This is a genomic window from Limosilactobacillus fermentum, from assembly GCF_013394085.1.
Taxonomy (GTDB): domain Bacteria; phylum Bacillota; class Bacilli; order Lactobacillales; family Lactobacillaceae; genus Limosilactobacillus; species Limosilactobacillus fermentum.
Genome location: NZ_CP040910.1, coordinates 1 through 188,783, shown reverse-complemented (window position 1 = coordinate 188,783; position 188,783 = coordinate 1). Strand labels below are relative to the sequence as shown.

Annotated in this window: 165 protein-coding genes, 3 tRNA genes, 6 pseudogenes and 1 other annotated feature; of the genes and pseudogenes, 67 read left to right on the top strand and 107 right to left on the bottom strand. The window is 52.6% G+C overall.

Annotated elements, in window-relative coordinates:
• Positions 1-190: 190 nt before the first annotated feature.
• The 5 genes from FG166_RS00870 to FG166_RS00850 all read right to left on the bottom strand — a co-directional run bounded on the left by FG166_RS00870 (position 191) and on the right by FG166_RS00850 (position 5,139).
• Positions 191-598, bottom strand: a complete 408-nt coding sequence (locus FG166_RS00870) for an AzlD domain-containing protein (protein ID WP_031274479.1) — start codon at positions 596-598, stop codon at positions 191-193.
• A gap of 21 nt (positions 599-619) precedes the next feature.
• Positions 620-1,480 carry an AzlC family ABC transporter permease gene (locus FG166_RS00865; RefSeq protein ID WP_003682462.1) on the bottom strand — a complete coding sequence of 287 codons (861 nt, stop codon included), beginning with the start codon at positions 1,478-1,480 and terminating at the stop codon, positions 620-622.
• A 334-nt stretch (positions 1,481-1,814) separates the two neighbouring features.
• The gene (locus FG166_RS00860; protein ID WP_003682461.1) at positions 1,815-3,110 is read right to left on the bottom strand and encodes a D-alanyl-D-alanine carboxypeptidase family protein; all 1,296 of its coding nucleotides are present in this window, start codon (positions 3,108-3,110) and stop codon (positions 1,815-1,817) included.
• Complete coding sequence (locus FG166_RS00855; protein WP_003682460.1) at positions 3,110-4,252, bottom strand: sensor histidine kinase; 1,143 nt, start codon at positions 4,250-4,252, stop codon at positions 3,110-3,112. Before FG166_RS00855 ends, FG166_RS00860 begins: the two co-directional genes overlap by 1 nt.
• A 197-nt stretch (positions 4,253-4,449) precedes the next feature.
• Entirely contained in the window at positions 4,450-5,139 is a 690-nt protein-coding gene (locus FG166_RS00850; RefSeq protein ID WP_031274475.1) for a response regulator transcription factor, read from the bottom strand.
• A 196-nt stretch (positions 5,140-5,335) separates the two neighbouring features.
• On the opposite strand from FG166_RS00850, the gene FG166_RS00845 reads away from it, so the two are divergent.
• The 5 genes and pseudogenes from FG166_RS00845 to FG166_RS00825 form a co-directional block, all read left to right on the top strand.
• Positions 5,336-5,842 carry a cupin domain-containing protein gene (locus FG166_RS00845; protein WP_035430879.1) on the top strand — a complete coding sequence of 169 codons (507 nt, stop codon included), beginning with the start codon at positions 5,336-5,338 and terminating at the stop codon, positions 5,840-5,842.
• Positions 5,843-5,955: 113 nt separating this feature from the next.
• Positions 5,956-6,162 (top strand): DUF1828 domain-containing protein, encoded by a 207-nt coding sequence (locus FG166_RS00840; RefSeq protein ID WP_003682454.1) that lies wholly within the window; start codon positions 5,956-5,958, stop codon positions 6,160-6,162.
• A 94-nt stretch (positions 6,163-6,256) separates the two neighbouring features.
• Positions 6,257-7,001, top strand: a pseudogene (locus FG166_RS00835) (IS256 family transposase); the annotation flags it as partial.
• Between the two features lie 113 nt (positions 7,002-7,114).
• On the top strand, positions 7,115-8,302 hold the full coding sequence (locus FG166_RS00830; RefSeq protein WP_137876814.1) for an IS256 family transposase: 1,188 nt from the start codon (positions 7,115-7,117) through the stop codon (positions 8,300-8,302).
• Positions 8,303-8,360: 58 nt separating this feature from the next.
• Positions 8,361-8,753 (top strand): annotated as a pseudogene (locus FG166_RS00825) (IS256 family transposase); the annotation flags it as partial.
• 309 nt (positions 8,754-9,062) lie between these two features.
• Here the strand turns inward: FG166_RS00825 and FG166_RS00820 are convergent.
• From FG166_RS00820 to FG166_RS00700, 25 genes and pseudogenes are all read right to left on the bottom strand, one after another.
• The gene (locus FG166_RS00820) at positions 9,063-10,487 is read right to left on the bottom strand and encodes a lipopolysaccharide biosynthesis protein (RefSeq protein WP_050755173.1); all 1,425 of its coding nucleotides are present in this window, start codon (positions 10,485-10,487) and stop codon (positions 9,063-9,065) included.
• A gap of 58 nt (positions 10,488-10,545) precedes the next feature.
• Entirely contained in the window at positions 10,546-11,766 is a 1,221-nt protein-coding gene (locus FG166_RS00815; RefSeq protein WP_137876771.1) for an IS256 family transposase, read from the bottom strand.
• A gap of 87 nt (positions 11,767-11,853) precedes the next feature.
• On the bottom strand, positions 11,854-12,840 hold the full coding sequence (locus FG166_RS00810; RefSeq protein ID WP_003682443.1) for a Stealth CR1 domain-containing protein: 987 nt from the start codon (positions 12,838-12,840) through the stop codon (positions 11,854-11,856).
• Positions 12,841-13,740 carry a glycosyltransferase family A protein gene (locus tag FG166_RS00805; RefSeq protein WP_003682440.1) on the bottom strand — a complete coding sequence of 300 codons (900 nt, stop codon included), beginning with the start codon at positions 13,738-13,740 and terminating at the stop codon, positions 12,841-12,843.
• Positions 13,730-14,971: an O-antigen ligase family protein gene (locus FG166_RS00800; RefSeq protein WP_003682438.1), complete on the bottom strand. Its 1,242-nt coding sequence runs from the start codon at positions 14,969-14,971 to the stop codon at positions 13,730-13,732. Before FG166_RS00800 ends, FG166_RS00805 begins: the two co-directional genes overlap by 11 nt.
• A gap of 17 nt (positions 14,972-14,988) precedes the next feature.
• Positions 14,989-15,537, bottom strand: a pseudogene (locus FG166_RS00795) (IS30 family transposase); the annotation flags it as partial.
• A 121-nt stretch (positions 15,538-15,658) separates the two neighbouring features.
• Complete coding sequence (locus FG166_RS00790; protein WP_262337644.1) at positions 15,659-16,537, bottom strand: IS3 family transposase; 879 nt, start codon at positions 16,535-16,537, stop codon at positions 15,659-15,661.
• A gap of 49 nt (positions 16,538-16,586) precedes the next feature.
• Entirely contained in the window at positions 16,587-16,805 is a 219-nt protein-coding gene (locus FG166_RS00785) for a helix-turn-helix domain-containing protein (protein WP_178958846.1), read from the bottom strand.
• A gap of 95 nt (positions 16,806-16,900) precedes the next feature.
• Positions 16,901-17,734 (bottom strand): glycosyltransferase, encoded by an 834-nt coding sequence (locus tag FG166_RS00780; RefSeq protein ID WP_003682436.1) that lies wholly within the window; start codon positions 17,732-17,734, stop codon positions 16,901-16,903.
• 78 nt (positions 17,735-17,812) lie between these two features.
• Positions 17,813-18,439, bottom strand: coding sequence for a sugar transferase (locus FG166_RS00775; RefSeq protein ID WP_050755172.1), 627 nt, complete (start codon positions 18,437-18,439; stop codon positions 17,813-17,815).
• A 29-nt stretch (positions 18,440-18,468) separates the two neighbouring features.
• A complete protein-coding gene (locus tag FG166_RS00770; RefSeq protein ID WP_003682432.1) occupies positions 18,469-19,239 on the bottom strand; it encodes a tyrosine-protein phosphatase in 771 nt (256 codons plus the stop codon).
• Positions 19,240-19,259: 20 nt separating this feature from the next.
• Positions 19,260-19,997 carry a CpsD/CapB family tyrosine-protein kinase gene (locus FG166_RS00765; RefSeq protein ID WP_003682431.1) on the bottom strand — a complete coding sequence of 246 codons (738 nt, stop codon included), beginning with the start codon at positions 19,995-19,997 and terminating at the stop codon, positions 19,260-19,262.
• A 15-nt stretch (positions 19,998-20,012) separates the two neighbouring features.
• Positions 20,013-20,783, bottom strand: a complete 771-nt coding sequence (locus tag FG166_RS00760) for a YveK family protein (RefSeq protein WP_003682429.1) — start codon at positions 20,781-20,783, stop codon at positions 20,013-20,015.
• A complete protein-coding gene (locus FG166_RS00755) occupies positions 20,783-21,790 on the bottom strand; it encodes an LCP family protein (protein ID WP_035430872.1) in 1,008 nt (335 codons plus the stop codon). Before FG166_RS00755 ends, FG166_RS00760 begins: the two co-directional genes overlap by 1 nt.
• 348 nt (positions 21,791-22,138) lie before the next feature.
• Positions 22,139-23,281: an IMP dehydrogenase gene (gene guaB, locus FG166_RS00750; protein WP_003682425.1), complete on the bottom strand. Its 1,143-nt coding sequence runs from the start codon at positions 23,279-23,281 to the stop codon at positions 22,139-22,141.
• Positions 23,282-23,552: 271 nt separating this feature from the next.
• Positions 23,553-24,326 carry a DUF1129 domain-containing protein gene (locus FG166_RS00745; RefSeq protein ID WP_003682420.1) on the bottom strand — a complete coding sequence of 258 codons (774 nt, stop codon included), beginning with the start codon at positions 24,324-24,326 and terminating at the stop codon, positions 23,553-23,555.
• Between the two features lie 33 nt (positions 24,327-24,359).
• The gene (gene ychF, locus FG166_RS00740; protein WP_003682418.1) at positions 24,360-25,457 is read right to left on the bottom strand and encodes a redox-regulated ATPase YchF; all 1,098 of its coding nucleotides are present in this window, start codon (positions 25,455-25,457) and stop codon (positions 24,360-24,362) included.
• 15 nt (positions 25,458-25,472) lie between these two features.
• Positions 25,473-25,673: a DUF951 domain-containing protein gene (locus tag FG166_RS00735; protein WP_003682416.1), complete on the bottom strand. Its 201-nt coding sequence runs from the start codon at positions 25,671-25,673 to the stop codon at positions 25,473-25,475.
• A gap of 12 nt (positions 25,674-25,685) precedes the next feature.
• Complete coding sequence (locus tag FG166_RS00730; RefSeq protein ID WP_003682415.1) at positions 25,686-26,519, bottom strand: ParB/RepB/Spo0J family partition protein; 834 nt, start codon at positions 26,517-26,519, stop codon at positions 25,686-25,688.
• Positions 26,520-26,532: 13 nt separating this feature from the next.
• Positions 26,533-27,468, bottom strand: a complete 936-nt coding sequence (locus FG166_RS00725) for a nucleoid occlusion protein (protein WP_003682414.1) — start codon at positions 27,466-27,468, stop codon at positions 26,533-26,535.
• An 18-nt stretch (positions 27,469-27,486) separates the two neighbouring features.
• Positions 27,487-28,224 (bottom strand): 16S rRNA (guanine(527)-N(7))-methyltransferase RsmG, encoded by a 738-nt coding sequence (rsmG, locus tag FG166_RS00720; protein ID WP_035430894.1) that lies wholly within the window; start codon positions 28,222-28,224, stop codon positions 27,487-27,489.
• 188 nt (positions 28,225-28,412) lie between these two features.
• Positions 28,413-29,333 (bottom strand): ribonucleoside hydrolase RihC, encoded by a 921-nt coding sequence (gene rihC, locus FG166_RS00715; RefSeq protein ID WP_003685735.1) that lies wholly within the window; start codon positions 29,331-29,333, stop codon positions 28,413-28,415.
• Positions 29,334-29,567: 234 nt separating this feature from the next.
• Entirely contained in the window at positions 29,568-30,767 is a 1,200-nt protein-coding gene (locus FG166_RS00710) for a NupC/NupG family nucleoside CNT transporter (protein WP_003682411.1), read from the bottom strand.
• Positions 30,768-31,647: 880 nt separating this feature from the next.
• On the bottom strand, positions 31,648-33,021 hold the full coding sequence (locus FG166_RS00705; protein WP_035430868.1) for an amino acid permease: 1,374 nt from the start codon (positions 33,019-33,021) through the stop codon (positions 31,648-31,650).
• A 396-nt stretch (positions 33,022-33,417) separates the two neighbouring features.
• Positions 33,418-34,665 (bottom strand): annotated as a pseudogene (locus FG166_RS00700) (RNA-guided endonuclease InsQ/TnpB family protein).
• A 73-nt stretch (positions 34,666-34,738) separates the two neighbouring features.
• Between FG166_RS00700 and tnpA (FG166_RS00695) the strand changes: the two are divergent.
• Positions 34,739-35,194, top strand: a complete 456-nt coding sequence (tnpA, locus tag FG166_RS00695) for an IS200/IS605 family transposase (protein ID WP_015638493.1) — start codon at positions 34,739-34,741, stop codon at positions 35,192-35,194.
• 335 nt (positions 35,195-35,529) lie between these two features.
• Here the strand turns inward: tnpA (FG166_RS00695) and FG166_RS00690 are convergent, their stop codons facing one another.
• Entirely contained in the window at positions 35,530-36,273 is a 744-nt protein-coding gene (locus FG166_RS00690) for an amino acid ABC transporter ATP-binding protein (protein ID WP_003682409.1), read from the bottom strand.
• Positions 36,274-36,276: 3 nt separating this feature from the next.
• Complete coding sequence (locus FG166_RS00685; RefSeq protein ID WP_003682408.1) at positions 36,277-37,731, bottom strand: ABC transporter substrate-binding protein/permease; 1,455 nt, start codon at positions 37,729-37,731, stop codon at positions 36,277-36,279.
• 467 nt (positions 37,732-38,198) lie between these two features.
• Between FG166_RS00685 and tyrS the strand changes: the two genes are divergently transcribed.
• Together tyrS and trpS are read left to right on the top strand one after the other, a co-directional pair.
• The gene (tyrS, locus tag FG166_RS00680) at positions 38,199-39,452 is read left to right on the top strand and encodes a tyrosine--tRNA ligase (RefSeq protein ID WP_003682407.1); all 1,254 of its coding nucleotides are present in this window, start codon (positions 38,199-38,201) and stop codon (positions 39,450-39,452) included.
• Positions 39,453-39,709: 257 nt separating this feature from the next.
• Positions 39,710-40,723 carry a tryptophan--tRNA ligase gene (gene trpS, locus FG166_RS00675; protein WP_003682401.1) on the top strand — a complete coding sequence of 338 codons (1,014 nt, stop codon included), beginning with the start codon at positions 39,710-39,712 and terminating at the stop codon, positions 40,721-40,723.
• Between the two features lie 119 nt (positions 40,724-40,842).
• On the opposite strand, the gene FG166_RS00670 is transcribed toward trpS, so the two are convergent.
• The 4 genes from FG166_RS00670 to FG166_RS00655 form a co-directional block, all read right to left on the bottom strand.
• Positions 40,843-40,914 (bottom strand) — tRNA-Glu (locus FG166_RS00670).
• A gap of 311 nt (positions 40,915-41,225) precedes the next feature.
• Positions 41,226-42,524 (bottom strand): serine--tRNA ligase, encoded by a 1,299-nt coding sequence (gene serS / locus FG166_RS00665; RefSeq protein ID WP_003682400.1) that lies wholly within the window; start codon positions 42,522-42,524, stop codon positions 41,226-41,228.
• Positions 42,525-42,810: 286 nt separating this feature from the next.
• The gene (locus tag FG166_RS00660) at positions 42,811-45,915 is read right to left on the bottom strand and encodes an AAA family ATPase (protein ID WP_003682398.1); all 3,105 of its coding nucleotides are present in this window, start codon (positions 45,913-45,915) and stop codon (positions 42,811-42,813) included.
• Positions 45,912-47,045 (bottom strand): exonuclease SbcCD subunit D, encoded by a 1,134-nt coding sequence (locus tag FG166_RS00655; protein ID WP_003682397.1) that lies wholly within the window; start codon positions 47,043-47,045, stop codon positions 45,912-45,914. The genes FG166_RS00660 and FG166_RS00655 overlap by 4 nt, the downstream gene beginning before the upstream one ends.
• Positions 47,046-47,270: 225 nt before the next feature.
• Between FG166_RS00655 and FG166_RS00650 the strand changes: the two genes are divergently transcribed.
• Genes FG166_RS00650 through dltD form a run of 5 tightly spaced genes read left to right on the top strand, consistent with a single transcriptional unit; the run spans position 47,271 to position 51,743 of the window.
• On the top strand, positions 47,271-47,402 hold the full coding sequence (locus FG166_RS00650) for a teichoic acid D-Ala incorporation-associated protein DltX (protein ID WP_003682395.1): 132 nt from the start codon (positions 47,271-47,273) through the stop codon (positions 47,400-47,402).
• A 14-nt stretch (positions 47,403-47,416) separates the two neighbouring features.
• Positions 47,417-48,946 (top strand): D-alanine--poly(phosphoribitol) ligase subunit DltA, encoded by a 1,530-nt coding sequence (dltA, locus tag FG166_RS00645; protein WP_003682392.1) that lies wholly within the window; start codon positions 47,417-47,419, stop codon positions 48,944-48,946.
• The gene (dltB, locus tag FG166_RS00640; protein WP_003682390.1) at positions 48,946-50,172 is read left to right on the top strand and encodes a D-alanyl-lipoteichoic acid biosynthesis protein DltB; all 1,227 of its coding nucleotides are present in this window, start codon (positions 48,946-48,948) and stop codon (positions 50,170-50,172) included. Before dltA ends, dltB begins: the two co-directional genes overlap by 1 nt.
• A 29-nt stretch (positions 50,173-50,201) precedes the next feature.
• On the top strand, positions 50,202-50,438 hold the full coding sequence (dltC, locus tag FG166_RS00635) for a D-alanine--poly(phosphoribitol) ligase subunit DltC (RefSeq protein ID WP_003682388.1): 237 nt from the start codon (positions 50,202-50,204) through the stop codon (positions 50,436-50,438).
• Between the two features lie 12 nt (positions 50,439-50,450).
• Positions 50,451-51,743, top strand: coding sequence for a D-alanyl-lipoteichoic acid biosynthesis protein DltD (dltD, locus tag FG166_RS00630; protein WP_003682387.1), 1,293 nt, complete (start codon positions 50,451-50,453; stop codon positions 51,741-51,743).
• A gap of 123 nt (positions 51,744-51,866) precedes the next feature.
• Here the strand turns inward: dltD and FG166_RS00625 are convergent, their stop codons facing one another.
• From FG166_RS00625 to FG166_RS00615, 3 genes and pseudogenes are all read right to left on the bottom strand, one after another.
• Positions 51,867-52,811, bottom strand: a complete 945-nt coding sequence (locus FG166_RS00625) for an aldo/keto reductase (RefSeq protein ID WP_003682386.1) — start codon at positions 52,809-52,811, stop codon at positions 51,867-51,869.
• Positions 52,812-52,898: 87 nt separating this feature from the next.
• Positions 52,899-53,150 (bottom strand): annotated as a pseudogene (locus tag FG166_RS00620) (branched-chain amino acid transport system II carrier protein); the annotation flags it as partial.
• 176 nt (positions 53,151-53,326) lie between these two features.
• The gene (locus tag FG166_RS00615) at positions 53,327-54,577 is read right to left on the bottom strand and encodes an RNA-guided endonuclease InsQ/TnpB family protein (RefSeq protein WP_054173696.1); all 1,251 of its coding nucleotides are present in this window, start codon (positions 54,575-54,577) and stop codon (positions 53,327-53,329) included.
• Between the two features lie 73 nt (positions 54,578-54,650).
• Here FG166_RS00615 and tnpA (FG166_RS00610) point away from each other — a divergent pair, with 73 nt between their 5' ends.
• A complete protein-coding gene (gene tnpA, locus FG166_RS00610) occupies positions 54,651-55,106 on the top strand; it encodes an IS200/IS605 family transposase (protein WP_015638493.1) in 456 nt (151 codons plus the stop codon).
• A gap of 52 nt (positions 55,107-55,158) precedes the next feature.
• Here tnpA (FG166_RS00610) and FG166_RS00605 read toward each other — a convergent pair.
• Positions 55,159-55,797: pseudogene (locus FG166_RS00605) on the bottom strand (branched-chain amino acid transport system II carrier protein); the annotation flags it as partial.
• Between the two features lie 435 nt (positions 55,798-56,232).
• Here FG166_RS00605 and rlmD point away from each other — a divergent pair.
• Positions 56,233-57,657: a 23S rRNA (uracil(1939)-C(5))-methyltransferase RlmD gene (gene rlmD, locus FG166_RS00600; RefSeq protein WP_003682382.1), complete on the top strand. Its 1,425-nt coding sequence runs from the start codon at positions 56,233-56,235 to the stop codon at positions 57,655-57,657.
• 299 nt (positions 57,658-57,956) lie between these two features.
• Here rlmD and FG166_RS00595 read toward each other — a convergent pair whose 3' ends face one another.
• From FG166_RS00595 to FG166_RS00570, 6 genes are all read right to left on the bottom strand, one after another.
• Complete coding sequence (locus tag FG166_RS00595; RefSeq protein ID WP_035430891.1) at positions 57,957-59,105, bottom strand: ArgE/DapE family deacylase; 1,149 nt, start codon at positions 59,103-59,105, stop codon at positions 57,957-57,959.
• Between the two features lie 213 nt (positions 59,106-59,318).
• The gene (locus FG166_RS00590) at positions 59,319-60,020 is read right to left on the bottom strand and encodes a methionine ABC transporter permease (protein ID WP_003682378.1); all 702 of its coding nucleotides are present in this window, start codon (positions 60,018-60,020) and stop codon (positions 59,319-59,321) included.
• Positions 60,013-61,077, bottom strand: coding sequence for a methionine ABC transporter ATP-binding protein (locus FG166_RS00585; protein WP_003682376.1), 1,065 nt, complete (start codon positions 61,075-61,077; stop codon positions 60,013-60,015). Before FG166_RS00585 ends, FG166_RS00590 begins: the two co-directional genes overlap by 8 nt.
• Before the next feature lie 25 nt (positions 61,078-61,102).
• A complete protein-coding gene (locus FG166_RS00580) occupies positions 61,103-61,945 on the bottom strand; it encodes a MetQ/NlpA family ABC transporter substrate-binding protein (protein WP_003682375.1) in 843 nt (280 codons plus the stop codon).
• Positions 61,946-62,025: 80 nt separating this feature from the next.
• Positions 62,026-62,263 (bottom strand) — a binding site (T-box leader).
• Positions 62,264-62,354: 91 nt separating this feature from the next.
• A complete protein-coding gene (gene asp1 / locus FG166_RS00575; protein WP_003682373.1) occupies positions 62,355-63,851 on the bottom strand; it encodes an accessory Sec system glycosyltransferase Asp1 in 1,497 nt (498 codons plus the stop codon).
• The gene (locus FG166_RS00570; RefSeq protein ID WP_015638436.1) at positions 63,851-65,389 is read right to left on the bottom strand and encodes a glycosyltransferase; all 1,539 of its coding nucleotides are present in this window, start codon (positions 65,387-65,389) and stop codon (positions 63,851-63,853) included. Before FG166_RS00570 ends, asp1 begins: the two co-directional genes overlap by 1 nt.
• Positions 65,390-65,531: 142 nt before the next feature.
• Between FG166_RS00570 and FG166_RS00565 the strand changes: the two genes are divergently transcribed.
• Entirely contained in the window at positions 65,532-65,924 is a 393-nt protein-coding gene (locus FG166_RS00565) for a hypothetical protein (protein WP_021350374.1), read from the top strand.
• Between the two features lie 462 nt (positions 65,925-66,386).
• Positions 66,387-67,310: an IS30 family transposase gene (locus tag FG166_RS00560; RefSeq protein ID WP_137876810.1), complete on the top strand. Its 924-nt coding sequence runs from the start codon at positions 66,387-66,389 to the stop codon at positions 67,308-67,310.
• Here FG166_RS00560 and FG166_RS00555 read toward each other — a convergent pair.
• From FG166_RS00555 to FG166_RS00530, 6 genes are all read right to left on the bottom strand, one after another.
• Positions 67,294-67,662 (bottom strand): hypothetical protein, encoded by a 369-nt coding sequence (locus tag FG166_RS00555; RefSeq protein WP_137876774.1) that lies wholly within the window; start codon positions 67,660-67,662, stop codon positions 67,294-67,296. The genes FG166_RS00560 and FG166_RS00555 overlap by 17 nt on opposite strands.
• 99 nt (positions 67,663-67,761) lie before the next feature.
• Entirely contained in the window at positions 67,762-68,388 is a 627-nt protein-coding gene (gene pyrE, locus FG166_RS00550; RefSeq protein ID WP_003682365.1) for an orotate phosphoribosyltransferase, read from the bottom strand.
• Complete coding sequence (gene pyrF, locus FG166_RS00545) at positions 68,388-69,119, bottom strand: orotidine-5'-phosphate decarboxylase (protein WP_003682363.1); 732 nt, start codon at positions 69,117-69,119, stop codon at positions 68,388-68,390. The genes pyrE and pyrF overlap by 1 nt, the downstream gene beginning before the upstream one ends.
• Before the next feature lie 118 nt (positions 69,120-69,237).
• Complete coding sequence (gene pyrR, locus FG166_RS00540) at positions 69,238-69,777, bottom strand: bifunctional pyr operon transcriptional regulator/uracil phosphoribosyltransferase PyrR (RefSeq protein ID WP_021350371.1); 540 nt, start codon at positions 69,775-69,777, stop codon at positions 69,238-69,240.
• Between the two features lie 283 nt (positions 69,778-70,060).
• Positions 70,061-71,443, bottom strand: coding sequence for an NAD-dependent succinate-semialdehyde dehydrogenase (locus FG166_RS00535; protein ID WP_003682359.1), 1,383 nt, complete (start codon positions 71,441-71,443; stop codon positions 70,061-70,063).
• 326 nt (positions 71,444-71,769) lie between these two features.
• Complete coding sequence (locus tag FG166_RS00530; RefSeq protein ID WP_003682357.1) at positions 71,770-73,059, bottom strand: adenylosuccinate synthase; 1,290 nt, start codon at positions 73,057-73,059, stop codon at positions 71,770-71,772.
• A 196-nt stretch (positions 73,060-73,255) separates the two neighbouring features.
• Between FG166_RS00530 and FG166_RS00525 the strand changes: the two genes are divergently transcribed.
• The gene (locus FG166_RS00525) at positions 73,256-74,230 is read left to right on the top strand and encodes a GMP reductase (RefSeq protein WP_003682354.1); all 975 of its coding nucleotides are present in this window, start codon (positions 73,256-73,258) and stop codon (positions 74,228-74,230) included.
• Positions 74,231-74,310: 80 nt separating this feature from the next.
• Here the strand turns inward: FG166_RS00525 and FG166_RS00520 are convergent, their stop codons facing one another.
• Positions 74,311-74,865, bottom strand: coding sequence for a TetR family transcriptional regulator (locus FG166_RS00520; RefSeq protein WP_003682352.1), 555 nt, complete (start codon positions 74,863-74,865; stop codon positions 74,311-74,313).
• A 138-nt stretch (positions 74,866-75,003) separates the two neighbouring features.
• Between FG166_RS00520 and FG166_RS00515 the strand changes: the two genes are divergently transcribed.
• From FG166_RS00515 to FG166_RS00505, 3 genes are read left to right on the top strand one after another with little or no spacing between them, the layout of a single operon-like run.
• Entirely contained in the window at positions 75,004-75,735 is a 732-nt protein-coding gene (locus FG166_RS00515) for an ABC transporter ATP-binding protein (RefSeq protein ID WP_003682349.1), read from the top strand.
• A complete protein-coding gene (locus tag FG166_RS00510; RefSeq protein ID WP_003682347.1) occupies positions 75,728-76,843 on the top strand; it encodes an ABC transporter permease in 1,116 nt (371 codons plus the stop codon). Before FG166_RS00515 ends, FG166_RS00510 begins: the two co-directional genes overlap by 8 nt.
• 37 nt (positions 76,844-76,880) lie before the next feature.
• Entirely contained in the window at positions 76,881-77,237 is a 357-nt protein-coding gene (locus FG166_RS00505; RefSeq protein WP_003682345.1) for an arsenate reductase family protein, read from the top strand.
• A gap of 293 nt (positions 77,238-77,530) precedes the next feature.
• Here the strand turns inward: FG166_RS00505 and FG166_RS00500 are convergent, their stop codons facing one another.
• The 7 genes from FG166_RS00500 to FG166_RS00470 all read right to left on the bottom strand — a co-directional run bounded on the left by FG166_RS00500 (position 77,531) and on the right by FG166_RS00470 (position 92,675).
• The gene (locus FG166_RS00500) at positions 77,531-79,156 is read right to left on the bottom strand and encodes a glycerophosphodiester phosphodiesterase (protein WP_003682343.1); all 1,626 of its coding nucleotides are present in this window, start codon (positions 79,154-79,156) and stop codon (positions 77,531-77,533) included.
• Between the two features lie 237 nt (positions 79,157-79,393).
• Positions 79,394-80,257 carry an aldo/keto reductase gene (locus FG166_RS00495; protein ID WP_003682342.1) on the bottom strand — a complete coding sequence of 288 codons (864 nt, stop codon included), beginning with the start codon at positions 80,255-80,257 and terminating at the stop codon, positions 79,394-79,396.
• Positions 80,257-84,270 (bottom strand): helicase-exonuclease AddAB subunit AddA, encoded by a 4,014-nt coding sequence (gene addA, locus FG166_RS00490; protein ID WP_003682340.1) that lies wholly within the window; start codon positions 84,268-84,270, stop codon positions 80,257-80,259. The genes FG166_RS00495 and addA overlap by 1 nt, the downstream gene beginning before the upstream one ends.
• A gap of 6 nt (positions 84,271-84,276) precedes the next feature.
• Complete coding sequence (locus tag FG166_RS00485) at positions 84,277-88,014, bottom strand: PD-(D/E)XK nuclease family protein (protein WP_024500595.1); 3,738 nt, start codon at positions 88,012-88,014, stop codon at positions 84,277-84,279.
• Positions 88,015-88,495: 481 nt separating this feature from the next.
• Positions 88,496-89,956, bottom strand: coding sequence for a cardiolipin synthase (gene cls, locus FG166_RS00480; RefSeq protein ID WP_024500594.1), 1,461 nt, complete (start codon positions 89,954-89,956; stop codon positions 88,496-88,498).
• Between the two features lie 300 nt (positions 89,957-90,256).
• Positions 90,257-92,350 carry an ATP-dependent Clp protease ATP-binding subunit gene (locus tag FG166_RS00475; protein WP_035430860.1) on the bottom strand — a complete coding sequence of 698 codons (2,094 nt, stop codon included), beginning with the start codon at positions 92,348-92,350 and terminating at the stop codon, positions 90,257-90,259.
• A 94-nt stretch (positions 92,351-92,444) separates the two neighbouring features.
• Entirely contained in the window at positions 92,445-92,675 is a 231-nt protein-coding gene (locus FG166_RS00470; protein WP_003682330.1) for a hypothetical protein, read from the bottom strand.
• A gap of 348 nt (positions 92,676-93,023) precedes the next feature.
• Here FG166_RS00470 and FG166_RS00465 point away from each other — a divergent pair, with 348 nt between their 5' ends.
• From FG166_RS00465 to FG166_RS00440, 6 genes are all read left to right on the top strand, one after another.
• Positions 93,024-94,208, top strand: coding sequence for an aminotransferase class I/II-fold pyridoxal phosphate-dependent enzyme (locus tag FG166_RS00465; protein ID WP_012390668.1), 1,185 nt, complete (start codon positions 93,024-93,026; stop codon positions 94,206-94,208).
• A gap of 15 nt (positions 94,209-94,223) precedes the next feature.
• Entirely contained in the window at positions 94,224-95,216 is a 993-nt protein-coding gene (locus FG166_RS00460; RefSeq protein ID WP_003682328.1) for a D-2-hydroxyacid dehydrogenase, read from the top strand.
• Positions 95,217-95,518: 302 nt separating this feature from the next.
• Positions 95,519-96,454 carry an alpha/beta hydrolase gene (locus tag FG166_RS00455; RefSeq protein ID WP_003682327.1) on the top strand — a complete coding sequence of 312 codons (936 nt, stop codon included), beginning with the start codon at positions 95,519-95,521 and terminating at the stop codon, positions 96,452-96,454.
• 54 nt (positions 96,455-96,508) lie between these two features.
• Complete coding sequence (locus tag FG166_RS00450) at positions 96,509-97,486, top strand: choloylglycine hydrolase family protein (protein ID WP_003682326.1); 978 nt, start codon at positions 96,509-96,511, stop codon at positions 97,484-97,486.
• 153 nt (positions 97,487-97,639) lie between these two features.
• Positions 97,640-97,828 carry an ATP-binding cassette domain-containing protein gene (locus FG166_RS00445; RefSeq protein ID WP_003682325.1) on the top strand — a complete coding sequence of 63 codons (189 nt, stop codon included), beginning with the start codon at positions 97,640-97,642 and terminating at the stop codon, positions 97,826-97,828.
• 172 nt (positions 97,829-98,000) lie between these two features.
• Positions 98,001-98,132 (top strand): hypothetical protein, encoded by a 132-nt coding sequence (locus FG166_RS00440; RefSeq protein WP_003682324.1) that lies wholly within the window; start codon positions 98,001-98,003, stop codon positions 98,130-98,132.
• An 82-nt stretch (positions 98,133-98,214) separates the two neighbouring features.
• Here the strand turns inward: FG166_RS00440 and pgmB are convergent, their stop codons facing one another.
• The 12 genes from pgmB to yycF form a co-directional block, all read right to left on the bottom strand.
• Entirely contained in the window at positions 98,215-98,883 is a 669-nt protein-coding gene (gene pgmB, locus FG166_RS00435) for a beta-phosphoglucomutase (RefSeq protein ID WP_003682323.1), read from the bottom strand.
• 146 nt (positions 98,884-99,029) lie between these two features.
• Positions 99,030-101,276: a glycoside hydrolase family 65 protein gene (locus FG166_RS00430; RefSeq protein WP_003682322.1), complete on the bottom strand. Its 2,247-nt coding sequence runs from the start codon at positions 101,274-101,276 to the stop codon at positions 99,030-99,032.
• A gap of 33 nt (positions 101,277-101,309) precedes the next feature.
• The gene (locus tag FG166_RS00425) at positions 101,310-102,653 is read right to left on the bottom strand and encodes an SLC45 family MFS transporter (protein ID WP_024500589.1); all 1,344 of its coding nucleotides are present in this window, start codon (positions 102,651-102,653) and stop codon (positions 101,310-101,312) included.
• A 379-nt stretch (positions 102,654-103,032) separates the two neighbouring features.
• Positions 103,033-103,968 (bottom strand): LacI family DNA-binding transcriptional regulator, encoded by a 936-nt coding sequence (locus FG166_RS00420; protein ID WP_003682320.1) that lies wholly within the window; start codon positions 103,966-103,968, stop codon positions 103,033-103,035.
• 5 nt (positions 103,969-103,973) lie between these two features.
• Complete coding sequence (locus FG166_RS00415; RefSeq protein ID WP_003685648.1) at positions 103,974-104,399, bottom strand: Rrf2 family transcriptional regulator; 426 nt, start codon at positions 104,397-104,399, stop codon at positions 103,974-103,976.
• 214 nt (positions 104,400-104,613) lie between these two features.
• Positions 104,614-105,093, bottom strand: coding sequence for a 23S rRNA (pseudouridine(1915)-N(3))-methyltransferase RlmH (gene rlmH, locus FG166_RS00410; protein ID WP_003682318.1), 480 nt, complete (start codon positions 105,091-105,093; stop codon positions 104,614-104,616).
• 507 nt (positions 105,094-105,600) lie between these two features.
• Positions 105,601-106,872 carry a S1C family serine protease gene (locus FG166_RS00405; RefSeq protein ID WP_003682316.1) on the bottom strand — a complete coding sequence of 424 codons (1,272 nt, stop codon included), beginning with the start codon at positions 106,870-106,872 and terminating at the stop codon, positions 105,601-105,603.
• 74 nt (positions 106,873-106,946) lie between these two features.
• Positions 106,947-107,762 (bottom strand): MBL fold metallo-hydrolase, encoded by an 816-nt coding sequence (locus FG166_RS00400; protein WP_003682315.1) that lies wholly within the window; start codon positions 107,760-107,762, stop codon positions 106,947-106,949.
• A gap of 14 nt (positions 107,763-107,776) precedes the next feature.
• Positions 107,777-108,577 (bottom strand): two-component system regulatory protein YycI, encoded by an 801-nt coding sequence (locus FG166_RS00395; RefSeq protein ID WP_003682314.1) that lies wholly within the window; start codon positions 108,575-108,577, stop codon positions 107,777-107,779.
• A gap of 1 nt (position 108,578) precedes the next feature.
• Complete coding sequence (yycH, locus tag FG166_RS00390) at positions 108,579-109,877, bottom strand: two-component system activity regulator YycH (RefSeq protein ID WP_003682313.1); 1,299 nt, start codon at positions 109,875-109,877, stop codon at positions 108,579-108,581.
• On the bottom strand, positions 109,861-111,720 hold the full coding sequence (walK, locus tag FG166_RS00385; protein ID WP_003682312.1) for a cell wall metabolism sensor histidine kinase WalK: 1,860 nt from the start codon (positions 111,718-111,720) through the stop codon (positions 109,861-109,863). Before walK ends, yycH begins: the two co-directional genes overlap by 17 nt.
• 11 nt (positions 111,721-111,731) lie before the next feature.
• Positions 111,732-112,439: a response regulator YycF gene (yycF, locus tag FG166_RS00380; RefSeq protein ID WP_035430857.1), complete on the bottom strand. Its 708-nt coding sequence runs from the start codon at positions 112,437-112,439 to the stop codon at positions 111,732-111,734.
• Positions 112,440-112,606: 167 nt separating this feature from the next.
• Between yycF and FG166_RS00375 the strand changes: the two genes are divergently transcribed.
• Together FG166_RS00375 and FG166_RS00370 are read left to right on the top strand one after the other, a co-directional pair.
• Positions 112,607-112,679 (top strand) — tRNA-Lys (locus FG166_RS00375).
• A 157-nt stretch (positions 112,680-112,836) separates the two neighbouring features.
• Positions 112,837-112,909 (top strand) — tRNA-Lys (locus FG166_RS00370).
• A 249-nt stretch (positions 112,910-113,158) separates the two neighbouring features.
• Here the strand turns inward: FG166_RS00370 and FG166_RS00365 are convergent.
• The 14 genes from FG166_RS00365 to dnaA all read right to left on the bottom strand — a co-directional run bounded on the left by FG166_RS00365 (position 113,159) and on the right by dnaA (position 129,037).
• The gene (locus FG166_RS00365; RefSeq protein ID WP_003682310.1) at positions 113,159-113,491 is read right to left on the bottom strand and encodes a hypothetical protein; all 333 of its coding nucleotides are present in this window, start codon (positions 113,489-113,491) and stop codon (positions 113,159-113,161) included.
• Between the two features lie 11 nt (positions 113,492-113,502).
• Positions 113,503-114,678: an MDR family MFS transporter gene (locus FG166_RS00360; protein WP_014562046.1), complete on the bottom strand. Its 1,176-nt coding sequence runs from the start codon at positions 114,676-114,678 to the stop codon at positions 113,503-113,505.
• 83 nt (positions 114,679-114,761) lie between these two features.
• Positions 114,762-116,165 carry a replicative DNA helicase gene (dnaB, locus tag FG166_RS00355; protein ID WP_003682308.1) on the bottom strand — a complete coding sequence of 468 codons (1,404 nt, stop codon included), beginning with the start codon at positions 116,163-116,165 and terminating at the stop codon, positions 114,762-114,764.
• Positions 116,166-116,209: 44 nt separating this feature from the next.
• On the bottom strand, positions 116,210-116,662 hold the full coding sequence (gene rplI / locus FG166_RS00350; RefSeq protein WP_003682307.1) for a 50S ribosomal protein L9: 453 nt from the start codon (positions 116,660-116,662) through the stop codon (positions 116,210-116,212).
• Entirely contained in the window at positions 116,662-118,695 is a 2,034-nt protein-coding gene (locus FG166_RS00345) for a DHH family phosphoesterase (protein ID WP_003682306.1), read from the bottom strand. The genes rplI and FG166_RS00345 overlap by 1 nt, the downstream gene beginning before the upstream one ends.
• A gap of 124 nt (positions 118,696-118,819) precedes the next feature.
• Positions 118,820-119,056, bottom strand: coding sequence for a 30S ribosomal protein S18 (gene rpsR, locus FG166_RS00340; RefSeq protein ID WP_003682305.1), 237 nt, complete (start codon positions 119,054-119,056; stop codon positions 118,820-118,822).
• 38 nt (positions 119,057-119,094) lie between these two features.
• Complete coding sequence (gene ssb, locus FG166_RS00335; RefSeq protein WP_003682304.1) at positions 119,095-119,820, bottom strand: single-stranded DNA-binding protein; 726 nt, start codon at positions 119,818-119,820, stop codon at positions 119,095-119,097.
• A gap of 40 nt (positions 119,821-119,860) precedes the next feature.
• On the bottom strand, positions 119,861-120,154 hold the full coding sequence (gene rpsF, locus FG166_RS00330; protein WP_003682303.1) for a 30S ribosomal protein S6: 294 nt from the start codon (positions 120,152-120,154) through the stop codon (positions 119,861-119,863).
• A 206-nt stretch (positions 120,155-120,360) separates the two neighbouring features.
• A complete protein-coding gene (gene gyrA, locus FG166_RS00325; protein ID WP_035430855.1) occupies positions 120,361-122,871 on the bottom strand; it encodes a DNA gyrase subunit A in 2,511 nt (836 codons plus the stop codon).
• Between the two features lie 25 nt (positions 122,872-122,896).
• Positions 122,897-124,846, bottom strand: coding sequence for a DNA topoisomerase (ATP-hydrolyzing) subunit B (gene gyrB / locus FG166_RS00320; RefSeq protein WP_003682301.1), 1,950 nt, complete (start codon positions 124,844-124,846; stop codon positions 122,897-122,899).
• Positions 124,846-125,967, bottom strand: a complete 1,122-nt coding sequence (gene recF / locus FG166_RS00315; protein ID WP_003682300.1) for a DNA replication/repair protein RecF — start codon at positions 125,965-125,967, stop codon at positions 124,846-124,848. Before recF ends, gyrB begins: the two co-directional genes overlap by 1 nt.
• A gap of 9 nt (positions 125,968-125,976) precedes the next feature.
• Positions 125,977-126,195: a S4 domain-containing protein YaaA gene (gene yaaA / locus FG166_RS00310; RefSeq protein WP_003682299.1), complete on the bottom strand. Its 219-nt coding sequence runs from the start codon at positions 126,193-126,195 to the stop codon at positions 125,977-125,979.
• 221 nt (positions 126,196-126,416) lie between these two features.
• On the bottom strand, positions 126,417-127,556 hold the full coding sequence (gene dnaN, locus FG166_RS00305; protein ID WP_003682298.1) for a DNA polymerase III subunit beta: 1,140 nt from the start codon (positions 127,554-127,556) through the stop codon (positions 126,417-126,419).
• 164 nt (positions 127,557-127,720) lie between these two features.
• Complete coding sequence (gene dnaA / locus FG166_RS00300) at positions 127,721-129,037, bottom strand: chromosomal replication initiator protein DnaA (protein ID WP_003682297.1); 1,317 nt, start codon at positions 129,035-129,037, stop codon at positions 127,721-127,723.
• 82 nt (positions 129,038-129,119) lie between these two features.
• Between dnaA and FG166_RS00295 the strand changes: the two genes are divergently transcribed.
• The 8 genes from FG166_RS00295 (at position 129,120) to mscL (ending at position 135,980) form a co-directional block, all read left to right on the top strand.
• Positions 129,120-129,482 (top strand): hypothetical protein, encoded by a 363-nt coding sequence (locus tag FG166_RS00295; protein ID WP_130125585.1) that lies wholly within the window; start codon positions 129,120-129,122, stop codon positions 129,480-129,482.
• Between the two features lie 73 nt (positions 129,483-129,555).
• The gene (rpmH, locus tag FG166_RS00290) at positions 129,556-129,690 is read left to right on the top strand and encodes a 50S ribosomal protein L34 (RefSeq protein ID WP_003682291.1); all 135 of its coding nucleotides are present in this window, start codon (positions 129,556-129,558) and stop codon (positions 129,688-129,690) included.
• 115 nt (positions 129,691-129,805) lie between these two features.
• The gene (rnpA, locus tag FG166_RS00285) at positions 129,806-130,150 is read left to right on the top strand and encodes a ribonuclease P protein component (protein ID WP_003682289.1); all 345 of its coding nucleotides are present in this window, start codon (positions 129,806-129,808) and stop codon (positions 130,148-130,150) included.
• A gap of 15 nt (positions 130,151-130,165) precedes the next feature.
• Positions 130,166-130,999: a membrane protein insertase YidC gene (yidC, locus tag FG166_RS00280; protein WP_003682287.1), complete on the top strand. Its 834-nt coding sequence runs from the start codon at positions 130,166-130,168 to the stop codon at positions 130,997-130,999.
• Between the two features lie 69 nt (positions 131,000-131,068).
• Positions 131,069-131,890, top strand: coding sequence for an RNA-binding cell elongation regulator Jag/EloR (jag, locus tag FG166_RS00275; RefSeq protein WP_003685619.1), 822 nt, complete (start codon positions 131,069-131,071; stop codon positions 131,888-131,890).
• 145 nt (positions 131,891-132,035) lie between these two features.
• Positions 132,036-133,424: a tRNA uridine-5-carboxymethylaminomethyl(34) synthesis GTPase MnmE gene (mnmE, locus tag FG166_RS00270; protein WP_003682281.1), complete on the top strand. Its 1,389-nt coding sequence runs from the start codon at positions 132,036-132,038 to the stop codon at positions 133,422-133,424.
• Between the two features lie 14 nt (positions 133,425-133,438).
• Positions 133,439-135,343, top strand: coding sequence for a tRNA uridine-5-carboxymethylaminomethyl(34) synthesis enzyme MnmG (mnmG, locus tag FG166_RS00265; RefSeq protein WP_003682279.1), 1,905 nt, complete (start codon positions 133,439-133,441; stop codon positions 135,341-135,343).
• Between the two features lie 259 nt (positions 135,344-135,602).
• A complete protein-coding gene (gene mscL / locus FG166_RS00260) occupies positions 135,603-135,980 on the top strand; it encodes a large-conductance mechanosensitive channel protein MscL (RefSeq protein WP_003685614.1) in 378 nt (125 codons plus the stop codon).
• Between the two features lie 110 nt (positions 135,981-136,090).
• Here mscL and FG166_RS00255 read toward each other — a convergent pair whose 3' ends face one another.
• Positions 136,091-137,512: an amino acid permease gene (locus tag FG166_RS00255; protein WP_048339903.1), complete on the bottom strand. Its 1,422-nt coding sequence runs from the start codon at positions 137,510-137,512 to the stop codon at positions 136,091-136,093.
• A 306-nt stretch (positions 137,513-137,818) separates the two neighbouring features.
• Here FG166_RS00255 and asnB point away from each other — a divergent pair, with 306 nt between their 5' ends.
• The 4 genes from asnB (at position 137,819) to lepB (ending at position 143,511) form a co-directional block, all read left to right on the top strand.
• Complete coding sequence (asnB, locus tag FG166_RS00250; protein ID WP_035430853.1) at positions 137,819-139,729, top strand: asparagine synthase (glutamine-hydrolyzing); 1,911 nt, start codon at positions 137,819-137,821, stop codon at positions 139,727-139,729.
• Positions 139,729-141,264, top strand: coding sequence for a UDP-N-acetylmuramyl-tripeptide synthetase (murE, locus tag FG166_RS00245; protein ID WP_003682270.1), 1,536 nt, complete (start codon positions 139,729-139,731; stop codon positions 141,262-141,264). The genes asnB and murE overlap by 1 nt, the downstream gene beginning before the upstream one ends.
• 4 nt (positions 141,265-141,268) lie before the next feature.
• On the top strand, positions 141,269-142,825 hold the full coding sequence (locus tag FG166_RS00240) for a UDP-N-acetylmuramoyl-L-alanyl-D-glutamate--2,6-diaminopimelate ligase (protein ID WP_003682269.1): 1,557 nt from the start codon (positions 141,269-141,271) through the stop codon (positions 142,823-142,825).
• A 74-nt stretch (positions 142,826-142,899) separates the two neighbouring features.
• A complete protein-coding gene (lepB, locus tag FG166_RS00235; RefSeq protein WP_035430885.1) occupies positions 142,900-143,511 on the top strand; it encodes a signal peptidase I in 612 nt (203 codons plus the stop codon).
• 194 nt (positions 143,512-143,705) lie between these two features.
• On the opposite strand, the gene FG166_RS00230 is transcribed toward lepB, so the two are convergent.
• From FG166_RS00230 to FG166_RS00210, 5 genes are all read right to left on the bottom strand, one after another.
• Complete coding sequence (locus FG166_RS00230) at positions 143,706-144,584, bottom strand: DNA/RNA non-specific endonuclease (RefSeq protein ID WP_003682267.1); 879 nt, start codon at positions 144,582-144,584, stop codon at positions 143,706-143,708.
• Between the two features lie 5 nt (positions 144,585-144,589).
• Positions 144,590-145,189, bottom strand: coding sequence for a sunset domain-containing protein (locus tag FG166_RS00225; RefSeq protein ID WP_003682266.1), 600 nt, complete (start codon positions 145,187-145,189; stop codon positions 144,590-144,592).
• A 144-nt stretch (positions 145,190-145,333) separates the two neighbouring features.
• Positions 145,334-147,139, bottom strand: a complete 1,806-nt coding sequence (thrS, locus tag FG166_RS00220) for a threonine--tRNA ligase (protein WP_035430851.1) — start codon at positions 147,137-147,139, stop codon at positions 145,334-145,336.
• Positions 147,140-147,454: 315 nt separating this feature from the next.
• Positions 147,455-148,210, bottom strand: coding sequence for a hypothetical protein (locus FG166_RS00215; protein ID WP_035430849.1), 756 nt, complete (start codon positions 148,208-148,210; stop codon positions 147,455-147,457).
• Positions 148,211-148,584: 374 nt separating this feature from the next.
• Entirely contained in the window at positions 148,585-150,165 is a 1,581-nt protein-coding gene (locus FG166_RS00210) for an Nramp family divalent metal transporter (RefSeq protein ID WP_003682262.1), read from the bottom strand.
• Between the two features lie 277 nt (positions 150,166-150,442).
• Here FG166_RS00210 and FG166_RS00205 point away from each other — a divergent pair, with 277 nt between their 5' ends.
• The 5 genes from FG166_RS00205 to FG166_RS00185 all read left to right on the top strand — a co-directional run bounded on the left by FG166_RS00205 (position 150,443) and on the right by FG166_RS00185 (position 154,522).
• Positions 150,443-151,453 carry a zinc-dependent alcohol dehydrogenase family protein gene (locus tag FG166_RS00205; RefSeq protein ID WP_003685594.1) on the top strand — a complete coding sequence of 337 codons (1,011 nt, stop codon included), beginning with the start codon at positions 150,443-150,445 and terminating at the stop codon, positions 151,451-151,453.
• 156 nt (positions 151,454-151,609) lie between these two features.
• Complete coding sequence (locus FG166_RS00200; protein WP_024501258.1) at positions 151,610-152,212, top strand: TetR/AcrR family transcriptional regulator; 603 nt, start codon at positions 151,610-151,612, stop codon at positions 152,210-152,212.
• The gene (locus tag FG166_RS00195) at positions 152,136-153,197 is read left to right on the top strand and encodes an ABC transporter permease (protein WP_003682259.1); all 1,062 of its coding nucleotides are present in this window, start codon (positions 152,136-152,138) and stop codon (positions 153,195-153,197) included. Before FG166_RS00200 ends, FG166_RS00195 begins: the two co-directional genes overlap by 77 nt.
• 12 nt (positions 153,198-153,209) lie before the next feature.
• Positions 153,210-153,881: an ABC transporter ATP-binding protein gene (locus FG166_RS00190; RefSeq protein WP_003682258.1), complete on the top strand. Its 672-nt coding sequence runs from the start codon at positions 153,210-153,212 to the stop codon at positions 153,879-153,881.
• A 182-nt stretch (positions 153,882-154,063) separates the two neighbouring features.
• Positions 154,064-154,522 carry an arginine repressor gene (locus FG166_RS00185; RefSeq protein ID WP_003685587.1) on the top strand — a complete coding sequence of 153 codons (459 nt, stop codon included), beginning with the start codon at positions 154,064-154,066 and terminating at the stop codon, positions 154,520-154,522.
• Positions 154,523-154,587: 65 nt separating this feature from the next.
• Here FG166_RS00185 and tnpA (FG166_RS00180) read toward each other — a convergent pair whose 3' ends face one another.
• Positions 154,588-155,043: an IS200/IS605 family transposase gene (gene tnpA, locus FG166_RS00180; RefSeq protein WP_015638493.1), complete on the bottom strand. Its 456-nt coding sequence runs from the start codon at positions 155,041-155,043 to the stop codon at positions 154,588-154,590.
• A gap of 73 nt (positions 155,044-155,116) precedes the next feature.
• On the opposite strand from tnpA (FG166_RS00180), the gene FG166_RS00175 reads away from it, so the two are divergent.
• On the top strand, positions 155,117-156,367 hold the full coding sequence (locus FG166_RS00175; protein WP_054173696.1) for an RNA-guided endonuclease InsQ/TnpB family protein: 1,251 nt from the start codon (positions 155,117-155,119) through the stop codon (positions 156,365-156,367).
• A gap of 342 nt (positions 156,368-156,709) precedes the next feature.
• Here the strand turns inward: FG166_RS00175 and FG166_RS00170 are convergent, their stop codons facing one another.
• Positions 156,710-157,012 (bottom strand): ArsR/SmtB family transcription factor, encoded by a 303-nt coding sequence (locus tag FG166_RS00170; RefSeq protein WP_015639626.1) that lies wholly within the window; start codon positions 157,010-157,012, stop codon positions 156,710-156,712.
• A 136-nt stretch (positions 157,013-157,148) separates the two neighbouring features.
• Positions 157,149-159,212, bottom strand: a complete 2,064-nt coding sequence (locus FG166_RS00165) for a LysM peptidoglycan-binding domain-containing protein (protein WP_035430847.1) — start codon at positions 159,210-159,212, stop codon at positions 157,149-157,151.
• 429 nt (positions 159,213-159,641) lie between these two features.
• Here FG166_RS00165 and FG166_RS00160 point away from each other — a divergent pair, with 429 nt between their 5' ends.
• Positions 159,642-160,589, top strand: a complete 948-nt coding sequence (locus FG166_RS00160) for a LacI family DNA-binding transcriptional regulator (protein ID WP_003682254.1) — start codon at positions 159,642-159,644, stop codon at positions 160,587-160,589.
• A 46-nt stretch (positions 160,590-160,635) separates the two neighbouring features.
• On the opposite strand, the gene FG166_RS00155 is transcribed toward FG166_RS00160, so the two are convergent.
• Entirely contained in the window at positions 160,636-160,869 is a 234-nt protein-coding gene (locus FG166_RS00155) for an LBP_cg2779 family protein (protein ID WP_003682253.1), read from the bottom strand.
• 136 nt (positions 160,870-161,005) lie between these two features.
• Here FG166_RS00155 and FG166_RS00150 point away from each other — a divergent pair, with 136 nt between their 5' ends.
• Both FG166_RS00150 and efp read left to right on the top strand, forming a co-directional pair.
• A complete protein-coding gene (locus tag FG166_RS00150) occupies positions 161,006-161,638 on the top strand; it encodes an LVIS_2131 family protein (RefSeq protein ID WP_003682251.1) in 633 nt (210 codons plus the stop codon).
• 146 nt (positions 161,639-161,784) lie between these two features.
• Positions 161,785-162,342: an elongation factor P gene (gene efp, locus FG166_RS00145; RefSeq protein ID WP_003682249.1), complete on the top strand. Its 558-nt coding sequence runs from the start codon at positions 161,785-161,787 to the stop codon at positions 162,340-162,342.
• Between the two features lie 180 nt (positions 162,343-162,522).
• On the opposite strand, the gene FG166_RS00140 is transcribed toward efp, so the two are convergent.
• Positions 162,523-163,149, bottom strand: coding sequence for an NAD(P)H-hydrate epimerase (locus tag FG166_RS00140; RefSeq protein ID WP_003682248.1), 627 nt, complete (start codon positions 163,147-163,149; stop codon positions 162,523-162,525).
• A 93-nt stretch (positions 163,150-163,242) separates the two neighbouring features.
• On the opposite strand from FG166_RS00140, the gene FG166_RS00135 reads away from it, so the two are divergent.
• From FG166_RS00135 to FG166_RS00125, 3 genes are read left to right on the top strand one after another with little or no spacing between them, the layout of a single operon-like run.
• A complete protein-coding gene (locus tag FG166_RS00135; RefSeq protein WP_003682246.1) occupies positions 163,243-163,566 on the top strand; it encodes a DUF7671 family protein in 324 nt (107 codons plus the stop codon).
• 2 nt (positions 163,567-163,568) lie between these two features.
• Complete coding sequence (locus tag FG166_RS00130; RefSeq protein ID WP_003682244.1) at positions 163,569-164,243, top strand: NAD(P)H-dependent oxidoreductase; 675 nt, start codon at positions 163,569-163,571, stop codon at positions 164,241-164,243.
• Positions 164,244-164,429, top strand: a complete 186-nt coding sequence (locus tag FG166_RS00125) for a hypothetical protein (protein WP_003682242.1) — start codon at positions 164,244-164,246, stop codon at positions 164,427-164,429.
• Positions 164,430-164,599: 170 nt separating this feature from the next.
• On the opposite strand, the gene FG166_RS00120 is transcribed toward FG166_RS00125, so the two are convergent.
• Positions 164,600-164,968: a DUF488 domain-containing protein gene (locus FG166_RS00120; protein WP_003682235.1), complete on the bottom strand. Its 369-nt coding sequence runs from the start codon at positions 164,966-164,968 to the stop codon at positions 164,600-164,602.
• A gap of 59 nt (positions 164,969-165,027) precedes the next feature.
• Here FG166_RS00120 and FG166_RS00115 point away from each other — a divergent pair, with 59 nt between their 5' ends.
• The 7 genes from FG166_RS00115 (at position 165,028) to FG166_RS00085 (ending at position 172,206) form a co-directional block, all read left to right on the top strand.
• The gene (locus FG166_RS00115) at positions 165,028-165,657 is read left to right on the top strand and encodes a DNA-3-methyladenine glycosylase (protein ID WP_003682233.1); all 630 of its coding nucleotides are present in this window, start codon (positions 165,028-165,030) and stop codon (positions 165,655-165,657) included.
• A 1-nt stretch (position 165,658) separates the two neighbouring features.
• Positions 165,659-166,801 (top strand): AAA family ATPase, encoded by a 1,143-nt coding sequence (locus tag FG166_RS00110; RefSeq protein WP_003682231.1) that lies wholly within the window; start codon positions 165,659-165,661, stop codon positions 166,799-166,801.
• A complete protein-coding gene (locus FG166_RS00105) occupies positions 166,755-167,954 on the top strand; it encodes a DUF2201 family putative metallopeptidase (RefSeq protein ID WP_226557652.1) in 1,200 nt (399 codons plus the stop codon). Before FG166_RS00110 ends, FG166_RS00105 begins: the two co-directional genes overlap by 47 nt.
• Position 167,955: 1 nt before the next feature.
• A complete protein-coding gene (locus tag FG166_RS00100) occupies positions 167,956-168,240 on the top strand; it encodes a hypothetical protein (RefSeq protein WP_021349157.1) in 285 nt (94 codons plus the stop codon).
• A gap of 96 nt (positions 168,241-168,336) precedes the next feature.
• Positions 168,337-169,647: an NCS2 family permease gene (locus FG166_RS00095; RefSeq protein WP_003682225.1), complete on the top strand. Its 1,311-nt coding sequence runs from the start codon at positions 168,337-168,339 to the stop codon at positions 169,645-169,647.
• Positions 169,648-169,783: 136 nt separating this feature from the next.
• Entirely contained in the window at positions 169,784-171,688 is a 1,905-nt protein-coding gene (locus FG166_RS00090; protein WP_035430844.1) for a M13 family metallopeptidase, read from the top strand.
• Positions 171,689-171,696: 8 nt separating this feature from the next.
• The gene (locus FG166_RS00085) at positions 171,697-172,206 is read left to right on the top strand and encodes an O-acetyl-ADP-ribose deacetylase (protein ID WP_003682222.1); all 510 of its coding nucleotides are present in this window, start codon (positions 171,697-171,699) and stop codon (positions 172,204-172,206) included.
• 106 nt (positions 172,207-172,312) lie between these two features.
• Here FG166_RS00085 and pnuC read toward each other — a convergent pair whose 3' ends face one another.
• The 3 genes from pnuC to FG166_RS00070 form a co-directional block, all read right to left on the bottom strand.
• The gene (pnuC, locus tag FG166_RS00080) at positions 172,313-173,107 is read right to left on the bottom strand and encodes a nicotinamide riboside transporter PnuC (protein ID WP_003682221.1); all 795 of its coding nucleotides are present in this window, start codon (positions 173,105-173,107) and stop codon (positions 172,313-172,315) included.
• Between the two features lie 216 nt (positions 173,108-173,323).
• Positions 173,324-173,806 (bottom strand): transcription elongation factor GreA, encoded by a 483-nt coding sequence (gene greA, locus FG166_RS00075; protein WP_003682220.1) that lies wholly within the window; start codon positions 173,804-173,806, stop codon positions 173,324-173,326.
• Position 173,807: 1 nt separating this feature from the next.
• Positions 173,808-174,746 (bottom strand): NAD(P)-dependent oxidoreductase, encoded by a 939-nt coding sequence (locus FG166_RS00070; RefSeq protein WP_003682216.1) that lies wholly within the window; start codon positions 174,744-174,746, stop codon positions 173,808-173,810.
• A 103-nt stretch (positions 174,747-174,849) separates the two neighbouring features.
• Here FG166_RS00070 and FG166_RS00065 point away from each other — a divergent pair, with 103 nt between their 5' ends.
• The 4 genes from FG166_RS00065 to FG166_RS00050 all read left to right on the top strand — a co-directional run bounded on the left by FG166_RS00065 (position 174,850) and on the right by FG166_RS00050 (position 177,643).
• Positions 174,850-175,176 carry a hypothetical protein gene (locus tag FG166_RS00065; RefSeq protein ID WP_003682214.1) on the top strand — a complete coding sequence of 109 codons (327 nt, stop codon included), beginning with the start codon at positions 174,850-174,852 and terminating at the stop codon, positions 175,174-175,176.
• A gap of 138 nt (positions 175,177-175,314) precedes the next feature.
• A complete protein-coding gene (locus FG166_RS00060; RefSeq protein ID WP_003682212.1) occupies positions 175,315-176,115 on the top strand; it encodes a transporter substrate-binding domain-containing protein in 801 nt (266 codons plus the stop codon).
• A gap of 102 nt (positions 176,116-176,217) precedes the next feature.
• Positions 176,218-176,907 carry an amino acid ABC transporter permease gene (locus tag FG166_RS00055; RefSeq protein ID WP_003682208.1) on the top strand — a complete coding sequence of 230 codons (690 nt, stop codon included), beginning with the start codon at positions 176,218-176,220 and terminating at the stop codon, positions 176,905-176,907.
• 1 nt (position 176,908) lies between these two features.
• Complete coding sequence (locus FG166_RS00050) at positions 176,909-177,643, top strand: amino acid ABC transporter ATP-binding protein (protein WP_003682207.1); 735 nt, start codon at positions 176,909-176,911, stop codon at positions 177,641-177,643.
• 115 nt (positions 177,644-177,758) lie between these two features.
• On the opposite strand, the gene FG166_RS00045 is transcribed toward FG166_RS00050, so the two are convergent.
• The 4 genes from FG166_RS00045 to FG166_RS00030 are packed head-to-tail and all read right to left on the bottom strand — an operon-like array spanning position 177,759 to position 180,271.
• On the bottom strand, positions 177,759-177,983 hold the full coding sequence (locus FG166_RS00045) for a hypothetical protein (protein WP_003682205.1): 225 nt from the start codon (positions 177,981-177,983) through the stop codon (positions 177,759-177,761).
• 12 nt (positions 177,984-177,995) lie between these two features.
• Positions 177,996-178,508 carry a YbhB/YbcL family Raf kinase inhibitor-like protein gene (locus FG166_RS00040; protein WP_003682203.1) on the bottom strand — a complete coding sequence of 171 codons (513 nt, stop codon included), beginning with the start codon at positions 178,506-178,508 and terminating at the stop codon, positions 177,996-177,998.
• A gap of 18 nt (positions 178,509-178,526) precedes the next feature.
• Entirely contained in the window at positions 178,527-179,315 is a 789-nt protein-coding gene (locus FG166_RS00035) for a tyrosine-protein phosphatase (protein ID WP_031265526.1), read from the bottom strand.
• A gap of 5 nt (positions 179,316-179,320) precedes the next feature.
• The gene (locus tag FG166_RS00030; protein WP_003682199.1) at positions 179,321-180,271 is read right to left on the bottom strand and encodes a GDSL-type esterase/lipase family protein; all 951 of its coding nucleotides are present in this window, start codon (positions 180,269-180,271) and stop codon (positions 179,321-179,323) included.
• 171 nt (positions 180,272-180,442) lie between these two features.
• On the opposite strand from FG166_RS00030, the gene FG166_RS00025 reads away from it, so the two are divergent.
• From FG166_RS00025 to FG166_RS00015, 3 genes are read left to right on the top strand one after another with little or no spacing between them, the layout of a single operon-like run.
• Complete coding sequence (locus FG166_RS00025) at positions 180,443-181,609, top strand: galactokinase (protein ID WP_021350297.1); 1,167 nt, start codon at positions 180,443-180,445, stop codon at positions 181,607-181,609.
• Between the two features lie 27 nt (positions 181,610-181,636).
• Complete coding sequence (locus FG166_RS00020; protein WP_003682196.1) at positions 181,637-183,091, top strand: UDP-glucose--hexose-1-phosphate uridylyltransferase; 1,455 nt, start codon at positions 181,637-181,639, stop codon at positions 183,089-183,091.
• 27 nt (positions 183,092-183,118) lie between these two features.
• Positions 183,119-184,120, top strand: coding sequence for a LacI family DNA-binding transcriptional regulator (locus FG166_RS00015; protein WP_003682194.1), 1,002 nt, complete (start codon positions 183,119-183,121; stop codon positions 184,118-184,120).
• Between the two features lie 214 nt (positions 184,121-184,334).
• Here the strand turns inward: FG166_RS00015 and FG166_RS00010 are convergent, their stop codons facing one another.
• Positions 184,335-186,557, bottom strand: a complete 2,223-nt coding sequence (locus tag FG166_RS00010; protein WP_003682192.1) for an alpha-galactosidase — start codon at positions 186,555-186,557, stop codon at positions 184,335-184,337.
• 75 nt (positions 186,558-186,632) lie between these two features.
• A complete protein-coding gene (locus FG166_RS00005) occupies positions 186,633-188,576 on the bottom strand; it encodes a sugar MFS transporter (protein ID WP_035430841.1) in 1,944 nt (647 codons plus the stop codon).
• Positions 188,577-188,783: the final 207 nt, after the last annotated feature.

The window sequence follows — 188,783 nt, the reverse complement described above, 5'->3', positions numbered from 1 at the left end:
GCCCCCTAAAAGAAATGCCTGAAGCGCCACAAGACGTCCGCTAGCACCGACTTGGACAAGCGATCAACGACTTGACCGTTGGAGCGGTCGGCCAAAGAAATTGCCCGCGGGTGCTGTAATAACATTAACCGCAAGAAAAGGGACCGAAAGAAAAAAGCTTCTCTCAGTCCCTTATTTTGATTTCGTTCTTTTATAAAAACAGGCCCAGCGCCCAGACACCCACCAGGCCGACCAGAACGGAGGCCGCCATCGAGCGGGTGAAGTAGGCGGTGATCGCCACGAGAATGGCCGCCACGATTTGACTGGCGTGGCCGTAAATGGCTAGGTTGCCCAGCAACTTAACGTGGTCTTGCACCAAGCTGTAATCCGAGGTGATGAAGATCCCCTTGATGACCAGGGCGGTGAAGAGGCTGATCGGCACGTACTTCATCCATTCGTTAAACCACTCCGGAATCTTACGGTTGGTGAAGAACCGCATCGGGAAGTACCGCGGCACAAAGGCGGCGATCGCCGAAATCACGATCACGATCAGGTGGTAAGTTAGGTTGTGGTGGCTCGGAATCAACGACTGTGCTTCCGCCAGGTTAATTGAATTCATCCATCCCATCATTATTCACCATCATCCTTTTAAATCTAGCTGGGCGTCGGTCTTGGTAACCTTGGCCTTCGCCTCTTCTTGTTTTTTGATGTGCTGGCGGTCTTCCACCGTGTTATGGGTTGCGGACGGCCTAAACAGCTTACCCAAAATCCAGGTGTGATCCGGATCCTTGGAGTAATGGCGCACCCGGTTTTCAATGATAAAGCCGACAAAGGAAGCCAAAACGGTGGCCAAGATAATCCCCAAGGTCGACTTAACCAGGGTCAAGAAGTAGATTGACAGCCCGGCGGACAGGATCCCGATGAAAAGGGTCAGGCGCTGGTGCACTTGCATCACGATCATGTAGATAAAGAGGGCCGTCAAGGCGAAGTCCACGATCACTAAGTCGATTTGCACGGCGGACCCGATCAGACCCCCGAGCAGGTTCCCGGTGGCCCAAGAAGCCAGGGAGTAGTACTCAACTAAGAGGGCGTCTTTGGCCGACCAGTTCTTGTCGGTCACAAACTTCAGGTAGTTGATGGCGTAGTTTTCGTCGTTCATTGAGGCCGAAAAAATCAGGACCAACTTCTGGCTTTCGCTGCGCATGTAGCGAGAAAGGCTCGACCCCAAGAGGGCGTAACGCAGTTCCAAGAAGAAGAGGGTCATAAAAATCGAGGTGATCGGCGCATCACTGACCAATAGGGACGCCAGGGTAAACTGGGCCCCCCCGGAGAAGACCATGATCGAAACCAAGAAGGTTAAGACGAAGTTCATCCCCGCAGCGTTCAAAAGGATCCCACACGCAATCCCGATCGGCAGGTAGGACAGACAAAGGGGCATGGAAACCCCCAGGACCTCCAACCAGCGGGCGCGTTCCGGGTTGATTTGATGTGCTTTTGCCAAAGCAATTCCTCCACAAATAATGAGTTGTCTATTTCGCTTTCTTTCGGACGGGTTTTTGACCCGGCTAAAGAATAGTTTACCATATCTAACCGGACGTGAGCAGCCATCTCTTTTCTTCGGTGGTAATTTCCCGGGAAATATTGGAAGTGCGACTAACCTCCTTGACGAGCCGTATGGCTAAGCTAGGGCAAATGGTTGGTGCGCCAGCACCGTTCTTTACCCGTACTTAGCCACTAGGCTCGTGGTTAGGAGCACGTTATCGGAAGTGCGACTAACCTCCTCGACGAGCCGTATGGCTAAGCTAGGGTAAATGGTTGGTTCGCACTTCTTTTCTTTAGATATGGCTCTTTACCCAGCGGCCTATGCGCACGAAGACGTTGGCCTTGTCAACGTTGGTGGTTGGTACCACGTCGACGGTCAGCTTATTGCCGTCCAAACCGGTCAAACCGGCGTAAGTCAGCTCACCGACCACCTGGCCCTTTTTAACCGGGGCGGTCAGCTTACCGTTCTTGTCGGCGGCCTTGCTGTTGATGGCTAGGCTCGGCGACAGCAGGGTGCCGTCCTTCTTCCAGAGGGTGATCTTGCCCTGGGTGGTCAAGGTCGTGGTGGTGACCTTCCCGTTCGGTACGGTGGCGACCACGCTTGGTTGAACCGTGTAGGCCGTGTATTCGTTGGCGATTAAGTGGTAGAGGTTGGCGGTTTGGGTGAACCGTTCATCACCCCCACCAGTAGCGTGGAGGACCACGGTGATGATCCGGTGCCCCTGGTAGGTCCCGGTGGAAACAAAGCAGGCGCCCGCCTTGTCCGAAGTCCCGGTCTTTAAGCCGTCGATCTTAACCTGACTCGGGGCGTCGCTTTGCCCGGGGAGCATCTTATTGATGGTGGTAACGGTGGTGCCATCAATCGTGGTCGAAGTCAACTTGGTGATGTTTAACAGGCTCGGGTAGTTCTTGATCAAGTACTGGGCGATCTTGGCCACGTCGGTTGCCGTCATTTCGTTTTCGGCGTTTTTGGCGACCCCCTTGAGGCCGTAGCTCCCCATTTGGCTGTTGGTCAACCCGACTTGGTTGTACAGCTTGGCGTCGGTGACCCCGGCCTTTTTGACGAAGGCTTGCATCTTCTTGACGAAGCTCGCCGTGGAATCGCCGGTCGCCCGCGACAGGGTGATGGCGGCGGCATCGGCCGACTTGATCATCGCCGCTTCGGTCAACTCCTTGACCGTGTAACTCTTACCCGCCGTTAGGGTGATATTGGAGTACTCGGTGTTTTCCGATAACTTGGCCTCTTCTTTAGTGACCTTGACCTTGGTGTTCCAAGATAGCTTTCCCGCCTTGATTTCTTGTTCAATCACCCCTACCGTAATGATCTTAGAGATCGAAGCGATCGCCAGCTTGGTGTTGGCATTTTTGGCGTAGAGGACCTGGCCGGTCGTGGCGTCAATGGCGATTGCCGCCTTGGCGTTGACCGTGTAGTCGGTCGTCGAATTCGTGGATGAGCTGGAACTAGTCGAACTGGTCGTGGTATCAGCGTGGACCGCCGCTGGAACCGCCGTCAGGCTGCCGGCCGTCATGGTTAAACTGGCCAAGAAGGCCCCGGTGCGGTACAACCATCGTTTAACTTGCTTATTCATTACCTAACTTCTTTCTGTACTTGTTTAACTGGCAACGTTACCACAAAGGCCGTTTCCTGATCGTCGGAGCGGGCGGTTACCGAGCCGTGGTGGAGTTCCACGATTGATTGAACGATCGCCAGTCCCAACCCGGTTCCCCCGGTGGCCTTGTTACGCGACGACTCGACCCGGTAGAAGCGCTCAAAGAGGTGCTTAACTGATTCGGCGGGGATCTTCTCCCCGTCATCGGCGACCGTGATGACCACCTTTTCGCCCAGCTGCTTGGCCGTCAGGTGGATGTAGCTGGCGCCGTGACCGTATTTCAGGGCGTTAGCGACCAGGTTGGAGAAGAGGCGGCCCAACTTTTCGGGGTCGGCCGTAATCGACAGCGGGCTGGGCTCACAAGTTACGTTGATCGCCATCCCCTTCTTGTCGGCCTCCAGTTCAAAGGAGGCCCCGACTTGTTCGAGTAACTGCCCCAGGTCGACGGTCATTAAGTTAACCGGGGCGCCGTGCTGTTGAACCTTGGTGTATTCAAACAGGTCCTCAACCAGGTTCTTCATCTGCTTGGCCTTGTCGTAGGCGATGTGGGAGTACTTGACGATGTCTTCTTCGGACTGGTACTGGTGGTCTTCAATCAAGCCCAGGTAGCCGATGATCGAGGTCAGCGGGGTCCGCAGGTCGTGGGAAACGTTGGTGATCAACTCGTCCTTGGACTTTTCCGACGCCCGTTCCTCTTGCATGGCCTGGGTAATCGTGTCAACCAGCGCGTTAACTGAGGTAATCACGTGCTGTTGGTTACCGTTAACACGGAAGGGAATCCGGTGTTCCAGGTGACCCTGGGCGATGTAATGAAGTTCACCAATTATGTGATCCAGCTGGTAGAGGTGGTAGCGCCGCAAGAGCCGCCACCACAAAACCCCAATGTCAATTAGCACCAACAAGGCCATCACGATCCGTTGGTAGGACCAGATTTGGGCGTGAAAGGGCCCAATCACCAACGACTGTTTGATGATGAAGATCCCGCTTTGGACCCCGGGGTTACTTTGAATCATCGTTTGAATGATCGTAATCAAAGCGATATTGATCAACCCCAGCAAAATGATCGTTAGTAAGCCTTCAAAAAACAGGGAACTCTTCTCCCGCCCGGTTAACTTTAACATCCTTTTCCCCCATTAAAAAGAGTGGAAAATAACCTCCTCGGCAGGCCGTATGACTAAGCTAGGGCAAGGGTTGATGCGGCACGCATCGTTCCTTGTCCATACTTAGACACTAGGCCTGTGGTTACTTTCCACATTTTCTGTGTAACACCTAAAAACCACAAACGCAGACTGAGGCGGTTGGTGAGCACTCCCCTTTATTAGTGATTTTCGACCTTGTATCCGACACCCCACACGGTTTCAATCACCTTTTCGCCCCCCGTGGCGGCTTCGATCTTATCGCGCAGGTGGGAAACGTGAACCATGACCGTCTTGGCGGAGACGACCGATTCTTGTTGCCAAACCCGTTCGAAGATGTCGTCGGCGCTAAAGACCCGGTTGGGGTGGCTAGCCAAGAGGTAGAGAATCCCAAATTCCAGCGCGGTCAACTGAATTTGGTCCCCCTTTAAGGTCTTAACCTCGTGGGAATCCTTGTTAATCACTAGCGGCCCCACGTTTAAGACGTCGGGCTTGTCGTTAGTGACCTGGTTTTCGCTACGCCGCAATAAGGACTTGACCCGCGCCATCACTTCCAGCGGGTTGAAGGGCTTGGTAACGTAGTCGTCGGCCCCGGTCACCAGCCCCTGAATCTTGTCCATGTCGGCCGTCTTGGCGGACAGGACCAGGATCGGAATCGAGGAGTCCTTGCGCACCTGGCGAATTACGTCCATCCCGTTCATTTCCGGCATCATCAAATCCAGGATTACCAAACTAATGTCTGGCATCGTGTTGAGCTTGGTGATGGCGTCCCTACCATTGTAAGCCGTCACTGGTTCGTACCCTTCGTTGCGGGCGTAAATTTCTAATAGCTGAACAATTTCTTTATCGTCATCAACGATTAATATCTTCACTTGATCCATAATGGCTTCCCCCATTTCACTTGCAATTGTTAAATCCATTATACCGATCTAGCGGGTGTTCGCCCAACGATTCACGGTAGTTTAGAAAATGTTTTACGATTTTGATAACGGTGTGAAGGGGAACAAGACAACTAGTCTGTGCTACAATCAGCCTAACGATTGCCTGCCAATCAAAGGAGGGATTTTGATGCCAACCAAAACCGACTACGTTACCCAGCTCAACTTGACGCCCCATCCCGAGGGTGGGTGGTACCGCCAGGTGTACCACAGCGCCAAGACCACTTACGACCAAACGTCCTTGGCTAGCCGCTACGAATACACCTCGATCTACTTCTTGTTAGACGGTAGCTCACCTTCCCACCTCCACCGCCTCTTGCACGATGAGATTTGGTACTTCCACGACGGGGCGCCGATCTTGGTCCACTGCTTTTACCCCAACGGCTTTTACGAGGTGGTTAAGCTTGGCCGCGATATCGCTGCTGGCGAAGTCCTCCAGTTCCGGGTCCCGGCCGGCACGATCTTTGGTTCCGAAGTTGCCGATCCCGCTTCCTTTGGCCTGGTCTCTTGCGCCGTGGCCCCCGGCTTTGATTACCACGACTTCGAACTGCTCACCCAAGCCGACCTCTTAGCTAAGTACCCGGACCAAAAAGCGGTCATCAAGCGCCTCGCTTACGAGAAACTACCGGATTTTTAACGGAAGGGGATTAAAATGTCTCTCTGACTACCAAGGATCTACTTGATGATTACTATCACTGACTCTGTAAGTCATCAAAAGTAGTCCCCCTAGATGAAAAAACCGATGAAGTCGTGACTCCCTTTGTCGATGACATTAACGACCAAATTTCAATCTACGTCGAACACCTAGCAAATGGTCAACTTCGACTGAGTGATGACGGCTATGCCATCAGTAACCTTAGCTTTATGGGAACTGAACTACCAATGCACCGCAAGAAGAAATTAAGCAAGATCCTCCGCCAATTCAACATTAATTTAATAGAAGAGGAAACCTTTTAGCTATCGAAGGTGATGAATCCTCCTTTCAGGTTATGTCCGTATAATTGGTGTAAATTCTAAATAGGACTTTGTAAAATCTGAAAGGAACTTCATTATGCCAAAAGTTGAATTAAATTTAGAGGATGACGAATTAAAGGAGCTATTACTAGGTGATCGGGATAAGGCCATGCAATCAATTAGGGCCAAGATCCTTGATGAAATTCTTAAGTCCGAAGCGACTGAGCAGATTAAAGCTAGGGCTTATGTTCGTTCGGATGAACGAACCAATTCACGGAATGGTTATCGGGTTCGTCAGCTTACCACCCGCGTAGGGTCTCTAGAACTACACGTTCCTAAACTCCGTCATGGCAATTTTTCAACACAGCTGTTCAAACGCTACCAGCGTAGTGAGCAGGCCTTTGATTTGGCATTAATGGAAATGGTAATCCAAGGTGTTTCAACACGTAAAGTAGCTGAGATTACTAAGAAGTTATGTGGGACAACCTTTTCTAAAAGTACGGTCTCGGCTTTATGCAGGTAATTTGGACGACCAAGTGCTGGATTTTAACCGACGTCCCCTTACGCAAAAGTATGCTTTTGTGTATGCCGATGCAATTTTATTTAAGGTACACCGTGGTCACGTTGTGACAAGTAATAGCTTACTCGTTGCGATTGGAATCGACCCTAGCGGTCGTCGAGAAGTGCTCGGTTTTGATATCGGTGATAGTGAATCAAAAGCTGCATGGATGGACTTCTTTAGTGAACTTAAACAGCGGGGCCTTACCAACGTTGATATGTTTGTTTCAGACGCTCATTGTGGCTTAAAGGATGCAATCACTACGCAATTTCAGGGTAGCCTTGGGAGTGTAAAATATTTTGTGTAAATTGATACCTTGAGGGTATTGAAAAAGGGAAAGCCTTCCCCGTATGATTGAAATCGCTAAAAACCAATCAGAATACGGAGGCTTTCCCCATGAACCAGTTTAACAAAGATATTATCGCAGCGCTATCTTCAGACAAAGATATTACCCTGAATGAAGTCTTACGTCGTCAAATTGAAGTGGCCGCTAATCAGTTCCTTCAAAATGAACTGACTGCGGTGCTAGGCTACGAACCACATACTCGGATCGACCGATCAAAAGACGACGTGAACTACCGGAACGGGACGTACACCCGCACGATCGACACTGAGTACGGTGAAATTAATCTGACGATCCCACGGGACCGGTTAAACAAGTTTCAAAACGCCCTCTTCCCTCCTTACGTGCGTCGGACTGATGGACTGGAGGAAATGGTCATCAAGATGTACTCCAAGGGCGTCACAACTCGTGAAATCGCTGATATGGTTGAGAGAATGTACGGCCACTACTACTCACCAACCACGGTTTCAAACATCACTAAGCGGACGGAACACCTGGTTGAAGAGTTCCACGAGCGCAAATTCAAGTACTCACAGTACGTCTGTGTGTTCCTCGATGCTACTTACATTCCGTTACGCCGTGGTACCGTTGAACGAGAAGCCGTTAACGTAGCGATCGGAATTCGAAGTGACGGCGGTAAGGAAGTTCTTGACTACAGTATCGCACCGACCGAGAACGGAGCCGCTTGGTCTGAACTACTCCAGGGATTACGCGCACGGGGGATTAAAGATATTCAGTTGTTCATCGCCGACGGTTTAGTTGGACTTCAATCTGCGATTGAGGCTAACTACCCGCAGGCGAAGTTTCAACGGTGCTGGGTCCACGCAGAGCGCAACCTTTTAGGGTACGTTCGCAAAAACGATCGCAGGGAGATTATCACCGACTTTAAGGCTATTCGGCAAGCAGAGAACCTACAAGCCGCCCAAGAACGATTGGCGGCTTTCAGTGCTAAGTGGGAGTCCAGTTATAAGCGTCGAATCAAGAATCTAGTCCAAATGGAGGAGCTATTCACGTTCTTCAGTTTTCCAACTGCGATCCGTCAGACCATCTACTCGACGAACCTAATTGAGTCGTTCAATAAGAGCCTGAAGAAGATGGTCCGACGTAAAGAGCAGTTCCCAAACGAAGGAGCCCTCGATCGCTTTATCATGACGCAAGTGATGGAGTACAACGATAAATTTGAGAATCGAGCACATCGGGGATTCAAGGACTGTCACGACACGCTTGATTCGATGTTTTAGAATTGCCAATTCACGCGGGCGAAGTTTCCTTTTTTACACAACATTCTTGACACTCTCCAAAGATTTATTTAATGCTCCAACGTACGACCAAGCGGTTGAACGGCGTGACCAATTGGTTAAAGATTGGCAGACCGAGTTCCCTAAGGTGGTGAAGAAATTAGAAAATAGTTTTGACGAATTAATGGTGATTTACCAGCTCCCAGAGGAGCTAAGGAAGCGTCTCCGGACGAATAATACAATTGAGCGGGTTAATCAAGAAATCCGTCGTCGTGACCGTGTAATCCGGATATTCCCGAATGCTCTAAGCGTCTTGCGACTAATGGGAGCACTACTGATTGAACAGAATGAAAAATGGGCTGCTGGTCCACGGTACTTAAACATGACCGTTTACCACGGGATTGAAAAAGATGACAATTCAGAAGAAGCCGGTATGCTTAAGCTTGTGAAATGATAAATTCGCGGAATTTAATTTACACCAACATTTTGGACTTGACCTTGAATTGTTTGCCTTTAAAATGATTCATTACTCTGTCCTCTCTGTCTTTTTTCTCAATTTTACACTAAAATAGATTTTTTGGAAAACTTTGCAACAGAACCCACAAAACTATACACAAAAAGCAGCCAAATTTATAAAAAATTCAGCTGCTTAATGTCAAGCTATTCAATTAAATAATTCTGCTATCAGTACCATTTGACGAACAGCCAAACTTCACTCCAATTTTTGGAGTTCAGTTCAATCATCAGATTCACAAGCTTTATATTATTCAATTTCATTATTTTTCATATTGTTCGATGACATAAAACCTTTAAAATTAAATGCTTTCAAACGCACAATTGAATAGATAAAGAAAACAATATACATAATCAAACAATAATACCATTCTATATTAAAAAAAGCTTTAGTTATACATACTATCAATAACACTATTAATATTAAAATATGACTTATGATTTTGATTTTAAATCCATTTTTTGCAGAAAAGATTGTCCTTAATACAAAGAAAACAATATACGATAATGCATTTGCCAACGCTGCACCCCGACTACCAAATTTCGGTATTAATAAAAATGACAACCCGATATTAGCAAGCAATGTAATTCCTGATATATAGATATTTAGGTAAGTTTTTCTCGAAAAAACGATTCCAATATTGGTAGTTTCACTAATACAACTAAGATATACTGGAATGATCATTAGTGGAAAATAATATTGAACATCTCTATACTTATTCGACACAAAAAGCACAATAATTGGCCCAATAACTGTCATTAAGAAAACTATATTAGATAAAATGAGATTAACAAATTCACTAACCTTTTGGAATACAATTATGTCTTTATGCTCATTCATCCATCTATATGATACAGGGACCCAATAATTAACAAATATAGTTTGAATAATTGTCATAATTGCCATTACTTTTAATCCAACTGAATAAACACCTAACTCTTGATAAGTACTATATATCTTTAAAAAAATTCTATCTGACATTTGTAGAAAATTTGTTAACGAAACTGATATAACAATTGGGAAACCAAATATAAACATCCGATTAATCAATTTTGAATCAATCCATTGGTTAATCTTAAAATTAAATAATCGCCTATACTTAAAGATTAAAATGCAGTCAGCCGAAATTTGTCCAATAATTGTTGACCAAACAACAACGGTAAACGATCTATTTCCAAAATATAGTAAAATACATGTAGCAATCAACATACATAATTTTATTGATGTTGTAAAGAAAGAATATGCTTTACCATTCTCCGACATACGCAAGTACATTAAAATAAATCTTTCAAAAATTGTAAACATAACTAGCACTTCAAATGCTATTACTAGAAGAACATAATTCTTACTAGGATAAATTAAATTAGAAATTTGATGCAAATAAAATAACGAAATTAATAGTAAAACATTAAAAAACATCAATGGAACTATTATGCAATTCATGAAAAGTTTACTCTTATCATCTTGTTCGTTATATTCCCTGGTAAATGCCTGATCAAATCCAAAATACGCAAAAGAAGCAACTAGACCCTGCAATATAGTAAACATACTTGCTTTACCATATTCTACCGGCGACAAAAAATATGTTGTCAATGGAATAATTAAAGCTGTTAATACTCCTCCTAAGATTGGCCCCATCGCAAAGCTTATAAAATTAATTATTTTGTTTTTCATAATAAAGTATTTTCGGTCAAGTCCAAAATGTTGGTGTAAATTAAATTCCGCGAATTTATCATTTCACAAGCTTAAGCATACCGGCTTCTTCTGAATTGTCATCTTTTTCAATCCCGTGGTAAACGGTCATGTTTAAGTACCGTGGACCAGCAGCCCATTTTTCATTCTGTTCAATCAGTAGTGCTCCCATTAGTCGCAAGACGCTTAGAGCATTCGGGAATATCCGGATTACACGGTCACGACGACGGATTTCTTGATTAACCCGCTCAATTGTATTATTCGTCCGGAGACGCTTCCTTAGCTCCTCTGGGAGCTGGTAAATCACCATTAATTCGTCAAAACTATTTTCTAATTTCTTCACCACCTTAGGGAACTCGGTCTGCCAATCTTTAACCAATTGGTCACGCCGTTCAACCGCTTGGTCGTACGTTGGAGCATTAAATAAATCTTTGAGTCGGTTAGCAACTTCTTTACGATCCTTGAGTGCCAGAATACTTGTACAGTCATTACTAAAATGAAATTGACATCTCTGCCAAAGGCTACCCTGAAATTGCGTAGTGATTGCATCCTTTAAGCCACAATGAGCGTCTGAAACAAACATATCAACGTTGGTAAGGCCCCGCTGTTTAAGTTCACTAAAGAAGTCCATCCATGCAGCTTTTGATTCACTATCACCGATATCAAAACCGAGCACTTCTCGACGACCGCTAGGGTCGATTCCAATCGCAACGAGTAAGCTATTACTTGTCACAACGTGACCACGGTGTACCTTAAATAAAATTGCATCGGCATACACAAAAGCATACTTTTGCGTAAGGGGACGTCGGTTAAAATCCAGCACTTGGTCGTCCAAATTATTGCATAAAGCCGAGACCGTACTTTTAGAAAAGGTTGTCCCACATAACTTCTTAGTAATCTCAGCTACTTTACGTGTTGAAACACCTTGGATTACCATTTCCATTAATGCCAAATCAAAGGCCTGCTCACTACGCTGGTAGCGCTTGAACAGCTGTGTTGAAAAATTACCATGACGGAGTTTAGGAACGTGTAGTTCAAGTGTTCCTACTCGTGTGGTAAGCTGACGAACCCGATAACCATTCCGTGAATTGGTTCGCTCATCCGAACGTTCATAAGCCTTAGCTTTAATCTGCTCAGTCGCTTCGGACTTAAGAATTTCATCAAGGATCTTGGCCCTAATTGATTGCATGGCCTTATCCCGATCACCTAGTAATAGCTCCTTTAATTCGTCATCCTCTAAATTTAATTCAACTTTTGGCATAATGAAGTTCCTTTCAGATTTCACAAAGTCCTATTTAGAATTTACACCAATTATACGGACATAACCGGATTTTCCATTTGGGAATTTTTACAGTTCACAAGTCGATGGTTGATTAAACTTTTTTGATAAAGCATCTATCATTTTATCTGGCAAATCTAAAGAATCATCCTTGATGGATGCATCGTTAATACATATGTCCAAATATTTTTTATTATATAATGCATCTTTAAAAGAATTATCATCCATTAATCCTAATTCAAAATATTTATGCTTTCGAGGATTACTTGCTTGGAATTTAGAACTAGCTAATTGATAGTATCTTATTAACCAATCCGTTACGTCAAGTCTATTCCTAGTTGGATGGCTTGCTGCCTGATGCAACTCATCATAGAATAGACGCCAACATTCCTCAAAACTTGTTTTTAAATATGGCTGTGCACTGTGCGCACTATAAAATCCTAAATAAGGTCTAAACACAGATAAAAATAATGAAATTGTATTATTAATTAAGCCATATTTAAAATTAAATTTTTTTGTCAAATTTTTTGTTAAATTATCACGTTTCGAAAAAGCCTGATTAATCGCATACAAAGAATTAAAAACATAATAATCATTTAGAGATAGTGGATAAGTTGGCCGTTCAATATAAAAATCATTTGGCAACCCGTCTCTAAAATAATCACTTACCTTTGTGGAATTAACAACAAACACATCATCATTTAAAACTATAAATTTTTCACTAATTTCAGGAATTAAATGCATAAACATCGTTATGACGATAGAACTAAACGTTGGTAAAAATTCATGAGGTATAAATTCATCATGATTAATAATTTTAATTTTTGGTGACTCCACAAACCAACTTGGCTTTTGACCGGCTGTTACCAAAAAAATTTGATGAACCCACGGCATATTATATTCAACTGATCTAATAGTATACTTAATAGTATCATAATCTCTAAAACGTTCACCATCCAAATCAGTCAAATCAATATACTGTTTAGCCTTATCGCGCCAAATTGGATCAGTATTATCCACCCATGGAATAACAACATCAATATCTTCGTCTAACATTTACAACACTTCCTTTAATTTTAGAAGAAATCCATACATATAATAACTCATCATAATTAATAGATTAATTTCCTTTTTGTTTCTAATAATATTATTTTTTAAAGGAGATTTCTTTATAAATGCAGAAATTCTCCCTACCAAGACACTCTTTTTTATGCGATAAAATAACGGCGTGTTTCCTTGTGCTAAGTATAACATCTGCTCATAGATAGCCCCATTTGGGTTCTCTATTTCCAATTTTCTGATACTGTTTGTTAATCCATTTGGCTGATAAGCCCCTACCTGAATGATTTTCTTTATAAATTTTGATCTAAAAACTTTACTAAACTCGACATACAAAGGACCCTCACTAATAAATTTTTCATTTTTAAATTCTGGTAGCCTAAATTTCTGTAAACACTTTGTTACAAAAACATCCGTAAAATCTCCAGAAATATGATGATTTAGTAAGTACCAATACCGCCTACCAAAATCTATTTTGTTTGGTAATGGTTGTACTGGTACGTTCTGCATCTTCCCACGTTCATATATAAGTGACCCAATGTTCTCTTGTTTAGCAACTTCGTAGTCTTTTAAAATTGTTTCTATTGCATCGTCAACTAACACATCATCATCATCCACTATAACTGTTAAATCTGTCACTATTTTTGGAATAATAGCATTCAACGCCCTATGTTTTCCACCATTTTTTAAAACTGTATATTTTATTTCAAAATCATTATTATTCGAAATTAGTTGATTTACAGTCGGCGACACAGCAACAGTACTTCCATCATCCACGATCCACCAAACCATTCTCTTATCAGTTTGCTGACATAAAGATTTATATAATTTTTTTAGGCTTTCTGGACGGTTGTACGTACTAGTTAAAATAGTTATACGTGCATTTTTATCTATCATTATATTCCTCAACTCTCTTGTTTGATAACATATAAGCAAAAATTATAGTCAAAATAAATGTGGATACAGCCGAATTAGGAATAAAAAGAATGTTTTCCATAACTAGATAAACTAAATAGAATACAAAAAGTGTAAGTACTATCGAGCTCTGTTTTTTTACTATCATACAATATAAATACAATATATAAATTAAGAGAAAACTAAATCCTACAATACCTATTGTTAATAAAAAGTAAGCTAAAGAACTATCAATTGCGAAACGTCCTCCAGTTAATTTTTGTTGAATAAAGCTCGTACTCATTGACCCTATACCCAACCATTTATGTAAGTCACTTCCTGCTAAACTCAATGCCATTTGACTATAGTTTAACCGATAACTTAAAAACTCATCTAATTGCATAAAATGAGTATTCAAAGAATTTGAAAAATAAACAAAATATAAAAATACTGCCCAAATAGTTGTTAAAAAAAAGCCTGTTATAGTACTAACAATAAACTTTATTTTTTTTGATCCTAAACTGTGAACTAAATAGACCACTAGTGAGATACCTACCGCTAATACGGGTGTTCGACTACCAGAATTTAAAATTATAAAAATACTAAATAACACTATTAATATATTCTTTAAATTACTTCTATTTTTATGAGTAATAACAGCAATTAGAACCAAAAAACCTGCAAACATACCCAAAGTATTCACATTATTGAATCCCATAGATATACGTTGTGTAAGAATATTATTACCATATCTTTGATTATATAACATACTATTAATTAACTCTAAAACGTTATAAGAAACACCTTTAAAGATAAACATCATCAAAAAAAGCATAGTAGTTAGAGTCCAAAATATAGTAGTGACTAAACTCATCGGGTTATCTCGAAATGCATTTATAGAACAAATCAAAAACAACGAGTAAAATGCATAGTAAACGCTATATAATATCACTTGTTTAGAGAATTCTCCATATACACCCACACTTATCATTAAAATAGGATATATACAAAAAATACCTACCAATGGCAATATAATAGTGTAATTTTTAAAATTAACATTCCAAATATTACAAATAATTATTAAAAATTCTGAAACAAGTCTTAAGCCGGAGCCAATTCCACTCCATTGTGTATAGTTCAGCACAGATCCTATTACAAACAACATTACTAACAAGATATTTATTACATTATTTTTTTGATACATTTTTTTACCTGTATACAATACTTTTAACATATGGTAGATTGCAACAATTAATCGAATTTTTCGGACAAGTCACCAAAGAAGACTTGGAGTGGCGTTTTCCACCCCAAACATTTCCGGGGACGCCAATTTAAGTACTTTGAGATCATGGTCAGCTCTTCGTCCGTAACGCTCTCAATTGGCTGGTTCTTTGGAATGTGTAGCCGAAGCTCGCGGTTCAACCGTTCGTTGGTTCCGCGTTCATGTGGCGCATACGGGTGGGCAAAATAATGGGCAATTCCGCAGGCTTCAATTTCCTTGAAGCCTGCGAATTCCTTACCGTGATCGCTGGTGATTGACTTGATCAAGCCGCGCAACTCCTCGTTAAGCTCTAGGATTGCCTTAGTCATAGCTTTACTATCACGTCCCGGTAAACGACGAATAATCATTAGTCGGGACTTACGATCAGTAAAGGTAGCTAGGACCTCGCCCCTGGTTTTTCCTGATAGGATGGTATCGACTTCAAAATGACCAATCTCTTGACGCAGGTTAGCCTCGTCCGGACGTTGGTCGATAAACTTCGCCCCACGTGTGTACTGACCACGACCATCGTGGCTCTTGGATTGAAGTCAATATTTGAGACAGGTTTTAAGAGACATTCAGAACCGCGTTTACCTTACACAGCTCAAATAAATCATTAATCGTGATTAATAACTTATTTGAACCATGGAAAGCATTAAATCAGGCGGCCATTTGGCTCGTAAGTGTTGCGACTTCAACTTGTAAGGGGGTCTGGTAGCCCAGTGAACTATGAATTCTCTTCCTATTGTAGAAAGCATGCACATATTCAAAAAGGACAGCAGCGGCAGTTTCATAATTCTCAAAGACCGGCACTGGATAAACACATTCCTTTTTGAGGGAAGCATGAAAAGATTCCATTGGTGCATTATCGTATGGACACCCCTTACGGCTGTAAGAGTGGCGGATATGTAGTTCTGTTAATCGTTGGTTGTAATCATCGCTGGTGTACTGTGATCCTAAGTCTGTGTGGATAATCAGGTCCCCAGTAATGGTTCGATTTTTAACCGCGCTTTCCAGGGTCTTTAAGACTAAATCAGTATCCATCTTTTTTGAGAACGAATAGCCGATAATTCGTCTTGAGTGCAGATCCATGATGGTTGATAAGTAACACCAGCCATTACGCTTCGTTTGAATATAGGTCATATCAGCGGTCCATTTTTGATTTAAACCAGTGGTCGAGAAATCCTGCTTAAGCAAGTTGGGACGCTGTTCAACCTTGGTTTTGGAAGCCGAAGCCGCTTTCCATTTATTGACGGTAACGGAGTGGATATCCAGTTCCTTCATGAGCCGGGAAATCCGTCTTGGGCTGCACCGACGCTGCAGTGGTTGAAGTTCCAGATTCAATTCATGGTGGATCTTCATAACACCGTATCGCTGCTTAAATTCCGCAAAGATCCGCAGAATCCGTTGTTTCAAGTCCGCATCTTCGGCCCGGCGTTTTGAAGGTTTGGGGGATCGATAACGATAATACTGAGCTCTGGAAACACCGAGGATTCGGCACATCTTGGTTACCTGGTGGTGATGGCTTTCTTGGTGAATGTAATCAAAAATATTGGTTACTTCTGCGCAAGGAAGCCCAGGGCTTTTTTTAGGATTTCGTTCTCCTCAGACAGGGAAGCCAGCCGCTTTTCCATCGCTTTAATTCGTCTGGCGATTTACCGGATTGAGTTTTGGCTTGGCCCTGGATCCACTTATGAACGGTTGAATAGCCAATGCCATATTCTCTGGCCAGTTGGGCGGCTGATTCGCCTTGTTTATATAGGTTGATGATGTTTTGTTTGAATTCTTTGTCGTAACGAGTTGGCATGTAAAAATTCCTTCCTTTTGAGAGACGATTTATTCATTATACCCTCTCTTAAAAGTTGTCTCAGGAATTAGCTTACATCCATTCTAATGATTCGGCTAATTGTGTAGTACCTTTTTATAAATTAACTCCCGTAACTTTGCTGGCACGATAACATTTGCCACCATTACAAAGTCCCCCGTTAACTCTTCGCGCCTAGAAACAAGCTTTCCTTTGTACAACATTCGACGTAATTTAAAAATTTGCTTTAAGTTAGCCCACTCCCCGCGTCGTCCGTACATTCCTGTATCAACACGCATATGAACTAATACTTCCGATAAGTTTAATACTGGATACTTTTCAATAATAACTTTAGACCATAAGAAGTAGTCCTCTAGCTTCCCATTCGCTTGATAGTTACCAACATCAAGGATAGCTTTCTTATTTAACATTACCGAGGGGTGGTTAAATGGGCTTCTCCATTTTACAAATTGGTAGATGTCTTCTTGACCCGTTGGTACCAATCTTTTACCAGTAATATGATTAACTTCACCCGTGAATTCATCAATTTGACCACCCACAATTGCTAACTGTGGATTATTAACAACTGCCTTTAATTGTAATTCAAATCGATTTGGCACAGAAACATCATCCGAATCCATTCGAGCAATCCAATCGTAGCGGCACCGTTCTACCCCTTTTTGTAATGCGACGCCTAATCCCCGATTGGAGGTCAATTTTAAGAGTTCATATTTGTTTGAAAAACGCTTTTGATGTTCTTCGATTACTTTGTCCAGTTCGGCTGTTAAGGGGCCATCTTCTACCAAAACAATTTGGTCTGGGATCACCGTCTGTTCTTCAATACTCATTAGCGCTTGATCTAAAAATACCGGTTTTTCTTTCTGGTAAACCGACATTAAGACTGAAAAATCCGGTAGTTCGTCGTTACACATAAAATTACTCCATTTTTTAACCAAAAAAGCAGGAAATCCCCTACCATCATAGCATGCTTCCTGTTTTAGCCCTTGATTCTATTTTCCATCATGCACGCCGCGTCTTGCCAAAACAGCTAACACAGTTTCAACTAAAATTGAAAAATCTCCCCGCAAGGTTACGTTACCAGCGTATTCACCGTCATAATTAGCTTTTTGGGTATCCGTTACTTCATCGCGACCCCGGACCTGAGCCAAGCCCGTTATTCCAGGTGCCAAGCTTTCAGCTCCATTGGCGTGACGAAGCCGCAAGACCTTTTCTTCCTTTGGAATCAGCGGTCGTGGCCCAATAAAGGACATTTCACCCTTCACCACGTTCACCAACTGCGGCAATTCATCCAAACTGGTTTTTCGCATTAACTGACCGCTCCGCGTGATGTAGCTCAGTGCGGTGTCAAATTCCGATGTTGCCATTTGGTGGGGTGCATCATCACTCATGGAACGGAACTTATAAATCGTAAACCGTTTCCCATTGCGGCCGACCCGTTCCTGCTTAAACAGCACTGGTCCCTTTGAGTCTAGCTTAATCCAAATTGCCAACACCAACATGAGCGGCGAAAGACAGATTAATAAGAGCACGCCGAAAAAGGCATCAAAAATTCGTTTGATTGTCGTTCGGTATATCTGATTAATCCGTACTCCCCCATCACTGGTTGGTAATTGCATCTTGGTTCCTCCTCCCTGCTTTTCATAACCTAGAACAACCAAAACCTACGTTTCTTCTTCAGTGGTTGCCACTTCATCCGAACTGGCTCACCGTTAATTAACCGCTTGGCATTGCGGCGGTAATGCTCAGCTAGGCGCGGGTCAAACTCACGGGCCATTTTTGCTAGTCCTTCATTTAACTCATAGTCGCGCCGGGCTAGGGCGTGGGCGTCCGATGCGAAGATCGTCCCCTGCCCTGCTTCAATTAGCCGGGTCGTTAAATCTTCAATCTTCTTCCCAAAGGTGCCCATGTAAGAAGCCGCCGTTAGCTGGGTTAAACAGCCCTGTTCCAAAAACGCCTCCAGAATACTTGGATCATCCAAAATGGCGGCGTTGCGTTCCGGGTGGACAATTACCGGCGTCACCCCGTGTTGTAAGAGTTCAAAGACCAACTGTCGGGCAAAGGTCGGCACCCCACCACTTGGCATTTCTAACAAGAGGTAGTGGTCATCTTCGTCCACGTACAACAAGTCGTCGGCTTCTAGTGCCGGCAAAACCCGATCGCTCACCCGCACTTCTTGGCCCGGAAAAACGGTCAGGGGAATCTGAGCTTCTTCAAGGGCTTCTTGAAAGGCTACCGTTGCCCTAATCACGTCTTGCTTGTGGTTGACGTAGTGACCATTTAAATGGTGCGGCGTCAACAAGCAGTGGCTAACCCCATCAGCAACCGCCTGCTCGGCTAATTTTAGCGACGTCGCCATGCTCGGCGACCCGTCATCTACTTCTGGTAGCAAGTGGCAGTGCAGGTCAACTAGACCCATAACTACCTCTCCTTTCCGGGTTACCTTTCGTCCTCGTAGCCATAGCCATAACCATAACCGTAACCAGCGTCGTCATCGTAAACGTCGTTCATCACGTACCCTAAGACGTTGGCCTGGGAAATCTTCAACATTTCCACCGCCCGGCGAATGGCTGCCTTTTGGGTCACCCCCTGGCGAACCACTAAGATCACCCCGTCCAGGTTGCTGGATAGCACTTGGGTATCGGTTACTTGCAGCATCGGCGGCACGTCTAAGACCACTATGTCGTAGGCTTCCCGCACCCCATTAATAAAGGACTGCATCCGCTGAGAACCCAACAGCTCCGATGGGTTCGGTGGTACTGGACCGGCCGTTAAGACCTCCAGGTTTTCAACCCCACTCTTTTGCACCACGTTGCTAAGGTCGACTTCGTTACTGTCCCCAGTCAAAACGGTGGTTAACCCCTTTTGGTTGCTTAGGCCAAAGGTCGCGTGTAGAGTCGACCGGCGCAAGTCGGCGTCGATCAAGAGGACCTGCTTACCTTCTTGGGCCCAGGCGATTGCCACGTTGGCCATTACCGTGGACTTCCCTTCCGAGATTCCCGAGGAGGTAAAGGCAACCGTCTTTAGCGGCCGGTCAACGCTCATGAAGTGAATGTTGGTCCGGATCGTCCGGAACTGTTCGGCCGGGCCGCTCTTCGGGTCGGCCAGCGTGATTAACATGGCCCCGTTATCCATCGTGTCGATGGATTCAGTATAATGATGTTTAAATAGTCCCATTTGAAAACCTCCCTGCTAGACCCGGCGGTGACCAGCAGCCTGGTCATCGAACGGCTTAAATTCAAAGTCGGCTGGCATGTGAATTTCACCAACTTGGCCCAAGTTAGTTAAGCCCAGTTCGTTGGTCATAAAGTCGTTGTCACGAACCGTCGTGTCGGTTAAGTCACGAATCAGTACGTAAACGTAGCTGATCAAGAACCCGAGCACTAGCCCAGCTAAGGCAAAGAGCTTCTTGTTCGGGAAGGACTGGCTGGTTGGCGTCGTTGCCTCTGAGACGATCGTCACGTTGTTAACGTTCATCATCGAACGAATCTGCTTCTTAAAGACCTTGGCCACCGTGTTAGCGATCACCTTTGCCTCCGTCGGGTTGCCCGCCTCCGCACTTAGGGAGAAGACTTGAGAATTGTTTTGGGTGCTTACCGTCAGTAAACCCTTCAGCTTAGCCACGCTTAATGCGTAGGCCCGTTGGCTCCCGCTCGGGTTGGCCAACTGCTTGGAAGCACTCTTCAGGATCACTTGATTGGTGATGATGTCCTTATAAGTGTTGATCATCTGAATGTCGGCCTGCTGATTAGTGTAAGCTTGACCGTTATTGTCATTGCTATTGCGTTGGTTAACCAGGATTTGGGTGGTGGCGGTGTACTTAGCCGGGATCACAAAGGTAGCTATCCCCCAAGCGATGACGCCGAGGCCCACCGTCCAGATCAAAATCATGCGCACGTGTTGAACAAACAGCTTCCAGAGGTGCTGCAAGTCAATTGCGTTGGTATTCTTTTCGCTTTCCATTAATTACTCTCCGTCTTAACTGTTACTTGTTTGAGGCCCAGGGTGGTCCGTAGTTCGTTGCTTACCCGTTGGCGTTCGGTCGTCGAGACTACTTCAAAATCCTCCCCACTAACGGTCTGGGAAGTTCCCTGAGCGTGGTCGGAAGTGACGCTTTGGCCGGCGCTCCGGTAGTGGAGGGCGACACTCATCATATTATTCAGGGTGAAGTCGGTTTGCGTTTCGTCCGCAATGTCGTTTAAGAACGACTGGTTTAAGATTGACTTATAGGAAGCCGACTTCTTTAAGAGGGCCATAATTACGAGCCGTTGACGTTCCTGACGGCCGTAATCGCCGTTAGGATCTTCGTGACGCATCCGCGAGAAGGCCAGTGCCTGGGCTCCCTTCATCGTGTAGGTCTTCCCCTTTTCAAAGGAATAACCTTCGTAGCTAAAGGTCAGTGGTGACTTAACGGTTACCCCGCCCACTTGGTTGATCGCCTTTTCTAGCCCCCCCATATTCACGAGCACGTAACCATCAATCGGTACGTTGTAGTATTCCTTGAGGGTCTTGATCGTTTCCTTGACCCCGCCGTAAGTGTAGGCGGCGTTGAGCTTGGCCGGTGACTCATCGCTGTAATCAGGCAGGGTCACTTCCATATCACGGGGAATGCTGACAATCGTCGTCTTCTTAGTTTGCGGGTTGACCGACATCATCATGATCGTGTCGGTCCGTCCCTTATAACTCCGCCCCAGGGCTCCGGTATCGGTCCCGAGTAAGAGAATGTTAATTGGTTTCTTAGCAGCTAATAACTTACTTAAGTTCCGGCTCTTAACAGCCCCGCTCGGGGAATACATACTGTTAGTGGCAACGCGAACGTTTCGCCAAGCCATTCCAGCAAAGAAGAGCGCTACGACAACAACTAGCCCCACGAGAATCCATAACCACCGCAACCAGCGACGCCGGTGATGGTGGTGATGATGGTGGTGCTGGTGCTGAGAAGAACGGTGTTGTAATTCTTCAGAGTCCATGCTGACCTTCCTTTTTTGCCCTTCTATGGGCAATATTAATCAATCTTTAACCTATTTTGCTACGTTTTGATTTTATATTCAATTAGAATTTAGTCACATTTCGATTACAAGTGTTATTTTAAATAAAAATAATTACTTGGTTACATCAACCGAAAGCCGTTTCATTATGAGTTTCACCTTATTAAAATGACAACATTTTACTATGTGTATAGATAATATATTAATAAGTAAATGGTAACGTGACTACTTTTTATCATTTGATAAAATTGGAGTTTTTATGGTTTTTTCGTCAACTAAAAATGCGCCACCCCCACACCTGGGGGCGACGCATTTCCCTTTTCAACCGCCTTACTTGTAGTTTGGCGCTTCCTTGGTAATTTGAACGTCATGTGGGTGGGATTCCCGCAACCCGGCGTTCGTAATTTGAACGAATTGGGCTTGGTTGATTAAGGTTTGAATATCGCCGGCCCCAACGTAGCCCATCCCTGAGCGCAGTCCGCCGACCATTTGGAAGATAACATCGCTGACGTCCCCCTTGTATTCAACCCGTGCTTCAATCCCTTCCGGAACCAGCTTATTAGCTTCGTTAACTCCTCCCTGGAAGTAACGATCCGAAGAACCATGGGATTGGGCCATCGCCCCCACGGAGCCCATCCCCCGGTAAGACTTGTACTTCTTACCGTTATCTTCGTAAACTTCACCCGGCGCTTCGGTCGTCCCAGATAACATCGAACCGAGCATGACCGCGTTCCCACCAGCGGCCAGGGCCTTCACGATGTCACCGGAGTACTTAATCCCACCGTCGGCGATGATGGCCTTCCCAAACTCGTGGGCCACGCTAGCCGCATCGTAAATCGCGGTGATTTGTGGTACCCCAACCCCGGCCACCACCCGGGTGGTGCAGATCGAACCAGGGCCGATCCCGACCTTAACTACGTCAACCCCAGCTTCAAACAGGGCCCGGGTCCCCTCGCCAGTGGCGACGTTCCCGGCGATCAAGGTTTCATTCGGGAAGTGGTCGCGGATTTCGGCGATCTTACGCAGCACCCCGGCGGAGTGACCATGGGCCGTGTCGATTACGATCGCATCGGCACCGGCCTTAAACAGGGCTTCGGCGCGTTCAAAGGTGTCAGACGTTACCCCAACGGCGGCGGCCACCAGCAGGCGGTTTTGGTCGTCGACGGCGGCATGGCTCATCATCGAGTTCAGGGCGACGCTCTTCACGTTGGCCACTTCACCAGCCTGGGCCTGAATCGACATGTTCTTGTGGATGACCCCCATCCCCCCTTGCAGGGCCATGGCGATCGCCATCGATGATTCGGTCACCGTGTCCATCCCAGCGGAGATAAACGGCACCTTCAGCTTCAGGTTCTTGGCGATCTGCGTGGACAGGTCAACCTCGTTTGGTAATACGTGGCTTTCAGCCGGAATCAACAGCACATCATCAAAAGTTAGCCCCTTCTTGGCGAACTTGGTATCCCAGTTTGACATCTTTGAACAGCACTCCTTTGGAAAAATTTATATTGTTAGTACTTTACTCGATATATCGGCTTTGGTCAATCATTTCCGGCATTTCTAACCTGATTCTCATCTTTTTTGCCCAAATTCTGGAACTCCCTGCCGAAGCTCCCCGAATAACGTTCGGTTTTAGAACGCAAAAAGAGGCTGGGAAAACAGAACTTTTCCCAGCCTCTAGCGTATTTTTAAATGTTAGACAGAAAACGTGGCGCCCCAGCGAGCAGGTTATTTGCCACTTTCTTCCTTAACGGCGCCGCCGGTTGGCCGACGAGCCCCAGAAGCCCCCGACAATGTGGTAGCGTTGGCGGAAGTAGACGTCGCCGAAGAAGGTCGCTACCCCAAGGATCAGGTAAGCCCAGGCGTTTAAGACTGGGTTGATGGCGTTTGGCAAGAAGGCCACTAGCATGTAGACCAGGATCCAGGCGATCAACGCCCCTAACACCAGGACAATCCGGAGCCATAACGGCCGGCGGTGTTGTTTCCCGTTTTCATCGACCGTTGGCAACAAAATCTTGTTGACGAACCCGAAGGCCGCCCCACCGGCCACGGCGACCAAGATGATTGCGACCAGCCCGGCGCTCCCGTGTTGGGCCAGCTTCAGGGTTGACGGTTGCATCAACCCTATCAGCCCAAACATGAAGGTGAAGATGGCGAAAAACATCAGCCCGTTATCTACCGACATTAAGACGGTCGAGGTTTGTTGTTGTTCGGCTGGCGTCTTCTTCGGGTGCAGAAGTTCATCGGCGTACTTGGTGGGCGTTCCAAACAGTCCCTTCGCGGTTTGCCCCGTCTTTTGGCCTTCCAACAGGGCGGTCATGGTTTCTTCTAGCAGGGCCGTCTTGGCTTCGGCCGTCGCTCCCTGGGCGTCCAGTTGCTTATTTAACTGGTACATGAAGTCTTCATTCTTACGGGTCAACCCGGCGTTTTCAAACATCATCCCGGTCTTTTGCCGGTCTTCTTTTAGGTGTTGGCGCTGGCGTTGTCCGGCAGCGGCGTTTTTTTGTTCCTGTTCACTCACGGTGGTGTCCTCTCAATCGATTCTCTATCCTGACTAGACGTTGAAGCGGAATTCAACAATGTCGCCGTCTTGCATCACGTAGTCTTTACCTTCCAGGCGCAGCTTGCCGGCTTCCTTAACGGCGGCGTGGCTCCCGTACTGGTCAAGGTCTTCAAACGACATGACCTCAGCGCGGATAAAGCCCCGTTCAAAGTCGGAGTGGATAATCCCGGCGGCCTGCGGGGCCTTAGTGCCCTTCCGGAAGGTCCAGGCGCGCGTTTCCTTGCCCCCGGCGGTGAAGAAGGTTTCCAGGCCCAAGAGCTGGTAAGCGGCCCGAATCAGGCGGTTTAAGCCTGGTTCTTCTACCCCTTCCATTTCCAGGAAGTCGGCCTTTTCTTCTTCGTCCATTTCGGCGATCTGTTCTTCGGCGGCGGCGGCGATCCCAATCACTTCACCATCGCCCGCCACGTGTTCTTTGATCACGTCCATGTACTTGGAAGCCTCCGGGTTGGCCATATCGTCTTCGGACACGTTAGCCACGTACAGGACCGGCTTAATGGTTAATAAGAAGAGCCCCTTGACGATCGGCATTTCTTCGGCGCTGAATTCCACCGACCGGGCCGGCTTGCCCGCCTCTAAGACCGGCTTAAGCTTTTCTAGGACCGCCAGTTCGGCCAGGGCGTCCTTGTCGCGCCCCTTGGCCGCCCGTTGCACCTTGGCCAAGCGGTTGTTCACGGAGTCGAGGTCGGCCATGATCAGTTCCAGGTTGATCGTGTCGATGTCGTCGACCGGATCGACCTTCCCAGTGACGTGGGTGATGTCATCGTCATCAAAGGCCCGCACCACGTGAACAATGGCGTCGGTTTGGCGAATGTTTTCCAAGAACTTGTTCCCAAGCCCTTCCCCCTTGGACGCCCCCTTGACGATCCCGGCGATGTCGGTAAATTCAAAGGTGGTTGGCACGATCTTTTTGGCCGGGATCAGTTCATCGATCCGGGCCAGGCGGCTATCCGGCACTTCGACCATCCCGACGTTGGGGTCAATCGTTGCGAACGGGTAGTTAGCCATTTCGGCGCCCGCCTTGGTAATTGCGTTAAAGAGGGTTGACTTCCCGACGTTGGGCAACCCCACGATCCCTGCAGTTAATGACATGGTTTAAAAACTCCTTTAATCCTCTTCTTGTTCGGCCCGTTCTAAGACCTTCTTGAGCCGCTTGTTAAAGTCGTAGCGGCTCATCATGACAATGTGGCTACAGCCGGTGCACTCAATTTTGATGTCGGCGCCGACCCGGATAATCTGCCACCGGTTTACCCCGCACGGGTGGGGCTTTTTCATTTCGACAATGTCGTTTAATGCGTATTCTTCCATCTTTACTACCCCCTAATCAAAGTGCACCCCTAGCAGTTCCAAAATTCGGTTTAAATCCTGATTGGAACCATAGGGGATCACGATCTTGCCGCCGCGGCGCTTGGCCTGAAAGCTGACCTTAGTGCCCAACTTACCCGCTAGTTGACTCTCAGCCTCTCGTAAGTAAGGGTTGGCACTTTTAACCACTGGCTTTTGGCGCCCCTTCTTGTTAATCCCGGCCACGATCTCTTCTAGCTGACGGACGGTCAGCCCCTCGTTTGCGACCCGCTTGGCTAGTTCAACTAGCCGTCGTTCGTCCTTGACCCCCAGGAGGGTCCGGGCCTGGCCCATCGATAGCTCGCCACTGGCCAGCATCTGCTTAACCTCTTCGGGCAAGCCTAACAAGCGCAGGTAGTTCGCGATGTAGGGGCGGCTCTTGCCTAAGCGGGCCGCCACCTGAGCCTGGGTCAGGTTCAAGCGTTCAATCAAGGTCTGGTAGGCCTGGGCCTCTTCTAAGGGGCTCAGGTCCTCGCGTTGCAAGTTCTCTAGGACCGCCACTTCCATCATCGTCTGGTCGTCTAAGACCCGGACAATCGCCGGAATCGTCTTGCGTTCGGTCATCCTGGTCGCCCGCAGGCGCCGTTCTCCGGCAATTAATTCGTAGCGGTTCAAATTGGGGTCCGGGCGCCGGACAATGATTGGCTGAAAGACCCCCGCCGCTTCGATTGACCGGGCCAACTCCGCTAAGCCCTCCTGGTCAAAGGTGCGCCGGGGCTGGTAGGGGTTGGGGCGGATTGAATCCACCGCCAACTCCCTAACCACTTCCCCCGGGCCGGGCGGGGCGGTCAGTTGCCTTGCATCACTCATTGCATCGCCCCCACTAGTCCGTCGGGGCAACGATCGTGATCGTCAACTCCACCCCGTTAGCGGTCTTGGTTTCCTTGACCTTGGTCTCAAAGCCGTTATCGTTAACTAACTTCAAGGATTCCTTGATCGTGTTGACGGCAATCCGTGGGTCGGATACCTTGACCCGGCCGGCCACCTTCTTGGTTTTCTTCGGCGCCTTCTTCTTTTTAGCCGGTTGATCCTGCGCGTCGTCTTTTTTGACCGTTAACTCTTCGTCGAGGCCAAAGAGTTCGCGTTGCTTTTGGGCCTCCACTTCGCTTGGCACCGGCTTACCCTGCATCCGGGCGATCTCGTCTTCGGTCTGGCGGACCGTCCAGTCGTTATTAACGATCTTCATTAAGATGTCGCGTTGTTGGTCCTCGCTAAGGCTGAGCATGGCCCGCCCGTGGCGCTCGGAAATCTTGTGGTCCATGATTGCGTTTTGCACCGGCGTAATCAGTTGTAAGAGCCGCAACTTGTTAGCGACAAAGGACTGGCTCTTCCCCATCCCCTTGGCCAGGGCCGACTGGGTCAGCTTGTTGAGTTCCATCAACTGTTGATAAGCCTGGGCCTCTTCGACCGGGCTTAACTGCGAACGTTGCAGGTTTTCGATCAGGGCCAAGGAGGCCGTTTCCTGGTCGTTCATCTTTTCGACGATCGCCGGGGCCTTGGTCCAATTCAACAGGCTCATCGCCCGGAAGCGCCGTTCCCCGGCAATGATTTCGTACTTACCAGTTTCGTATTCGCGTAAGATGATCGGTTGCAAGAGCCCGTGTTCATCTATCGTTTGGGCTAATTCTTGGATCGCCGTTTGGTCAAAAACCTGGCGGGGTTGGTAGCGATTGGGCACGATCTGCGCCAGCGGAACCTCCACGACTTGGTTTTTAACCGGCTCCTTGCTCTTCCCAATGTTAAACAATGAAAATGCCATTTTACTACTCCTCAATTGCTAGACGTTAATCAGTGGCTTCTTAGCGGGTACCCCGGGGCGCCGCGGATACTTCCCCGGCGTCTTAGCGACCTTATCGATCACCACCAGGTTGCGCTCCTCTGCTTCCGGCTTGGTTGGCAGGGTCAACTTGGTCGTCCCCGCCACCTGGCCACCCAGCTTGTTAATCGCTCCGGTCGCCAATTTTAACTCATCATTAACGGCGCTGGCCTTGTAAGCCAAAAAGGCCCCACCGACCTTGGCCGCTGGCAGGCACAACTCGCCGAGCACCACCAAGCGGGCCACCGCCCGGGCAGTTACTAAGTCGAACTGTTCGCGGTACGGGCTTCCCTTGGCCGCAAAGGTTTCGGCCCGGTCGTGAACCAGGTGCACCCCGGTCAAGCCGAGGTCATCACACAGGTCGGCCAAGAAGTTGATCCGCTTGTTTAAGGAATCAACGATCGTGACTTCCAACTGGGGAAAGGCGATCTTCAGCGGCAAGGACGGGAAACCCGCCCCGGCCCCAATGTCGCACAAAGTCAGGGCTTGGCTTTGGAGCTTAGGGTAGGCGAAGGCCCCGGTCAAAGAATCGTAAAAGTGTTTCAGGTAAACTTCTGTTTCGGCCGTAATCGCCGTTAGGTTTAAGTGTTCGTTGGTTTGAACCAGCAGCTGATAGTAACGCGCAAACTGCGCCATCTGGGCGTCCGTCAGCGCAATGCCGTGGTCAAGGAGGGCTTGACGAAATTCTTCTGGGTTCATATCTTTTTCCTTTCCGTGAAACATCTTGTTCCACGTTACCCTACCACTTTACCTTAATAAGCCCGTTGTTTCAAGCGATCTCCGGCTTTCTGGCGGGAATCATTTCCCGGGAAATGATGCCAAAAAAGCTGGGAGAAAAGCGTGCTTTTCTCCCAGCTTTTTATTCATTCTCTGAATTTCCCACTCTATTACTTATTCATTGCCGCCACTTCTTCTAAGAACCACTTGTTGAAGGCCGCGGCGTCGATGTCAACGCAGACCTTAGCGTTGACCTTGCCGTCGTGGTAGGCGCCACGAACGTCACCAACCGTAGCCCCAATGGCCGGGCCATCCGTTACCACGTCGATCCACATTTCCTTGGTCGTGAAGGCCTCCGGGTGGAGGAGGTAGAAGATCGTGTTAACGTCGTGCATCGGGTGCCCGTCCTGGTCGTCCCCGTCGTTGTAGTGGGTCACCAGGTCGTGAAGCATCTTGCCGGCTTCGCCCATCTCCAGGAGCTTCTCTTGGCTGGCTGGGGTTAGGAGGGCCTTTAAGGTCACGTCCAGGCCGACCATCACAATCGGTACGCCGGCGTTGTACATGATCTTAGCGGCGTCCGGGTCGGTAAAGACGTTGAACTCAGCGGCCGAGGTCATGTTCCCACCGGAGATGGAACCACCCATCGCCACGATTTGCTTGATGTGGGACTTCACCTCTGGGTACTGGGAGAAGAGCAGGGCGATGTTGGTGTAGGAGCCGGTTGGCACCAGGGTCACCTCATCTTCTGCCATGATGGCGTCGCGCAAGGCTTCGACGGCCGTCTTTGCTAGCGGTTGACCAAAGTCATCGCCGAAGTCGTAACCCGGCATCCCGGATTCCCCGTGAATGCGGGCCGCGTCTTCAAACGGCTTGATTAACGGCGCCACCGCCCCGCCGGCCACCGGGATTTGGTCGTTTTTGCCAAAGAAGTTAACGATCTTTAAGGCGTTGGCGGTCGTCTTATCAACGGTTACGTTCCCAGCCACCGTAGTGATCAGCTTCAGGTCTAGGCTCGGGTCGTTGATCGCCATCGTCAGTGCGGCTGCGTCATCAATTCCTGGGTCAGTATCCATAATAATTTTAGTCGTCATTTTCATTCCTCCAATTTAAGAAAACGCTTTTATTTTAGCGGGAAGAAAAGAGGTTGGGAAAAAACTCGTTTTCTCCTAACCTCTTGTCTAATTTCTTGGCTGTTACACAGATAACGTGGCAACCAACCGCAGGCCTAGTGTCTAAGTACGGACAAAGAACGCTGCTGATGGCACCAACCTTTGCCCTAGCTTAGCCAAACGGCCTGCCGAACGAGTTGGTTCCCACTCCTAGTTCTACCAAACAAACAAACCAACAATTGCGGCGGACAGCAGGGATACTAAGATCCCGGATAACAACAGGTAGCCAATGTTAGTGGCAATGTAGTCGTTATCTTCCTTACCAACCAGACCCTTGAAGGCCCCGATGACCATCCCGAGCGTCCCGAAGTTGGCAAAGGACGTTACGAAGGTGGTCAAAACGGCCTTTAAGTGTTCTGGGTATTGGTTGATGACACCGGTCACCTTACCCATAACAACGAATTCGTTGGTAACCAGCTTCATCCCCATGTCTTGGGAAAGCATCCAGGCTTGGTGCACTGGCAGCCCCATTAACCAGGAGAATGGGAACATGATGACCCCAAGGATGGCTTCCAAGGAGAGTGGCTTCCAGATCAAGGCCAAGAGCTTGTCAATCAAGGCGGCCAAGGCAACAAAGGCTACAACGTTTGCGACGATGATCAGGATTAACCGACCGGCGCCCAAAATAGAATCCCCTAAGAAGGAGAAGAATGGTTCACGCTTTTCGCCTTCTTGCTTGATGGTTTCAATCGTGTCTTCTTCTTCTGGTACAACGATTGGGTTCATTAACGCAGTCGCAATCAGGGCGTTGACAATGTTAATCGGCACCGCCGTTAGGATAAATTGCCCCGGCATCATTTCGATGTAGGCCCCTAAGATCGACGCCGTCACACATGACATTGACATCATGGCGATCGTCAGGTTCCGTTCGCGACTCATCTTCCGTAATTGCATCCCGGAGATGGCCAGAACTTCCGTGTTCCCTAAGAACATCATTTCAACGGCGAAGAAGGATTCAAACTTCGGTTGGCCGGTGATAAAGGACAGGCCCCGTCCGATCCACTTGATGATCCAAGGTAAGACCCCGATGTAAGTCAGGATATCAAACATTGGAACAATCATCAGGATTGGCATCAGTGCCGAACAGATGAAGTTTAAGTTCTTTGCGTCATACCAACCACCAAGGGCGAAGATCGTCCCGGTAGAGGAAATATCAACAATCCAGGCAAAGCCGTCAGCGGCAGCCTTAACCCCGGCACGTCCGGCAGCAGAACCGGTCAAGAACCAAGCCAAGGCCAAGTTGAGGACCACCATGATGGCGATGGCCTTCCAGTTGATCGCTTTCTTGTTCTTGGAGAAGAGGAATCCAATTGCCAAGAAGACAATTATCCCAAGAATATTGATTGCAAGATACATGGGAAAACACCTTTCCTTAATTTAATGAATAATAGCAACAAAGATCCCTCCGCTAGCAAACCAGTGGGGGGAATCATTTCTTAAAGCAAGAATAACATTGATTAAGGAAAAGTAAAGCGCCTCCCTTGGCGATCTTTGTGAAAAATGACAGCGTTTTCCCTAACGTTCGTCAGTACATCGTTTTACATCAACATTCCGGCGTTCGGAAACGGTTCCAAAATTTCACAAACTAATTTTTTAAATTTTCTAACCGGAGCCTGTTAAGCGTGATTTAACAAGCCCCTTTCTGGTATCCCCTAATTTTGTGCACCCGTTTTCACTAAATCAATCGTTTTACTTGGTTAATCGCTAAACCGACCATTTGAGGTCATCGTTCGGATTGCACATTTGCACATAAGATCGCAAAACCGGTGTTAGAAAGACTGATTTGCACAAGAAAGGCTGGGTACCTGGTATAATGTAGATAAGATGCAGATTAGGCCGTGTGCAGTTGGTGCTTACTAGCCAACTAGACCGGTCCCGGGTGCCCATCCAGGCACCCTTTTTTTGTGCCCTCAAAATAAAAAAACTAGCCACCGGGGTGAGGTGGCTAGTGAAGTAATGGAAAGACTGTCTGCCGTTGCGTTTGGACAGTTAAGCTAATTTTGTTTACCTGACGAATTACTTTCGTGTACCAAGGAGATGGCAAAGCGCCATTGCTAAACCGACAACTAGTCTTTAGGAAATTTAATGGGTTGATGTGATGTGGGGTGAGTATTGTTACTACAAATTGTTGATAACAAACGTTGACGAGTGATTCTTCTCGATTAATTAGGCAACGGTACTTGAATCCTTCCACACCTTTATTATAATGAAAGCGCTTTCTAAGTTCAAGCGACAACTAATTTTTTTCGGTCTCCTTTTTGCGCCCCGCTAAGAAGTAGTAGCCAACGAAAAGGCAGGCAAAGAAGACCATTGAAATGATCAAGGAAACCCGGGTTGCTGGCACGATGAAGAGGACAATTAAAACAAAGATAAAGAAGATAATCGTCACCCAGCTAGTGATTGGGTAACCAGGCATCGAAAAGCCGGCGATTCCCTCTGGGTGCTGCTTACGGTAGGCAATGTGGCACCACAAGATAATCAGCCAAACGAAGACGAAGTTGATCGTCGAAACCCCGGAAATGATGTTAAAGATCCCGGCGGGCATGACGTAGTTTAAGATCACGACCACAAACAGGATTAAAGACGAGAAGGTCAGGGCCTTGTTGGGCACCGCCTTGTTGGACAGGTCGGCAAACTTCTCCGGAGCGTTACCACCGGTTGCTAGTGCGTACAGGGAGCGGCTGGTGGAGAAGATGGCGGAGTTGGTGGCTGACATGGCGGCGGTTAAAACCACGAAGTTTAAGATGGCGGCCGCCGACGTCACCCCAATCCCGGTGAAGACCTGAACGAAGGGGCTCGAAGTCGTGGTGATCTTGTTCCATGGGTAGACGGCCATGATGGCGATCATTGACCCGATGTAAAAGAGCCCGATCCGGATTGGCAAGGTGTTAATCGCCTTGGGGATGTCGGTGTTGGGATCGCGGGTTTCCCCAGCGGTCAGCCCCACCATTTCGATCCCCACGAAGGCAAAGACCACCATTTGAAAGGACATCAAGAAACCGTACGCCCCGGTTGGGAACAGCCCCCCGTGGTTAACCAGGTTGGCAAAGGAGGCGTAGCCGGTGTGGGTCTTAGTGTGGAAGAGGACCATGGCTAAGCCGACGACGATCAAGGCAATAATGGCGACGACTTTAATCGTCGAAAACCAGCTTTCTAACTCGCCGAATAACCCGACGTTGACCATATTAACCAGCATCAATAAGGCGACGATTACCAGCGGCCCCACCCATTGTGGCAGGTTGGGGAACCAGTATTTGAGGTAAATCCCGGTCGCCGTTAAATCGGCCATTGCCAGCGATAACCAGCAAGACCAGTACGTCCACCCGGCGATAAATTCCATCCGGTCACCCAAGTACTCCTTGACCGAATCGATAAAGGAGTGCTTGGACGGGTCGGCCAAGAGCAATTCCCCGAGCGCCCGCATCATGAAGAAACAAAAGATCCCCACGATCAGGTAGGTCAAAATAATCGCCGGCCCCGCGGCCCGAATGGCACTCCCGGAACCGAGGAATAGCCCGGTCCCGATGGCGCCCCCAATGGCGATCATCGTAATGTGGCGGCTCTTTAACGAGCGTGACAGCTTTGGTTGCGTTTCAGTTTGCTTATCCATTCTCTCTATCCTCCTGCGTGTGATTTTTGGGAAACCTGGTGATAAAATAAGACGCCCCTGGTAATTAATACCAGGGACGTCATCACACGCGGTTCCACCCATCTTCATAGACTTGTCGTCTACCTCTCGGTCAATAAAGGAACCACCCTTTTTGTACGCGCACATGCCATTCGGTTTGACCGGCTTTGCAGCTCCCACCGGCTCTCTTTGCTAACCTCTAAGTCAACCACCACTGACTAAAGTCAGTGGCTTGTGAGCCGAATATCATCACGGATTTCGAACCACAATTTGCGTAGATAGGGACAACTTATTTGACCAACTGAAATTGTAATCAAACAGCGGTCGTCTAATTACCAACGCCTTTTATGTCCCCAGGTTGCCATAGGGACAGATAAGCTAGGCTAGTTTAGCTATTCCCTTATCAAGAATGTTTTTAGCTGCGTTCCAGTCACGAATATGGTGAATACCACAATTAGGACAAGTCCAGTTTCTATCATCTAATGTTAGTTTGTCCGTCCCATTAGTGCCCATTACAAAGCCACAATCGCGACATGTTTGGGTAGTATTTCTTGGGTTGATTGTGATAAATTGACGCCCATAAAGCTTTGCTTTATAAGCCAACATGCCAAGAAATGTTCGCCAGCCAACGTCAGAAATACTAAGTGCCAAAGCATGATTTTTAAGCAAATTCTTGCTACGCAACTCCTCGGCTACTACTAAATCGTGGTTCTTGATTAATGCGGTAGAAATTTGTTGGAGAAAATTATGCCTTTGGTTCATTACCTTGGCATGGAGTTTAGCGACTAACAAGCGCTGTTTTTGATAATTTTTACTATCTCGTAAAGAACGATGTTCTTTTTTTGCACGTTGTTGCCGTCTAGATAAAATGCGCTGTTCTTTGGCTAATTTGCCTTTAATAGTGCGGTAATATCGTGGATTAGGAACTATGTTGCCTTCACTGTCGGTTAAGAAGTTATCAGTATTAAGATCAATTCCAACATGTCCATGAGTAGCTTTGGACACTTTAACAAAAGATTCATCTGAAGCTAACTGCATTGATAAAAAGAAGCGATCCGCTGAATCTTTAGTCAACGTCACGGTACCAATTCTAGTCTCGCATATTCTTTTCAAAGCCGTGCTTGGAACCGGCAACACGTAACAGTCCTATTTTAGGTACTTTGACATGACTATTATCTAAAAACAGACTGTACCGTTAGTTAGCGCAGCATTTTTTTGCCCCGGGTATTGACAATTGGTTTGATACCGCCAGTGATAACTCTTTCGATGAAATTTGGGAACGCCAGTGGCGTGAACCTTCCGAAAAGCATTCCAAGCTTTTCGATAGTTCTGAATGGCATTAGCTTTCGTCAAACTATCAATTCGTTTATCTTCTAAGAATTGATAGTGATTAGACATTTGCTTAGCGTTTTGGCGCATAGTTAGTTGCTTAATACGATCCTGAACTATGTCAATCGGTAGCTTAACTCTGCGAAGCTGCATCAGTTCCTTATTGATCGCAACCATTTCGTTATAGATAAAGCGACTAGCGTCACTGTTGATTTTAATCAACTGCTTTTGTTGGTCACTAGGATAGCAGCGCATTTTTAGGCCATAATGATATTTCATTTTTGCCATTGACTTCATTTGATTTCACCTCCTTTATTGATATAATAACATTATATCATGATGTCAATGTATTAACAAAGGAGAGCATATTATGACTAAAGAAAAAATCAAAGATGCCATTTATACTCGTCGTTATATCTATAATTTCCATTATCATTTGATCTGGGTAACTAAGTATCGCAATCAGACTTTTACAACCGAGGTCTTATCTAACGAAATGAAAGCTATCTTGCAGCAAGTTGCAGATGACAATGACATCGTAATCGAAAAGATGGAAGTCATGCCGGATCACATTCATATGCTGATCAGTTTTCCGCCAAGCAAAGCTCCGGCTAGTGCCATTAAGGCGCTCAAAGGACGTAGTGCCTATATTTTTTTACAGAATCATCCAGAAATACGATGTAGCCAATATTGGGGCGGTCATCTTTGGTCTCCGAGTTACTATATGAGTACATTGGGCAATATGAGCAAAGAAGTTGTCGAGAAATATATCAATGACCAAAAATATACAGAAACAAACAAAAAGCCCCATAAAGGGGCTCAATAGTGGCCTATCCATCCCATGACTAAAGTCACGGGATTTCCGGCTAATATTAATTAAAATTTAATTTCTATTATAACCGTCGCTGACTAAATGTCAACCGATATACATTGTGAACTACTCGGCCATAAATGACCGAGCTTCTGGGAACAAAAAGGGAAGTGGAAAACAACCTCCTTGGCAGACCGTATGACTAAGCTAGAGCGAACGGTTGGTGCGACACGCACCGTTCTTCGCCCGTACTTAGGTACTAGGTCTGCGGTTGTTTTCCACGTTAGCAGTGTAACAGTCAGTGAAATAAAAGTGACCGGAAGAAAATTTTCTCCCAGCCACTTCCTTAATTACACATTTAAGACCTTGTCCAAGAAGCTCTTGGTGTCAGGGTGTTGCGGGTGATCAAAGATCTCTTCCGGCGTCCCTTGTTCGCGGATCACACCATCATGGAAGAAGACCACGCGATCGGCCACCCGCTTGGCAAAGCCCATTTCGTGGGTCACGACGATCATCGTCATCCCCTGCTTAGCCAAGGTTTGCATAACCTCCAGCACGTCCCCCACCATTTCTGGGTCCAGCGCACTGGTTGGCTCGTCAAAGAGCATCACGTCCGGCTTCATCGCCAGGGCCCGGGCAATTGCCACCCGCTGCTTTTCTCCCCCGGACAGCGTCGTCGGATAAACATCGGCCTTGTCCTTTAAGCCCACGACGTCCAAGGACTTGAGGGCGGCTTCGTCCGCCTCTTCTTTGGTCATCTTCTTGAGCTGGGTAGGGGCCAGCGTGATGTTTTGCTTAACGGTCATGTTCGGGAAAAGGTTAAATTGTTGGAACACCATCCCGATGTTTTGGCGCACCAAGTCGATATTGGTGTGCTTGTCGGCAATGTCGTAACCATCGATGTAAACGTGGCCGGAGTTGGTTTCTTCCAACCGGTTCAAGCACCGCAAGAAGGTACTCTTCCCCGACCCGGACGGCCCGATCATGCAGACCACTTCGTTTGGTAACACGTTGAGGCTAATGCCCTTTAAGACCTCGTTATTGCCATAGCTCTTATGGAGGTCCACTACTTGAACTTTGTATTTCTTATCCATAATTTAAGCCATCTTTCTTTGTACGTAGTTTGAAAGCCAAGTCAACAGGGTGATGATGATGATGTAGATCACCCCAATGATTAACCATATCTTGAACCCTTCCATGTTCCGGGCGATGATGACCGTCCCGGTTTGGGTCAGTTCCATGACCCCGATTGCCGAAAGGATTGACGTGTCCTTTAAGGTGATGATCAATTGGTTAACCAAGGACGGCACCATGATCTTGATCCCTTGTGGCATGATCACCTTCACTAAGGTCTTGTAGTACGGTAGCCCCAGTGAACGAGCGGCTTCCCACTGCCCGCGGTCAACGGCTTGGAAACCACCCTTAACGATCGCCCCGACGTAGGCCCCTTCGTCAAGCATCAGGGTCAAAATTCCGGCGGTAAAGAGCGGAATCTTGTGGCCGATTACGGACGGCATCCCGATGTAAATGAAGAAGGCCAAGACGATCATTGGCATCCCCCGGAAGATGTAGATGATGACAGAAGAAATCGACGAGAAGATCTTCCTGTCGGAGATCCCCATCACCCCGAGGATGCCCCCGAACAAGATGGCTAAGGCTACCCCGACGACGGTCAGGAGCAGGGTTTCACCCAGCCCGCTTAAGAGGGCGTCCTTGTTGGACTTGATCAGACCCCAAACGCTCCGGTCGCTGTCCGTTTCGGTCTTGGCAGCGTCACCCTTAGTGTACTTGTTGATGATCTTTTGCATCCGACCCGTTTCCTTGAGCCAGGTGATCCCGTCGTTTAACTTGTTGAGCAGTTCTTGGTTTTGCCCCTTCTTAACCCCCATGGCCACTGGCGTCGAGTTAATTTCCTTGGTGACGATCTTAAGCTTGATCCCGTTTCGGATCCCGTATTGCAGAACCGGGCCATCATCGAAGGTGGCCGCGGCGTTGCCGTTCATCACGTCGTTCCACATCGTGTTGGAGGTGTTGAAGTACTTCACCTTAAAGCCGTACTTGTCCTTAACCGAGTTAGCGTAAATGGCGCTGGCGGTCCCGGACTTAACGTCGACGGTCTTACCCTTTAACTGGCTGAGCTTGGTGATCTTACTGTTTTCCGGCACCGCCATTACGACCCCGTCAGTGTAGTAGGACTTGGAGAAGTCGATCTTGGCCTTCCGTTCGTCGGTAACCGACATCCCACCCATGCTAGCATCGATTTGACCAGCTTCCAACGCCGTTAAGGTGGCGTTAAAAGACATGATCTTTAAGTTGTACTTAAATCCTTCGTGCTTGGCGATTTCGCGCAGCATCTCAATTTCAATCCCGGGGTTTTTCCCGTTGTAGGTCCCGTTTTTATCTTGAATTTCGAAGGGTTCGAATGTGTCGACCGTCCCGATCGTGTAGGTCTTTTCGGCGTGTGCAGGTTCACTGCCGACCACCATCAATCCGAGTATGACTCCGGCGACTACGGCCAGACTAGTTAGCCCACGTTTGAGCCAATGCTTCATCCTTACCACTCCCTTACAATATCATTAGATTTTAAAGTTACTATTTATTACTTTATCACTTGTAAACCTTAACGAAAAGTAAAGTTGCCCAAAACCGTCAATTAAAAGGTTGTAATCATTTCCTTAGAATAAATATTAAGCTCAACTCCGCTAAAAACTTAATTTTGTAAAGTCTAAATCTGGTTGACACCGGTTAGTTCCCGTGGTAAATTCACCAATAGTTACATTGTGATGGGAACCCAGTAGAAGCCGTCCCGCTGGCCAAGGGAGCTAATGGTGGTTGGAAATTAGCGCACGGGCGGTCTTCGAATTACACTCCCATCAATTTTTAATCTAATCCGCGTTAAATGAGGTGCGTTTTTACGCATAAAAATGGGTGGTACCACGGCTGAGTCGTCCCTGTGCTAAGGCATAGAGGCGCTCTTTTTTCATTTAAAACGGAAACGCCATTACTTTGGAGGACCATTATGAACATTATCGATGAATTGAAGTGGCGCGGGGCCTTAAACCAAGCCACCGACGAAGAAGGCTTACGGGAACTGACCGAAGAAAAGAAGATTGCCCTGTACTGTGGGACCGACCCGTCCGGTGACAGTCTACACATCGGCCATTTAATTCCCTTCATGATGCTCAAGCGGTTCCAATTAGCCGGTCACAAGCCGGTGATCCTGATTGGGGGAGGGACCGGGGCCATCGGGGATCCCTCCGGGCGCAAGACGGAACGGGACCTGGAAACGAGGTCCAAACTAGAACAAAACGTCCAATCCCTGACCAAGCAAATGATCCGCTTGTTCGGGACCGAAAACTTTACGATCGTTAACAACTACGACTGGCTGTCCAAGTTCACCATGATCGACTTCTTGCGCGACTACGGGAAGCTCTTCAACTTAAACACGATGCTCAACAAGGAAGTTGTCGCCTCCCGCCTGGACGCCGGGATCTCCTTTACCGAATTTACCTACCAAATCCTACAAGCGATCGACTTCTTGCACCTCTACCGCCACAACGACGTCCAACTCCAAATCGGGGGGTCCGACCAGTGGGGGAACATTACGTCGGGGATCGACCTGATTCACAAGGTTGAAGGCAGCGACACCAAGGTCTTCGGGGTAACGATTCCGCTGATGCTCAAGGCCGACGGGACCAAGTTCGGTAAGACCGCCGGGGGAGCCGTTTGGCTTGATCCCGAAAAGACCTCGCCGTACGAATTCTACCAATTCTGGTTGAACCAAGATGACCGCGACGTTGTGAAGTACCTCAAGTACTTCACCTTCTTATCCCAAGAAGAAATCGCCGGCTTAGAAGAAAAGGTCCAGACCGAACCGTGGAAGCGTGAAGCACAACGCCGCTTAGCCCAGGAAGTGACCACCTTCGTTCACGGCCAAGCCGCTACCGATCAGGCCGAAAAGATCTCGGCCATCCTCTTCTCCGGTAACATCCAAGACCTGACGACGGCCGAAGTTGAACAGGCCTTTGCCGGCACCCCGAGCGTCGAGGTCAGTGCCGAACCGGCCAACATCGTCGACTGGCTGGTCGACACTAAGATCGAACCTTCCAAGCGCCAGGCCCGCGAAGACGTCAAGAACGGCGCCATTCGCGTTAACGGCGAGAAGGTGACTGACCTTGAGGCCACCCTTGACCCCACCGCTAAGTTTGACGGTAAGTACGTGGTCATCCGGCGCGGTAAGAAGAACTACACCCTGGCAAAAGTCCACGCCTAGGTCTTTTCAAGAACCTAAGCAGGGCTTACAATAGTCAATAATCAGACCGGGAAAACAGTAGAAGGTGCTCAAACAGAGACGGCTGACCTTGGTGAAACAGCCGGCGCCCCTTCGAATTGGAGCCGCGGTCAACATTGCAATACACCAATAAGTGACGGGAATTTCCCCGTAAGATAGGTGGCACCGCGGTCATTCGTCCTATCCTCCTCGGGGGGTGGGGCGTTTTTTATTGGCGCCACCACGGAAAGGAATTTAATATGAAAAAGAAAGTTATTTTAACCGGTGACCGCCCCACCGGCAAACTCCACATCGGGCATTACGTTGGTTCCCTGCGCGAACGGGTCAAGATGCAAGAAAGCGGCGAATACGATCCCTTCATCATGATCGCCGACCAACAAGCCCTAACCGATAACGCCCGCGACCCCGAAAAGATCCGCCGCTCCCTGACCGAAGTGGCCCTCGACTACCTGGCGGTGGGCCTGGACCCGGCCAAGTCGACCCTCTTCGTGCAATCCCAGATTCCGGCCCTGGCCGAACTGAACTTGTACTACCTCAACCTGGTGACCGTTTCCCGCTTGGAACGTAACCCGACCGTTAAGGCCGAAATCCAACAAAAGAACTTTAACCGCTCGATCCCGGCCGGTTTCTTCACCTACCCGGTCAGCCAAACCGCCGACATCACCGCCTTTAAGGCCAACCTGGTGCCGGTTGGTGACGACCAAGAACCGATGCTGGAACAGGCCCGCGAAATCGTCCGGACCTTTAACTCCATCTACGGCGAAGTGCTGGTCGAACCAGAAGGGGTCTTCCCGCCAAAGGGGCAGGGCCGGATCCCTGGTTTGGACGGTAACGCCAAGATGAGCAAGTCACTGGGCAACGCCATCTACTTATCCGATGACGAAGACACCCTAAAGAAAAAGGTCATGTCGATGTACACTGACCCGAACCACATTCACGTCGAAGACCCGGGCCAAGTCGAAGGCAACGTCGTTTTCACCTACCTAGACATCTTCGACAAGGACACCGCTAAGGTCCAAGAGCTAAAGGACCACTACCGCCACGGTGGCCTGGGGGACGTCAAGATTAAGCGTTACCTGATGGAAGTCCTTAACGCCGAGTTAGCCCCGATCCGACAACGGCGCGCCGAATTCGCCAAGGACCTCCCCACCGTCATGGACATGTTAAAGGCCGGCAGCGACCGGGCCAACCAAGTCGCCGCCCAGACCCTGGATGAAGTCAAGGATGCGATGGGGTTAAACTACTTCAAGTAGGATTTATTGCCCGGGAAATATGGGTAAATCAAAATAAAGCTCCGGCACTGCTGTAAGGCGGTGCTGGAGCTTTTTAATACGAAAAAAACCACCCGCAAACTGCGAATGGCTTTGAAAAGTGACCCGTACGGGATTCGAACCCATGATACCACCGTGAAAGGGTGGTGTCTTAACCACTTGACCAACGGGTCATTTAAGGACGGATATGATCTTATCAACTATTCGCCCAAAAGGCAAGTAAAATGGTCGAATTAATCTAAAAAATAACCGCCTTAGCCCGGCAAAGCTAGCGGTTATTTAACCAAATTGCATGCCACCGTTTTTGACGGCGCTACTCGGGAGGCCCTTCACAGCCTCCTTTTTATATTGTCATTATGGCACGGCGATCGGGGCGGTCAACTAGCTACCCTTTTAAAATCCAAAGCGGGGACGTTTCCTGATGGTTACGTTCCCGCTTTTTTGTAAACAACCAGCAGGCCTGCGGTTGTTTGCCACTCTCTTTTTACTTGTTGTTAAACGGCACGGCGTTTTCCTTGGTGATCTTGGTGATGCCGTGGAAGTACGGTACCAGCACTTCTGGAATCGTCACGGAGCCGTCTTCGTTTTGGTAGTTTTCTAAGATGGCCGCCAACGTCCGCCCAACGGCTAAACCAGAACCGTTCAGGGTGTGCACGTATTGGAGCTTACCGTTTTCGTCCCGGTATTGCATGTGCAGGCGCCGGGCTTGGAAGTCCAAGCAGTTGGAGCAAGAGGAAACTTCCCGGTACTTATTTTGGGCCGGCATCCACAGTTCCAGGTCGTGGGTTTCGGAGGCCGTGAAGCTCATGTCCGAAGTCGTCAGGGTGATGACGTGGTACGGCAGGCCGAGCTTTTGGAGGATGTTTTCGGCGTTGGCCGTCATCTTGTCGAGTTCTTCCCAGGATTGATCTTGCTTGGTGTACTTAACCATTTCGACCTTGTTGAATTGGTGCATCCGGATCAACCCGCGGGTATCGCGACCAGCTGACCCAGCTTCGGAACGGAAGCTAGGCGTCAAGGCCGTCACGTAAACCGGCAGCTTTTCTGCGGGGATCACTTCGCCGGCAAAGTAGTTGGTCAACGGAACTTCGGCGGTCGGGATCAGGGTCATGTCTTCGCCGTTCACTTGGTAAACGTCCTGCTTAAACTTCGGGAATTGACCGGTCCCGTACATCGCGTGAGCATTGACGATGTACGGCGGCAAGACTTCGGTGTAGCCTTCCTTCATGTGTTCATCGAGCATGAAGTTGTACAGCGCCCGTTCTAATTGAGCCCCGAGGCCGACGTAGTAGACGAAGCGGGAGCCAGAAACCTTACCGGCCCGTTCAAAGTCCAAAATCCCGAGGTTTTCGCCGATTTCCCAGTGGTGCTTTGGTTCAAAGTCGAATTGACGGGCTTGACCTACCTTACGCAGTTCTTCGGCCCCATCTTCGGTCAGGCTAACCGGCACCCCTTCGTGAGGGACGTTCGGCAGGTGGGCTAGCTTGTCAAAGAGGTCCTTGTCGTTTGCTTCCACCTGTTCGTCTAAGGCCTTGATGTCTTCGCCGACTTGGCGCATCTCGGCAATTGCTTCGTCAGCGGATTGCTTGGCCCGCTTAGCTTCCCCGATCTTCTTGGAGGCTTCGTTACGCTTGGCCTTCAGGGTTTCGGTTTGTTGCAGGAGTTCGCGCCGCTTGGCGTCCAGTTCCAGCACGGCGTCGATTTCTTCTGGTTGAACGCCCCGGGTGGCCAGCTTTTCTTTGAACCAGTCCGGTTGTTGGCGAATTTGCTTGATGTCTAACATTGAAATTCCTCCTTATGAATGCAAAAGAGCCACCCGTTCCACAGTTGGGACGAAATGGCTCTTGTTCCGCGGTACCACCCAAGTTTGCTGAAATCAGCACGCTCTATGGTGAATAACGGCCACCAGACCGTGCGGCATTACCCGCCCACATTGATGGTGCCGGAGTTTCGGAAGCTGGCTTCCACCACCCGCCAGCTCTCTTGGTTCCTACTTGAAGCACCCCGTGTTTTGAAATTACAGCCATTTTAATATAGTCGCTCGTCCTTGGCAACTATTTCCCGGGAAATTAGTCCGTTGCCAGGTGATATTTAACCTTGCTGCGCCCATTCTCCGCGATCACCTGTAACTGATCGGGGATCTGCTCCTCCAGCTCGGTCACGTGGCTGATGATCCCAATCATTCGGTTGCCGTCAAGGCTTTGCAAGGTATCCAGGGCTTCACCCAGGGCGTCTTGATCTAGGGAGCCGAACCCTTCGTCAACGAAGAGGGCTTCGATTTCAACGCCCCCATGGTGGCGCTGAACGACTTCCCCGAGGGCCAACGCCAGCGCCAGGGCGGTCAAGAAGCTCTCACCCCCCGACAGGCTTTGCACCTTGCGCGCTTTGCCGGCGTAGTCATCGTCGGCGTAAATTTCCAACCCGTTTTTGTTCTGCCGCCCCTTAAAGTCGGCTTCCCCATCCAGGTGCATTTGGTAGCGACCGTGGGTTAACTTAGCTAGCCACTGGTTAGCGACCGCCAAGACCTCGGTAAAGTAGTGGCGTTGGACATACCGCTGCAAGCCTAACTGGGTCCCGCCCTGCCCCTTGAGTAGGGCGCACAGGCTGGAAAGTTCCCGCAGTTGGCGCTCGGTGTCGCCCTGCTTAGCCGCCTTTTTTTCGACTTGTTGTTTAATTTCCTTGATCCGCGTCAGGGCGTTGCCTTGTTCAATCACCGCCCCTTTGAGCTGGTCCAACTTCACCTGGGCTTTCTTCAACTGCCCCGCCGTCTTTTCCACGTCCGGCTTGGGCCGGCCGGCGATTTGTTCCACCAACCGTTGGCGCTGGTCGGCCAGGCTCGCCAGCCGTTGACGGTAGTCGTTGACCTCCCTTTGGCGGGCCGCCAGTTCCGGAACGCGGGCCAGGGCCCGTTCAAAGACCTCCCACGCTGCTTGGCGTTCTGCTAGGGCCGCCGTTAGTTCCCGCTTGCGTTGGTCCACTTCGGCTGCGGTCGCTTTGGCGCTGTCCGCTAGCTGCTGGCTCGTGGTGGTCAGTTGGGTTAATTGGGTTTGGGCCCGACTAAGGGCGTCCTGGTTTTGCGTTTGCTGGCTGGCAAAGTCCGCTAACGCCTGTTCCTCTTCCTTTAGCCACCGCTCGGCACTCGCCAGGTCCGGCAGTTCGGCGGGCAACTGGCCCTGCTTGTTAACTAACTCGGTTTGGGTTTGGTTGACGTTCAGGCGCCCTTCATTGACCGCTGCTTGCAGTTCCTGGTACTTTGCTTGCCCCGCCTGGATCTGCTTGGTCAGGCTTACCTGGCGTTGCTGGTTTTCCGTTTCCTTAGCTTGGGCGTTTTGCAATTCCTGGCGGTCGTGGTCCAGCGCCGCGACGGCTTCGGCCACGGCCGCCGTGGCTGCCTCCAGGTCACCCGCTGGGCTTGTCACGGCTTGGCAAAGCGTTGCCAATTCGTCTTGGAAAGTTGCCCGTCCCTTTTCTAGCTGGCTGTCTTGGTTCGCTTGCCGCGTGGTTAAAGTCGCCAGGGTCGTTTCCGCCTTGGTCACTTTCGCCTGGGCCGCATCTAGCGTTACCTCGGTTACTTCCTGGCCCGTTTGCACCGCCGTGGCGACGTGGGGGTGGGTGGTACTCCCGCAAATCGGGCAGGCCTCCCCTTCCTCCAGCTCGCTAGCCAGGGTTGCAATCATGGCGGCGAGGTGGGCCTTCTTCTTTTCTTTAAGGTCCGCTTGAGCGGCTTGGGCGGTTTTTTTAGCCTCGGCAAGCTGAGCGTTTAGGTCACGCAGGGCTTGCTCCTGGTTGGCCAGCTCCTTGGCTTGCTCCCCGAGGGCGGTCACTGCCTGTTGCCAGCGGACTACTTGTTGGACCCTGGTGGCAATCGTAACCGCCGCTTGGGTCAGGTCGGGAGCGGCTTGGAGTTCCTGATCCACCCGGTCTAACTCGGCCTGTAACTTAGTCAGGGCGCTCGTTTGGTCACTAACCGTCCGTTCTTGTTCAACTTGGGCCCGGCGCTCTTTTTCCAGCCGCTTACTTAGGGCGGCCACCTCTTCAAAGAGGGGGAGCTTCTCTCGAATGTTGGCCACTTGGCGTTGGCGTTCTTGGACGGCCGGTTCTTGTTCCTTTAACCGTTCGGCCACTTGGGTCAATTCTTGCACCCGCACCTTAACCGCGGCTTGTTTTTGTTCACACGCCGCTTGCTGCTTGGTGAGGTCCGCCAGTTTGGTCGTCCCGGCTTGCCACTCGTGGTATGCCGTTTGGTGTTGTTGGGCCCACGCCGTTTCTTCGTTTTCGTCGGCCAAGCGTTTAATTTGCGGCGCCCGTTCTTTAAGCTCCACTTGTTGCGTTTCACAGGAAACTAACGCAGCGTGGTCCTCGGCCAAGCGCCGTTCCGCGGTCAACTGGGCTTGCAACTGGTCGGCCGCTTTTTGTGCCGTGGTTACTTGTTCGGTAACCGCCCTTAGCTCCGCCTTTTTTTCGGTCAGCAGGTCCCCGACCGCCACTTGCCACTGGTCGAGCTCTAGCTGGTCGCTAACCCCGTCAACTTGGCCCATCAGGACCTTGAGCTGACTGGTGATGTCTTGGGTTTGATCACGCATACTTTTGGCGCGCTCATCCAGCTTCGTGACCCAGTTGGTGTAGAGCTGGGTTTGAAAGAGGGTGGTGAGGATCTCTTCTTTGGTCTTGGAATCCGCCATTAAAAAGCGTTGCACCTCGCCCTGGGGCAGGATGATCAGCTGGCGGAACTGACTGGCGTTGACCCCCAAAAGGTCCTGAACGAACTGATTGACCTCGGTGATCTTCGTCAACTCACGGGGGTTTTCAGCGCCAACTGGGTACACTAGCGAAACCTTTGGGTCGTATTGCTTTTCCCCCTTGCCCCGGGTCATCGTCAGGACTTGCCGTGGCCGCCGGTAGACTTGGTAGGTGACCCCCTTATGTTCAAATAGGAAGGTTACCTCGGTCACCTGCTTGGGGGTCGCAAAGTCGGAGCGAAACATTTCGGCCGACCGGCGCTCGTTGGAGGCGTTGCCGTACAGGGCCACGCACATGGCGTCAAAGATGGTCGTCTTCCCGCTCCCGGTGTCGCCGGCAATCAGGTATAACGGGCTAGCGTCAAACCTGGTGAAGTCAATCGTGGTGTCTTCGTACGGCCCAAAGTAGTGCATCGTTAACTTGAGTGGTTTCATCCTTCCTCCTCCTTTTGGGCTGCTAGCAGGGCGTCTTTGGCCCACTGGCGCTGGTTATCGCTTAACTCTTCGCCGGTTACCTGGTGGTAAAAGTCACTCAACAGGGCCAGCGGATCCTTGTTTTCCAAGTCCTGCGCGGGCGCCGCTAGATCACTCTGGTCAGCGGCCTTGTTCACCCGGCTAAGGGCAATGATTTTAGGGTAGTAGTGGCGCAGCTTGTTCATCAAATCCGGGATCGGCGCCGTATCGGTCAACTCAATTACAAAAAAGTCGTCCTCCTGGTAGTGGCTGGCGTACTCCACCGTTGCCAGTTCGTCAAAGGAGCCGGTTAGCTTCACTAGGTCGTGGAGCGGCTCTAAGGGGACCCACTGAAGGTTAAAGGGCTGGGTGTCAACGATCCAGACGCCCTTATCGAGGTTGACCTCGCTCGCCGAAAACTTGAGCGGTGATCCGGCGTACTTAACCCGCGGTGCTTGAAGGGCGTTTTTATTGTGCAAGTGGCCCAACGCCACGTAATCAAAGGGTGCCATCAGGTCAACCGGTACCGCATCGAGGCCCCCCACCTCGGTTTGGGTTTCCGAATCGGTGTGGCTGGATCCGGCCGCAAAGAAGTGGGCCACCAAGACGTGGGCGCGGTCCGGGTCAAATTCTTCTTCCATCTTAGTCACGATCCGGGCCATTGCCGTTTTCAAATCCCTGATCTCCGGGTCACCAAAGTAATTACGTACCTCCTGGAGGCCAAAAAAGGGCAGCAAGAAGAACTGGGTGTCGCCCAGGGTGACCGGCTCTTCGATGGCCTGGGCGACCGTGGTGTGCATAAAGAAGTTGGTCGCCTTAAACCAGTCCCCCCCGGTGGCTAAACGGACCGCCGAATCGTGGTTGCCCGAGACCGCCAAGAGTGGCCAACCTTCCTTAAGATTCATTTGAATTAAGTCTTTATTTAACTCTTCGACCGCCTCTTCGCTTGGAACTGAGCGGTCGTAAAGGTCCCCGGCGACCACCACAGCATCAACTTTATAATCCTTTGCTAATTGATTAATTTTTAAGAAGGCGTCGTGCTGTTCGGCCAGTAAATCGAACCCATTCAACTTTTTACCAACGTGCCAATCGGCAGTGTGTAGAAACCTCATCCGTTCCCCCTCCTCTGAACATGTGTTTGTTTAATTATTTTAAACTTCCTTCCGGGGCTGGTCAACGCTTGGTAGCTTGGTCTTAGTTTACAATCTTTACTCATCACTCTAAAATTGAGTCAAGTTTATATTTTAACCACAATTTAAGTATTTTTTATTCAAAAAAAGAGTAAAATTAAGCCTTGGTTAACCCAGAACAATACCCAGAAAGGAGCACCGCTGACCATGCTGAAGGATCATCCTGCGGTGGCGTTTTGTTTGCGAACGCTTTTTTATTTTGCTGTCTTGATGGTGCTGATCTACATGTACGGCTACTTTGGGGCCGGACAAGCTCCGTTTATCTACAATGAGTTCTAAAAGGAGTAATTACATTGGTACAAAACATTATTCAAGAAATTGACCGGATCGCCCAAGCGCAACCGGACTTCCCCGCCTTCGATGAGCTGGGGACTATCCACTCCTACGGCGATCTTTACCACTACTCTAATGCGCTAGCGGCGTGGTTAGACCAACAAAACTTACCCGCTAACAGCCCAATTTTGATTTACGGTGACCACCAGTTTGAAATGATGGCTTCCTTCATCGGTTGCTTAAAGGCCGGTCACGCCTACATCCCGGTGGAAACCGATTCGGCCCTGCCGCGGGTCAAGTCCATCTTAACGACCGCCGCACCGCAAATGGTGCTGGCCGTCGATGACTTCCCGGCTGACGAACTTGACTTTGCTGGCACCGTGGTCAACCACGACCAGTTAGTCGACCTGCTCCACCAAGAAGTCGACTACCAACTGGATCACTTCGTTGACGGCGACGACCTGTTTTACATCCTCTTCACGTCCGGGACGACCGGGTCACCCAAGGGGGTTGAAATCACCCACACCAACATCTGCTCCTTTGCCAGTTGGATGGTGTCTGACGCCTTCAACCTCCCCCACAACCAAACCTTCCTCGGCCAGCCGCCGTTTTCCTTTGACCTGTCGAACATGTACTGGCTACCAGCGCTGTTGACCGGGTCAACGATCAAGGCCCTGCCACGGACGGTGGTCCAAAACTTTGGCCAACTCTTTACGGTCGTGCCAAAGTTAGGCGTTTCGGTTTACGTTTCGACCCCGTCCTTTGTCGACATGCTCTTGTTGTCCCCGGACTTCAACCAAGAGAAGATGCCGGAACTCAAGTACTTCCTCTTCTGCGGGGAAGAACTGACCGTTTCGACGGCCAAGCGCTTGTTTACAAACTTCCCGGACGCCCATATCTTTAACACTTACGGGCCAACCGAAGCGGCCGTCGCCATTACCAGCGTGGAAATCACCAAGGAAATGGTTGCTACGGCCAAGCGCCTGCCGATCGGCTACGACAAGCCCAACGTCACCACTTCCATCTGGGACGATGGCAAGGAAGTGACCGAGCCAAACGTTCACGGTGAAATCATCATCGCCGGCGAGTCGGTAGCCCCCGGCTACATGAACAACCCGGAAAAAACAGCGGCTAACTTCTTCAAGCTCAACGGGGTCCAAGCTTACCGGACTGGGGACGCCGGCTACATCGATGAAGACGGGATGCGCCACATCATCGGGCGGATGGACTTCCAAATCAAGCTCCACGGTTTCCGGATCGAACTAGACGAGGTTCGCTCCAGCCTTGAGCTTAGCCAGTACGTTAAGCAAGCCGTCGCCGTACCAAAGTACGCTAAGGACGGCAAGGTTTCCCACCTGATCGCCTACATCATCGCCAAGGATAACGACTTTGCAGACGACAAGGCGCTGACCAAGGCGATCCGGGCCGACTTAAAGGATCAGATCATGGACTACATGATGCCGACCCAGTTCGTCTACGTGGATTCCTTCCCGACCTCGGCCAACGGTAAGATTGCGGTTAAGCAAATGATCGCGGAGGCTAACGAGTAATGTTAACCTGGATTCAAACCCTTCCTAATTACACCGCGTACGGAACGCCGCTTTACTTCATCTACCTGATCGTGGCGATCCTGCCCCTGTCGATCGGACTTTACTTCGGCAAGCGTTTCTCCTGGTACGAAGCCCTGATCTCCTTTATCTTCATCTTCTTGATGTTTGACGGGACCAGTTATAAGCAGGGCCTTTCCCTAATTGGTTACCTGATTTACCAGACCATCTTGGTGATCTGGTACTTCCACTACCGCCAGCAAAAAAACAGCAGCCTGGTCTTTTACGTGACCGTCGCCCTGTCGTTATTGCCGATCGTGATCGTCAAGTTCACCCCGGCCTTCGTTGGTCATAACTCCCTGCTCGGTTTCCTAGGGATTTCTTACCTAACCTTCCGGGCGGCCGGTACGATCATTGAAACCCGTGACGGGGTGGTTAAGGAGCTCAAGTGGTGGGAATTCATCCGCTTCATGCTCTTCATGCCAACCCTGACCTCGGGACCGATCGACCGCTACCGGCGCTTTGCCAAGGATTACAAGAAGGTGCCGAGCCGCGAAAAGTACCTCGAAATGCTGGGCAAGGCCGTTAAGTACCTGTTCATCGGGTTCTTATACAAGTTCGTCATCGACTACTTCTTTGCCGAACAGTGGCAGCCCTTCTTTGAACGGATGGCGATGCAACACGCTCCCCACCTCTCCTGGTGGACGGTCGGGGTCGCCTACATGTACACCGGGAACCTCTTCTTTGACTTCGCCGGTTACTCGCTGTTTGCCGTCGGGATCTCCTATTTGATGGGGGTCGAAACGCCGATGAACTTTAACCAGCCGTTCAAATCGCCCAACATCAAGGAATTCTGGAACCGTTGGCACATGACCCTGTCGTTTTGGTTCCGTGATTACATTTTCATGCGCTTCGTTTTCTTGGCCACCAAGAAACGCTGGTTTAAAAACCGTAACGTCCTCTCGTCGACAGCCTACATGCTCAACATGATGATCATGGGGTTCTGGCACGGGGTCACCTGGTATTACATCCTCTACGGGTTCTTGCACGGGTTGGCCCTGGTCGTCAACGACTGGTGGCTGCGGTACAAGCGCAAGCACTTCAAGATCAAGACCAACGCCTTTACTAAGGGCGTTGCGACCTTTATCACCTTTAACTTTGTTGTTTTCACACTGTTGATCTTCTGTGGTTTCTTAGACAAACTCTGGTTCCACCCGTTCGGGATGTAGCCGCGACTTAACATTTGGAGGTATTTACCATGATTGAAAAGATTCAAGAACTCTTAGCCCAAGCAACTGGCCGTGACGCCGCTGACTTCGCCGATGCCGACGAAAACCTCTTTGACTCCGGTTTGATCGACTCCATGGCCACCGTTCAATTCCTCTTCTCCTTGCAAGACGAATACGACATCACCGTTCCGGTGTCCGAATTTGACCGTGACGAATGGAACACGGTCAACAAGATCGCCGACCGGGTCAAGGAATTACAAGCATAAGGTAGCTGACTAATGAGCAACCGTAAAAAGCTGTGGTCAATCTTTGGCCCGCTGATCGTGGCCATCCTAATGGTGATGGTGGTCTTTTTGCTCCCCTGGAAGTTTAATAACACCCCAGCAATCGAACAAAAGGCCGCCGATTCCTTATCCGCCACGGTCTTTAAAAACCGTAACCTCAAGGTGGCGGCCCTAAGTGACAAGAAGGCTAATTACGTGCCCTTCTTTGGTTCCAGTGAACTCGCCCGGATGGACCTCTTCCACCCGTCGGTAATGGCCGCTCGTTATCACGACTACAAGCCGTTTTTGTTTGGTTCCCGGGGAACGCAATCATTGCCCCAACTCTTTAACATGGCAATGATGAACAAGCAGCTCAAGAACCGCAAGGCCGTTTACATCATCTCGCCGCAGTGGTTCGTGAAGCAAGGGGTCTCCCCCCAGGCCTTTAAGTATTACAACGGCAACTTCGCCGATTACATGTGGCTTGAACAGGCGAACCCTAAGTCCCCTTACGATCGCTACACGGCCAGCCGCTTAGTGATCCTCTTAAACGACCAGGGCTTCGTCTCCAGCCTGGCTTACAAGATTGCCTCCGGAGAAGCCTTATCCGCCGCCGACCGGGCTAACCTCAAGGTCCGCTTGACCTTCTTGTCTCACGAAGACCAGCTCTTCTCGGGCTTCTTCTTGAACAACAACTACGGCAATAAGATTGCCCCGCAAATCACCCAGTTGCCACGCCAGTACAACTACCAAAAGTTGATGACGATGGCCAAGCAAATGCACGCCGAACAATCGACCAACAACCAGTTTGGGATCCTAAACCCCTTTTACTCCAAGCGCCTAAAGAAGAGCGTCAAGAACTTAAAGGGGGCCCAAAAGAACTTTACCTACCTGCAATCACCGGAATATAACGACCTAGAAGTGGTCTTAAAGCAGTTCCAAAAGAACAACACCGACGTGATTTTCATGATCACCCCGGTTAACACTAAGTGGGAAAAGTACACCGGTATGTCAATGAAGATGTACGAACAAACGGTCAAAAAGATCAAGTTCCAGTTGCAATCGCAAGGCTTTAACAACATCCTGGATTACTCCAAGGACGGGGCCAAGAAGGGCTTCATGCAGGATACGATCCACCTCGGCTGGGCCGGCTGGGTCAAGTTTGACCACCAGGTTTCGGCCTTCATCGAAAATAAGCAACCGGCGCCCAACTACAAGTTAAACGACGCCTTCTTATCAACTAAGTGGGCCAACTTGAAGCCAAGCACCACCAACCTCGATAACTTTGAACAGAATTACTTGAAGTAAAGTGGGGGATGACCAACCTATCAAGCAAGCCGTGGGCTAAGTCAGCCTTGCCCACTTACTTCTATCGTCGAGCATCATAAAACGGGACCTACCGCAACATGCGGTTGGGTCCCGTTTTTTTAGTTATTTAAAGCCCGCAAAGGCCTCTTCGATGATTTGGTATTCGCTGGACGTCAGTTCCAGTTGGAGCGCCGCGGCGTTTTGGACGACCTGGTCCGGTTGCTTGGCGCCGGGAATGACGGCGGTGATGAGTGGGTTTTGCATATACCAGGCCAAGACGACCTGACTGACCGTGGCCCCGTGGCTAGCGGCAATTGTCCGGACCACCGCTAGGGCGCCGCGGATTTTCCCAAAGCGGGGCTCCCTAAAATCGGCCATCGTGCTGCGGATGTCATCGGCCGGGAAGCTGGTCGCCTGGTTGTACTTACCGGTCAACAGGCCCGAAGCTAGCGGGAAGTAAGGGACAAAGGAGATCCCCTGCTCCTTTAAGTAGGGCATTAGGTCGCGGGCGTTTTGCTGGTGGAGGAGGGAAAACTCGTCTTCCACCACGTCGACGTAACCATCGGCGTTGGCCTCTTTGACCTGCGCCAAGGAGAAGTTCGACAGGCCAATCGCCCGAATCTTCCCCGCTTCTTTGAGCCGCTGCAAAGCACCGACCGCCTCGGCCTTGGGGGTGTCTTGGTCGGGGTAGTGGATATAAAAGATGTCTAAGTAGTCGGTGCCCAGGCGCTGGAGGCTTTTTTCGACCTGCTGGGTCAAAAAGTCCGGGTGGTTGTTGATGACCCGGTCGCCGGTCGAATAATCGTGGGCACCCTTACTAGCGAGGGCAAAGGAGTAACGGTCGTAGTCTTGAATCGCCTCGCCAATTAGGGTTTCGGAGTGGCCCAGCCCGTAGACGTAAGCCGTGTCGATCAAGTGGATCCCGTGATCCAGGGCGGCCCGGGCCACGCTAAGGCCTTGCTCATCATTCAACTGGGGAAAGAGGTTGTACCCGCCCACGGCGTTAGCCCCTAAACCGAGGGGCGTTGCGACCACCCCGGAGTGCCCAAACTCAACTTCTGCTTGCATCTGTGACGCCACCTTTCCAATCTCGCGTTAATTCAAAGTTCATTATACTCTCTGAAAACGCTTGCGCCAATTCGGAAAGGGCATTGGCTAGTCAACCACCTCAGAGGTAGCGGCTTGGCGAACCCGCCAGGCGTGAACACCTAGACCGAGCACTAAGCCGACCAGTGCGGGTACGACCCAGGAGAGCCCTAGGCCGGACAGCGGCAACAGGTCGCGCCAGGTGGCGACCAGTTTCCCAAAGGCGGAGGCTGAAACCACGCTCGGGAAGGCGACCACCATGTCCCCCAGGGCTGGCACGATCGTCATTACCACCACGAAGGCGTAGACGACCCCATCGCGGGTCAACCACCACTGACTAAAGTCAGTGGCTTGTGAGCCGAATATCATCACGGATTTCGAACCACAATTTGCGTAGATAGGGACAACTTATTTGACCAACTGAAATTGTAATCAAACAGCGGTCGTCTAATTACCAACGCCTTTTATGTCCCCAGGTTGCCATAGGGACAGATAAGCTAGGCTAGTTTAGCTATTCCCTTATCAAGAATGTTTTTAGCTGCGTTCCAGTCACGAATATGGTGAATACCACAGTTAGGACAAGTCCAGTTTCTATCATCTAATGTTAGTTTGTCCGTCCCATTAGTGCCCATTACAAAGCCACAATCGCGACATGTTTGGGTAGTATTTCTTGGGTTGATTGTGATAAATTGACGCCCATAAAGCTTTGCTTTATAAGCCAACATGCCAAGAAATGTTCGCCAGCCAACGTCAGAAATACTAAGTGCCAAAGCATGATTTTTAAGCAAATTCTTGCTACGCAACTCCTCGGCTACTACTAAATCGTGGTTCTTGATTAATGCGGTAGAAATTTGTTGGAGAAAATTATGCCTTTGGTTCATTACCTTGGCATGGAGTTTAGCGACTAACAAGCGCTGTTTTTGATAATTTTTACTATCTCGTAAAGAACGATGTTCTTTTTTTGCACGTTGTTGCCGTCTAGATAAAATGCGCTGTTCTTTGGCTAATTTGCCTTTAATAGTGCGGTAATATCGTGGATTAGGAACTATGTTGCCTTCACTGTCGGTTAAGAAGTTATCAGTATTAAGATCAATTCCAACATGTCCATGAGTAGCTTTGGACACTTTAACAAAAGATTCATCTGAAGCTAACTGCATTGATAAAAAGAAGCGATCCGCTGAATCTTTAGTCAACGTCACGGTACCAATTCTAGTCTCGCATATTCTTTTCAAAAGCCGTGCTTGCGAACCGGCAACACGTAACAGTCCTATTTTAGGTACTTTGACATGACTATTATCTAGAAAACAGACTGTACCGTTAGTTAGCAACGCATTTTTTTGCCCCGGGTATTGACAATTGGTTTGATACCGCCAGTGATAACTCTTTCGATGAAATTTGGGAACGCCAGTGGCGTGAACCTTCCGAAAAGCATTCCAAGCTTTTCGATAGTTCTGAATGGCATTAGCTTTCGTCAAACTATCAATTCGTTTATCTTCTAAGAATTGATAGTGATTAGACATTTGCTTAGCGTTTTGGCGCATAGTTAGTTGCTTAATACGATCCTGAACTATGTCAATCGGTAGCTTAACTCTGCGAAGCTGCATCAGTTCCTTATTGATCGCAACCATTTCGTTATAGATAAAGCGACTAGCGTCACTGTTGATTTTAATCAACTGCTTTTGTTGGTCACTAGGATAGCAGCGCATTTTTAGGCCATAATGATATTTCATTTTTGCCATTGACTTCATTTGATTTCACCTCCTTTATTGACATGATAACATTATATCATGATGTCAATGTATTAACAAAGGAGAGCATATTATGACTAAAGAAAAAATCAAAGATGCCATTTATACTCGTCGTTATATCTATAATTTCCATTATCATTTGATCTGGGTAACTAAGTATCGCAATCAGACTTTTACAACCGAGGTCTTATCTAACGAAATGAAAGCTATCTTGCAGCAAGTTGCAGATGACAATGACATCGTAATCGAAAAGATGGAAGTCATGCCGGATCACATTCATATGCTGATCAGTTTTCCGCCAAGCAAAGCTCCGGCTAGTGCCATTAAGGCGCTCAAAGGACGTAGTGCCTATATTTTTTTACAGAATCATCCAGAAATACGATGTAGCCAATATTGGGGCGGTCATCTTTGGTCGCCGAGTTACTATATGAGTACATTGGGCAATATGAGCAAAGAAGTTGTCGAGAAATATATCAATGACCAAAAATATACAGAAACAAACAAAAAGCCCCATAAAGGGGCTCAATAGTGGCCTATCCATCCCATGACTAAAGTCACGGGATTTCCGGCTAATATTAATTAAAGAAGGGCGAAAAGACCGATAAAAGGATCAAGACCATTGCCAGCGGGTACAAGAACATCAGCATCGGCGTTGACCAGGCGATGATTTGTTGGAGGCCGAAGTTAGCGATCACAAAGGAGGCCAAGGTCGTCAGGGTCAGCCAGGCGTGGTAGGAAAGCTGCGGGAAGTGCTTGTGGAAGTCCTGGGCAAAGGAGGCCACTAAGCCAACCGCCGTCGTCAAACAGGTGACGGTGATTAAGACGGCTAAGACCGCTTGGCCAAAGGCGCCCCCGTAGTAGTTGACCAGTTGGGTGAAGGCGACCCCACCGTCAGCGGATAGCTTGAAGCGGCCCAAAGACATCGCCCCGACCACGATTAAGAGCAAGTAGATTAAGGCAACGCCGGCCATCGCCAAGAACCCGGATTTGGCAACCACCTTGGAAACGGCGCCGGCACGCTTTTGCCCCATTTGGCGCACGGCGGTTACCACCGTCACCCAAAAGGCCAAGCCGGCCAAGACGTCCATCGTGTTGTACCCCTGCAAGAAGCCGTTGACGACCGAGCCACGGACGTAAGCGGCGGTTGCCGTCGTCGTCATTGGGTTACCCAGCGGCCGCAAGAAGGCCACCAAAAACATCAAGAACAAGAGGACCATAAACTAATCCAAACGCAAGTCAGTAACGAAAAAGCGCCCCCTAACCGGAAACTCCGGTTAAGGGACGCTTTGCGTGGTACCACCCTGGTCTTTGCCGGCCCATCGCTAGGCCAACCTTACTGCGTACGGCCCAGTAGGCGATACGCGCACACGATAATAGGTGTGTAACCACTGAACCTTGGTTGGCTCAGGCTCGAAAGTGATTTTCACACGGCAACCTTCCGGCCCCCTTCCACCAACCGGGGCTCGCTTGCGGTATCACCATGCTACTCTTCTTTCTCATTGCGTTCGGACGATTCAATTTATGTGAATAATTCTAGCGGCGCCCTCATTATTCGTCAATCCCTTTCTCATAATTTCCCCAAAAAGTTTTCGTCCGGCGGGTGTGCTAAAATAGGAAAGCACCAAACTGTCCGTTACAAATTAAGAGGTATTAACATGCAAAAACCAACACACCGTAATTTCAAGCGGCGGCCCAAGCGCTACGCCCACCCGGTCGACGCTAAGGTCGGCGACCGCTTCCCCCTGTCAATTAAAAAACTCGGGGTCGAGGGGCAAGGAATCGGCTACTTCAAACACAAAGTCTGCTTTGTCCCCGGCGCCCTGCCGGGAGAAGTCGTCGTCGCTGAAGTCACCGTCGTCCACGACAACTACTTAGAGGCCAAGCTCCACCAACTCCGCCAACCCAGCCCGGACCGGGTCACACCTAAGGACGCCTACGCTGGGCTGGCCGGGGGCTTTGAACTCGAAACCCTGGCCTACGACAAGCAACTGGCCTTTAAAAAGCAGGTAGTCTTAGAGGCACTGGCCAAGTTCAAGCCCCTGGGTTACCGCCACTACTGGGTTAAGGATACCCTGGCCGCCCCGCACCCCTACGGCTACCGTAACAAGGCCCAGTTCCAGGTCCGCATGCAAGATGGGCACGTGGTGGCGGGACTCTACCAAGCCGACAGCCACACCGTCGTTGACATGCAAACCTGCGCCGTTCAAATGCCGGGGACGATGAAGGTCATCAACACCCTGGTCAAACTGATTGAGGAATTGGCGATCCCGGTTTATAACGAAGCCAACCAGTCCGGGATCATCAAGACCCTGGCGGTCCGCGAATCGCTGGCGACCGGACAAATTCAGGTGGCCATCATTACCAACACGGCCAAGTTGATCAAAAAACACGCCCTCTTGGTGGCGATTGAAGACCAACTCCCCGAAGTCACCTCGGTGGTCCAAAACGTCAACCCCGGCGACACCCCCCTGGTTTGGGGCGACGAGACCACCCTCTTGTACGGGCAAGACTACATCACCGAGAGCCTGATGGGGCTGGACTTCCGCCTGTCGGCACGGTCATTTTTGCAGCTCAACCCGGAACAAACCGAGGTTCTATACGAAGAAGCGGCTAAGGCCCTGGACCTGTCCAAGGACGACACCCTGATCGACGCCTACGCCGGGATCGGGACGATCGGCCTGTCCTTAGCCAACCGGGTCAAGCAAGTGATCGGGATGGAGACGATCGCCGACGCCGTCCAAGACGCCAACAATAACGCTACCTTAAACGGGGTCACCAACGCCCGCTACGAAGTCGGCCCGGCCGAAGAGCTCCTGCCGAAATGGCGCAGTCAGGGCCAACACTTTGACGCCCTGGTGGTTGACCCGCCGCGGACCGGGCTGGACAACGCCTTGATCGATACGATCCTCCAGGAAAAGCCGGCCAAGTTTGCCTACGTCTCCTGCAATATGGCCACCTTGGCCCGTAACCTAGCCCGCCTGGTCCCGACCTACCGGGTTGCTTACATCCAGCCGGTCGACATGCTACCGCAAACGCCCCGGTGCGAAGCGGTGGTTAAGTTGGTCTTGAATGAAGATTAGAAGTGCGGACCAACTATCAGCAGGCCGTGGGCTAAGGCCTAGACACAGGTTAGCGCGCCAGCGGTGTTCTGTGGCTGGACTTAGCCACTAGGTCTGCGGTTGGGGAGTACGTTATTAGAAGTGCGACTCAACCTCCTCGACGGGCCGTGGGCTAAGCAAGGCAGCACATCCCACACCGTGCTGAGCCACTAGTAAATAAGTCAGTAGATGGACCCCCGTCCTAAAGCCAAAATCCGGGTACCCACAACATTGCGTGGTACCCGGATTTTGTTGATTTAAAGGTTGGTAACCGCTCGCCGTTACTCAAAAAAGGCCGGGATCAAGCGCTTGTAAGCTTCAATCGTTGCCTCAAAAGAAGACAGGGTGGTGTACTCGTTAACTTGGTGGGAAATGTTCCAGTCGTCGGCCCCCAGTAAAATCACCGGCAGGTCGTGGTGGTGCTTGACGAAAACCGAAGCGTCGGTCGCCCCGTGGATGACCCCGAGTTCTGGGGTCGCGTGCCCCGGGTACTTTGCAAAGGCCTCCTGGCTAGCTTGTAGGGCCCGCTTGACAAAGTCACCGTTGGGATCGGAGGCCACCGGGCGCCAGGAGTGGAGCACTTCCAGGGTTAAATGGGTAGCACCCTCCTGGTTAAGACGGTCCACGGCGGCCTGCAAACGGGCGGTAACGTGGTCGTTATCAAAGCGCATCGTGGGGCGGATGTTCCCCCGCAGTTCCGCGTAGTCCGGGATCGTGTTGACCTGCTCGCCCCCTTGAATAATCGTCACCGAGTGCTTGAGCGGCCCCAGGCAGGGGTCATCCGGAACGTCAAAGAAGAGGTCGCGTTCGGCCAGGGCAAAGTCGACCAGGGGCTCCAGGGCATTTTGGCCGCGTTCCGGTTCCGAAGAGTGCACCGCCCGGCCAGTTGAAACGATCCGGTAGTTGTAGCTTCCCGAGTGGGCGTAGATGACGTTCCCGCTGGTGGGCTCCCCGACCACCAGGGCGTTCAGGTCCTTAGCCACCCCCGCTTCTTCCAGGCGGTTAGCACCCGGGGTCCCGTACTCCTCACCGGCCGTAGCGATGAAGCGGACGTGACCAGTCAGGGTTCCTGATTCAACCAATTCAATCAGGGCAATCACCTGGGCGGCCAGGCCCGACTTCATGTCGGCGGCCCCTCGTCCGTACAGGCGGTCCCCTTCAATCGTGGCGCTCAGGGGGGCGTGGTGCCACTTCTTTTCATCGCCCAGGGCGACCGTGTCCATGTGGCCGGTGATCCCCAGGATTGGTTTACCGGCGCCCACCTCTACAATCAGGTTGGCCCGCTGCTCGCCGAAGGGCTGGACGTCGGCCGTCAACCCGTGCTGTTCAAACAGGCGGCGCAAGTAATTGGCCACTTCTAGTTCATTGCCGTTGATACTATTAATTTTGACCAGGTCGCTAAGCACCCGGGTCCGTTCGATTTGATCCATCATTAATTTCCTCCATTGAAAAAAGGGGCCGAGAAAAGTTAGTTTTTCCCGGCCCCGATGCGATTTTAAATATTAGAAAAATGTCATGCTCCCATAACGTGCTCCCCAGCCACAGGCCTAGTGGCTAAGTCTGGCCACAGAACACCGCTGACGCGCTAACCTGTGACCTATCCTTAGCCCACGGCCTGTTTGGTAGGTTGGGTCGTACTCCCTTTACCGTGCCTGGTGATTAAGGCGTTGCGCCAACCAGTCCCCGACCAACTGCACGATCAGGACTAACAACAAGACCAAGAGGGTGGCTACCAGGGTAACGTCATTGTTGAACCGGTTGTAACCGTAGGAAATGGCGGTGTTCCCCAGTCCCCCGGCCCCGATGGCCCCGGCCATCGCGGTCAGGCCAATCAATGAGATCAGGGTCACCGTGGAGACCCGAACCAGTTCGGAGCGGGCTTCGCGGATGTAGACGTCAAAGATGATGTCGGTGTTAGTAGCACCCAAGGCCTGGGCCGCTTCCACCTTCCCGCTGTCGACCGATTCAAGGGCGACTTGGACTTGCCGGGCAAAGAAGGGAAAGACCCCGAGTGACAGTGGCACCAGGGCCGCCGTCATCCCGATTTGGGTCCCGACTAACAGCTGGGTGAACGGTGCAATGAAGGCCAATAAGATAATGAAGGGGATCGCCCGGAATAAGGAGACCACCTTATCGCAAAGGCCAAACCAAAAGGCGTTTTCTAAGATGCCGCCCGGCTTGGTAATCACCAGGGCGACCCCGAAGATCAACCCCAGGATCCCCCCAAAAATTGCCGGCCAAAAGGTCATGTACAGGGTCTGGACGATCGACGTTCCCCACCCGGTATCGCCGGTCCAGCCGAGTTGAACCACGTTGGGCATGTAATGCGTTAAGAAACTAGTCATTCCAAATCCCCCGATCATCAATTTGCGTTACTTCCACCTGATTATCATTCAAGAACTGAAGGGCGCCGGCCTGTTGATTATCATCACCGGTTACGATCACAAAGAGGGTCCCGACCGGTTCGTCGCCTAAGACCTCAATGTTACCGTAGAGCATCGAAACGTCGACCCCGCTTTGCCGGTAGAGCTCCAAGATGATCGACTTAGTGACCGTCTTGGCCGAGAAGACCAGCTGGTAGAGGCGCTCGTTTGCGGCCAGGGTGCCCAGGTTGAAGGCCTTCAAAGTTTCGATGGCGGCCAGGGAGCCACCCACGAACTGGCGGGTTAGTTCCTGCTTTGGCCGCAGGTAAATGTCGCGCAGGCTGCCCTGTTCGATAATCACCCCGTGTTGCATGACGGCAATCTTGTTGGCCACCCGCTTGACGGCCTCCATTTCGTGGGTGATCAAGACGATCGTCAAGCCCAGCTTCTTGTTCAAGTCGCGCAAGAGGTCCAAGATCTGGTTGGTCGTCCGCGGGTCCAGGGCGCTGGTCGCTTCGTCTGAAATCAGGATTTCCGGGTCGTTAGCCAGGGCACGGGCGATCGCCACCCGTTGCTGTTCCCCCCCGGACAGCTGTACCGGGAAGGCCTGGGCCTTGTCCTTTAAGCCAACCAGTTCCAGCAGGTTCAAGGCCTTTTCTTGGGCCTCCTTGTCCTTTAGCTTGGCGTGTTTGAGGGCAAACAAGACATTGTCCACCACCGTCGTTTCGTTCAACAGGTTGAAGTGCTGAAAAATCATTCCGATATTCCGGCGCTTGGCCTGTAATTCGGCATTGCTGACTTGTTGGGCGTGGTCTTTAAACAAGACCGTTCCGCCAACGGTCACCGTTCCCTCGGTGGGCTTTTGCAAGAGGTTGATCGTTCGAACTAGGGTCGACTTCCCGGCCCCCGAGTAACCAACCACCCCGTAAATATCGCCCTTTTCGACGTGCAAGTTGACGTCCGAAACGGCCCGGACCGGTTCCCCCTTCTTTTGGGGGAAGGTTACATCAATGTGGTCTAATGAAATAATGTCTGCCATATTCTCCCTCACGCTTTCTGTGGTCTTACTTTAACTTCAGGTCCCAGGCAGGAATTTCCTTGTTACCGTATTCCTTTTGGATAACCTTCTTCACTTGGCTCGTGTGGTAAGCCTTAACAACGTCCTTGTAAGCTTCCTTGTTGGCGTCAGACTTCTTAGCGGCGATCAAGTTAATCCATTGTTCGGAGTCCTTGTTAACTGGTTCCGTGTAGATGATTTCGCTGTCCGGTAACTTAGCGGCCACGGCGTAGTTGGTGTTAACCACGGCGGCGTCAACGTCGTCTAAGGTCCGGGCCGTTTGTTCAGCGGCGACTTCTTTGATCTTCAAGTTCTTCGGGTTGTCCTGGATGTCTTTAACCGTTGCTAAGGAACCGGCGCTGGTCTTTAAGGTAATCAAGCCGGCGTTCTTGAGCAAGAAGAGGGCCCGGGATTCGTTGGAGGCGTCGTTTGGCACGGCGATCGTTGCCCCGTCCGGCAGGTCCTTAACGTCAGTCACCTTCTTGGAGTAAAGGTGAATTGGGGTGATGAAGGTCTTCCCAATTGATACCAAAGTCCCCTTGTTAGCCTTGTTCCAAGCGTCTAAGAAGGCCTGGTGTTGGAAGGCGTTCAAGTCCACATCCCCGTTTTGCAGGGCCTTGTTTGGTTGGTTGTAATCGGAGAAGTTCTTGAGCTTAACCGTGACCCCGTACTTGTCCTTGGCCACCTTGGCAATTTCTTTCCAGATGGCTTCGTCCTGACTGGTTTGACCAACCACCCCGACGGTAACCGTCTTGCTACTGGTTTGCGAACTGTGACCAAATGAGAACCAACCGATCACGACAATCACCACAGCCACGACGACCCAGATAATCCAATTTTTATTCTTCATAATTATGCTCCCCTTTTGTTTTTTCTTTGTGTCTCTCGAACGGGTCAACCATCAAAAAAAGCACCCGCCCCGATCCATTGATCAAGGGCGAGTGCTTCGCGTTACCACCTTAATTCGCTACCACCTCACGGCTGGTAGCCTTAGCGGGTTACTCCTCAAGGAATTACCCTGCACTGATAACGTGTGCAACTCCGTCACCAACTAACTATCGCCGGTGCCATTCCAAGCCCATCTTCACCGCCTTAAGCTGTTCCCTTCCACCAACCGGAAACTCTCTTGCTAGCCGCTAACGATTACTCTGCTTTTCGATATGTTTTAGCGTTCGATTAATTTGTTACGCTTAATTATAAGGGCTTTCTCATTTTTGTCAACAATTTCCTCATAATTTTTATTTAACCGTCCGGCGCCCCTACTTGAGGGCTTGCCACTGCTGCCAAGTCGTCGCTTCGCTAAACGGGGTTAAATTCTGGTAGGCGGCCGTGCTGAAGTCCTGCAACTTCGTTGGGTCGCTCAATAAGTCGATCACGGCCTTCACAAAGGCGTCGCGGTTGCCCAGTGGCACCAGTTCTCCGGTTTGGCCCGGGATAACCAGCTCACTTGGCCCGTAGGCGTAATCGTAACTGACCACCGGTACCCCGTGACTTAGGGCCTCGGCCATCGCCAGCGGCTGGGCGTCCACCCGGCTGGCGTCCACCAACAGGCTGGCCTGGTCGTACACCGGCTCGAGGTCGACCACGTAATCGGCGAAGGTGACCACCTGCTCCAAGTTGGCCGCCTTGACTCGCTCCTGGTAGGACTGCATATCGGCTTGATTGCCGTAACCGTAGAAGGTCAGGGTCGCCTTAGGCCGGACGGTGTGAACCCGGGCGAAGAGGTCGATTAGCTGGTCGGTTTGCTTGTCGGCGCCCAGCCGCCCGACGGCAATCACGCGTTGGGCCGGCCGGTCCTGAATCAAGATCGGCGTTCGGTCGACTTTAACCGGGGAGTTATTAACCACGTAGCACTTGAGTCCCTTCGGCAGGCGCGGCTTCAGGTCGGCGGCTTGGGCTGCGGTGGCAACCACCACCCCGGTCCACTTGCGGCCGTGTTGCAAGGCGGCGTCGACCATCGTGTCTAGGCTACCGGTTGCTAGGTCTTGGCCGTCGTCCACCGCCCGCATCGCCAGCCACAAGTAACGCTTGACCTTGCTGGTCATGTTCAAAATTGGGTTGATCGCCACGGCCGGCCGGTCGGCAAAGAAGCGGTTGTTTTCGCCAAAGGCCCGGTTAACCTCGTCCAAGAAGAAGGTGAAGAGTCCCTCTTGGTCATAGAAGAAGCGGTCGCGCCCCTGGTAGTCCTTTAAGACGTTGAGCGAGTTGATCGGTGTGTTTTCGGTTGACTGGACGTAGTAGCGCTCCAGGTAAACGGTGCCGTCCGGGCGCTGATAGCGTTCGTAAAAAAGTTCGCCCGCCCGGCCGTAGTACTGGTTAACCGCCAAGAAACCGCGCAGGTCGTAGATTTGGCGCAGGGTCAGGTTGCCGGCGTCGTCGAAGTAATCGACGTTACCCACCTGGGCGACCGTCCCGCCAATGAAGTGAACCTCGCTGACCAGCCGGCCCCCGCGCTTTAACTCGCGAAAGTTGTTCCCGGTCCCCATCTGCAAGTCGCCGTCATAGGCCAGGCCGTCGACTTTTAAGGGCGCCCCCACGTAGTCGGTGGTGCCCGCAAAAAAGTCGAACATGTTAATAACGGCGTCGCGCTGTAAACCAAACCGCTCTAAGGTCTGATCCAAAGTCGGTGCAAAGTCCTGGGTCAAGAGCTTAGCCGACCCGGGCTCGTGACCGTTGAAGAGGGCCAGCCGCTTTAGTTCGGCGTGTTCAATGCTCGAGTTTTTAGTTACCAGGTATTGGTTAACGAAGAAATTCATTATTTTGCCGCCCCCTCGTTCATGTCGTCAATGATTTCTTGCCACAACTTCATCACGTTGGCCTCCGAATAGCGCTCGCTGTCCTGGTAGGCCTGGTCGCTGAACCGTTGGCGCTTGTCATCATCTTCTAAGAGGTCGATGATCGCCGCGGCCAGCCCCGCTTTATCGCCGTTTTGGGTTAAGATCCCGTCCTGGCCGTCAACGATGATGTCGCGCGGCCCGTATTTAATGTCGTTAGCCACGATTGGCAGCCCGTGCGATTGGCCCTCAACTAAGGACAGCGGCAAGCCCTCGGCGCTGGACGGCAGCACCATTAGTTGGGCCTCGTCGTTAACCTTACCCACGTCGGTCGTGTAACCGCGGAAGTGAACCGACTTTTCCAAGTGCTCGTCTTTAACCATCTGCTTGAGCTTTTGGTCGAAGTTGTCGTTGGAATAACCCCACAGGTTTAACTGGGCGTCGGGCACCGCCTTTAGAATCTGTGGCCAGACCTCTAAAAGGTGGTCCTGTTGCTTTTCCGGCGACAGGCGGGCGATCACGATCACCTCATGGCGGTGGCGCTTTTTCATCGGAATGTGCTTGGCGGCCAGGCGTTCATCGGGCACAATCGCCCCCGGCACCCGGTAAACCTTCTTGGCGACCTTACCGAAGCGGTCAGTGACGTCAACTTGTTGCGACGGCGTCAGGGCGATCACCCCGTCCCACTCACTTAAGTGGCGCAAGCCCCAATCGTAGTTGTAGTTTAACGGCGAGTGAAGCATGTCGGCCGGGTTGTTAACGTGGTCGTTATGTAACTGGAGGACCCGGAAGATGCGGGTTTTCATGTTCAAAACCGCCCAGCCCAGTTCGTAGGAGCGGTCGACGATGCAGCCGACTGGACCCGGTCCGGTCAGCTCCCGGTCGTTTGCGATCTGGTCGTAAAAGAAGCGGGTCAGCTCGTCAAAGTTTGCAAACTGAAGGTCTTGGCCTTGGTAATCGTAAAGGTGGTAGACGGTCGTTTCCTTTTGCCGCTTATCTAAGGTGGTGGTGGCCGTCATCGCCAGCCGGTGGGTCGGGGTGAAGTAGTTTTGGACCGTGATCTGGTTGCTCCAGTCATAGAGCTGGTCCACCGACAAAAAGCCCCGGTTGTCGTACCAACTGACCTTAACCAACTTGCCGAAGCGGTCAAAGTATTGAACGTTCATCACGTGCTTGTCACGCTGGTGGCGGCGCACGTAAATCACCCGCCGGTCGCCATCATAGTAGTTGTAACTAACCCCGTCGGCGCGGCGCTTCCAGCGGGGGTCAAAGGTTAGGTCTTGTAAGGTCACCTTCTTCGCCTTGACCAGGCGGGCCTCTTGAAAGTAGTCGAAGAGGTTGACCAGGTCGGCATCGTCAATTCCGGCCGCATTGGTAACGTGATGCAATTCGTTGGAGTACTGGCGAATCACAATCTTGGCCGGCTGGTTAAATTTTTTAAAGAGATTTAGCCGCTTGATTTGGGCATGCTCAATCCCGGATTTGTTTTCTTGGATATTATCATTAAAGAAAAATAGCATTTTCGTCGTCCTTCCTAATCGCAAAACGGCAGTTGGCTTCATTCTAACATGGATCCCACCCCCTTGCAGTGGAGGGAAGATTGTTGGGGCCCGCGGCGGGTTTATGATAAGATTAAGGTCTAAGAATAACAAGGAGGGCGCCATGCAAAACCCATTTGGCAACCAAAATAATAATCAAGACTTTTTAAAAAATCTCCCGACCCCACCTAACTACGCCAAGGTCACCAACGATACCGGCGACATCCGGATCGCTAAGGTTGGCATCTCCTGGACCACCTTTTGGTTTGGCCCGCTCCCGGCCCTGTTTCGGGGGGATTACTATAACTTTGCCTTGATCCTGGTCACGGCTGCCAACATTGCCCTCGTCGGCCTGGTCTTTAACCTCCCCTGGTTGCTGGGCTTCCCCTGGTCCTCGTTAATTTTCACCCTGATCTACAACCGGCTGTACTTCCAACGGCTCTTTGATAAAGGGTGGCGCCCCGCTGATCAAGCGTCGCGGGAGCTGTTAATTCGGAATAAATACCTTAAAGAATAGGAAGTGCGACCCAGCCTATTAAGCAGGCCGTGGGCTAAGGATAGGGCACAGGTTAGCGCGTCAGCGGTGTTCTGTGACCAGACTTAGCCACTAGGTCTGCGGTTGGGGAGCACGTTATGGGAAAAGTGCGGACCAACCTCCAAATGGGCCGTTGGACTAAGCTAGGGCGGGGGTTGCCGCCTAGGTGGTGTTCTGTGACCAGACTTAGCCACTAGGTCTGTGGTTGGGGAGCACGTTATGGGGGAAGTGCGACCCAACCTCCGAAACGGGCCGTGGGTTAGCACGTTACCTAACATCCAAGAATAAATAAAGGCTTCGCATTTTCGGGTGCGAAGCCTTTTTATTTTCCTTTAATTGGTAAAGGCAGATTGTAAAATTTAAGTTGAACATTTAAGTGGACAGAAAAACCCATCAAGGTCTTTAATGGTGTTACCACACAATCCATTAGAAAGAAGGACCTTGATGAGCACCACTATTTTATCATTCCAGAACCGTGTTGTCATTGAAACGCTTCATAATGAAGGACGTTCCTTGCGATACATCGCTAACTACTTAGGCTTTAGTAAGACCACCATCTTTAACGAACTTCACCGGCTAAATAGTGAGTACCAGGCTGGGCTAGCGCAGACTGACTTTGAACGAAAGGTTAGTCAACGGGGGCGGAAGTCTTCGCTCACTAAAAACCTTAAACACTTGGTCGAGGAAAAGATTCAAGTCCAGAAGTGGTCCCCTGAACAAGTTGCCCATGTGGTGGGGATTACCTACAAGACGGTCTATAACTGGATTGATCAAGGCTGGCTTGATATACAGTTGCCCGATTTGCCTGATCATGGAATTCGTCGTCATCGTGCTAAAGAAAAGCGTGGTACGTTCAATCACGGCCGCTCCATTGAGGAGCGGCCTCATAAAGTCGAAACTCGCCAGGAATTCGGCCACTTTGAAGCTGATACCGTACTTTCTGGCAAACGTAAAGGTCAGGCTGTGGCTACTTTTGTGGAACGTAAGAGTCGCCTGACAATTGTTAAACGGCTCCATGGTCGCGACAGTCAGTCCATGACTCAAGCCGTACTTGAACTAGCTAGTCAACTTCAAGACAAGCTCAAGACGCTTACCGTGGATCATGGTAAAGAGTTCGCTAACTATCAGACAATTGAACAGCTAACAGGTACTCAGGTTTATTTTGCCCATGCTTATTCACCACATGAACGTGGTAGTAATGAGAACCGTAACCGAGTTTTGCGACGGTTTATTCCCAAGGGACAAGCCATTGAAGAGCTGAGCGATCGCCAGCTGGTTCAAATCAATTGGTATCTGAATTCCCGACCACTTAAATGTCTTAACTGGCACACACCAATCGAGATCTTCTTGCTTAATCTACGTCACTAAATTCGTTCAAGTTATTTCTTGCAATCTGCCTAAAGAAATAGATCACCACGGTACTGAGCAACAAGAACCACAGGCCAAACCAACCATTATACTTAATTGCCACCGTTGTCGGCGGGACGTCAGCCAGGTCGCTAATTAAAACAATCGCCCCTTCGAATGGTGAGACCAGGTAGGACAGTGCCCCACCCACGTTTAAGGCTAACGCAATCGCCAAGGTTGGGATCGTTACTTGGCTAGTCAATAGAACTTGTCCCAGCAGGGTAATTGAGACCAGCGGGTGAATTCCCAAGAGCGCCAAGAGCACAATTACCACCGGGATCACGAATAATAAGCCCCAGGACAAGTGACTCAAGTTAGGACCCACTACCTTAGAAAGGGCTAGCGCCACCGGCGAGCCGTCAAAGGCATTGGATAAAGCTTATTTTAAGCGGTAGTTAATGCACCTTAGTTATTAACCCCAGTTAGCCGGGTCCTTGCGCCAGGCGTGCAGGGAATCCTTTTGGGCGTAAGTCACCATGTGATTGCGTTCGGCGACTTCGATCAGGGTCGTGTAGTTGGTGACCGTGTGGTAGGTCAGGTTGGCGGCCGCAAAGTTCTCGTCTAAAGCCGGTAACTGGTAGGAGAAGTCCGCCACCACGCCAAGGACTTCAGCACCCTCTTTTTGGACCGCTTTAACGGCGTTGAGTACCGAACCCCCGGTGCTCAGCAGGTCGTCGATTACCACGACCTTGGCGTCCGGTACCAGGACCCCTTCGATTTGTCGGCCCTGACCGTGGTCCTTGGGCTTGGAGCGGACGTAAATCATCGGCAAGCCCAATTCTTCGGCCACCCAAGCGGCGTGGGGGATCCCAGCCGTGGCGGTCCCAGCGATCACCGTCGCCTCACCGTAAAAACGGCGAATCAGGTCACTCATCCCTTGGTAAATGTGTTGGCGCACGTCCGGGTAGGAAATCGTCAGCCGGTTATCGGTGTAAATTGGCGCCTTGATACCACTGGCCCAGGTGAAAGGGTGGTCGGGGCGCAGGGTGACGGCCCTAATTCTCAGCAAGTCGTTTGCAACGGTTTGTTCAAACTCCATTAGTCTTGTTCCCCCATAAAGTCTTGGCGAATTTCATTGTAGGCCTTCATCGGGTCCTTAGCTAAGGTGATCGGCCGGCCGACCACAATCGCGTTACTCCCCAGTTCCCGGGCCTGGGCGGGGGTGACCACCCGCTTTTGGTCGTCCTTGTTATCCAGGTTCAACCGGATCCCCGGCGTAACGCATAAGAAGTCCGGCCCGGTTACCTGGCGGATCGCTTCGACTTCTTGGGCCGAGCAAATCACCCCGTCCAAACCGGCCGCCTCCGTCAGGTGGGCGGCGTTTTGCACCGCCTCAATCAGGGTGCCGGCCACCTTTTGTTCGTCGTGGAGGATCTGTTCGTCAATCGAGGTCAACTTAGTGACGGCTAACAGCTTAGGCTGGCGCCGTCCCGCCGCCGCTGCCCCGGCCAAGAGCCCGCGCTTGGCAGCCTTCATCATTTCGGTCCCCCCGGCGGCGTGGGTGGTTACAAAGTTAGCGCCCAGGGCCCCGAGCACCCGCATCGTCCGTTCCACGGTGTTAGGGATGTCGTAAAGCTTCAGGTCTAAAAAGACGGTCAAGCCCCGGCCCTTGGCTTCGCGGACGATCCCGGGACCAAAGGCGTAGTACAGTTCCATCCCGATTTTAACGATTGGTTGGTGATCGGTGTCGCTAGATAACTTGTCAAACAGGCGCAGGGCCTCTTGCTTGGTCTCAACGTCGACGGCGACCATGGGTTCAAAACGTTGCATTTCTTTTTCCTCCTAAACAAAAAGGCTTCCCCCAGGAAGGGAGAAGCCATGAAAAAGGCACCGCACTAACGGCCCACTTCACCCTTGCACCCTCGCTGGAGTTACTTAAATGGTGATTTTATTTACGGTTTTCCAGTGAAATGTCTTCGTGACCATCGTATTCTTCGACCGCCACGTGAACCGTTTCGCTATTGGACGTCGGGATGTTTTTCCCCACGAAGTCAGGGCGAATCGGCAGTTCCCGGTGACCACGGTCAACCAGGACCGCCAAAGAGATTCGCTTCGGCCGGCCAAGGTCCATTAAGGCATCCAAGGCCGCCCGGACCGTCCGCCCGGTGTACAAAACGTCGTCAACTAGGATCACGTGCTTATCGTTGATATCGACGTCGACCTCGGTGGCGTTGACCGTGGGCTCAACGTGGTGGTCCGGCTGGTGGCGGTCATCACGGTAGAGGGTAATGTCTAAGGAACCAACGGGGACCTTTACCCCTTCCAGTTGTTCCATCCGCTTGGCCAGGCGCTGGGCCAAGTACACGCCGCGGGTCTTAATGCCGACAAAGACTAAGTTGTCGACCCCCTTGTTTTGCTCAATAATTTCATAGGTAATCCGGGTTAGGGCACGCTGCATACTTGAACCATCCACAATTTCGTGGGCCACGATCAACACTCCTTTTTCTGATAACAAAAGCGCCCCCCAGAGTCCCCAAGGCGGCGCTAACCAATTTCTCCGTCCTTGTGACCTCACGGGATCCACTTAAAGGCATTGCTTATTATTTCTATCTTAACCGGGGCGGGGCACCATGTCAACACTCGGCCGCCCTTCTCAACCTTTTTCTGACTCCCCCAACTTTAAATTGGAAAATTGGCAACAAAAAATCCCCGTCCCTGGGGAATTGACGGGGATTTTCACCGATAAATTTAAGAGGAGAGGGAGGTAAAGACTAAGCGGTTGGTTCTACTTCGTAAATCAGGTGTTGGTTAACGAATTCATTGAAACCAATTTCACTTAATTCACGACCGTAACCGGAGTGCTTAACCCCACCAAATGGGAGTTCAGGCAGGGAGGCCCAACCAGCGTTGATCCAGCTCATGCCGGCTTCGATCTTGGAAGCCACTTCACGGGCGTGGGCAATGTTGGTACCAAAGACGGTGTTCCCAAGGCCGTAGCTAGAGTTGTTAGCAATTTCAATGGCTTCTTCTTCGGTCTTGTACGGGTAGATAACGGCGACTGGGCCGAACATTTCTTGGTCAAAGATTGGGTTTTCCACCGTTACCCCGGTCAGGATGGTTGGCATGAAGAATTGACCCTCTTGGTCTTCCACTGGTTCAAAGCCGTATTCGAGCTTAGCCCCGTTGTCGATGGCCAGTTGAACTTGTTGGGTCAGCTTTTCCTTGGCCTTCTTCGAGGAAAGCGGAGCCAAAGTCGTGGAGCGGTCCAACGGGTCGCCCATCTTAACCTTGGAGAAGCCGTCCTTTAAGATGTTCACAAATTGCGGAACCAGCTTTTCCGGAACGATGTAACGCTTGGAGGAAGTACATACTTGCCCAGCGTTGTACAGACGGGTTTGCGGCAGGATTTTGGCCAGCTTGTCCATGTCGGCGTCTTCCAAAACAACGAAGGCGTCGTTCCCACCCAGTTCCAGGGTGCTCTTCTTCAGGGACTTAGCGGCTTCCGTGGCCACGGAACGACCACCACGTTCGGAACCAGTCAGGCAGGCCCCGGCAACCCGTGGGTCAGCGATGATTTCGGAAACTTGGTCGTAGCTAACAAAGAGGTTGGTCAAAGAACCTTCTGGGGCGCCGGCTTCCAGTACCAAGTCAGCAAAGGCTTGGGCCGAGGTTGGGCAGTTAGCAGCGTCCTTTAACAGCATCGGGTTCCCGACGATGAAGTTCGGGATAAAGACCCGGGCGATTTGGTAGAACGGGAAGTTCCATGGTTCAACCGCCATCAGTACCCCGAGGGATTGCTTTAAGATAAAGGCGTTCCCGGAAGTGGTGTAGATTGGCTTTGGTGCCAGGAATTCGTTGGCGTGTTCTACGTAGTAGTCACAAAAGCTTGCACAAAGGTCAACTTCACCTTCGGCTTCACCGATTAACTTCCCCATGTCACGGGTCATCAGTTCAGCCATTTCCGTGCGGCGTTCGCGAAGGAGCGTCCCCAGCTTTGTAATCACAGCTTTCCGTTCTTCCAGACCAGAGCCGTCGTGCCACTTTAAGTACAGACCGTGCGCCAGGCTTAACGCCTTCTCCACTTCTTCTGGAGTGGTATCTGCGTAAGTGTGTTCAACTTCATTGGTATAAGGATTAACAGTTTGATATGCCATGAGTAGGCCTCCTTAATAATTAGTTGGTTGTTATCTGCACTTCACATTGTAACCGCTTTTTCAAATTTCACAAGTATTTTTAGATCCTGTTCATTAAGTAACATTTAACACACTATGTACCGCTTAACTTAACTTGTGAAATTTATCGTCACTGCCATAAATTTCACAAACTAATTTTATAAACACCGCTGGTGGATCAACAATAATTTTATCGTCAGATAATAAAAAATCGCAAACGGTCTAGCCGTCTGCCAATTTATGCAGCCAACAAAAAAACGCCCACCGTCTAAGTAGACAGCCAGCGCTCTTTTGTCAGTTAGTTTACTTTAACCCCGCCACGGGTCGCGGAGGATGATCGTTTGTTCCCGCGATGGACCAACGGAAATCGTGGCCAGTGGCGTCTCTGATAGTTCGACGATCCGGTCCAAGAAGTGCTTAGCGTTGGCCGGCAGGTCTTCGTAGTCGGTCACTTGGGTGATGTCTTCTTCCCAGCCCGGCACCTCTTCGTAAAGCGGGGTGCACCGGTCTAATTCTGCCAAACTAGCCGGGTAGTAATTAATTTCTTGACCGTCGAGTTCGTAAGCCCGGGCGATCTTGATCGTCTTCAAGCCGGTCAAAACATCGAGCAGGTTCAAACTCAAGTAGGTCATCCCGTTAACCCGGCGGGCGTGGCGCATGGCCACGGCGTCAAACCAGCCAACCCGCCGTGGACGGCCGGTCACGGTGCCGTATTCGTGACCGGTTTCGCGGATGTAGTCGCCGATTTCATCGTTCAATTCGGTTGGGAACGGTCCTTCCCCGACCCGGGTTGTGTAGGCCTTGGCAATTCCGACCACGGTCTCAATCTTGTTCGGCCCAACCCCGGCCCCGGTTGGCGCCCCACCGGCCGTTGGGTTAGAGGAAGTAACGTATGGGTAGGTCCCTTCATCGATGTCTAACATCGTCCCCTGAGCCCCTTCAAACAGAACCTTGTCGCCGCGGTCGATGGCGTCGTTAACCAGTAGCGAAGTATCGGTGACGTATTGCTTGATTTGTTGGCCGTATTCGTAGTATTGGTTAAAGATTTCATCAAAATCAACCGGGTCGACCCCGTAGATCTTGGTGAAGAGCTGGTTTTTAATCTCCAGGTTTTGCTTGAGCTTCGCCGCAAAGGTGTCCTTTTCCAAGAGGTCGGCCACCCGAATCCCGATCCGGGAAACCTTATCGACGTAGGTTGGCCCAATCCCCTTCTTGGTGGTCCCGATCTTAGCGGCGCCCTTAGCCTTTTCTTGGCATTCATCGAGCAAGAGGTGGTATGGCATGATCACTTGGGCCCGGCTGGAAATCTTAAGCCCAGAGATGTCGACCCCGCGGTCGGTCAGGTACTTGATTTCTTCCAACAGGGCCTGCGGGTTAATGACAACCCCGTTACCAATCACGGCGGTGGTGTTTTCACCGAAGATCCCGGACGGAATCAGCCGCAGGGCAAACTTCTGCCGATCGAATTCAATCGTGTGCCCGGCGTTGTTCCCCCCTTGGGAGCGGACAACAACGTTCGCTTCTTGACTCAGGTAGTCGGTCATCTTCCCCTTTCCTTCGTCTCCCCATTGGCTTCCTACGATTACTACTGTTGCCATTCTGTTCACCTCATTAGTCTTAAAATTAAGCACAGTTACTCTATGATACTACCGGATCAGTTCGTGATTTGCAAGGGTTGTTCTGAACCTTTTTCCTGACATTAGGTAAAATTGTTCGGTTTTATCCTTGACGGCGCCCTTATTTTCGCCTATAGTTACTAACGGTTTCAAATCACTTTTTAAGAGAGGTATCCCGATGGAAACTTTTGATTATGATGACATTCAACTGATCCCTAACAAGTGTGTGATCAAGAGCAGAAAGGAAGCTGACCCGCAGGTTAAATTTGGTCCCAAAACCTTTAAGATTCCCGTTGTACCGGCTAACATGGCCTCGGTAATCAACGAAGAATTGGCGGTCTGGTTAGCCCAAAATGACTACTACTACGTCATGCACCGTTTCAACCCCGCGGACCGGGCCGGCTTCGTTAAGCGAATGCACGACCGGGGGCTGTTTGCCTCGATTTCCGTCGGGATCAAGGACAGCGAGTATGACTTTATCAATCAACTAAAAGACGAACAATTGGTGCCGGAGTACATCACGATCGACGTTGCCCATGGACATTCTGATTTCGTGATCGCCATGATTAAACACATCAAGCAACAACTGCCGACCACCTTCTTAACCGCCGGTAACGTGGCCACCCCGGAGGCCGTTCGCGACCTGGAAAACGCCGGCGCCGACGCCACCAAGGTCGGAGTGGGCCCCGGTAAGGCTTGCATCACCAAGCTCAAGACCGGTTTCGGGACCGGGGGCTGGCAACTCGCCGCCCTGCGCCTGTGTTCCAAGGCCGCCCGCAAGCCATTAATCGCCGACGGGGGAATCCGCCACAACGGCGACATCGCCAAGTCCGTTCGCTTCGGGGCCTCAATGGTGATGATTGGCTCGCTGTTGGCCGGCCACCAAGAATCCCCGGGCAACCTGATCACGATTGACGGCAAGCGCTACAAGCAATACTGGGGCTCGGCCTCCGAAGTCCAAAAGGGCGCCTACCGCAACGTCGAAGGTAAGCAAATGCTGGTGCCGTTCCGGGGTGCCATCGAAGACACCCTGGTGGAGATGGAAGAAGACCTCCAGTCAGCGATTTCTTACGCCGGTGGGCGCGACCTGGAATCGATCACCAAGGTCGACTACGTTATCGTTAAAAACTCAATTTTAAACGGGGACTACTAGCCCTTAACCCACGAGAGGCCGGGAGAAAACCACGTTTTCTTCCGGCCTCTTGCTGTATTTTTGAATGTTGACCACCCTTTTTAGTTGAGCAAACGGGCAAAGGCAGCCTTGAGCGCCCGGATTTCGGCGGGGGTTGGGAATTCCCCCCGTTCAAAAACGGTCCGCAAGACCTGAGTAAGCAGCGTCGCCAACAGGTCACTGACTAGCTCGGGGGCCCCGGGGGCCAGCAGGTCTTGCAGGTTCGCCGCCACGTAGTCGTGAATTCGCTGCGACAGGCTTAATTGATCGTATTGGATCGTGTACAAAGCCGTCACCCGCCGGCGCAGGGCCGGGGTCAAGAAGCGCTGGGTGGCTGATGGATTTAAAAAGCTAAAGAAGTCATCGACTGACTCCCCGCGCTTGAGCTGGGCCAAGCGAACGTCAATCAGTTCACGCACCCTTATAAAAACCGCCGCGGTCATCCGGTCGGTCAAATCGTACTTATCTTGGTAGTGGTGGTAAAAGGTCTGGCGGTTAATCAGTGCCGCCTGGGCGATTTGCGTAACCGTCACCGCCCGAAAACTCTCCTTTTCCAACAGGTCTAAGTACGCTTCTTCAATCGTTTTTTGCATCCGTTTGGCAGCTTGGGTTACCATCTTGATCCCCACTTTTCGTTAAGTGTCAGCAAAAGCGACAGGTGTCACTTTTAGTTACAACGTTAAGATTATTGTGACTTGTTGCCCCCGCCTTGGCAAGCCATAATAAAGTTAATCAAACGCAAGGGGGGACCTTTAATGAACGAACTAATCACCATTACGGCTTTAAATAAACAGTTCGGCGCCCAGACCGTTTTAAACGGCGTCGACCTCACCATTACCTCGGAAAAAATCATCGGCCTGATCGGGCCATCGGGGGCCGGCAAGACCACTTTGATTAAGACCACCTTAGGAATGGAAAAAGCCGACAGCGGCACGTCTCTGGTCCTGGGCCAACAAATGCCTAACCGTCAGATCCTCGGCCAAATTGGCTACATGGCCCAAAGTGACGCCTTATACGAGACCCTAACCGCCAAAGAAAACCTGGCCTTTTTTGCCCAACTGAAGGGCGTTGAACGTCATCAATTAACGGCGGAATGCCAGCGCGTCGCCAAGGTGGTCGACCTAAGCAACGACTTAACCAAGCGGGTCAGCGGCTTTTCCGGCGGGATGAAACGGCGCCTGTCATTGGCCATCGCCCTGCTCGGCCAACCCCAGCTCTTAATTTTAGACGAACCGACTGTCGGGATCGACCCGGCCCTGCGCCTCGAAATCTGGCGGGAACTGGACCGGATGAAAAAGGATGGCTGCGGGGTGCTGGTAACCACCCACGTGATGAGCGAAGCCGAGATGACCGATTCGGTGGCCCTCTTGATGGATGGTCGGATCATCGCCAACGACGCCCCGGCCGCCCTCAAGCAATCCTACGGCGTTGGCTCAATTGAAGAGGCCTTCTTAAAGGCCGAACGGGAGGTGAACGCACATGCGTAGCTTAGCCATCACCAAACGGATCTTAACCGAATTGATCCGCGACAAACGTACCCTGGCCCTGCTCTTTATCGCCCCCATTTTAACCATGTGGCTCCTATCGATTATGTTTTCAGCCACCACTGATACCCACGTAACGATCGGGACGGCCAACCTTTCCTCGTCGTTAGTCAAGCAAATCGACGTCGTCAAGCACGTCTCGGTCAAGACTTACGCCAGCGCTGACCAGGCCGACCGAGCCCTCAAGGACTACCGCATCGACGCCACCGTGGTCAAAACCAGCGCCAATCACTACCACCTAACCTTTGCCAACATCGACTCGGCCAAGACCGCTTTGACCAAGCAAGCCTTCCAAGTCGCCCTGCAAAAGAGCAATGCCCACCAACTGGCGGCCACCATACAGCGACTGGTGGCGATGTTGCCAACGACGGCGCAGGATCAATTCAACCAGGGGACCGCGAGCGCCACGACCCACATCAAGTCGACCTACCGCTACGGTGATTCTTCGACCGGTTACTTCACCAAGATCTTACCAATCTTCATGGGCTTTTTCGTCTTCTTCTTTGTCTTCTTGATCTCCGGGATCGGCCTCCTGCGCGAACGCAGCTCCGGCACCCTTGACCGACTCCTGGCCACCCCGGTCCGGCGCGGCGAAATCGTCACCGGCTACATGGTTTCTTACGGGGTAGTCGCGATCGTGCAAACCCTCTTAATTGTCATCACCACGGTCTGGCTCATAAAGGTCCAAATCGTCGGTGACTTGGCCCTGGTCTTTTTAATCAACATCTTGTTGGCCCTGGCGGCACTAGCAATGGGAATCTTTATCTCCACCTTTGCCAGCTCGGAATTTCAAATGATGCAGTTCGTGCCGATCGTGGTCATGCCCCAGGTCTTTTTCTCCGGCATCGTGCCACTGGACGCCTTGCCAAACTGGATTCAGGTCATCTCAAAAATCCTGCCATTAACCTACGCCGGCAACGCCATGAACGACGTGATCATGAAGGGGCAAGGGGTTGAAACGATCGCCGGTGACCTTGGCGTCTTAATCCTCTTCATCGTCTTCTTCGTGGTCTTAAACGTGATGGGCTTAAAACGTTACCGCAAGGTTTAAGCGGTGTACAATAGTTTTAAAAAAGGAGAACGCCCCTATGCCAACTTTTTACTGCTACTCCCGTTGTTCGACTTGCAAGAAGGCCCAAAAGTGGCTCGATGACCACCAGGTCGCCTATGACCAACAAGATCTGGTCGCAGAACCACCGGCCAAGGAACTCTTCGTTAAGTGGTTAACCGAGCACCAAGACCTGGGCCTGCGCTACTTCTTTAACACCAGTGGCCAGCACTACCGGGAACAAAAGCTCAAGGATAAGCTACCAACCATGACGATCGACGAGGCCGCCACCCTGCTGTCTTCGGACGGTAAGTTAATCAAACGGCCGTTGATGGTCGAGGGCTCGCAACTGACCTGCGGCTTTAAAGAAGACGTTTACGAACAAACCTGGCGCTAACCAGTTAACCACCATTTTGCAAGACAGGACAAATCTGCAAATTTGCGCAGGATAACGTGCTCCCCAACCGCAGGCCTAGTGGCTAAGCCTGGCCGAAGAACGGTGCTGGCGCACCAACCGTTCGCCCTATCCTTAGCCCACGGCCTACCAATGGTTGGTCCGCACTCACTTTTTATTGCGCAAATCTAAACATTTATCCTGTCCAGTCCTTTGGTAATCAAACAGCCCCTGACCAATGGCAACCCATCGGTCAGGGGCTGTTTAGTTAACGCGAGCTACGATCCGTTACCCCTTCACTCTAAGTTAGGCAGCGGGTTGAAGTAGTTAACCAACCTGCTTTCCAGCGTATCGTTTGTCCGCACCTCTTTGATCACCTTATTCAGGGTGCTGACCCGGTCGGTGATCACCCCGTCGGCGTGGTCGAAAAGGGCCTGCTTCATCGCCCCGGCATTATTGACCGTCCACGCCATTACCAGTTGGTTCCCTTGGTGGGCGGCGTCAATGAAGCGGTGGTTTAAGGTCGAATACTCCGCCGTCACCCCGTCCGCTTCCCTAGCCGGGTTGGTAAAGTTGTAAGCCATGCAGTAGAGCACCGTTAGCTTGGGGTTGAGCCGGTGCAACTTAGCTACGTAAGCGTAATCGAGCGAGTGAACCATGTCCCCATCCTTGATCAAACGGGCGCCGTACCGCTGGTTAAAACGCGCCAAGAGGCCCTTGGAATCGTGCGGGGTCGCCTTAAGTTCAACGATCAGGCGTTGGTGGTTTTGCTCGGCAGCCGCCAGGTAGTCATCAAAACTCACTAGCTTGGCCCGGTAGCCATCCTGTTTGGCCACCAACTTCGTCAGTTGCTTAAGGGTTAGCTGGTGGGGCGCCTTGTCGACCCCGGTCAGTTGCTTCAAGTTTTCGTCGTGGACGACGACAAACTGGTGGTCGGCCGTTTCGTGGACGTCCATTTCGACAAAGTCTGGGTGGGCCGCCCGGTGGGTCTTTTTTAACACCGCAATTGAATTGGGCACGCCGTTTTGCCCGTCAACACCGCGGTGAGCGACCGTCAATGGCGCCGCTAACTTAGTTGTTAAGTAAGTCCAGTCGCTCGGCATCGCGGCGAAGACAAACACCACTAAGATTAAGAGCCACCAGGGGCGCCACTGGTGGTAACCGGAAGCCTTTTGGGGAGTGGCTACCAAGCCCAGGGCGGTTGCGCTAAGGGCCAACTCCGCCGCCACCTGGGCAATTAAGAGTCCGCTAAGGGCCAACCAAGTCGGGGCGTTGCCGTGGTTAACCAACACCACCAACCCGTTGACGAGCCAGGACCACGCCCCCCACCAAAGGGCCAAGCCTAGCGCCCTCTTCACCCGTCCCCAGGACAGCCAGCGCACCACGATGAACAAGCAGGCTGCGTAAACCAACACGCCGCCAATCATTAAGCTTGGCCGCCTGGTTAGGTAATCGAGGATAAAGGCGTCGGCCTTGATGTTGACCAGCAACGGGGTCCGAAACAACAGGGTCGCAATCGGCATCGCCACGATCAACAGCGGCACCCAGGCCAAGGCACCCCGCCAGCCTAAGTTCACCACCTGCTGGCGGCAGGTCGCTAGCCAGCCGGCGAAGGAAAAGCGCCCGGCCACTAAGAGCCTGAGCCCGCTAAAGGCCACCAGGACTTGGAGACCCAGTAAGGCCAGGACCACACACACCTCGACTAGAAGGGCGCAGACGATTAACGGGTGGGTGGTCAAGAGGGTGACGACGTTGTCAACGGACACAAAGGGGATCGTCGCTTGTGCCAATAAGAAAGTCGTCACGAGGCGTAACAGCGGGGTGAGTAGCCAAGTTGCCACCAGGTCTAATGAGGCGACCAAGCCAAACCCAGCCAGGCCAACGCGTCGAACGGACATTAGGTTTAATTTCAGGGCTTGCATCTTTTCTTCCTTTTCTACTTACTGTCCCCCATTGTACCACCCCCCAAAAAAGGCGGCCGTAGCGGGGGGCATCGATTGCGGGAGCATAAAAAAGCGCCTAGGAGAAAACACGATTTTCTCCCGGGCGCTTATTATCTTTCTGAATGTTAGGCAGCCAACGTGGTCAATAACCGCTGGTGCACTAACCTGTAACCTATCCTTAGCCCACGGCCTGCTTGATAGGCTGGAGCGCACTCCTTAATAGTCAACCTCATCCGGGTCGGCGCACTGGCCGCCCATGTTCGGTAAAGCGGCAATTTGGCCCATCTCCGCCGGTGACAGGGTGAAGTCAAAGACGTCCGCGTTTTCCCTCATCCGGTGTTCGTGAACCGACTTTGGTAGCGGCAGGACTTCTTGTTGTATCTCCCAACGCAAAACCACTTGGGCCGGGGTCTTACCGTGCGCCGTAGCAATTTGCTTGATCGTTTCATTCTCCATTACCGTGGCCCCCTGACCACCCAGCGGGGCCCAGGCCTCAACCAAGATTCCCATCGCTTGGAGCTTCTTGATCTCTTCTTGGTGGGTCCAGCCGGGGTGAACCTCAATTTGGTCAACCTGCGGGCGGATCTTGGCGGTCTTTAACAGCTCGGCAACGTGGTGGGGCATGAAGTTAGACAGCCCGATCGCCTTAACCTTGCGCTGCTTGTAGAGGTCTTCTAGTGCCCGCCAGGTCTCGGCGTTAAGCGCTGCGGCCTGGTCACCAAACTGCTTTTGGTTGGCCGGCCAGTGGATCAAATACAGGTCCAAGTAGGTCGTTTGCAAGCGCTTGAGGGAGGCTTCAAAGGCGGCGATCGTCTTATCGTAGCCCCGCTCGGTATTCCAAAGCTTGGAGGTCAAAAAGATGCTGTCGCGGTCAATCCCGGAATCATTAATCCCTTGGCCGACCGCCTCTTCATTTTCGTAAACGGCGGCCGTGTCGATATGGCGGTAGCCGACTTCAATCGCGGTTTTGACCGCTTGCCGGGCCACGGTGGCCGGGGTCCGGAAGGTTCCGTAACCAACCGCCGGAATGGCGATTCCGTTGGCAAGGGTGTAGGCACTCGTTAAGTCCTTTAATTCCATTATGCTTCCTCCTTTGGTTCGTGCGACGACGGCGGGGCGCTCAGGGTTACCACCCGCTTGGCCCGGGTGAAGTAAAGGTGGCGGTGGATCTTTTCTAGGGGAACCCCCGTCATCTTGGTCAGGGCATCGGCGTACAGCACCAGTTGGCCCGAGTACTTGTCCGCCAGTTCCTGGAGGTCTTCTTCCGGGTGGGCCTGACTGATCCGGTCGGTCTTGTAATCGAACAGGTCGATCTGGTCGTCGTGTTGGACGTAGCCGTCGATGATCCCGTGGATCAATACCTCACTGTCATCGGTGGCCCCAATCCCGCTGAAGAGATCGTGGGCGCTCAGTAACATCGAGAACGGTACTTCCCGGTGAACCTGCTCAGGGTGGGCGGTAATGACCTGACCGAGCCCCGTTTGGTAAAAGGATACCACGCCGGCCACGTCAATGCCCGCCGCAACTTGGGGATTATCGATTAAACCACTCTCCGTTAGGGACTTAATTAAAGCACGGACCGCCCCTTCGTCAAGCGGTTCCGTTAACGGTAATTTCTGGAAGATCAAGTGGGTAGCGGTCCCGATCGCCGTCCCGGTTGGCTCCTGATCGCTCGCCCCGGTGATGAAGGCGGGATTTTCGAAGGCCCGCTCTTCCGGTGCTAGGTAGGCCCCGGATTCTTTGATCTGGTCGCGGTCAATTTCTAGCCGACCCATCTCCAGGTTGGTAGGGTCCTGGCGGGCAAAGGCCTCCCGCACCGTCGAAACGGCTTGAAAGGCGGTCGTTTGAGTCGCCACTTGATCCGGGTAGGTAAAGTTTAACACCCGTTCTAAGTCGGCCTTAAACTGGCGGCTAGTGGCGGCCGCCGGGGTGGCTTGCTCCGCCGTCGCATTCGGGTGCAGGTCCAGCGGGGTGTTGAGGGCCGCCTGAACCTGGTCAGCGTTTTGCAGCTTAATTTGGTAGGCCGCCTTGGTAAGGCCCCGCAGCGGGGCGGCGGCGGCTTCAACCCCCTCCCTTAGCGTTGGGAAGTTCGCCGTCCGCACCAGGGTCATCATGATCCAATCAAGCATCGATTGCCCCTTCAAGCGTGTGGTGGTGGTCAACAGCGGGCTGGCGCTATCAAAGGCCCGGTTCCACTTATCCATCTTCTTGGTCAGGTCAGCGTCCTTCACGTACCCGGTGATGAAGAGGCGCTGCTCGGCCCGGGTCAGGGCCACGTAGAGGAGGCGCATTTCTTCGGCCCGGTCCTGGCGCTTCTTTTTCTCCTTTAAGGCCGCCTGTTGGACCAGCGGGTGCTTGACGCGCATCGTCTCGTTGGCCGTGCTATCCACGTAGGTGAAGCCAAGCCCGGCCTGGGGCTCAATCGTTACCGGATCCCGGTCGGCTTGGAACTGGTGGGTCGTTTCCACTAAGAAGACGATCGGGAACTGGAGCCCCTTGGACTTGTGGATCGTCATGACGTTAATCGCGTCACCGGCCAGGGCCGTGGTCGCCTCGCCCAAGTCGTCGTTTTTCTTTTGCATCTGCTCGATGAAGTGGATGAACTGGTAAAGTCCCTTGAAGCCACTCTCCTCGTAGCCACTCGCCCGTTCGTACAGGGCGTGGAGGTTAGCTTGGCGCTGGGGGCCGCCGCTCATTCCGCCCACGTAATCCAGGTAGCCGGTTGCTTGGTAAATCGTCCAGATCAAGTCCACCAGGGGGCGTCGCTGGGCGACCCGGCGTAAGTGGTCCCGCAACTCAAAGAAGCGGGCTAACTTCAGGTAGATTAACCCACAGTTGACGCCCAGTTCTTCCTTAGTCGCTAAGCCGGCCGGGTCGCCTGCGACCCGTTCGGCGAGCTCCTCTTCAGTCAGGGCGTCGTGGTTTTCAACCGCTTCGACCTCTTGATCGCGCCAAGCGTAGTAGTTTTGCTGCACGACGCCAAAGAAGTCCTTGGAGGTGCTGTTGACCTTCAAGTAGGCTAACTCCGGTTCCGTAAAGCCAATCCGGTTTTCGCCCTGGCTCAGGCCGAACTTAGCCGCCACCTCGGGAGCGACTTGAATCAGCGGCGAACGGAGCACGGCCGCCAACGGAACGTCTTGGTAGGGGTTATCGATTACCTTTAGCAAGGACATCACGACCCGGATCTCGGTGGCCTTAAAGTAGTTTTCCACCCCGTGCACCATCACCGGTAAGTTAAGCTTGGCAAACTGTTCGGCGATCACCGAGTGAATCCGCTTGGCCCGCGACAAAATGGCGATGTCGCCCGGCGTGATCGGGCGGACCCGCTTGGTTTCCGGGTCCAAGATCGTTTCCTTGGCCAGGAGCTCGCGGATCCGTTGGCCAATCAGCCAGACTTCGCTAGCGACCTTGTCTTCCGGCTGACGGACCACGATGGCGTCCTCGCCGGTGGGGTTAGCGGTCGTTTTCTTGACGCCCCCATCAAAGAGCAGGAGTTCCGGGGTCGCCGGGCTAGCCTGGTCCCGGTCGGCCCCCCAATCGGCCTTGGGCTTCAAGCTGGCCTTATCATCGTAGACCATCTCACCCAGTTGCTGGTCCATCAGCTGTTCGAAAATGAGGTTGACCAGGTCGGTAACCTCGTGGCGGGAGCGGTAATTGTCGCTCAAGTCCAGGGCCTCGCTGCTTTGCCCATCCGCGCTGAACTGATCGTAGTAGTCCTTAAACAGGGTGGGGTCGGCCTGGCGGAAGCGGTAGATCGACTGCTTCATGTCCCCAACCATAAAGCGGTGGTTTTGCCCACTCTTGTGCAAGAGGCGTAACAGGTCGTCTTGCAGGCGGTTGGTGTCTTGGTACTCGTCGATCATGATTTCCTTGTAGTGGCGCTGCAACTCGGCTTGGACTTGGGCGGCGGCTTGGCGCTTGGCCCACGCTTCTTCGTCACTCCAGGTCACCTTTGGGTTGATGTTTTCGCCGGTCAAGATGGCGTAGGCGTAGTGCTCTAAGTCGGAGAAATCGAGCAGGCGGCGGTCCTGCTTGATGATCTGGTAGTGGCACCGGAAGTCGGTGGCCACCCGGGTTAAGATCTCAATTAGGGCGCCAGCCTTTTGACCATACTTAACCAGGTCCGCGGCGGACTGGAAGAAGTAGGTATCGTGGAGGTCGCCCAGCTGATCCCGCAGGCCACCCCGCTGAACCCCCAGTTCGTCTAAGAGTTCGGGATCGTCGTCATCCTTACGTTTGCGCAACTTAGGTGCAAAATTCTTCTTGTTGAGGGTCTGGGCCAGGCTGTCCCAGCTGCCTAACAAATGGCCCTGGTCATCAACGGTCGTGGCTAATTTAGCTAAATCTTCTTCAATCTGCTCGGCAAAACGGGCCGGCCCCACTTCGCCAAGGGCCGCCCACTGGTCCCGCAGTTCCTTTAGTTGCGGGCCCACGAGGGGTTCCAAGAGGCGCTTAAAGAAGGCACTTTGCCGCGGGTCCGCCCCTTCTTCGAACTGGTAAAGGCCACTTAAGCCGGCCAGCCAGTCGCTCGGGTGCGGCTGGGCGTCGGCCTCGGTGTCCAGCGCCTGAACAACGGACTCGAGGTTCCCCGCCCCAAAGTTATCGATTAACTGGTGCAGCGCCCCCACTTGGTCCGGATTGGCCACCCAGTCATCGAGGGTCACTTGCCAGGCCTGTTCCTTTAGGAGCTGCTGTTCGGCGTCGTCAATTAACCGAAACTGGGGGTCGAGGTCGATGACGTAGTAGTAGCGCTTAATCAACTGCTCGCAAAAGGAGTGGATCGTGCTGATGTTGGCCAGGGCCAAGCGGGCCACCTGGGCCTTCATGTGTTCGTCGGTCGCCCCGACCAGGCGCCGGCGGATCCGGTCGCGCATGTTCTTAGCGGCGTCGGTGGTAAAGGTCACCATCAGGATGTCATCGATGTTGGGCCGCTCGCTAGGCTTAGCGTCCTTACTCAGTCCGGTTTCCATCAGCTGGATCACCCGCTCAACCAAAACGGCGGTCTTCCCACTCCCCGCCGAGGCGGAAACCAAAATGTCTTTTTGCCGGTCGTTGATCGCCGGCTCCTGTTCCTTACTTGGTGTGAAAACCATCTTCCCCTATTCCTCCTCTTGTTCAAACTTTGCTTCCACGTCGGCGTCGGTCAGCTCGATTTCCTTGTAGTCATCCAGGGCCTGATCGAAGCGGGAAACGTCTAAGAAGTCGCTAAAGGCCAGGCCGGTCTCCGCGGTGGTGCCGACTTGGCGCCGGTACGGCCTAATCTCGTTTTGGCCCTGCAGGATCTGAACGGCGGCTTCCTTAATCAGTTCGGCGTTGTGGTCCATCAGGCGCTTCAAATCGGTTGGTGAGACCAGGTTGGAGCCCGCCTTAGCGCTGAATTGATCGTCGGCACTAACCTTAAAGCGGCTGGTGTCTTTTTTACTCTTCTTTTTGATGCTTAACAGGGTGGCACCCTTTTCACCAAGCCCGTGATCGAGGGCGGCCAAGACGGCGTCATCGTTAATCGTGATCCCCTGGTAGAGGTGCTCTTTTAGCTCCTCGGCGGTCCCCTCCTTGCCGGCGTCAACGGTCGGGACGTACAAACGCAGGTACAGGCTCCCCAGTAGTTGCTCGCCCGGGTTGGCCGCCTGTAACGCGTTGAGGTAGGCCAGCATTTGCAGGGCCTGGCCGGCGTAGGCGTCGACCAAGTCAAACGCCTTGTTGTAGGACTTGTAATCAACCACCAGCTGGTAGGTTTGCTCGCCCAGTTTCAACTCGTCTAAGCGGTCAATCCGCCCCCGCAGGCTGACCTTGGCGCCCTCACCGAGCCCCGCCCCGGTCAGGTCAAAGGTTAACGCTGGTAACTCGGCGGCTTGGCTTTCCCCGGTCCAATCCGCCTGCCCAAAGGCCTTTTCAACCGCCACTGGTTGGGCGTCGGTCTGGGTTGCTTGCAGGCACAGGGTCTTGGCCATGGTGGTAATCAACTGCTTGGCCACCTGTAGTTGCAAGTTGACCCGGCTGTTATTGGCCGCCAATTCCCGCAACTCCTCTTGTTGGTTCATGGCCTGCTCAAAGGCTTGGTCAATCAACTCGGCTTGGCGCCCTTGGTGCTCTTCTTTAACCAAGTCGGCCAGCTGCAGGTCCGGTTCGTCGATCACGCTTTGGACAAAGAAGGCCAGGGCGTCGTGGTTTAAGGTCCCGGACTTGTCGCTGGAGACCTCTAATTCGTCGCGCTTCTTCAGGTGCAAACCGTAACGCAAGAAGTAGTCGTACGGGTTTTGGTAGAACTTCTCCAGCTGGCTAATCGAAGCCGTCAACTGGTTGGTGACTTGGCCCTGGCGGTTAGTGGTGTACAAGCGGGCCGCCAGTTCCGGTTGCAGTGGCACCGCCTCGTTTTTGGCGTACTGGCCATCCCGGATGTCGTTTAACCGCCCCGTCAAACCCTCGTCGTGGCGGGTTAGGGCCCTGGCCACGTCCCGCCAGGCACTAGTCAGCTTACGGCCGGTGTCCTTACTCAGGCGCTCCACTTCAATCAGGTTCCCCATCGTCACGGCCGGCGCCGCCACAAAGGACCACACGTCGTCTTCGCTTGCCCGCGGGTTCGGCCGGTCTGGCAAGTCGGTGGTCGGGGCGTTGTTTTGGTCATCCCACTGGTTGAAGTGACGGGCCAAGCCCTTCAGGTACGGGGAGAGGGTTAACTCACTGTCGTCGCTGCTCATCAGGGGGGCGCTCATGTAGAGGCGCTCGGTTACCGACAGCATGCTCAGGTAGTTTAAGAAGGGCTCGTTGTTGATCTGGTCGGTCCCGCTGATGGGCAGGAACTGGTCGTCGTTTAAGCCCCGCTTCAAAAGTTCCCGGTCGGGGTCGGATAAGAGCCCCTCGCTGGCCTTGACTTCCGGCATCACGTCATCGGTCGCCCCCATGATGAAGAGGACCTTGCGCTGGTTGTCCTGGATCATCCCGCTTTCCGAAACCAACACTTGATCCAAAGTCGACGGGATTTGGGCGTAGCGCCCGGCGTTAAAACCGGTGTTCATGAGGTCGGCAAACTCGGCCACCAACTGTCCCGGCTGCTCGGTCGGGGCCACCTGGTCGCCAAGGATGGTTACGTACTCGTCCAAGAGGGTGCCAAAGGTCTGCCAAATTTGCTGAACGTCGCGCAGCTGGGTTAACTGCCCGCTTTCTTGGGCTTGGTGGGCCCAGGAATAAAGTTGGTGACGGACCCCTTGATCCAAGAGGAACTGGTAGAACTTGGTGGCTAACTCCCGCCCGGTAGTGGCCGTTTGTAGGTCGGCCAGGGCCGGGGCCAATTCGTCTTTGATGTAATTTTTGACCCAGTTAATCTGGGCGTTTTGGCGCTTGAGCGCATCGCTTTCTGGTTGTTCTCCTTCCAGTCGCCACGGCCGCTCGTCAAACCACGACCGCCCCCCCTTGCCGAACTTCAGGCAGTAGTTTTCGGTCCGGTAGACGGCGGTCATGAAGGTGTTGGGGTTTCGCTTCGCACGCCCCTCCTGTTGGAGCTCTTCCGGCGTCTCGGGAACCAAGAGGCCGGTCTTTAACAACTCCATCACGTCGGCTTCTTGGTAGTAGTCCTTTAAGACCTTGAACAAGGCGGCGGTGAAGGTCGCTAGCGGCGAGGTCGCCATTGGGCGTTGGTTATCGTTGAAGACCGGAATTTGGTGGCGGCTAAAGATCGGTTCTAGCATCGTTTGGTAGCCGTCCAGGTGCCTCGTAACCACTAAAAAGTCCCGGTAGCGGTACTGACCGGTGGCAACGAGCTGGCGAATTTTGGTGGCGACCCGGTTGAGTTCGGCCACCCGGGTTGGGGCGGTGAAAAAGCCTACTTGGTCGGTCGGGGCCGGCAACCTGTCTGGCAGAGCGAAGCGTGCGTCTGCTTCCATCCACTCTTCGACCCCCACCAAGGCGTCGCTAACCCGTCGTTGGTTCGGCTGATTCAAAACAATCGGGTCTAACACATCCACGCCCACCTGCTGAGTGGCGAGGTTCAATAAGTCCTGGTACTGCTTGGCCGAGCGGTAATAGAGGTTGTTTTGACTCGGCAACTCCCGTCCCCGGTAATCCCGGTCGAGGATCAAAGAAACCGTGGTGTCGGCAGCCCGTTGAATCAGGGCGTCGACAATCAACTGTTCCTGGGCGCTAAATTCACCGGCAAAGCGATCAAGGTAAACGTGGGTCGTTGATAGGTCGGCGGCTTCGAGGTGGTTTAAGAGCATCGCTGACCGGTCCGGCGCCGTGACGTGGGTCGTGACCGCCGCCTCAAAGCGCCGGTAAATTTCGTACAGGACGGTCATCTTGTCGGTAAAGACCGTCGATTGACTGGCCCGGCCACCCCCCGCCTGACTAGCCAGGGCCCGCTTAATAATCCCGGTTTCCTGATCGGGCGCCAGGTCGGCCGGTTGAATATTGGCGTTTTGTAGTTCCACCAGCTGCTTGGTCACCGCCGTGGCAAAGCCCTGGCGTTCGCTTTCGCCCCGAAACATCTTCAAGAGGTCGGGGGATTCTGCCTTGAGTTCCCGAATGATCTTGGCGACCACCATCGCCATCCCCACGTTGGAAAGGCGGGGCTTTTGGTAATCGGGGTCGTCCTTACACAAAAACCACCCCAAGCGCGAAAAGGACAGGACCGCCACGTTAGCCTGGGCGTAATTACCGGTTTGCTTCAACCGCTTTTTAAGCCCCTTTAAAACGGCTACTTCGGTGGTGAACTTAACGTGGTTGGGCACTAAGTAAAGGTAGGTATCATTGGGTGCTTGCTGGTACTGAGCCGCCAAGCGATCGAGCATCACTTGCTGGTGGTCAAAGGACGCACTCCCCAAAACAAATTGTAAGGTCGCCATTTTTATCATTCCCCCATTCAGATCGTTGCCTAATTATACCACGCTAGGGTGCCAAAAAGGGGAATGAATGTTCGCATTGTTGTGCGGACGACCGATTGTGAATTTATATTCAATCACATTCACCTCGTACTATCTTTTCATCTTAATATCGTTTAAGTTGCTCACTTACCAAGTTTTTTCCTTGTTTTTTAGACAGACCATGGTTAAATGAAATTGTTACTTAGTGAACTTATTAAGTGCTAAGTAAATCCATCTCGGTGGTTTAGTGCGTCAATTTTCAAATCTCTCAATCTTTCTATTATGAGTTTGCTCCTCATAGGTGCTAAACCGCGTGGTTACCTAAAAAATGCCTCCCCGAAACAGGGAGGCATTTTTAGTTATCCAACCTAGTGGCTAAGTCTGACCACAGAACACCGCTGGCGCGCTAACCTGTGGTCTTTCCTTAGCCCACGGCCTGCTTTAATGGTTGAGGCACACTTCCCTATAAAATCGGCGACAACAACCGCGAGAAGGTCTGCTTAAAACGTAGGCCCAGTGGTTGGGCATCAAACATCTCCGGGGTAATCACCCGGCTGTCACGGACGTCGTTAATGAAGATTTGTTCTAGCTCATCAACTAACTGCCGGTCGTACAAGAAGGCGTTGATCTCAAAGTTGAGCTGAAAGGACCGGAAGTCGAGGTTGGCCGACCCCACCGCCGCCATCTTGCCGTCGATCGTCATTGTCTTGGCGTGCAAGAAGCCCACCTGGTAAGAATAAATCGTCACCCCTTCGTTGGCTAGGGCGCGGGCGTAATACTGGGTGGCCCGGTAAACAAAGGCGTGGTCGGGCATCGAAGGGATCATGATCCGGACGTCCACCCCGGAGTGGGCGGCAATCCGTAGGGCGTCGATCACCGAATCATCGGGAATCAGGTAGGGCGTCTGGATCCAAATATGGTCCTGGGCGGCGTTGATTAGGCGCAAGTAGCCGAGCTTGATGGCCTGCAGGGGGGCATCCGGCCCCGACGAGACAATCTGCATCGCCGTTTTTCCCTTGTTGAGGGCGGCCGAAGGAAAGTAGTCCTTAAAGTGGGTCAAGCGCTCGGCCGGCTTGACCGAGGCGTTCCAGTCACGCAAGAAGCACTGCTGGAGGCTGTAAACCCCGCCCCCTTGAATCCTTAGGTGGGTGTCGCGCCACGGGCCGAATTTCTTTAGCCGGCCTAGGTACTGATCACCGACGTTAAAGCCCCCCACGTAACCAATCTGGCCATCAATAACGACGATCTTACGGTGGTCGCGGTAGTTTAACCGAAAGTCTAAGAAATTAGAGTGGGTCATCAAAAAGGGACTGGCAAAGCCGCCGTTTTTACGTAGGTTATCGTAAAAGCTCTTCTTCACCCCCATTGAGCCCCAAGAATCGTACAGCACCCGCACCTCTACACCCGCGGCCGCCTTTTGTTCCAAGAGGGTCCGTAGGCGGTTGCCAATTTGGTCGTTGTAGATGGTGTAAAACTCAATGTGGATGCTTTGTTTGGCTTGCTCAATATCGGTTAGTAACCGGTTAAAAAAGGTAATCCCGGTGGTGAAGATTTCCACCTGGTTGTCCTCGCTCAAAAAGGACTCATCAATGCTTTGAAAGAGCATGATCGTTCGCCGGTAGGTTTGCACCAGGCTGTCCTCGGGGCGGGGCATCTCCACAAAGGCGGTCCGCTGTTCTTCAAAGGCGTCGTATAGGTGTTGGGCGGTTGGCGAACTAATCCGTTCCAGGCGTTTTTGGGGTAATTTCCGGCCCAAAAAGGCGTAAATGATAAAGCCGATCACCGGAATCATTAGCACCATTAGCCAGGCCCAAGTAGCGGCGATGTCCCGTTTTTCCCGGAAAACGGTCACCAGGGCCGCCACTTCGTTGATGATCACGATCACCAAAAGCGCCCACCTAATCAGGTCCCACGTTAAACCCATCACCAACACCCCCAAACGTTATGAATATCTTTATTTTAACGTAGTGGACCCGGAGAACCAAGAAATTCACTTCACTGACCAAAAAAAGAGGCTGGAAAACTTTTTCCAGTCTCTTTTTACAGCTATTCAAATGTTAGGCCTAGCCTTAGCCCACGGCCTGCCAAATGGTTGGTCCGCACTTACTTTTAACGTGCTCCCAACCACAGGCCTAGTGGCTAAGTACGGTCGGAGAACGATGCGTGCCGTATCAACCCCCGTCCTAGCTTAGCCCAACGGCCTGTCGAGAAGGTTGATCCGCACTTACTTTGCTTGTTCAATCACGACTTGGCCGTCCTTTAAGGTGGCCACGAGGTGCTTTTCGTCCAGGTGGTCGAGGTAGTAATCCGTCACCTTGTCACGGATCTCTTGTTCCACCACCCGCCGCAGTGGCCGGGCCCCCATCGTCTTGTCATAGCCCTTGTCAATCAGGTAGTTCTTCACTTCATCGGTCACCGTGACGTCCATCCCCTTCTTGGCCAAGGTTTCGTTAACCCCGGCTAACATCAGGTCGACGATTTGCTTTAAGTCGTCCTTGGTCAGGGCGTGGAATTCCACGATTGCGTTAAACCGGTTCAGGAATTCTGGCCGGAAGTACGGTTGCAACTTGTCCATCAACTTAGCGTCCTCGCCCGCCACGGCGTCGCTACTGAAGCCGGCGTTAGAGGTGGCGATGATGATGGTGTTCTTGAAGTCCACCGTGTTCCCTTGCCCATCGGTTAGGCGCCCATCATCTAAGACTTGCAAGAGCAAGGTGATGACTTGCGGGTTGGCCTTTTCGATTTCGTCGAGCAAGACGATCGAGTACGGGTGACGCCGTACCTTTTCGGTCAGGGTGTTGGAGTTATCGTCGTAACCCACGTAGCCAGCGGTGGTCCCGATCAACTTGGAAACCGCCGTCCGGTCGGTATATTCGGACATGTCGAGCCGGATGATGTCGTTGGTGGAACCAAACATATCGAGGGCTAGTTGCTTAGCCAATTCGGTCTTACCGACCCCGGTTGGGCCGACGAAAAGGAAGCTCCCAATTGGCCGGTTACCTTCATCAAAGCCGGCCCGGTTACGCCGGATCGCCCGGCTCACGGCTTCGACGGCCTCTTGTTGGCCGATAACCTTGCCTTCCAAACGGGTGGCTAAGCCCTTTAAGCGTTCGATATCGGAAGCACCCATCTTGGACACCGGGATCCCGGTCATCCGTTCAACGGCGGCGGCCACGTCACTCGGCGTTGCCACGACCCGTTCGGATTCGGAGTGGTCCTTGAGTTGGTCTTGCAACTTGGCCACCTGGTCCTTGGCCTCTTGGGCGGCTTGGTAATCCTCTTTTTCAACCGCTTCTTGTTGCTTGGCCTCGGCCTTTTTGATCTCCTCTTCAATCGTCTTGGCGTCCTTGACCGGGTGCTTGGAGGCCAGGTGAGCGGCCGTGACGTCAATCAAGTCGATCGCCTTGTCAGGTAAGGAGCGTTGCGGAATGTATTGAACCGAGTAATCGATGGCGGCCTTTAAGACGTCGTCGGGCAAGGAAACGTTGTGGTGCTTTTCGTACAGCTTACGCAAACCTTGCAGGATCTTGAAAGTGTCTTCCTTGCTCGGGGCGTTAACCGTTACTTGGTTGAACCGCCGAGATAAAGCGGCGTCCTTTAAAATCGTGTTACGGTACTCGTCTTGGGTGGTGGCCCCGATTAAGGTCACTTCACCGCGGGAAAGGGCCGGCTTTAAGATATCGGCCATCCCCTTGGAACCCGAGGCGTCGCCGGCGTTTCCGGCCCCGATGATTTGGTGAATTTCATCGAAGAAGAGGATCACGTTGCCGTCCTTTTTGACCTCGTCGATCAGCTTTTGCATGTTCTCTTCAAAGGAGCCCCGGTATTGGGTCCCGGCCTCCAAGCTGGAAATGTCAATCGAAATAATCTGCTTGTTCTTGATGGCAGCGGGAACGTCGCCGGCCACGATGGCTTGGGCTAGGCCCTCCACCACCGCCGTCTTGCCGACCCCGGCGTCACCGACTAACACTGGGTTGTTCTTGGTCCGCCGTGACAGAATCTCGGCGGTTTCTTGAATCTCCTTGTTACGGCCGATCACCGGGTCGAGCTTGCCTTCCTTGGCTTCTTGCGTCAAGTTGCGGCCGAGCTTAGCTAGCATGCTGTCTGGTTGTGGTTGCTTAGTTTTTGCTTGGGTTGGGTCAGTTACACCCGGGAGCTTCCCGGTCTGGCGAAAGGCGGCGTACTCTTCAGGCGTTACTTCGCGCCCGTTAATCAGGTAACGGCGGTTGTCGCTGTTGAACCCGTTCATTCCCCCCATGAGTTGGTTAAATAAGTCGTCCATGTCGTTGTTAAATGGATCTACTGGAATTCGTGCCATAATGCAATCCCCCTTGATTGTCATTTAAAGTGAGCGTGTAGAAAAGGGCCCATGTTAAACACCGTTAAACACCGACCCTGAGACTACACGTATTCTAATCATCATCGAATAAATACTGCTCCTCCAATTCCCGGAGGACCTGCCACATCTGCTTATGCTGGGCCTGGGCAATCGCGTCCAGGTCGCGCAAGTTGAGCGAAGTAGCTTTGGTTTGCTGCTTGTTAAACGACTTGTGTAAAGTGGTGTAGCCGTATCCGGAATCTTTAGCCACCCGGTAAATGGTCAGGTGGTTATTATCGAGGTAAGCCTTGATATCGATCCGCATGGTCCTCACTTCCTTTACGATTCTTAGTATACCACTTTTGCGATATAATACAAGTGTGAAACACACATTTTTCCCAAAAGTTTTTCTTGACTTTAATTAGAGAAAGATTAGAATATGGGTAACTTATTTTAACAAGGGGGTTCACCAATGCGCTCAGCCACGACACAACGAAACGCTTATCTGGCTTGGTTCTTTTTCGCTTCGGCCTAGGAACCAGCTTTCGTTGTGGTGGTTTCTAGGAAGCACTCCCGGAAACCACGCGCGGTGACCCGTCAAATGGGAACAAAGCGCCCGGGAGTTTTCCCGGGCGCTTTTTGTTTCCCCGTCTTCAGAAAGGAAGTCTTACCCATGCCGAAGATGAACCCAGCCCTCCGTGGTCGCTTTAATCATGATTTAACCAGCATCGCCCCTTCCAACATCCGGACCTTTGACGCGGAAGTCTCGTCAATCAAAGGAATTGTCAAACTGACCTTGGGGGAGCCGGACTTCAACGTTCCGACCGCCCTCAAAAACGCCGCCATTCAGGCAATTGAAGGTAACGACTCCCACTACACACCCAGCGTGGGAACGGCGGTGTTGCGCGAGGCAATCGCCCACTTCCTTTCCGATCGCTACGACCTAACTTACGACCCCGCCACCGAAATTGCGGTCACGGTCGGGGCGACCGAGGCGATCTTCGCCAGCTTCGAGGCGCTTTTAAACCCCGGTGACAAGGTCATCATTCCGACCCCAACCTTCCCGCTTTACGAGACGGTGGTCCAAATGCTCGGTGCCACCCCGGTCCTGGTTGACACCAGCGCCACCGACTTCGTCCTCACCCCGGCCCTGTTAGAGGAGACGCTCGTAAAAGAGGGGCCGGTCAAAGCCCTGCTCTTAAACTACCCGTCCAATCCAACCGGGGTCACTTACGACGCCACACAACTCCAGGACCTAGCGGCGGTTATCGAACCGACCGACCTCTTCGTGATCGCCGATGAAATCTACTCCGAATTGATTTACAGCGGTCACCACGCCTCCATTGCCACCTACCTACCGGGCCAAACCCTGGTCTTAAACGGGGCCTCCAAGTCCCACGCCATGACTGGTTACCGAATCGGCTTCGTGGCCGGGCCGGCGGAGCTAATGAAGGTCGTTTCGATGGTGCACTCAATGCTAGTAACCTCCCCGTCCAACCCGGCCATGGCCGCCGCCGTGCCGGCCTTCGGTTCTGAAGAGGGGCGCCAGGCTACTTTAACCATGAAACAAGCCTACCAAGAACGGCGTGACTTCATGCTCCAAGCTTTAAGCCAAGCCGGTTTTAAGGTTGCCAGCCCCAACGGCGCCTTTTACCTCTTCGCTAAGCTACCAACTAAGTTTGGCCAAGACGACGAGGCCTTTGCCACCGCCCTCGCTAAGGAAGGGGCGGTCGCCGTCATCCCCGGTTCCTTCTTTGGCCCCGGTGGTGAAGGCTACCTGCGCCTCTCATATGCCACCAGCATGGACAACCTGAAGCTCGCCGCCAGCCGTATCCAAGACTTTGTCGCCAGCCACTAAAAGGGAGAGACCAAGATGACTAAGATTTTAATGACCAGCGTTCGTGACGACGAACAAGCCGCCATCCAAGACTACGCCACTAGAAACCAAGTTGAGATCGTTACTAGCCCCCAGCCCATCGAAGAGGTACTAGAGCTAACCGCAGACGTAGACGGGGTGGTCATCCAACAGCGCAACCCACTGGGCAAGGAAGTCTACCCGACCCTCAAGGCCAACGGGCTCAAGCAAATCGCCACCCGAACGGCCGGCTACGACATGGTGGACCTCGCGGCTGCCAAGCAAAATGGCCTGAAGGTGACCAACGTGCCCGCCTACTCCCCCCGCTCGGTGGCTGAACACGCCCTGATGCAGATCTTCCGCCTCTTACGTAAGACCCCCGAGGTTGACCGCCGGGTCGCCGAAAACGACTACCGTTGGCCGGGACTGCAAGCCAAGGAAATCCACTCGGTAACAGTCGGCATCATCGGGGTCGGCCGAATTGGGGGGACCCTCGCCACCCTCTTACACGCCCTAAACGCCCGCGTGCTCGGTTACGACCTCAAGCCCCGCGAGGAAATGGAAGGGATTGTCGAATATGTTTCTAAAGAGGAACTCCTCCGGCAAAGTGACGTCGTTTCCCTCCACGTGGATTTGAACCCAACTTCTGAGGGTCTCTTAACCAAGGCCGAGTTTGACCAAATGAAGCCGGGCGCTAGCCTAGTCAACGCCAGCCGGGGACCGGTCGTCAACACCGCCGACCTAATTAACGCCTTAAAGGACGGTCCGCTCGCCTTTGCCGCCCTGGACACCGTGGAGGGTGAAGGGCCAATCTTTAACGCCGACCACCGACAGGACGGCCTGAAGGGTGAGCCACTAGTTGAGGAGCTCCACGCCATGGACAACGTGATTTTGACCCCGCACATCGCCTTTTTCACTAACATCGCCGTCCAAAACATGGTTGACATCTCCTTAGATGACGTCATTACGATCCTAAATGGGCAACCATCGGAACATGAAGTAGCGAACTAGGAAGTGCGGCCCAACCATCAAAGCAGGCCGTTGGGCGCCATATTATATCTAAAATAAGGCCGGGAAATAACTCCGTGTTTCCCGGCCTTTTAATGTAGTCACGAATTTTAGACAGAAAACCTGGTAAATAACCGCAGGCCTAGTGTCTAAGTACGGGCGAAGAACGGTGCGTTCCGTACCAACCGTTCGCCCTAGCTTAGTCATACGGCCTGCCGAGTGGGTTATTTACCACTCTGTTTTGCTTGCCTTTCCCCACCTCAGGGCGTTAAATAACCTTATTAATAAATAAGGGGATAGTATCAATGCAACAAGCAAAGAAACGACGGCTCTTAGCTAGCGTGGCCGCCGGGACGCTCGGCCTTTCCTACCTGACGGCCGAGTACCTCTTTAACTTCGCCTTCAAACGGGTCGATTACGTACCGGAAACCTCGGCGGACAAGCAAAAGTACGCCGCCCAGTACTGGCGCTACGTTGACTGGTTCAAAAAGGTTGAAAAAGAGCACTGGACCTGGTCGACCGATGACGGCGACGACCAGATGTCGGCCTACTTCATCCCGGCTGACGACAGTACCAAGGCAGTCATCATTTCCCACGGTTACAAGGGCAACGGCGAAACGATGGCGAATTATACTAAGATGTTTCACGAGCTGGGCTTTAACGTCTTATTACCCGACGACCGCGGCCACGGTCAATCCGCTGGCAAGTACATCTCCTTTGGCTGGCTCGACCGGCTCGATTACCTGACCTGGCTAAACCGGCTCATTAAACGGCTCGGCGCCCAAACTAAGCTCCTCTTATTCGGGGTCTCAATGGGCGGGGCGACGGTCGAGATGCTGAGCGGTGAAGACTTGCCGCCCCAGGTCAAAGCGATCATTGCCGACTGCGGCTACGCCTCGATTCACGAAGAGCTGACCTACCTGCTCAAGCGTCAGTTCCACCTACCCGAGTACCCGATCTACCCGCTGGTGTCGACGATCAACCGCCACCGTCTCGGCTACTACCTAGGTGACATCTCCTCGACCGAGCAACTCAAGAAAAACCACCGGCCGATCTTCTTTATCCACGGCGAAAAGGACACCTACGTCCCGGCCAGCATGGCGCTGGAAAATTACCAGGCCACCGACGCCCCCAAGGAACTCTGGATCGTCGACCACGCTAGCCACGCCGAGAGCTTTTGGCTTGACCCAACGGCCTACCGCGCCCACATCCAGGCCTTCTTGAACAAGTATTTTTACTAAATCTGGCGCCACCCTTATAATATTAGTAAACGCTTGCAGGAAGGTGAGATTAGTATGTGCACGAGCATCAACGTCATTACCCAGGACGGCTACCACGTCTTGGGGCGGACAATGGACTGGGACGACCTCTTAGTGTCGCCCATCTTCACCCCCCGTCACTACCAGTGGGCCTCGGTCTTTGACCACCGGGTCCACGAAAATCCCTACGCCATCATTGGTGGTGGCTCGATCACCGAGCGGCGAACCGACGTTTCCGACGGGGTCAACGAGTTTGGCTTGATGGCCCAAAAGCTGACCTTTAAAAACGGCGCCCGCCTGGTTGACGAGCGTCACCCCGACAAGGTCCAATTGGCCGCCTTTGAGCTAATCTTTTACTTGCTAGGCCACTTTAAATCGGTGGCTGACGTCGCGGCGCACCTGGATCAAATCGAACTAATGAGCGACGTCAACGCCGACGTGCCCTTTGGCTACTCCGAGCAACACTTTGTCTTGTCCGACCCCACCGGGCGTTGCGTGGTCATTGAACCCAGCGAGCACCCGCTCAAGCTGATCGATAACCCGCTCGGGATCATGACCAACATGCCCAAGTTCGACCACCAGCTGGAACGCCTGCAGGACTACCTAGACTTCACCCCGGACTTTTTGAACGGTACCCTGGCGCCGAACACCTTTCACGTCACCACCGGTAAGCTCTCGGGCAAGAAGACGCCACCCGGTGCCTACACCCCCAAGGGGCGCTACGTCCGGGCCGCCTACATGAAAGAACTGGCCGACCAACCGGCATCAAAAGACGAGGCGCTGGCCACCACCTGGCACCTGCTCGATTCGGTCACCGTCCCCAAGAGTAAGGCCCACCGGCCAACCTTCTCGGTGTACCGGGCGGCCACCGTTGCTGAGGACCGCACCTACTACTTCCAGTCCTACCACCAGGCCCAGGTGACCTCGGTAAAGCTGACTGACGACTTGTTAAAGCGAGCCACCCCGCTCGTCTTTGACACCGCCGACGTTTGGGCGCCGGTGAAATTGAACTAACTAATCGAATGTAGAGACCCAGAGAAAACATCTTTCCCCGAGCCTCTTTTTTATACCCACGGATTAGCAAATTAGACAAATCTCCGTCATATCTCGCTAATAAAGAGTTTTTTGTTATAATTTAATAACTATTGTCTATTAGGAGGGGGTAACATGCTAACAGTAACCCAGGTCTCCAAGTCCTTTGGTGATTTGACCGCCGTCAACGACCTTAGTTTTCACGTTAACCGCGGGGAAGCCCTTGGCTTAGTGGGCCAAAACGGGGCTGGTAAATCCACCACCTTCAAGATGCTGCTAAATTTTCTGACGCCGGATACGGGTACCATCACCTTTGACGGTTAGCCCATCAGCGAGTCTCTCCTTAACCGATTGGGCTTTTTGCCCGAGGAACGGGGATTGTACATGGACATGACCATTAAAGATCAGGTGACCTACTTCGCTAACCTGCACAATTACCCGACTACCAAAGTCACCCAGGAACTTCCCGGGTGGCTGCGACGCCTCAACGTAAGCGGTGGCCATTTCCCTCCTGAGCGCCGTCTTGATGTACCTCTTCGCTCAACGCACCTACGTCAACAACATCTTCACTTACCGCTCGGAGACACCCCTCAAATACTTAACTAACAAGCTACTGCGCCGCAACTAAATGGGGCTAGCAGACGAATAAAAGCCAACCACTTCGCAATTGATCATGCAAAGTGGTTGGCTTTTTACGTAAGATCAGGCTTTTAACTCAACCGTTCCTTCAGCTTAGCCAAGCTAACCTGGTCGGTACGATCAAAGCGGGCCGCCGCTTCCTTGAGGTCGCTGGCCGGTCCAATTCCGATCGACAGCTCGCCGGCCGCGTTAATGGCGGCAACCCCGGCCTGGGCGTCTTCCACGCCGGCAACCTGGGCGGGGGCAAGGTCTAACATCTCGGCGGCGGCCAAATAGATATCGGGCGCCGGCTTGCCGTGGGCGACGCTAGCGGGGTCGACCACCCCTTCAAAGACGTCTTCTAACTGCAGGTACTTGAGGACCGTCGGCGCGTTCTTGGAAGCCGAAGCTAAGACCAGCCGGTAGCCGGCGGCCTGGAGTTCGGCTAAGAAGGCCGGCATCCCCGGCAGGGCGTCTGACGGCGTCAGGGTCTTGACTAGCTCTTGGTAGCGGTCGTTCTTGCTGGTGGCCAGGGCGACCTTTTCTTCCTGACTGTACTCACCCTGGTGGCCGCCTGCCTTTAGGATCAGCTCCAAGGAATCCATCCGGCCAACTCCCTTGAGGCTCGCCTCCAGTTCCGGCGTCCAGGGCGTCTGGACCTGGTCGGCCAGTTCGTGCCAGGCCTGGGTGTGAAAGCGGGCGGTGTCGGCGATCACCCCGTCTAAGTCAAAGGCAAAGCCGGCAATATCTGCAAAGTTCATGGCGAAAATCTCCTTTGTTCGTGGTTACTTTCATTGTACGGGCGCCGGTCAAGTGATTTCCTGGGAAATAGCCACTTCGGAGGCCTTAAAGTCCGGTTTATTGGCCTTCCCCCCGGTAAATTCCTGGGAAAAAAGGAGGGGCGCCGCTACTTTAATTCGGTTAATTGGTCACCCAATTCGACTTTTAACGGTTCCCCGCTCAGCAGTTGCAAGTGGGTGCCGTCAGCGTCCACCCGTACCTGAATCGTGCGGCCACGGAAGACCTGGTTGAATTGGTAGGCCGTCCAGTTCTTCGGTAAGAACGGGGCGTAATGCAAGCGCCCGTCTCTAATCCGCATCCCGGCAAAGCCCTGGACAATGTCCAACCAGGCTCCGGTCATCGAGGTGATGTGTAAACCGTCGTCGGTGTCGTTGTTGTAATTATCCAGGTCCAGCCGCGCCGAGCGTTGGTAGAGCTCAACGGCCTTATCCTCGTCGCCCAGGTCGGCGGCCACGATCGAGTAAACCGACGGCGACAGGCTCGATTCGTGCACCGTGAACTGCTCGTAAAAGTCGAAGTTTTTCCGCTTTTGTTCCGGCGTAAAGTCGTCGATAAAGTCCCAGATCCCCTGGATGACGTCCCCTTGCTTGACGTAAGGTGAGCGCAGGATCTTATCCCAAGACCAGTGTTGGTTGAGCGGCAGCTGGTCGCTAGGGATTTGGGCAACCGGCACCAAATCCTTGTCCAAGAAGGCGTCGTTTTCCGGGAAGATCCCCTTGTCGGCGTCCTCTGGCAGGTACATGTTGTCGGCGATCGCCTTAAAGAGCCGCCGTTCGTCTTCGGTCACCGCCAGGTCCTTTAAGACGTCCTCATCGACTTGGTCCAAGATTTCCAGGGTGTATTGGAGGCTCCACTGGCACAAGAGGTTGGTGTACCAGTCGTTGTTAACGTTGTTGTCGTACTCGTTGGGCCCGGTCACCCCGTGGAGTAGGTACTTGTTCTTGCGCTGGGAGTAGTGGACCCGGTCGGCCCAAAAGCGTGCCGTTTCAACCAGGACCTTGGCCCCTTCGTGCAAGACGTAGGAGGTATCGCCGGTGTAGCGGGTGTAGTTATAAATGGCGTAGGCAATATCGCCGTTACGGTGAAGTTCTTCAAAGGTGATCTCCCACTCGTTGTGGCACTCGATCCCGTTGAAGGTCACCATCGGGAACAGGGCCCCCTTTAACCCCTGCTCCTTGGCGTTAACGTAAGCGCCCGGTAGCTGGTGGTAACGGTAGTACAAGAGGTTCTTGGCGACTTGCGGGTCGGCCACCCCAAGGTATACCGGCAGGCAGTACGCCTCGGTGTCCCAGTAAGTGGCCCCGCCGTACTTTTCGCCGGTGAAGCCCTTTGGCGAGATGTTTAAACGGCTGTCGTTGCCGTAGTAGGTTGAGAAAAGCTGGAAGAGGTTGAAGCGGATCCCCTGTTGGGCCTCGTCATCGCCTTCGATCACCACGTCGGACTTGGCCCAGCGCTGGGCCCATTGACTGACGTGGGCGGCCACCAGGTCGTCGTAGCTAACCTGGTCGACTTGGGAAACTAAGTCCTGGGCCGCCGCCACCAGTTCCGCTTGGTCGGCATAGTCTCGTGAGGTGGTCACGATCGTCCGCTTTTCCAGGGTGACGCTTTGCCCAGCGGCCACGTGGCCGGCGAAGTGGTTAGCAACCTGCTTGGCTTCCACGGCGTCGCCAACGTGGGGAAGGTCGGTCTTGACGCTGGTTTGCATGGCAACCGTAAACTGCGGGGTGCCAAAGTCGTTTGCCTTGGTTTGGGAAACCAGCAGGGCGCCCTTACCGCTTGCTTTTCGGTCTAGGACTTGCCAGAACTGTTCGTCGTAGTTGGCGTCTTGGTTGTAAACGTCGGCGTCGATTTGAGCGCTGATCGCCAGGTCGATTTCAGCAGGGCTTTGCACCGTCAACCGTTGGCCCACCAATTCCTTTTGGACCGCCGAGACAAAGCGTTCAAACTTTAGGGTGACCGGGGCGCCGCCAACCGTGGCCGTCACCGTCCGGGTTAGGGTGCCCCGCCGCATGTCGAGGTCCAAGTTAAAGTCGGTTGGGGTTTGCTTGGCAAAGTCGACTTGTTCGCCGTTAACTGCAATCGTCAGCTTCATGAAGTTGACGGCGTTGATCATCTTGCCAAAGTACTTGGGGTAGCCGTTTTTCCACCAGCCGACCCGGGTCTTGTCCGGAAACCAGACCCCACCTAGGTAAACGCCTTGCAAGGTCGCATCGGAATAGCCTTCTTCAAAAAAGCCCCGCATCCCCAGGTTTTCGTTGGCCAGGGCGGTTATCGATTCTTGCAGTAACTTGTCTTCTGGTGCCCACTTGGTCGTCGTAACGTGCCAAGGGCTAACTTCAAATGTTCGTTTCATGGTTGCTTCTCCTTACTTGACATAGGTTTCTTTTTACTTGACATAGGTTTCTTTGATCGTGGTGACGGACAACGCCCCAAGCAACATCACAATCCCGGCTAAGAGGAACATGTTAACTTGAGAGCCGCCCAACATTGGGAAGAGGGCAAAGGAGGCCAAGGAGGCCACAATCTGCGGCAGGCAGATCGAGCCGTTGAACAGCCCCAGGTAAGTCCCCATGTGCTTCCCGGTCAGGGCGTTGGTCACGATCGTCAACGGGTAGGTGTTCATCCCGGCCCAGGCAATTCCGACCAAGGCGTAAGAAAGGATCAAGACGTACTGGTTGTGAACGAAGAAAATTGAGGCGAACCCGGCGGCCCCGAGCAAGAGGCTGCCCCCGTAACCGAGCTTGTGGTATTGGTTCGGCACCTTGGCTAAGACGTAGGACCAAACCACGGCGGCGATTGATTGGACGGCGGCTAAAACCCCGTACCAGTTCCCGGCCGCTTGGTAGGCGGCGGAAGTAGCGTTGGTGGTGTGCCAAACGTTTTGGGCGATTGCCCCCGCCGAGTAGGTCCACAGGTATTGGAAGGCAAACCAGCAGAAGAATTGTACTAAGGTCACGGTCCAAAAGGCCTTTGGGGCGTGCTTTAACAGTGTTAACCAGCTTTCACCCTTTTGGTTATCGGCCTCTTCAATCCCGTGGTACAGGGCGTAAGTGGCCGGGTCGTATTCCTTAACCTTGAGCACCGTAAATAAACTAGTGATGACTAACAGAGCGGCGCCGACATAAAAGGCCACCACGACGGATTGGGGAACGACCCCCTTCTTAGCCGTGTTGGCGACCCCTAAGAGGGTGAAGAGGAAGGGGAAGATGGCGGCTAAGACGGCCCCGGTGTTGGATAAGAAACTCTGAATCCCGTAAGCGTAGGACTTTTGGTCGTCGTTAACCATGTCACCGACCATCATCTTGAACGGTTGCATGGCCACGTTTGAGGACAGGTCCAAAAAGGCCACCGTGATCGCCCCGAACCACAGGGCGGCTAGCGAGCCGTAACCAAAACCAAAACTCCCCGAGTTAGGCAAGAGGATCATCACGATCACGGCGACAATCGTCCCCAATAAGAGGTAAGGCAGGCGCCGGCCCCCCAGTTTAGGCGCCCAGGTCCGGTCCGAATAGGTCCCGATGATCGGCTGGACGATCAACCCCGCCAGTGGTGGCAAGATGAAGAACCAGCCCAGGTTATTCGGGTCAGCCCCAATCGTTTGAAAGATCCGGCTCATTTGGGAACTTTGCAGGGTAAAGGCGGTTTGCACGCCCAAAAAACCGAAGTTGATCATCCAGATCATGCTCTTGGGCAGGGTTGGCAAACCAGTTGTTGTCTTTTGCGAACTCATTTCTCCACTCCAATCTGCTTGTCTCCTCCTTTGGGTGGATCCCTCCCCAAAGAAAGCGATTTATCTTTTCGTCAGGAGTAAATATAGCAGACTATTTTCTTTTGTGCAACCGTTTGCACAAAATTTGCACAAAAAAAATGGAAGTGCGACCCAACCTCCTCGACGGGCCGTTGGGCTAAGCTAGGATGGGGGTTGATGCGGTACGCATCGTTCTCCGGCCGTACTTAGCCACTAGGCCCGTGGTTGGGGAGCACGTTATTGGAAGTGCGACCCACCGCGGAAATTTAAGAAATGCCTAGATCACAAAAAGCCCGGACTAGAGCAATCAATCACGATTGCCTTAGTCCGGGATTCATTTAAGTAGGCTGATTGTCCCCTACTACAGGGCAAAGGAAATAAATTGGTGGTCGGCTTGGCGGTTGAAGAGTAGCTCCACGGCGGCGATCCCCAACTGACGAGGGCGCAGATCTACCCGGTCAATCGCGGGTAAGAGCCGGCCCAGCAACCGGCTATTGTTAAAGCAAATGATCGCTAATTGGTCTTGGCGCCCCAAGGCTTCTAGTTGGCGGTAGATCTGCAGGAACAAGATGTCGTCGGCACAGACCAGCCCGTCAATTTCCGGGTGTTGGGCAAAAAATTGTGGGGCGTTGTCTTCTTCAACCACCCACTCGGTTCCACCCAGGCCGCGTTCGTTGAGGCACTGGCGGCACCCTAACCGGCGGTCGACTTCAAAGGTCCAGTGGTGCGGCGAGGTAACGAAAGCCACGTGCTGACAGTGGTGGTCGTCCAGCAGCTTTTGGGTCGCTAAAAAACCGGCCTGAATGTTGTCGTTGTCGACGAAGCGATCACCCTGCTTTTCTGGGTGACCGATGACGACAAAGTTCATTCCGGCGTCCCGGAGGTAGTCGGTGACCGGGTCCTTTTCCTTGGTGTACAGTAACAAGAAGTTGTGCACTTTGGATTGGGTGACCATCGACTTGACCGTTTCTAACAGCCGTTCTTCGGTTTCGGTAATCGCCACCATCATCGTGTAGTGGCGCTGCTCTAAAGCCACCCCGGCCCCGCGCATCAAATCGATGTGAAAGGGGTTAGCCAGGGCGCTTTGGTCGGTCACCGGAAAGACCAACCCGACCATGTTGGCCTCTCCCCGGGTCAACGTTTGGGCGTTGTAGTTGGGGGAGTAGCCCAGTTCCGCCGCGATCTGCTTGACCTTGGTTCGGGTCGCTTCGCTAATGCGGGGGTTGTCGTTTAGGGCGCGTGAAGCCGTCGAAATCGACACTCCCGCTAACTTCGCAATATCTTTGATCGTCGCCATCGCTACTATCCCTCAATTCGCTCTTGCAAGTTAGCGGTGATTTCCGCCAGGGTAATCTCTTGCATCGCCGCCTCGGCCGCCGCTTGGACCTTGGCAAACTCCTGGGTTAAGACCCCCTGGATGTTTTTACCAATCGGACAATCCGGGTTGGTTTGTTCATCGATGTGCAGGAGGTGATACTGGTCTTCCACCGCCCGGTAAACGTCAAGCAGGGTAATTTCTTCCGGCTCCTTAGCCAGGGCTGGTGAAGCCGTCCCAGGATGGGTGACGAGCAGGCCGGCCTTGGTCAGGCGCGACATCAACCGTCGCACCAAACTAGGGTTGGAATCAATACTGCTGGCGAGCCGGGCTGACGAGATTTTGGTGTCTTGGTGTAAGTAAACGTAACTAAGGACGTGAACCCCATCACTAACGCGGTGCGAGTACTTCATCATCATCCATCCTTTCCGTAGAATAATTGTTACAATGATACCATTTTCTAATTAGAGGACGCAAAAGGGACGCCGGTGGGGGCGTCCCAACTAACTTAATTATATACTACTCAACCGGTTGGCGGATTAATCAGGCGCTAAGTTTTTCAAAATTACTTATCCTTTTCCTTCCGCCACGTAGTTTAGGAACTTTTTCATTAACCGCTCGGCGCCCCTACTTATGGTAGGGCAGGCCATTAATGATCGTGAAGGCCCGGTAGATTTGCTCGGCTAAGACCAAGCGCATCAACTTATGGGGCAAAGTAAAACGCCCAAAGGAAATCTGGGTGTTGGCCCGTTTTAAAACGGCCGGACTAAGCCCCAAGGAACCGCCGATCACAAAGGTTATATCGGAGTGGCCATAAGTGGCCAGCTGGTTGATTTCCTTAGCGAACTCCTCTGAGGAACGTTCCTTGCCCTTAATCGCCAGGGCATAAACGTATTCCCGGTCCTTGATCTTCGCCAGGATCCGCTCACCCTCCTTTGCCATCACGGCGTCCATTTCGGCCTGACTGAGGGTCTCGGGGGCCTTTTCGTCTGGTACCTCGACAATTTCAAACTTGGCGTAGCGCTCCATCCGCTTGGCGTACTCGGCGATCCCGGCCTTAAAGTACTTTTCCTTGACCTTGCCGACCCCGATAATCTTAATGTTCATTTTTTCTCCTCTCCGGACTTTTCCCCACCCGCTCAAATTAGCGGGGGAAAAGCCGCTCTTTCATGTTCAGCGACTATATCCACCGTTAAAGTTCAGTTTTCCCCAGCTTTTCAACAAGTTATCCCCAACTTATCCACCGTTTCTTGGGGATAAGTTGCGGTACCCCCCTGTGAATAAGTGGTCATTTGCACGACTTTTCCACATTGTCCACAGAAACGATTGTTCGTTCCGTCATCCACCAACCCCTTGCCCCGCTTGCATTTACGGCGTTAGGTTTCCTCACTCGTCCACTTTTCCACCGGTTATCCACCATCCTGTGGATAAGTTTGTGAAATGATCGTTTCCTTACTGCCCCGGGGCTTTGCTCTCTTGTGGAAAACTTTTTGGACCGGGCTAATTTTTTCTCGTTTCGCTACTTCCCTTCGGTTTCGCTTCGTTCACGAACACTTAGCAACGGAAAGGACCCCAACGCCCGTAATTCACGAACGCTAGGGTCCCCCTACTCAGTTACTCGGCGCTGGTTGCGTCATCACTAGAAGAACTGCTGGTCGTGGTCGACGAGCTAGCCTCCTTGTTTAATTCTACCTTGGCCGTTTTCTTGCTTCCGTCACGGTAGTAGGTCAAAGTGACCGTGTCGCCGACCTTGTACTTGTAGAGCACCGTCTTTAAGTCACCGGCATCGGTAACCTTCTTGCCGTTAATGGCGGTAATCACATCGTATTGTTGTAAGCCGGTGTTGGCGGCGGGGTAGCCACTTTCCACCTTCATCACCACCACCCCCTTGGTTACGCTGGTTGGCAGGTTTAAGACCGACTGCTGTTGACTACTAGAAACGTCGGACAGGTCCAAGAGTGACACCCCTAGCATTGGCCGGGTGATCTTGCCGTTTTTGATTAACTGGTTGATGACCCGGACCACTTCGTTACTCGGGATGGAAAAGCCCATCCCCTCCACCGAGGTCCCATCGGTGCTGGAGGCTAGCTTCATCGAGTTGATCCCGATCACCTGGCCGGCCATGTTGACCAGTGGCCCCCCCGAGTTACCGGAGTTAATGGCGGCGTCGGTTTGGATAACGGTCGTGGCCACCGAGCTGTCGCTGGCCTTGACCGTCCGCTTGGTGGCGGAAATGATCCCCTTGGTAACCGTGTTGGCGTACTCGGAACCCATCGGTGACCCAATTGCGATCACGTCCTGGCCGGCCGCAATGTCGTTAGAGTTGCCAAAGGTGGCCACCGTCGTTACGTTGGCGGCGTTAATCTTCAAGACGGCCAGGTCGGTCGTTTCATCGGTCCCGACGATTTGGGCGTCGACGGTCTTGCCATTACTCAAGATAACTTGGATTTCACTGGAGCCGGAGACGACGTGGTTGTTAGTAACAACGTAGGCAACGTTGCCGCTCTTCTTGTAGATCACCCCGGAGCCCTCGCTAGCCGTTTCTAAGCTGCCAGAACTGGAGCTAGTTGACCCGTCGGTGACGTTGCCGTACAAGGAGTCACTGCTAGACGTGGCCTGCTTATTGATAACCGAGACCACCGCGTTCTTAGTGGCGTTATAGGCCTTAGTGGTTTCGTTGGTCAGGCTGGCCTTATTCTTGGAAACCGAGGTGCCGCCGCTCTTGGACGAGCCCGCGGGCACCTTCGTGGTGGCGTAGTTGCGGTAGGTACTGATGGCGGAGTTAATCCCGAGGGCCGCCCCCCCACCAAGGAGACCGGCCAAGACGCCGACGAGGATGACCTTCCCCCAAAAACGGCGCTGCTGTGGTGCTAAGTGCTTCTTCATCGTTTTTCCCCCGATCCTTTTCCCCTAAGGGTAGCAAACATTTACGAATATTCTATTAATCAGCTACTAACTTTTTATAGACTCAAGAGCGGGCTGGGTTGATCGGGCTCCGCGTCCGCCAACTTAAAGTCGTGGTCGACACCGAAATCGTGGTTTTCCAAGATGCTAGCCACGGTCAGGTGCGCCAGGGACCGCATGTTGTTGTGCTGGCTGCGGTGGCCCAAAAAGACCCGCTTGGTCCGCTCGCCGATCACTTCCATTAGGGCCCCGGCCCCCTCTTCATTGGATAAGTGGCCGGTGTCGCCTAGGATCCGTTGCTTAAGCGGCCATGAATAGGGCCCCATCCGTAGCATTTCCGGGTCGTGGTTGCACTCTATCAAGTAGCCATCGGCGTTTTTGATCGTCTGAACGACCCGGTCGGAAACGTAACCGGTGTCGGTCAGGATCACAAAGGATTGATCGTCGTGGTGAATTTGGTAAAACTGGGGCTGCGCGGCGTCGTGGGAGACGGCAAAGGCCTCGACTTGCAGATCGCCCAGGTCTAAGAACTTGCCCGGCGCCAGGAGTTGCTTTTGGTCTGGAGCGATCTTACCGATCTTGCCCTCCACGGCCGCCCAGGTACCCGCGTTGGCGTATACCGGCATTCCATAACGGCGCGCCAAGACCCCCACCCCATGGCTGTGGTCGCTGTGTTCGTGGGTTACAAACAGCGCCTCGACCTGGTCTAAGGACCGCCCGATCGCTTCCATCCGCTGTTCCAGCTGCTTACCGGACAAGCCCGCGTCAATCAAGATCCGGTGACCCGCCGTTTCCAAGTAGGTCGCATTGCCCCCCGATCCGGAGGCTAAGATGCTGTAATGAATTGTATCTGCCACTGTTGCTTGCACCACTCTTCGTTCCCTTCTTAATTGTTTTCCTGAATTATCGTGCCACTAAAGGCGTTGATCCGCAAGTTTTGTGTTGTCGTGGCGCTCTTGGCCCGCAACTGAACCTGGTAAATCGGCACGAAGATCTGCTTACCATTACTAGTCATCAGCGGGCTGTAGCCGTAGGTCACCCGGACAATCTGCGTACTGTTAGGAATTTCGTTGTGGCGGTACAACCAGGTGACCGCCCGGACCTGACTGATCGTCCCGGACTGGGGCCGCAAAACACGCTCCTCTTTTAAGTAGCCCTGGGTGTAACCGACCACCTTAGTCCTAGCGGCGTTGAGCCGGAGCCGGATTTGCCCCTCGTGGCTTAACACCGGTTCACCCTTAATTACCTGGGTAAAGACGATGCTGTGGCTAGTCGACAAAGCGGCGCTGTATTGATAGCTAGTCCCGTGCAAGAACAGGCGCGAATCCTTCAGTAGCTTCTTTAGTTGCTTGGGGACTGACTGGGAAGAAGATAGGTCTACGGCGTCGACAAAGTTAGCGGTCAACAGGTTCCCATCGGTCCGGGTGGTTTGGTTTTTCAACCGCCCCCGCTCCGTTGAAAGGTCCCCGGGGGTCACCGCTAAGTAGTACCCCGTTTGGGAGTTGGGGCTCAACTTGGGGTAGGTAATCGAATTGGACTTCATTTCCTTTAGGGTCAGCTGGGTCTGGCTCTGTTGCTTGCCGCTGGTGGAAAAGTTCTCGTTGCCCCATAAGAGGGTTGAAACGAGTACCAGGTCCAAGATGATAAAGGCGATTAAAAAGATCCACTGAATTCTGCGAAAGTTCATCTTAATCCCCCTTTAACAGGCTTTGATACTTGACCCAGTTACCGTGGTAGTAGACGTAATAGGTTGGCGAAAGCGTGACGAGCGACTTATTTTGGTTGGTCGCCCAGGTGTAGCCCAGCCGTAAGCCCTTGATGTCTTTGCCCTTTCCCGCTTGGTACAGGGCGTTTAAAACCGTGACCGTCGAGGGCAAGGTTACCTTTTGGCCACTCGCCGGAAGTGGGGTCCCCAGGCTTAACGGCGAGAGGTGGTAGCGTTCGACCCCGTCGTTATTGGCCTTAATCCGGACCGTCCCGTAGTCATTGTCACTAAAGATCGGGAAACCCTCGACAAAGGAGCGGTAGGTAATCGTTTGACCGACCAAGGAGACGTTGTCGTATTGAACTTGTTCCAGGGGGACCGCAGTGTCGGCCAACAGGTCAAACAGGTGGGTGTACAAAGTCTGGGTGCCGTAGGAATTATCCTTTCCCAGGTAGTTGTCGTATTGAACCTGGCCGGTGCCCTTATTGTAAGTCATCCGCCGCGAATTACCAGCCGTGTAGGTAATTAGCTTACTGGTCGTTTGCGAACTGACCGTCGAAACGCTAGACGAGGCCATCAGGGTTTGGGCTATGCTGTCCAGGTTTTGGTGGTTAATCGTTGAACGGTAGGTGGGCATGCTGATCTGGTGGGGGAAGGTGGTCAAAGGAATCCCGTTGACGATCTTGTGGTCAACGTTTAACTGGCTCCCCCCCACCAGGGACTTTTTGATCACCGCAAGTGATTGACTGGTCGTCGTCAGCCGGTAGACCTGGTACTTTTCGTCGGCCATCAAGTAAACGGTCGGCGTCTTATCCAGGGTAATGACGATGTGGTTGATCCGCTTGAGCCGGGCCGTATCGACACTCTGATTAAAGGTCTGGTTAAAGACCGTGGTGGCTACGGCATCGGGGTAGGAGATCATGATTGAGTTTTCGGTGCGTAGGTCCCGCAAGTAGGCCGCCGAATCGTTGTTAACGACCCGGGTAAGGTGCTTTAACTTCCACTTGCGGACCTGTTGTTCAATCACCATGACCGGGTTTTTAGCCTGGTCATAGAGAAGCTTTTGCGACCGGTCCTGGTAGGTACGGATCACCTCGGTGGGCTTATAAATGTCACTCAGGGATTGAACGGTGTCTTGGCGCGCCGAGGTACTCGTGCTGTCCCCGCTGCCCCGCTCGTAGTGGAAGGGATTGATCCAGACGCTGGCCGACAAAACGGCCGACAGGGCCACCACGATCACCAGGGCAATCGTCAGGCTGCTCTTTTTAATCTGCTTGATCATCCCATTCCTCCTCTTCGTATGGTACGTATGGCAAGGAAATGTAGAAGGTGGACCCCTTGCCTTCAACCGAATCAACCCAGATTTGGCCGCCTAGCAGGTTAACGACTTCCTTTGAAATCGCCAAGCCCAGCCCGGTACCGCCCTGCTTTCTGGAGCGGTCCTTATCAACCCGGAAGAAGCGGTCAAAGATGTGGCCGAGGTCCTTTCTTGGAATCCCCAGCCCCTGGTCAGAAATCGACAGGATCACGTGGTTGTGGGTCTCCAACAGGCGGGCGGTAATGACCCCGCCGTCCGGTGAGTACTTAACGGCGTTGTTCATGATGTTATCGACCACCTGGGTAAACTTATCGGTGTCGATTTCAACCCACAGGTCCTTTTTGGTGAAGTAACGGACAATCGTGTACTTCTTTTGGCTCGGATCCGCGGCCTCGTTTTTGATGATCATGTCAAAACGGTTGAGAATGTGGTTAAACAGCTCGTTAATATTGACGTACTCCAAGTTTAACTTAGCCGTTCCCGCATCCATCCGCGACAGGCTAAGGAGGTCGTTAATCATCCGGATCATCCGCTCGGTTTCATCCGATACCACCCCTAAGAAGCGGGGGGCTAATTCCGGGTCGTTGATCGCCCCGTCACTGAGGGCTTCCACATAGGACTTGACCGAGGTCAGCGGCGTCCGTAATTCATGGGAAACGTTGGAAACGAACTCCTTACGTTCACGTTCCTCTTCTTGCTGGGAGGTCACGTCATGTAAGACGCAAACTAGACCCGAGACAAAGCCCGATTCCCGCTTAATCGGCGAGAAGTAGGCCGATAAAATCAGGTCCTCGTTTAAATCATCCAAGATAACCTGGTCTTGGTCTTCGTCGACTAGGTGGCGAATCGAGAATTGGCGCCGAATCTTTAAGACGTCCAAAATCGACTTGCCGAGCACCTGCTCTTCGTCAGCGATGTTTAAAAACTGGAGGGCGGTGTTATTAACGATCGTCAGGTTACCCCGGCGGTCGGTAGCCAACACCCCGTCAGACATGTGGGAGAGGACTGAATCCAACCGGCGCCGTTCGGCATCCGAGGACTCTTGGGACTCCTCCACCCGCACCGAGAGGTTGTTGACTGCCCCGGCCAGTTGGCCTAGTTCGTCGTTGCCCATCACCTTAACCTGCCCGGAGAAGTCCCCACGGGCAATCCGTAGGGTCTGCTTGCGCATTTCTTCAATCGGCCGGGTAATTTCCCGGGAAATTAGGACCGCTAACCCCAGCCCCAGGACAATCGTGATCAAAGCCGCCGACAGGTAGATCAAGGAGATCGAGTTGATCGTCGAATAGACCCCCTCGAGGTTGGCCCGCATGTAAACGACCCCGACCACGTTATTGGCGTTGCCACTGGCTAACAGCGGCACGACACTGACGTAGTAGCGGTTGTGGTTGGCGCTGTCGTAGAGGTTTTCGGTGTGGGAGCGGTTGTTGACCAGGGTGTTTTTAATTACCGTATCGGTGGTCTTTTGCCCGACGATCCCCTGGTTGCCCGAACTACTGGTCCCGCGAATGATCCCCTTGGCATCGACCACCCGGATCTCGGTGATACTGGTGTTGTTGACCCGGGCGAGGATCGTTTTAATTTCCTTGTTGGCCGTTTTGGTATCGGTGCTGGTCAGTTGGGTGGCCAAGGAATTGTCGATGTAAGACGGCAACTCAATTTGTTGCTTGAAGTTGGCGAGTTCTTGGTGTTCCAGTTGACGCACAAAAACCGCCCCCACCACTTCGAGCGTCAGCATCAGCATCAGCGCAAAGACAAGGGCGATTTTAAAGTGGATCGACTGGTAGAATTTGATTTTGCTGTTCACGATTCAGGCCCTTAATCCTGATTCGGGTTGGCTAGGTAGTAACCGACCCCCCGCCGCGTGATCAGCCACTGGGGGTGACTCGGGTTATCTTCGATTTTTTCACGCAACCGGCGCACCGTTACGTCAACGGTCCGGACGTCACCAAAGTAATCGTAGCCCCACACCGTTTGCAAGAGGTGCTCCCGGTTGATGACCTGGCCAATGTGTTGGGCGAGGTAGTGCAAGAGCTCGAACTCCCGGTGGGTCAGGTTGATGTTTTCGCCCCGCTTGGTGACCGTGTAGGCGTCCGGGTGGATGGTCAAATCCCCCACCTTGATATCGGCGGTCCGGTCGTCGTTCGCCGGTGAAACGGTGGCGTCTTGGCGGCGCAGGTTAGCCTTAACCCGGGCCACTAGCTCACGGTTAGAAAACGGCTTGGTAACGTAATCGTCGGCCCCCAACTCAAGGCCCAAAACCTTATCGAGTTCCGAATCCTTAGCCGTTACCATGATGATTGGCGTCGAACGCTTAGCCCGCACCTGCTTAGCCACTTCCAGGCCGTCAATTTTGGGCAGCATCAGGTCTAAGACGATCAGATCCGGTGACTCGCTTTCGACCTTTTGCAGGGCCTCTTCCCCGTCGTAAGCCACGACGACTTCATAGCCCTCCTTTTCTAGGTTAAACTTAATGATATCCGAAATCGGTTTTTCATCGTCAACAACCAAAACTTTCTTGTCCATGTCGGTCCCTCCGCATCCATCTTTTTTCATTCTTCGTTAATTGATCGTAAACTTAATTATACCACACCGGGTGGGTGGATCCCGGCCCTCCAACTTTTTTCACAAAAAGGTCTTGCCAAATTAGACCACATCTGATATAGTTAATAACGTTGTGTTAGACATGACATGGGCAGTTAGCTCAGCTGGCAGAGCACCGGACTCTTAATCCGGGTGTCCAGGGTTCGATCCCCTGACTGCCCATTTCGTTCCGTCACCGCTTAGGTGGCGGTTTTTTTGTATAAAAATGGCCATCCTCAATTGGCGGTGGGGCCCACTTTCCCTGGTCCCCGATCTTTTTTAAAAAGGGGCTTGCCAAAACGATGGTCAACTGGTATTATATTTTATGTTGTTAAGACATGGGCAGTTAGCTCAGCTGGCAGAGCACCGGACTCTTAATCCGGGTGTCCAGGGTTCGATCCCCTGACTGCCCATTTCATTCCGTCACCGCTTGGGTGGCGGTTTTTTTATACCTAAAAACAAGGGGCTGGGAGAAAACTGTGTTTTCTCCCAGCCCCTTGTTGTATTCCCGAATGTTAGACATAAAACGTGGTAAATAACCGCAGGCCTAGTGCCTAAGCAGGCCGAAGAACAGTGCATTCTGCACTAACCGTTCGTCCTAGCTTAGTCATACGACCTGCCGAGAAGGTTATTTCCCACTCTCCTTGTTATCTTTTCGAAGGTTACTTCCCACCCTCTTGCGATTCAGCTTTGACGTCGTTAACACTCACCCGTTGGTGGCTGTGCTTGAGCTGACTGAGCACCCCTTCTCTTCCCTGGTTGACGGTAAACTCATCGACCGCCCCGCAGTGGGTACAGGCCACTAGAATCTGGTACTGTTGCGAGTCGTCGTTGTTGGTGGCCTCCCAGTTGCGCTCGGCGATCACCAGTGGCTGGCGGTGACACTTGTAGCAGGGTGCCGCTAGTAGGCAATCCTCCCTAAAGGGGTCGCCGACCTTGCCGACCATCCCCCAGCGGTCCTCGCCATGAACTTCATCGTAATTTTGGTAAAACAAACGCTCACCCCCTAGTAGTATTCAGCCTGGCGGTGATTCTTTTCAATCATCAACCAGGAAACTAAGCCGGCACCAAGGATTGCTAACGTACAGACGTAAAAGAGGGGCTGATAGCTAAACCGTTCGATCACCAGGCCACCAAATAAGGGGCCCAGCGCCTTGCCGGCCGAACCAAAAGAATTGACGATCCCTTGGTAGCGCCCCTTATCTTCCATTGGGCACAGCTGGTTGACCAGGGCCGGGATCGTTGGAATCGCCGTTGCCTCCCCCAGGGTTAGCACGACCATTGAGAAGACGAAGGCCCCGTAGCCCTTGGCAAAGGGCAGGATCAAAAAGGACAGCCCTAACATGGCGGTGCCAAAGTACAAGTAAAGGTGATCGTTGTTCATCCGCCGGTTTAACCAGTTAATCGCCATCTGCAAGACCACGATCAAGAGCCCGTTGATCGTCCACAACAGCGAGTAGCTAGTCATGGAAACCCCGTGACCGGTAATGTAAACCGACATGTTGGATGACCATTGCGAGTACATCATCCAGATCACCAACAGGGCGCCGCTCATTGTCCAAATCAGCTGGGAATTGGCTCGGGGCAACTTAACCAGTTTTTCTTCGTGCTGGGGCCGTTTGATGACGGCAATTTGGTAGAACTTGATCACCACTAAGGAAAAGGCGGCGTAAATGACCACGGTCACCAAGAACAGTGGCCCCACGTTATCATGGGCATACTGGTAAAGCGGGCCGACAATCGTGGTCCCAAAGACCATCCCCAAGTTATTGGCAAAGTAGAGCATGTTAAAAACGAAGCGCCCATCCCGACTGTGCATCCGGGCACCGTAGGAGTTGTGCATCGTCATCAACCACCCGTTGACGATCCCAATCAGGGCGAGCATGATCGGGTAGGTCGGCCAGTCGTTTTTAAAGACCAACACCCCCATGAAGATTACCGCCGCCACGATCCCCCCGAGGGTTAGCCATTGGGGCGAGTACTTGTCAAATAACCGCCCACCGACGTAGGAACCGATCACGTTAGTTCCGGAATAAAAGAGGAGCACAATTCCAGAAACCGTCAGTGACTGGTGTAGTTGATCGTGGATGTAGACCGTCGTCAGCGGCCAAATAAAGCTGTTCCCAACGTTAACCAAAAAGCTACCGAGCAACAGCCAACGAAACTTAATTTCTGTTTGCATTTCCTCACCTAGTTTCCTTAATTTTAGACAACACAAAAGTACCGTAAGCATCCCTAAAGGACGTTACGGTAACTTTTACTTAGTTATTGTGGCCCCTGCCCCGGCGTGAAATCGACCGAGGCAAACTTGTTGTAGGCCTTATTAAAGAGTAGTTTGACGGTTCCCCGCGGACCACTCCGGTTCTTTTCAATGATGACTTCGACTTCCGACAGCGAGTTTTCGGCCTCCTGGTCGCTTCCCGCTTGCGGCGCCCCGTCCTCTTGTTGTTCGCGGGTGTAGTAATCGTCGCGGTATAAGAAGGCTACGATGTCGGCGTCCTGTTCGATTGACCCGGATTCCCGGATGTCGGACATAACCGGGCGCTTATCTTGGCGCTGTTCAACCCCCCGCGAAAGCTGCGAGAGGGCGATTACCGGCACCGATAATTCCTTAGCGAGCTTCTTTAGCTGCCGGGAGATTTCGGAGACTTCTTGTTGCCGGTTTTCCGAGTTGCTCCCTTCGATCAGTTGCAAGTAATCGATCACGATCAAAGACAGGTTCCCAGTCCGCTTCTTTAAGCGCCGGCACTTAGCCCGGATTTCGGGGACCTTGATCCCGGCGGTGTCGTCGATGTAGACGTTGGTCCCCGCCAGGCTCCCCATGGCCACCCAAAGTGCGTCCCACTCATCGGTATCGAGGTTCCCGGTCCGCAGGTGGTTGGCGTTAATCCCCCCTTCGGCACACAGCATCCGGTTGACTAACGACTCCGCCCCCATTTCCAGGCTGAAGATGGCGACGGTTGGCTGGTTATCCCCACGGACCGCCACGTTTTGGGCGATGTTTAAGGCAAAGGCAGTCTTCCCCATCGCCGGCCGGGCCGCCAAGATGATCAGTTCGTCTTCGTGTAACCCGGTCGTCATGTTGTCTAGTTGCGGGTAGCCGGTCCGCAGCCCGGTCACCCGGGTTTGCTGCTTAGAGAGCTCGTAAGTGTGGTTGGCGGCTTCGTGCACCACTTCTTCGATGTTTTGCATCTCCGATTGGTTATTGTCCTCCGCCACGTTTAAAATCGACTGCTCCGCCCGGTCGAGCATGTCGGTGATCTCATCGGCATCCTCGTAACCCTCACTAGCAATCTTGGTGGCCGTATCGATTAAACGCCGCGCCGTTGCTTTATCGTGAACGATCTTGGCGTAAAAGCCGACGTCAGCCGCCGTAGGAACCGCCGCGGCGAGCTTGGCGAGGTACTGAATTCCGCCCACCGCCTCGAGCTGGTTTTGGCGGTTGAGCTCCACTTGCATGGAAACAACATCGATCGGCTTATCGTTGTCATTTAAGGCAACCATGGTCTTAAAGAGGAGCTGGTGCTGGCGGGTGTAGAAGTCGTCTTCTTTGACGTATTCCATCGCCTCGACAATCGCGTCATCCTTTAACAGGATCGCCCCCAAAACGGCTTGCTCAGCCTCAATGTTGCGGGGGGGCGTCCGACTAATTTCTGGACGAGTATCCATTTCCCATTCCTTGCCCTTTCACTTTGACCTGGTGCCAGGACGAACTACTTTTCAGCAATGTGCACCCGCAAGGTCGCTTCAACATCGTGGTGTAGCTTAACCGGGACGTTCACGTAGCCCAGGGCCCGAATTGGGGCCGCCAATTCCATCTTGCGCTTATCCAGCTTGATTTGGTACTGCTTTTCTAAGGCGGTGGCAATTTGCTTGGTCGAAACCGAACCAAACATCCGGCCATCCGTTCCGGCCTTCCCGGTTAACTCAACGACCGTTTTATCGTCTTCTAAGATCTTCTTTAACTCCTTGGCCGCCGCTAATTCTTCGGCCTCGTGCTTTTCCCTGGAGCGTTCCTGGCCGGCTAATTCGCTCATGGCCGCCTTGTTAGCTTCCTTGGCCTTCCCCCGGGGGATCAAGAAATTTTGGGCGTAACCATCAGGAACGTTTTTGATTTCCCCGCGCTTACCGCGTCCCTTGACGTCTTCAGTAAAGATAACTTTCATTAGTCTTCCTCCGTTTCTTCTTTTCCGTTGGGGAGCTGTTCCCCATTTAAAAGCTGCTCTAGTTGGTCTTTGACCTCAGTGACCGTCTTGCCCGTCACCTGGGTCGCGGCGTTGGCTAAGTGACCCCCACCGCCCATCTGCTCCATGATTACCTGGACGTTAAAGTCCCCTAGCGAGCGGGCCGAAATGCCCACGACGTCGTTGGAGCGTCTGGTAATCACAAAGGAGGCGTCGATGCCATCCATTTGCAAGAGCATATCGGCCGCCTGGGCCGCCGTGACCGGATCGTACACCCGGTCGTCTTCGCCCACGCACAGTGCCATTTTGTCATTGATGAAGGTCACCGCCGCGATCAAGTGGTTGCGCGCTAAAAAGCTGGCCGGGTTTTCCTTCATCAGCCGTTGGATTAACATCCCATCGGCCCCGGCCGAACGCAGGTAGGAGGCCGCATCGTAAGTCCGGGTACCGGCGTTTTGGCTAAAGGACTTGGTGTCGACCCGGATCCCCGTCAGCATGGCGGTGGCTTCCAAGCGGTTGAGCCCCTGGCTTTCCCGTGGTTGGTACTCAAACATTTCGGTGATTAGCTCACACGTCGAGGAGGCGTAGGGCTCGTTATAAACCAACAGCGGGTTTTCCGGGAATTCTTCGCCCCGCCGGTGGTGGTCAATAATCACCATTCGGTTTGATAGTTTAGCACAAAGTTCCGGCGCCATCGAGATTGACACCTTGGAGTGGTCAACCATCACCAACAGGCTCTTAGCGCTCGCCTTTTCTAGCGCCTCGGCTGGTGAAATCACGTGGTCTTTAATCGACTGGTATTCGTTAATTTCCCCCATCAGACGGGCAACGTCTGAGTGGACCTGTTGGTTATCAAAGACTACCCAACACTGGTGCTGGTTCATTTCGGCAATCCGCCGAATCCCCAGGCACGCCCCCAGAGAATCCATGTCGGGCTTGGCGTGGCCGACAACGAAGATCTGGTCGGCCTGGTTCATCAATTCGCGTAGGGCCTGGGCAATCATCCGCGCCCGTACCCGGGTCCGCTTTTCCATCGGGTTGGTCTTCCCCCCGTAGAAGCGGGCTTGCCCGTTTTCGGCCCGGACGACCACCTGGTCCCCCCCACGCCCGAGGGCGAGGTCGAGGTTCTTTTGGGCGGTGTCGGCTAGTTTAACCAGGTCACTTTGCCCGTAGGCAATCCCAATTGATAGGGTCACCGGCGAGTTTTGGCGCGACGTGTTTTGGCGAATCTTATCGAGGACCCGGAACTTATCTTCTTCCAGGCGGTTTAAGTCCCCCTCGTGCCCAATCAGTAGGTAGTTATCATCGTCAATTACCTTAACCAAAAGGTGGTGGTACTTGGCCCAAGCGGTTAGCTCTGAGGTCACGTAGTTGCGCAAGTTAGAAACTTCCGAGTCGCTCATCCCCTGAACTAATTCAACGTAATTATCGAGGTAGACGTTCCCCAAGAAGAGCCGTTCTTGCCGATAACGGTCGTTGATCTGCTCGTATTCGGTCACGTCCATTAAGTAAACGGCATGCAAGCGGTCCTGGACCAAGAACTCAAACTGGCGCGCTTGCCAGGTGACGACCACCGAGTGTTCGTCGCGGCGGTGCTTATTGACCAAGGAAGCTAGCCGCTCATCAACCGCGGTCAGGTCTTGGCCAACCACTAGGCGCTGATCAAAGTAGCGGGCCATGTAGGGATTAATCCAACGCACCACCTCGTTTTCATCGAGCAAGATCATCCCAATTGGCATTTCAAAGAGGGCCTCTTCTTGCCCCTGACGGACCTGGTAAGCCAAGTCGTTAACGTAGGCTTCGGTGCTCGAAGCCAGCCGCTGCAAGAGGGCTAAGGCCACCAAGAGGCAAAGCAGAATAAAGGCTAAAATGATTAGCCCCACCCGCCAGTTAAAGGCGAAGCCAACGATGACCGTCACCAACGACATCAACATGACGTAGGCAAGGGTTAGTTGAAAGACCCGACTACCCAAGAGTCGCCGGACGCTTTCCCGGCCAAACCAACGCTCAAACATTTCCCTGCCCCCCTTTAAAAGTAACTTACGGTATCTTTTTAATCATATCATACCCCCAACGGATTCGGGGGCAAATAAAAAACGCTATCGCAAATCAATGCGATAACGTTTTTTATTGGGAATCCTAGTCTTCTGCAACGAATGGCAGCAAGCCCATGATCCGTGCGCGCTTGATGGCAATCGTCAAGCGGCGTTGGTTCTTAGCACTGGTCCCGGTCACCCGGCGTGGTAAGATCTTACCCCGTTCGGAAATGAACCGGCGCAGTAAATCAGTGTCTTTGTAATCGATGTATTCAATGTGGTTTGCGGCGATGAAGTCAACCTTACGGCGACGACGGCCACCACGACGTTGTTGAGCCATGAAATTACCTCCCTTATTGTTTAGTAGTTGTCTTTTCTTTAGAAGGGTAGGTCATCTGATGAAGGCATCCCGTCAGCGTCGCTTGCAGAACTTGCCGAACCGGACCCCGGGTTTGCGCTGAAGGCGGCGTTGTCGTCAATGTTGACGGCGCCGTTATCACCAGCAGCGGGCGTGGTGTCGTTATCCTTGCTAAATGGCAGGCTATCGGCATCAATTTGGGTTGGGCCTTGATTAAAGACGCCTCCCTGGGGTTGGTTGAAGTTTCCGTTGTACGACTGGTTGGCGGGAGCCGGTGACCCCCCGAAATTATTTTGAGGAGCGGCCCCGAAATTGCCACCGTTACCGTAGGCGTTATTGCCAAAGGACTGGTCCTGGTTGTTAAAACCATTGCCGCCGTTGTTATAACCCCCACCGTTGTAACCACCATTACCGTTATTAGCGGACCGCGGTTCCAACAGGGCGAAGTTTTCGACCGTTACTTCCGTCCGGTAAACCCGTTGTCCCTGTTGGTTTTCATAGTTACTGGTGGACAGTCGGCCATCAAGACCGACGAGTGCGCCCTTGTGGGTAAAGCGGGCAAAGTTTTCTGCTGACGTACGCCAGATGACGCAGTTAATGAAGTCAGCGTCCCGCCGGCCCGTTTCCCGGTTCTTAAACTGCCGGTCAACGGCAATTGAGAACCGTAAAACGGGGGTTCCACTTTGGGTGTAGGTCAATTCCGGATCCCGTGTTAGTCGCCCAGTTAATACTACACGATTTAGCATCGGCTATCGCACTCCCCTCTTCTACTGTTAACCGTTAAGCTTAGCCGCGCTTAACGATCATGTGACGCAGGATGTCGTCGCTGAACTTAGCCAAACGATCGAATTCGTTTAATGAAGCATCGCTGTCGGCAGTCACGTTTACGATGTGGTAAGTACCTTCAGTGTACTTGCCGATTTGGTAAGCGAACCGACGCGTGTCCCAGTCAGCTGAGTCAACTACGGTTGCACCATTGTCCGCCAAGATCTTGTCGAAGCGGGCTACCAGCTCGCTCTTTGCAGATTCTTCGATATCAGGACGAATGATGTAAGTAATTTCATATTTGCGCGTTTCCATGAATGTTACACCTCCTTATGGACTCTGGCCCCCTCCGCTCTTCGAAGGGAACAAGGAGAGTAGACGTCGTTACGTATACTCACAGAATAGAATATTAGCATAAATTTTGGTCAATCACAAGTTAAATCTAGGGTAACAAAAGATCCGGAATTGCTTCCCTAATCTCTAAGTACGCAATTCCGGATCTTTATCACGAAAGTTTTTAATTAAATTTCGTTGGGACCTTCAACCGGCGTTTCGGCTTCTTCAGCGCTTGCTTCGGTTGGATCCGTTTCTGCGGTCTCTTTTTCGACCTTGGTCATCGTGGCCACCACTGAGTCGGCGTCCATCTTGATCAGGTGGACCCCAATTGCTGAGCGCCTGGTTTGGGAGACGGATTCAACGCCAAAGCGGATGATGACCCCCTTATCGGTCACCACCATCAGGTCTTCGTCCCCCTGAACGGTGGTTAACCCGGCGAGTGGCCCGTTCTTTTCGGTCACGTTGACGGTCTTGATCCCCAGGCCACCCCGGCCCTTAATTGGGTACTCGCTGGCCGGCGTCTTCTTGCCGTAGCCCTTTTCCGAGATAACCAGAACCTGGTCATCCTCGTTTAACGGTGCGGCACCAATCAGGTAGTCACCGTCCCGTAGGCGGGCCCCCCGGACCCCGGCGGCGGATCGTCCCATTGACCGAACGGCACTCACCTTAAAGGTGGCGGCGTGGCCCAGGTGGGTCCCTAGAATCATGTTTTGATCGTCATCGACAATCGCCACGTTGATCAGTTCATCACCCTCGTGCAGGTTAATGGCCTTGATCCCGTTAGAGCGAATGTTCTTAAATTCCGTCACCAGCGTGCGCTTAACCGTTCCCTGCCGGGTCACAAAGAAGAGGTCCTTTTGTAAGTCGTCTTCTCTTTGGGCAACGTTGATCACGGCGGTCACCTTTTCCTTGCCGTCGACGTCCAGGAGGTTAATGATCGGAATCCCCTGGGCGGCCCGACCGTACTCTGGAATTTCGTAGCCCTTCATGGCAAAGACCTTCCCGGTGTTGGTGAAGAAGAGCAAGAGGTCGTGAGTGGAACTAGCGACCAGGTGCTCGATGAAGTCGTCACTGTGGACGCCCATCCCCTTCACCCCGCGGCCCCCACGGTTCTGGGCCTTAAATTCGTCAACCGGCAAGCGCTTGACGTAACCATTGTGGGTGAGTGTGACGATGATGTCTTCTTCTTCGATCAGGTCTTCGTCTTCGATGTTGGAAATGTCGCCGACTTGTAATTCGGTCCGGCGCTCGTCACCAAACTTGTTTTGGATTTCCATCAGTTCATCGTAAATGATCTGGTTAATCCGTTCCTGGTGGGCCAAGATGTCCTTGTAATCTGCAATGGCGGCCACTAGTTTTTGGTACTCGTCTTCAATTTTTTCGCGTTCCAACCCGGTCAGGCGTACCAGCCGCAGGTCCAAAATGGCTTGGGCTTGGCGATCGGACAGGCTGTAGTCATCCATCAGCCGTTGCTTAGCCAGTTCGGAAGTTTCCGAGCTCCGGATGATGTTGATGATCGCGTCGATGTGATCCAAGGCAATCCGTAACCCGGCGACGATGTGGGCCCGGTTTTGGGCCTTTTTCAAGTCGAATTCGGTCCGCCGGCGAACCACTTCTTCTTGGTGTTCCAAGTAGTACTGAAGGATCTCTTTTAATGACAGGATCTTCGGGGCGCCCTTAACGATCGCCAACATGTTGAAGTTGTAAGTCGTTTGCATCAGGGTCATCTTGTAGAGGTTGTTTAAGATCACCTCGGCACTGGCGTCGCGGCGAACGTCAATTACGATCCGCATCCCTTCCCGGTCGGTTTCGTCGTTGACATCGGTAATCCCATCGATTTCCTTTTCCCGGGCGAGGTTGGCGATCCGCTCGATCAGCTTGGCCTTGTTAACCATGTACGGAATTTCGTGAACGACGATCCGTTGCTTGCCGTTCTTTTGCTCCTCAATTTCCACCTTGGCCCGGACGATAATCGAACCCTGACCGCTCTCGTAGGCCTGGCGAATCCCCGCTTTACCCATGACCACGCCCCCGGTTGGGAAGTCCGGTCCTGGTAAGGCCTTCATCAGCTCGGCAACCGTCACGTCCGGGTTATTCATCAGCATGTGAATTGCCGAGATTACTTCGCCCAGGTTATGGGTTGGGATGTTGGTAGCCATCCCGACGGCAATCCCCGAGGCCCCGTTCACCAAGAGGTTCGGGAAGCGGGCCGGCAGGACAGCCGGTTCTTTTTCGGTACCGTCGTAGTTGTCTTGGAAATCAACGGTGTCCTTGTTGATGTCGCGCAGCATTTCGACGGCGATCTTGCTCATCTTAGCTTCGGTGTACCGCATGGCGGCCGCCCCGTCCCCATCGACGGAGCCGAAGTTACCGTGCCCGTCGACCAGCATGTAACGGTAGGAGAAGTCTTGGGCCATCCGAACGAGCCCCTCGTAAATCGAAGAGTCCCCGTGGGGGTGAAATTTCCCCATGACGTCCCCCACGATCCGGGCCGACTTCTTGTAGGGCTTATCCGGAGTGACCCCCAGTTCGTTCATCCCGTATAAAATCCGGCGCTGAACCGGCTTTAAACCATCACGAACGTCAGGTAGGGCCCGGGAGACGATGACACTCATGGCGTAATCCAAGAATGAATTCCGCATTTGGCTGGTCAGATTAACGTCGGTTATCCGTCCAGGCATCTCTTGTTCTGGCACGCTTATTCCTCCTCAATATCAGTTCTTACAGGTCCAAGTTTTCCACGAAGGTGGCGTTTTCTTCGATGAATTCCCGCCGCGGGCCCACCTTGGTCCCCATCAGCATCTGGAAAATTTCATCGGCGGCCTTGGCATCGTCTAACTTCACCCGCAACAGGTGCCGGTTAGCCGGATCCATGGTCGTTTCCCAAAGTTGTTCGGCGTCCATTTCCCCCAGCCCCTTGTAGCGTTGGATAACCGGCTTAGGGCTTGGTTGCAGGGAGTTGACCACCCGTTCTAGTTCCTCGTCATTTTCGATGTACTTAACAAACTTCCCTTGCCGAACTTGGTACAGCGGCGGCTGGGCGATGTAAACGTAGCCCTTTTCGATCATCGGCCGCATGAAGCGGTAGAAGAGGGTCAACAACAGGGTCCGGATGTGGGCCCCGTCGACGTCGGCATCGGTCATGATGATCAGCTTGTGGTAGTTAGCCTTGTTGACGTCAAAGTCGTCGCCAAAGCCAGTTCCTAGTGCCGTAAATAGGGAGCGGATTTCTTCGTTGGCCAAAACCCGGTTTAAGGAGGCCTTTTCCACGTTTAAGATCTTCCCCCGGATTGGCAAGATGGCTTGAGTCAAGCGGGAACGCCCCTGCTTGGCGCTCCCACCGGCCGAGTCACCTTCGACAATGAAGAGCTCGGAAATGGCCGGGTCCTTGCTGGTGTTATCAGCCAGCTTTCCTGGTAAGTTCGAGATTTCCAAGCCGCTCTTCTTACGGGTCACTTCCCGGGCGCGCTTAGCGGCGTCGCGGGCCTTGCTTGCTAGCATCCCCTTTTCGACGATCTTGCGGGCCACGTCCGGGTTTTCCATCATGAAGCGGGTCATCGTTTCGGCGAAGATGTGGTCAGTCGCCGTTCTAGCGTCGGAGTTAGACAGCTTGGTCTTGGTTTGCCCCTCAAACTGCGGGTTCGGGTGCTTGATGGACACCACGGCGGTCAGGCCTTCGCGCACGTCTTCCCCGGATAGAGTGACGTTACCCTTGATTTGCCCGCTCTTACGCCCGTAATCATTAATCACCCGGGTCAAAGCGGTCTTAAAGCCCGTCTCGTGGGTCCCACCTTCGTAGGTGTGGATGTTGTTAGTGAAGGTTAAGAGGTTGGACCGGTAGTCATCGGTGTATTGCAAGGAAACTTCCACCGTGATCCCCTTGTATTCCCCCTCCACGTAAATTGGCGGGTCAAAGAGTAGCTCGTGGCCCTCATTGAGGAATTCAACGTAGTGACGAATCCCGCCTTCGTAGTGGAAGGATTCCTGTTTCTCCTTGCCTTCCCGACGGTCTTCCACCGTGATCTTAAGCCCCTTGTTTAAAAAGGCTAGTTCCCGCAAGCGGTCAATCAGGGTGTTGATGTTGTAGACGGTCGTTTCCCGGAAGATTTCCGGGTCCGGGACGAAATGCACCGTGGTCCCGTGGGCCGATTGCGGCAGGTCGTCTTTGATCACCTTCATGGCGGTGTTGACGTGGCCCCTTGCAAAGTCCATGTAGTATTCCTTGCCTTGGCGGGCGACCTTGACGTCTAGCTCCGTTGACAGGGCGTTGACGACCGAGGCCCCTACCCCGTGGAGACCCCCAGAAACCTTGTAACCGCCGTTACCGAACTTCCCACCGGCGTGGAGGACGGTAAAGACCGTTTCAAGCGCGGGTTTGCCGGTCTCCTTTTGGATATCGACCGGGATCCCCCGCCCGTTGTCGGTCACGATGATCGAGTTATCCGGTTCAACAATTACGTTGATTTCATCACAAAAACCGGCCAGGGCTTCGTCGATCCCGTTGTCGACGATTTCCCACACCAAGTGGTGCAGTCCCTGGACGGTGGTGGAACCAATGTACATACCGGGCCGCTTACGCACGGCCTCTAACCCCTTTAAGACCTGGATCTGGCTGGCGTCGTATTCGCTAGCTAGTTCCGCTTTACGTGCTTGTTCTTCTTGTTGGGTCACTAGTCTTCCTCCTTTGTGAGTGTGCCACTTTGAATCGTGAAGATGGTTGGGTGGTGAATTAGTTGCCGAGCCACCCCACTCAAACTAGTAGTGGTGATAAAGGTTTGCACCTTATCTTGAATCGCCGTCAGTAAGTGGGTTTGCCGGTCGTCATCTAACTCGGACAAGACGTCGTCTAACAAGAGCAGGGGGTATTCACCGGTCTGCTCTTTCATCAGGTCAATCTCGGCTAATTTAACGGCCAAAGCGGTGGTCCGCTGTTGGCCTTGGGAACCGAAGCGTTGCACGTTTTGACCGTTGACGATGAAGTGGATGTCATCGCGCTGCGGGCCAATCAGGCTGGTCCCGTGCTCGATTTCTCGCTCCTCGTTTTCTGAATAGAGGCGGCGCAGTTGGGCGACCGCTTCCTCTTCGGTCGTTTGATCGTCCACTTCAACTTGGCTAACGTACTGTAAGCTCAGCTCTTCTTTTTGCTTGGAAATGTGGTGGTGTAATTCAGCCGCCCACTTTCCCAACCGCTTGACTAACTGTTGGCGAGCCACCACTACTTCGCCCCCCACCGAAGCGAGTTGATCCGTGATCACCCCGAGTAAAATCCGATCACTTTGTTGGCCATACTTGAACTGGCGCAAGTAGGCGTTACGTTGGGCGAGCTGCTGGTTGAAGCGGCTGACGTTGTACAAGTACTTGCTACTCATCTGGCCAAATTCCATGTCCATAAACTGGCGCCGGTTCACCGGTGCCCCCTTAACTAGGGCAAGATCTTCGGGGGCAAACAAAACTACGTTGAGGTTCCCAACGTAAGTGGAAAGCCGCTTTTGAAAGAGGTGGTTGACCTTTACCCGCTTGCCACTGGTGGAGATTTGCACCTCTAAGGGAAGGCGGCCGCTCGCTCGCTCAACCACGCCGCTAACCCGGGCCAGCTTTTGGTGCCAGCCAATTAACTCCCGGTCCTTGGCCGTCCGGTGACTCTTGGTGAAGGCCAACAGGTAGATGGCCTCCAGCAGGTTGGTTTTCCCCTGGGCGTTTTCTCCAATTAAGACGTTGATCCCCGGCGCAAAGGTCACCGCCAGTTCCTCATAGTTACGGTAATGACTTAACTGAAGCTCCTGGAGAATCATCGGCTGCTCCTAGTTGGTCGCGATAACAACTTGCTCGATTCCGACGACATCAATGTGATCGCCGGGGTAAAGTTTCTTCCCCCGGCGATCATCTAACTCCCCATTTACCTTGACTTCGTGCTCCTTTAAGAACCACTTAGCAGCGCCCCCAGTTGGGATGATGCCCTCTTCTTTTAGAAGCTGACCTAGGGTAATGAAGGGTGCGTCAATTTTGACTTCTTTTTCCATTTGTTCACACGTCACCTACTTTATTTGATAGTACAATTATAGCTTTTTTGAGGGGTAAAAACAAATCTTCCCCCCTTCAGAGCCGTTCTGAGCTTTTTTGACCCCTTGAGGGCAAAAATCACCTTTTGCCCTCAAATCGCGTTTAAACGCCCATATTTAATTTTAATTACAAAAACGGCCGGCAAACTCGCCGACCGTTTCACAAGCTTTGTTATTTAAGTTTAGTAAGTCCGCACTGGCGTAATCAGTTGGACGAATTGATCGGAATCTTCCGTTGGCACCAGGGTGAAAGGCCGCAACGCCGTCGTAAAGGACAGGATAATCTTAGCCTGACCAAAGGACTTCAGGGCGTCACCCATAAAGTCGGGGTTAAAGGAAATTTCCAAGTCGCTTCCTTCCATCCGGTCCGTCGCGATGTTTTCTTCCACGTTCCCGATGTCGGCCGAGTTACCAGATACCTTGGCCAGGCCCGCTTGCGGGTCGACCGTCAACTTAACGACGTTGTTTCTACTCTGGTGGGAAAGCAACGACGCCCGTTCAATCGCCGCCAAAAAGGCACTGGCATCCAGTTCCACCGTCGTTTCAGACGTGTCCGGAATTAGGCGCGACGTGTCCGGGTAGTTCCCCTCCAACAGGCGGGAGTAAAAGCGGGTGTTACCAAAGACAAAGAGGGCCTGGTTGTCCGTCACTTGGATCTTAACCGGATCCTTAACGTCACCAATCATCCGCGATAGTTCCGTCAAAGACGTGCCGGGGATGACCACGTCAACTTGACGCTCCCCAACATTTTCCAAGCGAACCTTGCGCTGGGAAAGGCGGTGGCTATCCGTGGCCACGGCCGTTAAAATCCCATCAGCTAAAGAAACGTGGATCCCGGTTAAAATTGGCCGGCTTTCCTGGTGAGAAACGGCGATTTGGGTTTGGCGAATTACGTCGGCAAATAGGTCCGCCGCTACTTCAAAGCTAGCAGCCGTTTCAATTTCCGGCAGGTGCGGGTAGTTATTGGCGTCTTGACCATTAATGACGAACTCCGCCGTTCCGGACATAATCTGGGCTTGAAAACCATCTGTAACAGCAATTGTTACTTGTTGATCCGGTAACTTCTTGACGATGTCGCTGAAGAAACGGGCGGGCAACACAATGGCGCCTGGTTCTTCTACCGTCAATTGGTACTGACCGTCTGCGCCACTTAGCGTGGTTTCAATGCTAATGTCGGCGTCACTCCCGGTTAATACGACCTCATTGTTGTCGACGACCAGCTTTAAGCCCGTCAAAATCGGAATCGTTGACTTGGAAGAAACCGCCCGTAAGACGTTGTTGAGTTGGCCGATAAAGGCAGCTCGGTTAATGGTGAATTTCATGAAGGAGTCCTCCCTGATAGTTAATTTAAATTAATAAAAATAGTTAGTAGTGGTAGTAGGACCTGTGGATGCTGTGGAAAAGTCGGTAGGTCCGATCAAAAACAAGTTTTCCACCTGTGGATAAATTGGGGATAATTCTGGGCATAAGACCAAGTTTTCCCCAACTAGGCTTGCAGGTCGTTTTTGAGCTTAACCAAGTCCCCCTGCAGGCGGGCGTCTTCTTGAACCTGCCTTTCGATCTTATCGATGGCGTGCAGTACGGTGGTGTGGTCCTTGCCGCCGAATTCTTTACCGATCTTTGGTAGGGAATTATCGGTTAACTCCCGGGACAGGTACATGGCAATCTGGCGGGGAACGACGATGTTTTTGGTCCGCTTTTTGCCGGTAATGTCGGATTGGTTAATGTTGTAATAGGTGGCGACACGCTTTTGAATTAGGTCAATGGTGACCGTCGTTTCGGTGTTGGCAACCATTCCCTGCAGGGCCTCGGTAGCCAGTTTGAGGGTAATCGGTTGCTGGTGGAGTTCGGAAAAGACCCGGATTCTCATCAGGGCCCCTTCTAATTCGCGGACGTTGGTGTTGATGCGTTGGGCAACGAAGTTTAAGACGTCGTTTGGCACGTCGAGGTGCTCTTCTTCAGCCTTGGACTTTAAAATCGCAATCCGGGTTTCCAGTGCCGGCGAGGTAATTTCGACCGGGACCCCCCACATGAAGCGGGAGACCAACCGTGCCGTCAGGTTGGGGATTTCGCGGGGATCCTTATCGGAGGTCAGGACAATCTGCTTTTTGTTGTCGTATAAGACGTTAAAGGTATTGAAAAATTCGGTTTGCGTCTCCCCCTTGGAGGCGAAGAACTGAATATCGTCGACCAAGAGGGCGTCGAGGTCGCGGTATTCGCGGCGGAACTCCTCTTGGGTCCCGGATTTAATCGAGTTAACGAAGTCGTTCATGAAGTTTTCGCTGGTTACGTACTTGATCCGTACGCTAGGGTTGTGAAACTTCATGTTGTTAGCGATGGCTTGCATCAAGTGGGTCTTGCCTAGGCCGACGCCCCCGTAAATCAGGAGCGGGTTGTACTGGTCACCCGGGGACTCGGAAGCCGCAAAGGCTGAAGCGTAGGCCATCATGTTGCTACGTCCTTCAATGAAGGTTTGGAAGGTGTACTCCGGGTTGAGGGGCGTTTCCTCTTTAAAGGTCGACTGTGGCCGGGGCGGCGTTTGGGCCAGGGGGGTCGGATCGGTTGCCAACACGTAGTCCGGGCGAATTTCTTGGCCGGTGCGTTGGTAGACGATTTCGACGACCTGGTCGGTCAGCTGCTCCCAAAAGTCGCGGTGGTACTGGGAGGGCAGCTGGATGCGAAGCCTGCCGTTAGCGAAGTCGAGGGGTTTTGCCGGAGCAATTAAGTTTTTGTAAGTCGTATCGCCCTTAGACTTACGGAATGAATTTTGGATCGCTTCCCAAAGAGAATCGAGCTCAGTCAAAATGATTCCTCCTCTACGTCTGAATGCATTAGAAAAAATTTACAACCGATATTTTATCATTCCTGGCCGGAGTTTTCCACAGGTGGAAAAATTTAAAGCCAGTTATAAACAACGGTGTGTGGAAATTATCCCCAGGGGTGTGGAAAGGTGGAAAAACTGGGGCTTAATTCTATTTATCCACAGCTTAGTGGGGATATCCACCGCTCCAAACGCCGATCTGACCGCGTTTTCAAAAGTTATCCACCGGCTTGTGGATAACTTTACCCACCGGGGTGGGATAAGTCAAAAGCCCTTGGATAAGGCGGTGGATAAGTCGACGCCGCAAAAAGAAATACACAACGCTGTGGATTATTTGTGGAAAACTGTCAAGGGGAATTTATTTTTTTCGCCGACTTGGCGGTTCCTTCCCTCCCAAAAGTATGCTATACTTCAAAAGTATGTTTGAAGAGAGGACTCTTTTTAAACGGACGTTTTAATAAAGAAACTAAAAAAATCAGCTGCTAAGGAGGTGCAAAACAATGAAGCGCACATTTCAACCTAAGAAGCGCCACCGTGCCCGTGTTCACGGCTTCCGCGCTCGGATGAGCACTAGCAACGGCCGGAAGGTATTAGCCCGTCGGCGTCAAAAGGGCCGCAAGGCATTATCTGCATAATATCGTTACGTTAAGTAACCATAAAGGGGCCGGGCAGCCACATATACTGCAATCGTGATGTTGTAGTTGTCGTTGCCCGGCCCTTTTTTGGTTTAACGGGTTGGAGACTGACTAAATGAAAAAATCGTACCGAATAAAAAAGGAAAGCGACTTCCAACGGGTGTTTGAAACTCATAATTCAGTGGCCAATCATAAGTTTGTGATCTACCAGATGCAAAAACCGAACCAACCCCACTTCCGGGTCGGGATTTCGGTCGGTAAAAAGGTGGGCAACGCCGTCCAGCGGGGCTGGGTCAAACGACGGATCCGCCAAACCCTGCTCGAGGTTAAGCCCGAATTAAAGCAGGACGTTGACTTCTTGGTAATCGCCCGTAAATCGGCGGCCGACCTTTCAATGAAGGAAATCAAGAAGAATCTGGTCCATGCACTTACGTTGGCACACCTGTTTGAGGAAAAGTAAAGAGAGGATCAAGGTTTGAAAAAACACGGCAAAAAGGTCTTAAGTCTGACGGGGATCTTAGGGCTCACCCTGCTGCTGGCGGCATGTTCTAACAAGCCGATTACCAGTCACAGTACCGGGATTTGGGACCACTACATTGTTTACAACTGTTCGCGGTTTATTATTTGGCTGTCCAACATCTTTGGCGGTTACGGGATGGGGATCATCATCTTTACGATCATCATCCGGATCATCATCTTGCCACTGATGTTTTACCAGACCAAGTCCATGATGAAGACCCAGGAGCTGGCGCCGCAATTGAAGGCCCTGCAAAAAAAGTACTCGTCTAAGGACCGCGAAACGATGCAGCAGCTACAAATTGAGCAACAAAAGCTCTACAAGGAAGCGGGCGTTAACCCGTTTGCGTCGATGCTGCCACTGTTGATACAGTTGCCAGTCATGTGGGCCTTGTACCAAGCCATTTGGCGGACGGCCCAATTAAAGACGGGGACCTTCTTGTGGCTCCAGTTAGGACACACCGACCCCTACTTCGTCTTACCGATTCTGGCGGCGGTCTTTACCTTCATTTCTTCTTGGCTGTCAATGGCCTCGATGCCAGAAAAGAACTCGATGACCACGACGATGACCTGGGTAATGCCAATCATGATCTTCTTTATGGCCCTCCAGTTCTCGGCGGCCATCACCCTCTACTGGGTGGTCACTAACGCCTTCCAAGTGGTTCAGACCTTAGTGATCCAAAACCCGTTCAAGATTCGGCGGGAACGCGAAGCAAAGCAGGCGGCACAAAAGGCCAAGCAACGCAAGATTGAAAAAGTCAAGCGTCGGGCCTACTCTAGCAAGCGCAAGTAATTTAGAAATAGAATAAGAGGCCGGGAGAAAATGAAATTTTCCCTGCCTTTTTTTTCGAGGGGGAAGTCAATGAGTGAGTACCAAGGAAAAACGTACCAAGACGCCGTTTTAAAGGCGCAACAAGACCTGAACAAGCCGCAAGCGGAATTAACCATCACGGTGGTCGACCCTGGTCGGCGGGGCCTGTTTGGCCTGGGCGCCCGGCCGGTTAAGATTGAGGCGGTGGTCAAGAAAGTGGTTGAACCAGCAACGCCCACACTGTCATCGTCACCAGAAGAGGTGGCTCCGGTTCAACAAGAAGACCCCGCCGAGCAAACGCCTCAACTTATAGAAGAACCAGTGGCCACTGAGCAGCCAGAAGGCAATCCAGAAGGGGCGCCGGACGGTCAATTAAGCCCGGCGGAAATTGCCGCCCGCCACGAACAAAACCTCCATCGGATGTCGGCCGCCGCTACCAAGTTGGTCGACTACCTGGAGCAGGCCTACCGGGCACTAGGGGTCGACGTTTCAGCCACGGTTCAAAGTAGCGGGGCCAAGGACGTCACGATTGAGCTGAACGCACCAACGCCCGGGAGGGTAATTGGCTACCACGGGCGGCGGATCAACGCCTTTGAGGTGCTCAGTGTTGCCTTTTTAAACTACCAGGGGGTCAAGGACGCCCAGGTGACCTTAGACAGCGAAGGCTACCGGGCCAAGCGGGCGCAAACAATTACCCGGATTGGGGAGCGGGCGGTCACCGACGTCATCGCTAGCGGCCAAGCGGTCTTTTTGGACCCGATGCCGGCCAGGGAACGCAAACTCTTGCATAAGCAACTAGAGGATAATCCGAACGTCAAGACCTATTCGCAGGGGCGTGAACCCTTCCGCTCGGTCGTGATCGCCCCCAAATAATTGACAAGGGCGGGCAAAGTTCTTACAATAAATACGTTAAAATTGAAAACTTCGTTAGAGTAGTGAAAGTGCTTTGACCATGACCGCGGGAAACCGGGGCTTCGTGGAGGGGCACTTTTTTCTTTGAACGAGAAAGGACCAACAGATGGCAAATTCAGAGCAAGACACAATTGCGGCAATCTCGACCCCGGTTGGGGAAGGGGGGATCTCAATCATCCGGGTGTCCGGCGACCAGGCCCTAGACGTGGTAAGCCGGATTTTTAAGGGCAAGGATCTTCACCAAGTTAAAAGCCACACCATTAACTACGGGCACATCATCGATCCCGCAAGCGGGGAAACGGTAGATGAGGTAATGGTTTCGGTGATGTTAGCCCCCAAGACCTACACCAAAGAAGACGTGGTGGAAATCAACTGCCATGGGGGGCTGTTGGCGACTAACCGGGCCCTACAATTAACCTTAACCAACGGGGCGCGGTTGGCCGAACCCGGTGAGTACACCAAGCGGGCCTTTTTAAACGGCCGTTTAGACCTCTCCCAGGCCGAAGCGGTGATGGACCTGATCCGGGCCAAGACTGACAAGTCGATGAAGGTGGCCCTAAACCAACTCGACGGGGACCTGTCGCGGTTGATTAAGGCCCTACGCCAAGATATCCTGGACGTTTTGGCCCAGGTAGAGGTCAACATCGACTACCCCGAATACGACGCGGTCGAAGAGATGACCACTAAGATGCTAAAGGAAAAGGCCAGCGAGGTTCGCCAACGCTTGGAAACCCTCTTGCAAACGGCCAAGGAAGGCAAGGTCTTACGCGACGGCCTGGCCACCGCCATCATTGGGCGACCGAACGTCGGCAAGTCGAGCCTTTTAAACGCCCTCTTGCACGAGGATAAGGCGATCGTGACCGAAGTAGCGGGGACGACCCGTGACGTGATTGAAGAATACGTCAACGTGGCTGGGGTACCACTGAAGCTAATTGACACGGCAGGGATCCGTCACACCGACGATACGGTCGAAAAAATCGGGGTTGAGCGCTCCAAGCAAGCGATTGAAACCGCCGACCTGATCCTCTTGTTGATCGACTCCAGCCGCCCGCTGACCGAAGAGGACCGGGCGCTAATTGAGGCCACCGCACAAAAACCCCGGATGGTGATCTTTAACAAGACCGACCTGCCGGCCCAAGTTGACCTGGCTGAGCTAACCGAACTCGTTAACGGTGACCCGGTCATTCAGACCTCCATCTTGGAACACGCCGGGATGCAGGAACTGGGTCAAGCAATCGCCCACCGCTTCTTTAACGAGGGGATTGAATCTAATCGGGGCGCCGTGATGGTCACTAACGCCCGCCACATCGGCCTGTTGCACCAGGCAGTTGACTCGCTCAACGCCGTTTTGGAGGGGATCGAGGCCGGAATGCCGGTTGACCTGGTGCAAATTGATATGACCGACGCTTGGAACACGCTGGGGGAAATTACCGGCCAGACCTACCAAGACGAGTTGCTTGACCAGCTCTTTAGCCAATTCTGTTTAGGAAAGTAGAGGAAGAAACGAGAATGGAAACCAAAGTTGTTAACTACAACGGGGGCGACTACGACGTAATCGTTGTGGGGGCGGGGCACGCCGGCTCCGAAGCCGCCCTAGCCGCTGCCCGGATGGGGAATAAGACCCTCTTGATCACGATCAGCCTGGAAATGGTCGCCTTCATGCCATGTAATCCGTCACTCGGGGGCCCGGCCAAGGGGGTCGTGGTCCGCGAAATCGACGCCCTCGGCGGTGAGATGGGTCACAACATTGATAAGACCTACATCCAGATGCGGATGCTCAACACCGGGAAGGGCCCGGCCGTGCGGGCGCTGCGGGCACAAGCCGATAAGCACGCCTACCACCGCCAGATGAAGTGGACGATTGAAAAGGAAAAGAACCTGACCCTACGCCAAGGGGTGGTTGACGACCTGATCGTAGAAGACGGCACCGTCAAGGGGGTCATCACCAACACCGGGGCGGCTTACCACGCCAAGGCAGTGGTTTTGACGGTCGGGACGGCCGCCCGGGGTAAGATCATCATCGGTGAACTCCAGTACCAATCCGGCCCGAATAACTCTAAGGCCGCCGTTAAGTTGTCCGAAGCCCTGGAGCGGCTCGGCTTTGACCTCCAGCGGTTTAAGACTGGGACGCCGCCACGAGTGGACGGGAACACGATTGATTACTCCAAGACCGAGGAACAGCCGGGTGACCAAACACCAAACCACTTCTCCTTTGACACGCCGGACACTTCCTACATCCCGGTCAAAGACCAGATTTCTTCTTGGCTAACCTACACTAACCCGACCACCCACGAAATTTTACGTAACAACCTCGACCGCGCCCCAATGTTCTCTGGGGTGATCGAAGGGGTGGGACCACGCTACTGTCCGTCAATTGAAGATAAGATCGTCCGCTTTGCCGACAAGGACCGCCACCAGGTCTTCTTGGAACCGGAAGGGCGGGACACCGACGAGTTTTACTTGGACGGGCTGTCGACGTCAATGCCAGAAGAAATCCAGCACCAGATGATCCACTCGGTGGCCGGGTTGGAGCACGCCGAACTGATGCGGCCGGGTTACGCCATCGAATACGACGTGGTAGCCCCGTACCAATTAAAGGCCACTCTGGAAACCAAGTTGGTTAACAATCTTTACACAGCTGGGCAGACCAACGGGACCTCGGGGTACGAAGAGGCGGCCGGCCAAGGCCTGATCGCCGGGATTAACGCCGGCCTGCGCGCCCAGGGCAAGGAACCGTTTGTTTTGAAGCGCTCCGACGCCTACATTGGGGTGATGATCGACGACCTAGTCACCAAGGGAACCAAAGAACCTTACCGCTTGCTAACTAGCCGGGCCGAGTACCGGTTGATCCTACGCCACGACAACGCCGACCTTCGTTTGATGGAAAAGGGACATGCAATCGGGCTGGTGTCCGATGAGCGCCTGGCGGCCATGGAAGAAAAGAAGCAACGGGTGGAAGACGAAATCGCCCGCTTGAAGGACTTCCGGATCAAACCGGGGGAAGAAATTGACGCCTTTGTGGTGGCCCACGGTGATAAGCCGCTTAAGGACGCCATCGCTGCCGATGCCTTCTTACGCCGGCCGTACGTCGACTACCCAACCCTTCTGAAATTTGTTGATGCGCCGGCCGTTGAACTGGACCGCCAGGAAGTAGAACAGGTTGAGATTCAACTTAAGTACGCCGGCTACATCGAAAAAGAAGAGGCTAAGATTGAACGCCTCAAGCGGATGGAAGCTAAGCGGATTCCAGCCGATATTGATTACCAAGCTATTGAAGGCTTAGCCACGGAAGGGCGCCAAAAGTTGGAGCAGATTCGCCCGACCACCCTCGCCCAGGCCTCCCGGATCTCCGGTGTCAACCCGGCTGACCTGGCCATCCTGTCCGTGTACCTGCGGCAGGGAAAGTTGAAGTAACAAACACAAATTGTTTAATAAGTACGTGTTCGCTCAAATGGTCTGGTTTTAAATTTTAAATAACTGGTCTGGCGCCCTGATGAATAGTTAAAAAGATATGTTTAATGTGGCTGAACCCGCTTTCACACATAATTTATAAACTGACAAGGGATTGCGGGATTTTGACTTTGCCAAATCACCCATAATCATTGTATGATAGATTAAAAGATTCTTAAGGTGGTGCGCACCACCTTAGCTAATTGAGAAAGCGAGGATGCGTATGTTAAAAGAGTTTAAAGAGTTCATCGCCCGCGGGAACGTGATGGACCTGGCCGTTGGGGTTATCATCGGGGCTGCCTTCACGGCAATCGTGAAGTCGTTGGTTTCCAATTTGATTAACCCGTTGATCGGGATTTTCCTGGGGAAGATCGACTTGTCCAACCTGGTCTTTTCCATCGGTTCCGCCCACTTCCGTTACGGTTCCTTCTTAAACGAAGTGATCAACTTCTTGATCATCGCCTTCGTGGTCTTCTTGATGGTCAAGGGGATCAACAAGGTAATGCCAAAGAAGGAAGAAGAAGCAGTCAAAGAGGGCCCGTCCAAGGAAGAAGAATACCTTGGCCAAATTGTCGAATTGCTGAAGAAGCAAGATAAGTAAAGAAGTGGTAACCAACGCCGCTGTAAAGTAAAAATCCGGTTACTTCGTTATTGACGAAGTAACCGGATTTTATTTGTTGGAGGGATAGAATAGTGGGCTACCACTCCGTTCTAGTCGCGGTGGGCCTCCAAGTCGACCTCTGCTAGCGGAATCAACTTGGTCTTGTACTTGACCTTGTAGTAGATGTATAAGATCACAAACAACGGCACTGACATGTAGGTAATCAGGATGTTTTCCCAGTCAAGCTTAGCGAAAGCCCCCAGGTTTTGCCCCCCAACGGCGATTAGGCAGAGGATAAAGGCAAAGATGGGGCCAAACGGGAAGAGGGTGGCCTTGTAATTGAGGTCGCTGAGCTTGCGTCCCTGCTTGACGTAGGCACGCCGGAAGCGGTAGTGGGCCACGGCGATCCCGAGCCAGGCGATAAAGCCGGAGAGCCCGGAGGCGTTAATTAGGTAGTTGTAGGCTTCCTTGCCCAAGAACTGGGTGGCGAACACGGCTAGGGAGATCACCATCGTCCCGACCATGGCATAGATCGGAATCCCGCGCTTGTTGACGTAGCCAAAGATCTTCCAGGCAAAGCCTTCCTTAGCTTGGGTGTAAAGCATTCGGGTTGAAGCGTACAAACCGGAGTTGGCAGCCGACAACAGGGCGGTAAAGATCACGGCGTTCATGACTGAGGCTGCGGCAGCTAGTCCGGCCCGTTCAAAGACGATCGTTAGCGGGCTCATGGAAACGTCCTTGACGCTAGACGACAGGAGGTTCTTGTCGGTGTACGGCAGGATGCAAGCCATCACAAAGATCGACAGTAAGTAGAACAAGAGGATCCGCCAGAAGGTCGAGTGAATCGCCTTAGGAACGGCGTGTCTGGGGTCAGCCGACTCTCCGGCCGTGATTCCGACCAGCTCGGTTCCCTGAAAGGACATCCCGGCTACCAAGAAGACGGCAAACATTGACGGGAAGCCACCAACAAACGGTGCTTGTTTGTAAGTAAAGTTCTTTAAGCCGATGGCGGAGTGGCCCCCCATGATCCCGAAGATAACCAAAAAGCCGACCACCAAGAAGAAGCCGATCGTAACCACCTTGATAAAGGAGAGCCAATATTCGGTCTCCCCGTAAGATTTGACCGACAGCCAGTTGATCAGGGCGATTAGGACAAAGACGACGGACGAAAAAATCCATGACGGTAGGTGGGGGAACCAGAAGTTCATGACCACCCCGCAGGAAACGGCGTCAACAGTGATCGTGATGGTCCAGTTAAACCAGTAGTTCCACCCCATCGCAAAGCCAAAGGCCGGGTCGACGTAATCGGCAGAGTAGGTAACAAAGGAGCCGGTAGTCGGCGAGAAGGTCGCCATTTCCCCTAAAGAGGTCATCAGAAAGTAAACCATGATCCCCATTAGGGCGTAAACGACTAAGGCGCCCCCGGGACCGGCGGTAGCAATTGCCGAACCGGAAGCGATTAAGAACCCGGTCCCGATGGAACCACCCAAGGCAATCATCGATAAGTGGCGGGTCTTTAAGCTCCGCCGCATTTCGTGATTTTCGGTACCGGCGGCAGCGTCGGCTGAAGATTTCAAAAGAAGCCCTTCTTTCTAAATGGATAAAATTTCACAATTGATCAATCTATTCTAACATAAAATAAAACAAATACCGTAATATTCGTCAGATATTCATAAAAAGACAGGTGGAACATTAGAAATCCTTAAGGGTTCGATCGGTTTACATGAACGGGGAAAAAGACTATCATTATATAGATTTTACGGCGCTTTGCGGGTCCATTGGGGAGAGATATTTCCCGGGAAATGACCCAGACAAAACGAGAATTGGAGTTGAAAACAATGTGTGGAATTGTTGCGTTCGTGGATAATGAGAAGCCACAACAAAAGGAAGTTCAAATTCAAAAGATGATGAACCGGATTATCCACCGGGGACCGGATGATTCCGGAATGTTTGTTGACGAGCAGGCGGCATTAGGTTTTCGCCGGTTGTCCTTTATCGACGTTAAGTCGGGGAACCAACCCATCTTTAACGAGGACGACTCAAAGGCGGTCATCTTCAACGGGGAAATCTATAACTTTAAGCCCCTGCGAGAAGAATTAATTAAGGCCGGTCACACCTTTAGTACTCATACCGACACCGAAGTTATCCTGCACGGGTACGAAGAGTGGGGTGAAGGCGTCGTCAAGAAGCTACGCGGGATGTTCGGCTTCGTTATTTGGAACCGGGAGACCGGCGAAATGTTTGGGGCTCGCGATCACTTCGGAATCAAGCCGCTGTATTACGCCAAGATGAACGGGACCTTCTTTGTCGGTTCCGAAATCAAGTCCTTCTTGGATCACCCGAACTTTGATAAGCAATTGAACAAGGAAGCCTTAAAGCCGTACATGACCTTCCAGTACCCCGCTACTGATGAAACCTTCTTTAAGGGCGTTTACCGCCTGCCAGAGGGTCACTTCTTCCGTTACAAGAACGGCGAATTCTCAATGGAACAGTACTGGGACGCCGACTTCTCCCCGGACAAGGAAAGCTTCAACCAGGCCGTCGATAAGATCGAAGCGGCCGTTGACGAATCGGTTAAGGCCCACTCCTTTGCCGATGCCGGGATCAAGGTTGGTTCCTTCTTGTCAGCTGGGGTGGACTCCTCTTACGTAACGGCGATGATGCGCCCTGACAACACCTTCTCGATCGGGTTTGACTCCCGCTACGACGAAACCAAGCAGGCCCGCGAACTGGCCGAAAAGCTGAAGCTGAAAAACACCGACAAGAAGCTGACCAACGAGGAAGCCTTCAACGCCTTTCCGACCATCCAGTACTACCTGGACGAACCGGATTCTAACCCGTCCGTGGTGCCGTTGTACTTCTTGACCAAGTTGGCTAAGGACAACGGCTACAAGGCGATGTTATCCGGGGAAGGGGCCGACGAACTCTTTGCCGGCTACACCGACTACGGCTTCAACACTTCCTCTAAGCCGATCCGCTGGGTAACCGACCAGATGCGTAAGTTGCCACAACCAACCCGCTACAAGATTGGGGAATGGCTGAAGAACCACAAGAACTTCCACGGTCGTTTGCACATGTACCACGCCATGGCCCCGGCCCGCGAAGACTTCGTCGGGCAAGCCTACATCTTCTCGCCAGAAGAGGCGAGCGACGTCTTGAACAAGGACTTTGATTGCGGACCAACGATCCAAGAAATCCTGGCCCCGTACTTTGACAAGATCGAACCAAAGGATATCGATGAAGTGGCCAAGCGCCAATACGTGGACCTGCACCAGTGGATGCCAGGTGACATCTTGCTCAAGGCCGACAAGATGAGTATGGCGAACTCCCTAGAATTACGGGTGCCGCTCTTGGATAAGGAAGTCATGAACGTGGCTTCCCACACGCCAACTAAGTACCTCTTTAACTACAAGGGGACCAAGTGGGCCTTCCGGATGGCCGCTAACCGGCACCTGCCAGAGGAATGGGCGACCCGGCCGAAGATGGGCTTCCCGGTTCCAATTCGCGAATGGCTCCACGAAGACAAGTACTACCAAGAAGTACGGGCCCTATTTGAAGAGGACTTCGTTAAGGAATTCTTCGACCAGGACAAGATCTTGCAGTTAGCCGATGACAACTACCACCAAAAGATCGACGGCCGCCGTAAGTTGTGGACGATTTACACCTTCTTGGTATGGTACAAGCTCTACTTTATCGATAACTACGTGCCGGAATACACGAAGCAAGCGGATGCTGAGGTAATGCAATAATGACAATGACGCTAAGCGAAATTATCACGGTCTTAAAGGACGCAGGGTTGTTCAAGGAATTGATTGTGGCCGGCAAGTGGCACGACCGGGCGCCGGAGGAGTTGGCCAACCGCACCGTGTTAGACCTGTCTTACGACTCGCGGACGGTCAAGGAGGGGACCCTCTTCTTTTGTAAGGGCCTCAAGTTTGATCCTAAGTACCTGACGATGGCCGCTAACCAGGGGGCGAGTGTGGCGATGGCCCCGGCGGATTACTCCGCCCAGTTAAAAACTAGTGAGCATCCTGACTTACCCCAAGTGATCGTTACCGATATTCAAAAGGCGATGGCGACCGTGTCCCGGGCCTTCTTTGGCTTCCCGGACCGCAACCTGACCGTGATTGGCTACACCGGGACCAAGGGGAAGACGACCTCGGTTTACTTCACCCGCCACGTCATGGCCAAGGCCCTGGGGAAAGTGGTCGCCCAGCTTTCCTCGATTGACGAGTGTTTGGACGGCGAAACCTTCATCCCGGCCCACTTAACGACGCCGGAGTCCTTAGACCTCTTTAGGATGATGAAAGAGGCCGTCGACAACCAGATGAAGTACCTGGTGATGGAGGTTTCTTCCCAGGCCTATAAGAAGTCGCGGGTCTTTGGCCTGCCCCTTGATATCGGCGTATTTTTAAACATCTCGCCCGACCATATTAGTCCGGTGGAACACCCGAGCTTTGAAGACTACCTGGCCTGCAAGAGTGAAATCATCGACAACTGCAGGATCCTCGTCGTTAACCGGGAGTGCAGTCAGTACGATTACCTGGCCGAAAAGGCACACGACCTGGGCAAGCAGGTAATTTCATTTGGGAGCGATCAATCGGCGGCCGATTACCAATACCGACTGGGTGAACACGGTTACTTCACCGTTACCACCGCTAACCCGGCCCTGCCTAAGCTTGACGGCGATTTTCGAGTTATGATGCCGGGGGACTTTAACGTCGCAAACGCCCTGGCCGCATTGACCGTGGCGGCCCAAGTGGCCCCGGTCAGCGAGGACTTTCGGGCGGGCCTGGCCGAAACGACCGTGCCAGGACGGATGGAATTTATCAAGGACAAGCAGGGCGTGGTGGCCTGCGTCGATTACGCCCACAACTACTTGAGCCTGACGGCCAGCTTCAACTTCATGAAGCACGAATTTAAAGATGGCCGCTTGATCGTGGTGATCGGGGCGGCTGGGGGCAAGGCCGAATCCCGCCGTAAAGACATTGGGCGCGCCCTGTCCCAGTACGCCGATGTGGCGATTTTAACCTCTGAGGATAACTTCTTTGAAGACCCTCACCAGATCGCCGCTGACATTAAGGAAAACATTGATAACCCCGACCTCGAGGTCATCGTCAACGTTGACCGTAAGGCGGCAATTGAGCAGGCCTACGCAATGGCTAAGCCTGGCGACGCCCTCTTTATGGCCGCCAAGGGACGGGAAACCTTTATGCACGAAAAGGGCAAGGACGTTCCTTACCAAGGCGACTACCAGATTACTAAGCAATTGATGGAGAAATAATGCGATGACCCTGCAAATAATCGACCAAGTTCACATTGATACTAACTCGGCCATTTCTTTGCTGACCGAACACGGCCTCTTGGTGCGGACGGAAAACTACCGCCAGCACTTCTTCTACCACGTTGAGTACAATTCCAAGCTCGTTCAGTCCGAAACCCTCTTCTTTTGTAAGGGTGCGGCCTTTAAAGAGGATTACTTAAACGAGGCGATTGACCGCGGGGCAACGGCTTACGTGGCCGAACAAAGCTACCAAAACGGGGCGACGGCCCTGATCGTCACCAACATCCAACGGGCGATGGCGCTGCTATCCAACGCCTTTTACGGTTTCCCGTCCAACGACCTCTTTGCGATTGGGATCACCGGGACCAAGGGGAAAACATCGACGGCCTACTTCGCCGCCACGGCCCTGAACCTGGGGACCGACGACCGGACCGCCTTGATCTCAACTTTAAATACTTCGTTGGGCAAGGGTGACGTCTTCAAGTCCAAGTTGACCACCCCTGAATCGTTAGACCTCTTTCGCTATCTACGCCAAGCCGTCGATAATGGGATGACCCACCTAGTGATGGAAGTCTCTTCGCAATCCTACTTGCTCGACCGGGTCTACTCCCTACACTTCGGGATCGGGGTCTTTTTGAATATTTCCAGCGACCACGTTGGTCAAAACGAGCACCCCGACTTTGCCAACTACCTCTTTTGCAAGGAGCAGCTGCTCTTAAATTCCAGCGTTTGCGTGCTAAACACCCAGATGGACCATTTCGAAGAGGTTTACCAGGCCGCCAAGGTCTCGACGGCCCCGGACAAGATTTACCTGTTCGGGGAAGCCGGCAGTCACCCTGACTTAGACCTAGCTTACCAAATCCAGTCAACCGGCTTGGCTGGTTCTAACTTCCAGTTAACCGGGGTGAGTGACCGCGGGAGCGCCCTGATGTTAGATGGGGAGTACCAGTCCAGCGTGGCTGGCGATTACAACGTGGGTAACGCCACGGCCGCCGCTATTTGTGCCGCCATTGGTGGGGTCAAAAAGAAAACCATCCAGGAGGCCTTTGGGCAGGTCCACATCGCCGGTCGGATGGAAGTGATTAGGACCCAAGAGCACGGCACGGTCTACGTTGATTACGCCCACGACTACGCCTCCGTTAAGCGTCTCTTAGCCTTTTTAAAGGGCCAGCAACACCAAGGAGAGCCGAGCCAGATTACGGTGGTCTTAGGGGCGCCTGGTAACAAGGGGGTTTCACGGCGGCCGGACCTCGGTAAGGCCCTAGCTGAAGAGCGGGTCAACCGGGTAATTTTGACGACCGATGATCCCGCCTTTGAAGACCCCCAGGCGATCGCCGCGGAAATTGACGCCCACATCGATCACGATCGGGTTGGCCGAGTCGAATACGTGGCCGATCGCAGGGAAGCGATTGAAACGGCAATCCAAGCCGCCCGGGCGGGGGACCTAGTTGTCCTCGCCGGTAAGGGGACCGACCAGTACCAAAAGGTGGCAGGGGTGGATACCCCCTACCCTGGCGACATCGCCGTTGCCCGCCAAGTGATCGCCCATCTGGAGGGGTAACGTCTGACTAGGAGAAACGCTACCTTTGTTGTAAGATAAGGGTGATCAATAAAAAAGCGGGGCTAAAATTTAAAATGAAAGCACTACGACAAACCTTAAGCTGGATAATCCCAGTGGCGATCGGGCTCATCATCGCGTTGCTAGTGAAGCAATTTGCCTTCCAGCTCGTGAAAGTGGACGGGCCATCGATGCAACCCAACCTACAAAATAACGAACGGGTGGTGGCCGTTAAAACATCGAAGATTCACCGCGGTAGCGTCATCGTCTTCGATGCCAACGGGGTTGACCCCCAGGTATCGCAAACGACCGACTACGTTAAGCGGGTAATCGCCTTACCGGGTGACACGGTGGAAGCCAAGAACGGCTACATCTACGTCAACGGTAAGAAGACCAACCAATCCTACATCTCTAAGTACCAACGAACGACCGGGACGGGGAATTGGACTTTAGCGTCAATTTCCGAAGAGAATAACTGGATGAAGAATATGGGCGCCACCAAGGTCCCAAAGGGAATGTACTTTGTTTTGGGGGACCACCGTTCGGTCTCTAACGACAGTCGTTACTGGGGCTTTGTGCCGAAGAATAAGATTGTCGGGGTCGTCAAGGTGGGCTTTTGGTCCTCGAGCACCAAGCAGCATAAGTACAACGTTAACCAGCTCTGGAAGCATTACTTTACGGGGAATTAGCTAAAAAGGCGACGATGACTAATTCGGTCATCGTCGCCTTTTTAATCTTCGGTGGTTACTCAGAGAACGTGCTTCCCAACCACAGGCCTAGTGGCTAAGTCTGGCCACAGAACGCCGCTGTCGCGTTAACCTATGCCAACGGCCTGTCGAGTAGGTTGGTGAGCACTTCCATTCTTTGTTTCATATGAAACGACCTAGTTCACCTGACTAGTACCGTCGTTGTAATTTAAGGTGACGCCGGGTTGGACGTTAAAGATGTACACGTGGAACTTAACGGCGTCGCTGCCGACCGCTTGGGCCTCCATTTCCACCCCGCGGGCGAGGAGTTCGTTGCCCCGGAAGATCGGGGTAACCCGGTAGCGAACGTAGTGGTCCGGGGATTGCTTTAGGTAAGCGGCCACTTCGTCTTCGTACTTGAGCATGTCGGGGTCGTTTAACTGGCGGGTCCCGGTAATCAGATTTTTGAAGTTATTGTTTTGCCCGGTTAGCTGGTAGCCAATTAGGTGTGAGCGGTTGTAGAGCCACTGACCATTGACGCGTTTGTTATGCCAACCAGTCGGGTCGACGGTCAGGGCTTCCCGTTTGACGGTGGGCATCAGCGATTGGTTGAGCATCGCATTGGCCGCCCCGGGACGGTTATACTGGTCCAAGTTCCCGTAGCTTTGCCAAGCGCCGTTTGCAAGGGACAAGTCGGCTTCCGAGAAGCTTGGTTGATTATTGTCAACGGTGATGACGTCTTGGCCGGTATAGTCCAGGTTGGCTAAATTAGTGCCGGCTTGGCTGGATTGCTTGCTGGGGGTTGCCGGTTGGACGCCGTAGTCGCTAAGTTCTTCCTTGGTTTCTTTAATCTGCTTTTGCAGGTGGGTGATCTTTTTTTGGAGGGCCTGGTTTTCCTTGCTAAAAGAAGCGGCCCGCCGTTGGTCGGTACGGTCGTAACTGTAACTGCTGGAAGCGGGACTGGCCACGACCGCCGATTCCTTAGTGCCGGAGTGGGTGACTAGGCCCACGGTCATTAAGAACAGTGCGGCAAAGCCGAGGACGGAGATGGTCGCTTTGTGGTGGAAGTTTTTCATCTTGCTTACCGTCCTGACTTCGTGTAACCAGCGTTAATCGCTTCTTGCTCGGTGCTGAAGTAAACGGCGTTGCCGGCCTTGATGTGGTAAGTGGCTTGGGTCGGCAAGTGGTACTTCTTGGAGCGGGCATCGCCGACGATGACATTGGAGCCGTTCCCGGTGGCGACGGTTCCCGCAGTGGTCGTTGACGTAGCGGCGCCGTAACTTGGTTGCGTATCGGCGTCAGTAGCGTTAGCACTGGCTGCCTGAGCGCTAGCCGCTGCCTCTTTAGAACTAGCTTCCTCACTGCTAGACTCGGCGGCGCTCAATTGTTCCTTGAGGCTGGCTAGCTTGGCGCTCAAGGAGTCGCGTTTAACCAACAGGCTGTCGTGGGCCTTGCTTTCCTTAACCATGGAGGAGTGGCCGAGTTTTTTAATAATCACCGTCGGCTTTTGCGCGGCGTCAACGTTAGTGGTGGTACCAATGGCGGCGGTAAAGAGGGTCAAAGTGGCAATGATCAGGGTTAGGCGCCACCAAAATGGACGCTTAGCATGGTTGCCTTGCTTGAGGGACCAAAGCAGGGTGCCGATGGTTAATAGACAAAGAGTTACGATAAAGATCTTCAATTGATTTTTCTCCCGATAAAAGTGTTAAAGACGACAAAGAGGCTGTGGCAAACTTGCCATAGCCTCTTTGTATATGGATTTAGCGTGGATAATAAACGGCGGCTGACGCCTAGTCCGTCCTATTAGGGTTTCCTCGCTTAATAATTAGTCTTCGCGTGAGTAAGTAGCAACGTCGTGTAAGATGAGGTCCAAGAAGTCTTGCTTGGACATGCTTACTTGATCCTTTTCCCCGTACTTGCGGACGGAAACGGTGCCGTTAGCCACTTCGTCTTCCCCAACTACCAGGGTGTACGGAACCTTTTGGGTCTGGCTTTCGCGAATCTTATAACCCATCTTTTCGCTGCGGTGGTCAACGACGGTCCGCAGTTGGGCTGCCCGGAATTCACGGGCCAAGTCATCAGCGTAATCACCGTGCTTTTCATCGGAAACCGGGATGATGTTGACTTGGTTTGGTGCCAACCAGGTTGGGAAGGCCCCCTTGTAGATTTCGGTCAGGTAGGCCACGAAGCGTTCCATGGTGCCGACCACCCCACGGTGGATCATGACTGGGCGGTGTTGCTTACCGTCTTCACCAACGTAGTGGAGGTCAAACTTTTCAGGCAGCATGAAGTCCAGTTGGATGGTGGACATCGTTTCGTCGTTGCCCAGGGCGGTCTTGGTTTGGATGTCCAGCTTTGGTCCGTAGAAGGCCGCTTCCCCTTCGGCTTCGTAGTAGTCCAGCCCCATGGAATCCATGGCGGCCTTTAACATGGATTGACTGCGTTCCCACATTTCATCGTTAGCGAAGTACTTTTCGGTGTTCTTCGGGTCACGGTAGGATAAGCGGAAGGTGTAGTCGTTGATGTTGAAGTCCTTGTAGACGTCCATGATCAGCTTCAAGATCTTGGCGAATTCGTCTTGGATTTGGTCTAGGGCCACGAAGGTGTGACCGTCGTTTAAGGTCATTTCCCGGACCCGTTGCAAACCGGAGAGGGCCCCGGACTTTTCGTAACGGTGCATCATCCCGAGTTCGGCGATCCGCAGTGGCAGTTCACGGTAAGACCGGATGTGGTGCTTGTAGATTTGGATGTGGGATGGGCAGTTCATTGGCCGCAGTTCGAGCAGTTCGCCGTCACCCATGTCCATTGGCGGGAACATGTCTTCGCGGTAGTGGTCCCAGTGACCGGACGTCTTGTAGGCGTCGAGGTTCATCAAGACAGGGGTGTAGACGTGTTCGTAGCCATCGCCAACTTCCTTGTCGATCACGTAACGTTCGATCGTCCGGCGAATTGTGGACCCCTTTGGCATCCAGTACGGCAACCCGGCACCGACCTTTGGATCAACGAAGAACAAGTCGAGTTGGTTCCCGATCACCCGGTGGTCACGTTCGCGGGCTTCTTGGCGGGCCTTCAAGTCGGCTTCCAGGTCTTCCTTCTTGAAGAAGACGGTCCCGTAAATCCGTTGGAGCATTGGGTTAGAGGACATCCCCTTCCAGTAAGCCCCGGCCACGGAGAGGAGCTTAACGTTCTTAACGAGGTTAGCGTACAGCATGATGGGTGCCTGGGCTAAGATCGTTGTGTCGCCCATCTTGTAGAGGGATACTTGACCGTCTTCGGCGTTTTCCTTAAGTAGTTCGCTGGAGAATTGGTCACCTTCAACGGCCTTAACGGCGTCGTCAACGCTGACCTTGACCAGTTCGATCTTGAGGTTTTCCTTGGCTAACTTCTTAACGGCTCTTTCCAAGCCTTCCAATTCGTCAGCGGAGACTTGTTGGTTGTCCTTATCGGAGTCAACGAAGAATTGGTCTTCTTCGGCAACGGCTTCCCCGAGGCGGATTCCCTTGAATTGGTCTTGCAAGGCAGCCTTGAGTAAGAGGGCGGCGACTTGGCGCAGGGCGTCTAAACTTTCCTTTGATTCACGGTCGACCTTTTCAACGGTCCCGTTTGGTAACATGATGGCAACTTGTGGCATGTAAACTCCTCCTTTGGAATAAAAAAACGCCCCTAACGCTACCCACTTTGGCAACGTTAGGGACGTTGAAAATAACAACTTCAGCGTGGTTCCACCCATCTTCAGGATTTAAAATCCTCTCTATGGTGTGGTAACGGGCACGACCCGGTCCCCCTTATTTCGGGGGGCAAGAAATGGGGTGGTACCTTAACTACTCCGTGTAAAGGTGCTTCCAGCCATGGCACCCTTCCCTGGTTTACCGCTTGTAGTTAGGCGTATCCCGCATTTGAAACGATTATAGCATGCTCAAGGGGCATGTCAAGGCGTGGCTTAGTTTTATTGGTTTGCCGTGCCACCTTGGGGTCCGTTTTGGGTGGTAGTGTCAGAGCCATTTTTATCAGTGCTGCCACTATTGCCACTATTGCCACTATCAGAACCATTGCTATCACCGGTACTGCCATTACTACCAGTTCCCGTTCCGCCATTGTTACCGTACCCGTAGGTATTAGTGTTAGTGGTGTTGGTGTAAGTCGACTGGTTATCGTTACTGCTAGAAGCAGAGGAACCGGAGGAGTACACGGAAGAAGAACTCGATTCCGGTTTAGAGTATGAGTAGGTGTAGGTTTCCTGGTAGTCGGTAGAAGAAGAACTCGAGGACTTCTTGCTGCTACTCTTCTTCTTGTGTGAACTGGACTTAGAGCTTGAAGAAGTCGAGATTTCGTCGGAGCTGGTGTTAACCGGGTTTTGTTGCTTGACCACGAAAACGGCGATCATGACCACCAGGATGGCCAGCAAGATGCCCAACGCCAAGCGGAAGAGTTTCTTTTGCTTGCTAACGGGCTTTTTAGGCCGTCGGTTAGGCCCCTTGCGGTTGGCGGCGGTGGCCATTGGGGCTACCGGGCGCCGGCGCTTTGGCCGTTTCGGCCGCCGTGGGCCCCCAAAGAGACTAGCGAAAAAGCCCGGCTTCTTCGGTCCCCGGCGGCGGGGCTTACGGCGTTTTGAATTCGTGCGATGACTCTTTTTGGTATCGTAGAGTTCGACGCGCGATAAATGCTGTTGTTCATCGTCGTGATTGTTATTCAAAGTCGTCACCTCTCATTATTTAGGGCTAATAATTTAGCACACGTGATGGATCTTTTCGTATTATAACACGAAAGGCGGATTGCAAAAGGAAAGCCCGCGGAAAAGAATTCCCGTGGGCTTTGGGTGTCAGCGAAGCCGAAACGATTGGGAGGAGACAGGCTTCGTTGACGAAGAAGAAAAATCAATTGAGGATGGTTATAATATACCGCCGGGTAATGAAAAAGGTGTGAAGGGCGGGTAAGGAAAGATTAAAAGTAATTAAGAAAGATCAAGGGAGTAGCAAATAACCTACCTAACGGGCTATTTGCTACTCCCTTATTGTTGATTGTTAAGATAACGTCGCCGGCCTAGTGGCTAAGTCCAATGGTTGGATCGCACTTCCCTTATTTTTCCCAGGTGTGCTTTTCGCGTTCGGCCGCTAGGCGCCGGTCACCCCGGATTAATTCGAAACAAGTCCAAGCTAACAGAACCACGATGACCACGATCGAGATCCAAGCTAAGACGTCGGATAGCCCCTTGGACCAAATGCCGAAGCCTTCATAGGTTTGCGGCAGGTTGTAGAGGTTTAAGAAGGTTAAACCGATGACCGAAATCCAGCCGAGGACCCGGACCCACAGCGAGTTCTTGAACTGGCCCATTTCGGTGTCGCTGTTAGTCATGATTAACAGTGGCAGCATCGAGAATGGAAGGGCGAAGGCCAAGAAGACCTGGGAGTTTTCCATCAGTATGTTTAACGAGGCGTGCTGATCAATGGTTGATTCGTGCGCCGTCATTGCCACGCAGACCAAGACAGGAACCACCGATAAAAGCCGGGTGATCAGGCGCCGGGCCCACAGTGGCATCTTCATGTGGACAAACCCTTCCATGATGACCTGACCAGTCAGGGTCCCGGTAATGGTGGAGTTTTGCCCGGAAGCCAACAGGGCGATGGCAAATAAAGTTGATAAGACCCCGGACTTGGCCACGGCGATCAAGAGGCCGTTGCTTAACATGTCAGTGTTGTTTAAGGCATCGTACAAGCCGAAGAAGGAAGAATCTTGGACGGCACCGTTCTTGAAGACGGCTACCCCCATGATCAACAGGAGGGCGTTGACGAAGAAGGCCAGGGTTAATTGAATGTTAGAGTCCCAAGCGGTGAAGCGAACCGTTTGCTTGATGTCTTCAGCGTTAGTGTGGTCAATCTTACGCGTTTGGGAAATGGCGGAGTGTAGGTACAGGTTGTGGGGCATCACGGTCGCCCCGATAATCCCCAGCGAACCGGTCAGCGGGGAAATTCCGCCCACCACTGGTTCCTTGGCGATCGCTTCTTTAGTCGGGAGCAAGCCCTTGAAGACGCCGGCCCAGTCGGGGTGGGACAGGGCAACTTGGTAGGCGAAGACCGCTAAGATCACGAGGATCAAGCAGGCCACGATCGCTTCGATCTTCCGGAAACCGATCTTGGTCAATAACAAGAGCACCAAGACGTCTAAGACGGTGATGAAGACCGCTAAGACTAACGGAATGTGGAAGAGCAAGTTCAGGGCGATCGCCGCCCCGATAACTTCGGCAATGTCAGTCGCCATGATGGCTAACTCGGTCATTAACCACAAAATCACCCCAAGGGCCTTCCCTGTACGGGCGCGGATGGCCTGCGCGAGGTCCATCTGGCTTACGATCCCAAGTTTGGCAGCCATGTACTGTAACAACATCGCAATCAAACTTGAGATCAGGATGGTCGTCATTAAGGTGTATTGAAACGATTGGCCCCCGGTGATCGAAGTTGACCAGTTACCGGGATCCATGTACCCCACGGCAACGAGTGCCCCGGGACCAGAGTAGGCGAACAGGGTCCTAAAAAAGCCCTTGCCATGTGGGACCTCAACCGTCCCGTTAATTTCTTCTAGTGATTTACCGTTTGCGTGTTCAATTAAGCGCAGCTTACGGTGTTGATTCTTTGTGTTATCCACGCCAAATCCTCCCCTCATGATTATGGTTTTAAATGTTCAGCGAGCTTTCTAATTAACTTCCCGGAACACCTTTGTTAGGTTAGCATAAAAAAGTGATTTGTGCAACATAAGATTGGCGTAATGACGGGATTTAGCGGGTGCTAAAAGGAGCCGCTTTCAAACCTCTTTTCTGGTTGGTGGGGGTAAGGAAATAATTTCACAAAAAAACATATGTCAACCGGTTGACTTTGGCTAAATGGTTGAATATACTAATCACCATAAAGTTATTAAATTCACAAGAGAGAAGGATTTTACGATGAAGGCATTGGTATTACAAGGGATTAAGGATCTGGCAGTCCAAGACTACGAGGTTCCCGAAATCAAACCAGACGAAGTTTTAGTTCACACCGCGTTCGCCGGAATTTGTGGGACCGACAAGGCCCTTTACGCAGGGTTGCCGGGTTCTGCTTCCGCCGTTCCACCCATTGTTTTAGGTCACGAAAACTCCGGGGTCGTTGCCAAGGTTGGCGCAAACGTCACTAACGTTAAGGTTGGCGACCGGGTAACGGTGGACCCGAACATCTACTGTGGGCAGTGCAAGTACTGTCGGACCCAACGCCCAGAATTGTGTGAACACCTAGACGCCGTTGGGGTGACCCGTGATGGGGGCTTTGAAGAATACTTCACGGCGCCGGCCAAGGTGGTTTACCCAGTGCCAGCCAACGTTTCCTTGAAGGCGGCGGCCGTTGTGGAACCAATCTCTTGTGCCATGCACGGGGTTGACCTTTTGACCACCCACCCGTACCAAAAGGCCCTCGTGTTAGGGGACGGGTTTGAAGGACAACTCTTCGCCCAAATTTTAAAGGCTCGGGGGATTCACGAAGTTATCCTGGCCGGCCGCTCCGAAGAAAAATTGGCCAACAACCGCGAACACTTTGGCGTCAAGACGATCAACACGACTAAAGAAGAACTGCCAGAAGCCGCCTTTGACATCGTCGTGGAAGCCGTTGGGACCCCGGCGACCCAAGAACAAGCATTGGCTGCGGCGGCCCGGGGCGCCCAAGTCCTGATGTTTGGGGTCGGGAACCCGGACGACAAGTTCTCCGTTAACACTTACGACGTCTTCCAAAAGCAATTGACCATTCAAGGGGCCTTCATCAACCCGTACACCTTTGAAGACTCAATTGCCCTCTTGGCCAGTGGCAAGGTGGACCCACTGCCGCTGTTCTCCCACGAACTGGAATTCACCCAGGTGGAAGACTTTGTTTCCGGTAAGTTAGGCAAGGTTTCCAAGGCGATCGTTAAGGTTGGTGGCGAAGAAGCCTAACCCCTGGCATTAACGCAAATCTATAGTAGAATTAGGAGAGTTCCGTAACGGGACCCTCCTATTTTTATTAAAAAAGTTGACACGGTGTCACCTCGCGATTAGAATGGCCTTAATCGAGTGACACGGTGTCACTATGAGAAAGAAGTGGACGAAAAGATGCCAAGTTCAACCTTTACTAATCTTCCAGATGAAAAACGGCAACGGATTGAAGCCGCCCTGTTAAACGAGTTCAGCAACCACACCCTGGCAACGGCCCAAGTGGCCCGCATCGTTAAGGATGCCCAGATTGCCCGGGGGGCCTTTTACAAGTACTTTGACAATCTCACGGACGCCTATTCCTACATGTACCACCTGCTGGCTGCCAAGCTGGGGAGCCGGGATGATATGAAGCGCCGTCACCTACAGACGGCTACGGAATACATCCAACGGGTGCGCGACCTCGCTGACACGTCTGGCAGCCTGCGTAACTTCTTTGTTTTGCACTACACGGCCAACGAGGGGTTGCTACCCGATCCCTTACCGGCCAAGGTTAAGGCAATGATGGATGATCAACGGTGGTCAGCCATGATGCTAATTCACGAAAGCATCAAGGAGTGCCTCGTGGATCCGGAAAACGAAGATTTGATTTTGAAACGGTTGGAACGTGTCTTGCGGGTCCTTTTAAAAGAGGGGGAAACCGAAGATGTTTCTAGCAATCAAAGAGATTCTTCACGAGAAGGTGCGCTACGGCCTCATCGTGACGATGGTGGTCTTAACTAGCTACCTGATGTTTTTGTTGATGGGGATGATGTTTGGCTTGGCTAGTGAGAACACGGTCGCCATTGAATCGTGGGGAACCAAGGCGGTCGTTTTGAATAAAAACGCCAACGTTAGCCTTAGCCAGTCCCTGATCGCACCAAGCCAACTGCCTAAGTTAACCAAGCACGAAGCCGAGCTCGGCTTAGTCCCAGTGGTGATGGAAACGGTCGGTCAAAAAGAGAGCCACAAGACCTCCCTGCAGTTCGTGGGGCTCAAAGAAGACCAGTTTATCGCCAAGGATAAGTTAGCAATTACCAGTGGTCACCGGGTACAGAGGTCCAACCAGCTGGTTTTAGACGAATCCTTGAAGGATAAGGGCTACCGGCTCGGGTCCAAGGTGAAATTTGGTAATTCAGCGACCGAGTACACGGTGGTCGGATTTGCTAAGGATGCCAAACTAAACATTTCTTCCATTGCCTATGGGGACCTCAGCGTCTGGCAAAGCCTGCGCGGGGTCGGTAACCAGTTTGTCGCTTCCGGAATCATTAGTGACCAAGCCAAGCCGGCAGTGACGGCGGGTCTAGCATCCTACTCGGTCAACACCTTCATTGAGAAGTTGCCGGGCTATTCCGCTCAAAACACGGTCTTTGAGTTCATGATCGGCTTTTTGATGGTGATTTCCGTGATTATCATCGCCGTCTTCTTATACATCCTGACGATGCAAAAATTGGCCAACTACGCGGTTTTACGGGCACAGGGAATCCCAGCCCAACGCCTGATTAACGCCACCTTGGGGCAGGCCTTGATCCTGATGGTGGTCGGGGTGATCATTGCCTTGTTATTAACGGTGGTGACCGGGGCGGTACTACCAACCGCGGTGCCAATACTTTTTAACTGGCCGCTAACGATTGGAGTAGCGGTGGCCCTGGTGGTGATGGGGGTCATTGGGGCCCTCTTGCCCGTCCGGGTGATTAAAAAGATTGACCCGCTAGATGCCCTGAACTAAGGAGGAAGCGTTATGACTGCAATCGAATTACGTAACGTTGAAAAGTACTACGGACAAGGGATTGCCCGGGTTCACGTTTTGTCTGACGTGAACTTTAAGGCTGAACTGGGCAAGCTTAACCTGGTGATTGGCCCGTCCGGCTCGGGGAAGTCCACCTTCTTAACGATCGCCGGTGGCCTCCAGCAGCCATCTGAGGGACAAGTTTTGATTGACGGCCAAGAGATCTCAGCCCTGTCTGGTAAGCAACGCGATCGGTTACGCCTGGATAAGATCGGCTTCGTTCTCCAGTCTTACAACCTGCTCCCTTACTTAACGGTGGGGGATCAGTTCGCCCTGGTTGACCGGATGCGCCACGGTAACCTTTCCAAGGGGGAATTAGGGGACCTGTTAAAAGACCTTGGGATCGAAAAACTGATCCACAAGTACCCGGGCGAACTGTCCGGGGGGCAAAACCAGCGGGTGGCCATCGCCCGGGCCCTTTACACTGACCCGCAAATTATCTTAGCCGATGAGCCAACGGCCGCCCTCGACTCCGACCGGGTTAAGGTGGTGGGCCAACTCTTTTCCGACCTCGCCGTCAAGCACAACAAGGCCGTGGTGGTGGTCACCCATGACCTACGGCTGCGTGAATTCGCCGACCAGGTGTACACGATCGTTGATGGGCAAATGGCAAAAGAAGAATGACCGCTAGGAACACCGGCGTAAAATATGCACTTCCCTCCCTACTTGTAGAATGTAAATATTTTATGAAACCGGTTTAAGGACCGCCAAACCGTCATTTATTTAAAAAATGATTTGTGTATCCCAAGGTGAATGGGTTAATATTAAGGGGATAAATGAATATTCAACGAGTGGAGGGATCGGGTATGAACTACAAGCAGCGCCGCCAATTAATTCAACAACTGGTCGAAGAAAATCACATTGCTACCCAAGAGGAGCTTTTGGAATTGCTGAAGCAACACGGGGTCGTCGCCACTCAGGCAACCGTTTCACGGGATATTCATTCCCTAAACATTGCTAAGGTTAGCAGCAGTGATGGGCAATCCTACTATGCTCAGGTGGCGGCCGCCAAGGAGGACGACGACCGGCTCTACCGGGCAATTGCCAACCGGGTGGTCTCTTACACCACCGTTGAGTTTGTTAACGTCGTTAAAACCACCCCGGACTCGAGTTACGCGACCATCCTCGGCGGGATGTTTGATGAATTGTCGATGCCAGAGGTAGTGGGGACGATTGCTGGTAACGATACCCTCTTAATTATCTCCCCCGACGCACAGGGCGCTCAAAAGATTGGTCAACTTTTGGCCGATAACCAAGGACACTAGGTCACTGGGGTTTAATTAATATTAGCCGGAAATCCCGTGACTTTAGTCATGGGATGGATAGGCCACTATTGAGCCCCTTTATGGGGCTTTTTGTTTGTTTCTGTATATTTTTGGTCATTGATATATTTCTCGACAACTTCTTTGCTCATATTGCCCAATGTACTCATATAGTAACTCGGAGACCAAAGATGACCGCCCCAATATTGGCTACATCGTATTTCTGGATGATTCTGTAAAAAAATATAGGCACTACGTCCTTTGAGCGCCTTAATGGCACTAGCCGGAGCTTTGCTTGGCGGAAAACTGATCAGCATATGAATGTGATCCGGCATGACTTCCATCTTTTCGATTACGATGTCATTGTCATCTGCAACTTGCTGCAAGATAGCTTTCATTTCGTTAGATAAGACCTCGGTTGTAAAAGTCTGATTGCGATACTTAGTTACCCAGATCAAATGATAATGGAAATTATAGATATAACGACGAGTATAAATGGCATCTTTGATTTTTTCTTTAGTCATAATATGCTCTCCTTTGTTAATGCATTGACATCATGATATAATGTTATCATATCAATAAAGGAAGTGAAATCAAATGAAGTCAATGGCAAAAATGAAATATCATTATGGCCTAAAAATGCGCTGCTATCCTAGTGACCAACAAAAGCAGTTGATTAAAATCAACAGTGACGCTAGTCGCTTTATCTATAACGAAATGGTTGCGATCAATAAGGAACTGATGCAGCTTCGCAGAGTTAAGCTACCGATTGACATAGTTCAGGATCGTATTAAGCAACTAACTATGCGCCAAAACGCTAAGCAAATGTCTAATCACTATCAATTCTTAGAAGATAAACGAATTGATAGTTTGACGAAAGCTAATGCCATTCAGAACTATCGAAAAGCTTGGAATGCTTTTCGGAAGGTTCACGCCACTGGCGTTCCCAAATTTCATCGAAAGAGTTATCACTGGCGGTATCAAACCAATTGTCAATACCCGGGGCAAAAAAATGCGTTGCTAACTAACGGTACAGTCTGTTTTCTAGATAATAGTCATGTCAAAGTACCTAAAATAGGACTGTTACGTGTTGCCGGTTCGCAAGCACGGCTTTTGAAAAGAATATGCGAGACTAGAATTGGTACCGTGACGTTGACTAAAGATTCAGCGGATCGCTTCTTTTTATCAATGCAGTTAGCTTCAGATGAATCTTTTGTTAAAGTGTCCAAAGCTACTCATGGACATGTTGGAATTGATCTTAATACTGATAACTTCTTAACCGACAGTGAAGGCAACATAGTTCCTAATCCACGATATTACCGCACTATTAAAGGCAAATTAGCCAAAGAACAGCGCATTTTATCTAGACGGCAACAACGTGCAAAAAAAGAACATCGTTCTTTACGAGATAGTAAAAATTATCAAAAACAGCGCTTGTTAGTCGCTAAACTCCATGCCAAGGTAATGAACCAAAGGCATAATTTTCTCCAACAAATTTCTACCGCATTAATCAAGAACCACGATTTAGTAGTAGCCGAGGAGTTGCGTAGCAAGAATTTGCTTAAAAATCATGCTTTGGCACTTAGTATTTCTGACGTTGGCTGGCGAACATTTCTTGGCATGTTGGCTTATAAAGCAAAGCTTTATGGGCGTCAATTTATCACAATCAACCCAAGAAATACTACCCAAACATGTCGCGATTGTGGCTTTGTAATGGGCACTAATGGGACGGACAAACTAACATTAGATGATAGAAACTGGACTTGTCCTAATTGTGGTATTCACCATATTCGTGACTGGAACGCAGCTAAAAACATTCTTGATAAGGGAATAGCTAAACTAGCCTAGCTTATCTGTCCCTATGGCAACCTGGGGACATAAAAGGCGTTGGTAATTAGACGACCGCTGTTTGATTACAATTTCAGTTGGTCAAATAAGTTGTCCCTATCTACGCAAATTGTGGTTCGAAATCCGTGATGATATTCGGCTCACAAGCCACTGACTTTAGTCAGTGGTGGTTGACAAAGAACGAAAAAAGGCCGGCTGGAATACCCAGTCGGTCTTTTTCTGTATTTACGAAGGTTAGATAGCAAAGGTGGAAAATAACCGCAGGGCTAGTGCCTAAGCAAGTCGAAGAACGGTGCGCTCTAGCTTAGCCATACGACCTGCCGAGAAGGTGATTACCCACTTTTATTTACGGATTTCATTCACGACGTCGGCGATGATCCCCATCACGAGGGGGTCGACCAGGCGGTAAACAACCTGGCGCCCATTTTTAACCCGCTCCACGATCTGGTACTTACGCAACACTTGGAGTTGGTGGGAGACGGCCGATTGTTCCCACTTTAAGCGTTCGCTAATTTGGGATACGGTCATCGATTGTTGAATCAATAGGTACAGCAGTTGGAGGCGCTTGGGATGCCCCATCAGTTTAAACAGGTGGCTAACCTGATCTAGTGCATCAATGGTGGTATTAGCCTCGTTTGTTACCATAAAAACGGCCCCTCTCATTGGAATTAAATCTGCCTTTGATTATAAGCGGTTTAGGGTTAAATTTCAAAAATGGGGACCAAAACGAACAAAGGACCCGCCATGCTTGGCGGGTCCTTTGTTGATAATTAAATTAATTTTAAAGCGATAACTGTTGACCAACGTAGATCACGTATGGGCTAGCGATGTTGTTCTTGGCGGCTAACGTCTTCCAGTTTAAGCCGTGAGCGGCGGCAATGGCGGAAAGCGAGTCGCCGGACTTAACGGTGTAAGAACCACTGGTTGAGGAAGTGGAACTAGTGGTGGTGCTGGTGCTTGAAGAAGTGCCAGTGACCTTGAGGACTTGGCCTACGTAGATCAAGTTGGCGTTGGAAATGCTGTTGGCACTAGCTAACGCCGCCGTAGTCGTGTTGTAGGAGCTAGCGATCGAACTGAGGGTATCGCCGGCTTTAACCGTGTAGGTACCACTGGTCGTTGCTTGGCTAGCCGAACTAGAACTAGTGCTGGTAGAAACACTGGTAGAGGAGCCGGCTACCTTGAGGACTTGGCCCACGTAGATCAAGTTCGGGTTGGATAAGTTGTTCAAACTCGTCAACGTCGAGGTGGTCGTGTTGTAGGAACTGGCGATCGAACTCAGGGTATCACCGGACTTAACCGTGTAAGTCGTTGCGCTTGAGCTAGTTGAAGCGGCACTGCTGGTGGAACTCGTGCTTGCCGTCGTGGTGTTAGCCAACTTAAGGACTTGGCCCACGTAAATCAGGTTCGGGTTGGCCAGGCTGTTTAAGCTCGTCAACGCCGCCGTGGTCGTGTTGTGGGAGCTAGCAATCGAGCTGAGGGTGTCACCAGACTTGACCGTGTAGGTAGTGGCACTAGTGGTGGAGCTGGTACTAGTTGCGCTAGCGGTGCTGGTGGCCGTTGAAGTTGCGGATGACGCCGCTGAAGTCGATGCGCTCTTGACCAGGAGCCGTTGCCCAACGTAGATCAAGTTCGGGTTGGATAAGTTGTTTAAACTCGTTAACGTCGCGGTGGTCGTGTTGTATTCAACGGCGATTCCGGACAGGGTGTCGCCGGGTTGGACGGTGTAGTAAGTTGCCGTCGCCGTGGTGGATGCCCCGTTGTTGGTTTGGGTGTAATCGCTCTTGTTGGTGATCACCGGCGTGTTCGCAATGGCGATGCTGTCCAATTGGGTCAGGTCGTAGGTCTTAACTAAGCTGATCAAAGAGGAAGAGTAGTAAGGGTCGGTAGCGTAACCGTCTTGGGAAAGCTTTTGGGCGACGTCGGTGTAACTAGTGTCACCTAAGAGGTTGCTGTAACGGGAGTTGGAGTAGAGGAAGTTCCCGTGGTCTTCAACGGATTCGGAGTTGTTAGCGTAAGCCCGGAAGGCGGCGTTAACGTAGACGCTTTGCCCGTTAATCACTTCGCGGGTGCTCATCGTGACGTAGTTACCGTTGTAGCTCCCCTTAATCCCGAAGAGGTTGTGGGCTTGCGTGGAAAGGGTGGATGAACCCCAACCGGATTCGAGAATGGCCTGGGCAACGGTGATCGACGGCAAGACGCCGTATTCGTTCCAACCTTCGATCGCCCCTTCAGCCACGCTTTCGATGAAGGCCTGTTGGGAGGCGTTGTTGGAGAAGGTTAACGTTGACAGGTCAACGGACGAAGAACTTGCACTAGCGCTAGTGGCCACGGCAACCACCGCCCGGACCACAGTGGTAGAGCTTGCTGACGTAGCACTGGTGGCGGTACTAGCGGAGGAAACGCCGCTGTTGGCATCCGCCGCGCTGGCCGAGGAGCTGGCGTCATCGCTAGACGTAGCGGCACTGGCGGAGCTGTCAGCGCTCGTTGACGATACCGAGGTGGCGCTAGTAGCGCTGGTGGCACTGGTTACGCTAGTAGCTGCCGTGGCCACGGAACTAGAACTAGCGGAGGTAGCAGAGCTAGAAGAGCTAGCCGTGCTTGAGCTAGAACTAGTGGCGCTGGTACTTTCTGAAATAAAGGTAACGGTGGCCTTAGCCGCTTCACTGGCAACGGTTGAACCGTTGAGGCTGACCGTGGAGGCAGCTGAAGAAGACGTGGTGTCAGCGTGAGCCACTTCAGTCGTTGTTAGCAGGGTCAGAGCTGCGACCCCAGCAAACACCCACTTGCGACCGCTTTTGTACATTTTGTAGTGGAGGTATTGGTCATTTGATTGCTTTTTGTGCATATACCGGATCTCCTTTAGATTTATCTTCTTTGAGTATGATAAGTATTTCATTTTCCCTAAAATGGCGAAATGATAAGACTTTTTTAAGTATTCAATACACGTTTAAACTAGCATGATTTCGGGGGTAGGTCAATGAAATTTATGGTATTTAATTAGTAGTAGAAATTAATTAATTTTAATTTCACACACTCTGATTGATAGTGTGATCACAATCATCATGTAACCGCTTTTCTTAGATCGGCAAATAAGTGAAGTGGTCCCCGTCCTGAGAACGGATTGGGGTGGTTGTGGGCGATTAATCAAGAGCGATTCAAAGAGACCACGGAGCGTTAGTAATTTTTTTGTCGCTCCAAAACGGCGTCTAAGGTTTTCAAGAACCGCTTACTTGCGTTATAATCGTGAAATTGATTACGAAACGGGTGAGCTAACATGACTTCAACACTAAAGGACGTTGCCAAGCGGGCGGGGGTATCGGTGACAACGGTCTCGCGGGTCATCAATAACTACCACTCGCTAAGTGACAAAACCATTCGTAAGGTTCGGTTGGCCATGCGAGAACTTGATTACCAACCCAATGCCCTGGCCCGGGCGATGCAGGGAAAGTCATCACATTTCATTGGCCTGGTGTTGCCAAACGTCACGAACCCCTTTTTAGCTGAGTTGACCAACTGCCTAGAAGAACGGCTCTTTACCAAGGGCTACAAGGTTATCATCGCCACCACCGCCACCGACGACCAACTAGAACAAGAGCACCTCGGGGTCTTGTTAGCCAACCAAGTCGACGGTATCATCTCTAGTTCCCATAACTTGGATAACGAACACTACCAACGTTTGGCGGTACCGATCGTTTCCTTTGCCCACCAACTAGCCGAGGGGATCCCGGTGGTGACGGTGGATTCTTACAGCGGGGGGCGGATGGCGGCCGCCTACCTGAGGGAGCAAGGGGCCAAAGAGGTGGCCCTAGTTTTGGACGAAGCTCACTCACCGATGTCATCCCGGTGTCGGATTGACGGGATCGTGGATGGGTTAGCTAGACGAGGTAACGCCCTTGCGGTGATCGAGTTGGACGAACTGATCAGAAAACCGCTGCTCTTAAACCAATATGACGGCTTAATCGCCCCTAACGACGAGGTGGCCGTTCAGTTGCAGGGGATGGCACGGGCCAGCGGACGTAAAATTAATGAAGACTTTTGGGTGACCGGCTACAACGGCTCCCGGTTGATGCAACGCTTAAACCCGGAGTTAGCCACCGTGGTGCTCCCGGTTCAAGAGCTTGCCGACAAGCTAATTGCAACCCTGCTAGAGCAAATCGCCCACCCCGATCAGGTGATCGAATCCCCCGCACCAGTGCCGGTCCGCTTCCGGCGACCAACGTAAAAAGGGCTGAGAGGTCTTCTCTCAGCCCTTTTTACGTTGCTAACTATTAACCTTGTGATTGCATGAAGCGGCGGATCAAGCTTTCTTCTTCTTCGCTTGCGACGCTTGCTTGTGACTTGATATCGTGGATTCGTTCAACGGTCAATTGGCTGCCGTAGGCGATTTCGTTATCAATCATTTGGTGTTCACGCTCGAAGTTGATGATGTCAACGGCGAGGTCGTTAAATTTTTCAGCCATCAGGGGCCCTCCTTCAGATTTGATCAGCATATTCCTATCCATTATACGGGTTTTGGGGGACAGATGCGAAAAATTTATGTGAAATCTTGCCCCGACTTGGTGAACAAAGCCGAGGGGCGTACCGGGTTGTGGTACAATTCATTTAAAAACGTAATGGAAATAATAAGGAGTAAACAAGATGAGTTGGAATTGGCTAGGATGGTTGCTGTGGTTGTTAGCCCTAGTGTTCTTGGGCTTTGTGATCCACTATATTCGGGTGCACCAGTTGATGCTAATCGCAAAGACGGGGCATCGTTTTGAAAAGGGGCTCTTTTTAAAGTACGTGGTCCTGTTGGTGGTGGCCTTAGCCTGGCTGGGGACGATGCTTTACTTCACGGCGTTTCGTAAGGTAGCCTCAACCTCTAATCAAGTAACGGTGAGTTATTCATACGACCCGTTGCAACTGACCAACGATAACACCAATGACTACTACTACGTCCGGGCTAACCACAGCGGTAGCGGTGACCACCACGTTGTTTCCTATACTTACTGGACGACGACCAAAAAGGTGACGGTCGGGGCGATGAACGCATCAATCGCCGATAGTAACGACATTTTATCTAGCGCGGCGGTGACCTACCCGTGGAACGAAAGCAAACTGCGCAAAGAAGACCAAGCAACGAGCCGCGCATTTGCCGCCAAGATCACGGTGCGCTACAAGAACAACTTGATCAACGGGCTGGGGCTACGGGCCAACAAGGAGGCCGATGAGCACACCCTGATTCGGGTCCCGGCCGCCAACCTGATTGAACAGGCCAAAAACGGCGAATAAGAATCCCCGCCAAGAAGTAGGGAAGCATGCTATAATGAAAAAGTATGCCAAGTTCGGGCCCGCCCGGTGGCAAAGCGAAGTTGGTCGCCGGCTTTAATCAAGGGCGGCGCCACTATAATCTAGCTATTAGGTAAAGGAGTAAGACAATGATTCAAACGATTGACTTGAAGAAGGGTATGGTCTTTGAAAAGGACGGCAAGCTGCTCAAGGTGCTCGCCATCAACCACCACAAGCCAGGTAAGGGTAACACCCTGATGCAAATGGACATCCAAGACGTTCGTTCTGGCTCAATTGTGCACACCACGATGCGCCCATCTGAAAAGGTGGAACAAGTGATGGTTAACAAGAAGAACGCTCAATACCTTTACGACGAAGGTAACACGTCCGTCTTCATGGACCTGGAAACTTACGAACAATACGAAATCGACCAATCCCAAATCAGCGAAGAAAAGAAGTACCTGACGGAAAACATGCAAGTACAAATGAACTTCGTTGACAGCGAACTGGTCGGGGTTGAATTGCCAGCTACGGTGACCTTAGAAGTCGTGGAAACCCAACCGGAAATCAAGGGGGCCACGATTGACGGTGGTGGTAAGCCAGCTACGATGAACACTGGCCTAGTCGTAACGGTGCCATCCTTCGTTAAGAACGGCGACAAGATCATCGTCAACACGTCTGACGGTGCTTACAAGTCCCGCGCATAGTAAAAAAGGAGTTAGGAGAAAACCGTGTTTTCCCCTAACTCCTTTTTATTTTTTGACTGCAACACAGATAACGTGCTCCCCAACCACAGGCCTAAGTACGGGTGAAGAACGATGCGGGGCGCATCAGCCTTCCCTCTAGCTTAGTCATACGGTCTGTCGAGAAGGTTGGTCCGCACTTCTTTAATACGTCCCCATGTCATCTGCCACGATGACCCGACCGGCGTAGGCCTGGCCCTGGTCGGTCACCAACCCGGTTTTGTTGTAGGCAAAGGTAACGGTCAGGTCCGCCTTGACGGCGACGCCCATCACCGCACCGGTGTCGGTGTTGATGCCGGAGGGAACGTCAACGGCGACCACCGGGGCGTGGGCGGCGTTAACCTGCTTAATTACGGTGGCGTAGGCGCCCTCGACCGGCCGGTCAATCCCGATCCCGAAGATGGCGTCGACAATTAAGTCGGCGTCCTTTAACAGCGCCGGGTCGCTGGCGACCGGAATTTGGTAGTAGTCGCAGATGTGGGCCTGGGTTTGGTGTTCGCTGGAAGCGTGGGCGGAGTTGCCAATGGTTAAAATGGCCACGCCCCGCCCGGCAACGTGCAAAAGGCGGGCAATGGCAAGCCCATCGCCCCCGTTGTTGCCCTGACCGGCAACGACAACAATCTTGTTGGCCGCCGGGTAGTGGGTTAAAATGGCGTCACGAACGGCGAGCGAGGCCCGTTCCATTAGCACCAGGGATGGGATCCCAATCTGGTTGATCGTGAATTGGTCCTTGGCCCGCATTTGGGCGGCGGTAATTGCTTGTTCAGTCATAAGATCACTCCTTTGCCCCTATCAAAGCACAGAAAATAACTTTGTGCAAGCGAATACAAGCGGGGTGGAGGACGGTTAACCAAAGGAGGAAACATGGCAAAGAAGAATCAATACCCGGTTACGCGTTACACGGGCGTGCCGGTCGAAAACGATGGTAACGGCGGCTACCAATTAAAGCGTGACGCCAGTGGGGCCGCCAAGCTCCACGTCTGGCGGACCGGTAAGCACACCCGGGGTAAGTACACCGGGATTGGCCAGCTGATGCTGACGGAAAACAACCTGCTGGTGATGATCGTGGCCGCCGAGCCAATGGCCTTTAAGGACCGCCACCAGGAAGTACCCCTCCAGCGCTTTTTGACGACGACGGCGACCCCAGGCTTGGTTGAACAAGGGCGCACCCTTTTAGAGGAGGGTTAATAATGAAAACCTTAGTCGTGATTGGTCACCCGGATGTAGCCACTTCGAGCACCCAAGGTTTTTTTAAGCACGCCGCCAAGCAAGAAGCAGGGGTTACCTGGTACCCCTTAGTGGCGCCCTTTGACCGTGGGGCGGAGCGGGCCTTGCTTTGGGCTGCCGACCGGATCATCTTTGAATTTCCCCTCTATTGGTACAGCGTCCCGGCGGTGATGAAGGCCTGGCTAGACGAGGTCTTTGACGATGACTTGCTAGGGACGGCTGGCGACCGGCTAGCGGGCAAGGAGCTCGGGCTGGTGGTCAATACTGGCCGGGCCCTGAAGGATTTTGCGCCGGGGCAGGGCCAGTCCTTTACGCTAGCGGAGCTGCTGCGTCCACTGCAGGCGTTGGCCAATGAAACTAAGATGACCTACCTGACCCCGCTGGTCGTGGGCCAGTTTGCTTATTTGACTGAGCGGGAGCGCCAGGAGCTCCTTGTTAACTACCGCCAGTACCTGACGGCACCCCGGCCCGGGCACTTAGCCGACCAGGCGGCCTGGTTAGCAAGCCGCCTGCGGAAGTTGGCTGAGCAACACCCCGATCAGGCACCGGGTTACCTAGGGTTAGCGGCGGTCTTGGAAGATAATACTGACCAACTCAGTGACTTACGCCTAAACTTAGACCTGTTGGGGGATGATTAAATGGACGAAGCAACCATGGCTTGGGTTAAACACCAGGTGAACGAACTAACGGAGAAGAGCGCGGATGAAGGGGAGCGGGCCCTGCTCTTAGCAACCTTACAGACGATTGAAGAACAAGACCACCGCTTAACGCTAGCAGCCGGGGAGCTGGACGGTTGCGCTTGGGGAGGCAAGCGGAGCAATTAGGGAATGGAGACTAAACTAAAAGAGTCTAAGAGAAATCTTTTCTCCTAGGCTCTTTTTTGCGTACCGCATCAACCCCCAACCTTTCCTTAGCCCACGGCCTTGCCAATGGTTGGATCGCACTTCTTTGACCTTCCTTGGTCTTTTCCCAGCGGCGCGCTAAAATAAACGTATTACAGGCCGAGGCCGGCTTCCAACTTTTCCTTTAGGATCACCGCTTGGTTGTGGACCGGGTCCTTGGCCCCGTACAAGAGGATCACGTTGCCGTCCTTTAAGTGGTCGGCGACGGTCTGCTCGAGGGTTGCAAAGGCTGGGTTGGCGGCTAGTTCCGCTAGGTATTGAGCCTTAAAGTCCGGGAACTTGGCCGGTTCGTGGTTGAACCACTGGCGCAACTCCTTGGTTGGGCCAACCTCTTTTAGCCACTCGTCTAGGTGGGCCTTTTCCTTTGACATACCGCGGGGCCAGAGGCGGTCAACCAGAATCCGGTAGCCGTCCAGGTCGGCGGGTTGGGTGTAAATCCGTTCGAGTTTTAATGCCATCATATCCCGTCCTTTCTGTTCGTACCCTTATCATAATCCTAATTATCAGTGGAGGAAACCAAATGTCACCATACCAAGCCTTTTTCACGAATCGCCCCACCGAAGAGATCGCCAAGGACCTCTTGGGGCGTGAACTCAGTTACCAAAGCCCCGCGGGGAGAGTGGCGGGCTTGATTGTTGAAACCGAGGCGTACTTGGGTGAGCAGGATTCGGCTTCCCACGCCTACAACGGGCGGCGGACCAACTATTCCGAGGCCCTGTACGGGGCGCCAGGAACGATCTACGTCTACCAAATCCGGGCTCACTACTGCTTTGACGTGGTCGTGCAAGACCAAGAAGAACCCCAGGGAATTTTGATTCGGGCACTAGAGCCCACGGAGGGGCTTGAATTAATGGAGGAGCGCCGTCATCAGGTCGGGGTGAACTTAACTAACGGGCCTGGCAAGGTTGGGCAGGCCCTGGGGTTAGTGGATCGCCACTTAGATGGCCAGCCGCTAGAAACGGCGCCGCTTTCGATTGATTTAACCAAGCGGCGGGCGCCCCAATCGATTGGGGTCAGTTCCCGGGTGGGGGTCAACCAAAGGGGGAGCCACGGTAACGCCCCGTTGCGCTTCTTTGTCGACCACAACCCCTACGTTTCCAAGATGCTAAAGCGCGATTCCGACCTGGTTAACCACGGATGGGGGGATTGAAATGTCTTTAACCTACCAAGAACTACTGGTAACCCTGCCGGCCCTGCTTGAGGCCGGGAGCGTACCTAACCTGGTTGGGGAAGCCGGGATCGGCAAGTCCGCGTTGGTAGCCGAGGTGGCTAAACGAATGGGCGCCACCCTGTTGACCACCGTCGTTAGCCTGGCCGAAAAGGGGGATCTGGCCTTACCAGTACCGCCTTTAACCAAGGACAGCCTAGTGACCACCAGTCGCTTTGGGACGCTCGCCGACGTTAAGTACGGCTACTCAACTACTTTGCTTACCCTACTTAAGGAGGCTGAAGCCCGCCCGGGGCAACCAATTATTTGGTTTTTAGACGAGTTTAACCGCGGAAACGCCGCCGTGCAAAGTGAGTTGATGAACCTGGTTTTGCAACGTCAGATCCACACCCTGACCCTGCCCGAAGAGGTTCACATTATTCTAGCCCAAAACCCGGACCCAACGATGGATGCAGCCGGCGATTACGCCGTGACCCCCAGTGACGCCGCCGTTCGTGACCGAACCGTTCGCCTAAAAATGCGGGCCAACCTAACTGACTGGCTTACTTGGGCCGAAGGGGAAGTTGACGGGACCCCCCGGGTGCAACCAGTGGTAGTTGACTACCTGCGAGAGCACCCGAATCTCTTAGCGCCGGCTCCGGTGGTCGGGCAAATTACGCCGACGCCGCGCTCTTGGGAACGAGCCAGCCGCAACCTAACGTCCCTAAGGAAACTCCCGGCCGCTCAATCCAGGGTGGTGTTGGCCGACGTCTTAGCTGGGGACTTAGGCGAAGAAGTGGGGGTTGATTTGGCCCAGGTTATTTTGACGCCCGCGGTGGGAATTGAAGAACTGTTATCCGCCCCGTCTCCGGTCACCGAGATGGTGGCCCCCCTGCCGGAAAGTAATCGCCTCGACCTGGTCAACCAGTGGCTGGGGCAAGCGGTGCCACTGGACCTAGCGACTTTGCCACGGGTGGTGACCCTTCTCAAGTCCCTCAGTGCGGATGGGCAAGTGGCGGCGGGCTACCAAATTGGTAAGCGGGCCGATCTGCTGGCGGCGCTTTACCAGGCGCGGGATGATAAGGCGGCTCGCGCTATGTATGAATTACTGGCGGAAATTGCCAAGCGGGGCACCGGCAATGGTTGAGGGGGAGCACCAGTTGCAAGCGGCGGTAATTGACCTGTTAAAAAAGGACCATAGCGCTGGGGTGGTATTAGTCAACATTAAACGAATTTCCGACCCTTTGCAGTCCACGCTCAACCTGATTTGGCAGTCAAATGACCTCGTCTTGGCGTACAACCCAGCCTGGGTTAAAGAGGAACCGCTACGGGAGCTGACTAATTTACTCCATCACTTAGCCCTCCACGTGCTCTGGTACCACCCATACCGCTACCGTGACGCCTTCGATCCGGCGGCGGTGGCAATTGCCACGGATGTTGCCGTTAACCAGTACCTAGAAGAGTCGCCAGCCGGGACGGTCACCCTAGTCGACCTGGAACGGGCGACCAAGCAACGGCTGCCCCGCCTAGCCGATTCCGCCGCCTACTTACCGGCCGCCCGGGCCCTAGCTCCCGCCACTAAGCGTCAGTTGGTGGGGAGAGGGGTGGGTGGAGAGCGGCCCACCCCGGCCTGGGTAACGCCGGCGGGGGCTAACCCCTTACTAATGAAGGCAAGCTTAAAGCGACTCACCAAGGGACGGGCGCCCCACTTTGATCAGCGGGGGCGTGGGACGGTTCCTCAGGGGCAAGACCAAGGATTAACGGAGTCGTCCGGTAGCTACCAAACCGATTGGGTCCGGGCCCTGCGCCGCTTGATGGGGACCGCCATTGACGGGCAACGAGCCTCCTTTGCCCGCTTTAACCGCCGCCAACCCTACCGGATGGACTTGCCGGGACGGGTTAGCCGCCTAGTGACCCCGGTGGAAATCTTTGTCGATCAGTCCGGTTCGATGGGCGATGCCACCGTCGCACGCTTGCTTAAAATGGTGGTGGCGCTGGTCCACCAACAGGGCTGGCAGGTCCACCTAACCGCTTTTGATGCGGCGATTCAGGGACGGCTGGCAGTTGGGCAGTTGCGGCGTCTTGGGGGTGGGGGAACCCGCTTTGCCGCCATCTTTGAGGACCTAAGGGTGCGCCGGGTTATCCCAACCACGCCAATTCTAATTTTGACCGATGGTGCCGGAGAAGAAGAACTTGATGCTCGCCCCTACCAAAACGTCCTGTGGCTTTTGACGACCGGCGCCAAGCTCTCGGTGCAAGATCCGCCTGGTAGCTGCTTTCACCTAAGAAAGGATGATTGAAATGTTGCAACCAACTGACTTAGCCCACGCCCTGACCCACGACCGAGCCGATCAGCGGGCCCGGGCCCTGCTTAACTTGGGCTGGGAAACCCGCCCCAACGCGCTCGTCAACGACTTGGTGACCGCTGGTGACGTCCAGTTGGCCCGGCGGTTACAAGCAAACGGGATCGTGGCTGGCAAGGTTAACCTGGCTGACTATCGTTCCTGCGCCCAGCTAGTCGCCCACCACGGCGGCTGGTTGAGTGCGGGGGGCAAAGCGGCGCTGTTAGCCCCCTTTGCTGACTAAAAGAAAGTTCGGATCGCCCCTTTACATTGAAAGCCGAATATTATATGATATTCATCGTGATTTTATTCGTTCATTCTATAAAATGGGGGATCAATTGTGTCTGCAATTAGCAAGTATTTCCACTTTGAAGAGCTGGGGACCGATTACCGGCGGGAGATTTTAGCCGGTTTTACGACCTTCATCTCGATGTCGTATATCCTCTTCGTGAACCCGAACGTTCTCGGCGCCGCCAAGATGGATACCGGGGCGGTCTTTACCGCCACCGCCTTGGCCTCTGCCTTGGGGTGTTTTTTGATGGGGATCCTCGCCCGCTACCCAATCGCGACGGCACCGGCGCTCGGGATTAACGCCTTCTTTGCCTACTCCGCCGTCATTGGGATGGGGATCAGTTGGCAAACGGCCTTGGCCGGGGTTTTTGTGGCCTCGATCATCTTTGTTTTGATCACAATCTTTAAGCTGCGCGAAATCATCATCGACGCGATTCCGTCCGACCTAAAGTTTGCCATCTCCGCTGGGATCGGCCTCTTTATCGCCTTCATTGGCTTACACCAAGGGGGCTTGGTGGTTTCCAACAAGTCCACCGTGGTTGGATTAGGTTCCTTTACGACCGCTAGCACTTGGTTAACGGTGGTCGGCTTAGTGGTAACGGCGGTCTTAATGGTGCGCCGGGTACCCGGAGCCATCTTTATCGGGATGGTGGTGACGGCGGTTGTTGGGTTGGTAACCGGCCTGATTCCCGTGCCACACGGGATTGTATCGGCCGCCCCGAGCCTGAAGCCAACCTTCGGGGTTGCTTTGACCCACATCGGCGAAATTAACACCCTGCAAATGTGGGTGGTGGTTTTGACCTTCCTCTTGGTGACCTTCTTTGACACCGCCGGCACCCTAGTCGGCTTGGCCCAACAAGCTGGTTTCATGAAGGACAACAAGATGCCCCGGGTCGGCAAGGCCCTGATGTCTGACTCGACGGCCATGTTAGCCGGTTCCGTGTTGGGGACCTCGCCAGTCGGGGCCTACGTTGAATCTTCGGCTGGGATTGCCGTCGGGGGCCGCTCTGGTTTCACCGCCGTGGTGACCGGGATTCTCTTCATCTTTGGGATGTTCTTCTCGCCACTGCTGGCCGTGGTAACCGACCAGGTAACGGCGCCGGCTTTAATCATCGTCGGGGTCTTAATGGCCCAAAACCTGCGTCAAATTAACTGGAGTCACTTAGAGATCGCCATCCCATCCTTCCTGATCGTGGTGGGGATGCCGCTGACTTACAGCATTTCCGACGGGATGGCCCTAGGGTTGATCATGTACCCAATCACGATGATTGCGGCTAAGCGGGGGAAGGAAGTCCACCCGATCATGTACGCCCTCTTCTTCATCTTCATCGGCTTTATGTGGATCTTAAACGTTAAGTAGGAAGTGGGAACCAACCTACTCGGCAGGCCGTTGAATTTTATGAATAGAGACTAACCAGGGGCTGGGGATAAAATCCCAGCCTCTTTTTGTGTGCTCGGTTATAATGAACATAAACGCTTGGAAAGGATGCGAGAAGATGACACAAGTTGAGAAGGGTGCGGTAAAAGCCGACCTGTACGAAGCGGTGAACGGGGAATGGGAACAGACCGCCCAAATTCCGGCCGACCGTCCGGCGACCGGGGGCTTTAACGACCTGGTCAAAGACGTCGAAGAGACCCTGATTGGTGATTTAAATGCGATGGCCGCTGGGCAAAAGGACGTCCCAAACGCCCGGTTGCAAGAGGCCGTGAAGCTGTATGCCTTAGCTAAGGATTTTGACCGGCGCGAAACAGAAGGGGTGGCCCCCTTAGTCAAGGAACTAGACGAAGTGGCGGCCCTGACCAGCTACGCGGATTACTCCGCTAAGTGGCCGGAATGGGCCCTGTTGGGAAAGGGGAGCCCGGTCTCCTTTGACATCGACCCGGACATGAAAAAAGCCACCGAATACGGGCTCTTCTTTGGCGCCCCCAGCCTGATCTTACCGGAAAAGGGTTACTACCAAGAGGATAATCCGCAGGGCCCGCAACTTCTGGCCCTGTGGTCACAAATGGTGGAAAAACTGTTCGTTAAGGTGGGCTACTCGGCGGAGGAAGCCCACCAGGTCACCGAAGAAGCGAAGCAATTCGACGCCCTGCTAGTGCCTCACGTTAAGTCGGCCGAAGAACGGGCTGATTACGCTAAGATGTACAACCCTGTCGCTTGGGCGGACTTTACCAAGGCGACCGACCAACTCGACCTAGCTAAGATGGTGAGCGGATTGGTGGGGACCGAACCCGCCAAGGTGATCGTGACCGAACCGAACTACCTGGCGGCCTTAAACAAAATTTTGACCGACCACTTCGCCCTCTTTAAGAGCTGGCTGTTGGCCAAGACCGTCACCGGTAACGCCTCGTTAGTGACCGATGAGTTGCGGATCTTGGGTGGTGAATATTCCCGCGCCCTTTCCGGGTCCAAGGAAGCCGTCAACCACGAGAAGTTTGCCTACTACCTGACGATGAGCTACTTCGGCCAGGTAATCGGTAAGTATTACGGGGAAACCTACTTTGGCCCGGCCGCTAAGGCAGACGTGGAGCACATGGTTCACCAAATGATTGCCGTTTACAAACAGCGCCTAGAGGAAAACGATTGGCTCTCCCCGGCGACCCGGCAAAAGGCCATCGTTAAGCTCGACAGCCTCGGGGTTCAGGTTGGTTACCCGGCTAAGTTGCCGGCCGTTTACGACCAACTCAAGGTTAGCGACGGCTTAAACCTAATGGGGGCGTTGGATGAATTAAACAAGGTGGCGGCTGCCGAAAACTTCCGCCGCTTTGGCCAGCCCGTTGATAAGACCCGCTGGGAAATGAGTGCGGCCACCGTTAACGCCTACTACCACCCGTTTATGAACATCATCGTCTTCCCGGCCGCCATTTTGCAGGCGCCGTTCTACAGCCTCAAGCAATCGGCCAGCGAAAACTACGGCGGGATCGGGGCCGTGATTGCCCACGAAATCTCACACGCCTTTGATAATAACGGCGCCCTCTTTGATGAATTTGGGAACCTAAATAACTGGTGGACCGAAGAGGACCAGGCCCACTTCAAGGACCTAGCCCAAGACATGATTAAGGAATTTGATGGCCTGCCGTTTGCCGGGCAACAGGTCAACGGGAAGCTGACCGTCTCCGAAAACATTGCCGACGCCGGGGGCTTATCGTGCGCCTTGGCCGCCGCTAAGCAAGAAGCGGATTACGATCCGGTGGCCTTCTTCACCAACTGGGCCCGGATCTGGCGGATGAAGGCCCACGAACAGTACCAACAACTACTTCTGTCCGTTGACGTGCACGCCCCGAACAAGCTGCGGGCCAACGTCCAGGTGCAAAACCTGGCTGACTTCTACCAAGCCTTTGACGTCAAGGACGGCGACGCCATGTACAAGGCGCCCGCCGACCGGGTTCAAATTTGGTAGGTGATTAAATGGGCCGAATAGAAGTAACCCAAGGTGACATTACTAAGTTAAAGGTGGATGCGATTGTCAACGCCGCTAATACCACCCTGCGTGGCGGGGGCGGGGTTGACGGGGCGATTCACCGGGCGGCCGGACCAGGTTTAGATGTGGCTTGTGCTAAGTTTGGTGGGTGCCCGACCGGCGAGGCCCGGATCACGCCGGGTTTTAACTTACCGGCCACCTTTATCATCCATACCCCGGGGCCAGTTTGGCAGGGGGGCCATCATCACGAGGCCAGCCTGTTAGCGAACTCCTATCGCAACAGCCTCCAACTAGCGGTTGCCAACGGCTGTCGCACGGTGGCCTTTCCTTCCATTTCCACCGGGGTTTACGCCTACCCGCTTGACCAAGCGGCGCCCTTAGCCATTGCGACGATTCAACATTTCCTGGGAAATAATTCCCAGCTCGACCGGGTGACGATGGTGTGCTTTGACGCGCGAACTTACGCGGCTTACCAGCGGGCGCTGGAGCAAAATTAACCCAAAAAGAGGGCCCCAGAGAAAACATGGTTTTCTCCGGGGCCCTCGCTGTGTATCCGAATGTTAGGCAGGCTAGGCCCACCCTAGAGGCCATTTCCCCCGCTATTTAATTGGATTCCTTTTGGCCGTAGCCGGTGACGACTTCTTGCTTCACGAACCAACCCTGGCTACCGAAGAAGGCGTACAGGTCGTTTAGCAAAAAGACCAGGTAGGAAGCCACCAAGGCGTAGTTGGCGGCACCTTGCAGGGCGGTTTGTAACCAGAGGCCGATCGTGATGATGCTGCCAAGCGTCCAGAGGTAGTACTGTTGGCGAAGCAGGTTGAATTCCATTACGGCGGCCGTCAAAGAGATTGCCAAGGTTAAGGAGTCCAAGAAGAGGCGGGGATCGTTAATCAAGCCGTACAGGTAGTAAATCAGACCCCATAAGACGACGAACAAGAGCAGGTACTTGAGCCAGCCCTTGACGCCACCCATCGAGTGGACCTTGACGTTATCGTTCCAGGACGGCGACAAAATGCAAAAGAGGTCCAAGAAGATGATGTAAAAGATTTGCAGGGTCATGTCGGCAAAGTTGTGGGCCAAGTAGGCGTTTAAGGCGATAAAGACCGCCGAGGTGAGGCCAAACCAGCCCTGGATGGCCGACTTATTGGAGATCCCGACCACGCACAATACGCTCAGGTTGGCGGACAAAAAGCTGATGATGGAGTGAGAGACGGGTACGCTAGCCCAACCCTGGATCATTAAGACCACTTGGACAATGAAGTTAAAGGCCACCAGGTACCAAGAAAAGGTGCTCCAGTTCTTCATCTGGCCAACTAGCCAGGAGAAGTAGCCGGGGCGGAAGATATTCTTGGAGTACTGGGGAAGGTGGGTTAAGACATCTTTATACTGATCAAACATGTAATCGCTCTTTTCTAACCACAAGATGTGGTAATGATAGTCGCCTAATTTACAAGATCTTGTGTTAATGTTTTGGCGCAACGGTGAATAGTATAGCGGTCTTTGGAAGTGAGGGCAAGTAAAAAAAGCCCGGTCAATCAAGTGATTAACCGGGTTAAAGGGGGAGCGCCCCGCCTTGAAGGAGTTTTAAATTTTCTTTGGTGACGGCTAGTAAAGTTACTTCACCTTTACGGTGATGATGGTGACTTGGTAACTGGCCGCTGGGGCGTGGACGGTCACGGTGGTACCGGCGGTGTGCCCCTTGAGGGCTAGCCCCAGGGGGGAGTCGAAGGCCAAAACCTCTTCAGTTAAGGAAGCCTGTTCGGCCTGGTGGCGCCCCACGATTTGGTAGGTCGCCTCTTCTTGGTCGTCCAAAAAGCGGATCGTGACCACTTTCCCCAGGGCCACCTTGCCATCGTCTGAGACGTCAATCACCTTGGCGTAGGTTAGCTGCTTGTCGAGGTAGCGCAGGCGGCTTTCTAAGTGGCGCAGCTCCCGTTTGGCCGTTGAGTACTCGGTGTTTTCCGAGAGGTCACCCAGGGCGCGGGCCGCCTTTAGACGGGTGATCAGGGTCGGTCGCTTTTGTTTGAGTGCTTCGATTTGTTCTTCGATGGCCCGGTAGCCCGCCGGCGTCATCTCCTGGTAGTAAATCTTAGCCATTTTAGCGACGAACGGCCCAGCGGGGTTCTTGGCCGGCCAAGACGCGAACGACCTCGGTAGCCGCGCCCCAGCTACCCCGGTCCATCGCCTCAATGGTCCCACCGCCGATGTGGGGACTGAGTAAGACGTTATCGAGTTTGTAAAGTTCGGAGCTGGTGGGTAGCGGCTCTTCTTCAAAGACGTCGAGGGCGGCCGAGTGAATGACCCCGGTCTTTAAAGCCTCAATTAACGCGTCGGTGTCGACCAAGGCGCCACGGCCAAAGTTGATGATGGACGCGGTGCCCTTCATCTTGGCCAGGGTGGTGGCGTTAATCAGGTGGGTAGTTTTGGCCGTCACCCGGGTGGACAGGGTGATGTAATCAGACTTCTCCAGTAGCTCATCAAGGGCAACCGGCGCCCCAATTTCAGGGACTTTCGGCCGGTTACCGTTGTTAATCAGCACCCGCATCCCGAGGGCGGCGGCCCGTTTTTCAACTTCGTGACCGATCCGGCCGTAACCGATAATCCCGATTACCTTGCCGTCGATGTCGTGACCCTGGGCCTGGTTAGCTTCCCGCCACTTACCGGCACGCATCAGGGCCGTTCGTTGGGGGAGATCCTTGGAGAGGTTTAACAGGGCGCCGATTGTTGACTCGGCCACCGAAATGGCGTTGGAGTGGGGGGTGATGGTCACCACGATGCCGTGCTTAGCGGCTTCAACCGGGTTGAGGCTGTCGAAACCAACCCCGATCCGGGCCAAGATTTTCAACTGTTTCATTTGGGCATAGGTTTGGTCGTCAATTGGTGACACACCCATAATGGCGCCCGCCGCTTCATCCTGATACTTGAGGAGGGTGGCGTTATCGACGTTGGGAACTTCGATGATGTTGAGCCCCGCCTGTTGGAGGACTTCGTAGCCCGTCTTGGCGAGGTAGGTGGGAACTAATACGGTCGCGCTCATAGAGTATTCATCCTTTCAGCTTTTGATTGGGACCAATCAAAACGGTTTCTTAGCCTAATTATGATATGATGAAGGGAAGATTTCAATTGAAGGGGATAACAAAATGAGTATTGAGATTCCAACTAACATGGAAGAAGTAGCGATGAAGATCGCCCAAGCCCAAGTGCGGGGAACTAGCCTGACTAAAGATGAGGTCATTAAAACCGCCGTCTTGGACCTGATGCAATCCTTTATGGATGAAGCCTTAGAGGGCCACTACGACGACGTGGCTTGGCGGGACCAAACCCTAGTCGTGACCGATTTTATGGGCGAAGAAGTGGGGACGGTGGCGCCAGAGGGTGCCGACTTTAACACCGACTTTGAGCAAAATGCCGACGCCCTGATTGAACGTTTGGAAATCGCCGCCGAACGGATCGTGGGCGGCCGGTAAGTAAGCCATTAGCAAAAATTAAAATTTTCTAACGGTTTTTCTTTGACGTACCTAACTTGCCTTGTTATAGTTACTAAAGGTAAGTTGCTTACTTTTGTAAGTGAACCCGAAGAAAATGATTGAGGAGGCTTCTTTACAATGAAGAAGTGGATGAAACGATTGAGTGTGGTCGCTGCTAGCCTGGTTGCTATGGTGGCATTAGCGGCCTGTGGGAAGAGCAGCTCATCGTCTAGCGAGCCCCAACTGGTAACCAAGGGGACGTTGACGGTCGGGCTGGAAGGAACCTACGCCCCGTACTCCTACCGGGAAAACGGTAAGTTAACCGGGTTTGAAGTTGATCTGGCCCGCGACCTGGCAAAGAAGATGGGTTACAAGGTTAAGTTTGTTCCGACTAAGTGGGACTCCTTGATTGCCGGGGTCGGCTCCAAGAAGTTTGACGTGGCCATCAACGACATTGCTATGACGCCGGAACGCCAAAAGTCTTACTTATTCTCAACGCCGTACATTTACTCCAAGTCGGCATTGATTATGAAGTCTGACAACACCACGATTAAGAGTATCGATGACATCAAGGGCAAGAAGATTGCCGCCGCCACGGGAACGGCTAACGCCCAAAACGTGAAGAAGTTCGGCGGGGAGACGGTGTCATCCACCGACTTCTCCACGGCCATGGAACTGGTTCGCCAAGGGCGGGCCGAAGCAGCCTTGAACTCTAAGGAAGCCTTCTTGTACTACCAAAAGTCCACCGGGACAACTGACCTCAAGTACCAAGAAGTTCCGTCATCTAAGATCCCAGTTCAAAAGATTGGGGTCCTGATGGCCAAGAACAACAAGGGCTTGCAAACCAAGGTCAACAAGGCCTTAGCTGAATTACGTAAGGATGGCACGCTCAAGAAGCTGTCCGAAAAGTACTTCCACGGTAACATTACTGATAAGTAAGTCGGGACTAACCGTCTCCAAATTGTCGTCATCGGGCCCTAGTTTGGCCGGCTAGTGCCGGTTACTAGGGCCCCTTGCTTTATACATGTAGAAAGGAAACTTATGTGGGATATCATTAAAAGCTCCACCCCGGAGATTTTTTGGGCGGGGATTAAATACACGATTCCGATCGCCATCATCTCCTTTGTGATTGGGTTGGTGATCGCCGTCATTACCGCTTTGATTCGGATTTCAAAACCCCATGGAAAGTCCAAGGCCGTGTGGGCCGTTGTGCGGGCGGTCTTTTCCTTTTACGTCTGGTTATTCCGGTCAACGCCCCTCTTGGTTCAGTTATTCATCGTCTTCTTTGGTTTGCCTAACGTGGGCATCCAGTTTAACGCCTGGACGGCTGGGATCATTACCTTTTCTTTGAACACTGGGGCCTACGCTTCCGAAACGATTCGCGGTGCCCTGCTGTCGATTCCGGACAGCCAGTGGGACGCGGCCTACTCGATTGGGATGACCTACCGCCAGGTCCTGTTTCGGATTGTCTTTCCCCAGGCCTTGCGGGTGGCCCTGCCGCCGCTGTCCAACTCCTTTATCGGTTTGGTGAAGGACACGTCCTTGGCCAGTTCGATTACGATCGTGGAAATGTTTATGGTCAGCCAACAGATCGCCTCTAACAACTACCAACCGCTCCTGATGTACTCAATTGTGGCCGCGATTTACGCCCTCTTCTGTACCGTTTTGAGCATCCTGCAGCACTACTTAGAGAAGTGGACGTCCCGGTACGTGGACGCCGTGGGGGAATAAGATGATTAAGTTAGAACACGTTGATAAAGCCTACCGCGACCACCACGCCTTAGATGACGTGACGGTTGACTTTGCAGAACACCAAACGACGGTTATTTTGGGGCCGTCGGGGGCCGGGAAGTCGACGCTTTTACGGTCCTTGAACCTCTTGGAGCGGCCCCAATCCGGCACCCTGACGATCGATGACGTCACGATTGATTACGGCGCCAATTTGACTAACAAGGAAATCCTAGCGGTGCGCCAAAAAACGGCGATGGTCTTTCAAAGCTGGAACCTCTTCCCGCACCTAACGATCCTGCAAAACATCACCGAGGGGCCAATTCACGTCCTCAAGCAGGACCCGGACAAGGCCAAACAAAAGGCCCACGAGCTCTTGAAAAAAGTCGGGTTAGACGACACTGCCAACCGTTACCCGGGTCAATTATCCGGGGGGCAGCAGCAACGGATTTCGATTTGCCGGGCGTTAGCAATGGACCCGGCCTACATCCTCTTTGACGAGCCGACTAGTGCCCTGGACCCCGAGTTAGAGGCCCAGGTCCTGCGGGTCCTCCAGCAGTTGGCCAACGACGGCGATTCCTTAATTGTGGTGACTCACAACATGGAATTTGCCCGCCGGGTGGCCGACAAGATCGTCTTTGTCGAAGACGGCCGGGTTGACTTCACCGGGTCGGCCGATGACTTCTTTAACCACCCAACGCCGCGGATCAAGGAATTCTTGGCGGCGATGGAATTTTAGGGGGAGGGCGACAGAAATCTTTGATTTCGTCGTCGCTCCCACTGGCGTACTGCACTGTTGCCAATTCGATAAAACTAAGCAAAAAGAGCAGCCTGTCTGGGGCTGCTCTTTTTGCTTAGAGGTTTTTCTTAATCTCGTAGGGTTGGGATTGCTCGTGGTCGGCGGGCAGGGCATCGTTGGCGTAGAAGATGGCGTATTCTTCGTCATCGGGACCCTTAGCGATCACGAGGTCGCCGGCCTGCTGTTCCTTTTTGAAGATTTGGCCCTTGCGGACGGCTTCGTTGTAGTCGTGGATGTTGGCGATCGAGTCGCCGGGGTTGAAGAAAATCCGGTTATCCATGGTAATTCCTCCTTAATTAGCGCGGCTCGGCAGCTCTAGGCTGACCTTTTCTAAGACGTGACCCTTGGCAGCATGGCGGAACTCGTTGAGCCAGTAGCCCTCATTAAGGTCGAGGGTGGTGTCTAAGGCGTAAACGGTTAGGGTGTAGTCGTGGATCTGGTCCGGCGGTTGGGGACCGACGTAGCCCTTGGTAATGGCCGGGTCGCCGTTAACCAGGCGGCCGGCGTTACTGTTTTTGCCCTGGACAAAACCGTGACCGTCCTTGCGGCTAGCGTCATCGCCAATTAGGGTGGTGTTGGCCGGGAAGTTAGCGGCTAGCCAGTGAATCCAGGTAAAGCCACAAACCGGGGTGGAATCAAAGTCGACAAAGGTCAGGGCCAGGCTTTCAGTGCCGGCTGGGACGTCCGCAATTTCAATGGGGAAGGAGCGGACCGGGTGATCGGCTAGCATATCGCTGGCCGGGGCGAACTTACCATATTGATCGGCGAGGAGCCCTTCTTTAGTCAGGGGAACGGAAATGCGCATGAAAAAACTTCCTTTCTATTAAACGAGGTAGAGTTGTTTGAGGTCGGCCAGGTCGCCAGCACTGAGCCCCAGGCCGGTGGTTAAAAAGTCGTTAACCGTGCCATAATGGGTAGCGATGGCCTGCTTGGTGGCGTTGAGGTAGCGGGGCGAAACGGTGGCTAGTGACCGGAAGTTATGGACGTAAGTCTCGTTTTTGCCGGCGGAAGCAAAGCGCTGCAGCAGTTCGTTGACAAAGGCCTCGTTGACCTGGTTAGTCAGCAGGTAATCTTGTTCGATCGTCTTGGCATCGACGCCGAGGGCCGAGAGCAACAAGAAGGCGCCGACCCCGGTCCGGTCCTTACCGGCGGTGCAGTGAAAGAGGACCGCCCCGTCGCTAGGGGTCGCCAGTAGGTGGGCGAAGAAGTGTTGGTAGGCCGTCTTAGAGGTCGGCTCGGTAACCATCTCCTGGTAGGTGACCTCCATGTGGCGGGCACCACTGTCCGGGTCGGCCACTAAGAGGGGCTCCAGTTCGGCGTTGGTCTTGGATGACTCGGTCCGGTCGGTGTCAAAGACCGGTTCGTGGTGATAAGTGGCCGTGTGGGGGACCCGATCGGCGGCCGCCTCTAATTCAGTGGGGGAACGAAAGTCGATGTCGGCGGTCACGTTTAGCTGGGCTAAGAGGGCTAAATCAGCCTCCGAAAGCTGGCCGAGGGCGCCGGCCCGGATCAGGCGGTGCCACTGAACTTGGCGGCCATCGGTGGTCTGGTAGCCCCCGAGTTCGCGGAAGTTGTGGCCGGCTTCAATTGGTAACAGGCGATTTAAAGACACGGTGGTCACATCCTTTCATTGAGTAGGCGGGTGAGGGCCTTGGCAAAGCGGGGCGCCGCTTGCTGAGCACCGGTTAGGTCGGGGTGAAGGCCATCGGTGAAACTCGCACACCAATCGGCCGTTTCGATAACGGGGAGCTGGTGGTACTGGGCAGTGGCCCGGATGACGTTTGCCATGCTCTGGGCAAAGGGGATCATTAGGGCGACCGGACCAGTTTGGCGCTTTAAAAAGGCGGTCACGTATTGTTCGTAGGCGGTCGCAAAGTCGGCCTCGCTAAAGCGCCGGTCGTTAACCCCGAGGTTGATGACCGACAGACTAACCGGGTGGGGCGGCCAAGGCGTCTGGACGTTGAAATGGTCGAGCCAGTCGATGGCGACCGGGACACCCCCGGTAGCCGGGCGCAAGACCCCGGCGGCCGAGTAGGCAACCCGGGCGAGGTCGACGTCGATTTTGTCCTGGGCCAGGCCGACAAAGTTTTGTTCCGGGCGGTAGTCGCTGCTGGCGCCGTAGCCGTTGACCCAGCAGCCAGCGGTGATTGAATCGCCGTAGATGGCTACGACCGGGCGGGGACTTGGTTTAATTAACCGGCCGGCGCCCTTCAGTTCGAGCTTGGTGAGGGCAAAGCCTTGGTTACCGGACCAGACGTCGTCGAGGTTGGTATTACCGGCGGTCATGATCTCAACGAGGTTGCGCTCGGCGGGTAAGGCGACTTCGATAGGGAGAGCAGCACTATAGCGGCGCCACGCTGTGTGGTTGACCCGCACCGCCCAGTAGTGGCTGGGCATAAGCGGGTGGTGGCGGTTAGCGACCGTTAAAGTCAGCTGGTCGCTGCCGGTGACGATCGTTTTAATCACTCCGCCTAGGAGTGGGGTGTAGAGTTCGTCATTTTGCAATTGCCAGCGCCCCAGGAGCAAGCTGCCTTCAGCCACCTCAGTCGGGGTAAAAAGTTTAGTCATCCAATCCCTCCCGTTTAGCCCCTATGATAGCACGTTGCGGCGGTAGGTGCTTTCATTAGCTATTGGTAAAAAATGTAAGCGCTCTATTGACTAATAAACCGGGTGATAGTAGCATAAGAATGGTAAAAGTTTTACTTGTTTTTTACTAACAAAGAAATGGGGCAAACAAACATGAATCAACAAGAGCTTTTTGACAAGTACCAAGACACCTTTGCAGCGCAGGGCCAAGACCTCTTCTTCTCCCCGGGCCGGATTAACGTGATCGGGGAACACACCGACTACAACGGTGGTCACGTCTTCCCGTGTGCAATTTCCTTGGGGACTTACGGTGTGTACGGCGCCCGCGATGACGACCAGGTGCAACTCTTCTCCGGTAATATGGAAGGCGACGTGGTTTCCTTTGCCATTACGGACGAAGCACCGGAAGAAGCAGAAGACCGCAAGTGGGCTAACTACTTCAAGGGGATGTTGGTTTACCTGCGTCAAAAGGGCTTTAAGATTGACCACGGTTTTAACCTCTACGTTTACGGGAACCTCCCGTACGGGGCCGGCCTTTCTTCATCCGCTTCAATCGAAATGCTGATGGGCCAAGTTTTAAAGGACGAATTTAACCTGGACATCGACCAAATTGACCTGGTGAAGTTGGGCCAAAAGACCGAAAATGACTTTGTCGGCTTAAACTCCGGGATCATGGACCAGTTTGCCGTGGGGATGGGGAAGAAGGACAACGCCATCTTCCTCGACTGCAACACCCTGGAATACAAGTACATGCCGCTGGAACTGGGCGATTACGAAATCGTGATCATGTCGACCAACAAGAAGCACTCCCTAGCCGCTTCCGCTTACAACGACCGGGTAGCTGAATGTGGCGAAGCCCTAAAGCGCCTGCAAACCAAGCTCGACATCAACTCACTGGGCGAAATCGACGAAGACACCTTCGACGAATACAGCTACCTCTTAAACGATGAAACCCTGCTCAAGCGGACCCGCCACGCCGTCTTTGAAAACCAACGGACGATCCAAGCCACTAAGGCGATGACCGACGGCGACCTCGAAAAGCTGGGCCGGCTGATCAACGCCTCCCACGTCTCCTTGCACTTCGATTACGAAGTCTCCGGGACTGAATTAGACACTTTAGCCGAAGCCGCTTGGCAACAACCAGGCGTTTTGGGCGCCCGGATGATCGGTGGGGGCTTTGCCGGCTCCGCCATCGCCATCGTTAAGAAGGACCAGGCCGAAAACCTGAAGCAAAAGGTTGGCGAAATCTACCGTGAGAAGGTCGGCTACGACGCCTCCTTCTACGACGCCGAAATCGTTGACGGTCCACACAAGCTGTAAGCAGAGAAGAGAGAAGGGTTTGAGATCATGGGACTAATTGAAACCTTTGCCGAAAAGGCGATTGCAAGCGGTGCTTACCAACCGTTGGACAAGGTCTACGTGGCCAACAAGGTGCGTGCTTTAGTCGGCAATCAGGACGGGGACGTGCAAGCCGGGCGGTCAATTGCCGAGCAGCTGGTTGACTTATCGATTGAAAACGGTAAGATTGAAGACGGACAAACCGAGCGGGAAATCTTAAACGAGCAGCTCTTTGACTTGCTGACCCCCACGCCGTCCGCCGTTAACGCCCGCTTCTGGCAGGAATACCAACGTTCCCCGGAAGCCGCCACTGGTTGGTTCTACCAACTTTGTACCGAAAACGACTACGTTAAGGTAGCGGCCATTAAAAAGAACGTCGAGTTTACCCGGCAGGTCAAGGATGGTAACGAGCTGGAAATCACCATTAATTTATCCAAGCCGGAAAAGGACCCCAAGGCGATTGCGGCGGCGGCCCACGATACGGCCAAAAAGTACCCCCAGTGCGCCCTGTGCATTGAAAACGAGGGCTACCTAGGACGCTTAGGCCAGGCGGCCCGCAGTAATCACCGGGTTATCCGGATGATGATCGGCGGTAAGGGTTGGGGCTTCCAGTACTCACCGTACGCTTACTTCCATGAACACTGCATCTTCTTGGACCTCCAGCACGAGCCAATGAAGATCGATCAACAAACCCTGGTCAACTTAGTCGAGATCGAAAAGACCCTGCCGCACTACTTCGTGGGCTCCAACGCCGACCTGCCAATTGTCGGGGGTTCAATGCTGGCCCACGAGCACTACCAAGGTGGCCGCCACACCTTCCCGATGATGAAGGCCCCGATTAAGCAGGAACTGACCTTTAAGGACTACCCGCAGGTCAAGGCCGGCATCGTTGACTGGCCAATGTCAGACATCCGCCTGGAAACGACCGACCAGCTCGCCCTCATCAACCTGGGGACCCACATCATGAAGACCTGGAACGACTACAGCGATCCGGCGCTTTCGATTGTGGCCACCGGGCAAGACGGCACCCGTCATCACACCGTAACCCCGATCATGCACCGGGAAGGGGAGACCTTTGTCTTAGACCTCGTCTTACGTGACAACAATACTAGCGACGAGTACCCACTAGGAATCTTCCACCCGCACGAAAAGCTGTGGCACATCAAGAAGGAAAACATTGGCCTGATTGAAGTGATGGGGCGGGCAATCTTGCCGGCCCGGCTGAAGGTTGAACTGGAAGAAGTTAAGAAATTCTGGTTAAATGAAGATAACCAAATTGCCCCAGCGCACCTGCCGTGGGCCCAGGAGGTCGCCGCACGCCGCGACATTATGTCGGCCAACGTGGAGGCGGTCTTAGAAGAAGAACTCGCCCAGGTCTTCTCCAATGTATTAGAGGACGCTGGGGTCTTCAAGCGTACGGACGAAGGCGACGCTGGCTGGCAACGATTTATTAAGCAACTATAAGATTTATGACCCGTGGAGGTGGAACTAATGGCAGTTACCCTTAAAGACATCGCGAACCGAGCGGGGGTTTCCTTGGCCACCGTCTCCCGGGTACTCAACAACGACCCGCGGCTATCGGTATCGGTGGAAACCCGCCGCAAAATTATTTCGATCGCCGAACAGCTTTCCTACACTAAGCGACCGAAGTCCCAAGTGATGGGACGACGGATCGCCATTGTTCAGTGGTATTCGGCCGAGCGCGAACTCGACGATATCTACTACATGAGCGTCCGGATGAACGTTGAACAGGCGGCCCAGCAAGCCGGCTTCATGACGATGACCGTCTTTGAAAACAACATGGATCAGATTCCCCAAGATATTGACGGGATCGTGGCGATCGGGAAGTTTTCCGGTCACCAGCTCCACTTGTTTGAAAAACTAACCCCGGCCGTGGTGGTGGTGGACTACGACGTCTTGGTGGGCGGCCTTGACTGTGTCTTGCCCGATTTTGTCGGCGGGATGAACCAGGCGGCCGGCTACTTGACCACCCATTACCAAAATATCGGCCTGATTGCCGGTCTCGAGTTAACTACCGACGGTCAGCGGGTCCGCGACGTGCGGGAAAAGACCTTCTTAAACGCTTTGAAGGACCGCGAGCGGTATAACCCCAAGCTGGTTAAGGTCGAAAACTACACCGTTGACGGTGGTTACAAGGCGATGAAGGAGCTCTTGGCGGGCCCCGAGTCCCTCGATGCAGTGATGGTTACCAACGATGCGATGGCCGTGGGGGCTTTACGCGCCTTACACGAGGCCCACGTGGTCATTCCAGACCAGATTGCTTTGGTCTCCTTTAACGATATCGAATCGGTTACTTGTAACCTCTATCCGGCCCTGTCGGCGGTTCACGTTGCCACCGACCAGATGGCGAGCGTAGCCATCGAATTGCTAGGACGGCGGCTCGCCGATAGCGAACTCGCTCCCCAGCGGGTGGTGGTCGGAACTAGGTTGATGCTACGCCAAAGTACGCCACCAGAAGAAACCAATTCATAATGCCAATCAATACAAAAAGGGCCGTGACAAATTCGTCACGGCCCTTTTGTGTGGGAAACAGATACAAACGACCGAAGAACCGGGTCTTATGCGCCAACTGTTCGTGCGTTTTCATCTATAATCTTATTTCCCACCTATTTTTGCGATACTAAAACAGCCCCTCCTGGCTCGGGAGGGGCTGTTGATTTAGAAGGAGTGTAAGTAAGTTAGCGGCTTAGTCGACGGCCTTAACCACAAACATGGTGGCGTTAAAGTCGGCCAGCGGCTTTGGCGAGGCCGAGCGTGGCATGATCCGAGCCACGAAGTAACCGGCGTTCATCAGTTCTGCACCGGAGTAAGTTTCCTCGTCGTCGTTAACTTGGTAGGTCTTTTCCGGGTCTAAGCCGGTAAAGTAGAAGCGGATGTAACCCGGGTTGGGTTCATTGAGGATCTGGAAGCGCACGGCGATGGCTTCGGACTGGTCGTCATTGACCACTTGCCAGCCGTAGACGTTATCGGTAGCGGTGTCTGGACTGTCAATCCGGTAGAAGGTCCCGTGTTGGAAGAGGTGGCGGTGCTGCTTGTAAAAGGCGACTTGTTCTTTAACCGTTTCCTGCTCTTCTTCTGACAGTTCGTTTAAGTCCAGTTCGTAACCAAAGGCACCGAAGTAGGCCACCTTGGCCCGGGTGTCTAGGGAAGTGACGCGGCCGACCTGGTCGTTTGGCACGGCCGAAACGTGGGCCCCCCACATGGACGGAATGTAACCGTAGGAGGTCCCGTCTTGGATGTAGATCCGTTCCACGGCGTCGGTGTCGTCAGAGCACCAGGCTTGTGGGGCGTAGTACATCATCCCGAGGTCGAAGCGGCCACCACCGGAGGCGCAGGATTCAAAGAGGACGCTCGGGAAGGCCTGCGTTAGGCGTTCGTAGAGTTGGTAAACCCCGAGGATGTAGCGGTGGGCAAATTCTTGTTGGCGATTAGCCGGCAGGGTAGCGGTGAAGGCCTCGGTGATCGTCCGGTTCATGTCCCACTTGATGTAGTCAAGCTTGGTGTCTTTAATCACGGCGCTCATCTTGTTGAAGATGTCATCGACGACTTCTTGGCGGGCCATGTCGAGGACGAATTGGTGGCGGGCCGGGGTGGCTAGCCGTCCCTTAGTTTGGATCATCCAGTCGGGGTGGTCTTCGTAGAGCTTGGAGTCAATTGAGATCATTTCTGGTTCAAACCAGAGGCCAAACTTCATCCCCAACTTGTGCACCCGGCTGGCAAAGCCGCCGACCCCGTTTAAGAACTTCTTTTGGTCAACGAACCAGTCCCCCAGGCTAGACAGGTCGTTATCACGGTGCCCGAACCAACCGTCATCTAAGACAAACATTTCGATCCCGGTTTCCTTAGCCTTAGTGACGATCTTCATCAGTTTTTCTTCGGTAAAGTCCATGAAGGTGGCTTCCCAGTTGTTGATTAGGATTGGCCGGTCTTCCTTAGCAAAGTGGGGGTTAATTAAGTGGTCACGGTAGAAGCGGCCCATTTGCTGGCTGAGGGCGTTCATGCCGGCGTTGGTATAGGAAAGAACCGCTTCTGGGGTCTGGAAGGATTGGCCGGCTTCTAGTTGCCAGGAGAAGTCATCGGGGTGAATCCCGGTAACGACCCGGGTGGTGTTAAACTGGTCAACCTCAACCGTGTCTAAGAAACTCCCGGAGTAAACTAGTTTAAAACCAAAGGCTTCACCCTGATTATTATCGGTGTTTGGCCGGGCTAAGATGATGGCCGGGTTTTCGTGGTGGCTGGAGTTGATCCGCCGACTGGCCACGCTTTGGGTCCCCGGCCGCAGGTGGTTGCGGTATAAGTGACGTTCGCGAGCCCAGGTCCCGGAGAATTGTAGGAGGTCATAATTGTCGTCCGGCAAGTCAAGTTGAGCGGACAGGGCCCGATCGATCATGACGGTGTCACCCTTATTTTCAAAGCTAGCTGAGCGAACAATTACGTCGTCATCGTTAAAGACCGTGTAGTGCAGGTTCATCGTCAAATCGTAGAGGCGGTCCTTGAAAGTGACCGTCAGGCTGGTGGCGTCCGTTCCTTCGTCGTCAAACGAAGATGGCAGACCCGGCAGGCGCTTTTTCCCCTCTTCGACTTGGTAACCCTGGTATTCAAATTCGCTGGTCCGGGAGCCGTCTGGGTATTGGATAACGTAGGCGGCCTCGCGGAAGTCCCCCTTACCCTGGGTGGCGTATTCTTGTTTAACCAGTTCGAGTTGGAAGGAAGTGTTTTCTTCCGACAGGGTGTTGGTGCAGTCGTGTTCTTCCATCGTCATTAGGTTGGAATAGGAAGGCTTAACCGGAACCTTGGCGCCGTAATAAACCTGTCCCGCCGCCTCGTTAGCGAGGATTTGGAAGATGTAGCTAGTGTTCTTGGTTTGTAAGTGGAAGAGCTTGGTCTCTTCGTTGATAAAGACTGGCATGAATGAACTTCCTTTCTTAATGAAAAAGGGGGGACCGTGACGCTGACAGTCGCGGCCCCCCGGTTTAAAGGTGGATTACTTATTTTCGATCTGAATAATTTCGTCACCGTGATCAACGAGGCCTTCGTTCTTCACGAACTTGAGCTCGTAGTTTGGTGTGTCATCAGACTTGGTGAAGGCGATCATGACGGTGTCGTCGTGGCCCGCTTCCTTAATGGCTGGGGACCAGAATTCCATCAGCTTGTCGCCGGCTTCAACGTGTTGACCGTTTTCGACGTAGGAGACGAAGCCAGTCCCTTGCATTTCAACCGTGTCGACCCCGACGTGGATCAAGAACGGAATCCCGTTATCGGTCCGGATCCCGAGGGCGTGACGGGTGCTTGGGAAGTCAGCGACGATCGTCCCGGCCACCGGAGCAAAGATTTGGCCATCGGTAGGCTTGATGGCAATCCCTTCACCCATCGAGCCGTTAGCAAAGGCTGGGGCGGAAACGCTACTTAATGGTAAGAGCTTCCCGTCAACCGGAGCGGCAAAGGAGAGGGTAGCGGCGGTCTCAGCGGCAGCCGTTTCGCTAAGGGCGGAGTCGTCGCCTTCCAGGTGTTGGTGCCAAGTCTTTTCCAGTTCGTCAACGATTTGGGCGTGCATCTTTTCGTCCAGCTTAACCTTGCGGGAGAAGACAAAGGTCCCCAGTAAGATCAGGATGGCTGGAACGGCAAACATAATCAGCTTGAAGATGGACGTCCCGTGGGCGGTGATTTGGTCAGCAGTAGCCCCGGAAATCATCCCGGCAGCGGTAGCGGTCATCCCAACCACACCACCGGCAACGGCACCACCGAACTTGTCAAGCAGTGGCCGAACGGAAAGGGTTAACCCTTCGTCACGGTGACCAAGCTTTAATTGACCGTATTCAACGGAGTCGGTGATGATCATCAAAACAACCAGGAAGATCAGTGGTTGTGGCAGCATGAAGATGGCCCCACCAAGGATAACCATTGGTAAGGAGTGACCGGCCAAGGCGAAGAGTACCAGCCCGATCAGCATTACTAAGATGGAGTAGAAGAAGACCCGACGCCGGCTGAACTTCTTAGCCAAGCCAGGGAAGAGGGAAACGGTGATGACCCCGATTAACCCGTTGATCAAAGCGTAGATCGTGTAGGTTGGTGCTTTCCCCATGATGTAGGTGAAGTAGTAGAGTTGGAAGGAATTCATGATTTGAATCCCGGTGGTGTAGAGGACATAGGTTAAAGCGATCGCCATTAATTGGTCGTTTTTAACTAAGACGCCTAAAACCTTCCCAAAGGAGGTGCTTTCGGTGTTGTTACGAAGTTCGTTCTTCTTTTCGTGGGTGAAGATCCCCACCCCAATTGACGTTACAGCGGCGATGATGGCCACAGTAGCGGCGAAGCCAAACCAACCACGGCCGTCACCGTTTCCGCTGTTAGAGTTAAGGGAGAAGAAGAGCACGAGTGGCATAACAACGACCCCAACCAATTGGCCCCCTAAGGTGGAACCAACCCGGGCGAAGGTAGCCGTCTTTTCACGTTCTGCACTATCAAAGGAGATGGCAGGAATCATGGACCAGAAGGCCACGTCGTTGAAGGAATAGAAGATATCCATCACGATGTAGAGAATGGCAAAGAGTACCAGGTACATCATTGGGTTCTTGTAAGTCAAGCCGCCCAAGTTGGTGAACAAGAGGGCGATGGCAATGGCAGAGATGATCCCCCCACCGACAACCCATGGCTTAAAGTGACCCCACTTGGTGTCGGTCTTGTCGATGATGTTCCCGATGAACGGGTCGATCACTAATTCGGCAATCCGTAGCACCATGATGGTTAAAGTGATAAAGGAAACCATCCGGGCGGCTTCCCCACCGGCGTTGCTGTTAAACAAGTGGCCGGTAACGAACATCATGAAGTAAGTCGAAAGCATCCCGTAGAACATATCGTGACCAAAGGCCCCAAACGAATATGCGATCCGGGAACTAAATGTTTTCGCCTTAGTATTTTGAGCATCCATGGCAAACATTTCCTCCTCAGCAGATAAAATATAATTGCTTATGGATATAATGGTAACCGCTTTCATCTAAACTTTCAACACTTTTACTAAAAAATTTACCAGAGTTTACTAGTGAAAGGGGACACAATGTTAAGAGGAGTGCGATTCAACCTTCTCGACAGGCCGTATGACTAAGCTAGGGCAAAAGGTTGTCGCCCCAGCGGGGTA

Coding starts and splice junctions, on each gene's coding strand:
- FG166_RS00870 (WP_031274479.1), bottom strand. CDS start 598: ATGAATTCAATTAACCTGGCGGAAGCACAGTCGTTGATTCCGAGCCAC.
- FG166_RS00860 (WP_003682461.1), bottom strand. CDS start 3,110: ATGAATAAGCAAGTTAAACGATGGTTGTACCGCACCGGGGCCTTCTTG.
- FG166_RS00855 (WP_003682460.1), bottom strand. CDS start 4,252: ATGTTAAAGTTAACCGGGCGGGAGAAGAGTTCCCTGTTTTTTGAAGGC.
- FG166_RS00845 (WP_035430879.1), top strand. CDS start 5,336: ATGCCAACCAAAACCGACTACGTTACCCAGCTCAACTTGACGCCCCAT.
- FG166_RS00830 (WP_137876814.1), top strand. CDS start 7,115: ATGAACCAGTTTAACAAAGATATTATCGCAGCGCTATCTTCAGACAAA.
- FG166_RS00820 (WP_050755173.1), bottom strand. CDS start 10,487: ATGAAAAACAAAATAATTAATTTTATAAGCTTTGCGATGGGGCCAATC.
- FG166_RS00815 (WP_137876771.1), bottom strand. CDS start 11,766: ATGCCAAAAGTTGAATTAAATTTAGAGGATGACGAATTAAAGGAGCTA.
- FG166_RS00810 (WP_003682443.1), bottom strand. CDS start 12,840: ATGTTAGACGAAGATATTGATGTTGTTATTCCATGGGTGGATAATACT.
- FG166_RS00805 (WP_003682440.1), bottom strand. CDS start 13,740: ATGATAGATAAAAATGCACGTATAACTATTTTAACTAGTACGTACAAC.
- FG166_RS00800 (WP_003682438.1), bottom strand. CDS start 14,971: ATGTTAAAAGTATTGTATACAGGTAAAAAAATGTATCAAAAAAATAAT.
- FG166_RS00785 (WP_178958846.1), bottom strand. CDS start 16,805: ATGCCAACTCGTTACGACAAAGAATTCAAACAAAACATCATCAACCTA.
- FG166_RS00780 (WP_003682436.1), bottom strand. CDS start 17,734: ATGTGTAACGACGAACTACCGGATTTTTCAGTCTTAATGTCGGTTTAC.
- FG166_RS00775 (WP_050755172.1), bottom strand. CDS start 18,439: ATGCAATTACCAACCAGTGATGGGGGAGTACGGATTAATCAGATATAC.
- FG166_RS00770 (WP_003682432.1), bottom strand. CDS start 19,239: ATGGGTCTAGTTGACCTGCACTGCCACTTGCTACCAGAAGTAGATGAC.
- FG166_RS00765 (WP_003682431.1), bottom strand. CDS start 19,997: ATGGGACTATTTAAACATCATTATACTGAATCCATCGACACGATGGAT.
- FG166_RS00760 (WP_003682429.1), bottom strand. CDS start 20,783: ATGGAAAGCGAAAAGAATACCAACGCAATTGACTTGCAGCACCTCTGG.
- FG166_RS00755 (WP_035430872.1), bottom strand. CDS start 21,790: ATGGACTCTGAAGAATTACAACACCGTTCTTCTCAGCACCAGCACCAC.
- guaB (WP_003682425.1), bottom strand. CDS start 23,281: ATGTCAAACTGGGATACCAAGTTCGCCAAGAAGGGGCTAACTTTTGAT.
- ychF (WP_003682418.1), bottom strand. CDS start 25,457: ATGTCATTAACTGCAGGGATCGTGGGGTTGCCCAACGTCGGGAAGTCA.
- FG166_RS00735 (WP_003682416.1), bottom strand. CDS start 25,673: ATGGAAGAATACGCATTAAACGACATTGTCGAAATGAAAAAGCCCCAC.
- FG166_RS00730 (WP_003682415.1), bottom strand. CDS start 26,519: ATGAGTGATGCAAGGCAACTGACCGCCCCGCCCGGCCCGGGGGAAGTG.
- FG166_RS00725 (WP_003682414.1), bottom strand. CDS start 27,468: ATGGCATTTTCATTGTTTAACATTGGGAAGAGCAAGGAGCCGGTTAAA.
- rsmG (WP_035430894.1), bottom strand. CDS start 28,224: ATGAACCCAGAAGAATTTCGTCAAGCCCTCCTTGACCACGGCATTGCG.
- rihC (WP_003685735.1), bottom strand. CDS start 29,333: ATGACGACTAAAATTATTATGGATACTGACCCAGGAATTGATGACGCA.
- FG166_RS00710 (WP_003682411.1), bottom strand. CDS start 30,767: ATGTATCTTGCAATCAATATTCTTGGGATAATTGTCTTCTTGGCAATT.
- FG166_RS00705 (WP_035430868.1), bottom strand. CDS start 33,021: ATGGATAAGCAAACTGAAACGCAACCAAAGCTGTCACGCTCGTTAAAG.
- tnpA (WP_015638493.1), top strand. CDS start 34,739: ATGACTAAAGAAAAAATCAAAGATGCCATTTATACTCGTCGTTATATC.
- FG166_RS00690 (WP_003682409.1), bottom strand. CDS start 36,273: ATGGATAAGAAATACAAAGTTCAAGTAGTGGACCTCCATAAGAGCTAT.
- FG166_RS00685 (WP_003682408.1), bottom strand. CDS start 37,731: ATGAAGCATTGGCTCAAACGTGGGCTAACTAGTCTGGCCGTAGTCGCC.
- tyrS (WP_003682407.1), top strand. CDS start 38,199: ATGAACATTATCGATGAATTGAAGTGGCGCGGGGCCTTAAACCAAGCC.
- trpS (WP_003682401.1), top strand. CDS start 39,710: ATGAAAAAGAAAGTTATTTTAACCGGTGACCGCCCCACCGGCAAACTC.
- serS (WP_003682400.1), bottom strand. CDS start 42,524: ATGTTAGACATCAAGCAAATTCGCCAACAACCGGACTGGTTCAAAGAA.
- FG166_RS00660 (WP_003682398.1), bottom strand. CDS start 45,915: ATGAAACCACTCAAGTTAACGATGCACTACTTTGGGCCGTACGAAGAC.
- FG166_RS00655 (WP_003682397.1), bottom strand. CDS start 47,045: ATGAGGTTTCTACACACTGCCGATTGGCACGTTGGTAAAAAGTTGAAT.
- FG166_RS00650 (WP_003682395.1), top strand. CDS start 47,271: ATGCTGAAGGATCATCCTGCGGTGGCGTTTTGTTTGCGAACGCTTTTT.
- dltB (WP_003682390.1), top strand. CDS start 48,946: ATGTTAACCTGGATTCAAACCCTTCCTAATTACACCGCGTACGGAACG.
- dltC (WP_003682388.1), top strand. CDS start 50,202: ATGATTGAAAAGATTCAAGAACTCTTAGCCCAAGCAACTGGCCGTGAC.
- dltD (WP_003682387.1), top strand. CDS start 50,451: ATGAGCAACCGTAAAAAGCTGTGGTCAATCTTTGGCCCGCTGATCGTG.
- FG166_RS00625 (WP_003682386.1), bottom strand. CDS start 52,811: ATGCAAGCAGAAGTTGAGTTTGGGCACTCCGGGGTGGTCGCAACGCCC.
- FG166_RS00615 (WP_054173696.1), bottom strand. CDS start 54,577: ATGAAGTCAATGGCAAAAATGAAATATCATTATGGCCTAAAAATGCGC.
- tnpA (WP_015638493.1), top strand. CDS start 54,651: ATGACTAAAGAAAAAATCAAAGATGCCATTTATACTCGTCGTTATATC.
- rlmD (WP_003682382.1), top strand. CDS start 56,233: ATGCAAAAACCAACACACCGTAATTTCAAGCGGCGGCCCAAGCGCTAC.
- FG166_RS00595 (WP_035430891.1), bottom strand. CDS start 59,105: ATGGATCAAATCGAACGGACCCGGGTGCTTAGCGACCTGGTCAAAATT.
- FG166_RS00590 (WP_003682378.1), bottom strand. CDS start 60,020: ATGACTAGTTTCTTAACGCATTACATGCCCAACGTGGTTCAACTCGGC.
- FG166_RS00585 (WP_003682376.1), bottom strand. CDS start 61,077: ATGGCAGACATTATTTCATTAGACCACATTGATGTAACCTTCCCCCAA.
- FG166_RS00580 (WP_003682375.1), bottom strand. CDS start 61,945: ATGAAGAATAAAAATTGGATTATCTGGGTCGTCGTGGCTGTGGTGATT.
- asp1 (WP_003682373.1), bottom strand. CDS start 63,851: ATGAATTTCTTCGTTAACCAATACCTGGTAACTAAAAACTCGAGCATT.
- FG166_RS00570 (WP_015638436.1), bottom strand. CDS start 65,389: ATGCTATTTTTCTTTAATGATAATATCCAAGAAAACAAATCCGGGATT.
- FG166_RS00565 (WP_021350374.1), top strand. CDS start 65,532: ATGCAAAACCCATTTGGCAACCAAAATAATAATCAAGACTTTTTAAAA.
- FG166_RS00560 (WP_137876810.1), top strand. CDS start 66,387: ATGAGCACCACTATTTTATCATTCCAGAACCGTGTTGTCATTGAAACG.
- pyrE (WP_003682365.1), bottom strand. CDS start 68,388: ATGGAGTTTGAACAAACCGTTGCAAACGACTTGCTGAGAATTAGGGCC.
- pyrF (WP_003682363.1), bottom strand. CDS start 69,119: ATGCAACGTTTTGAACCCATGGTCGCCGTCGACGTTGAGACCAAGCAA.
- FG166_RS00535 (WP_003682359.1), bottom strand. CDS start 71,443: ATGGCATATCAAACTGTTAATCCTTATACCAATGAAGTTGAACACACT.
- FG166_RS00530 (WP_003682357.1), bottom strand. CDS start 73,059: ATGGCAACAGTAGTAATCGTAGGAAGCCAATGGGGAGACGAAGGAAAG.
- FG166_RS00525 (WP_003682354.1), top strand. CDS start 73,256: ATGGAAACTTTTGATTATGATGACATTCAACTGATCCCTAACAAGTGT.
- FG166_RS00520 (WP_003682352.1), bottom strand. CDS start 74,865: ATGGTAACCCAAGCTGCCAAACGGATGCAAAAAACGATTGAAGAAGCG.
- FG166_RS00515 (WP_003682349.1), top strand. CDS start 75,004: ATGAACGAACTAATCACCATTACGGCTTTAAATAAACAGTTCGGCGCC.
- FG166_RS00510 (WP_003682347.1), top strand. CDS start 75,728: ATGCGTAGCTTAGCCATCACCAAACGGATCTTAACCGAATTGATCCGC.
- FG166_RS00505 (WP_003682345.1), top strand. CDS start 76,881: ATGCCAACTTTTTACTGCTACTCCCGTTGTTCGACTTGCAAGAAGGCC.
- FG166_RS00500 (WP_003682343.1), bottom strand. CDS start 79,156: ATGCAAGCCCTGAAATTAAACCTAATGTCCGTTCGACGCGTTGGCCTG.
- FG166_RS00495 (WP_003682342.1), bottom strand. CDS start 80,257: ATGGAATTAAAGGACTTAACGAGTGCCTACACCCTTGCCAACGGAATC.
- addA (WP_003682340.1), bottom strand. CDS start 84,270: ATGGTTTTCACACCAAGTAAGGAACAGGAGCCGGCGATCAACGACCGG.
- FG166_RS00485 (WP_024500595.1), bottom strand. CDS start 88,014: ATGGCGACCTTACAATTTGTTTTGGGGAGTGCGTCCTTTGACCACCAG.
- cls (WP_024500594.1), bottom strand. CDS start 89,956: ATGGGTTTAACGTGGGACCTGATTAGGTGGGCGCTTTTGGTGATCGTG.
- FG166_RS00475 (WP_035430860.1), bottom strand. CDS start 92,350: ATGGCACGAATTCCAGTAGATCCATTTAACAACGACATGGACGACTTA.
- FG166_RS00470 (WP_003682330.1), bottom strand. CDS start 92,675: ATGCGGATCGATATCAAGGCTTACCTCGATAATAACCACCTGACCATT.
- FG166_RS00465 (WP_012390668.1), top strand. CDS start 93,024: ATGCCGAAGATGAACCCAGCCCTCCGTGGTCGCTTTAATCATGATTTA.
- FG166_RS00460 (WP_003682328.1), top strand. CDS start 94,224: ATGACTAAGATTTTAATGACCAGCGTTCGTGACGACGAACAAGCCGCC.
- FG166_RS00455 (WP_003682327.1), top strand. CDS start 95,519: ATGCAACAAGCAAAGAAACGACGGCTCTTAGCTAGCGTGGCCGCCGGG.
- FG166_RS00450 (WP_003682326.1), top strand. CDS start 96,509: ATGTGCACGAGCATCAACGTCATTACCCAGGACGGCTACCACGTCTTG.
- FG166_RS00445 (WP_003682325.1), top strand. CDS start 97,640: ATGCTAACAGTAACCCAGGTCTCCAAGTCCTTTGGTGATTTGACCGCC.
- pgmB (WP_003682323.1), bottom strand. CDS start 98,883: ATGAACTTTGCAGATATTGCCGGCTTTGCCTTTGACTTAGACGGGGTG.
- FG166_RS00430 (WP_003682322.1), bottom strand. CDS start 101,276: ATGAAACGAACATTTGAAGTTAGCCCTTGGCACGTTACGACGACCAAG.
- FG166_RS00425 (WP_024500589.1), bottom strand. CDS start 102,653: ATGAGTTCGCAAAAGACAACAACTGGTTTGCCAACCCTGCCCAAGAGC.
- FG166_RS00420 (WP_003682320.1), bottom strand. CDS start 103,968: ATGGCGACGATCAAAGATATTGCGAAGTTAGCGGGAGTGTCGATTTCG.
- FG166_RS00415 (WP_003685648.1), bottom strand. CDS start 104,399: ATGAAGTACTCGCACCGCGTTAGTGATGGGGTTCACGTCCTTAGTTAC.
- rlmH (WP_003682318.1), bottom strand. CDS start 105,093: ATGAACATTAAGATTATCGGGGTCGGCAAGGTCAAGGAAAAGTACTTT.
- FG166_RS00405 (WP_003682316.1), bottom strand. CDS start 106,872: ATGAAGAAGCACTTAGCACCACAGCAGCGCCGTTTTTGGGGGAAGGTC.
- FG166_RS00395 (WP_003682314.1), bottom strand. CDS start 108,577: ATGAACTTTCGCAGAATTCAGTGGATCTTTTTAATCGCCTTTATCATC.
- yycH (WP_003682313.1), bottom strand. CDS start 109,877: ATGATCAAGCAGATTAAAAAGAGCAGCCTGACGATTGCCCTGGTGATC.
- yycF (WP_035430857.1), bottom strand. CDS start 112,439: ATGGACAAGAAAGTTTTGGTTGTTGACGATGAAAAACCGATTTCGGAT.
- FG166_RS00360 (WP_014562046.1), bottom strand. CDS start 114,678: ATGCAAACAGAAATTAAGTTTCGTTGGCTGTTGCTCGGTAGCTTTTTG.
- dnaB (WP_003682308.1), bottom strand. CDS start 116,165: ATGGATACTCGTCCAGAAATTAGTCGGACGCCCCCCCGCAACATTGAG.
- rplI (WP_003682307.1), bottom strand. CDS start 116,662: ATGAAAGTTATCTTTACTGAAGACGTCAAGGGACGCGGTAAGCGCGGG.
- FG166_RS00345 (WP_003682306.1), bottom strand. CDS start 118,695: ATGTTTGAGCGTTGGTTTGGCCGGGAAAGCGTCCGGCGACTCTTGGGT.
- rpsR (WP_003682305.1), bottom strand. CDS start 119,056: ATGGCTCAACAACGTCGTGGTGGCCGTCGTCGCCGTAAGGTTGACTTC.
- ssb (WP_003682304.1), bottom strand. CDS start 119,820: ATGCTAAATCGTGTAGTATTAACTGGGCGACTAACACGGGATCCGGAA.
- rpsF (WP_003682303.1), bottom strand. CDS start 120,154: ATGGAAACGCGCAAATATGAAATTACTTACATCATTCGTCCTGATATC.
- recF (WP_003682300.1), bottom strand. CDS start 125,967: ATGATTCTCCAGGAGCTTCAGTTAAGTCATTACCGTAACTATGAGGAA.
- yaaA (WP_003682299.1), bottom strand. CDS start 126,195: ATGGAAAAAGAAGTCAAAATTGACGCACCCTTCATTACCCTAGGTCAG.
- dnaN (WP_003682298.1), bottom strand. CDS start 127,556: ATGAAATTCACCATTAACCGAGCTGCCTTTATCGGCCAACTCAACAAC.
- rpmH (WP_003682291.1), top strand. CDS start 129,556: ATGAAGCGCACATTTCAACCTAAGAAGCGCCACCGTGCCCGTGTTCAC.
- rnpA (WP_003682289.1), top strand. CDS start 129,806: ATGAAAAAATCGTACCGAATAAAAAAGGAAAGCGACTTCCAACGGGTG.
- jag (WP_003685619.1), top strand. CDS start 131,069: ATGAGTGAGTACCAAGGAAAAACGTACCAAGACGCCGTTTTAAAGGCG.
- mnmE (WP_003682281.1), top strand. CDS start 132,036: ATGGCAAATTCAGAGCAAGACACAATTGCGGCAATCTCGACCCCGGTT.
- mnmG (WP_003682279.1), top strand. CDS start 133,439: ATGGAAACCAAAGTTGTTAACTACAACGGGGGCGACTACGACGTAATC.
- mscL (WP_003685614.1), top strand. CDS start 135,603: ATGTTAAAAGAGTTTAAAGAGTTCATCGCCCGCGGGAACGTGATGGAC.
- FG166_RS00255 (WP_048339903.1), bottom strand. CDS start 137,512: ATGCGGCGGAGCTTAAAGACCCGCCACTTATCGATGATTGCCTTGGGT.
- asnB (WP_035430853.1), top strand. CDS start 137,819: ATGTGTGGAATTGTTGCGTTCGTGGATAATGAGAAGCCACAACAAAAG.
- murE (WP_003682270.1), top strand. CDS start 139,729: ATGACAATGACGCTAAGCGAAATTATCACGGTCTTAAAGGACGCAGGG.
- FG166_RS00240 (WP_003682269.1), top strand. CDS start 141,269: ATGACCCTGCAAATAATCGACCAAGTTCACATTGATACTAACTCGGCC.
- lepB (WP_035430885.1), top strand. CDS start 142,900: ATGAAAGCACTACGACAAACCTTAAGCTGGATAATCCCAGTGGCGATC.
- FG166_RS00230 (WP_003682267.1), bottom strand. CDS start 144,584: ATGAAAAACTTCCACCACAAAGCGACCATCTCCGTCCTCGGCTTTGCC.
- thrS (WP_035430851.1), bottom strand. CDS start 147,139: ATGCCACAAGTTGCCATCATGTTACCAAACGGGACCGTTGAAAAGGTC.
- FG166_RS00210 (WP_003682262.1), bottom strand. CDS start 150,165: ATGAGGGGAGGATTTGGCGTGGATAACACAAAGAATCAACACCGTAAG.
- FG166_RS00205 (WP_003685594.1), top strand. CDS start 150,443: ATGAAGGCATTGGTATTACAAGGGATTAAGGATCTGGCAGTCCAAGAC.
- FG166_RS00200 (WP_024501258.1), top strand. CDS start 151,610: ATGCCAAGTTCAACCTTTACTAATCTTCCAGATGAAAAACGGCAACGG.
- FG166_RS00195 (WP_003682259.1), top strand. CDS start 152,136: ATGTTTCTAGCAATCAAAGAGATTCTTCACGAGAAGGTGCGCTACGGC.
- FG166_RS00190 (WP_003682258.1), top strand. CDS start 153,210: ATGACTGCAATCGAATTACGTAACGTTGAAAAGTACTACGGACAAGGG.
- FG166_RS00185 (WP_003685587.1), top strand. CDS start 154,064: ATGAACTACAAGCAGCGCCGCCAATTAATTCAACAACTGGTCGAAGAA.
- tnpA (WP_015638493.1), bottom strand. CDS start 155,043: ATGACTAAAGAAAAAATCAAAGATGCCATTTATACTCGTCGTTATATC.
- FG166_RS00175 (WP_054173696.1), top strand. CDS start 155,117: ATGAAGTCAATGGCAAAAATGAAATATCATTATGGCCTAAAAATGCGC.
- FG166_RS00170 (WP_015639626.1), bottom strand. CDS start 157,012: ATGGTAACAAACGAGGCTAATACCACCATTGATGCACTAGATCAGGTT.
- FG166_RS00165 (WP_035430847.1), bottom strand. CDS start 159,212: ATGCACAAAAAGCAATCAAATGACCAATACCTCCACTACAAAATGTAC.
- FG166_RS00160 (WP_003682254.1), top strand. CDS start 159,642: ATGACTTCAACACTAAAGGACGTTGCCAAGCGGGCGGGGGTATCGGTG.
- FG166_RS00155 (WP_003682253.1), bottom strand. CDS start 160,869: ATGGATAGGAATATGCTGATCAAATCTGAAGGAGGGCCCCTGATGGCT.
- FG166_RS00150 (WP_003682251.1), top strand. CDS start 161,006: ATGAGTTGGAATTGGCTAGGATGGTTGCTGTGGTTGTTAGCCCTAGTG.
- efp (WP_003682249.1), top strand. CDS start 161,785: ATGATTCAAACGATTGACTTGAAGAAGGGTATGGTCTTTGAAAAGGAC.
- FG166_RS00140 (WP_003682248.1), bottom strand. CDS start 163,149: ATGACTGAACAAGCAATTACCGCCGCCCAAATGCGGGCCAAGGACCAA.
- FG166_RS00135 (WP_003682246.1), top strand. CDS start 163,243: ATGGCAAAGAAGAATCAATACCCGGTTACGCGTTACACGGGCGTGCCG.
- FG166_RS00130 (WP_003682244.1), top strand. CDS start 163,569: ATGAAAACCTTAGTCGTGATTGGTCACCCGGATGTAGCCACTTCGAGC.
- FG166_RS00125 (WP_003682242.1), top strand. CDS start 164,244: ATGGACGAAGCAACCATGGCTTGGGTTAAACACCAGGTGAACGAACTA.
- FG166_RS00120 (WP_003682235.1), bottom strand. CDS start 164,968: ATGATGGCATTAAAACTCGAACGGATTTACACCCAACCCGCCGACCTG.
- FG166_RS00115 (WP_003682233.1), top strand. CDS start 165,028: ATGTCACCATACCAAGCCTTTTTCACGAATCGCCCCACCGAAGAGATC.
- FG166_RS00110 (WP_003682231.1), top strand. CDS start 165,659: ATGTCTTTAACCTACCAAGAACTACTGGTAACCCTGCCGGCCCTGCTT.
- FG166_RS00105 (WP_226557652.1), top strand. CDS start 166,755: ATGAATTACTGGCGGAAATTGCCAAGCGGGGCACCGGCAATGGTTGAG.
- FG166_RS00100 (WP_021349157.1), top strand. CDS start 167,956: ATGTTGCAACCAACTGACTTAGCCCACGCCCTGACCCACGACCGAGCC.
- FG166_RS00090 (WP_035430844.1), top strand. CDS start 169,784: ATGACACAAGTTGAGAAGGGTGCGGTAAAAGCCGACCTGTACGAAGCG.
- FG166_RS00085 (WP_003682222.1), top strand. CDS start 171,697: ATGGGCCGAATAGAAGTAACCCAAGGTGACATTACTAAGTTAAAGGTG.
- pnuC (WP_003682221.1), bottom strand. CDS start 173,107: ATGTTTGATCAGTATAAAGATGTCTTAACCCACCTTCCCCAGTACTCC.
- greA (WP_003682220.1), bottom strand. CDS start 173,806: ATGGCTAAGATTTACTACCAGGAGATGACGCCGGCGGGCTACCGGGCC.
- FG166_RS00070 (WP_003682216.1), bottom strand. CDS start 174,746: ATGAGCGCGACCGTATTAGTTCCCACCTACCTCGCCAAGACGGGCTAC.
- FG166_RS00065 (WP_003682214.1), top strand. CDS start 174,850: ATGAGTATTGAGATTCCAACTAACATGGAAGAAGTAGCGATGAAGATC.
- FG166_RS00060 (WP_003682212.1), top strand. CDS start 175,315: ATGAAGAAGTGGATGAAACGATTGAGTGTGGTCGCTGCTAGCCTGGTT.
- FG166_RS00055 (WP_003682208.1), top strand. CDS start 176,218: ATGTGGGATATCATTAAAAGCTCCACCCCGGAGATTTTTTGGGCGGGG.
- FG166_RS00050 (WP_003682207.1), top strand. CDS start 176,909: ATGATTAAGTTAGAACACGTTGATAAAGCCTACCGCGACCACCACGCC.
- FG166_RS00045 (WP_003682205.1), bottom strand. CDS start 177,983: ATGGATAACCGGATTTTCTTCAACCCCGGCGACTCGATCGCCAACATC.
- FG166_RS00040 (WP_003682203.1), bottom strand. CDS start 178,508: ATGCGCATTTCCGTTCCCCTGACTAAAGAAGGGCTCCTCGCCGATCAA.
- FG166_RS00030 (WP_003682199.1), bottom strand. CDS start 180,271: ATGACTAAACTTTTTACCCCGACTGAGGTGGCTGAAGGCAGCTTGCTC.
- FG166_RS00025 (WP_021350297.1), top strand. CDS start 180,443: ATGAATCAACAAGAGCTTTTTGACAAGTACCAAGACACCTTTGCAGCG.
- FG166_RS00020 (WP_003682196.1), top strand. CDS start 181,637: ATGGGACTAATTGAAACCTTTGCCGAAAAGGCGATTGCAAGCGGTGCT.
- FG166_RS00015 (WP_003682194.1), top strand. CDS start 183,119: ATGGCAGTTACCCTTAAAGACATCGCGAACCGAGCGGGGGTTTCCTTG.
- FG166_RS00010 (WP_003682192.1), bottom strand. CDS start 186,557: ATGCCAGTCTTTATCAACGAAGAGACCAAGCTCTTCCACTTACAAACC.
- FG166_RS00005 (WP_035430841.1), bottom strand. CDS start 188,576: ATGGATGCTCAAAATACTAAGGCGAAAACATTTAGTTCCCGGATCGCA.